The 230,686-nt window shown below is 40.7% G+C and carries 187 protein-coding genes, 4 pseudogenes and 2 riboswitches (2 of these 193 cut by a window edge); of the genes and pseudogenes, 109 read left to right on the top strand and 82 right to left on the bottom strand.

The annotated features are described in order from the left end of the window. The 3 genes from FCN25_RS06820 to FCN25_RS06810 form a co-directional block, all read left to right on the top strand. Positions 1-835, top strand: the 3' portion of a protein-coding gene (locus tag FCN25_RS06820; protein WP_137223191.1) for a phosphoenolpyruvate carboxylase. Its footprint begins 386 nt before the window's first position; the window shows 835 of its 1,221 coding nt (coding positions 387-1,221); its start codon lies beyond the left edge, outside the window; it ends in the stop codon at positions 833-835. Continuing rightward, on the top strand, positions 823-1,797 hold the full coding sequence (locus FCN25_RS06815) for a hypothetical protein (RefSeq protein WP_137223189.1): 975 nt from the start codon (positions 823-825) through the stop codon (positions 1,795-1,797). The genes FCN25_RS06820 and FCN25_RS06815 overlap by 13 nt, the downstream gene beginning before the upstream one ends. Before the next feature lie 281 nt (positions 1,798-2,078). Continuing rightward, positions 2,079-3,338 (top strand): dicarboxylate/amino acid:cation symporter, encoded by a 1,260-nt coding sequence (locus FCN25_RS06810; protein WP_137223187.1) that lies wholly within the window; start codon positions 2,079-2,081, stop codon positions 3,336-3,338. A gap of 96 nt (positions 3,339-3,434) precedes the next feature. Here the strand turns inward: FCN25_RS06810 and FCN25_RS06805 are convergent, their stop codons facing one another. Both FCN25_RS06805 and FCN25_RS06800 read right to left on the bottom strand, forming a co-directional pair. Beyond that, the gene (locus FCN25_RS06805; RefSeq protein WP_137223185.1) at positions 3,435-4,607 is read right to left on the bottom strand and encodes a M48 family metallopeptidase; all 1,173 of its coding nucleotides are present in this window, start codon (positions 4,605-4,607) and stop codon (positions 3,435-3,437) included. Positions 4,608-4,867: 260 nt separating this feature from the next. Continuing rightward, a complete protein-coding gene (locus FCN25_RS06800) occupies positions 4,868-5,860 on the bottom strand; it encodes a class 1 fructose-bisphosphatase (RefSeq protein ID WP_137223183.1) in 993 nt (330 codons plus the stop codon). Between the two features lie 173 nt (positions 5,861-6,033). Here FCN25_RS06800 and FCN25_RS06795 point away from each other — a divergent pair, with 173 nt between their 5' ends. After that, positions 6,034-8,340 (top strand): S9 family peptidase, encoded by a 2,307-nt coding sequence (locus FCN25_RS06795; RefSeq protein ID WP_137223181.1) that lies wholly within the window; start codon positions 6,034-6,036, stop codon positions 8,338-8,340. 115 nt (positions 8,341-8,455) lie between these two features. Here the strand turns inward: FCN25_RS06795 and arcA are convergent, their stop codons facing one another. Beyond that, positions 8,456-9,172, bottom strand: a complete 717-nt coding sequence (gene arcA, locus FCN25_RS06790) for a two-component system response regulator ArcA (protein WP_137223179.1) — start codon at positions 9,170-9,172, stop codon at positions 8,456-8,458. Positions 9,173-9,863: 691 nt separating this feature from the next. Between arcA and FCN25_RS06785 the strand changes: the two genes are divergently transcribed. The 3 genes from FCN25_RS06785 to FCN25_RS06775 all read left to right on the top strand — a co-directional run bounded on the left by FCN25_RS06785 (position 9,864) and on the right by FCN25_RS06775 (position 13,406). Next, a complete protein-coding gene (locus tag FCN25_RS06785; RefSeq protein ID WP_137223177.1) occupies positions 9,864-10,292 on the top strand; it encodes a DUF3293 domain-containing protein in 429 nt (142 codons plus the stop codon). Between the two features lie 302 nt (positions 10,293-10,594). Then, a riboswitch (Lysine riboswitch) is annotated at positions 10,595-10,769 on the top strand. A gap of 134 nt (positions 10,770-10,903) precedes the next feature. Beyond that, positions 10,904-12,283 carry a lysine-sensitive aspartokinase 3 gene (gene lysC / locus FCN25_RS06780; RefSeq protein ID WP_137223175.1) on the top strand — a complete coding sequence of 460 codons (1,380 nt, stop codon included), beginning with the start codon at positions 10,904-10,906 and terminating at the stop codon, positions 12,281-12,283. 4 nt (positions 12,284-12,287) lie between these two features. Further along, positions 12,288-13,406, top strand: coding sequence for a succinylglutamate desuccinylase/aspartoacylase family protein (locus tag FCN25_RS06775; protein WP_175405836.1), 1,119 nt, complete (start codon positions 12,288-12,290; stop codon positions 13,404-13,406). A gap of 71 nt (positions 13,407-13,477) precedes the next feature. Here the strand turns inward: FCN25_RS06775 and FCN25_RS06770 are convergent, their stop codons facing one another. The 10 genes from FCN25_RS06770 to FCN25_RS06725 all read right to left on the bottom strand — a co-directional run bounded on the left by FCN25_RS06770 (position 13,478) and on the right by FCN25_RS06725 (position 24,101). Next, a complete protein-coding gene (locus FCN25_RS06770; RefSeq protein ID WP_137223173.1) occupies positions 13,478-14,620 on the bottom strand; it encodes a site-2 protease family protein in 1,143 nt (380 codons plus the stop codon). A 207-nt stretch (positions 14,621-14,827) separates the two neighbouring features. Continuing rightward, entirely contained in the window at positions 14,828-15,202 is a 375-nt protein-coding gene (locus tag FCN25_RS06765; RefSeq protein WP_137223171.1) for a DUF4144 family protein, read from the bottom strand. A gap of 38 nt (positions 15,203-15,240) precedes the next feature. Beyond that, complete coding sequence (locus tag FCN25_RS06760) at positions 15,241-16,908, bottom strand: DUF342 domain-containing protein (protein ID WP_137223169.1); 1,668 nt, start codon at positions 16,906-16,908, stop codon at positions 15,241-15,243. A gap of 191 nt (positions 16,909-17,099) precedes the next feature. After that, positions 17,100-18,137 carry a class I SAM-dependent methyltransferase gene (locus FCN25_RS06755; protein ID WP_137227349.1) on the bottom strand — a complete coding sequence of 346 codons (1,038 nt, stop codon included), beginning with the start codon at positions 18,135-18,137 and terminating at the stop codon, positions 17,100-17,102. A 93-nt stretch (positions 18,138-18,230) separates the two neighbouring features. Then, complete coding sequence (locus FCN25_RS06750; protein WP_137223167.1) at positions 18,231-19,598, bottom strand: alkaline phosphatase; 1,368 nt, start codon at positions 19,596-19,598, stop codon at positions 18,231-18,233. A gap of 8 nt (positions 19,599-19,606) precedes the next feature. After that, positions 19,607-20,560: a glutathione synthase gene (gshB, locus tag FCN25_RS06745; protein ID WP_137223165.1), complete on the bottom strand. Its 954-nt coding sequence runs from the start codon at positions 20,558-20,560 to the stop codon at positions 19,607-19,609. Between the two features lie 38 nt (positions 20,561-20,598). Then, the gene (gene rsmE, locus FCN25_RS06740) at positions 20,599-21,339 is read right to left on the bottom strand and encodes a 16S rRNA (uracil(1498)-N(3))-methyltransferase (protein ID WP_137223163.1); all 741 of its coding nucleotides are present in this window, start codon (positions 21,337-21,339) and stop codon (positions 20,599-20,601) included. 49 nt (positions 21,340-21,388) lie between these two features. Beyond that, positions 21,389-22,153, bottom strand: coding sequence for an endonuclease (locus FCN25_RS06735; RefSeq protein ID WP_137227348.1), 765 nt, complete (start codon positions 22,151-22,153; stop codon positions 21,389-21,391). 77 nt (positions 22,154-22,230) lie between these two features. After that, the gene (locus FCN25_RS06730; protein WP_137223161.1) at positions 22,231-22,833 is read right to left on the bottom strand and encodes a SprT family zinc-dependent metalloprotease; all 603 of its coding nucleotides are present in this window, start codon (positions 22,831-22,833) and stop codon (positions 22,231-22,233) included. 83 nt (positions 22,834-22,916) lie between these two features. Continuing rightward, positions 22,917-24,101, bottom strand: coding sequence for a hypothetical protein (locus FCN25_RS06725; protein WP_137223159.1), 1,185 nt, complete (start codon positions 24,099-24,101; stop codon positions 22,917-22,919). A 568-nt stretch (positions 24,102-24,669) separates the two neighbouring features. Between FCN25_RS06725 and FCN25_RS06720 the strand changes: the two genes are divergently transcribed. The 6 genes from FCN25_RS06720 to FCN25_RS06695 all read left to right on the top strand — a co-directional run bounded on the left by FCN25_RS06720 (position 24,670) and on the right by FCN25_RS06695 (position 30,936). After that, the gene (locus tag FCN25_RS06720) at positions 24,670-25,995 is read left to right on the top strand and encodes a sigma-54 dependent transcriptional regulator (RefSeq protein ID WP_137223157.1); all 1,326 of its coding nucleotides are present in this window, start codon (positions 24,670-24,672) and stop codon (positions 25,993-25,995) included. 381 nt (positions 25,996-26,376) lie between these two features. After that, complete coding sequence (locus FCN25_RS06715) at positions 26,377-26,994, top strand: hypothetical protein (protein WP_137223155.1); 618 nt, start codon at positions 26,377-26,379, stop codon at positions 26,992-26,994. A 25-nt stretch (positions 26,995-27,019) separates the two neighbouring features. Next, on the top strand, positions 27,020-28,102 hold the full coding sequence (locus FCN25_RS06710) for a hypothetical protein (RefSeq protein WP_137223153.1): 1,083 nt from the start codon (positions 27,020-27,022) through the stop codon (positions 28,100-28,102). 53 nt (positions 28,103-28,155) lie between these two features. Further along, positions 28,156-28,854, top strand: coding sequence for a C39 family peptidase (locus tag FCN25_RS06705; protein WP_137223151.1), 699 nt, complete (start codon positions 28,156-28,158; stop codon positions 28,852-28,854). Positions 28,855-28,864: 10 nt separating this feature from the next. Next, positions 28,865-29,578, top strand: a complete 714-nt coding sequence (locus tag FCN25_RS06700; protein ID WP_137223149.1) for a hypothetical protein — start codon at positions 28,865-28,867, stop codon at positions 29,576-29,578. A 29-nt stretch (positions 29,579-29,607) separates the two neighbouring features. Continuing rightward, entirely contained in the window at positions 29,608-30,936 is a 1,329-nt protein-coding gene (locus FCN25_RS06695; RefSeq protein WP_175405835.1) for a transporter, read from the top strand. Between the two features lie 170 nt (positions 30,937-31,106). Here FCN25_RS06695 and FCN25_RS06690 read toward each other — a convergent pair whose 3' ends face one another. After that, positions 31,107-32,018 (bottom strand): LysR family transcriptional regulator, encoded by a 912-nt coding sequence (locus FCN25_RS06690; RefSeq protein ID WP_137223147.1) that lies wholly within the window; start codon positions 32,016-32,018, stop codon positions 31,107-31,109. A gap of 129 nt (positions 32,019-32,147) precedes the next feature. Here FCN25_RS06690 and FCN25_RS06685 point away from each other — a divergent pair, with 129 nt between their 5' ends. The 3 genes from FCN25_RS06685 to fusA all read left to right on the top strand — a co-directional run bounded on the left by FCN25_RS06685 (position 32,148) and on the right by fusA (position 40,790). After that, a complete protein-coding gene (locus tag FCN25_RS06685; protein ID WP_137223145.1) occupies positions 32,148-36,701 on the top strand; it encodes a biotin carboxylase N-terminal domain-containing protein in 4,554 nt (1,517 codons plus the stop codon). Between the two features lie 137 nt (positions 36,702-36,838). Next, on the top strand, positions 36,839-38,308 hold the full coding sequence (locus FCN25_RS06680) for a diguanylate cyclase (RefSeq protein ID WP_137223143.1): 1,470 nt from the start codon (positions 36,839-36,841) through the stop codon (positions 38,306-38,308). Positions 38,309-38,696: 388 nt separating this feature from the next. Next, entirely contained in the window at positions 38,697-40,790 is a 2,094-nt protein-coding gene (gene fusA, locus FCN25_RS06675; protein WP_137223141.1) for an elongation factor G, read from the top strand. Between the two features lie 104 nt (positions 40,791-40,894). Here fusA and FCN25_RS06670 read toward each other — a convergent pair whose 3' ends face one another. Beyond that, positions 40,895-41,779 (bottom strand): LysR family transcriptional regulator, encoded by an 885-nt coding sequence (locus FCN25_RS06670; protein ID WP_137223139.1) that lies wholly within the window; start codon positions 41,777-41,779, stop codon positions 40,895-40,897. Between the two features lie 93 nt (positions 41,780-41,872). Between FCN25_RS06670 and FCN25_RS20900 the strand changes: the two genes are divergently transcribed. Then, complete coding sequence (locus FCN25_RS20900; RefSeq protein WP_175405804.1) at positions 41,873-42,025, top strand: hypothetical protein; 153 nt, start codon at positions 41,873-41,875, stop codon at positions 42,023-42,025. Positions 42,026-42,211: 186 nt separating this feature from the next. Here FCN25_RS20900 and FCN25_RS06665 read toward each other — a convergent pair whose 3' ends face one another. The 9 genes from FCN25_RS06665 to serA all read right to left on the bottom strand — a co-directional run bounded on the left by FCN25_RS06665 (position 42,212) and on the right by serA (position 54,045). Continuing rightward, complete coding sequence (locus FCN25_RS06665; RefSeq protein WP_137223137.1) at positions 42,212-42,637, bottom strand: nitrate reductase cytochrome c-type subunit; 426 nt, start codon at positions 42,635-42,637, stop codon at positions 42,212-42,214. Beyond that, positions 42,634-43,548 carry a quinol dehydrogenase ferredoxin subunit NapH gene (napH, locus tag FCN25_RS06660; RefSeq protein ID WP_137223135.1) on the bottom strand — a complete coding sequence of 305 codons (915 nt, stop codon included), beginning with the start codon at positions 43,546-43,548 and terminating at the stop codon, positions 42,634-42,636. The genes FCN25_RS06665 and napH overlap by 4 nt, the downstream gene beginning before the upstream one ends. Then, complete coding sequence (gene napG, locus FCN25_RS06655) at positions 43,545-44,279, bottom strand: ferredoxin-type protein NapG (RefSeq protein WP_137223133.1); 735 nt, start codon at positions 44,277-44,279, stop codon at positions 43,545-43,547. Before napG ends, napH begins: the two co-directional genes overlap by 4 nt. A gap of 34 nt (positions 44,280-44,313) precedes the next feature. Beyond that, positions 44,314-46,797, bottom strand: a complete 2,484-nt coding sequence (gene napA / locus FCN25_RS06650) for a nitrate reductase catalytic subunit NapA (protein WP_137223131.1) — start codon at positions 46,795-46,797, stop codon at positions 44,314-44,316. A 326-nt stretch (positions 46,798-47,123) separates the two neighbouring features. Beyond that, complete coding sequence (locus FCN25_RS06645; RefSeq protein WP_137223129.1) at positions 47,124-48,260, bottom strand: lipocalin-like domain-containing protein; 1,137 nt, start codon at positions 48,258-48,260, stop codon at positions 47,124-47,126. Beyond that, positions 48,257-50,845: an ABC transporter permease gene (locus FCN25_RS06640; protein ID WP_137223127.1), complete on the bottom strand. Its 2,589-nt coding sequence runs from the start codon at positions 50,843-50,845 to the stop codon at positions 48,257-48,259. The genes FCN25_RS06645 and FCN25_RS06640 overlap by 4 nt, the downstream gene beginning before the upstream one ends. 3 nt (positions 50,846-50,848) lie before the next feature. Continuing rightward, positions 50,849-51,553: an ABC transporter ATP-binding protein gene (locus tag FCN25_RS06635; protein ID WP_137223125.1), complete on the bottom strand. Its 705-nt coding sequence runs from the start codon at positions 51,551-51,553 to the stop codon at positions 50,849-50,851. Positions 51,554-51,687: 134 nt separating this feature from the next. Continuing rightward, on the bottom strand, positions 51,688-52,650 hold the full coding sequence (gene ygfZ, locus FCN25_RS06630) for a tRNA-modifying protein YgfZ (protein ID WP_137223123.1): 963 nt from the start codon (positions 52,648-52,650) through the stop codon (positions 51,688-51,690). 165 nt (positions 52,651-52,815) lie between these two features. Further along, positions 52,816-54,045, bottom strand: coding sequence for a phosphoglycerate dehydrogenase (gene serA, locus FCN25_RS06625; RefSeq protein ID WP_137223121.1), 1,230 nt, complete (start codon positions 54,043-54,045; stop codon positions 52,816-52,818). 187 nt (positions 54,046-54,232) lie between these two features. On the opposite strand from serA, the gene FCN25_RS06620 reads away from it, so the two are divergent. From FCN25_RS06620 to katB, 5 genes are all read left to right on the top strand, one after another. Continuing rightward, a complete protein-coding gene (locus FCN25_RS06620) occupies positions 54,233-54,853 on the top strand; it encodes a DUF2238 domain-containing protein (RefSeq protein WP_137223119.1) in 621 nt (206 codons plus the stop codon). A gap of 473 nt (positions 54,854-55,326) precedes the next feature. Beyond that, the gene (locus FCN25_RS06615; RefSeq protein WP_137223117.1) at positions 55,327-55,995 is read left to right on the top strand and encodes a response regulator transcription factor; all 669 of its coding nucleotides are present in this window, start codon (positions 55,327-55,329) and stop codon (positions 55,993-55,995) included. A 791-nt stretch (positions 55,996-56,786) separates the two neighbouring features. Further along, on the top strand, positions 56,787-57,224 hold the full coding sequence (locus FCN25_RS06605) for a PaaI family thioesterase (RefSeq protein ID WP_137223113.1): 438 nt from the start codon (positions 56,787-56,789) through the stop codon (positions 57,222-57,224). A gap of 219 nt (positions 57,225-57,443) precedes the next feature. Then, complete coding sequence (locus FCN25_RS06600; RefSeq protein WP_137223111.1) at positions 57,444-57,686, top strand: YgjV family protein; 243 nt, start codon at positions 57,444-57,446, stop codon at positions 57,684-57,686. A 262-nt stretch (positions 57,687-57,948) separates the two neighbouring features. Further along, positions 57,949-59,409, top strand: coding sequence for a catalase KatB (gene katB / locus FCN25_RS06595; RefSeq protein WP_137223109.1), 1,461 nt, complete (start codon positions 57,949-57,951; stop codon positions 59,407-59,409). Between the two features lie 156 nt (positions 59,410-59,565). On the opposite strand, the gene FCN25_RS06590 is transcribed toward katB, so the two are convergent. Continuing rightward, positions 59,566-61,047 carry an inorganic triphosphatase gene (locus tag FCN25_RS06590; protein WP_137223107.1) on the bottom strand — a complete coding sequence of 494 codons (1,482 nt, stop codon included), beginning with the start codon at positions 61,045-61,047 and terminating at the stop codon, positions 59,566-59,568. 236 nt (positions 61,048-61,283) lie between these two features. Between FCN25_RS06590 and FCN25_RS06585 the strand changes: the two genes are divergently transcribed. The 4 genes from FCN25_RS06585 to putA all read left to right on the top strand — a co-directional run bounded on the left by FCN25_RS06585 (position 61,284) and on the right by putA (position 67,582). Next, the gene (locus FCN25_RS06585; RefSeq protein WP_137223105.1) at positions 61,284-61,964 is read left to right on the top strand and encodes a TIGR00153 family protein; all 681 of its coding nucleotides are present in this window, start codon (positions 61,284-61,286) and stop codon (positions 61,962-61,964) included. 25 nt (positions 61,965-61,989) lie between these two features. Next, the gene (locus FCN25_RS06580) at positions 61,990-63,258 is read left to right on the top strand and encodes an inorganic phosphate transporter (RefSeq protein WP_137223103.1); all 1,269 of its coding nucleotides are present in this window, start codon (positions 61,990-61,992) and stop codon (positions 63,256-63,258) included. A 140-nt stretch (positions 63,259-63,398) separates the two neighbouring features. Beyond that, a complete protein-coding gene (locus FCN25_RS06575) occupies positions 63,399-63,980 on the top strand; it encodes a TIGR04211 family SH3 domain-containing protein (RefSeq protein WP_137223101.1) in 582 nt (193 codons plus the stop codon). 407 nt (positions 63,981-64,387) lie between these two features. Further along, positions 64,388-67,582 (top strand): bifunctional proline dehydrogenase/L-glutamate gamma-semialdehyde dehydrogenase PutA, encoded by a 3,195-nt coding sequence (gene putA / locus FCN25_RS06570; RefSeq protein ID WP_175405834.1) that lies wholly within the window; start codon positions 64,388-64,390, stop codon positions 67,580-67,582. 53 nt (positions 67,583-67,635) lie between these two features. Here the strand turns inward: putA and FCN25_RS06565 are convergent, their stop codons facing one another. After that, positions 67,636-67,926 carry a hypothetical protein gene (locus FCN25_RS06565; RefSeq protein WP_137223097.1) on the bottom strand — a complete coding sequence of 97 codons (291 nt, stop codon included), beginning with the start codon at positions 67,924-67,926 and terminating at the stop codon, positions 67,636-67,638. A gap of 408 nt (positions 67,927-68,334) precedes the next feature. On the opposite strand from FCN25_RS06565, the gene FCN25_RS06560 reads away from it, so the two are divergent. The 3 genes from FCN25_RS06560 (at position 68,335) to FCN25_RS06550 (ending at position 71,354) form a co-directional block, all read left to right on the top strand. Beyond that, the gene (locus FCN25_RS06560; RefSeq protein ID WP_137223095.1) at positions 68,335-69,678 is read left to right on the top strand and encodes a Na+/H+ antiporter NhaC family protein; all 1,344 of its coding nucleotides are present in this window, start codon (positions 68,335-68,337) and stop codon (positions 69,676-69,678) included. Between the two features lie 230 nt (positions 69,679-69,908). Beyond that, positions 69,909-70,601 (top strand): hypothetical protein, encoded by a 693-nt coding sequence (locus FCN25_RS06555; RefSeq protein WP_137223093.1) that lies wholly within the window; start codon positions 69,909-69,911, stop codon positions 70,599-70,601. A gap of 39 nt (positions 70,602-70,640) precedes the next feature. Next, positions 70,641-71,354, top strand: a complete 714-nt coding sequence (locus FCN25_RS06550) for a 23S rRNA pseudouridine(2604) synthase RluF (RefSeq protein WP_175405931.1) — start codon at positions 70,641-70,643, stop codon at positions 71,352-71,354. 50 nt (positions 71,355-71,404) lie between these two features. Here the strand turns inward: FCN25_RS06550 and FCN25_RS06545 are convergent, their stop codons facing one another. Continuing rightward, positions 71,405-73,561: a S46 family peptidase gene (locus tag FCN25_RS06545; protein ID WP_137223089.1), complete on the bottom strand. Its 2,157-nt coding sequence runs from the start codon at positions 73,559-73,561 to the stop codon at positions 71,405-71,407. 184 nt (positions 73,562-73,745) lie between these two features. Then, positions 73,746-74,947: pseudogene (locus FCN25_RS06540) on the bottom strand (aromatic amino acid transport family protein). Positions 74,948-75,181: 234 nt separating this feature from the next. Next, a riboswitch (yybP-ykoY riboswitch) is annotated at positions 75,182-75,304 on the top strand. 83 nt (positions 75,305-75,387) lie between these two features. Between FCN25_RS06540 and FCN25_RS06535 the strand changes: the two are divergent. The 3 genes from FCN25_RS06535 to FCN25_RS06525 all read left to right on the top strand — a co-directional run bounded on the left by FCN25_RS06535 (position 75,388) and on the right by FCN25_RS06525 (position 78,074). Continuing rightward, a complete protein-coding gene (locus tag FCN25_RS06535) occupies positions 75,388-75,942 on the top strand; it encodes a TMEM165/GDT1 family protein (protein ID WP_137223087.1) in 555 nt (184 codons plus the stop codon). Between the two features lie 10 nt (positions 75,943-75,952). Next, positions 75,953-77,380: a multidrug transporter subunit MdtD gene (mdtD, locus tag FCN25_RS06530; protein WP_137223085.1), complete on the top strand. Its 1,428-nt coding sequence runs from the start codon at positions 75,953-75,955 to the stop codon at positions 77,378-77,380. A 313-nt stretch (positions 77,381-77,693) separates the two neighbouring features. Beyond that, positions 77,694-78,074, top strand: coding sequence for an STAS/SEC14 domain-containing protein (locus FCN25_RS06525; protein WP_137223083.1), 381 nt, complete (start codon positions 77,694-77,696; stop codon positions 78,072-78,074). 100 nt (positions 78,075-78,174) lie between these two features. Here the strand turns inward: FCN25_RS06525 and FCN25_RS06520 are convergent, their stop codons facing one another. Further along, a complete protein-coding gene (locus FCN25_RS06520; RefSeq protein ID WP_137223081.1) occupies positions 78,175-78,369 on the bottom strand; it encodes a cytoplasmic protein in 195 nt (64 codons plus the stop codon). Positions 78,370-78,503: 134 nt separating this feature from the next. Here FCN25_RS06520 and FCN25_RS06515 point away from each other — a divergent pair, with 134 nt between their 5' ends. From FCN25_RS06515 to lysS, 5 genes are all read left to right on the top strand, one after another. Then, positions 78,504-78,995 carry a MarR family winged helix-turn-helix transcriptional regulator gene (locus FCN25_RS06515; protein WP_137223079.1) on the top strand — a complete coding sequence of 164 codons (492 nt, stop codon included), beginning with the start codon at positions 78,504-78,506 and terminating at the stop codon, positions 78,993-78,995. Between the two features lie 337 nt (positions 78,996-79,332). Beyond that, positions 79,333-80,484, top strand: a complete 1,152-nt coding sequence (chrA, locus tag FCN25_RS06510) for a chromate efflux transporter (RefSeq protein ID WP_137223077.1) — start codon at positions 79,333-79,335, stop codon at positions 80,482-80,484. A 121-nt stretch (positions 80,485-80,605) separates the two neighbouring features. Further along, positions 80,606-82,270: a methyl-accepting chemotaxis protein gene (locus tag FCN25_RS06505; protein WP_137223075.1), complete on the top strand. Its 1,665-nt coding sequence runs from the start codon at positions 80,606-80,608 to the stop codon at positions 82,268-82,270. A gap of 213 nt (positions 82,271-82,483) precedes the next feature. Next, positions 82,484-83,582, top strand: a protein-coding gene (prfB, locus tag FCN25_RS06500; RefSeq protein ID WP_175405833.1) for a peptide chain release factor 2 whose coding sequence is annotated in 2 segments (ribosomal slippage) — positions 82,484-82,558 and positions 82,560-83,582 — 1,098 coding nt in all. Because the reading frame shifts where the segments join, the coding sequence is not laid out codon by codon here. 55 nt (positions 83,583-83,637) lie between these two features. Further along, a complete protein-coding gene (gene lysS / locus FCN25_RS06495; protein WP_137223071.1) occupies positions 83,638-85,140 on the top strand; it encodes a lysine--tRNA ligase in 1,503 nt (500 codons plus the stop codon). A gap of 135 nt (positions 85,141-85,275) precedes the next feature. Here the strand turns inward: lysS and FCN25_RS06490 are convergent, their stop codons facing one another. The 4 genes from FCN25_RS06490 to FCN25_RS06475 all read right to left on the bottom strand — a co-directional run bounded on the left by FCN25_RS06490 (position 85,276) and on the right by FCN25_RS06475 (position 89,026). Continuing rightward, complete coding sequence (locus FCN25_RS06490) at positions 85,276-86,985, bottom strand: FAD-dependent oxidoreductase (protein ID WP_137223069.1); 1,710 nt, start codon at positions 86,983-86,985, stop codon at positions 85,276-85,278. 36 nt (positions 86,986-87,021) lie between these two features. Beyond that, positions 87,022-87,486, bottom strand: coding sequence for a transcriptional repressor (locus FCN25_RS06485; RefSeq protein ID WP_137223067.1), 465 nt, complete (start codon positions 87,484-87,486; stop codon positions 87,022-87,024). A 45-nt stretch (positions 87,487-87,531) separates the two neighbouring features. After that, positions 87,532-87,813 carry a DUF134 domain-containing protein gene (locus tag FCN25_RS06480; protein WP_137223065.1) on the bottom strand — a complete coding sequence of 94 codons (282 nt, stop codon included), beginning with the start codon at positions 87,811-87,813 and terminating at the stop codon, positions 87,532-87,534. Between the two features lie 205 nt (positions 87,814-88,018). Further along, a complete protein-coding gene (locus FCN25_RS06475) occupies positions 88,019-89,026 on the bottom strand; it encodes a WD40 repeat domain-containing protein (protein WP_254693729.1) in 1,008 nt (335 codons plus the stop codon). 243 nt (positions 89,027-89,269) lie between these two features. Here FCN25_RS06475 and pyrC point away from each other — a divergent pair, with 243 nt between their 5' ends. Beyond that, positions 89,270-90,301 carry a dihydroorotase gene (gene pyrC / locus FCN25_RS06470; RefSeq protein ID WP_137223063.1) on the top strand — a complete coding sequence of 344 codons (1,032 nt, stop codon included), beginning with the start codon at positions 89,270-89,272 and terminating at the stop codon, positions 90,299-90,301. Positions 90,302-90,458: 157 nt separating this feature from the next. Here pyrC and FCN25_RS06465 read toward each other — a convergent pair whose 3' ends face one another. The 3 genes from FCN25_RS06465 to FCN25_RS06455 all read right to left on the bottom strand — a co-directional run bounded on the left by FCN25_RS06465 (position 90,459) and on the right by FCN25_RS06455 (position 96,117). Then, positions 90,459-93,881: an EAL domain-containing protein gene (locus FCN25_RS06465; protein WP_137223061.1), complete on the bottom strand. Its 3,423-nt coding sequence runs from the start codon at positions 93,879-93,881 to the stop codon at positions 90,459-90,461. A 375-nt stretch (positions 93,882-94,256) separates the two neighbouring features. Continuing rightward, positions 94,257-95,138 carry a 23S rRNA pseudouridine(2604) synthase RluF gene (rluF, locus tag FCN25_RS06460; protein WP_137223059.1) on the bottom strand — a complete coding sequence of 294 codons (882 nt, stop codon included), beginning with the start codon at positions 95,136-95,138 and terminating at the stop codon, positions 94,257-94,259. Between the two features lie 130 nt (positions 95,139-95,268). Further along, on the bottom strand, positions 95,269-96,117 hold the full coding sequence (locus FCN25_RS06455; protein ID WP_137227346.1) for a DUF72 domain-containing protein: 849 nt from the start codon (positions 96,115-96,117) through the stop codon (positions 95,269-95,271). Between the two features lie 277 nt (positions 96,118-96,394). On the opposite strand from FCN25_RS06455, the gene FCN25_RS06450 reads away from it, so the two are divergent. Further along, positions 96,395-99,442 (top strand): transglycosylase domain-containing protein, encoded by a 3,048-nt coding sequence (locus FCN25_RS06450; RefSeq protein WP_137223057.1) that lies wholly within the window; start codon positions 96,395-96,397, stop codon positions 99,440-99,442. A 114-nt stretch (positions 99,443-99,556) separates the two neighbouring features. Here the strand turns inward: FCN25_RS06450 and FCN25_RS06445 are convergent, their stop codons facing one another. Beyond that, the gene (locus FCN25_RS06445) at positions 99,557-99,997 is read right to left on the bottom strand and encodes a DUF3429 domain-containing protein (RefSeq protein ID WP_137223055.1); all 441 of its coding nucleotides are present in this window, start codon (positions 99,995-99,997) and stop codon (positions 99,557-99,559) included. 128 nt (positions 99,998-100,125) lie between these two features. Here FCN25_RS06445 and FCN25_RS06440 point away from each other — a divergent pair, with 128 nt between their 5' ends. Further along, positions 100,126-100,611, top strand: coding sequence for a GNAT family N-acetyltransferase (locus FCN25_RS06440; RefSeq protein WP_137223053.1), 486 nt, complete (start codon positions 100,126-100,128; stop codon positions 100,609-100,611). Between the two features lie 5 nt (positions 100,612-100,616). Here FCN25_RS06440 and FCN25_RS06435 read toward each other — a convergent pair whose 3' ends face one another. Continuing rightward, on the bottom strand, positions 100,617-100,799 hold the full coding sequence (locus tag FCN25_RS06435) for a hypothetical protein (protein ID WP_137223051.1): 183 nt from the start codon (positions 100,797-100,799) through the stop codon (positions 100,617-100,619). A gap of 280 nt (positions 100,800-101,079) precedes the next feature. Here FCN25_RS06435 and FCN25_RS06430 point away from each other — a divergent pair, with 280 nt between their 5' ends. The 5 genes from FCN25_RS06430 (at position 101,080) to FCN25_RS06405 (ending at position 108,610) form a co-directional block, all read left to right on the top strand. Beyond that, entirely contained in the window at positions 101,080-102,336 is a 1,257-nt protein-coding gene (locus tag FCN25_RS06430; RefSeq protein WP_137223049.1) for a DEAD/DEAH box helicase, read from the top strand. Positions 102,337-102,541: 205 nt separating this feature from the next. Further along, positions 102,542-104,611: a PhoX family phosphatase gene (locus tag FCN25_RS06425; RefSeq protein WP_137223047.1), complete on the top strand. Its 2,070-nt coding sequence runs from the start codon at positions 102,542-102,544 to the stop codon at positions 104,609-104,611. Positions 104,612-105,025: 414 nt separating this feature from the next. Then, on the top strand, positions 105,026-105,412 hold the full coding sequence (locus tag FCN25_RS06415) for a VOC family protein (RefSeq protein WP_137223045.1): 387 nt from the start codon (positions 105,026-105,028) through the stop codon (positions 105,410-105,412). Positions 105,413-105,593: 181 nt separating this feature from the next. Beyond that, on the top strand, positions 105,594-107,915 hold the full coding sequence (locus FCN25_RS06410) for a TonB-dependent siderophore receptor (protein ID WP_137223043.1): 2,322 nt from the start codon (positions 105,594-105,596) through the stop codon (positions 107,913-107,915). 14 nt (positions 107,916-107,929) lie between these two features. Next, complete coding sequence (locus FCN25_RS06405) at positions 107,930-108,610, top strand: Fe2+-dependent dioxygenase (protein WP_137223041.1); 681 nt, start codon at positions 107,930-107,932, stop codon at positions 108,608-108,610. A 219-nt stretch (positions 108,611-108,829) separates the two neighbouring features. On the opposite strand, the gene nrfD is transcribed toward FCN25_RS06405, so the two are convergent. The 4 genes from nrfD to FCN25_RS06385 form a co-directional block, all read right to left on the bottom strand. After that, positions 108,830-109,771: an NrfD/PsrC family molybdoenzyme membrane anchor subunit gene (gene nrfD / locus FCN25_RS06400; protein ID WP_137223039.1), complete on the bottom strand. Its 942-nt coding sequence runs from the start codon at positions 109,769-109,771 to the stop codon at positions 108,830-108,832. Beyond that, positions 109,768-110,454, bottom strand: coding sequence for a 4Fe-4S dicluster domain-containing protein (locus FCN25_RS06395; protein WP_137223037.1), 687 nt, complete (start codon positions 110,452-110,454; stop codon positions 109,768-109,770). Before FCN25_RS06395 ends, nrfD begins: the two co-directional genes overlap by 4 nt. Positions 110,455-110,460: 6 nt before the next feature. Then, positions 110,461-110,922 (bottom strand): cytochrome c3 family protein, encoded by a 462-nt coding sequence (locus tag FCN25_RS06390; protein ID WP_137223035.1) that lies wholly within the window; start codon positions 110,920-110,922, stop codon positions 110,461-110,463. 74 nt (positions 110,923-110,996) lie between these two features. Further along, on the bottom strand, positions 110,997-111,461 hold the full coding sequence (locus FCN25_RS06385) for a DUF2726 domain-containing protein (protein WP_137223033.1): 465 nt from the start codon (positions 111,459-111,461) through the stop codon (positions 110,997-110,999). Between the two features lie 487 nt (positions 111,462-111,948). Between FCN25_RS06385 and FCN25_RS06380 the strand changes: the two genes are divergently transcribed. From FCN25_RS06380 to FCN25_RS06345, 8 genes are all read left to right on the top strand, one after another. Next, positions 111,949-112,911, top strand: coding sequence for a LysR family transcriptional regulator (locus FCN25_RS06380; protein ID WP_137223031.1), 963 nt, complete (start codon positions 111,949-111,951; stop codon positions 112,909-112,911). Positions 112,912-114,039: 1,128 nt separating this feature from the next. Then, a complete protein-coding gene (locus tag FCN25_RS06375; RefSeq protein WP_137223029.1) occupies positions 114,040-114,837 on the top strand; it encodes an AzlC family ABC transporter permease in 798 nt (265 codons plus the stop codon). Next, positions 114,834-115,136 carry an AzlD domain-containing protein gene (locus FCN25_RS06370; RefSeq protein WP_137223027.1) on the top strand — a complete coding sequence of 101 codons (303 nt, stop codon included), beginning with the start codon at positions 114,834-114,836 and terminating at the stop codon, positions 115,134-115,136. The genes FCN25_RS06375 and FCN25_RS06370 overlap by 4 nt, the downstream gene beginning before the upstream one ends. A 98-nt stretch (positions 115,137-115,234) precedes the next feature. After that, the gene (gene mpl, locus FCN25_RS06365) at positions 115,235-116,674 is read left to right on the top strand and encodes a UDP-N-acetylmuramate:L-alanyl-gamma-D-glutamyl-meso-diaminopimelate ligase (protein ID WP_137223025.1); all 1,440 of its coding nucleotides are present in this window, start codon (positions 115,235-115,237) and stop codon (positions 116,672-116,674) included. A 26-nt stretch (positions 116,675-116,700) separates the two neighbouring features. Beyond that, positions 116,701-117,360, top strand: coding sequence for a flavin prenyltransferase UbiX (locus FCN25_RS06360; protein ID WP_137223023.1), 660 nt, complete (start codon positions 116,701-116,703; stop codon positions 117,358-117,360). A 7-nt stretch (positions 117,361-117,367) separates the two neighbouring features. Then, on the top strand, positions 117,368-117,898 hold the full coding sequence (gene hpt, locus FCN25_RS06355; RefSeq protein ID WP_137223021.1) for a hypoxanthine phosphoribosyltransferase: 531 nt from the start codon (positions 117,368-117,370) through the stop codon (positions 117,896-117,898). A gap of 66 nt (positions 117,899-117,964) precedes the next feature. Then, positions 117,965-118,900, top strand: coding sequence for an ABC transporter ATP-binding protein (locus FCN25_RS06350; protein WP_137223019.1), 936 nt, complete (start codon positions 117,965-117,967; stop codon positions 118,898-118,900). Next, positions 118,900-119,670, top strand: coding sequence for an ABC transporter permease (locus FCN25_RS06345; RefSeq protein WP_137223017.1), 771 nt, complete (start codon positions 118,900-118,902; stop codon positions 119,668-119,670). The genes FCN25_RS06350 and FCN25_RS06345 overlap by 1 nt, the downstream gene beginning before the upstream one ends. Positions 119,671-119,805: 135 nt before the next feature. On the opposite strand, the gene FCN25_RS06340 is transcribed toward FCN25_RS06345, so the two are convergent. After that, complete coding sequence (locus FCN25_RS06340; RefSeq protein ID WP_137223015.1) at positions 119,806-120,765, bottom strand: integron integrase; 960 nt, start codon at positions 120,763-120,765, stop codon at positions 119,806-119,808. A gap of 401 nt (positions 120,766-121,166) precedes the next feature. Here FCN25_RS06340 and FCN25_RS06335 point away from each other — a divergent pair, with 401 nt between their 5' ends. The 11 genes from FCN25_RS06335 (at position 121,167) to FCN25_RS06290 (ending at position 130,487) form a co-directional block, all read left to right on the top strand. Next, positions 121,167-122,003, top strand: coding sequence for a site-specific integrase (locus tag FCN25_RS06335; RefSeq protein ID WP_137223013.1), 837 nt, complete (start codon positions 121,167-121,169; stop codon positions 122,001-122,003). 4 nt (positions 122,004-122,007) lie between these two features. Further along, the gene (locus tag FCN25_RS06330; protein ID WP_137223011.1) at positions 122,008-123,117 is read left to right on the top strand and encodes an IS91 family transposase; all 1,110 of its coding nucleotides are present in this window, start codon (positions 122,008-122,010) and stop codon (positions 123,115-123,117) included. A 333-nt stretch (positions 123,118-123,450) separates the two neighbouring features. After that, positions 123,451-123,945, top strand: coding sequence for an Imm26 family immunity protein (locus tag FCN25_RS06325; RefSeq protein WP_137223009.1), 495 nt, complete (start codon positions 123,451-123,453; stop codon positions 123,943-123,945). 119 nt (positions 123,946-124,064) lie between these two features. Beyond that, positions 124,065-124,496 (top strand): hypothetical protein, encoded by a 432-nt coding sequence (locus tag FCN25_RS06320; protein ID WP_137223007.1) that lies wholly within the window; start codon positions 124,065-124,067, stop codon positions 124,494-124,496. 119 nt (positions 124,497-124,615) lie between these two features. Next, positions 124,616-125,644: a hypothetical protein gene (locus tag FCN25_RS06315; protein ID WP_137223005.1), complete on the top strand. Its 1,029-nt coding sequence runs from the start codon at positions 124,616-124,618 to the stop codon at positions 125,642-125,644. A 77-nt stretch (positions 125,645-125,721) separates the two neighbouring features. Then, positions 125,722-126,027, top strand: a complete 306-nt coding sequence (locus tag FCN25_RS06310) for a hypothetical protein (RefSeq protein WP_137223003.1) — start codon at positions 125,722-125,724, stop codon at positions 126,025-126,027. A gap of 79 nt (positions 126,028-126,106) precedes the next feature. Next, positions 126,107-126,643, top strand: a complete 537-nt coding sequence (locus tag FCN25_RS06305) for a hypothetical protein (RefSeq protein WP_137223001.1) — start codon at positions 126,107-126,109, stop codon at positions 126,641-126,643. A 114-nt stretch (positions 126,644-126,757) separates the two neighbouring features. Beyond that, positions 126,758-126,916: a hypothetical protein gene (locus tag FCN25_RS20895; protein ID WP_175405832.1), complete on the top strand. Its 159-nt coding sequence runs from the start codon at positions 126,758-126,760 to the stop codon at positions 126,914-126,916. A 137-nt stretch (positions 126,917-127,053) separates the two neighbouring features. Continuing rightward, the gene (locus FCN25_RS06300) at positions 127,054-128,397 is read left to right on the top strand and encodes a S41 family peptidase (protein ID WP_137222999.1); all 1,344 of its coding nucleotides are present in this window, start codon (positions 127,054-127,056) and stop codon (positions 128,395-128,397) included. Between the two features lie 571 nt (positions 128,398-128,968). Further along, positions 128,969-129,457 (top strand): hypothetical protein, encoded by a 489-nt coding sequence (locus FCN25_RS06295; protein WP_368074080.1) that lies wholly within the window; start codon positions 128,969-128,971, stop codon positions 129,455-129,457. Between the two features lie 52 nt (positions 129,458-129,509). After that, a complete protein-coding gene (locus FCN25_RS06290; RefSeq protein WP_137222997.1) occupies positions 129,510-130,487 on the top strand; it encodes a transposase in 978 nt (325 codons plus the stop codon). A 546-nt stretch (positions 130,488-131,033) separates the two neighbouring features. Here FCN25_RS06290 and proX (FCN25_RS06285) read toward each other — a convergent pair. From proX (FCN25_RS06285) to proV, 4 genes are all read right to left on the bottom strand, one after another. Beyond that, positions 131,034-132,068, bottom strand: a complete 1,035-nt coding sequence (proX, locus tag FCN25_RS06285; protein WP_137222995.1) for a glycine betaine/L-proline ABC transporter substrate-binding protein ProX — start codon at positions 132,066-132,068, stop codon at positions 131,034-131,036. A 341-nt stretch (positions 132,069-132,409) separates the two neighbouring features. Further along, on the bottom strand, positions 132,410-133,444 hold the full coding sequence (proX, locus tag FCN25_RS06280) for a glycine betaine/L-proline ABC transporter substrate-binding protein ProX (protein WP_137222993.1): 1,035 nt from the start codon (positions 133,442-133,444) through the stop codon (positions 132,410-132,412). After that, on the bottom strand, positions 133,441-134,292 hold the full coding sequence (locus FCN25_RS06275; protein WP_137222991.1) for a proline/glycine betaine ABC transporter permease: 852 nt from the start codon (positions 134,290-134,292) through the stop codon (positions 133,441-133,443). Before FCN25_RS06275 ends, proX (FCN25_RS06280) begins: the two co-directional genes overlap by 4 nt. Before the next feature lie 26 nt (positions 134,293-134,318). Beyond that, positions 134,319-135,545 carry a glycine betaine/L-proline ABC transporter ATP-binding protein ProV gene (proV, locus tag FCN25_RS06270; RefSeq protein WP_175405929.1) on the bottom strand — a complete coding sequence of 409 codons (1,227 nt, stop codon included), beginning with the start codon at positions 135,543-135,545 and terminating at the stop codon, positions 134,319-134,321. 313 nt (positions 135,546-135,858) lie between these two features. On the opposite strand from proV, the gene FCN25_RS06265 reads away from it, so the two are divergent. The 6 genes and pseudogenes from FCN25_RS06265 (at position 135,859) to FCN25_RS06245 (ending at position 141,590) form a co-directional block, all read left to right on the top strand. Next, the gene (locus FCN25_RS06265; protein WP_254693728.1) at positions 135,859-135,996 is read left to right on the top strand and encodes a hypothetical protein; all 138 of its coding nucleotides are present in this window, start codon (positions 135,859-135,861) and stop codon (positions 135,994-135,996) included. 363 nt (positions 135,997-136,359) lie between these two features. Then, positions 136,360-138,459, top strand: coding sequence for an alkyl/aryl-sulfatase (locus FCN25_RS06260; protein WP_137222987.1), 2,100 nt, complete (start codon positions 136,360-136,362; stop codon positions 138,457-138,459). A gap of 113 nt (positions 138,460-138,572) precedes the next feature. After that, positions 138,573-138,902, top strand: coding sequence for a hypothetical protein (locus FCN25_RS06255; protein WP_137222985.1), 330 nt, complete (start codon positions 138,573-138,575; stop codon positions 138,900-138,902). A 165-nt stretch (positions 138,903-139,067) separates the two neighbouring features. Next, positions 139,068-139,205 (top strand): hypothetical protein, encoded by a 138-nt coding sequence (locus FCN25_RS21080; protein WP_254693728.1) that lies wholly within the window; start codon positions 139,068-139,070, stop codon positions 139,203-139,205. A gap of 45 nt (positions 139,206-139,250) precedes the next feature. After that, a pseudogene (locus tag FCN25_RS06250) lies at positions 139,251-140,124 on the top strand (transposase). Between the two features lie 446 nt (positions 140,125-140,570). Continuing rightward, the gene (locus FCN25_RS06245) at positions 140,571-141,590 is read left to right on the top strand and encodes a GGDEF domain-containing protein (protein ID WP_137222983.1); all 1,020 of its coding nucleotides are present in this window, start codon (positions 140,571-140,573) and stop codon (positions 141,588-141,590) included. Between the two features lie 496 nt (positions 141,591-142,086). On the opposite strand, the gene FCN25_RS06240 is transcribed toward FCN25_RS06245, so the two are convergent. Beyond that, positions 142,087-142,701 (bottom strand): hypothetical protein, encoded by a 615-nt coding sequence (locus FCN25_RS06240; RefSeq protein ID WP_137222981.1) that lies wholly within the window; start codon positions 142,699-142,701, stop codon positions 142,087-142,089. A 622-nt stretch (positions 142,702-143,323) separates the two neighbouring features. Between FCN25_RS06240 and FCN25_RS06235 the strand changes: the two genes are divergently transcribed. Further along, the gene (locus FCN25_RS06235) at positions 143,324-143,764 is read left to right on the top strand and encodes a DUF2202 domain-containing protein (RefSeq protein ID WP_137222979.1); all 441 of its coding nucleotides are present in this window, start codon (positions 143,324-143,326) and stop codon (positions 143,762-143,764) included. A gap of 9 nt (positions 143,765-143,773) precedes the next feature. Next, a complete protein-coding gene (locus FCN25_RS06230) occupies positions 143,774-144,508 on the top strand; it encodes a ZIP family metal transporter (protein ID WP_137222977.1) in 735 nt (244 codons plus the stop codon). A 138-nt stretch (positions 144,509-144,646) separates the two neighbouring features. Here the strand turns inward: FCN25_RS06230 and FCN25_RS06225 are convergent, their stop codons facing one another. Then, positions 144,647-145,138: a DUF1097 domain-containing protein gene (locus FCN25_RS06225; protein WP_137222975.1), complete on the bottom strand. Its 492-nt coding sequence runs from the start codon at positions 145,136-145,138 to the stop codon at positions 144,647-144,649. A 534-nt stretch (positions 145,139-145,672) separates the two neighbouring features. Between FCN25_RS06225 and FCN25_RS06220 the strand changes: the two genes are divergently transcribed. From FCN25_RS06220 to FCN25_RS06210, 3 genes are all read left to right on the top strand, one after another. Then, positions 145,673-146,374: a CPBP family glutamic-type intramembrane protease gene (locus FCN25_RS06220; protein WP_137222973.1), complete on the top strand. Its 702-nt coding sequence runs from the start codon at positions 145,673-145,675 to the stop codon at positions 146,372-146,374. Between the two features lie 287 nt (positions 146,375-146,661). Beyond that, a complete protein-coding gene (gene tsaA, locus FCN25_RS06215; protein ID WP_137222971.1) occupies positions 146,662-147,135 on the top strand; it encodes a tRNA (N6-threonylcarbamoyladenosine(37)-N6)-methyltransferase TrmO in 474 nt (157 codons plus the stop codon). Between the two features lie 114 nt (positions 147,136-147,249). After that, positions 147,250-147,753 carry a GNAT family N-acetyltransferase gene (locus tag FCN25_RS06210; RefSeq protein WP_137222969.1) on the top strand — a complete coding sequence of 168 codons (504 nt, stop codon included), beginning with the start codon at positions 147,250-147,252 and terminating at the stop codon, positions 147,751-147,753. Between the two features lie 276 nt (positions 147,754-148,029). Here FCN25_RS06210 and FCN25_RS06205 read toward each other — a convergent pair whose 3' ends face one another. Together FCN25_RS06205 and FCN25_RS06200 are read right to left on the bottom strand one after the other, a co-directional pair. Next, positions 148,030-149,223: a bile acid:sodium symporter gene (locus FCN25_RS06205; protein WP_206194443.1), complete on the bottom strand. Its 1,194-nt coding sequence runs from the start codon at positions 149,221-149,223 to the stop codon at positions 148,030-148,032. Between the two features lie 674 nt (positions 149,224-149,897). Next, entirely contained in the window at positions 149,898-150,149 is a 252-nt protein-coding gene (locus tag FCN25_RS06200) for a hypothetical protein (protein WP_137222965.1), read from the bottom strand. A gap of 240 nt (positions 150,150-150,389) precedes the next feature. Here FCN25_RS06200 and FCN25_RS06195 point away from each other — a divergent pair, with 240 nt between their 5' ends. Continuing rightward, positions 150,390-151,106: a ZIP family metal transporter gene (locus tag FCN25_RS06195; RefSeq protein WP_137222963.1), complete on the top strand. Its 717-nt coding sequence runs from the start codon at positions 150,390-150,392 to the stop codon at positions 151,104-151,106. Between the two features lie 318 nt (positions 151,107-151,424). Here FCN25_RS06195 and FCN25_RS06190 read toward each other — a convergent pair whose 3' ends face one another. Next, on the bottom strand, positions 151,425-151,799 hold the full coding sequence (locus tag FCN25_RS06190) for a hypothetical protein (RefSeq protein ID WP_137222961.1): 375 nt from the start codon (positions 151,797-151,799) through the stop codon (positions 151,425-151,427). Between the two features lie 395 nt (positions 151,800-152,194). Here FCN25_RS06190 and FCN25_RS06185 point away from each other — a divergent pair, with 395 nt between their 5' ends. Both FCN25_RS06185 and FCN25_RS06180 read left to right on the top strand, forming a co-directional pair. After that, positions 152,195-153,745, top strand: coding sequence for a PAS domain-containing methyl-accepting chemotaxis protein (locus FCN25_RS06185; protein ID WP_137222958.1), 1,551 nt, complete (start codon positions 152,195-152,197; stop codon positions 153,743-153,745). A gap of 196 nt (positions 153,746-153,941) precedes the next feature. Further along, a pseudogene (locus FCN25_RS06180) lies at positions 153,942-154,427 on the top strand (hypothetical protein). 116 nt (positions 154,428-154,543) lie between these two features. Here FCN25_RS06180 and FCN25_RS06175 read toward each other — a convergent pair. Beyond that, positions 154,544-156,532, bottom strand: coding sequence for a multiheme c-type cytochrome (locus FCN25_RS06175; protein ID WP_137222956.1), 1,989 nt, complete (start codon positions 156,530-156,532; stop codon positions 154,544-154,546). A 585-nt stretch (positions 156,533-157,117) separates the two neighbouring features. Between FCN25_RS06175 and FCN25_RS06170 the strand changes: the two genes are divergently transcribed. Next, a complete protein-coding gene (locus tag FCN25_RS06170) occupies positions 157,118-157,720 on the top strand; it encodes a TetR/AcrR family transcriptional regulator (RefSeq protein WP_137222954.1) in 603 nt (200 codons plus the stop codon). 608 nt (positions 157,721-158,328) lie between these two features. Here the strand turns inward: FCN25_RS06170 and FCN25_RS06165 are convergent. After that, positions 158,329-159,195, bottom strand: coding sequence for a hypothetical protein (locus tag FCN25_RS06165; RefSeq protein ID WP_137222952.1), 867 nt, complete (start codon positions 159,193-159,195; stop codon positions 158,329-158,331). A gap of 365 nt (positions 159,196-159,560) precedes the next feature. Between FCN25_RS06165 and FCN25_RS06160 the strand changes: the two genes are divergently transcribed. Next, complete coding sequence (locus FCN25_RS06160; protein ID WP_137222950.1) at positions 159,561-160,427, top strand: pirin family protein; 867 nt, start codon at positions 159,561-159,563, stop codon at positions 160,425-160,427. 198 nt (positions 160,428-160,625) lie between these two features. Continuing rightward, complete coding sequence (dbpA, locus tag FCN25_RS06155) at positions 160,626-162,029, top strand: ATP-dependent RNA helicase DbpA (RefSeq protein ID WP_137222948.1); 1,404 nt, start codon at positions 160,626-160,628, stop codon at positions 162,027-162,029. Between the two features lie 100 nt (positions 162,030-162,129). Here dbpA and FCN25_RS06150 read toward each other — a convergent pair whose 3' ends face one another. Further along, positions 162,130-163,563: a DEAD/DEAH box helicase gene (locus FCN25_RS06150; RefSeq protein WP_137222946.1), complete on the bottom strand. Its 1,434-nt coding sequence runs from the start codon at positions 163,561-163,563 to the stop codon at positions 162,130-162,132. 343 nt (positions 163,564-163,906) lie between these two features. On the opposite strand from FCN25_RS06150, the gene FCN25_RS06145 reads away from it, so the two are divergent. The 9 genes from FCN25_RS06145 to nqrF all read left to right on the top strand — a co-directional run bounded on the left by FCN25_RS06145 (position 163,907) and on the right by nqrF (position 174,945). Further along, positions 163,907-164,959 (top strand): DUF3626 domain-containing protein, encoded by a 1,053-nt coding sequence (locus tag FCN25_RS06145; protein ID WP_167496070.1) that lies wholly within the window; start codon positions 163,907-163,909, stop codon positions 164,957-164,959. 285 nt (positions 164,960-165,244) lie between these two features. Further along, positions 165,245-167,035, top strand: a complete 1,791-nt coding sequence (gene cydD / locus FCN25_RS06140; RefSeq protein WP_137222942.1) for a cysteine/glutathione ABC transporter permease/ATP-binding protein CydD — start codon at positions 165,245-165,247, stop codon at positions 167,033-167,035. After that, the gene (gene cydC / locus FCN25_RS06135) at positions 167,035-168,771 is read left to right on the top strand and encodes a cysteine/glutathione ABC transporter ATP-binding protein/permease CydC (protein WP_137222940.1); all 1,737 of its coding nucleotides are present in this window, start codon (positions 167,035-167,037) and stop codon (positions 168,769-168,771) included. Before cydD ends, cydC begins: the two co-directional genes overlap by 1 nt. Before the next feature lie 342 nt (positions 168,772-169,113). Then, the gene (locus FCN25_RS06130) at positions 169,114-170,493 is read left to right on the top strand and encodes a Na(+)-translocating NADH-quinone reductase subunit A (protein ID WP_137222938.1); all 1,380 of its coding nucleotides are present in this window, start codon (positions 169,114-169,116) and stop codon (positions 170,491-170,493) included. Beyond that, on the top strand, positions 170,493-171,707 hold the full coding sequence (locus FCN25_RS06125) for an NADH:ubiquinone reductase (Na(+)-transporting) subunit B (protein WP_137222937.1): 1,215 nt from the start codon (positions 170,493-170,495) through the stop codon (positions 171,705-171,707). Before FCN25_RS06130 ends, FCN25_RS06125 begins: the two co-directional genes overlap by 1 nt. Further along, positions 171,697-172,464: a Na(+)-translocating NADH-quinone reductase subunit C gene (locus FCN25_RS06120; RefSeq protein ID WP_137222935.1), complete on the top strand. Its 768-nt coding sequence runs from the start codon at positions 171,697-171,699 to the stop codon at positions 172,462-172,464. The genes FCN25_RS06125 and FCN25_RS06120 overlap by 11 nt, the downstream gene beginning before the upstream one ends. Next, positions 172,465-173,085, top strand: a complete 621-nt coding sequence (locus FCN25_RS06115; protein ID WP_137222933.1) for an NADH:ubiquinone reductase (Na(+)-transporting) subunit D — start codon at positions 172,465-172,467, stop codon at positions 173,083-173,085. A 9-nt stretch (positions 173,086-173,094) separates the two neighbouring features. Then, positions 173,095-173,703 (top strand): NADH:ubiquinone reductase (Na(+)-transporting) subunit E, encoded by a 609-nt coding sequence (gene nqrE, locus FCN25_RS06110; protein WP_137222931.1) that lies wholly within the window; start codon positions 173,095-173,097, stop codon positions 173,701-173,703. A gap of 24 nt (positions 173,704-173,727) precedes the next feature. Continuing rightward, positions 173,728-174,945, top strand: coding sequence for an NADH:ubiquinone reductase (Na(+)-transporting) subunit F (gene nqrF, locus FCN25_RS06105; protein WP_137222929.1), 1,218 nt, complete (start codon positions 173,728-173,730; stop codon positions 174,943-174,945). 126 nt (positions 174,946-175,071) lie between these two features. Here nqrF and FCN25_RS06100 read toward each other — a convergent pair whose 3' ends face one another. Then, a complete protein-coding gene (locus FCN25_RS06100) occupies positions 175,072-175,245 on the bottom strand; it encodes a helix-turn-helix domain-containing protein (RefSeq protein ID WP_137222927.1) in 174 nt (57 codons plus the stop codon). 111 nt (positions 175,246-175,356) lie between these two features. Then, positions 175,357-176,037, bottom strand: coding sequence for a nucleoside-diphosphate sugar epimerase (locus tag FCN25_RS06095; RefSeq protein ID WP_137222925.1), 681 nt, complete (start codon positions 176,035-176,037; stop codon positions 175,357-175,359). 199 nt (positions 176,038-176,236) lie between these two features. Between FCN25_RS06095 and FCN25_RS06090 the strand changes: the two genes are divergently transcribed. Next, positions 176,237-176,908 carry a nitroreductase family protein gene (locus FCN25_RS06090; protein WP_137222923.1) on the top strand — a complete coding sequence of 224 codons (672 nt, stop codon included), beginning with the start codon at positions 176,237-176,239 and terminating at the stop codon, positions 176,906-176,908. 188 nt (positions 176,909-177,096) lie between these two features. On the opposite strand, the gene FCN25_RS06085 is transcribed toward FCN25_RS06090, so the two are convergent. Further along, positions 177,097-178,023 (bottom strand): LpxL/LpxP family Kdo(2)-lipid IV(A) lauroyl/palmitoleoyl acyltransferase, encoded by a 927-nt coding sequence (locus tag FCN25_RS06085; protein WP_137222921.1) that lies wholly within the window; start codon positions 178,021-178,023, stop codon positions 177,097-177,099. A 104-nt stretch (positions 178,024-178,127) separates the two neighbouring features. Here FCN25_RS06085 and hldE point away from each other — a divergent pair, with 104 nt between their 5' ends. From hldE to FCN25_RS06070, 3 genes are all read left to right on the top strand, one after another. Beyond that, complete coding sequence (gene hldE, locus FCN25_RS06080) at positions 178,128-179,558, top strand: bifunctional D-glycero-beta-D-manno-heptose-7-phosphate kinase/D-glycero-beta-D-manno-heptose 1-phosphate adenylyltransferase HldE (RefSeq protein WP_137222919.1); 1,431 nt, start codon at positions 178,128-178,130, stop codon at positions 179,556-179,558. Positions 179,559-179,561: 3 nt separating this feature from the next. Beyond that, the gene (locus tag FCN25_RS06075; RefSeq protein WP_137222917.1) at positions 179,562-180,542 is read left to right on the top strand and encodes a hypothetical protein; all 981 of its coding nucleotides are present in this window, start codon (positions 179,562-179,564) and stop codon (positions 180,540-180,542) included. A 224-nt stretch (positions 180,543-180,766) separates the two neighbouring features. Continuing rightward, the gene (locus tag FCN25_RS06070; RefSeq protein ID WP_137222915.1) at positions 180,767-181,231 is read left to right on the top strand and encodes a TetR/AcrR family transcriptional regulator; all 465 of its coding nucleotides are present in this window, start codon (positions 180,767-180,769) and stop codon (positions 181,229-181,231) included. Positions 181,232-181,389: 158 nt separating this feature from the next. Here the strand turns inward: FCN25_RS06070 and FCN25_RS06065 are convergent, their stop codons facing one another. Next, on the bottom strand, positions 181,390-182,091 hold the full coding sequence (locus tag FCN25_RS06065; protein ID WP_137222913.1) for a DUF3581 domain-containing protein: 702 nt from the start codon (positions 182,089-182,091) through the stop codon (positions 181,390-181,392). 168 nt (positions 182,092-182,259) lie between these two features. Beyond that, on the bottom strand, positions 182,260-182,757 hold the full coding sequence (locus FCN25_RS06060) for an Lrp/AsnC family transcriptional regulator (RefSeq protein ID WP_167495976.1): 498 nt from the start codon (positions 182,755-182,757) through the stop codon (positions 182,260-182,262). 147 nt (positions 182,758-182,904) lie between these two features. Between FCN25_RS06060 and FCN25_RS06055 the strand changes: the two genes are divergently transcribed. Next, positions 182,905-183,432: a peptidylprolyl isomerase gene (locus FCN25_RS06055; RefSeq protein WP_137222911.1), complete on the top strand. Its 528-nt coding sequence runs from the start codon at positions 182,905-182,907 to the stop codon at positions 183,430-183,432. A gap of 30 nt (positions 183,433-183,462) precedes the next feature. Here FCN25_RS06055 and FCN25_RS06050 read toward each other — a convergent pair whose 3' ends face one another. The 7 genes from FCN25_RS06050 to FCN25_RS06020 form a co-directional block, all read right to left on the bottom strand. Further along, entirely contained in the window at positions 183,463-184,614 is a 1,152-nt protein-coding gene (locus tag FCN25_RS06050; RefSeq protein WP_137222909.1) for an MFS transporter, read from the bottom strand. 40 nt (positions 184,615-184,654) lie between these two features. Continuing rightward, positions 184,655-186,367, bottom strand: coding sequence for a hydantoinase B/oxoprolinase family protein (locus FCN25_RS06045; RefSeq protein ID WP_137222907.1), 1,713 nt, complete (start codon positions 186,365-186,367; stop codon positions 184,655-184,657). A 17-nt stretch (positions 186,368-186,384) separates the two neighbouring features. Then, positions 186,385-188,442, bottom strand: a complete 2,058-nt coding sequence (locus FCN25_RS06040; protein ID WP_137222905.1) for a hydantoinase/oxoprolinase family protein — start codon at positions 188,440-188,442, stop codon at positions 186,385-186,387. A 57-nt stretch (positions 188,443-188,499) separates the two neighbouring features. Beyond that, positions 188,500-190,659, bottom strand: a complete 2,160-nt coding sequence (locus tag FCN25_RS06035) for a TonB-dependent receptor (protein WP_137222903.1) — start codon at positions 190,657-190,659, stop codon at positions 188,500-188,502. 345 nt (positions 190,660-191,004) lie between these two features. After that, a complete protein-coding gene (locus FCN25_RS06030; protein WP_137222901.1) occupies positions 191,005-192,021 on the bottom strand; it encodes a sensor domain-containing diguanylate cyclase in 1,017 nt (338 codons plus the stop codon). Between the two features lie 105 nt (positions 192,022-192,126). Beyond that, on the bottom strand, positions 192,127-193,611 hold the full coding sequence (pntB, locus tag FCN25_RS06025; RefSeq protein WP_137222899.1) for a Re/Si-specific NAD(P)(+) transhydrogenase subunit beta: 1,485 nt from the start codon (positions 193,609-193,611) through the stop codon (positions 192,127-192,129). Positions 193,612-193,622: 11 nt separating this feature from the next. Beyond that, positions 193,623-195,152 (bottom strand): Re/Si-specific NAD(P)(+) transhydrogenase subunit alpha, encoded by a 1,530-nt coding sequence (locus FCN25_RS06020; RefSeq protein ID WP_137222897.1) that lies wholly within the window; start codon positions 195,150-195,152, stop codon positions 193,623-193,625. 465 nt (positions 195,153-195,617) lie between these two features. Here FCN25_RS06020 and FCN25_RS06015 point away from each other — a divergent pair, with 465 nt between their 5' ends. The 4 genes from FCN25_RS06015 (at position 195,618) to FCN25_RS06000 (ending at position 202,327) form a co-directional block, all read left to right on the top strand. After that, positions 195,618-197,408, top strand: coding sequence for an assimilatory sulfite reductase (NADPH) flavoprotein subunit (locus FCN25_RS06015; protein ID WP_137222895.1), 1,791 nt, complete (start codon positions 195,618-195,620; stop codon positions 197,406-197,408). A 79-nt stretch (positions 197,409-197,487) separates the two neighbouring features. Continuing rightward, entirely contained in the window at positions 197,488-199,179 is a 1,692-nt protein-coding gene (cysI, locus tag FCN25_RS06010; protein ID WP_137222893.1) for an assimilatory sulfite reductase (NADPH) hemoprotein subunit, read from the top strand. After that, positions 199,172-199,963 carry a phosphoadenylyl-sulfate reductase gene (locus FCN25_RS06005; RefSeq protein WP_137222891.1) on the top strand — a complete coding sequence of 264 codons (792 nt, stop codon included), beginning with the start codon at positions 199,172-199,174 and terminating at the stop codon, positions 199,961-199,963. The genes cysI and FCN25_RS06005 overlap by 8 nt, the downstream gene beginning before the upstream one ends. A gap of 639 nt (positions 199,964-200,602) precedes the next feature. Further along, positions 200,603-202,327: a hypothetical protein gene (locus FCN25_RS06000; protein ID WP_137222889.1), complete on the top strand. Its 1,725-nt coding sequence runs from the start codon at positions 200,603-200,605 to the stop codon at positions 202,325-202,327. A gap of 109 nt (positions 202,328-202,436) precedes the next feature. On the opposite strand, the gene FCN25_RS05995 is transcribed toward FCN25_RS06000, so the two are convergent. Continuing rightward, complete coding sequence (locus FCN25_RS05995; protein WP_240778431.1) at positions 202,437-203,330, bottom strand: phospholipase A; 894 nt, start codon at positions 203,328-203,330, stop codon at positions 202,437-202,439. Between the two features lie 276 nt (positions 203,331-203,606). On the opposite strand from FCN25_RS05995, the gene cobA reads away from it, so the two are divergent. Then, positions 203,607-204,440 (top strand): uroporphyrinogen-III C-methyltransferase, encoded by an 834-nt coding sequence (cobA, locus tag FCN25_RS05990; protein WP_137222885.1) that lies wholly within the window; start codon positions 203,607-203,609, stop codon positions 204,438-204,440. A 255-nt stretch (positions 204,441-204,695) separates the two neighbouring features. Here cobA and FCN25_RS05985 read toward each other — a convergent pair whose 3' ends face one another. From FCN25_RS05985 to yjjX, 7 genes are all read right to left on the bottom strand, one after another. Beyond that, entirely contained in the window at positions 204,696-206,009 is a 1,314-nt protein-coding gene (locus tag FCN25_RS05985) for a coproporphyrinogen III oxidase family protein (protein WP_137222883.1), read from the bottom strand. 627 nt (positions 206,010-206,636) lie between these two features. Continuing rightward, on the bottom strand, positions 206,637-207,803 hold the full coding sequence (locus FCN25_RS05980; protein WP_137222881.1) for a membrane dipeptidase: 1,167 nt from the start codon (positions 207,801-207,803) through the stop codon (positions 206,637-206,639). A 27-nt stretch (positions 207,804-207,830) separates the two neighbouring features. After that, positions 207,831-208,286 (bottom strand): SufE family protein, encoded by a 456-nt coding sequence (locus FCN25_RS05975; protein ID WP_137222879.1) that lies wholly within the window; start codon positions 208,284-208,286, stop codon positions 207,831-207,833. Positions 208,287-208,351: 65 nt separating this feature from the next. After that, positions 208,352-209,641, bottom strand: a complete 1,290-nt coding sequence (locus FCN25_RS05970) for an aminotransferase class V-fold PLP-dependent enzyme (RefSeq protein WP_137222877.1) — start codon at positions 209,639-209,641, stop codon at positions 208,352-208,354. 99 nt (positions 209,642-209,740) lie between these two features. Beyond that, on the bottom strand, positions 209,741-210,781 hold the full coding sequence (locus FCN25_RS05965; RefSeq protein ID WP_137222875.1) for an NADP(H)-dependent aldo-keto reductase: 1,041 nt from the start codon (positions 210,779-210,781) through the stop codon (positions 209,741-209,743). Between the two features lie 143 nt (positions 210,782-210,924). Then, on the bottom strand, positions 210,925-211,446 hold the full coding sequence (locus FCN25_RS05960; protein ID WP_137222873.1) for a GNAT family N-acetyltransferase: 522 nt from the start codon (positions 211,444-211,446) through the stop codon (positions 210,925-210,927). Further along, on the bottom strand, positions 211,439-212,011 hold the full coding sequence (gene yjjX / locus FCN25_RS05955) for an inosine/xanthosine triphosphatase (protein WP_137222864.1): 573 nt from the start codon (positions 212,009-212,011) through the stop codon (positions 211,439-211,441). The genes FCN25_RS05960 and yjjX overlap by 8 nt, the downstream gene beginning before the upstream one ends. A gap of 277 nt (positions 212,012-212,288) precedes the next feature. Here yjjX and FCN25_RS05950 point away from each other — a divergent pair, with 277 nt between their 5' ends. After that, positions 212,289-213,149, top strand: a complete 861-nt coding sequence (locus FCN25_RS05950) for a DUF4097 domain-containing protein (RefSeq protein WP_137222862.1) — start codon at positions 212,289-212,291, stop codon at positions 213,147-213,149. Positions 213,150-213,312: 163 nt separating this feature from the next. After that, positions 213,313-214,104 carry a ribonuclease H family protein gene (locus FCN25_RS05945; RefSeq protein ID WP_137222860.1) on the top strand — a complete coding sequence of 264 codons (792 nt, stop codon included), beginning with the start codon at positions 213,313-213,315 and terminating at the stop codon, positions 214,102-214,104. A 115-nt stretch (positions 214,105-214,219) separates the two neighbouring features. Here the strand turns inward: FCN25_RS05945 and FCN25_RS05940 are convergent, their stop codons facing one another. Further along, positions 214,220-214,669: a GNAT family N-acetyltransferase gene (locus FCN25_RS05940; RefSeq protein WP_137222858.1), complete on the bottom strand. Its 450-nt coding sequence runs from the start codon at positions 214,667-214,669 to the stop codon at positions 214,220-214,222. Between the two features lie 508 nt (positions 214,670-215,177). Here FCN25_RS05940 and mdh point away from each other — a divergent pair. The 4 genes from mdh to FCN25_RS05920 all read left to right on the top strand — a co-directional run bounded on the left by mdh (position 215,178) and on the right by FCN25_RS05920 (position 220,649). Beyond that, positions 215,178-216,113 carry a malate dehydrogenase gene (mdh, locus tag FCN25_RS05935; RefSeq protein WP_137222856.1) on the top strand — a complete coding sequence of 312 codons (936 nt, stop codon included), beginning with the start codon at positions 215,178-215,180 and terminating at the stop codon, positions 216,111-216,113. A 271-nt stretch (positions 216,114-216,384) separates the two neighbouring features. Continuing rightward, a complete protein-coding gene (locus tag FCN25_RS05930; protein ID WP_254693727.1) occupies positions 216,385-217,347 on the top strand; it encodes a PHB depolymerase family esterase in 963 nt (320 codons plus the stop codon). 217 nt (positions 217,348-217,564) lie between these two features. Beyond that, positions 217,565-219,844, top strand: a complete 2,280-nt coding sequence (locus tag FCN25_RS05925) for a TonB-dependent receptor (protein WP_137222854.1) — start codon at positions 217,565-217,567, stop codon at positions 219,842-219,844. Between the two features lie 124 nt (positions 219,845-219,968). Further along, positions 219,969-220,649, top strand: a complete 681-nt coding sequence (locus FCN25_RS05920) for a response regulator transcription factor (protein ID WP_137227343.1) — start codon at positions 219,969-219,971, stop codon at positions 220,647-220,649. 121 nt (positions 220,650-220,770) lie between these two features. Here FCN25_RS05920 and FCN25_RS05915 read toward each other — a convergent pair whose 3' ends face one another. Then, a complete protein-coding gene (locus tag FCN25_RS05915; RefSeq protein WP_137222853.1) occupies positions 220,771-224,277 on the bottom strand; it encodes a PAS domain-containing hybrid sensor histidine kinase/response regulator in 3,507 nt (1,168 codons plus the stop codon). A 168-nt stretch (positions 224,278-224,445) separates the two neighbouring features. Here FCN25_RS05915 and FCN25_RS05910 point away from each other — a divergent pair, with 168 nt between their 5' ends. Together FCN25_RS05910 and FCN25_RS05905 are read left to right on the top strand one after the other, a co-directional pair. Further along, a complete protein-coding gene (locus tag FCN25_RS05910) occupies positions 224,446-225,618 on the top strand; it encodes a CynX/NimT family MFS transporter (protein WP_137222851.1) in 1,173 nt (390 codons plus the stop codon). Then, entirely contained in the window at positions 225,618-226,556 is a 939-nt protein-coding gene (locus tag FCN25_RS05905) for an alpha/beta hydrolase (protein WP_137222849.1), read from the top strand. Before FCN25_RS05910 ends, FCN25_RS05905 begins: the two co-directional genes overlap by 1 nt. Positions 226,557-226,752: 196 nt before the next feature. Here the strand turns inward: FCN25_RS05905 and FCN25_RS05900 are convergent. From FCN25_RS05900 to FCN25_RS05880, 5 genes and pseudogenes are all read right to left on the bottom strand, one after another. Then, a pseudogene (locus FCN25_RS05900) lies at positions 226,753-227,319 on the bottom strand (3-hydroxybutyrate dehydrogenase); the annotation flags it as partial. A 43-nt stretch (positions 227,320-227,362) separates the two neighbouring features. Further along, on the bottom strand, positions 227,363-228,319 hold the full coding sequence (locus tag FCN25_RS05895) for an IS1595 family transposase (RefSeq protein ID WP_137222847.1): 957 nt from the start codon (positions 228,317-228,319) through the stop codon (positions 227,363-227,365). A gap of 24 nt (positions 228,320-228,343) precedes the next feature. Beyond that, the gene (locus FCN25_RS05890) at positions 228,344-228,601 is read right to left on the bottom strand and encodes an SDR family NAD(P)-dependent oxidoreductase (protein ID WP_368074079.1); all 258 of its coding nucleotides are present in this window, start codon (positions 228,599-228,601) and stop codon (positions 228,344-228,346) included. Positions 228,602-228,889: 288 nt separating this feature from the next. Next, the gene (locus FCN25_RS05885; RefSeq protein WP_137222845.1) at positions 228,890-229,735 is read right to left on the bottom strand and encodes an SDR family NAD(P)-dependent oxidoreductase; all 846 of its coding nucleotides are present in this window, start codon (positions 229,733-229,735) and stop codon (positions 228,890-228,892) included. Positions 229,736-229,746: 11 nt separating this feature from the next. Then, on the bottom strand, positions 229,747-230,136 hold the full coding sequence (locus FCN25_RS05880; protein ID WP_137227342.1) for a thiol-disulfide oxidoreductase DCC family protein: 390 nt from the start codon (positions 230,134-230,136) through the stop codon (positions 229,747-229,749). A gap of 205 nt (positions 230,137-230,341) precedes the next feature. On the opposite strand from FCN25_RS05880, the gene folX reads away from it, so the two are divergent. Continuing rightward, positions 230,342-230,686, top strand: the 5' portion of a protein-coding gene (gene folX / locus FCN25_RS05875; protein WP_137222842.1) for a dihydroneopterin triphosphate 2'-epimerase. The gene runs 18 nt beyond the window's last position; only the first 345 of its 363 coding nucleotides appear in the window; its start codon is at positions 230,342-230,344; its stop codon lies off the right edge, out of view.

The following is a 230,686-nucleotide window of genomic DNA, read 5'->3' as shown; positions in this document are numbered from 1 at the left end:
TTTGCGTTATTCAATAAGGGTGTTGTGGAGCCGGATTAATAACGAGTTTGGTTATGTGGGAACCATTAGTGCCAAAATTCGCGAGAATGAATTAGCCCAAAGCCAAGTATCGGATCTACTCAACGGTTTAGAGATGTTCCAATTTAGTGAGCTTGGTGAAATTGCCGGTGACATTCGTGAATTGCGCCGACTGTTGATGACCAGTCTGCAAGAAACCTTAAGTCAGTGCACCCAAGAGTTAAGTATTGTTCAAGGCCGGTTATATGAATTACTGGGCCGATTTAGACAAATACAAGGACGCACCAGATTACTGAAAGGCTGGCTATTACACACTGGCATGCATCCCGATTACCAAGTTGATAACCATGTTGGTCATAAAGCGGTTCCGAGTTTATTTAACTGTGCTGAAGCCTTATTAGCACCAGCGAGTGTGGATGTGAGTAATCCGCATCATGAGCTCGAACTAATGAGCATAGTCGCGCAGGTGAAAGCCATTAGCCGTGATGCTTTACCGTCGGTTGTTCGCGATCAAAATGTGACTTTTGAAATGGGCGATACTGAAGATTTTGATATCCCAGAAAACCCACTCAAAATTGCAGTAGATGAATATTTCTGCGAAGTGATTGATTCTGGTTTACGTCAATCGGCACTGAGTTATTTGACTGAGAAGCAATTAAAGTGGGATGCTGAAAGTTGGCTTTATCAGGTGATTGGCGGTTATGAAGGGTTGGCTGATGAGCATAAAAATTATTTTGAGCTAGAGCCCATCGGTAAGCCTGATCCTGTCTATAACGGTAACTTTATTATTCATGATGTTGAGTTATGGCTAGCCTAACCAAAAGCCAGTTACAGGTCATCGCTCGTGCGGCAAAGCAACGTTTGCCGCGAGTACTTTTTAATGCCAGTTGGAAAAAGTTGTATCGCTTATGGGATATCGGTGAGCCGGATGGCGCGGAGAAATACCTTTACTTAACCAGTAACGATTATGTTTTACTGCGTAATATGGCTCAAGTTGATTCGGGCTTGGATATTCTGGCACTTGACTTTGGTATGCCTCGCCAACAAATGTCGCAGCTTAGCGCCAATGAGAAATATGCGAATATCAGCCCAGAAGCTGATTATGTATTAATTAAACTGGCGCCTAGCGTATCTCAAAGCCTAGTGGCAGACTTAGCGGCCGATTTAGTCTCGGTGCATCACTGTTCATTACGGTTAAAGGTCGACAATGCGCTTGTGCTTTGTCAGCAACTCAATGTCGCTAACCTCGTCGTGGTCGAAAACCTCGACAGTTTTGATCATTTTTTTGATTATATATTTGCAACGGATTTGCAGGACATTATCAAAAATTGCGTGGTGTTGTACCGCGGTAGTCATGATCATTCACCAGCAGGTCGAAAGCGTTTTCTACACCAACTTAGCTCATCTACGATAAATATTATTGGTTTTACTGACCTTGATCCCGCTGGGCTGATGATTGCCAATACGCTTGAGTCTTGCCACAGCATGCTTGTACCGACGTTGGCACTGGAATCGCCTGAGAAGTTATTAGCGATAACGCAAATAAATTTAACGGCTGACTTTCATAAACAACACAAGCAATGGGCTTATCTTAATCGATTATTGTTTCAGTCTGCATCGACATTGGTTGCGAGTCAGCAATCGAGCTCGTCATCTACAATATATTGTCCGCAATGGTTAACGTTAGTTCACTGGCTTGGGCGTAATAATGTCAGTATTAAGCAGCAACATATGTTGGCTAACTCTTTACCACTCAGTTTGTTAAACATTCGCCAGTAATTCTTTACTCGCCACCTCATTCCGTCGCATGCATTTTGAGTCACTCTATTGACCAAATAATTCCAATCTTAAGAATTAAAAAATGGTTTAACCTTTTGTTATATATTGTTTTTATATTCACTAAAAACTAAGCGATTATTTAGTAACCATTTTTGTTAATAAGATGATTGAAATATGTTGCGCTATGTCTCAGTATTTCAACGATCGAAAAGTATAAACACCAGGATTGGTATAACAATAATCAGCAACAGAAGTTGCCATTTCGAATGGGAAATTAGTACATGACAAAATCACTTTCAGCACGGATCTTTATCGGTCTATTTTTGGGTGTTTTACTGGGCAGTATTGTCCAGTTTACCCTCGCCGATAATGGCTTTTTTGGCGGAACATTAGTGACCTTTGCAAGCGGCATTGGCACTATGTTTGTTAATATGATCATGATGCTCGTAGTGCCTCTGGTGTTCGTCAGCATTGTTTGCGGTGTGTGTGAGCTACAAGATTTAAAAAGCTTTGGTCGTTTAGGCGGTAAAACCTTTGGCTTTTATATTATCAATACCATGGTGGCGATCACTGCAGCCTTTACTGTTGCAATGGTGTTCGAACCCGGTAAAGGCGTGGATATGTCGAGTAATAGTTCACTGGATATTACCGCCACAGAATTACCCGACTTAATGTCGTTAATTGTTAGCATTGTGCCCAACAATCCATTTTCCGCTTTTACCTCTGGCAATATGTTACAAGTGATTTTTATGGCGCTGCTAATGGGCGGGGTAATGAAATCAATGGGTGCCTCGGTTGAAGGTGCGGTTAAAGGTTTTCAAACAGCCAATAAAATCATGATGCGTTTAATTTCAGTGGTTATGAGCCTAGCGCCTTACGGTGTGTTTGCATTAATGTTTAAATTAGGTGCGACCTTAGAACCTGAGATTTTTGTTAGTGTGGTTGAATATTTAGTGCTTATTTTGGCATTGTTGTTGATTTGGATTTTTATCGTATACCCATATTCTGTTAGCTTATTTACCCCTATTTCAGCGAAAACCTTTCGCGACAAAACCCAAGAGCAAATTTTATTCTCGTTATCAACAGCCAGTTCTAATGCCACCATCCCAGTGACAATGCGAACATTAACCGACAAGCTTGGTGTGAGTAAAGCGGTTGCCGGTTTTGGTGTGCCGCTGGGCGCGACCATGAATATGGGCGGAGTATCGATTTATATTACTATCGCTATTTTCTTTGTTGCCAACGCATTTGGTATGCCAATCAGCAATGATCAAATCCCATCGTTGTTATTCAGTGTATTTTTACTGTCAGTGGGCGCTGGTGGTGTACCTGGCGGTGGAATGGTGATGATTGGCGTATTGATTTATCAATTAGGATTACCTGTCGAGGCGTTTGTTATTGTTGCTGCATTAGACCGTATTATCGATATGGTATTAACGTCATGTAACGTAGTGGGTGACACTGCGGTATTAACTATTGTTGATCAAACGGAACAAGCACATCAACTCGAGGTTGAAAAAACAGCTACTGATAAGGCATAACACTCGCTTAGCAGTACTGATAAAAATGGCCTGTTAAACAGGCCATTTTGTGTTTTATGTTTAAGATACCAGTGGTATCGAATGTATAAGGTGCTATTAATGCTGCATTTTATTTTCTATTTTAGTCATGAGCTTGAAGGTGGTTTTTTCTAAATCATCTAAACCATGATGGGCAACTAAATCATAAGAACGGTTAACATATCGATAAGCTTGTGGGTAGTTATATTCAATCACTTCAAGTTCGGCAAGGTCGTTGAGTGCCTGTGTTTGCCCAACGGGATAGCCCATCATTTGATGATACTCAATTGCTTTTTTAAATTGTTTTCTCGCCTCATCATTACGACCTATACGCTGATTTATCATACCTGCAAGCTGTGATATATAACCCAGCGTTAACCAGTCTTTCACTTTAGCTGCATTGGTTTTTCCGATATTCAGCACACCTAATGCTTGCTCTATCTTATTGGTTTCAGTGTAGCTTTGCGCTAATAACAATCTGAGCTTAGCTAGCTCGTGTTCATCTTGTTTATGTTTAGCTTGGTCGATAGCAGCGGTTAAAGTGTTATTAAGCCGTTCATATTGATGTTGCTGCAATTGAATACTGGCAAGTAGGCGCAGAGCAACCAAATTATCGGGAGTGACATTTATGAGCGCAGATAATTGCTTCTCTGCAGCCACGGTGTCACCCAATTTCAGTTGTGCCATTGCCTTGATTAACTGTGGTGAACTATATCGTGAATGGAATGGCGTAGTTGTTTTGCTGTGTTGTGGATTGATCTGCTGAGTAATCAAGTTTGATGTTGCTAGTAATGCTTTCTCGATGCTTGATGCGTTAATAACGCCGGTTTTTGTATGGTGCTGTTGATGTAATGTATATGCTAATTGGTACTGTTTATCAGAGCCTGTAATCCTAGTTTCAATCACCATTACCGATCCAGATACTGCCATTAATTGCGTAATGTCGACAGCTTGGCTTGAGTGGTCATTAGCGGCAAGCGAAATGATATGAAGAATATCTTCTGTTTGCAGTAATGGATAACTTACATCTAGGTTTAGCTGATTGATAAGCATATCCATTGCCGCGTAACGATTCCATTGCGGATCAGTTATGTCGGTAGATAGGTTTACAGGAAGTACTAAAATTGTGCCAGTTGCCAAAGATGTAGGTTTAACTAACGTCAGATAGGCATAAATACTCATGCTAATAAGCAGTAATACTAAAATGGCCGCAATGTATTTATTCTTATTCGATGGCTTAGTTTGCGGCATCGTTATAGTCCTTTATTATTATCCAGTAAATTAACTTAGTGGTTATTTAAGTTATTGTAAAGAAAAGCTTCTTAGTGCTATCACTATATAACATGAAGCTGCAATAGTGTTGATTAGGCTCATTTAGGTCAATTTATAAGTTGTTTATGTTGATGGCCTTTTCAGTTTTCGGCTCATGATCATTTCAATTATTTTGATATATAGTTAGTGGGGAAAATTAAAAAACCGCCAAAAGGCGGTTTTCTAAATAGGTGACTTAATTAGTCAATTGATGGCTCTTCGCTGTAATCAATACCGTGATAGCTCAAGCAGGTGTCAACTTCATTAGTACTGCCTAAAATCACTGCAACACGCTGATGGATTGCCGTTGGCTGAATATCTAAAATTGTTTCATAACCTGTAGACGCTTTACCGCCAGCCTGCTCAACTAATAATGCCATTGGGTTCGCTTCGTACATTAAGCGCAATTTGAAGGGTTTGTTTGGATTTTTATTATCTGTCGGATAAGTAAAAATACCACCACGACATAATACACGATGCACATCGCCCACCATTGCAGCAATCCAACGCATGTTAAATGATTGCTCGCGTGGACCGATTTCACCGAGTAGTAAGTCACCAATGTAAGTTTGCATTGGTGCTTCCCAAAAGCGCTGATTTGACATGTTGATAGCAAATTCTGCTGTGTCTGGAGTTATCTGTACGTTATCGTTGGTCAGTAAAAACTCTTGGCTGTCTGGATCCAGAGTATAAAACTGAGTGCCTTTACCAGTGGTTAACGCCATCATGGTAGATGGTCCGTACAGTACATAACCCGCCGCGACTTGTTTGCGGCCTGCTTGTAAAAAGCTTTGCTCGTTTAACTCACCTGCAGGAGCTGGTAACACAGAAAAAATAGTGCCAACTAAAGAGTTAATATCAATGTTTGAAGAACCATCTAAAGGATCAAAGCACACTAGGTACTCACCTTGGGCATTCACTTCAACCACGTAATCTTCTTCTTCTGATGCTAAACCTCGGACATGGCCGTCGGCTTTAAGCGCATCTTTAAGCATGTCATTGGTGATCACATCCAGTTTTTTCTGGGTTTCGCCTTGCACATTTTCATGTTCAGTCGCACCTAAAACACCTGCTAATGCACCGTGACGAACGGCGCCGCTAATGGCTTTTGATGTGTCAGCTAAGGTTAACAGTAATGTTGTTAAAGACGCATTTACGGCTTGTGCGCTAAGGGTTTGTGCCAAAGTCTGCATGATTTTTCCTATGAGATTTTGCGAGGTTGAGGTTAAGGTCGATGTCATTAATTCTTATGTGTAAATCATACCCCACAATGAAGCTAATTTCAGCGATTGTTATCTTGGGTTTTGGTTTTGCTACAAATTAAGGCAAAATGTGGGCGGATTGAATTGCCCAAGGATTAATAATAATGACAACAACATGGAAGCATCATGCTTTGGCGGCATTGTCTGCCGTTCCACTTCTTTTTACCAGCTCGACTTTTTCGGCAACAGCAACAACCCATACAGGCAGCATCATGAACTCTTCGACCACCGCAACACTGACCGCGATCAAAGGTAATACTATGCCTTTGAGTATTGAGCGCATTCACGCATCGCCAGCATTAGCGGGTTCAAGTCCTCGTGGGTTGGCATTGTCACCAGACGGAAAGAGGGTGACCTATTTATCGAGCCGATCTGATAACCAACATTTTTATGATTTATGGCAAATGGATATCGCCACAGGCAAGCGCAGCATGTTGATTAATGCAGATCAATTAGAAGGTGGGGAGCTGTCTGATGAAGAAAAAGCCCGCCGCGAACGCCAACGTATTTATGGTCAAGGGATCATGGAATATTTTTGGTCTGAAGACAGCGCCAGTATTTTAATTCCTGCTGCGGGTAAACTGTATTTATATGATGTTGCTAATAATGAGGTCGCAGAGCTAGCAACAGGAGACGGTTTTGCCACCGATGCGCGTTTGTCTCCAAAAGGTCACTTTGTATCATTTGTGCGCGATCAAAATTTATATGTATTGTCGCTTGAAACTAAACTCGTTACCGCCCTAACTACTGACGGTAAAGGGCCAATTAAAAATGCCATGGCTGAGTTTGTCGCCCAAGAAGAAATGGATCGTATGACTGGATATTGGTGGGCGCCAGATGAGTCGGCCATCGCTTTTACGCGTATTGATGAAACGGGTGTTGAGTTAGTGACACGCAATGAAATTTATGCCGAAGGCATTAAATTAACCGAGCAGCGTTATCCTTATGCAGGTAAGGCCAATGTTGAGATAGCGTTAGGAGTGGTGAGCTTAAAAAGTCGCGATATAAACTGGATTGATTTAGGCAAACAAAAAGATATGTATTTACCACGTGTTGATTGGTTACCAGACAGCCAACATGTGTCATTTCAATGGCAAAGCCGCGATCAGCAAACACTGGATTTACGCATCGCTTCTATAGCCAACCCGAAGCAAGCAGAAACCGTGATTGAAGAACGCAGTAACGCTTGGGTTAACTTAAACAAAGATTTGCACTTCCTAAAGCAACAAGCGGCCTTTATTTGGGGCTCTGAACGTGACGGCTTTAATCATTTATATTTATTTGATTTACAAGGAAAGCAGCTTAAACAATTAACCCAAGGTGATTGGGCGGTTGACGCGCTTGAATTTGTCGATGAAGCGACAGGCTGGGTGTACTTTAGTGGTCGTAAAGACAGTGTGGTTGAGCGTCATTTGTATCGAGTCAATCTTAATAAAGGCAAGGACTCCATTGAGCGAATTAGTCAAGAACCAGGTATGCATGAAGCTGTTTTTGCTGATAAAAAGCCAGTTTATTTGGACTACTTTAGTAGTTTACAACAGCCACCACAAATCAGCTTACACAATGACAGTGGTCAATTATTGGCGTGGGTTGAGCAGAATGAAATTAATGCGGAACATCCGTTATATGACCTTGCTGGTTTATGGCAGATGCCAGAGTTTGGTCAATTAAGCGCAGAAGATGGCCAGCCTTTAATGTATCGTTTGTTTAAACCGGTTCCTTTTGATGCAGCTAAACAATATCCGGTAGTGGTGCGTGTATACGGCGGGCCTCATGCACAATTAGTGGTCAATAGTTGGAGCGAGTCAGATTATTTTACTCAGTATTTATTACAGCAAGGTTATGCTGTATTCCAGTTAGACAACCGTGGTTCGGCCCATCGTGGTACTCAATTTGAACATGTGATTTATCAGAACATGGGTGATGCGGAGGTCAACGATCAAAAAGTAGGTGTTGATTACTTGCGTAGTTTGCCATTTATTGATGGTGACAACATCGCTATTTATGGCCACAGTTATGGCGGTTACATGGCGTTGATGAGCCAGTTTAAAGCTCCTGATTATTTTAAAGCCGCTATATCGGGGGCACCAGTTACTGATTGGCGTTTATATGATACTCATTATACTGAACGTTATATGGGCAACCCTGAAACCAATAAAAAAGGTTATGATGCCAGTAGCATTCTACCTTATGTGAAAAATTATCAGTCAGGCTTATTGATGTATCACGGTATGGCGGATGATAACGTATTGTTTGAAAATAGCACTCGTGTATATAAAGCACTTCAAGATGAGGGAAAATTATTTCAAATGATGGATTATCCAGGATCTAAGCATTCAATGCGTGGCGAGAAAGTGCGCAATCATTTATATAAAACATTGGCAGCATTTTTAGACCAACAGCTAAAATAATCGCTTAGTAAGATTTCATAATTAGGTATCTTAGTTAGATTTCTTCGTTAAATAAAAAGACAATAAAAAACCAGGTGATTAACCTGGTTTTTTTATTGCGATTAACGTTAGAAGATTACGCTTCTAAGTCACCACAAAAACGATAGCCTTCGCCGTGGATAGTCGCGATGATTTCTGGCGTATCTGGCAAGCTTTCAAAATGCTTACGGATACGACGGATAGTTACGTCAACAGTACGGTCATGAGGCTTTAATTCACGGCCAGTCATTTTTAATAATAAATCAGCACGAGTTAAAATCTTGCCTGGGTTTTCTACAAAGTGAAGCATCGCACGGAATTCACTGCGTGGTAGCTTATAAGACTCACCTAGTGGGTTAACCAAAGAACGACTGTTGATTTCTAAGCTCCAGCCGTTAAAACGATAAAACTCAACAGAACCTTTTTCTTCAGTTTCTGCAGCAGCATTATTCACGCGAGTTAATAAGTTACGAGCTCGAATGGTTAATTCACGAGGGTTGAATGGCTTAGTGATGTAGTCATCAGCACCAATTTCAAGACCTAGGATTTTATCAACTTCGTTGTCACGACCCGTTAAGAAAATAAGTCCGATGTTATTAATTTCACGAAGTTCACGTGCTAATAATAAACCGTTTTTACCTGGCAAGTTAATGTCCATTACAACAAGGTTAATCTTATTGTCTTGCATGGCTTTATGCATTTCTGCACCATCGTTAGCTTCGGTGACAACATAACCTTCAGCTTCAAAAATACTGCGTAATGTATTACGAGTTACTGCTTCATCTTCAACAATTAAAATATGCGGATTTTGCATGATATATACCTAATTTTATAAAATTTGATTCTAGCGATACGTTGCTAGTAAGTTGTAATAGCGCATTATTTTTACGCGAATATTCCAGTATTTTTTGGTGTTTATCTATGTCTGCCCTGAATTAAACACTCTTATAAACTCGTATGCTGTAACGCAAAATGTGGGTTACTGAGTTGTCTCGCGTCGATTAAGTCTCATTACGCCAATGCAATATGCACGTTAATGCCTAATGAGTTAAATTTTTTGCCACCAGGCTAACTACTATGAATACGATTTAAGAAGATAGTTCCATTTGTTACAAACTTATTTAACCTTATTCATGTTTATCAAATGTAGAACATAAATCGTTCAGGTGTAAATTAAGCGTATAAAAATGTGAAATACTACACTTCTATGAAACTTTACTACAGTCTCCATAAAACGCTGTCTGCTGCCTTTTTACTATCAATGTTATTGACTTAGTCATAGTGATTTAATAGTAAGTGATGTTTATTGTACTCGTTTTAGGCATTTGTTAACAAATTAAATGTTAAATAATTAATATAATTGTCGAGTATATGAAAGATTAATACAGTTAAGTAGCTAATAATCATACTATTTTAAGTTCAATACTTGTGACTAATATCACAAGCCTTTGAGATTTTATTACCTTCTGTTAAACTGTTTTCGGCCTAATTGACGAAATTTTATTATGAAAAATGTTATCGATGCATTGTGGGATGAGTACCAAAGTAGTCATTTTTTACTTACTCAACGCCTTTCTCATGATCTCCCGTTTGCTATTGTTACCGCCCATAATCCTCACGGTTTATTACTTTCTCCCAGTCAGAATCGTTTACTCGATCGTCAGCTTCAATCTAAAATCCAACAATATAAATGCCTTTACCGATCCCTAATTGGAGCAGCTCCAGACTTGTCGCATATGGAAAAGAGCTGGGCGATTTTTATTGATAAAGAACAAGCGCTTGAGCTGGGGCGTGAGTTTAATCAACATGCTATTTATTATGTCAACAAAGGCTTGCTGTCTTTAGTTGCTTGTGTTGATTCGATTAAAGAGGAAGTGGATATGGGGGCATTTAACCATCGCTTACGTTTAGTCAGTGAATTCCCAGATACTTAGTGTTCATAATACCGTTATAGGGTTAGTTTAAGGGATGATTTGTTCAATTACCCTTATTGTCTCATTATTTGGTTGGTTACACGTAGTATTGTATTGGTATTTTGTTGTTTTTAATTTTTTTACGATTAATTAGGTGGTTTTTTCTTTATTACGAACAATGCTACATCCTCAATAAAGGGTTAAACATTGTAGGTATGAATGCCGTATTAAAAGGTGAATAAAAGTAAACTAGTATGCTTTTACTGCGTTTGTTGATTGACTTGTTAGTGCATTTGTTGCTATTTTCAACTCCCTCCTTCGGGAGGAACAGAAGAGGAGCGTTAGCTAGGTAGTAAGTGAGAGGATGCCAGTCCGATGACAACTTATGATGGAGATTAACGCCGAGGTATCGGTTTGTTTGGTAAACACTGATATCGGTCGTATAGGCTGAATCCTAACGATTGTCACCTATTTTTTTGGTGGAGAGCTTCTGGTGATGATTGCTGTTTCCCTTCTATAAGGGTGCGTTATCTTAGCACCAGGCTCTTCGAACGTAGTATGTTCGGAGCGTATATCATGTTAGTAAATCACATCTTACTTTTTAGCCTTTCGCACACTGCGGAGGTATCAGTATGAGCCTTCTTCAATCTGAAATTGACACTCCTGAATTAGTCGTTGCTAAATTTGGCGGCACGTCAGTTGCTGATTATGCCTCTATGAGCCGTTGTGCAGATATTGTGTTGTCTAATCAAGCCACCCGTCTTGTGGTAGTTAGCGCTTCTAGTGGTGTCACCAATTTATTGGTTGAATTGACCCAAGCTAACGTTAATGACGAGCGCCGCTTAGTACTACTTAAGCAAATCGCACAAATTCAATATGCAATATTAGATGAACTAGGTCGTCCACAGGATGTGGCTGCCATTATTGATGACATACTGAGCCAGATGTCGGTACTCAGTGAATCGTTAGAACTGAATCGCAGTAAAGCGGTTATGGACGAATTGTTGTCTACCGGGGAGCAATGTTCATCGATTTTATTTTCTGCTGTTATTCGCGAAAAAGGTACTGCGTCTGATCATTTTGATGTTCGCCAAGTATTGCGTACCGATAGCCACTTTGGTCGTGCTGAACCACAGATTGAAGTGATAGCCACACTTACTCACGAATTTTTACAGCCATTACTTTCGCATTATGTCATCGTCACACAGGGTTTTGTTGGTGCCGATGAAGAGGGATTGACGACGACATTAGGCCGTGGTGGTAGTGATTATTCAGCTGCTTTACTTGCTGAAGCTCTTCGGGCTACTGCAGTTGAAATTTGGACCGATGTTGCAGGCATTTATACCACGGATCCACGACTTGCCCCTAATGCCCGCCCGATTGCTGAAATCAGCTTTAATGAAGCTGCTGAGATGGCTACCTTTGGCGCTAAAGTATTGCATCCCGCGACCATTTTACCGGCAGTAAGACAAAAAATTCAGGTGTTTGTAGGTTCAAGTAAAGCACCTGAAATGGGCGGTACTTGGATCCGTCATCAAGTTGAAGATACCCCAGTATTTAGAGCGGTGGCATTGCGCCGTGATCAAACTTTACTTAATTTACATAGTTTGCAAATGCTACATGCTCAGGGCTTTTTGGCTGAAACATTCGCGACCTTAGCGCGACACAAAATATCAGTCGATTTAATCACTACCTCGGAAGTTAACGTATCACTTACCTTAGATAAAACTGGCTCTGATTCAAGTGGTCAGGGTTTATTGAGTGAGTCCTTGTTACAAGAATTATCGCAGCATTGTCGGGTCAGAGTCGAAGAGAATTTAGCCCTAATTGCTATTATTGGTAATCGTATCGCATCCACGGCTGGCATTTGTAGCAGGGTGTTTAACGTACTTGAAAACCATAATGTGCGGATGATTTGCCAAGGCGCCAGCCCACATAATGTATGTGTATTGGTGGCTGAGTCCGAAGCTGCGCAAGTGGTTAATGCCTTGCACCAAAACTTGTTTGAGTAATCATATGATTAAAGTAACACAATCGTCACTACGGGTTGGAGAGCTGGCAACAGGGCAGGCGTTGACGGTTCCGTTATATACATTCTCTGGAAGCGAGTCTTCAGCCCCAAGTGTTTATATTCAGGCCAATGTCCATGGTGCTGAAGTGCAAGGAAATGCAGTGATTTATCAACTGATGACTTTGTTAGAAAGTTATCAAGTATTAGGTGACATTGTTCTTGCACCGTTGGCCAATCCGTTGGGGATTAATCAAAAGAGTGGTGAGTTTACCTTAGGACGATTTGATCCTATTACAGGTGTGAATTGGAACCGAGAGTATTTTGATCACCAAGTTGATGTTAAAGCTTGGTATACAGAGCACCAACATTTAACCAATGATGAGTTGTTTCAGGCATATCGTTTGATGTTGATTGAGGCTTGTCAGGCTAGAATGACTAATCCCTTTGGAATAACAACCGGTCATAGATTAGCGGTGAATTTACAGAGTATGGCGCACCAAGCCGATATCGTGCTTGACCTTCATACAGGTCCTAAATCTTGCAAACATTTATACTGCCCTGAATATGATATTGATGCTGCTAGGCTTTTCTCCATTCCGTATACCTTGATTATCCCAAATAGTTTTGGCGGTGCTATGGACGAAGCGATATTTTGCCCTTGGTGGCAGTTAACTGAATATGCAACGGGCCAGGGCCGTGAGTTTTTGGTACCTGTGTCAGCGTTTACCTTAGAACTTGCCAGCCAAGAACGAATTGATTTGGTAGACGCGTTAGAGGATGCCAAAGGCATATTGGCTTATTTAAGCCATCGTGGTGTTATTGCTGAAAAAGTGAATCCAGCCAGTATGGAAAGGTTTGGGTGTTACTTGAAGGATTATAAGAAGTTTCATGCACCTAAAGCTGGCTTAATTGAATATTGCGGGAGTGTTGGAGAACCATTAAAAGCTGGCAAACCTTTAGTGAACATTTTACGCATAGATTTGTATGGTACTGAACAGGCATACCAAGCCATTAGTTTGTCTATGGATTGTGTGCCTATTTTACACTTTGCCTCAGCATCTGTGCATCAAGGTACAGAGTTGTATAAGGTGATGACTAATGTGTTTTCTTTACAGTCTAGTTGATTAACCGCTTTAGATAAGTAAAAACAAAAACGCCTGCAATTGCAGGCGTTTTGTAGATGCGTAAATTGCAATTAACTGCCTAAAATCTGCAATGGAATGGTTAACATCTCATCACCGGATCCGGCAAAGTACCAAATAATACCAACTAAGCTTGCTACTGTTAGCAGATACCACACGGTTGAAAATATTTGACCGTATCGATCCAGTGGTAGCAAATGACTTTGATGCCGCCCACGCCACTCAAATACAATCTCAAGACTGCCAATAAGCAATAAAAAGCCAAGTAGAGCAAGACCTAAGCTATAGCTTATAAACACACCGATAGCCGCGCCCGCTATGCAAGCAATAAGACCAATAAGGCTGTTCATTGAAAAACTAATACTTTTTAAAATATGACCACCATCAAGAGGTAAGATAGGCAATAAATTAAATAGATTTAGCAGTGCATTAAAGCTGGCCAAACCAGCAAAAAATATATTTCCTGTTATCCAATAAAGTCCTAAAGAGATGACCGATAAAATCAGTCCGAATGTGGGCCCCATAATGGATATATACACATCTTGCCAGCGGGTATTGATTCGTTCATCGCTTAAGGCTAAGCCGCCAACAAATGGGATCAAATAAATCCCTTTGGTTTTCATGCCAAAATGTTTCATAGCTCTAATATGACCATATTCATGAAATACTAAGCAACCAATTAACGCCATAGCAAACTGGAATGAAAATAACCACGAATAGGCAGCAACGCTCGCAGCAGCAAATAGTACTTTAACCACTTTCGCGCTTTTAAGGAGTTTAAATCCTAGCGATGCTAGACCAACAACACTTAGCTTTTGGTTTTTTACTATTGGCACTTCCGGCGTTTGTTTTTCTATGTCGCTGACGGTTCGCTGACCTTGGGTGACTTGTTCATCTTCTACCAACAAACAATAATCGAGTTGAAACGGTTGCCAATTAACATCAACTTCTAAGCGGATCGGAATTGCTTTACTGCATGAATCAACAATAGTCGATCCACTATCGTTATTTGTTTCACTCAGTGGTGCAGTTGATTGTTGAGCGAGTTCAAACGAGTGAATGTAAAACGCTTGATCACTGGCATTAGCAGATTTTTGTGATACTAGTTGATTGTCCCAATAAAGTTGCTGCCAACCGGCAATAGAGCCTTCTAGGCGTAATCGTTTACCAAGACATTCAATATTTAGTAGTTCCATTAAGGATTCTCAGGGTTTATGGGCGGTGAGCTTGGGGCATTTTGCCAGAGCAATGTATGTTGCTCAATGGGTTCGACAATTATATTCATAAATTTTGACGTTAATCTGTGGCATTAACATGAATGAAATCATTATAAATGAGTAATGAGTCGTTTAATTGAGGTTGGTAATGGTTAAAACGCTGGGTATACATTTGTTATCTAAATTTTAATACAGTTGTTCTAGCTCGGCAACGGTTGCGATACCTTGCTCTATGGTAGTAAAGATAATTTTTGCACTACAACAATGTCCTTGAAATTGACCGAATTGACGTACAATCGGCAACATTTGTAATACATTCATATTTTGATCAAGTTTTATTAACTGAGGTAATTCTGTCACATTGGCATCAATTGATGGATCTAATGGCAGATGCTTTTGGATGTGATAAACGTGACCAGTACTATCGATAAGTTTATCTTGCGTGCAAACAGTGTATTGATTAGCGCAAATAAAGCTTAACCAGTCTTGATAGTTGGGTAAATACATTAGCTCATCATCTTGATCAAACTGCAATATGGCCGGCCAATGAATGTGTTGCATAGTTTAACTGTATCTCAATGTATTTTGTGCAAAACCAACTAGCGATTACTGTAATCAAACGAAATTTCTTGATTAACATTTTTAACCGCACATGTACTGTGCTCACGCTGCGCGCGATAAAATGCATTACCAACATGTAACTCTACGTTAATGAAAATGTGTTTCTCTGCTTTGATATAATAGTTATCAAAGTAGCCTTCAGATTCATTAAATAATAATGCGTATTCTTGCTCTTCTTTAATGCGTTCTTCGGCCATTTGTTTTTTCTGGTCGAGCATCATTTTAACTTGCTCTATCATACCTGCATCATTTTGCCACTCTGTCTTAGGAGGCAGTTTTCGCAATCTTGCTTCTAAATCTAAGTCCGCGACAACCATTGCTTTGATGCTGTCATCTAGCGCTTTTAGTTGCTGTTTTAATTCACCTTGATGCATAGCGCAAAATAATTCGGTTTTGGTGCCGGCAGTGGCGCCAAATGTGATGGCTCGAATTCCTTTTGAGGCCGTGGCAATACCGCCCACTAAGTCTCCACGCCGCCCTTGGGCATCGCTTACGGTAATGCTGTCTCCAGCAGTGGAATGGCTGTGTAATAACTGCTTAGTCACCAAGATATTACCTTGAGCGTCTAGGTTAGAATACTGTACGAATTGAGCACATATCTGGCCATTTGCTTTTATGTGATTGCTCAGTTCTTGTTCTTTAATCAAGCGTCCAATTACACCTTTACTGATAATGACATCGCCTTGGGCTTCAATGGTGGCAGACTCAACAAAGCCCATGACGGTTACGTCACCAGTGGCTTTGACTTCCATGCCTTCATGTACATCACCAGTGATCAATATACTGCCTTTAAAATTAACGTGGCCAAAGCGAACGTCAACATCTTTAATTTGCAGCATATCGTCAACTTGCATACCTTTCTTATTTTCAACCGGCTGACCTGACACGGTGGCAATAAGTTTATTTGGATCTTTTGGGTGAAAACTGGTGCCAGTTCCTGGTTCCATCGGTTTATCTTTACCAGGCGTTTGTTGCTGTACATCCCCGTGAACATTAAAACCAGGAGTGCCTATAGTGGCAGGGGTTTTAATCATTAATAAATCATTAGGATTAACCGTAATTAATGCGCCTAAATTACGCATATCAACAGATCCATCTTCACGTTCTTGGGGTTGTAATAAGCGTTCGCGAGCTAAAGCAACTTTACGCTCTAAGATGGCATTTTCACCGTTAACTGCAATTTTACCGCAGGCAATAATACCTTCACAGACTTCTCCAGGTGGCAATATCGACAAGCGCTGCATTAATGCCATGATCTTGGGTTTGCTTAATCCCATTTTAATTTTTTGATTTTTTAGAGTATTTAGTACATCTGGGAGAGTTATTTCTTTACCACCCCATGCTGAGGTTATTGTCATGCTGGCTTGCATTTTATTGTCACTAACACTGATACTTACGACGCCATCTTTACGCTCAGCAATAGCAAAAAAAAGTTCATGATCTCCTGGGTTCTGCCCACAAATGGCATTGATTTCTGCTACGGCTTTATGAATAGTGGGAGCAATAGGAAATAGCATTGCAAAAGCAGGTTGTGTGAGTAAGGCGTTAATATCGTCTTCTGACACGGGGCCATGAGTATTGGGAATTATGCGTAATTCCACTTTTGTTTTATCTGCACTTAATGTGGCAACTGAGGGTTCTAACATGACATCCTTTGTTTTTTTTATTTTTTTTATTTCAGATTATGGCAGCAAGTAGAATAACAATGAAATGGATTCAAAAATGTGCGTTATTTTGCCTTTAGTCAATTTAGCTGATATCGATCTGTATTTCCAGTCGTAACCTAGCTTTATGAGCGATAAGTCTCACTAGATTATTCGAACCGCAAAGTAAGCCATTAGCATTGATGTTGATACAATTTGTACTTATTGTTTTCTGCTAGTGTATTTACTTTACCAAAATGAGTGGCAATGGTATCGGAATATCGGAGGTGACGATTGGCTACAATTAGCCATAATCCTTTTGATGTTAGATGAGTCGCACTTTGTTGGACAAATAGTGTCGCAATATCTGTGGTACTTATTAAGCCATCATGAAATGGTGGGTTGGAAATAATGCCATCAAATTTACCGCTAATTTGATTAAATCCATCTGATGGATAGACTTTTGCGTGCATATTGTTGGCTGCAAGGGTTAATTCGCAAGATATTAATGCCATTGCATTAATATCAATACATTCCATGTTTAAGGTAGGATTTACTTTTAGCAATGCGGCCGTAATGACCCCCGCACCACAGCCAAAGTCGAGCACTCTGCCGTGTAAGTTATCTGGCAAATGGGACAGCAATAATTCGGTACCTTGATCGAGACGTTTCTCGCTAAAAACACCGACCATATTACATATTTGCAGTGTTCCCTGTGGGGTATCGAGTGCATATTGGCTTACCCAATCATTGATTAATAGCGCAGGTGCTGCTTGGGTTAAATAACAGACATAAACTAGGCAGTGGCGGGCATTATCTTGCTTGATTGGTGGCGAATAATAATGAGGTGTGAGTTTATCAATTGATTTAACTCCACCTTTATTTTCACCCACAATGATCAATTGGCCGTCGATACGTAAATGTTGTGCCGCAAGTTGTAGTAAATAACCCATTAACGGTTTAGCTTTCGGAAAGTAAATAATGACACTATCAAATTTTTTCTCTGCTAATGACTCAGGCAACTGATGACCAAAATAGCATTGTAATTTGTCATTTTCATAGGGTGACAATGTGAGGTGGTGATTAAAATCTAACGCAAGTGCAGTGACATTATCTGCAAACTCAAGACATTGATGCGCAAAAGTATCAGCTTCGTAATTGAGCACTAATACATTATGTTGAGCAAAGTAATTGTTGTTTCTGATTAAGGCTTGAGAAGGATTTGTTAACACGTAAGTTGCCCATAATGCTAATGATAAGATAAATTCGGCAATACTCAATTAATCCCCACTTTAATAGCGGGTGGGGATTAGGTTAGTCAGCCATTAAGGTGTTTGTACCGATTGCGGTAATAAGCTAAACATTTTGATTGCGATATCAATATTGTCCTGATGGCCGCTGAACAATCTTGCTCCAGGGCCCGCAGCAAATACCTGCACATCCATAGCGGTATGGCCTCCACTTGTCCATCCGGTATTAGATTCAATATCAATTAATTTACGTAATGCGACAGTCAATGGCTCATTTCCCTGCATGCGTGCCGTTTGCAATTGGCTATATTGTGTTTCGCTTGGTGTAAAACCCAAGAGTGAAGCAGTTAAAGGCTGCCAATTGTCTTCAGCAATCGCCTGTGAAGCAATCACATCTGGACTCGCTTTGACCTTATGCAAAACTTCTGGATGCCATTCATACTTCCCATGTGCACCAACAGATAAGCCACCGGTATTATGATCAGCTGTCACAACCATTAAAGTATCTTTACGTTGGCGAACAAATTGCTCAACGACTTCAATAGCGGATGCAAACTCATCCATTTCACCCATCGCGGTCGCAATGTCGTTACTGTGGCCAGCCCAATCAATTAAGCTGCCTTCTACCAATAACACAAAACCTTGTTTATTTTGTGACAGTAAATCCAATGCCTTTTGGGTCATATGACTAAGTTTATGTGCTTCTTGGTCGTTAATGACCCAAGGTAGCTGTACATCAGCAAAAAGCCCCAATACTTTTGGCGTAGTAACTGATTCTAGCTCAGAGAATTCGCTGATGTTTTGGTAACCTTTAGCACTGAACTGTTCAAGCAATGTGGGAGTGAAATATTGCTGACCACCACCAAGAATGACATCGGCATCGGTTGTTAAATAAGCCTCGGCAATATCAATATAATTACGACGACTTTCATTATGAGCCAAAAATGCAGCAGGTGTAGCATGGTTAACTTGTGAGGTAACCGCGACGCCAGTAGATAAACCTAATGATTTTGCTTTTTCCATTAAGGTGGTTAATGGGCGTTTTTCGGTATCAACGGCAATGGCACCGTTATAACTTTTAACCCCAGTAGACAATGCTGTTGCAGATGCGGCTGAGTCCGTTACATAACCACTGACTGGCGCAGGGTAAGTGCTTGCCATACCCACGAGTAAGCGATCAAATACCGTTTGTTCAATCTCTTCTGTTTCAGGATTATCTTTATAGTAACGATAAGCAGTGGTATATGCTGGTCCCATACCATCACCAATCATGATGATAATATTTGTTGGTCTAGACGGGCCGGTTGTTGGCACATTATTACTTGTTGTGTCAGTCACAACAGGAGACATAACCACTTCATCAGCCATTACACCCGTTACGATCAAGCTAGATACCAACAATAGCCTACTGATTAGACGTTGGTAGGTAGATAAAAAATGCATGATTAATCCTATTTTTGCTGACTAATACGAGCTTCTATGGCATCCATAAGCATGCCGGTAATATTAACGTCGAACGCAGCTTCAATTTCTTTAATGCAGGTTGGGCTAGTCACATTGATTTCAGTTAACTTATCGCCAATGACGTCTAAGCCGACAAAAATAAGGCCACGTTTTTTCAATTCTGGACCAATAGCACGAGCAATTTTCCAATCACTTTCCGATAATGGTTGGGCAACACCACTTCCGCCAGCCGCTAAATTACCACGGGTTTCACCTTTCATCGGGATACGCGCTAATGCGTAAGGTACTGGCTCACCGTCAACCACTAAAATGCGCTTATCACCTTGAGTGATTTCAGGAATAAAAGCTTGTGCCATTGCGTATTGTTGACCATAACTGGTTAATGTTTCAATAATCACGCCAAGGTTAGGATCATCTTTTTTTACTCTAAAAATAGACGTGCCACCCATGCCATCTAATGGTTTTAAAATAATGTCTTGCTTGAGCTGGTGGAATGCTCTGATACGCTTAGCATCACGGGTCACAATGGTTTCAGGCGTAAACTCAGAAAACCATGCTGTAAACAGTTTTTCATTGGCATCACGTAAGCTTTGCGGCTTGTTAACAATCAAAACACCTTGTTCTTCCGCACGTTCAAGCATATAAGTCGCGTAGATAAATTCGGTATCAAATGGTGGATCTTTACGCATTAATATCACATCAAGTTCGGCCAAAGGGGTATCAACGGACTCGCCTAAGGTAAACCATTGGTTAGCGTCTTGTTTAACCGTTAGTTCACGCATAGTGGCCATGGCTTTGCCGTTGACCATCGCAAGGTCATGCATTTCCATATAAAATAATTGGTAGCCGCGTGCTTGTGCGTCCAATAACATCGCAAAGCTCGAATCTTTTTTGATGTTAATGTCGCTAATCGGGTCCATAACAATACCGAGCTTAATCATGTGTGTATCCTTTAATAATGTGCAGGGAAGATATCGGTTTACCCAATATCGCCAAATTTAACTTGTAATGCGGTAATGGCAGTCAATGACGCTGTTTCAGTTCTAAGCACCCTTGGCCCTAATAAAATGTCGGTAAAATGCTGGGTTTCTGTCATGGTAATTTCTTCGTCAGACAAACCGCCTTCAGGACCAATTAATAATCTTACTTTGTGGTGTTGACCGGATAACTGTAAACCATTAATACCGTGTGAGGCTCTCGGGTGCAAATTCAGTTTTAAGGCTTCGGTGGATTCTTCACACCATTGTGCCAATGTCATCGCAGGACGAACTACTGGAACAATACTGCGGCCAGATTGTTCACAGGCACTGATAACCATTTTTTTCCATTGTTGCAGCTTTTTGTCTAAGCGCTCACCACTCAGTTTTACACCACAACGATCAGAAAATAACGGTGTAATAGTGGTTACGCCAAGCTCTACGGACTTTTGAACCGTAAACTCCATCCGGTCTCCGCGTGAGATCACCTGACCTAAATGCAGATCTAATGGTGATTCGCTATTGTTCGCTTCACAACTTAAGACAGTGACTGCGATCGATTTCTTACTGGTTTCAATGATTTCAGCTAAGTAATCGTTGCCGTCACCGTTAAACAAGCTGATTTGATCACCCATTCCCATTCGCAACACTCGGCCAATGTGGGCTACACCATCCTCATCTAATTGAAGAGTTTGCCCTTGCTGTAAATTGTTTAGGGGCTGAAAAATACGTGGAACTCTCATCAGTGTTGACCTTATTTAACCCATTCTTCAAGGGGAGTTTGATTGCCAATTAACGAACTGAGCCGTTATTTTGGCATTGTTTGAATACAAAATCATTATGATTACCTTGGTTCGCGGCGATTAAGGTATCACGTTGACATTCTATGGTGGTAACAGGCTGCATTTTGTTCCATGCATTAAACAATTTTTGTTGGCTATTACTAATTTTTAAACCATAGGTTTGTTGCATATAAAGGTAAGTGCGAGCGATAGGCCCCTTTGCTCGTTCGGGTGGCTGAGCTTTGCGGCCCTTAAAGTCGACAATCATTTCACATTGCCCGTATTGTTCTGTTTTACCGCCCCAATCACTAAAACGGTAGTTGCTGCGGTCACCATTCACTTCACCTATAGCAGGAACAAGGTTATGTAAATCGGACGCCATTATCTTAAACTTCTTGTTGTTTTTATTGCAACTTTTCCGGCCGCCGTCTTGCCAACATTGTAGTTGATGACCTAACTCCCAGGCGGGAACAACATGTTCCCATTCGATTCGGTTGGCTCTAATGATTTGTTTTCTCACTTTATAACCACAATTAGTATGGTCCGCTTGCCATAATTTTCCAGCTATGGCGATATCGCAGCCACAATAAAAGGTACGGAGGGGCAAGTGTTGTTGGTAAATCTTTTTGGCCACTTTTTTGGCTTTACCAAAACTACTTGGATGTTCTGCTGCTATAAGAGTGGATGAAAAAATGCCGCAAAGAAGCGACACCCCAAATAACCATGAGTGTGTGGATGATAAGCGCAAAATAAACCCTAAAATTAATAAAAACATCATTACTGCGCAGGCTTAGCCTGTCATTTTTGCTGATGTTAAGCCATCAGATGCAATGACGCAATTAATTGAGAATGTTAAGGGTTAAAAGGGGTTAGTGTCTGTTTGCAGCGGCGACAGCGATACTGAGTTTGGCCTCGGACAATTCTGTTGTGGCGTCTTATGCTTAGCGGCACGCTGCCACAACCGCAAAAATATTCAAATTGTTGGCCACTGACAGACTGAGTATTGAGTTGGTGAGTGGTTTTTGGTGCAATATTAAATGTAGTTAGCATAACGCTTTGCCACTCTTTACCATGAGGCTTTACTTTACCAAATAGATGAAAACAGACTAAATGACTAATTTCATGTGGCACTACTTCAGTAATGAAAATATCTGGATTTTCAGCCAGTAACACCGGGTTGAAACGTAATTTATTGGTTTGTAAATGCGCTGTACCTGCGCTTTTTCCACGTAAGCTGAAATGCACACTAGGACGAGGAAACTGACGCTTGAAATGTTGTTCGGCTAATTGGTAGTCAGTTTCGACTTTGGCCAAGATCTGCTGTTGTAGCGGATCGCTAATGGTAGTATTCACCGGTTGGTGGGGTCGCGCTGATAACGAAGACTCCTTTGTGTGGGTATCTGGTGTTAGCACTTGGTGCGCGCGCTGCGTGAGATTGAAAATACTTTTAAACATGTTGGACTGCTTTACTTGCTTGAATGACTAATGAAAGATTCAGACAAGTAAAGTATCGACCTCTTAATTTAAGTTTGCAGACATTACAGTGTGCTCGCAGCTGCAGCTATCATGGCACGAATTTGTTCAACAATGTCTGACTCTACTTGTGAGTCGTAACCTTTAATTCGTGGAGTATGAATGTGTCCTACCGGTAATTTCAAGTTAAATTGATCTCGAAGTAAAATACTGCGATAGGAAATTTCATTGGATAAATAGCCGCCACCAGAGCCTTCTACAGAAATTTCATTTTGCAATTCTGCCAGTGATGATGCCTTAAACTGCCCCCGAGATAAGGTGCTAATTTGATTATTGTCATTGACACTCCAATGACCTTTTACTGCTGTCATAGCCTCTACGGGTAGTGAAAACTTCACAAATTCAGGGCCATTTAATTTACCATCAGTAGAGGCGCCATTATTAAATAATGGCGCTTTAGGATTTGTGTGACTGGCACCGGTTAATATATTTAAATTGTCTGGGGCTTCTGCACTGCGGTTACGTCCAGGAAAACGTTCAATGTCGAAATTTTCACGCCCCATACTAATGGTAAATACCATGTCGACACTGTTATCACGATAAAAAGGCGTGAGTAATGATTCAATAATGCCATTATCGAAATCGCTGAATCGAACTGGTATCATTACCGTTTCAATTTGTGCTTTTTTACCGTCAACCTCAAATTGATAACCATCAAGTGCTAACGCTGCTAAACCTGATGGATTACTTTGACCAATGTTTCTGTCAAGGAAAAAGGGGTCAAAACCGGTCACTAAAATATTAATTTGTGTATCGGGAGAAAACTCAATATCACTAAAACCGCGAGAAGACTTCTCAACTGCGTTAACCAAAATATCACGTTGCCAATTAGCAAGATTAAATCCAGCTTTATCTTGTTTCAGGACATTACGCATGCTTAAACGGCTCCAGTACAAGGAGCGATCGTCACTGTGTCCCGATTGGATATCGCGCACCGCTTGCTGCCATAATCTGTGTCCTTGATGCGCTGCCATTTCAGTAACGGTCAATTCATCAGTGGCTTGTGCCAACTTGACCTCTACAGTATCGCTGATAGCTTGATAACGATTAACCACTTCAGGCATGGTTTGCTCAGCCTTGGTTACCCGCATTTCTTCAACATTCTTTTGCAGCAGGCTTGCATTAACAGCACCGGATAAGGTGAGTAATGCCAGTGAACTTAAGGCTAGAACAGAACAATGTTTTTTCATGACGATTCCTTAAGGATCCTAGATATCTATCTTTGGGTTGCGTTTAATGACTTTACAGCCTATAAATTGGGCTAATGGCTAGTCTAAGTTATATTTATAACACAGTTATTTAGGTGGTTTAAGAATACATTTAATTCTTGAACATCAGTAAGCTTTTTTGAGCGCCGATTTAAGCCGATATTTGGCGAATCGTTAAATGTTGCAGATATGTCAATTTAATTCCTTTTTTTTATATACTATTGCCACTTTTAGAGCATACTAAGTTCATATAATAAGATGTAGCTGAGATAAAATGCACTGAAGTTAGTCATCGATACGGTTAATCTGGGGAGAGAAACCGATATTAAGATGATATAAAAGTAAGGTATGTTTATACTTTTTTAAATGAAATACCTTTGATAAGTAACAACATACTATATGCAATGGGTTAGCGATGAGATAGGCTAATAAATGAGCTTAACCCAGTTTGTATTTAAGTAACATTATCCGGTTATATCTATATAGATAAGATGCACAGACTAACCTTTTGTTAGCACTTTTGTGTTCACTGTATAGAAAGGATATCAACATGGAACCATTACTAATGGCAGGTTTTCAGTGTAATGAACTGAATGTAGTGCTTGCTAGATTACATTTTCAACTTCATTACATTGATAAATATGATAAAAATAAAATCCCTTCCAATTGTGCCTTATGCCTAATCGACCTTCGTAAAGACAATGTCATAAATGAAATCAACTACCTAGTTAAAGAGCTGGACCCGAGGATACATATTATTGTACTGATTAACAAAGCTCAGCTTGATAACTCTGAAATTACAACATTTATTGCTCAATTTGCTTGGGATTTTTGTACAAGCCCAATAGATCCCGAAAGATTAGAGAAGTGTTTGGGCCATGGGCTTGGTTTGTCTAAATTAAAGCAACAATATCAAACTCCGCAACCTGAACTACCTTGTAATGACCCGGAACACCCAATAACTCAATCAGAAGCGATGCAGCAACTATATAGGCAAATTGAGCGCGTGGCACCGACAGATATTCCTGTGCTTATTCGAGGTGAATCTGGCACTGGAAAAGAATTAGTGGCGACCCAATTACACCAATCATCTTCCAGAAAAGATGGACCTTTTATCACCGTTAACTGTGGTGCCATGGCGGCAGGCTTAATTCAGTCGGACTTGTTTGGTCATGAGAAAGGTGCTTTTACAGGCGCAACAAGTAACAGAAAAGGCAAAATTGCATTGGCTGATGGTGGAACACTCTTTTTAGATGAAATTGGCGATTTACCCGCCGAGTTACAAGTCAATTTATTGCGTTTTTTACAGGAAGGTTTGTTCGATTCAGTGGGCGGCTGCATAACGCAATCGGCTAACGTGCGTATTTTATCGGCTACTCATGTTGATTTAGAAAATGCTATTGATCAGGGCCGTTTTAGGTTAGACCTCTATTATCGTTTAAATGGCATAACCATTAATACCCCAAGGTTAAAAGAAAGGCGTGATGATATAATCGGTTTAGCCAATCAATTTATTCGGGTGTATTCGAATGAATATGGACTAGTGGCTAAACCATTATCGCAATCTGCATGCCATGCATTATTAAATTATCCATGGCCAGGTAATGTCCGCGAGTTAATTAATCGGGTTCGTCGAGCGGTGGTATTGTGCGACACGCAACAGATCACTGCGCAAAATCTAGAGTTAGCTAATATCGACAAGAAACGTCACATTGCATTATCACTTAAAACCTTAAAGGACAATGCTGAGAAACAAGCATTGCAACAGGCTATTCTTATTGCCGACGGGCAAGTTGAATTGGCAGCAAGTTATTTAGATATTTCTCGAGCAACCTTTTATAGACTCATGGATAAGCATCACATACAGCTAATTTAATCTTGCTAATAGGTAACCCAATGCAAGTTTATTCTTTTATCTACAATGCGTAACGATTGTAGATAAATGTGCTTGAGATGTAAAACCGCAATATTGATATTAAAATTAGTTATTCCCACTTTTATTTATCTATTCTATCCATTTTATCTCTTGATCTGAGTTGAAAAGCTTCAAAAAATATATTGCTGGCACATTCAGTCTCATTATTAAGATTTAGCTTTTATTTTAAATTAATCGCTATTTCAACAACCTAGCAATTTTTATTCTTAATTTTGAGAATACCCTCCCACTAAAAAATATCTATCTAATTGAAAAGCATAACCTTTATATGTTGGCATAAGTGTTGCTATATCCTTATATCGAGTATGGAAGGAACATCTTATGGATATCATTAGCAGATCATATAGCAGCCTATTGCAATTGTCATTGAAACGAGGAATACAACTTAGTGTGTTAGTACTGGTTGCTCATTCTTACGCTGATGATTCTACTGTCATTGGTTCACATGTGATGCAAGGAGCAGGTCGAGCAAGTATCAACCAAGCTGCTGGCGATTTTAATATTCAGTCTAACAGTCATGCATTAGGCCAACGCACATCGATCAAAACGATTGATTATAGTCAATTAACTCAACCAAGATTATTACCAGAATCCACTAAGCAACTTACTGCAGTAATAGACTGTCAAGCATTTGCTCAGTTTCAAGGCTTAGCAAGTATTAATCAAGTCAGCGGTGAGCAAAACATACAAGCTAACATAGGCAGTATTGCCATGGACTCGACCCTAGAAACCATTATGGGGCAGGGGTTAAATGATGAAGCACTAACTCAAGTGTCAGGCCAAATGACACCGGCATCCTATCAATCATCATACTATCAGGCCGACATCGCTCCAGACAGTTTTTTGGATGCGCAGGGCGTGATGCAAGTTAATCAAATTTCTGGTGACAATAATGTTGCCATTAACCAGTTCTCGTTGCAGTTACCAAGCGGGAATTAATAATCATCGATCGGAGGAATGGAAGATGAAAAAACTAACTCTAGTGCTAAGTATTGCAGCAATAATGAGTGGTTCTGCATATGCAAATGGACCAGGAAATGGACATGGCAATGGAATGAACGATTCTGACAGCAGTGTTGAGCTAAATAAAAAAGTAGATGTGTCTAAAGAGCTTCAATACAAAGGAAAGGTCACCATTGAAGGTACTATTACAGCAAATGGCTTAGGCATGGCTGTTATAGAAAATGTACAAGAATCAAGCAGTAACTATGGTGAGAATTTTTATCATGATAATGACGCCAAAATCACTGGCGATGCATTTAGAAACTCAAGCGGTAATATTGGTGTAAACCAGGCCGCTGGTGATTTCAATGCTCAAAGTAACTCAGCTGCGTTAGCCTCTATTGATGCCGACTTTGCTTTTGGTTCTGGTGATGCTGAAATTTTCAGTACTCAAATGGGCGGAGGCAATGAAGTGTGGAATGATGCCTCAACCAATACGTCTACTATTAATGGTGCTTCATTCATGAATGCCACAGGTAATATTGGCGTCAACGTAGCTGCAGGTAACAATAATATTCAAGCCAATAATATGGCTGCATCCACTTATAATGGACGTTTAGGTGAAGCCAGTGTATCAAATGTTCAAAAAACTGCTTATAACGGCACGATGAATATGGCTGCCATGCATGAAACAATGGGAGAAGCTAATATAGAACTTTCTTTCACTGCTGATGGAACCTCGAGCGGAACGTCAACTCTAGCTGAGAATTATTATCCAGAAGTAATCTCCGGTAATGGAGCTCATGGTAATGGCCAAGTAATAGGTCATATTGATTTTGATGCTGAGAATCCAAGTAGCCCCGGTATGATGACTTTTGAAGAGATTGGTACTGTTGAGTTGAGCGGAACAGTGAGCGGTGTATTGCCATACGTTATCCTTGAAGTGCAAAAAACCAACAATTCCTCATTGTTAGCAGGAACAGCTTTCCAAAATGCATCGGGTAACATTAGTGTTAACTTGGCAAGTGGTACCGGTAACTTACAGTCAAATAATTTAGCGTTAACTAGCATTACCGCTGCTTCGACACTTGTAAGTGCTGAATAGTGTTATTCAGCTTTTTATGAATAAGGCAGGGGGCTAGCCCCCTGATTCATCTTATGCGCAACATTACTCAATTGATTATCTGTGTATTGATCATTTTCAGTTTAATTCACTACAATTATGCTGCCGAGATCCCGTTAACGGGGGTTGTGCCTGGTATGGGAACCTATTCTAAATCTATTCAGAGTATACGTGAAAGAAAATTTGAACATGTTATAGAGCAAAAAACAGATTTTTCATGTGGTGCCGCCAGTTTGGCTAGTTTGTTGAAATATGCCTATGACCGTCAAGATATTGATGAGCAGAAAGTGCTAATTGGTATGTTAGAGCATGCTGATTTGACTATGGTTAAGGAACAAGGCTTTTCATTGCTTAATATGAAACGGTATCTGCAATCTCAAGGATTAAGGGGACGGGGATATAAAGTCGGTGAAGCTGAAATGTCATTGCTCAAAATCCCTGCAATTGTATTGCTCAATGATGGTGGTTATAGCCATTTTGTTGTTTTTCGTCGCCAGAATGATGGAGACGTCTATTTAGGTGACCCTGCGTTAGGAAATCGGATTATGACAGTGGATGAGTTTACCGAAAAGTGGAATGGGGTGGTATTTGTGGTTATTGGGCAAGAATATCAACGCGATAATCCTTTATTGCACCCAAGAGCAAAATTAACGTTTCAAGCACTCGACCCACTCTCACCGATGACAGATGCTGAGTTACTCGAATTTGGTTTTTCTTATTCAGATATGCTTTAAGGAGGAAGGTATGAAACCAAGCATGATGCTATTAATGGCTATATCAGCTCCAGTGATGGCGAGTTCTCCTTCATTGACGATATTTCAACACAGTCAAGTATTGACTGATTTTGAACTTGATTCAATGAAAGGTAAATACATCAATAATGGTCAAGATTATTATTTTGGATTACAAATGCAAACGCAGTTTATTCAAGATAATGGCGTCCAGCAACAGGTTGGCATGCAAATCGAATTTGTTCAAGTCGATAATCAACCCTCGGTAAATATTACTATTAGCGATCCAAATGTTGTTGCTAGTCAAAATAGTTTTCAGTTAGATACCTTGGGACAAACTGCTGGGTTACAACAACGAATTCAAATTGCTGGCAATGAAAACTTAGCCATAAATGAATTAGACATGGCCCAAGGTCGATTAGCACCATTATTGAATGGAATCAATGTTGCCGTCGGGACAACGCTTGTGAGCAATAATGGCAATACTATTTTTTCGGCTAACAGTAACACCGTTGGCTATCAGGTCGAACTGGCTTCAGGCAGGGCAAATCAAGGTATTAGCTATCAAAATGGTAATGGACAGTTAGTTCAAAGCATTTTTATTGATGGACTCAGTCATGGCGTGATAAACCAGTCAACACTAAGGTATGACGGTATGCCTGTTGGACCAATTGAGTCAAATATACTTGGTAGGCAAATCAGTGATTTAACCGCACTCGGATTTTAATTCATTCTGTACAAGGCAAGGATGTATATATGAATAAGAAATGGACCTCTGCAGTTGCAGTGATACTGCCTGGAATATTGGCAGTACCTGTATATGCTGCAGATATTGATCCTCAACCAGCCTTACAATCAACCTTATCGGAACAAGATATTGCAGCACTTAAACAAAAACTGATTCAGTTGAATAAACAAATTAAATTGCAGCAACAAACGATTAATCAGATGGCTCAACAGGTGCTTAAGCAAGAGGCATTAAACAGACAAGCCAGCAACAAAGATGTCGCCTTAACAACCCAACAGCCAGCATCAACCCCCTCATCTGCACCCGCACTACCAACAGAGCGACCAAGTGCTCAATCAAGCCAGCAATCAGTAATTGCCAGCCAGACTACAAAGCGAAAAAAAGCGCCAGACAGAGCAAGAAGTACTGATGATGTATTACAAGAATCACATAATGTTTTTTCTCGAAAATTTACTGTAGAACCTTCATTTACCTATAGTTACTACAGCCGTAAAGATCTCATACTGAGAGGTTTTTTAGCGCTTGATGCCATTTTTTTGGGTAACTTAAACTTAGATCGTATTCGCACGAATACTACACAATTGGATCTCACCACCCGTTATACGTTAAATGATAACTGGCAGTTCGAGCTCGGGTTACCGTATCTGTATCGATGGACTCAATATGACTCGGTGGGTGAAGGGAATTCTAGTCAACGATATGAAACCGCCAAAATTAGTGGTGGTCAAATTGGCGATGTCAGTGGTGCTGTTTATTATCGAATTAATGCGGAATCAGTAGATTGGCCCGATTGGGTATGGAATGTCAGAGTTCGTGCCCCAACTGGAAAGGATCCGTTTGGGATCCCGCTCGAAACATCTGAAACCGGTAATTTGACCTATCCGACCGAAATGGCAACAGGGTCAGGTGTTTGGGGGGTATCGACAGGGTTTAGCTTAGCAAAAACGTTTGATCCCGCAATTGTATTTTTCAATCTGAATTATGGCGTTAGCTTCAAAGAGTCATTTGATGATTTATCTGGTGCAACAGGGTTAAGCCCTGGTGAAATTGATTTAGGTGATTATCTGGATTACAGCGTGGGATTGGCTTTCGCGGTGTCTGAGCGAATGAGTTTGAGTATGAGCTTTAATCAGCGATTTTACAGTAAAACCAAACAAAGGCCAGAAGGTGGGGAGTGGGAGAAAATCCCTCGTACAGACACTAATACCGCAAGTTTAGGTATTGGAGCTACGTTAGCTTTATCGCCTAATCTGTCTATGGTGACATCAATGGGTGCTGGACTAACAGAAGACTCCCCTGACTACCAAATCAGTTTGCGGTTTCCTTATCGATTTTAGTGCGGATCAGATAGTTTAGCGTTATAAGTTTCTAAATCGAGATAACCTCAAAAGGCTTATTATATGGCCATTTGAGGTTATTTATCGCGTTAATCGCTCTGATATTAAATACTAAATAATATTCACAATAACAAAGAGGCGGTGGCGATATTTTTACAAGTCGTTTAGCCTTAACTCATCATCGAATGTAGTGATTCTTGGCTGGTATATCGCTTGGTAAAGAAGTCTAAAAAAGCACTAATATTACTGGCTAGCTGACGGCGGCTTGAATAAACCCCATACACTTTAAAGGGTTCCATTGGCCATTCTTGTAAAATGGGTACTAAGCTTCCGGTTGCAAGTTCTTGTTTGCAACTTGTGTTAGACAGCATGGCGATACCATAATCATCCAATGCTAAGCGCTTCACCATACTGGCACTATTGACTCGCACTTTTCGTTTAAAGGTTGCCATGATTCTACGGTTGCCTTTCCCTAATGGCCAAATAGGGGCCGATAAAGTCGTACCGAGTAAAATACCTTTGTGCTGGGTTAATTCTTGTGGTGTTGCAGGACTACTGAATTTTTTAATATAACCTGGGCTGGCAACCAAAATAGGTTGGCGTTCAAATAATAATCGAGCCACAAGATCGGAAGACTGCAGCGGACCATACTTAATGGCAATATCGTAACCTTCACCAACAAGACCTACATCACTGTCTGTAAATTGAATATCCAGTTCTATGTTGGGATAAAGTCGCATAAAACTAGAGCATAGATGGCCAATAACATCTTGCGAAAATGACACTGGAATAGCAATGCGTAATGAGCCTGAAATATCATTATGGGTATTTTCTATCGTGGCTTTGGCCGCCTCAATTTCATGACTAATTGAATCACAGTGCTGAAAAAATAATGCGCCCACTTGAGTAAGACTTAAATTTCGGGTATCTCGTTGGAGTAATCGCACCCCGAGTTGTTCTTCTAATTGAGCAACTTTACGGCTAATTGTTGATTTAGGTTGTCCGATCTCTCGTGCTGCTTGAGAGAATCCTCTAGCTCTAACAACGGCTGCAAACAGCATCATACCGTTCAAATCGGGCATTCAAACCTCACTGTCTCAAATATGGAACAAAGCGTCCAGCGTAGTTTATATGGTAATTTACCCATTAACAAAGTTATATTTACGGGCTAATAAAATTTTTCAGAGGCTATATAAGCAGAGGATCTAAGGATGACCAGCAAAAAGCAGCCCGCTAACAAGACCCAAGTACTATCGGCTGACCCACTTTTCTTACAAGCTGAACACTTGGCTAAAGATTTTTCATTATTTCCTGCTCATAACAAGCAGAGTTTATCTGAAGAAGTGAAAGGACTATTAACAGAAGATACCATTCAAGCTAACTTGAAAAGTTTGGCATCTTTAGACGTTGATGGTTATGTCAATAAAGTTATTCAACCAACGTTGGATAAAAACCGCCCAGGGGCGAAGCGTATGATCGCTGACTTAAAAGGCAAAATTATTGCCGAAAGTCATATCGGACCGTTTTATCGTGCTGAAGTGGAACTTAATTTTGGCACTCGTACACGCCGTATCGGTTTTATTGCGCAAGAGCGTACGACCGCAAACGGTGCTTGGATGCCAGAGCATCATCTTGCAGCATGTAAAGCAATTCGTCACTTCGCTGAATTGTGTATGCCAATCGTATATTTAATTGATACTCCTGGTGCTGATGCTGGTGAAGTTGCCAATAGTCAAAACCAAGCGCATACCATTTCTAAAGCCATTGCTGAAAGTGCTAACGTTGATGTGCCTACTGTCGGTATTGTGATTGGTGCAGGCTATTCAGGTGGCGCTATTCCATTAGCAGCCGCCAACATTTTACTATCTGTACGAGACGGTATTTTCAATACTATCCAGCCACAAGGCTTACAAAGCATTGCGCGTAAGTACAACTTGTCATGGCAAGAATGTGCTAAGTCTGTTGGCGTATCACCAGAAGAGTTGTATACCGCCGGTTGTATTGACGGCATTATCGATTTTACGCCGTCAGATAAAGATGAACGCCAGCATAATTTACGTCGTGCGATTATCAGCTCTATTGAAGCTGTTGAACGCGCTGCGATGAATTTTGTACGTGATTCTACAGATTTAAAAGAGCACTACGATAGAAGTTTGCAGCGTTTCTTATCGCCTTCGGCTAACTTACTTACGCTCGAAAACAATACTCGTTTATCTGTCGCCAATAACCCAACGATGTACCACAATATTTTTGGTAGTGCCTATCGTTATTTGCGTTACTTGACCTTGCGCAGTCGTATTCATTCAATTACACAAGACCAATATGGTCGCTTGTCAAAAGTGAGCGTGCCTGAAGGTGATTTGTTAGCGCGTATTAAACAAGAGCAAGAGCGTGTATTCCAAGCGTGGTTAACTAACCCTGATAAGTTAGTTTACGATGAAGAGTTAAATAAATTATGGGGTACGTTTAGCACTAAACGTAAAGAGATTTCTACCGAACGTAACGTGATTACGCGTTTTATTTTGGGTGAACCTAAAGAGAACTACAAAAAAGCACGTAAAGCATTGTTATTTAACATCGGTTGGTCGTTATATCATCGTTGGAAAAGTAATGCGGCTAACAACTTCAATGGTTTAATTAAGTATTTAGAGTCGCTGCCTAAGTCTGCGACCCAAGCTCCATGGCCAGAACTTAATCAGCTTACTGTGCTGGACATTGTTGTTAATGATGAATTACGTGAAGACTTTATTTGGCAGTGTCACAACGTGCTTATCTTCAATGCGTTATATGACAATGTAGTGGGCAGTTTGGCGTCAATTTCCAAAGAAGCCATGATGTCTAAAAGTTTGTCTCGCGAGTCAGTGGATAAGTTACTTCATAAAGCGATTGATAACGCAATATCGAACAGTGATAACGCTAACGATAAGAACAAGTTCTATAAGTGGCTTAAATACTTTATGGATCAATCGAATCGTGCCGAACTGTTAACACGTGTAGAGCAATGGAAGAGTGTGGGTTTCCCACAATTGAACGATTCGCTTTTTGTTATCCTAACTTACTTCTTTGAACGCTTGTTACCTGAGTACTTTGATAGCGAAGACGATCATGATAAGTACACTGGGACAATTAACCCTGTACGTATTGGCCGTCGTAAAGATTTCTGGAACCGTTTAACGATGGGTTACCAGGATTTACTGATCCAAAAAGTACTTCGTGAAGAGAAAAAGAAAGGCAAGATGGGCTGGGAAAGTGTTGTCAAACAGTTCTTTACTAAGTTTGATGAAATTGATGCCGACAAAATGTCAGCTAACATGCTTAACTTCCCTGGTTTCCGTTTATCAATTGAAGATGCTATCGATAAAAAGATCCGTCCTTGTGGTTTAATTACTGGTCTAGCTGATTTTAATAATAATGGTAGCAAGTTACGCGTAGGTGTTGCGGTTTCAAATACGGCCTTCCAAGCCGGCGCATTTGATATGGCCAGTGCTGAAAAATTCAGTTCACTACTGATTGAATGTGCTAAACGTAAATTACCGGTTATTTGCTTTATCAGTTCTGGTGGTATGCAGACTAAAGAAGGTGCAGCAGCACTATTCTCTATGGCTGTTGTAAACGACCGTATTACCCGCTTTATACGTGATAATGAATTACCTGTGTTGATGTTTGGTTTTGGTGATTGTACTGGTGGTGCTCAAGCTAGCTTCGTGACGCACCCTTTAGTGCAGACTTACTATTTGTCAGGCACCAATATGCCATTTGCTGGACAAATGGTAGTACCTGCGTACTTACCGTCAACAGCAACTTTATCGAACTACTTATCTAAAGTACCTGGTGCGATGACAGGGTTAGTTCATAATCCGTTTTGCGAGACCTTAGATACTCAGTTGTCTGGTATTGACCCACTTATGCCATTACCGACAATGAAGATTGAAGAAGTGATCGGTAAAGCCTTGTCTACTCTTGTACCTGAAGTCGTTGAGTTAGAAAAAGTCATTGTACAAGATGATCCTCGTGCGTTGATGAAGCCAATTCATAAAGTGTTAATACATGCTCGTGGTTGTACGGCGGTTAAATTAATCCGTAAAGCACATGACAACAATATTAATGTTGTATTGGTTGCCTCAGATCCTGACATGACATCTGTTCCTGCAGACATGCTTAAAGATAGCGATAAGCTTGTGTGTATTGGCGGTAATACTTCAGATGAAAGTTACCTTAATGCTTACTCAGTATTAAAAGTAGCTGAATATGAAGATGTTGATGCGTTACATCCTGGTATCGGTTTCTTATCTGAAAGCCCGCAGTTTGCAGCGTTATGTGTTAACAACGGAGTTAACTTTGTTGGCCCTAGTGTGTATTCAATGACCACAATGGGTAACAAATCTAATGCCATTCACACCTCTCAAGCGCAAAACGTACCCGTTGTGCCAGGTAGCCACGGTATTTTGAGTAATGCCGAGCAGGCGGTGAACGTAGCGTCAGAAATTGGTTATCCAGTACTATTAAAAGCGGTACAAGGTGGTGGTGGTAAAGGTATTCAGGTTGTTAAACGCCCTGAGGACATGATTAGCTTCTTCCAGAGAACCGCAACAGAAGCCGCTGCTGCATTTGGTAATGGTGATTTGTATTTAGAGAAATACGTTACATCATTACGCCATATTGAAGTGCAATTACTGCGTGATAAGTTTGGTAATACTAAAGTATTGGGTATACGCGACTGTTCAGTACAACGCAATAACCAGAAAGTGATTGAAGAATCTGGTTCAACTATGTTGCCTGAAGAGCTTAAGCAACGTGTGATGGAATACACTCGTGCGTTAGGTGAGGCGACCGATTATATGGGCGCAGGCACTGTTGAGTTTATCTATAACTTAGATGCAAACGAAGTGTACTTCATGGAGATGAATACGCGTCTTCAAGTTGAACATCCCGTCACTGAAGCAACATCAGGTATTGATATTGTTAGTGCGCAGTTTGATATTGCTGCAGGTCGTTCAATTGAAAAACTGGAACCGGTTGACCAAGGTTACGCCATGGAAGTGCGTGTGACTGCAGAGAAAGCGGCGCTTGATAGTCAAGGTATTCTTCAGCTTATTCCTAATCCAGGTAACATTACTGAATGTGTATTGCCTCAGCGTGATGATGTTGAAATTATTTCGATTGCAGCAACAGGCAAAGAAGTGTCGCCATACTATGATAGCTTGATCGCACAGATCATCATACGCGGTACTGATCGTGCTGACGTAGTAGCTAAAATGTATGAGTACCTCGATAGCGTTGTGATTAAAGGTATTGCGACTAACATTCCATTATTGAAGCTTATCCTTAAAGATCCAACGTTCAATGAAGGTGTGTATGACACTAACTACTTACCACGTTTAATGGCTGAGTTAGATATTCCTGCACTGATTGCTGAAATGGAAGCGGCTGCTGAAACCATTGGCGTTGATACTGAATCATTACGTGTTGGTGAGAGTAATGAACTGAAAGTATTGGCCCAAGGCGCAGGTATTTTCTATACATCTCCAGCACCGGGTGAAGCAGACTTTGTTAAAGAAGGTGATATTGTCACGGTTGAACAAACATTGGCATTGATGGAAGCGATGAAGATGTTCTCTCAACTTACGTTAGCAGGCTTTAATCGTCAAACAGGTGTGTTATATCCTGAAGATCAAAAGTATCGCATAGAACGTATTCTCAATAGTAATGGTCAGCAAGTATCACAAGGTGATTTACTGTTTGTTATATCGCCAGTCGAAGCGTAATACGTTAGATTGATTATTAAAAAAATACCCACCTTTTGGTGGGTATTTTTTTGTCATACTTTCGTATGTTGTAATACACTCAACATTGTATACACTTTTTCGTTCAACTATTTTATTAGAATTGTTGGATCATACTATTGAGAGAATTGAGTTGGCTTGGCTTCTCTAAAGTATTATTGATTACGCTTTGGATATTGATTAATGGAATCGACACTAAGCATGCTCATGCTTCGGTGGTGGATAGTCAATCCATCGTTAATTTAAAAAATAGTAATGTCGTACGATATTGTGTTGATCCTGATTGGTTACCTTATGAAGCCATTGTTGATGGTCGTCATACTGGAATTTCATCTGATTATTTAGCTTTATTAGCACATTATACCAATCTGACTTTTGTGTTAGTCCCCACTTCGTCTTGGCGACAGAGCCTGGAATTACTCAAACAGGGTGAATGCGAACTAACGCCCATTTTAAATCAAACGCCTAAACGTGACCAATATCTATCCTTTAGTCAGGTCTTTTTTAAATCACCAAATGTATTGGTGTCACTAAAATCTCAACCATTTTTACAAGGGTTTGAAAATATCGGCAACCGCTTATTAGCCATCCCCAAAGATTATCGCTTAGTCGAGTATGTACAACGGTATTACCCCAGCCTTAACACCATATTAACCAGTAATGAACGGCAGGGATTAGAAAAAGTCGCTAATGGTGAGGTAGACGTATTTGTCGGATCGATGTTTTCGGTTAATGCGTATATTCAGCAACAGGGATTAACATCACTTAAAATTGCAGGTTGGGGTGGTCCTGAAGATGAGTTACGCATAGGCGTTATCAAGGCAAAAAAAACTTTGTTACCGCAGATTAATGCTGGTCTAGCAAAAATCACTCAAGCTGATCATAATGCTATTTATAAAAAATGGCATAATATTACCGTCATTGAAGACATTGATTATAGTGTTGTTATCCAAGTTGGTACTGTACTTGGGATGCTTATTCTATTCTTACTTTATCGAACGATTTGTGTGAGTAAGTACAATGTCCACTTAGAAAAAAACAATAAGCAGTTACAACAATTGCATTTAGAATTGGAACAAAAAAATAGCGATTTGGATTTTTTAGCTCAACACGACCCATTGACAAAACTATTTAATCGTCAATATTTTAATCAAACCTTTTTAGATGATCCTAGGCAGCCTCAACAGAACAAACAAGTAAACAATAATATTAGTTTGGTTGTTATTGATATCGATTTTTTTAAAGCAATAAATGACAAGCATGGACATACTGTTGGTGACAAGATATTAGTTCAAGTTGCACAAGTGTTACAAGCATCGGTGAGAGATCTGGATGTTGTTGCAAGGTGGGGCGGTGAAGAATTTGTGGTGGTGTGTCAGCATGTAGCATTGCACGATGCTACCGAACTTTGCCAACGAATTACTGATGAACTTACCCACTTCCATTTTTACAATAATATCAAAGTGACCTGTAGTTATGGTATTGCCCTATTGAAGGACAATGAACCGATTCAAGCTTGTTTTGAACGTGCCGATGGGGCTTTGTTTAAAGCCAAGCAGTCTGGGCGTAATCAATATTGTAGCGCCTGATAAAATTATTTTGATTAATGTGTATACTCTTTTTCGTCACTGGTCTTATTCGATAATAAGAACATAGTGGGCATCGCGGCAAACTCATATTCATCATAAAATGCACCTAAAAATGCTATTTTAGGTATTTAACCTCAAATTTAACATTTTCAGGGTAAAATAACGTGACGGCTAAAAAATAATCTATTATTTTTAGTCGTTTGTTTTATATGTAATTCTAGTCATTAATATCGATTTTTTGAGCTAAAAATAAATAAATATTGCACCAGCTATTTGCGCCCAGCAAGGTTCCAATTTACAATATGCGCCTTAATAACCTGATGTGCGGTGTGTCGGTTCTTTTTCGCATGCTCCGTCTACTTCTTAAACTAATCATTAAAGTTGAATCATGACCGAATTATCCAAATACAGAAACATTGGTATCTTCGCTCACGTTGACGCGGGTAAAACCACGACCACCGAGCGTATCCTTAAGCTAACCGGTAAGATCCATAAGATCGGTGAAGTACATGATGGTGAATCAACCACAGACTTCATGGAACAGGAAGCTGAGCGCGGTATTACCATTCAGTCAGCAGCAGTAAGCTGTTTCTGGAAAGGCTACCGTTTTAACGTTATTGACACTCCAGGCCACGTTGACTTTACAGTTGAAGTTTATCGTTCGCTAAAAGTGCTTGATGGCGGTATCGGTGTATTCTGTGGTTCAGGCGGCGTAGAGCCTCAGTCAGAAACTAACTGGCGTTATGCTAACGATTCTGAAGTTTCGCGTATCATCTTCGTAAACAAATTAGACCGTATGGGTGCTGATTTTTTACGTGTTGTTAAGCAAACTAAAGACGTATTAGCGGCTAATCCTTTAGTTATGGTTTTACCAATCGGTATTGAAGACGAATTCATTGGTGTTGTTGACCTATTAACTCGCGAAGCTCACGTTTGGGACGATACTGGTTTACCTGAAAACTTCACAATTCAGCCTGTACCTGCTGACATGGTTGACTTAGTTGAAGAATACCGTGAAATGTTAATCGAAACTGCTCTTGAGCAAGACGATGACTTATTAGAAGCTTATATGGAAGGTGTTCAACCATCTATAGAAGACGTTAAGCGTTGTATCCGTGCCGGTACTCGTACAATGGCTGTGTTCCCAACATATTGTGGTAGCGCATTCAAAAACAAAGGTATGCAGTTACTACTAGATGCCGTTGTTGATTATTTACCTGATCCAGTTGAAGTTGATCCACAACCTCTAACTGACGAAGAAGGTAACGAAAATGGTGAGTTCGCTATTGTTGATGTTGATGCGCCTTTCAAAGCATTAGCATTCAAAATCATGGACGACCGTTTTGGTGCATTAACTTTCGTACGTATCTATTCAGGCCGTATCAAGAAGGGTGACACCATCCTTAACTCGTTTACCGGTAAAACTGAGCGTATTGGCCGTATGGTTGAAATGCAAGCTGATGAACGTAACGAACTTGAATCAGCACAAGCTGGTGACATTATCGCTATCGTGGGTATGAAGAACGTGCAAACTGGTCACACTTTATGTGATCCTAAGCACCCTTGTACTCTTGAAGCCATGGTATTCCCTGAGCCAGTTATTTCTATCTCTGTAACGCCAAAAGATAAAGGCGGAAGTGAGAAAATGGGTATTGCTATCGGTAAAATGATTGCAGAAGATCCATCTTTCCGCGTTGAAACTGACATTGATTCAGGTGAAACCATCCTTAAAGGTATGGGTGAACTTCACTTAGACATTAAAGTTGATATTCTTAAGCGTACTTACGGCGTAGACCTAATTGTTGGTGAGCCTCAAGTTGCTTACCGTGAAACTATCACGAAAGAAATTGAAGATAGCTACACGCATAAGAAACAGTCTGGTGGTTCTGGTCAGTTTGGTAAAATTGATTACGTTATTCGCCCTGGCGAGCAAAACACTGGTTTCACTTTCACCTCGAAAGTTGTTGGTGGTAACGTACCTAAAGAATTCTGGCCTGCTGTTGAGAAAGGTTTCAAGAGCATGATGAATACCGGTACTATCGCTGGTTTCCCTGTGTTAGACGTTGAACTTGAACTTCAAGATGGTGCTTTCCACGCAGTTGACTCGTCAGCTATCGCGTTCGAAATCGCTGCTAAAGGTGCGTTCCGTCAATCTATGCCTAAAGCCGGTGCACAACTTCTTGAACCTATCATGAATGTTGACGTATTCAGCCCAGATGACAACGTTGGTGACGTAATTGGTGACCTTAACCGTCGTCGCGGTATGATTAAAGATCAAAATGCTGGTGTTACAGGTGTTCGTATTAAAGCTGACGTACCGTTATCAGAAATGTTCGGTTATATCGGTTCATTACGTACAATGACTTCTGGTCGTGGTCAATTCTCTATGGAATTTGCTCACTACGCACCATGTCCTAACAGCGTAGCTGAAAAAGTAGTTGCTCAAGTTAAAGAGCGTAAGGCTGCTGAAGCTAAGAAGTAATTCTAGTTTCGATTTGCTGATAAAAACCGTTGCTTAGGCAGCGGTTTTTTTATGCCTTAATTTTATGATATCAGCACTAGACTTTAATACTGATGGGATAAATATTATTTATGACTGTTTCTACTAAGTGTTAATAATGCGTTTGCTGGTGGGGTTAACGGCAGGTTTTCACGCCATATTAATGCTAAGTCCCATGTCATTGCTGGTTGCATCGGTTTAAATACTAACTTGTTATTGGTTAATCGTTGGCAAATGGGTTCGGGTAAAATAGCCACGCCTAAGTTAGCTTCAACCATGGCTGCTATAAAGTCCCACTGACCGCTTCGAAAAGCAATATTAAGTTGTACACCAGCTTTACGACTTAAGCGGCGTATTAATTTAGCCAATGAAAAGTCTTCATTATATAAAATAAAAGGATAAGACTCGAGATCTTGCCAGCTGATTTCAGCTTTGTCACTTAACGAGTGGCCTTCAGGCAAGCAGGCAAGCATAGGGTGCTTAATGAGTAGTTGATTGGCTAGCTCTGTTTTGTGAGTCGTTGGAAGCGCTGTGAAGGCAATATCAAGGCTGTTATTAATTAATGCTTGCTCACACCCAAAACCACCGTATTCATACATTTGCATTTCGATACCTGGGTATTGCTTTCTGTAGGTTGTGAGTAAACCAATAAATAAACTACTCATCATTGGGCATATCCCAAGCCGTAAGCGTCCAGTTTTTAAACCACTAAGATTACTAATATCTTCTTGAAGTCGATGCCAATGGCCTAAAATTTCTCGAGCACTTTGCTCAACGAGATGCCCTGCTTGAGTTAACTCAACCTTTTGGTTGTTCCTAACAAGCAATTGTTCACCCACATCGTGTTCTAAACGTTGGATTATTTTTGTTAGAGTCGGTTGGGTCATAAAGCATTTTTGCGCTGCACGGGTAAAGTTTTCGGTTTCAACTAAAGTTAAAAAACTCTGCAAGTTCTTTATTGGGATGTTCATGCTTAAATGGAATCCAGTCTATTATGATTATTCATTTTACCTATGAAGCATAAAGGATTACTTTGAACTCGTTAACGAAATGGAGCCATGGCAATGAAATCAACTTCAAGTTTATGGGTTGGCGCATTATGGGAAGCGGCGATGCCAGTGAAGCATGAGATGTTATCATCTAATGTGTCACAAACAGCTGCTGCATCGAGTACACAGCCTATTGAGCAAAAATCTCAACCAATAAACCCAGCTTAAGCTGGGTTTTTGCTGTTTTATACCCCTCTTGTCATTAGTCTGTATGTACCTTCGCTTGAGGAGTATTGGTATACTCACTACGTGTTATTGTCGCTTTTTATTCAATCTTCTAATTTCCCTATTAAGCAGGTAAAAAAAAGCCACTTACAATGCAAGCGGCCAAAATAGTCATGGGGGGGAAGTTGACTAATTGAAGGTGTTTTCTACCAATTGCTGTTTATTCTCAGCTTGAGGCACATGGCACTGATCGCAAAAATAATACATGCCTTTTACAGTACCTTTGTCGTCCATCACGTGTGATTTATCGACTGGAGTCGCTTTCATGCGCTTAGCTTTATCCCAACTGTGACAGCTTAAACAACCATTTTTATCAGTCGTAATTGAGTAAGTTGCTTTATGTGGAATAATGGGTGGTTGATGTACAAACGTGCGTTCAATTGCTTTACCACGTGTTGGGTAAACTGGCATCTCGTCTGCAGGACGTACTTCTGTCACTTGCGAGTCACCCGCAAGAGAAGATAGTTTTACGGGTTCAGGGTTTGCATGTGCTTGTTGACCTGAGTAAGCGCTAATCGCTAGCATCACGGCTGCTAAAGTGATTAATTTTTTCATAACTTGCTCTCCACCTTAAGAGGAATTCTGTTCGAATTATTTGAATTAAATCGGTTGGTATATTGGAATACGCGCGGTGCACAAACATCAATACAGCGGCCACAAAGAGTACAGTCACTATCGAGTATAAATGGCTGAATACTGCCTTTTTTTAACACAGGTTTTAACACCTGACGTTCTGGGCAAACAGTAAAACAATCCATGCAGTTATTGCATGCTTCAGCTCGAATAGCGGCTATTTTTATTGGGCTAACTTTGCCTATCAGTGAAAATAATGCCCCCGTTGGGCACAGGTGGCTACACCAAGCTCGTTCAACCACAAAGGTGTCGAGCAAAAAGATAACCGCTAATACCCATAGCCCGCTGCCTGCGCCAAATAATATTGCGCGATAGACGACGGGGACTGGATTTAGCCATTCCCACACTGTAACACCAGTGAGTATAGGTAATATCAACACTAATCCAAGCATGTAATAACGCAGATTTTTTGGTATTTCACTGGTGCGAGGCAGTGAAAATTTCCGTCTAATCCAGCTGGCTAAATCGGTGACAATATTAACTGGGCATACCCAGCTGCAAAACACTCTTCCGCCAAGTAGGGCATAAATCCCGACTATGATAACCGCGCCGAGTAACAGGCTTATTTCGGGCCAGTGGCCGCTCATAAGCACTTGTAACGTTACTAACGGATCGCTTAATGGAATTGTGTCCAACAGTAAACTGGTTGAGAGATTTCCCTTAAGGAGCCATAAGCCCAAAAATGGACCAATGGCAAATAAGCTCAGCACACTCAGTTGCGATATTCTGCGTAAAATGAGGAAACGATGTGCCCCCCACCAACCAAGTTCGTTGACTGCAGCATTGGCAAAACGTGTTGCTGATTTTGGGCTATTGCTATGTTTTATATTCATAATGATAGCCCCTTATTTAGCATCTCAAGTGTCGTTTCTTCGGTGTGTTGATAAGTATCATGAGCAGCAGCCTTACCCATTGCAATATGCCTTGGTAATACTTTTATCACTGCTTGTTCTGTCACGCAGGCATGTTCACATTTACCACATCCGGTACACAAATCTGGATTGATGGTAGGTAAAAACATCGCATGGTGATCGCTCTTTTCATTGCGTTGCAGTACTAGAGTGATGGCTTTGTCTATTAACGGGCAAACCCGATAACAGACATCACATCGCAAACCTCTAAAGTTAAGACAATTTTTCTCATCTATTAAGACTGCTATTCCCATTTTTGAGTCGTCAATGTTATCTAGTTTTTGGTCAAGCGAGCCGCTAGGGCAGGCTTTAACACAAGGGATATCATCACACATTTCGCAAGGGATATTACGCGCAGTAAAATAAGGCGTACCCGTTGGGGCTCCATCAAACCAGCGTGCTAGTTTTAAGGTATCGTAGGGGCAAGCCTCTACGCATAAGCCGCAGCGAACACACGCTGAGAGAAAATCGTCTTCTGGCAATGCGCCGGGCGGACGAATAGCAAATGGGTCAAGTGGACGAGATTGAGTGGAAACAGTTGTTAACCCCAAACCGACCATACCCATTACACAACTGGCTTTCGCCGTTGTAGCAAGAAACTGTCTACGGTTGACACCGTTTACACTTGCTAGTTTGCTATTAATTTTGCTCATGATATTGCGTTCCATTTATGCACTTGGGTATTGATTAAGCCTTCATTACTTTTACTGGACACTTCTTAAAATCGGTCTCTTTTGACAAGGGATCAGTAGCATCGAGTATTAGCTTGTTGACTAGTTGGCGCGCATCAAAAAACGGCATAAAGACTACGCCTTTAGGTGGCTTGTTACGGCCTTTGGTTTCAACACGAGTTTTAACTTCACCACGAGGAGACGCTACGACAACTTCATCGCCACGTTGTAAACCTCGTACTTTTGCATCTTCTGGGTGCATAAAGATTTGAGCGTCAGAATAAGCGCGTTGAAGTTCAGGTACACGAGCTGTCATTGAGCCAGTGTGCCAGTGCTCTAATACTCGACCCGTTGACATCCAAAGATCATATTCTTTGTTTGGCTCTTCTGCAGCAGGCTCGTAAGGGAGGGCGAAAATAACCGCTCTACCGTCTGGCTTACCGTAGAAATTAAATCCTTCACCCGCTTTTACGTACGGATCACTTCCTTCGACAAAACGACGCAGGGTTTCTTTACCATCAATAACAGGCCAGCGTTTACCGCGGTTTTCATGGTAGTTATCGAAGGCGTCTAAATCGTGACCATGGCCGCGACCAAATTTAGCGTATTCTTCAAAAAGACCTTTTTGCAGATAAAAACCAAAGTGTTCACTTTCGTCGTTATATGCACCTTTGCACTGTTCTTTAGGATATTTGTTTACTTCACCGTTGGCGAATAAGATATCGTAAAGTGTTTTGTCAGCATTTTCTGGTTGCTTGGCAATTAGTTCAGCAGGCCATACTTCAGATACTTTAAAGCGCTTTGAAAACTCAACTAGCTGCCATAAATCTGATGTAGCCCCTTCAGGTGCTTTGACTTGCTGGTGCCAAAAATGGGTACGACGTTCTGCGTTACCATAAGCACCTTCTTTTTCTACCCACATTGCCGTTGGTAAAATTAAGTCTGCAGCCATTGCGGTTACTGTTGGATATGGATCTGATACCACGATAAAGTTTTCTGGGTTACGGAAACCTGGATAAATTTCATCATTGATATTTGGGCCTGCTTGCATGTTATTGGTACACATGGTCCAGTAACAGTTTAGCTTGCCATCTTTCAACATACGGCTCTGTTGCACCGCGTGGTAACCAGGTTTAGGTGGAATAGTACCCGCTGGAACTTGCCAAAGTTTTTCGGTAATTTCACGATGTTTAGGGTTTTTAACCACCATATCTGCTGGTAAACGGTGTGAGAATGTTCCCACTTCACGTGCAGTACCACAAGCTGATGGCTGACCTGTTAGAGAGAACGGGCTATTGCCTGGGGTGGCTATTTTCCCTGTTAATAAGTGGATGTTGTAGAGCATATTATTTGCCCATACACCACGAGTATGTTGGTTAATACCCATAGTCCACAAACTCATCACTTTTTGTTTAGGGTCGGCATATACTTTGGCTAGCGTGATAAGGTTTTCAACTGCAACACCGCTCATTTCTGATGCGTATTCAACAGTATAAGTACTGACAAACTTAGCATATTCTTCAAAGGTAATTGGCTTAGAACCACCATTACCAGAGTTTTTAGCTTTCTTTTCTAGCGGATGTTCTGGGCGTAAACCATAACCAATGTCGGTAACACCTAAGGCAAAGTTAGTATGTTTGCTGACAAAGTCTTTGTTCACTGCATCGTTTTGAATAATGTAGTTAGCGATGAAGTTTAGGATCACAAGGTCAGTTTGTGGCTTGAAAACCATTGGGTTATCAGCTAAATCAAAGCTGCGGTTTTCATAGGTAGAAAGTACATGTACACGTGCATCTTTATGGCTTAAACGACGGTCAGTTAAACGAGCCCATAAGATTGGGTGCATTTCTGCCATGTTAGCGCCCCAAAGCACAAAATTATCACCGGCTTCGATGTCATCATAACAACCCATTGGTTCATCAATACCAAAGGTACGCATAAATCCACCCACGGCAGATGCCATACAATGGCGAGCGTTAGGGTCGATGTTGTTAGTCAAAAAGCCCGCTTTGTGAAGTTTAGACGCGGCATAACCTTCCCAAACTGTCCATTGGCCAGAACCAAACATACCGACAGAAGTAGGGCCTTTTTTAGCAATACTGGCTTTCCATTTTTCGGCCATAGTATCAAAAGCAACATCCCAGCTTACTGGAGTGAAATCACCTTCTTTATCATACTTACCATCTGTCATTCTTAGTAATGGCGTGGTTAAACGGTCTTTGCCATACATGATTTTTGATAAGAAGTAGCCTTTAATACAATTCAAGCCTCTGTTAACAGGGCTTTCTGGATCGCCTTTAGTAGCGATCACTTTGCCATTTTTGGTGCCCACTAATACGCTACAGCCTACACCGCAAAAACGACACGGGGCTTTATCCCACGTGACATCGCTCTTGCCTTCTGCTGCTTGAACTATGTTGATGGGAATAGCGATACCCACTGCCGATGCTGCTGCGGCAGCGGCGTTGGCTTTTAAAAACTCGCGACGGCTTATGCTCATGGTGTTCCTCACTCTTAGAATGTTTACTTAGTGCGTGATAGTCATTGGAGGTGACGTGATAGAGTGAGTCTAGTCCTTACAATCAACATGGGTATACCTCCGAATGGGTATAGTGATTAATAGTTGTGCAAGGTCACATTTTTCCATGTGATATAAATCTCATTTTAACAATTAGGTAAATGCTGTTTTAGAAGTTGCTTGTAAAGCATGTTATGCCTGAAGTGTGTGATTTTCTATTTATTGAAAACCTATCTAGGCTATATGGTTAACCTAGATTGAATCATTGATTGGTTATGTTGATTAATGATGGATCTTTGTAGGTATGGTTAATATCCCGTTAGCTCCATATAACCTTGTCCTTGGTGGCTGCCCTTAATGGTAATTGGGCCTTCCCAATATGCGGTTGATACCAGCATGTCACTGTTTGGATTCAGTGCTTGAGTTGTTACATCTACCCCTTCGCTGTTAATACGTAAACGCCAAGCGATAGGATGTTTGCCTAATGCGGTTTGTTGCCATTGGGTTGGCTCCATGGATATATCATTAGGGTTATCTTTACTGTTGATATTGCGGCCACTGCCATCGGCAAACATTCTTCTGCCACTGTAAAAGTGATCCTGATTTGTTGCTCCGCGCAGCCTAAACATCATAAGTGTTGAATTATCGTCTAAACGCAGCGAAAACCAGTCCCAGCCTTGTTGGGCTTTGGTCAAAAATTGTGAGCTCCACTCTCGGTCTAGCCAAGCTTTACCAGTGACATGTTCGGTAATACCGTGACGGGTTATATCCCCCGAAACATCAATAAAAGGTTGGCTGTAGTAATAAGACGCCACGCTTTTATCTGCACTTTTACTGCTATAGCCTTGTTTGCCTTGTAATTGCAGCGGTTGTTGGCTATTAAGCTGAAGTTGATAACTAAATTGTTCACCCACTACTTTCAATGTGGCAGGAAACAGCTTGTCTGATTGGCTTAACCATTGCCAGTTTTGTAAATGTACTTGGAATGGCTGGGGGTCTACGCCGGCAAGTTGTAGCTTCGCGCGTGACCATTTTTCAGCAAGTAAGTGTTCACTTTTAGTAGTCACAGCCGCATGGGCCATATAAAGCTGATTAGTTGCCCAGCTGTTTTTGGCGGGAGCTTGAGCGTTTGTTGGCGGTGAAAGCGCAATCCTAAATTGAGTCCACTGCACGCCAACATCTTCACCCGTTGATGTCGTTAAATTAGCGGTTAAATACCACCACTCAATTTTAAAGTCATCGTGGGCTAAATGATCTTGTGGAAATTGAAGCGTTTTACCTTCCATAACCTTGCTATAACCATCGGAAGAGCCTGTTGACATACTGCTAATGGTTGACTGTTTTTTACCAAGCGCTTGTGGCGGCGAACAAGCTGATACTAAGGTCGTCAGGATAAAAGCCACCACGCTGAAACTGAGCACCTTTTTGAATGTAAAAGAGATCATAGTGCTTCCTGTTGTAAGCTCGATATTAATGGTTTTCGAGTTTGCCAATATAAGGGCAAACACACGGCGAATAAGCAACTCACTACCGTAATCATCACCACTTGAAAATATGCGCCCCAATCCCACACCATAGCGATACTCCACCCAAATGCCTGTAATGTGACTTTATGAATTAATAAATAGCCAAGTAATGCGCCAGTGGGTAAAGCAACCAAGCAGGTTAATAGCACGATAAATAACATTTGTACTAATACCATTAAACGTAATTGATTACGGCTGACGCCTAAGGCATATAAGCGTGCCAAAGGGGCTTGTCGAGCTTGTGTCAACATCATGCAGGCACTGAACAAACCTATGGCCGCTACCAGTAACGTTAAGCTATTAAGCACGACAGTGATTGAGAATGTCTTATTAAATATGTTAATCGCTTCCGTTTTAATCCGCTGCTGGCTGTACATATAAGCGGAAGACAAATTGATTTTCTGGCTAATGTTGTTTTGTAGTGACGTGATATCCCCTTGGTAGGATACCGCTAAACTAATAGGTTTGGCGGGTAACTTATATTGCTGCCATAACGATTGAGTAATAATGGCTTCGCCTTGAGGGTTACCGTAATCGTAATAAATAGCGCCAATGGTTAAATGGTGTTGGTCAAATTGTGATAGTTGAACCTTGTCGCCTATATCGAGTTGGTATTTTATCGATAATGGTTCACTGATCATTACGCTTTCACCAGACGTGAATGTTGGCCAAAAATCATCGGCCGTTATTTTAAAGACGGTTGTTTCAGTTAGCGACAAATGGTCACGACTAACAAGGTGAATGGGCACTTGTGTTTGCGGTGTTGTAATGCGATTAAGGTGGCTATCTATAGTCCATTGATCATAAATGGCTTCAACCTTGGGATCTTGCTTTAATAAAATAGTTAGCGCATCGATTTGATTAGGGTTGGGTCTAATGTATAAATCGGCATGTAAACGGGCATCGAGCCATTTTTTCAAGGTGATTTCAAAGCTACCGACTAGGGTATTCATGGCAATATTGGCACACAACGCTAACAACATGGCCATCATAGCAAGGGCGAGCGGGGCAATGATTTCTTTGGTTTCGGCTATCACATATTGCCAAAGTCCTTTAGGCATCAATGGGCTGAGTACGTTTACCGCCCAATGTAGACATTGTGGTAATAGCAATGGAATAGCGACTGAAAGAATACCCAATAACACTAAGCTATGGCGATATTCCTCGGTAAAGGCAAATGCGACAGTACAGATCAATAATAGCAGCGCTGCGATAACAAATTGTCGCCAATGGATAATATTGAATCGTTGGTTTTGCGGCTGTTTTTGAGCCCCTTGGGCTAATGGGGTGTTTATAAGGCTGAACAACATCGGAATGCAAGCTGCGAAGGCTGCTGACAAGGTCAATACAAGCGCCTGAACAAACCATTGCCATTGCCAGATACCAGGTAATAGCTTAGCCCCATAAAGCTGTTCAAGTGTTATCGCGACCATAGGTTGCAACCACTGCGACAACTGCAAACCAACAATAAAGCCCAATACACAACCCACAAACACTAAGATGAGTATTTCAAGGCTTAAGGCAAGCATCACCGTGTGCCTATCGAGTCCTTGCTGCATGATTTGCACCAGCAGTTTTTGACGCTTCATTAAGCTGTAGCGTACCCCGTTGTAAGCAATAAATAATCCAACCACAAAGGCTAACATGCTCATGGCATCAAGATTAAGGTGAAAGCTGGCTGTTAGGGCGGTTAGTGATTCACCTTCACGAGTTTGAGTAGTGAAATTCAGTTTGCTGGTATCAATGCCAGCTTGAGTTAGGGTATCGGTTAACCGAGCGATAAACTGCTCATCGGATTCAACCGTATCTGCGGAGCTAGAGCCAAAAACGGCAATGTAACTTAGCTTCCCTTGCATATTAAGCAAGGGTTGGGCTAGTGATATGTCAGCCAACAAAGCCGAGCCCAGCCCCCAACTATCATCGATGACAATGATTTCAAGGGGCATGCCATTTAAGGTTATGCTATTCGATTGATTGGTGACGTTACTAATGCGATCGCGTTGGCTTGTCGACATCAATACCTTAGGCTTACCGCCGATTAACTCGGCAAGTGGAATATTAGTCGACGTTATTTTGGTAGAGGAATACGATGAGTTTGAGTCATTATCTTGCTGCTTACGACTGCTGATTGCCGCAATAATATCGCTACTATTAACTCGCCATAGCCTGCCTTGTTCGTCGGTTGCGATGCCTTCAATGCTGGCAATAGTATTGAAGCCTGCGTTAGCTAATACAAAGTAAACTGATTCATCAATACTGCTTTGTGTACTGTGGCTAATGGATAAGCGTGCTTGTTGACTGAGTAACTCTGATACATTGCCATAGCTTTGTTTGGCATTTTCATTGGTTGCATAAACACCAATCAATAATGTTACCGCCAGCATAATGCCTAACAAAATGGCACTGGCTTGTAGCGGTGCATGCCGGTAATGACTGGCGAATAAACGTAAGCATAAACTTAAGCGCTTTATTGATGAGAAGTACGATGATGAATCGGTCATCATGCTCTAACCCTGCAGCTTTTTGTCGATAGGGTTAACGACTATCTGTTGGTTTTCAACATGCCAACGGTGTTGCATAAACGCTGCGCATTGCTCGCTATGGGTGACCATTAAGATACAACAATTAGCTTGCTGGGCTAAGTCTGTGAGTAATTGCATCACCTGCATGCCAGCGTGTTGGTCGAGATTACCTGTGGGTTCATCTGCCAAAATTAACTGCGGTTTATGGGCTAATGCCCTGGCAATCGCCACTCTTTGTTGTTGCCCGCCTGAGAGGTTTTCAACGTTACGGTCGAGTAATGCAGTTAATCCGAGCTGGTGGCATAATTCATCACACCAAGTGCTCCAAGTTAATTGATTTAACGCGAGTGAAAATTGAATGTTGTCACGGACATTTAATGGTGTAAGTAAGTTAAATTGTTGAAATACCACCCCAAGTGACTGACGTCGATATTGGCTCCACTGTTTATCTTGCCATTGCGATACCGAGCGCATGCTATCACCTTGGCGGATCAACATGTCGCCACTGTCGATGGTTTCAAAGCCACCAATGATATTAAGTAAAGTACTTTTCCCGCTGCCACTAGGGCCTGTGAGTGCAATCGTTTGACCTTGCTGCAGGGTAAGGTTTACTTGTTGTAGTACTGGATGAAATGACTCACCATCACGAAACCCTTTACTGATGTTCTCTAAGGTGACGATGCTTGTCATAGTCGCTCCATCTTTTAATAAACTGACTTAACTGAATAATGTTATCAATAATATACGCGATATAAGTGGTTTTTGTTCAAAAATAAAAAAAGCGAACCAATGGCTCGCTTAATTAAAGTAAAACAGTGAATTAATTACTCATCAATGAGTGAATAAGGTAATTCAATAATTGATAACTGTGAACTTTCATCTTCGGCAACACGTAGTTGAGCGCCATTTTCAGTATCATTAGGCAGTACAGCTGTAAGGAGTACTTTATCGCCATATTGGACGCACTCAATAATCTTACCACCACGGCGGAAACCGTCTTCAAGGGCAATTTCTAATTGTGTGTCAGTGCTGATAGTTTTGCTGGTGGTGCCAGACAAAATATACAGTGCACGTTTATTGCCACCGCGATATTTCATTCGAGCAATTGTTTCTTGGCCCATGTAACAGCCCTTGGTAAAGCTAATGCCATTAATGGCTTGCAGATTACACATTTGTGGCACGTACTGACCAGAATGAGCCGCATCGATGTTTGGATAGCCGGCATTAATTTCTAATGCTTGCCATGTGCTGGCATCAAACAACGTTTGTCCAGACTGGCTGATGATGGTTTCTGCTGCCGCATTGTGAATAATGGCAATAAAACGCTCATCATCACGAATAATCACACCTTGATCTACAAGATTGAGCGCTTGTGATACATCACCAAAATGTTCGGTAACAAAGGCTTGGGCTTCTGTTCCTGCAATGCCGATGATTTGATAATCATTGCTGACATCCGCTAGCTCAGCTTTACTAAATACAGCGTATTTTTGTAACTGAGGTAAATCTAGGCTTAAGGTACTTTTTGGCAATAACATAAATAGGCTATCGCCTATTGAAAATGTACGGAAACTGGCAAGCATTTTACCTTTAGGATCACAATGTGCGCCCCATTTCCATTGGTCAGCAGTTAATGAACTGATGTCTGTGGTGACTTGGCCATGAATAAAGCTGCGGCCTTGCTCGCCGGTGATTTCAATTAATCCCATATGAGTCAAACTAGATAGCACTAATGCAGGAGACGTGGCGATGAAATCCCAATCTGGTTGGTTTACTGAAATGGTCATAACTATCCCTAACGTGAGAATAAGACGGTATAGTTTGGAGTGTAACGGATTAATAGAAAGCTCAACAGGGGGGGCGGTTTTAAAACCAAGAAAAAAGCTACCTTGTGAACAAGATAGCTTTTTAAATAACATCATTAATTCGAATTAATTGTTTACTCAGCCAACTTAAAACAATACCCGCGCACGGATGGTGCCTTCAATGGATTTTAATTCAACTAATGCTTCTTCAGCTTGATCAGAATCGACTTCCATTACCACATAACCAATCTCTGCAGTGGTCTGTAGATATTGAGCGGCAATGTTAATGTGTTTCTCTGAAAATGCTTGGTTGATTTTGATCAACACACCAGGACGGTTTTGGTGAATGTGCAATAAGCGTGATGTACCGCTATGTTGTGCTAAAGACACTTCTGGGAAATTAACGGCTGACAAAGTAGAACCATTGTCAGAGTATTTTACCAGCTTGCCTGCAACTTCAATCCCGATATTTTGTTGGGCTTCTGCTGTACTGCCACCAATATGTGGCGTAAGCAACACATTGTCTAAACCACGTAATGGTGTAATAAACTCATCATCATTCGATTTAGGTTCAACGGGGAACACATCAATCGCTGCACCTGCAAGATGTTCAGATTTTAGCGCTTGGGCTAAGTCTTCAATATCGACTACGGTACCGCGTGAGGCATTGATAAAAAAGCTGCCTTGACGCATTTGGGCAAATTGAGCCTTAGCAAACATATCTTTAGTTTGTGGTGTTTCCGGCACATGCAGACTGACGACATCTGCTTGAGACAATAACTCGTCCATAGAATGAATTTGAGAAGCATTACCTAGCGGCAATTTGTCTTCAATATCAAAGAAAATCACTCTCATACCTAAGGTTTCAGCCAAAATACCCAGCTGAGTGCCGATGTGACCATAACCGATCACACCCAAAGTTTTACCACGCACTTCAACACTGCCATTTGCGCTTTTTAACCAACCGCCACGATGCGAGATAGCATTACGCTGTGGAATGCCACGCATTAGCATAATGATTTCACCAATAACCAATTCAGCAACACTTCGAGTATTAGAGAAGGGCGCGTTGAATACCGGAATACCCAATTTTTCAGCAGTAGCTAAATCGACTTGGTTGGTACCGATACAAAAACAGCCGATGGCAACCAGCTTTTCTGCATGATGTAGTACTTCTGCAGTAATTTGAGAACGGGAACGTAATCCAACAAAGTGAGCATCTTTAATTGATGCAAGTAAAGCATCTTCACCTAAAGAGGCTTTATGATATTCAATGTTGGTATAACCTGCTCGTTCTAGTACATCAACCGCAGTTTGGTGGACGCCTTCCAACAGCAGGATTTTGATCTTATCCTTGTCAAGCGAGTGTTTCGCCATGATATGGGTACCCTCTTATCATTAAATGATACTTATGCTAATACTAATGCATTAGCCAATAGTTATGATATAAATGCGGACTTGCGAAGCATTATCAAAGTAGCACTTTTTTAAGCGCTTGTGGAGGGCTAGATGGCTAAAGTTAATATTCTAAATTTAGAACAATATCACAAATGAGGGATTTATATTGAATAACAAGATGTTATGGTGCGTGGTTTATCTATTAGTGTTGGTATGGTCGGTCAGTAATCCAAAGGATATGTTTACTTGGTGGTTGGAAGCTATTCCCGCATTAATCGCCTTACCAATATTGTTTTTTAGTCGTAAAAGCTTTCCTCTGACCACCTTAGCCTATGTACTTATTTTAGTGCATTGCTGTGTGCTATTTGTGGGCGCTCGGTACACCTATGCGGAAGTGCCATTGTTTGATTGGCTGGCACAAGTGATGGGCAGTGATAGAAATAATTATGATAAATTAGGGCATTTTGCCCAAGGTTTTGTACCTGTTATATTGGCTCGAGAAATTTTTATCCGTAAGCAAGTAATACAAATCGGTGCTTGGTGTCAGTTTTTATCGGTATGTTTTGTGTTGGCATTCTCTGCTTTTTATGAATTAGTTGAATGGTGGGTAGCCATTGCTACTGGCGAAAATGCTGAGGCGTTTTTGGGCACTCAAGGGTATGTTTGGGATACTCAATCTGATATGTTTTTAGCATTGATTGGTGGGATCTGTGGGGTATTTTTGCTGTCGTCGTTACATAATAAGCAAATAGCGGCCAAAATGCTGATTAAGCAAAGTTCCGTTTGATGTTAATGGTTGAACTTGTGTTGTTATAAGTTCGACTATTTTTTGTTTGTATAGAATTGTTGTTTTTATAGATAATTGTTTGAGCGAGTAGAGAGTATGAGCTTATCAGTCTTAAGCTAGTCATAAAGTCTATTTAACGTCAGTCAAATTTACTATTAATACTTTAGACTGATAAAATAGTCATAACAACTAGCAAATTTTTACTATGCTTGCAGTATAAAATAGTTTTTATAATAAAAACTGTTATTGAGAAGTGATTTATCGCCATGTTCATTTATGCAGATATTGACTTCACGATATTAAGAGCATCATAAATATCCAAATAAAGCGCTCTAAATATAATAACAAAAAGTACATTATCTGCATTAGCTAATGCTTTAAAGCTAGAAACAAGTTTTTGTGTACGTAGTAGGTAACTTTAGGATGTGCTCAAGGTATGTTGGGCAAGAAAGTACTTTTCAGGGAGAAGAGTGATGAGTTCAAATATTGATGAATTGGTGTTCGTACACCAAATCGCTGCACCTTGCCATTTAGCTATTTTGGCTGAATCTATCGGATTAAAAACCCGAATCGTTAAACATGCCGCAGATCTTGAACTAGACAAAAAATCCAATAATTTTTATTTTGTCTCACAAAAAGGTGCAGCCCTAGATAATAAGGGTATTCCATTATTGGTATCGCGTTTAGTGGTACATGTCCCAGTTGCCTTATACCAAGTTGAACGTGGGTCACTTGACCAAGAATCAGCGCTGCTTTTAGGCGTGCGTGGTTTATTGTACAGTGATCAACGCATGGACTTAATGCTGACGGGTTTACGTAAAATGGTTTCCGACGAATTGTGGTATGACCGTCCTTTAATCAGTAAAATTTTTAGACGTTTGATTCAACAATTAGACACTAATATTGACATTTCCACCGATACCGTCGCTATTCTCCAAAAACTCACCACCAGAGAGCGTACTATTATTCAACTTGTTTCCAGTGGCGCACGCAATAAAGAAATTGCTCAACGTTTGTGTATTAGTGAACATACTGTGAAAGCCCATATTTCCTCTATTTTCCGTAAAACAGAGTCTCGTAATCGCGTAGAATTATTGCGATGGGCACAAACTTATCAAACTCATTGTGAATTAGTGAATTAGCATGTTGGATATTTTATCCAATAATGACATTAGGAGCTTAGGCTCCTTTTTTTAAGCGGTTAATCTAATCACAAGTGTTTAGGGTCTGTTGCTCTTTGCTGGTTGAATTTTGTTCGAGATAAAAACGTTTTAATCGAGGCGAGTGGATTGCTGCCTAGCAATCTAAGCTACTTTTACTTAACGAAGAGTGACTCAACAAAGAGTAAAATGTTTTTAGCCGAACCCTACGGGCAGCGTTTGTTGGTCATTTTTACTGCGTTATCGACTTTTTGTGTAGAATAACTACACCACAAAGTCTCTGCCTTGTACAAATGAACAACAATTCGCTGCAAAACCAACCTTGAAAGATCAACAGACCCTAATACCAATCTCATTAAATATCTGGTCAGTTCAGAGTCTCTCAGGTTTTTCAATTCAAGGCGCATTGATGTAGAAATGGTTGTTCCCTTTTAAATCGATGCAACACCGAAGTGGAATACCTGAGAGACTCCATTCTGGCGGGTTTCAAAGTCCTGTATGCTTCGTTAGATGTTTTCAAAATACGACTGCATGGTCTATTTTTTCCATAAAAAATACGACATTCCCACCCTCCATGGCGGTCAGATGCTGGAGGTAGAGTAACGCAGGAGCTTGTTACCGAGAATCACTATTCGCTTCAATCATCTGCTTTGCCTACAGCACTTTGAACTCCAGCTGAATAGCACATATTTAATAGGATTGGTATAGCTTTTAAAAGCTTAAGCTAATTAGTACACTGAGATGACTAACTATAATAAAGATGGATATTAATAATGAGTATTTGGTTTAACACTGTCACTTTAGAAGATTGTGCTCGCTTAGATGCTGGGATGCACGGAAAGGGCACCTTAATGCAAACATTAGGGATTAAGATTACCGAAATTGGTGATGATTATATGGTTGCTACCATGCCTGCTAACCCAGCTGTACATAATCCACTAGGGATAGTTCACGGCGGTGCAAACGTCGCTTTAGCGGAAACCGTAGCCAGTTATGCCGCTAACTTTGTGGTCGACTTTAACCGTTACTATTGTGTAGGCCAAGAAATCAACGCCAATCATTTAAAAGCATCGCGAAATGGTGAGTTAACGGCAACGGCTAAACCAGTGCACTTAGGAAAACGCAGTTCGGTTTGGGAAATTTTGATCCGTAATAGTGCTGGTGAGTTATGTTGTATTTCACGTATGACTGCAGCAGTGGTTGAGCGATAAACTATAATGGATACTAGAAATAAATAAGCCTTATAATCAATGATAGAGTAACGTTTTTACCTTGTTGATTTTGTACTATGTAAGGCGAAGTATTTATTTAGTCCGTTCGAATATGTCTATAGATACGTTAAGTAAAAAGTTATGTCTCCTATTAATTGGTTTTGCTTAACGACGTTACTCGCTTGCATTGGATGTAGCATATCAATATAAGGAAAATCCATGGATAGTATCAACATCTGGGAATGGGTAGGGTATTTAGCCTCTGTGGTTGTAGCAATTTCGCTGATGATGTCCAACATAAAGAAACTACGCTGGTGGAACTTACTTGGTGCTGGGTTGTTTGTGGCTTATGGTTTGGCTATTGATGCTATTCCAGTGGCACTGGTTAACTTTTTTATTGTGTTAATTGATGCTTATTATTTGGTTAAGTTATATCGTGATCCGCCCTCACCACCAGAGTAATTAATCCGTTTATTAAAAAAGCCAAAATGAAAATTTTGGCTTTTTTATTGTCTGCGTCTACTCGTAATCTGTTTTTCCAATTACTGATAAGATTTAGTATCGCTTTTTTAGGTTGTTGTTATCTATTTTAATCGTTTTTAATAATTGAACAGAGCTTCTATTATGTCTCCATCGAGTGATGAATTGAGTGAGGAAAATCATCATGGCAACAGTTTACGACTTAATTGAGCAGTGGTTAGAAGACCGCGCATAGGAGCAACAAATGAATCAAGGTAATTATTTAACCAGCCAAAATGGCGCCCCAGTAGCAGATGATCAAAATTCAATCTCGGCTGGTGAACGTGGTCCTCTGCTTTTACAAGATTGGCATTTAATTGAAAAGCTGGCTCACTTTAATCGTGAACGCATTCCTGAACGCGTGGTTCATGCTAAAGGAACTGGCGTATACGGTACATTTACACTAACTAAAGATTTAAGTGAATTTACCATAGCAGATCATTTTAATGGCGTAGGCAAACAAACAGAAACGTTTATACGCTTCTCTACGGTAGGGGGCGAAATGGGCTCCGCTGATGCAGAGCGTGACCCACGTGGTTTTGGATTACGTTTTTATACTGCTCGTGGTAACCATGATATTGTCGGTAATAACACGCCAACATTCTTTATCCGTGATGGTATTAAGTTTCCTGATTTTATTCATACTCAAAAACGTCACCCACAAACCAATGTAAAAGATCCACAAGCGATGTGGGACTTTTGGTCGCTAAATCCTGAGTCGATGCATCAGGTGACTATTTTGATGTCTGACCGTGGTATACCGGCTAACTATAGACAAATGCACGGTTATGGTTCGCATACGTTTTCGTTCTGGAATGCCAAAGGCGAACGTTTTTGGGTTAAGTTCCACTTTAAGTCACAGCAAGGCGTAGTGAATTTAACTGGCGAACAAGCGGATATACTTAAAGGGATCGATCCTGATTCATCACAACGTGACATGGTAGCCGCTATTACTGATGCTAATTTCCCACGTTGGACTGTGAATGTACAAATTATGCCAGAAGCAGATGCCAATACTTACGCCATTAATCCGTTTGATTTGACCAAAGTATGGCCGCACAGTGATTATCCATTGATTGAAGTGGGTGTACTGGAATTAAATCGATTACCACAAAATTACTTTGCTGAAGTGGAGCAAGTCGCATTAGCCCCGAGTAACTTAGTGCCAGGAGTAGGGGCATCGCCAGACAAAATGTTGCAAGCTCGCTTGTTTTCTTATGCTGATGCGCAGCGTTATCGTATTGGAACTAATTATAATCAGTTACCAGTAAACTGCCCACATGCCGCGAAAGCTAATCATCATCAACGTGCGGGGGCAATGGCAGGAACACAGTGTCCTTACCAAGGTAGCCAAACTGGTGGTGATGCGAGTGTGAATTATGGTCCAAATACTCAGGCACCATTAACCGAAGTCGGTGATTTCGCCGAGCCGCCATTACGTTTAGAAGGTGAAGCTGCACGGTATAGTCGCTATAACCAAGATGATTATACTCAAGCGGGTAATCTTTATCGTATTTTTAGTGACGATGAGAAAAATCGTTTAGTAGAAACAATTGTGGGTTCGCTAAGTCAGACGACCCTAGATGTTCAACAAAAAATGGTTGATCACTTCACTAAAGCGGATGTTGATTACGGTCGACGTGTGAAGCAGGCGTTAGCCAAATAATAGTTGTTTTGCTAAAACATAACCGCCAGTTTATGCGTTAACGTTATAGATTGGGTTATTAAAAAAAACAGGAAGATAATCATTATCTTCCTGTTTTTATATCAATCATTTGTAGATGTAACAGCGTTTAATTTGCTAGTGCTTTAGCGTTTATATTTACCAATAAATCGGGGCTTTTAAGGCACTTTTACGTGAGTGTTCCATGGCAAATAATAGACTGGTTTCTTTGTTGTCTAACCAAGCCTCAATATTAAGTTGATGCTGCTCATCAAGAGTCTTTAATATTTTATAAGCAGACAGTGTGCTAATCCCTAATGCTAAATCTTGCCAAGGTGCCCGAAAAGTCTCACGCTTTTTAGCTTGATACATTTCTCCATAAGCAAACCCCACTAAAATACTTTCATCCAGAGCTTCTGCAACATATTGGTAATCTACGCTGTTCATTTCAGATGTTATGGGCATTGACTTACCAATACGTTTCCAAGAGGCTTGTTGCAACTGGTTGGCAAATAGGCTCAATTCAGGATAATCATGCCATTGAAGTTGGCCATTTTCTGTGCGTAATAGTAAGTCGACTAAGGCTAATTGTAATTGACCATACTCAGGTTGTTGCCATATGTCGCCTAGTTGAGTTGATATAGACATTGAGTTGATGTGGTTTTGTAGTTGTTGGCAAACGAGAGACTTATTATTGATGTTGCCAAGCTGATTGCCGTCGTCTCGTAACAATAAACTACAACTTTGCAGTGGGCCAACGAATTGTAGTGCGTGCTCAAGCTTATCAAATAATGGGCTAATGTGTTGATTGAGTAATCCAAATTGATCTAGCGTCAGCCTAAGTAAGCGCACGCAACGACGTAATTTTCCCCATAGCATTGATTGTTGTTGTAAATCCGTTGCCGTTGTTAAGTTATTTTCTATTAATTGCCAACGTTCAAGAGCAGTTTCTAATATCGTGCTAAATGTTTGCGCTAAATTATTATCTTTAGACAGTGCGATATAATCAATATTTTCGATGCGGACGGGTTGTGACTTACCTGCCAGTTGATACCCACGCTGTGCTTTACTGGCTTTTCCTAGGCGCAACGGTACAGATTTAGCCACTTCTGTAGCAAGTATTAACAACGCAGAAGTATCACCAGCAAGTAGTTCAAATTCGAGTTCGCATATAGGATCAACTCTATCCTGAGCAATGATTTCACCAACATCTAATGCAACTTCAATAAGACTATCGTTGATAAAAATATGCCAAGTTTGACGTTGAAAATTAGTTTCAAAAATACACGCTAACGATGTCGATACACTTTCCAGATCATTGCCTATTGGCCAAATTTCTTTAGGGAAAAGTGACAAGTTCGGTGTTTTATGATCAATACTGACATTATATTCTGGGCGTGAATGGATCCCGCCAACAACTCTACCTGCTGTTTTTATAGTCTGTTCGAGCTGATTATCGAATCCTCTTACTCTTAATCCCATATCCCAACGGCGCAGTTGTAAATCATCGGTATCGAAATATCCATTGGTGAGTTTCTTCTGACCTTGCGGGGTCGAATTAGGGTAGTTATTCAATACTTTTTTCAATAAATCATGATGTTGTGATTGAATGAATAGTTTTAACTCTATTTCTGCGTCCATTGACTTTATGTTTGCCTTGTCATTAAATATTCACTAATGCGTCATATTATCTTCACAATGTCACATTGCTGTAATAAAAATCTCTTAGGATAGCGTCGCTCGCATCATATATACTGAGCAACGATAACAGAGAAACTGTCGTGCGAAATTAAAAAACACAGTTTCATTATGTGGACGCTTGGGTTAACATGCGCCCGCTTTTTCCAAACTGGAATTAATTAAATAGGTAAACGGCAATGCCAGTAAACTCTATTTTAGGTGTGTTTGCAAAATCACCTCTTAAACCTTTAGAACAGCATATCGACAAAGTACATGAGTGCGCAGTACTTCTTGTTCCTTTTTTTGACGCAACCAATTCAGGCGACTGGGATGAAGCGATCAAAATACGCAAACAAATTAGTTTGCTGGAAAATGAAGCGGATTCACTTAAACGTGAAATTCGCCTGACACTTCCTGGTGGGTTATTCATGCCCGTTGAACGTACTGACTTGCTTGAGTTATTAACTCAACAAGACAAAATTGCCAATAAGGCAAAAGACATCTCTGGTCGAATTATCGGCCGTCAATTAGTACTTCCTCAACCTATGCAAGATGCCTTTGGTGCTTATTTAAAGCGTTGTTTAGATGCAGTGTCTTTAGCTAAACGAGCGATTAACGAACTTGATGATTTACTCGAAACAGGTTTCCGTGGTCGTGAAGTTAAGCTAGTTGCCAATATGATCACTGAATTAGATCTTATCGAAGGTGATTCTGACGATTTACAAATTCAATTGCGTCGACAATTGTACGCATTAGAATCTGAATTAAATCCGATAGATGTCATGTTCATGTATAAAATTATCGAGTGGGTTGGAGGTTTAGCAGATCTTGCTGAGTGTGTCGGTTCCCGCCTAGAGCTAATGCTAGCTCGTAACTAATCACAAAAGTTTTCAAGGAAACAACATGGTTGATGTATTAGTCACCAACGGCCCTATACTTATTATGATAGCGGCTGCATTTGGATTTTTGATGGCATGGGGAATTGGTGCAAACGACGTTGCCAATGCAATGGGGACCTCTGTGGGTTCTAATGCCATTACCATTAAACAAGCGATTATTATTGCAATGATCTTTGAGTTCTCCGGTGCTTTTTTAGCCGGTGGTGAAGTCACGAGTACGATTCGAAAAGGTATTATAGACGCGAGTTATTTTGTTGATTCGCCAGAATTGTTGGTATACGGCATGATTGGTTCGTTACTCGCTGCTGGTATTTGGTTAGTGGTAGCGTCTGCATTAGGTTGGCCGGTTTCAACAACCCATTCAATTATCGGTGCTATTGTTGGTTTTGCCGCTGTAGGAGTTAGTGCCGATGCTGTTGAATGGGGGAAAGTTGGCGGTATTATTGGCTCTTGGGTTGTTACACCTGCTATTTCGGGTTTTATTGCTTTTATCATTTTTCAAAGTGTTCAAAAGCTCATTTTTAATACCGATGATCCGTTAGCGAGCGCTAAACGTTATGTGCCTTTTTACATGGCATTAGCAGGCTTTGTGATGTCACTAGTGACGATTACCAAAGGCTTAAAGCATGTTGGCATACATTTTTCAGCTCTAGAAGGTTATCTGTTAGCTACAGCAGTGGCGGCCGTAGTCGGTATACTAGGTAAAATAGCGATTAGTCGATTAAAAATGAGCGACAAATCTGACCTAAAAACCCAATACGGTAATGTTGAAAAAGTATTTGCTATTTTAATGGTGGTAACTGCGTGCTGTATGGCATTTGCCCATGGTTCAAACGACGTTGCTAACGCGATTGGTCCTTTAGCTGCAGTGGTTTCTGTGGTTGAAAGTGGCGGAATTATTGGTGCGAAGGCTGTTTTGGCCTGGTGGATTTTACCACTTGGTGCTGTCGGTATTGTGTTAGGTCTGGCTATCTTTGGTCAGCGTGTAATGCAAACTATTGGTAAAAACATTACTCATTTAACCCCAAGCCGAGGTTTTGCTGCTGAATTAGCTGCCGCATCGACTGTGGTTATTGCTTCTGGTACTGGTTTGCCTATCTCGACAACACAAACCTTAGTCGGTGCTGTGTTGGGTGTGGGGATGGCCCGTGGAATTGCAGCAATTAATATTGGTGTTGTACGTAATATCGTTGTGTCTTGGGTTGTTACGCTACCCGCTGGTGCGGCATTATCAATTTTGTTCTTCTTCATTATCAAAAATATTTTTAGTTAATTTAACTAAGATGTAATGAAGTTATCGTAAAAATGTGAACGTTAAATGCATTTAAGAAGGAAGTCATATGACTTCCTTCTTGCATTCGGAGCATTTAATAAATAGCATGACAATAAGTTTTCTGAGTTTGGATAAATACAGTGTTTAGAGTTCTTTCAATCTTTATATTTATACTCGTGTCAATAGGTGTGTTTGCTGCTGAAGCGCCAACGCGTTTTATTTCGGATGATGTGTTTACCTATATTCACGGTGGACCGGGTACCGAGTTTCGCATTATCGGTAGTGTTGAAGCAGGTCAACCGATCACGTTATTGGATAATACCGAAGGTGATTTTACTCAAATCATTGACCATAAAGGTCGTGAAGGCTGGGTATTAACCAGTTTAGTTTCAGATCAGCCTAGTTTTCGTGAACGTTTTCCTGAGATGGAAGCACAACTAAAACAAGCTAATGAGCAATTAAATAACATTACTCAAAATACTGACAATACCGAAGAATATTTAACGCTGGCGAATCAAAAGGTGTCGGAGTTAAAAGCGGCATTAGCAAAAGCGATTAAAGAGCGAGATGACGCCAAGTCAAAAGTGCAACAAGTAGCTGATAACCAACGTTATGAGATGTGGCAGCAAGGTGGATTAATTGCAGGTATTGGCGCTTTGATTGGTATTGTATTGGTGTATTTACCTAGACCACAGCGTCGTAAGAAAAGTCGCTGGATGTAATATCTCTACTCACAGTGAAAATTTTCGCGGATAAAATGACATGACTTATGTCATTAATAATGATCGTTTAAAGGCCAACTATTCAAACGTTGGCCTTTTTTTTTGTCTTTTTTACAGAATCAAAAAAATGAAGTCTATACAGAATTGTAAATCCATAATAGGTATTATTTAACATTAACTTAGCCGTTATTTTTCTTGGTTTATAACAGACGCTTTAGCACGTTACCTTTAGTCTATTCTGTGACCTTAATCAAACGATTAATGGCATTGTCTAGACTAAGGTGTCCAAGCTCACATTTTGAAGGTATAATCGCCGAAAATCAGATCGTACATTGTATACAAAATAAAATATTGATGAATACAGTGTCCACTCAACATCGAAAATAACCATCCTTAACCTGACCTAGATGGAAGTAAAAACTATGTTCAAAGCGAGTGAAGTACTGGGCGGTCGCTATGACAATGCCACTCTTGAAGAACTGTTTACTGCAGTGACCAACAACTATATTGTCGATGAAGAGCAATACCTATCTGAATTAATTAAACTTGTGCCTTCGTCAGAACAAGATATTGAACAAGTGACTCGTCGTGCCCATGAGCTTGTGAGCAAAGTTCGTCAGTTTGAGAAAAAAGGTCTTATGGTGGGTATTGATGCATTTTTGCAGCAATACAGCTTAGAAACGAAAGAAGGCATTATTTTAATGTGCTTGGCTGAAGCCTTGCTGCGTATTCCTGATGCTGAAACCGCGGATGCGCTTATTCAAGATAAGCTGTCTGGTGCTAAATGGGATGAACATCTTAATCATAGTGGTTCACTTCTGGTTAATGCCTCGACATGGGGATTAATGTTAACAGGTCGAATTGTAAAATTAGATCGTAACGTTGACGGTACGCCAAGCAACTTGCTTAAACGTCTGGTTAATCGCGTCGGCGAACCTATGATCCGACAAGCGATGCTTGCGGCCATGAAGATTATGGGTAAACAGTTTGTGTTAGGGCGCGATGTTAAAGAAGGGCTTAAAAATAGCGACGCTAAACGCAAGCTAGGTTATACCCACAGCTATGACATGTTAGGTGAAGCTGCATTAACCGCCAACGATGCGCAAAAATACTTTATGGATTACAGCGAAGCTATTCGCGATATTGGTGCCCAACAATATGATGACTCTGATTCGCCAAGACCGACTATTTCAATCAAGTTATCTGCACTGCATCCTCGTTATGAAGTTGCTAACGAGGACCGCGTACTAAGCGAATTGTACGACACTGTTATTAAGTTAATTGTACAAGCGCGTGAACTCAATATCGGCATTTCCATCGATGCAGAAGAAGTCGATCGTCTTGAGTTATCACTGAAATTATTTAAGCAACTTTATCAGTCAGAAGCCGCTAAGGGCTGGGGCTTATTAGGCATTGTGGTGCAAGCTTATTCTAAGCGTTGTTTACCTGTGTTGTGTTGGTTGACGCGTCTTGCAAAAGACCAAGGTGATGAAATTCCACTGCGCTTAGTAAAAGGCGCTTACTGGGACAGTGAGCTTAAATGGGCACAACAAGCTGGCGAAGCCGGTTACCCGCTTTATACCCGCAAAGCGGGCACTGATGTGTCTTACTTGGCTTGTGCACGTTATTTGTTGTCAGATATTACTCGTGGCGCTATTTATCCTCAATTTGCCACCCATAATGCGCAGACCGTCGCCAGTATTGATGCGATGGCCGGCGACAGGTTATACGAATTCCAACGTTTACACGGCATGGGGCAAGAGCTTTACGACACAATGCTTGCTGAAAGCGGTGCTAAAGCGGTGCGTATTTATGCCCCCATTGGTGCTCATAAAGATTTACTGCCGTATTTGGTCCGTCGCTTACTTGAAAACGGTGCTAATACCTCATTTGTGCATAAACTGGTGGACCCTAATACGCCAATAGACAGTTTGGTCATTCACCCATTAGTGACGCTACTCGGTTATAAATCGTTAGCTAACCATCAAATTGCTCAACCTGCTGATATTTTTGGTGCAGAACGTAAGAACTCTAAAGGACTAAACATGAACATTATTTCTGAATCAGAGCCATTTTTTGCAGCATTAGACAAATTTAGCGATACTCAATGGACAGCGGGTCCATTAGTAAACGGTAAAACCTTAACGGGTGAAGTGCAAACCGTTGTTAGTCCATACGATACGTCATTAATAGTAGGCAAAGTGGCTTTTGCAGATGCAAACGCTATTGAACAAGCCATTGCCGGCGCAGATGCGGCTTTTGGTGGTTGGGCACGCACACCTGTTGAGACTCGTGCTAATGCACTACAGAAATTAGCTGATTTATTGGAAGAAAATCGTGAAGAGCTGATTGTGTTATGTACTCGAGAAGCGGGTAAAAGTATTCAAGACGGTATTGATGAAGTGCGTGAAGCGGTAGATTTTTGTCGCTATTATGCCGTACAAGCTAAGAAAATGATGGCTCAACCAGAATTGCTTCCTGGCCCAACAGGCGAGTTAAACGAGTTATTTTTACAAGGGCGCGGCATTTTTGTGTGTATTAGTCCATGGAACTTCCCATTAGCGATTTTCCTCGGTCAAGTTTCAGCAGCACTTGCTGCAGGTAATACCGTTATTGCAAAGCCTGCAGAGCAAACTTGTTTAGTGGGTTATCGTGCAGTGCAACTGGCACATGAAGCCGGTATTCCTACCGATGTATTACAGTTTTTACCCGGCACTGGTGCTGTTGTTGGTTCTGCAATCACCGCTGATGAACGTATTGGTGGTGTGTGCTTTACCGGCTCGACCGGTACCGCTAAATTGATTAATCGCACTTTGGCAAACCGTGATGGCGCAATTATTCCATTAATCGCGGAAACCGGTGGTCAAAATGCCATGGTGGTTGATTCAACATCACAACCAGAACAAGTGGTAAACGATGTGGTTTCTTCATCGTTTACCAGCGCTGGGCAACGTTGTTCGGCACTGCGAGTATTGTTCTTACAAGAAGATATAGCAGATCGAGTGATTGAAGTCATGAAAGGTGCTATGGAGCAATTAGTGATTGGCAATCCTAGTTCGGTTAAAACCGATGTAGGCCCTGTAATTGATGCCACTGCCAAAGCGAACTTAAATGGACATATCGATCATATCTGCCAAGTCGGTAAACTCATCAATAAGCTTGAGTTACCTGCGGGCACTGAAAAGGGGCATTTTGTCGCACCAACAGCGGTAGAGATCAATTCGATAAAGATGTTAGAAAAAGAGCATTTTGGCCCTATTTTGCATGTTATCCGTTATAAAGCGGCTGACTTAGGCAAGGTTATTGATGAAATCAATAGCACTGGATTCGGTTTAACCTTAGGTATTCATAGTCGTAATGAAGGGCATGCGTTGTCGCTTGCTGATAAAGTCAATGTGGGTAACGTGTATATTAATCGAAATCAAATTGGTGCAGTGGTTGGCGTACAGCCATTTGGTGGTCAAGGGTTATCAGGTACGGGACCTAAAGCGGGTGGTCCACATTATTTAACTCGTTTTGTGACCGAAAAAACGCGCACAAATAACATTACTGCTATTGGTGGTAATGCTACCTTGTTGTCGTTAGGTGATGCTGACGAGTAACGTCATTTGTTTTTATCTTCTTAAGCCCAACTTGTGTGGGCTTTTTTATACCACTAATGAAATGAATTTAGCTGGATATTATTGCGTGTTAATCCTCGACTGACATTTTTGCATAATTTACCAAAACGACTGATGTCACCTAAAGAGGGGATCACACCTTGTGCGATAGCCGCTTCCCAATAGCTGAGTTCCGAATCGACCAAGTCCAATAATTTTTTAGGACAACCCACGCAACTGTTACCGGACCCACAACGAAAGATATCTGGTGAGTCTAAAGGAAAGGCCTGTTTGGCTTGGGCAATGAGTTGTTTCATCGCACAGATCCTGTCGGGTTTATGTTTCATATTTCACCTCGAGTAACAATTGAGCTTATCATTATCAAAAAAAGCTTAATGATTTAGGGTCATGAGAGGGATCGGTGAACACTTATTACAATAGCAAATCGGCCATAGGTTCATATTAATACAAATCAATTTTTAGCTGTAAAAATGGCGTTAAGTCGATACTTATGTAAACTGTTTGTAGCAGTTTTCAAGTTTTAGAATAAAAATCACTCCGGAAGCAAAGAAGTCTAGACGTCTGTGTTGACAGTGGTGAAGAGTTCTCTTATTCTTGGCACAAATTGTTATGATGTAACTGCAATATTTGGCTATGCTCAATGCATTGTTAGATAACCACCGATGATCGAGATTGAGTTGTACTCGCTTTTTCCATCCGACAATCCCTATTCGATAAGATAAAGAGAGATCACTTTGACCAAAGCTACTTCACCGGTTCCGACAGCAGTAAACAGCCCTGCATCGTTTGTGGCATTGTTGCCATTATTTTTGTTTTTAGGATTATTTATTGGCGCTGGTTTATACTTTCAAAGCCAAGATGTTGATTATGCGTTTTATCAATTACCTAGTGTGATTGCTATTTTACCGGCCATTGTGTTGGCTGTGTTGTTGTCCAAACAACACATCAATAATGCGATAGAAACATTTATTGAAGGTATTGGCCACAGCAATATTATTGCTATGTGTTTAATTTATTTATTGGCGGGCGCATTTGCTGCAGTGGCTAAGGCCACTGGTGGTGTTGATGCCACAGTCGGACTCGGTTTGTCATTTATTCCATCTAATTTATTATTACCCGGTTTCTTTGTGATAGCCGCTTTTATCGCGACTTCAATGGGTACATCAATGGGCACGATAGCCGCAGTTGCACCTGTGGCGTTAGGTGTGGCTGACCAAGCACAAATTGACTACGCATTAATGGCCGGAGCGGTAATGTCTGGCGCATTATTTGGAGATAATTTATCGATTATTTCCGATACTACGATTGCGGCAACCCGTACTCAAGGTTGTGAAATGAAAGATAAATTTCGTGAGAACTTAGTGTTTGCTATTCCGGCATCGATCTTGACCTTGATTGCTTTCTCGTTTGCTGGTCAAGGGCATGCAGATATTGCTGCTCAGGATATTGAAATACTAAAAGTCTTACCGTATTTAACCATTTTAGTATTAGCGGTGGCAGGGTTAAATGTATTTGTGGTGTTGTCATTAGGGATAGTGCTCGCAGGAATGACAGGTGTGCTGAGTTCTGACTACAGCTTTATTCAATTTGGGAATGACATTTATACAGGCTTTACTAATATGCAGGAGATTTTTATTCTGTCGATGTTGGTGGGCGGTTTAGCAGCATTAATGCAGCAACAAGGTGGGTTAACCTTTGTGAGTAACCAGATAGAGCGTTTAATTAAACGTTTTTCAAAAGCCAATGGTGAAGCATCAACCCGTGCTGCGGAGCTAGGTATGGCAGCCATTGTTGCCGCGACCAATACATGTGTGGCTAACAATACTGTCTCGATAGTGGTCACGGGTGATATCGCCAAAGAATTAGCCGAAAAACACGGTGTACCACCAAAACGAGCTGCGAGTATTCTTGATATTTTTGCGTGTATCATTCAGGGATTAATTCCACACGGTGCCCAAGCATTATTAATCGCATCTGTGTTTACCATTAGCCCGTTAACCGCAGTGTCAAATGCTTGGTACTGTATGATTTTAGCCGTAACGGCTGTGACCATTGTAATCTTTCGAAAACGTGTGTAACGCTTATGTGACGAAGCGTAAATAACTTATTCACTTTTACGTTGAAACGAATAAAGTTAATGAGTGATATTTGAACCATAGTCTATTACCACAATACCCTGTCATTCATGATTGGGCATTGTGGTTTTTGGATAGCGTTATTATTGCGCAGTGTTGTTTTGGTTATTGGCTTTTACTTTTTTGTTTTCCGCGTTAATATTCACATCCCATTTTTGACTAAGTATCGACCAGTGACAAATAGAGTCCGTAATTATGATTTACATCTAGTGATTGTATTTATGTCATTGGCAGCCGCAGTGATCTGCTCTTTGGGAGTGGGAAGTGCGCTTGTTGTACAAGCGGACAGCATAAATTTAGATATGCTTATGATCCGTCCCGATACCCTTGGCAACTATATGAACTCGTCTTTTGCAGTGGTATTTAATTTATCATTATTAGCGGGGGGATCATGTTTCTTACTGGCCATGGTGGCGCTGTTTAATACATATCCTGATTTATTGAGCCGTTATCTTGCGATTATTGGTGGTGTAGTAGGCATTAGTATTGTGTTAATGGGGGTATTTCCGATTAACTTTTTAGATTTGCATCGTAAGGTGTCTACCCTTTATTTATTTAGCGCTATTTTGTTGCACTGTGTTTGCTTTGTGGACTATTTCAAACCGGGCAGTACGATGACCAAGCGAATGCTAACCCTAACCATTATTTCGTTGTGTAGTGGGTTATTATTGTTAACGCTGTTTAATTGGGAACTACTGGATTTTACCGCTTGCTCAGTCGATTTCCCCCAGTATTGTATTGTGTCACCAGCGATGTGGTCATTAACACAGGCAAATATTTTATGGTGTATTTGCCTTGGTTTAAGTCTGCGGACTACCATTAAAACGCAACAAATTAACAATTATCAATTGCTCCAATCCCATTAATTTCTGTCTATTCTTACTTGGGTATTGTCTATGACCTCAATGCGATTAAGTCATTATTTGGCTGTGTGTGATGTGGCCTCAAGACGCCAAGCCGCGCGACTTATTGATAGTGGTCGAGTCAGTATTAATCATCAAATATCCAAGCATACCGACCGAATAAACCTCGCTGAAACCGTAACGGTTTTAGTAGACGGTAAACCGATTTTGCCTGTGCAAGATAAACAATATTGGTTGTATCATAAACCTGTTGGTATTGATTGCCGCTTATTAGCGGATGATCCATGTAGTCTGTTACATGTATTGCCTGAGTCACCAAGGCTTTATCCTGCCGGTCGTTTAGATAAAGACTCTCGTGGGCTGTTGTTACTCACTAATGATGGTCAATTAACGCAAGCGTTAATGCATTCGGATTACTATCATCCAAAAACCTATGTGGTCCAAGTTAATAAACCAATTAGTGCTGATTTTTTATTGATGATGGCGCAAGGAGTTCATTATGGTGATGTGCACACTCGCCCTTGTGATATTCGGTCATTAAGTCTAGCGATGGACGAAGACAAGTTTGAGATTATATTAACTCAAGGGCTTAATCGACAAATACGCCGTATGTGTCAGGTGCTGGGCTATAAAGTGATTGATTTACTGCGCACTCAGTTGATGGATGTGTGTCTTGATGATTTGGCAGAAAAAACAATGCGGCCAGTGACGGCCGCAGAGTTATTGAGTCTTAATATGAGTGAACAAGATAGTTAACCCATTTGTTCACATAAGCTATTGATTTAGGCTAATAGTTAACATAAGCGTTATTTAACAATGTCCATTTCAGCTAATAAGTTGTCAGCATTGTCTAAATACTGCATTACCCATAGCATATAACGGCTATCAACTTGAATTGAACGGTTAGTTTGTGGATCATATCCCCAGTCACCGATGATACTTTCATATACACCATCAAATAGTAAGCCGACTAATTCAGCACGACCGTTTAAGGTTGGTGAACCAGAATTACCGCCAGTAGTGTCTAAAGTCGATAAGAAGTTAACCGGTACTGAATCAACGGCTTTGACATAGTAATCGCCATATTGCTTTTGCTTAATCAGCTCAAGCTCTTTAGCTGGTGCATCAAATGGATCAATGCCCGTGTCTTTAGCTAAAATGCCTTCTAAACGGGTAAAAGGCACTGCCACCAAACCATCCTGTGGTGAATACCCCTTAACGTTACCGACAGTCACACGCAAGCTTGAGTTTGCATCAGCATAAACAGGCTTTCCTAGCTCGCGATTATAAGCAATGATGGCGTCCATATATTGTGGGCGTACTTTCATTAGGTCGCCAGTAAGTTGCTTCTGTGCTTTTTCTAATGCCATATCTGACGCGTAAGTATTAACAGCAAATTGAATAAACGGATCGTTAGAGGCTTTAAAGTCTGCAACAGATTTGTTCATCCATGCTAAACGTGTCGCTTGATCATTAAGTGTTGTGTTGGCGTACATCTTGTCTAATGTATTGGCTAGTGCTTCAGCATCAAACTTGTTGGTAATACCAAAGGCTTTATCCAAAGACGCTAAACGTTGCTCTGCAGGTAATGCAGCATAACGTGTTAGTAAATCAGCTAGAATGGCCTTATCAACGCTGGCGGCATAACGGCGATCAATACGCTCCATGCTTGAGGTAAAGTTGGTCATGTCGCGGTCTTGATATCCCGGTTCACGATCCATATCTGCTAAGGTTTTTTCATTGGCTAAACGGTACAGGTCACGTGCAGTTGTCACCATAGTGGTGTAACCGATATAACCTAATAAGATATCACGTTGTTGATTTTGCTGACTCTTAGCGACGAGCTTTTCTAAGGTGGTCAAGGTTTCGCCATATTGTTGCTGACGTTTTTTATCTTTATTGATCCATGCAGTTAAATCACTTTCAATTTTATTGCGATCAGCCAACATGGTCGATTTACCATAAAATTCGATCATAGAAGTGAAGTTTTTGGCATAGTTAGCTAAGCCAGCAATGAGGCTTTCGTATTTAATGCGTTCATCACTGCCTTCTGGCGCAGTTTCTTTGATGATCTCAATCATACGCTCGCGTAGTACTTTTCCTTCTGGATAAGCCCACTCAAACTGATTTTTAACTTCATCTGCAGTGCGGTAACGGTTAGTGCGGCCAGGATAGCCAGCAACCATGACGAAGTCGCCATCACTAACACCTTTAGCTGATACTTTTAAAAAGCTTTTTGGCTCGTAAGGGACATTGTCTTTACTGAAATCAGCAGGCTTACCATCTTTTGATACATAAGCACGATAAAAAGAGAAGTCACCGGTATGACGAGGCCACATCCAATTGTCGATATCGCCGCCATATTTACCCACGCTTGCTGCTGGATTATAGGCTAAACGTACATCGCGAATTTCTAACTGCTTAACCAGATAATATTCTAAGCCGCCGTGGAAGCTATACACTTGGCAACGGTATCCGTCTTCTTTTTCACATTCAGCAACTAAGGTTTTTTCTTGTAGTTCAATGCCTTTATAAAAGTCATTGCCCACTTTATCCATTTGGTTCGCTTTCACTTTATCAGTAACATTGGTTACCGCTTCGGTGACAAAAATACGTGAACCCGGTGTTGCAGGTAATTCTTCGGCATAATTTTTTGCTAAGAAACCGTCTTTAAGCAAGTTTTTTTCGGGTGTTGAGTTGTACTGAATTGAGCCGTAAGCGCAGTGATGGTTAGTTACCACTAAGCCTTTAGGCGATACAAATGAAGCGGTGCAACCCCCTAAGCTAATCACTGCATTCATTGGAAATTCGGTTAATTTAGAAATTGAATCAGCGCTTATTTCTAAGCCTTTTGCTTTGAGCTCATCCGCCATTGCGGGAAGTTGATGTGGCTGCCACATACCTTCATCTGCTGCAGCGCCAAAACTGGCTGCTATTGCGACAGTTAATAACCATTTTTTCATTATAGAATTCCATTTTAAGAGGGAGCTTGTCATAAATATTGTGCCAGTTTGTCTCATTATATGAATCAAAATGATGAAGTCACAGAAACAAAAAAGTCAGGCTAAGCCTGACTTTAACAAATGTTTAATCATCTTAATAGCGTTTGCAAAACTCGCTTACAAATCCATTAATGATATATATGATTTAGGTCAACGCCACCATCAACTGAGCGACAACAATCAATGTGCCGAGTAAGCCTGCAATAATAAGTCCCAAGTTACCACCAGACACCTCATATCCTCCAAGCTGTTTTGAGCGTTGCTTTAGTGCCATTGCAATCGGTAAATAAATAATCATGACTACCAATGGAATAGCTGCAAAACCAAGCACTTTGAAAAATCCGTCTGGATAATACAACGCACATAATAGCGGGGGATAAAGGTAATTAACCATGTTTTAGCCCGCCCAGCAACATCATCTTTGGCTCGAGTGAGTTCAGCAACATAATCGAATAAGCTCATGGTGACGCCTAAAAATGAGGTGATTAACGCAAGGTTAGCAAATAAATCAATTGCTTGGCTGATAATATGTGACTCGGCTAAGCCCTGTAAAGCCGTCACGAGTTTAGGTAGTGAACCACCAAAACTATGAACAGTTTCTCCGCCTAAAGACCCTAATGTCACTAATAACCATAGAATGTAGCAAACTAGTGGAATGGTTGAGCCAATCAATAATACTTTTCTGAGCGCCACTGCATCGCCATTTAGGTAGCGCACAATGGTTGCAATACACACATGGAAACCAAATGAGGTGAATACCACCGGGATGGCCGCTAACCATAATTGTTGTAGCGCCATTCCTTCAGCAACATTAGTTGAGTAATTGTTTAGTGCGCTGATTACGTTAACGTCTGGTAATAAAAATGCCACTACAATAACCAGTAACACCACCATAGAGGTGAATAAAATCCGTGAAACTTTATCAATCCATTTCACGCCAATGGCAATTAATCCACCAAAAAAAACCGTAAATAATATTACCGCCACTTGGTTGCTCATATTAATACCGATGGGGGCTAAGCGGGTTTCTAATAGCGATGAGCCTCCCATCAGATACACCATGGTTAAAGCAAACAATAAACTGAGAAAGGAACCGCCTTGGATTAGCTGGCCGATGTTACCCAAGGTTTTACCGGTAATTGCGTGGACGTTATCGCCGACACCGCTGTGAAGATTAATTTCTAACATTAATAACGAGGTGTAAGCCGATAAGGCCCAAATAATCACTAATAAAATTAATGCGGGGATCATTCCCAAGGCTGCAGTTGCTAATGGTAGCGCGAGCATACCTCCGCCAATTGCCGTGCCAGCGACGATTGAAATAGAGCCTAAAGTTTTAAAATTCACAGAAAACGTCCTGTCTAATTATTATTTTATTTGTGTCGGACATTAGCAGAAGGGGGGATGAGCAGGCAAGGATCTTTGATTGTTAAAGGCTAACAGCCGTGTTTATAAACAATTACATAACATTATACTTAACTGTTTTATACTCGACTTATGCAATAGTGTAGCATTACATCAGTACCGCAGAATAGCTTCAGCATTGTGAGCGTTGATTAAATCTTTTCATAAGTTATAATGCCGCTTGTTTTAGGGGAGTAGCTAACCTAGCACGTCGACAAGATGTGATTAGGAGTAAGTGTCAACATACTTGGCCAAATGCCATGGTACTTACAGCAAATCATTGATACTAATTGATTTGCCATGCAAGACCTAAGCACAGTAACTGCATTAAGGGGTATGTGGTGGCTTGTGCTTAGTTGTCATTTACCCCTAGGAATATCACATTGGAAGCTTTATTCGCCTCAACTCTTACTGTTGCCATCGCTGAAATTGGCGACAAAACTCAATTATTAGCATTATTACTAGCGGTCAGATTTCACAATAAAACCGCTATTATCTCAGGTATTTTACTCGCTACATTATTAAATCATTTTCTTGCGGCATGGTTAGGTCAGTGGGCAATTGCCTGGATTGACCCACAATGGGCAACCTATTTGGTGGCGGGTTCATTTTTTGCTATTGCGTTATGGGTCCTTATACCCGATAAAATGGATGATGATGATAATCGCTTCTATAAACTCGGTGCTTTTGTTGCTACGTTTATATTGTTTTTTATTGCTGAAATGGGTGATAAAACTCAAATTGCGACGGTAGTCTTAGCGGCAAAATATCAAGCACTGACATGGGTTGTCATCGGCACTACATTAGGTATGCTGATTGCCAATGTCCCAGTTGTATTGGCTGGAAGTTTTAGTGCAAATAAATTACCTATGAAGCTTATTCATCGAACCTGTGCTGTGATTTTTATACTACTCGGTGTGGCAACGCTGATGTGGTAAAGGAGGTTTAATGCCCAATAGCCGAGTTCTTGATAGTGATGCCGCCCGAGGATTGCCTTGGGTTGTCGCGATTGCTTTTTTTATGCAGTCACTTGATGGAACGATTCTGAACACCGCGTTACCAGCGATGGCCAACGATTTAAGCGAAGATCCTTTGCGTATGCAAGGCGTCATTATCGCTTACATGTTAACGGTTGCTTTGTTAATCCCTGCTTCAGGCTGGATTGCTGATCGCTTTGGCACCAAAAAAATCTTCTTTGGTGCGATTTTATTGTTCAGTTTAGGATCACTGCTTTGTGCATTGTCCAATTCATTAGACATGCTGATTGGCGCTCGGGTTGTGCAAGGGTTAGGTGGTGCTTTGATGTTGCCTGTTGGAAGACTGGTGGTGCTGCGGGCATATCCACGCTCGGAATTAGTACGGATCATGGGATTTATTACCATTCCCGGTTTACTGGGTCCTTTGCTCGGCCCTACTCTGGGCGGTTGGATGGTGCAATACCTGACATGGCATTGGATCTTTTTGATCAATCTCCCTGTCGGCGTGGTCGGTTGCTATGCCGTGTGGAAGTTTATTCCCGATTTACGCGGCAAAGAAAAATCGCGTTTTGATAGTCTAGGTTTTTTGTTATTTGGCAGTGCAATGTTGTTGATTACCATTGCCATGGAAGGGTTAGGGGAACTGGACCTGCCGCACTTACGGGTGATGTTGTTGTTATTTGGCGGCATGGCGTGTTTGATAGCATATTGGCTACGAGCCGGTCGAATAAATAATCCGTTATTTTCGCCTTCATTATTTAAAACAAGAACATTTGCTATCGGTATTTTTGGTAATCTTTTTGCGCGCTTGGGCAGTGGCGCATTGCCATTCCTAGTGCCTTTATTATTGCAAGTTGCGCTAGGTTATTCACCTTCTCAAGCTGGGATGAGCATGTTGCCATTAGCCGCAGCAGCTATGATAGCTAAGTCGCTGGCTCGACCTATTATCGAATGGTTTGGTTATCGCTTGGTGCTAACGATTAATACTTTGGCGCTGGGATTGATGCTTGCAAGTATGGGGCTGGTAGGTGAACAAACGCCATACTGGTTGTTGTTGTGCATGTTGGCGATTCTTGGTGCAATTAACTCATTACAGTTTACGGCAATGAATGCCGTGACTCTTATTGATTTAGACGATGTGAATGCCAGTAGCGGCAATAGCCTGTTGTCTGTGGTGGGACAGTTATCATTAAGTCTCGGTGTTGCGTGTGCTGGTGCTCTGCTAGGTGGTTTCAGTGCAGAAGTTGGCAGTGATGATATGACGACCGTTCTGCAAGCTTTTCAACGGACTTTTGTCACTGTTGGCATTATGGCGATGTTAGCCGCGACCATTTTTTCACAACTGTCTAAAGATGTTGGCCGAAGGGTTAAGGATTCAGAAGATAACATTGCACTTTAAGGTACATAGTTACATGATACTGTCCGCAGATGTCCTGGTGTTTGTTGAGCCAATCCACATCATACTCCGATGCTATTAGCCTTGGTTATTTAACGATAGCGGCAAAGTCGTTTTTTTATATTCTTAGTTTTCGCGCTAAACTCTTACATGCGTAAGGCATTAAACAATCAATCTCGGGTAAAACGTCACAACTCACACCATTTTTGTGCAGTCTTCCACACATTTTCTCCCGTAAACGCTTAAAATATATACATGACCGTTTCTAATCTGCACCTACATTTGATTATGTAAAATATAATAATGGAGTCACGTTATGGATATTAAGAGACATGGTTTATCAATAGGCATAAACCGAATTGAAAATGTGTTTTTTGTTACATTGAAAGCCGTTGGCACATTAACCCACGAAGATTATCTTGTCATTACGCCCATGTTAGAAGGAGCACTGAACCAAATAGCACAACCTAAAGTGAGTTTGTTCTTTGATGCCACAGAATTAGATGGCTGGGATTTACATGCCGCTTGGGATGATTTGAAGCTTGGATTAAAACATAAATCTGAGTTTGAAAGAGTGGCTATTTGGGGGCGTAAAAACTGGCTTGAGTGGTCGGCAAAAATTGGCAGTTGGTTTATTGCGGGTGAAATTAGATATTTTGAAGACCAAGATGAAGCCTTAAAATGGCTTCGCTATTAATCAGATGTTCATTATAAGCGGATCTTGAGTAGTGCATGTGTCGTTAGCGGTGTTATAGGGTATTTAACCCTAGGAAAATATTCCCTAGGGTTATAACAATTTATGCCGTTGTATTGACATTATGACCACTGTTGCCAACGGGCTGCGGAGCAGGTAGTTGCGCTGCTTCAATGAGTTGCAATGCCATTTTACCTTCAACCTGTTGCTGTTCTTTAGCCCTTACGGCCACTTTTAAGCTACTGCCAGAATCAATCGTTGTAGGCATTGAAGACGGTGAATTAACACTAATTGACATAGTTAACCTTAATATAAAGTTGGATGGTAATAGTATATCGGCCGAGAATCGAAATGCTTGATGCATTTTTGATTATAGGTTGTGCACAACCAATGTTATCATTAATCAATAATATTGGTTAGTGGAGTAAAACCATGTCTAATAAAGCGTTTATTGAATCTCAATTACTTGCGGCACAAAATCCGCTAGCACTTGAAAACCAGGTGTGTTTTTCTTTGTACAGTGCCGCGAATGCGATGATCCGCGCATATCGACCATTGTTAGATGAGCTGTCGCTGACTTACCCACAATATCTAGTGATGATGGTGCTTTGGAAAGAGCCAGGCATAAGTGTTAAAACCTTAGGGGATAAATTACATTTAGATTCTGGCACGTTAACCCCATTACTAAAACGTTTAGAGAATAAAGCGTTAGTCACCCGTGGACGCAGTGAGTTGGATGAACGTGTGCGTGTGTTACATGTCACGGTGCAAGGCCAACAGTTATATCAGCAAGCCTTGACTATTCCTGAGCAAATGCGTTGTAAAGTCGGTGGCAGTATCGAAGATTTGCAACAATTAAAGCAACTGTGTGATCAAGCATTTATTGCGCTTAATTCTGGAGAGGTGAGTAATTGTGAAATGTGATGAACTTGAGCATGATGATTGTCTCATGAATACTCAACTATCATGAGCTTGAGTCAATAAGTTTACTGCAACAACAGTTAAGCTATTTTATTGATATTCACCCGTTAGCAAAGGTTAGCGCCAGTATTAAGCGGGAACTGCATTTTACACAAGCCAAGATGGTTACCCTTGGAACTGTTCACCAAGCAAGTTTACACTTGATTAACCCCCAGAGTGACAAACCGCATATGTGATGGGGCTCGCTATTGTCTAAAGACATGCTCTAAAGATATGCAATCATAAAAGTGTCATCTTAATGTCATAGTATTGTTTATCAACATAAAAAGGTATCAGAACTATGTGGCAAATATTCAGTCGTTTTTTAGCGCTAGGGTTAATTAGTTTTGGCGGCCCTGCGGCACATATTGGTTACTTTAGAAAAGCATTTGTTGATGAATTGCAATGGCTAGACAGTAAACAATATTCCAGTTTTGTCGCTTTAAGCCAGTTTATGCCTGGCCCTGGCTCAAGTCAGGTTGGTTTTGCCATTGGCTACCATCGTGGTGGTTTATTGGGTGGGTTAGCGGCCTTTTTAGGGTTTACTTTACCGTCTTTTTTACTGATGTTTTTATTTGCGGTAACTAGTGCCCAATGGTTAGATTTAACAGCCGTTGAGGGCGCTATTCACGGCCTCAAACTACTGGCTGTTGTGGTTGTCGCTGATGCGACCTTGTCAATGTTTGGCCAGTTTTGCCAGCGTAAAACAACTAAAGTATTAATGGCCGCAACCGCTGTCGCGACGCTATTAATGCCTTCATTATCAATGCAAATTGCGGTGTTAATAGTGGCTGCTGTTGTCGGGGTTATGTTGTTGACTCGAGGTGAGGCTATTACCCCAGATGCTCCAGCTATCAAGCTTAATTATTATTGGTTAGCATTATTTATTATCGGATTAGCCACATCGTTTTATTTCATTAATCAACCCGATAGCCTTGGGCAAATTTTTGCAAAATTCTTCCAAGTCGGTAGTTTGGTTTTTGGTGGTGGACACGTGGTGCTACCATTACTTGAAACCAGCGTGGGCGAATACATGACCCCAGACCGTTTTTTAACGGGTTACGCGCTTGCACAAGCTATTCCTGGCCCCATGTTTACGTTAGCCACTTTTTTAGGTGCTGACTTATGGTTAGAGTCACCTATTCAGGGGGCATTAGTCGCCACATTCGCTATTTTTATTCCGGGTTTTTTATTAATGCTGGTGGGGTTAAAAAGTTGGCATTCAATCAGTCAGCGGCCAGCTATTGCTGGTGCGTTAGCGGGAGTTAATGCGGCTGTTGTTGGGTTGTTGCTTACAGCACTTTATCAGCCGGTGTTCACTAGTGCGGTAACTATGCCGTTGGATATGGCGTTGGTGATTATTGGTTTTACTCTCTTAAAAGTCTTTAAGCCTGGGCTTGTATGGCTGGTGATTGGATTTGCAGTAATCGGTAGTGGATTGCCAATGTTGTAAAACGGTTATTATATTGTCTGTTTTTGCGACATGCTTCACTCTATGGTGCTGCATTTATGAAGGTTTTTTATTAAATAAACTATAATAATAAGTAGATTTTACCTACTAAGGCCTAACCATTATGCTGGGATCTTCTCTACGCAATAAACTACTTGGACTATCATTAATTCCACTGTTATTAATCCTTATCGTATTGCTGAGTCTTTTTTATGTTAATGAAAGCGCATCATTGACCAAAGATATTGAGACTTTTCGCAGTGAATTAATTTCAGAACGTAAAAATCAACTTAAAGAAACAGTTCAGGTTGCACAAGGCATTGTTGAATATCAACTTGCTTTAGGTGATGAAGGTGATGTCAAAAATGCTTTAAGAGACTTGCGTTTTGGTACAGCGGGGTATTTTTATATTTATGATGATACAGGTGTGAATATTTTTCATGCCACTATACCTGCACTTGAAGGTCAAAACAAAATTGATATGACCGACCCTAATGGGACTAAAATCATTGTTGGATTGTTGGATGCAGCTAAAGCGGGTACTGGTAATTTTTCGTATTACTATCAAAAACCAGGTAGCGACAAGCTTATTGAAAAATTAGGTTTTGCAGTAATGATACCGAATACTAATTGGATGTTAGGTTCAGGCGCTTATATTGATGATATTGAAGAGTCTATTGCTGCTTACGAAGTTTATAAAACTGAAGAGATGAACCAGAAAGCATTTTTATTTTTATTAATCGCGTTAGGACTTGCTGGTGTGACGGCCTTTGCCGTGGTGCTGATTGCACACAAAATGGTAGTGCCAATTAAAAATATGGCTATCTCGTTACATGACATTGCCAAAGGCGAAGGGGATTTAACCAAACGCTTAGACGTATCCAGCGAAGATGAGATTGGCCAATTAGGTAGCGCATTTAATCTGTTTGTTGACAAATTACAGCATATTATTGGTGATGTAGCCGGCGCTACGGACAGAGTTAAACATGCTGCTCAAAGTATCAGTGGGCAAACCATGTCGATGTCTGAGCAACTCAACCACCATAATAATGAGGTGGATCAAATTGTCACCGCTATCACCGAAATGTCAGCGACAGCCAATGATGTGGCCCACAACACGAATATGGTAGCAGAAGCCACCCATGCGGCCTCAGACAATGTAGCGAAAGCACAAAACTGTGTTGATACCTCATTAACCGAAGTATCCCATTTAATGGAGCAAATCGACAATGCAGCCGCAGATGTTAAGTCATTAAGTGAGCAATCTACAAAAATTAATACCGTACTTGGTGTGATAGGTGGCATTGCTGAACAAACCAACTTATTGGCGCTTAACGCAGCGATTGAAGCTGCACGAGCGGGCGAACAAGGCCGAGGGTTTGCAGTAGTTGCCGATGAAGTAAGAAACTTGGCCAGTCGCACTCAAACCAGTACGGTTGAAATTAACGAAATGCTGGCCGAATTGCATAAGCTCGTGACTAAGGCTGTACAAACCATGGCCGAAAGCCAAACCAGTTGTTTAAGTTCGGTTGAGTCTTCAAGGGCTATTTCTGAGAGTTTAGGTGCTGTTACCTCATCCGTAACCAGTATTAACGACATGAGTACTCAAATTGCTACCGCAGCAACAGAGCAAAGCTCAGTAACTGAAGAAATTAATCGTAATATTAATTCAGTACAAGAAATTGTGAATATGTTATTAACAGCTAGCCAAGATGCTTCTGGTATGAGTAAAACGGTGGCGAATGAAGGTCAGACGCTGTCTGAGCTGGTTGGGCAGTTTAAGATATAAACTAATTGCCATTGTAAGAGCTACATAAAAATGAACCCTCAGAGGGTTCATTTTTTTATGTTTTATCCGCAATCGAGATGAGTGCAATACCCTTGGCACATATTCATCATTAGTTTGTTAATAATCGCTCTTCTGGTCTAGGTTTAGTACCTGTCATGGGGTAAAATACGCCGTTGCACCTTTTGTTAACTGCTAAATATAAGTTGAATATTCATGTTTGAAGTTAATCCAGTAAAATTCAAAATCAAAGAGCTCGCTGAACGTACTGAGTTACTTCGGGGGTATCTTTGACTACGCTGCCAAAAGTGAGCGTCTCGAAGAAGTCAATCGAGAGCTAGAAAGCCCTGAAGTGTGGAATGAGCCTGAACGTGCTCAAGCCTTGGGTAAAGAGCGCGCCGCATTAGAAGCCGTTGTTAAAACTATTGATGATATGGACACGGGTCTTGAAGACATCGAAGGATTGCTAGAACTGGCAATCGAAGAGGATGACGAAGAAACGTTTAATGATGCCGCTACCGAACTTGAAAGCCTAGACTCTCGTCTGGCCGATTTAGAATTCCGCCGCATGTTTTCTGGAAAAAGCGACGCTTCAAACTGTTATCTTGATATTCAATCTGGTTCTGGCGGCACCGAAGCACAAGACTGGGCCAACATGGTTCTGCGGATGTATTTACGCTGGGGTGACGCACATGGTTATAGCCCAGAGTTAATGGAAGTCACAGATGGCGATGTAGCAGGTATTAAAGGCGCTACGATTAAGTTTACTGGCGAATATGCTTTTGGTTGGATGCGAACTGAGACGGGTGTGCATCGCTTAGTTCGTAAATCGCCATTTGATTCATCAGGTAAACGTCATACTTCTTTTTGTTCGGTTTTCGTTTACCCAGAAATTGATGACGATATTGAAATTGATATAAATCCATCGGATTTACGTATCGATACTTACCGCGCATCAGGCGCGGGTGGTCAGCACGTCAACAAAACAGATTCAGCGATACGTATTACGCATTTACCGACTAATACAGTGGTGCAATGTCAAAACGATCGCTCGCAACACAAAAACCGTGACTCTGCTTTTAAGCAATTAAAAGCCAAGTTATACGAGTTAGAAATGCATAAGCAAAATGCCGACAAGCAAGCCGCTGAAGATGCAAAATCAGACATCGGTTGGGGCAGTCAAATTCGTTCATACGTATTAGACGACGCCCGTATCAAAGATTTACGTACAGGGGTTGAGAACCGTAACACTCAAACTGTGCTGGATGGTGATTTAGATAAGTTTATTGAAGCCAGCCTAAAATCAGGACTTTAATCAAAATTAATACTTCCCGCCATGTAATGATGGTAGGTAAAAGCGAGAATATAACATGACTGAACACGTACAAGATGAAAACAAACTGATTGCTGAGCGTCGCGCAAAATTAGACTTTATGCGCACCACCTGTCCTGCTAATGCTCACCCAAATACATGGCATCGCAGCCATAAAGCGGCTGAACTTCAGGCACAATACGGTGAGCAAACCAAAGAAGCATTAGAAGAATTAGCTTTTCAAACCAGCATTGCTGGCCGTGTTATGGCTAAGCGTGGTCCGTTTTTGGTGATTCAAGATGTGTCTGGTCGTATTCAAGCTTATGCTGGTAAGCCAGTACAAGGCGATTTAAAAGAACGTTATCAAGGTTTAGACATCGGTGACATCATTGGTGTTAAAGGTCAGCTGCATTTATCTGGTAAAGGCGACTTGTACGTTAACATGGAAGAATATGAGTTACTGACCAAAGCATTGCGTCCGTTACCTGAAAAATTCCACGGTTTAACAGACCAAGAAACGCGTTACCGTCAGCGTTACGTTGATTTGATTGTCAATGAAGATTCTCGCAACGCATTCATTATGCGTTCTAAAGTGGTTTCTGCTATTCGTAACTTCATGATGAAAAAAGAGTTCATGGAGGTTGAAACCCCAATGATGCACGTTATTCCTGGTGGTGCTTCAGCACGTCCGTTTGTGACTCATCATAATGCGTTAGACATGGCTATGTACTTGCGTATTGCACCCGAATTATATTTAAAGCGTTTAGTTGTTGGTGGTTTTGAGCGAGTGTTCGAAATTAACCGTAATTTCCGTAACGAAGGTTTATCACCACGTCATAACCCAGAATTCACCATGATGGAATTCTATATGGCGTATGCTGATTACAACGATCTTATGGATTTAACTGAAGAAATGCTCAGTTCAATTGCCATTGATCTATTAGGCAGTGCCCAAATGCCATACGGCGAGCACACCGTAGATTTTGGTGGTCCTTATGCCCGTTTAAGCATGTTAGAAGCGATTCAGAAATACAATCCTGACAACGCGACTATTCAGGCTATGACTTACGAGCAAGTTAAAGACCTAGAGTTTATGCGCGATTTGGCCAAGAGCCTAGGCATCAAGCTAGAAAAATTCTGGACTTGTGGTCAGCTGCTAGAAGAAATATTTGGCGAAACTGCTGAAACTCAATTAATGCAACCAACCTTTATTACTGGTTATCCTGCAGATATTTCGCCTTTGGCGCGCCGTAACGACAATAATGACTTTATTACTGACCGTTTTGAGTTCTTTATCGGTGGTCGCGAAGTGGCTAATGGCTTTAGTGAGCTTAACGATGCTGAAGATCAAGACCGACGCTTTAAAGCGCAAGTTGACGCAAAAGATGCTGGCGATGATGAAGCTATGTTTTACGATGCAGACTACATCACTGCACTTGAACACGGTTTACCACCAACTGCAGGCCAAGGAATTGGTATCGATCGTTTAGTGATGTTATTCACTAACACCCATACTATCCGCGACGTGATTTTATTCCCAGCAATGCGCCCACAAGCGTAAATGCATTTGTTGGCTATTTGTTATTGAGTCGCTGACATTAATAAAACCAAAACCAGCCCGCGGGCTGGTTTTTTGTTTTATAACTTACTGAATAAGAGCGCTTGATGGTCTTATTCTTTTAGCGCTAGTGATTGATTAAAAGCGCGCATTTACCATTTGGTAAGTTTTATAACCACCAGTGAGGTTGCGTACTTTAAAACCATGTTGGACTAGCATGCGATAAGCCACATGACCGCGCAAACCCACTTGACAGAATACCAATAATTCTTTGTCTTTAGGGAGTTCATCCAGTCTATCTCGAAGTTCTGGCAATGGAATATTCATTGCGCCGTCAATTGAACCCACAGCGGTTAGTTCACCAGGATTACGAACATCGACAATAATTTGTTTCGCGCTCAAGTTAAGTAAGTCTTGAGTGTGACAAATAGCTTCGTCACCTAATAACACATTCGCGGCAACCATACCGGCTTGATTGACCACGTCTCGAGCCGAACCAAAAGGTGGCGCGTAAGTGAGTTCGAGATCAGCTAGATCATATACCGTCATTCCAGCGCGTTGCGCTACGGCTAATACGTCAATACGTTTATCTACACCATCAATTCCAGCGGCCTGAGCACCTAAAATACGGCCAGATTCAGGGCAGAACAACAGCTTTAAGGTAATAGGATGAGCCCCAGGATAATAGCTGGCATGGCTTGCTGTGTGCACATAGATTTTTTCAAATGGGATACTTTGCCTTAGTAAGCTTTTTTCATTTAACCCCGTTGAAGCAATGGCCATATCAAATAACTTACAGATAGCAGTACCTTGGGTGGCACGATATACCTTGTCACCACCAAGCATGTTATCTGCCGCTAAGCGTCCTTGACGATTTGCGGGACCAGCAAGTGGAATCAATGAGGGGTTTCCAGTAACGAAATCAGCTGTTTCGATTGCATCACCGACAGCATAAATATCAGGGTCAGAGGTTTGCATCCGCGCATCAACGCGAATGCCGCCAAGCTTACCTAATGCTAAACCGCACTCAGTTGCCAAGCTGGTTTCAGGTTTTACGCCAATAGCGAGGATCACTAAATCTGTGCCTAAGATATTGTCATCACTCAAGGATAATTCGAGATGGTTATGGGCGGTTACGGGTTTATCATAATCATCGGTATTATCTGCATCAGTCAGTGGAATTGGGCACTCATTAACTGCGGTTAAGCCTGTTTTTAAGCGTAAATCGACCCCGTTATCGACCAGCTTTTGATGTAGCATGTTGGCCATTTCAATATCAACAGGCCCCATCACTTGATCCGCGAGTTCGAGTAAGGTGACTTCCAACCCTATATGGCGCAGCGCTTCTACCATCTCTAAACCAATAAACCCACCGCCCACAACTGTGGCATGTTTAGGCTTATGCAACATAAGATTAGACAGTATTTTATCCATATCAGGAATATTGCGCAGACTATACACAAAATGGTTATTGATGCCGCTAATCGGAGGTTTAATGGGTGATGCACCTGGGCTAAGTAACAACTTGTCGTATGACTCTTGATACGTTTCATTGGTCATAAGGTTACGTATGCTAAGTTGCTTAGCTTGTCTGTCGATTGCAATGACTTCATTGAACACTCGGACATCAACATTGAAACGAGATTTGAAGCTTTCTGGTGTTTGCAGTAACAGTGCGTCTCGGGATTCAATTTCACCACTAATATGATAAGGCAAACCACAGTTGGCAAACGAAACAAACTCGCCTCTTTCCAACATAATAATTTCAGCGGTTTCTGATACGCGCCTTGCTCTTGCTGCTGCGGATGCTCCGCCGGCAACACCACCAATAATGACTATCTTAGTCATGATTTTCTCCAATAAAATGTAATATAAATGTAGCGACTATTTAGATGATTTATCGCTTAGCTGACTTTTATAAATAGCAGATTGGTTCTCAAGTATTTTTTGGCAATCGAAGCAATGACCATACATATTGAGACTGTGGTGATGGATACTCATGCCGTGATGTTCTGCCGCTAACCCTAAGCGGAGATCAATCAGGGGATCGATAAATTCAATCAACTTACCACAGGTTAAACAAATTAAATGATCATGACGCGGCTTATTGTTGAGTTCATAGATAGCACTCTCAGACTCGAAAAGTCTTCGTACAACAAGTCCCGCTTGCTCAAAATGCGCCATAATGCGGTACACAGTATTGAGGCCAATGGTCTCCCCTTGTGCATTTAATCCTTGATAGATATTTTCTACCGTTAAATGCTGCTCATCAACTTGAGTTAAATACTCAAGCAATTTACATCGTTGAATGGTTATTTTGAGACCAGAGTTTTTCAATACTGCTTGCATTAGATTTACCTAAACACGTCATTACGTATTACCAGTGTATTATCTTCAGTTGATATTTTTGGTCATCAATGCTTTGCCATTGATTAAACTATCAACCACCTTATACCTAGCTCCTTTAACCAAATTAGCCAAAGTTTGACGGGATATGCCCATCGACTTAGCGGCATCTTGTTGCTGCATTCCGAGTACATCAACTAAGCGCATTGCCTCAATTTCATCTTCAGCAAGTGGCACCTGCTCTAATTGGGTCATCGGAATACCATTGGGCTTAAAACAGATGTTGGCTGCTTGACCACATATGGTTCGGGGGATTTTGGGTCTCGCCATGTAACACCTCATTTGTGGCATATGCCATATATACTTAATTTAGTTCATACATGCAAGATTATTATTTATCTTAGTCTGATATATAAACAGATCTTTGAGCTCACACATAAAATTGACTATTTACAAGGTTAATTATATCACTACACCAGATCAAGCGGACTAAAGGGCTACATGATAAATATTGATTATCTTAGCGGAGGTTCGGTTATAAACTCCAAGTCTCGAGCGCGCCGTCTGAACTTAAGGTTAATAACTTACCATTAGGCTTGAGCACCATTGAAAATACAGTTGTTCCAGCGGTATAAGCGGTGATATCCCAATGAGAAAGTTCCTTTCCCGTTAAGGTATCCCAATAAATAACACTTTGTTTTGACGTTGCAGTGATTAAGTTGTTGCTATGATTAACGAATAAAGCCTGCCGAAAATAACGATAACGCTCAAGGTAATCAAGCTTACTCACTGGCAGTGCAGTTTGGGTATCGATAATGACATTATTGTCGAGTGCATCGGCAATAAACAACCGACGATTCGCTTCATCATAACTCACACTGGATATCTGTTGCGGACGAGAAAAACTATTGATTAACTCACCACTATAAGTTGCCCATATATGCACATCACCATCAAGCCCAGTCGATAATACCTGTTGTTCAAAATTCGAAAGCTCAACATGATTAACGGCTGCACTGTGTTGTTTAAACAATGACATCGTCATACTGCTTCTTTGGATCACAGTAATTGAGCCATCATTCATACCCACTAAAATAGTGCTGCCTGTTTGGCTCAGAAAAAGGCTAGAAATGCTGGCATCAGGATTAAACCCCTGAGCGGGCCATCGTATATCTAATTTGCCCGTTTCAAGGTTGAAAATAGAAATTTTATGTTTGCCTGCCGTCGCAAGATATTGTTTGTTGCCTGACAATGCCAATAGATAATTGGTTTCATCAAAATCATCGTCAGACCATTGGTGCAACAATTGGCTTGTCGTTACATCCCACACCGATAATATTCGGCTTCTGCCTAATGTGATCGCCATACTGGCATCGTTAGACAATACGCCGTCAATAAGTGTCTCATGAACCAGTGGCTCAATATTATCAGGTTTTTTTATATTCACTGCTTGATTACAGCCAGAGATAGTCATTATCGACACCGTGATGGCAATAACAAAGCGAACATCGAATAGAAATCTTAATCTGACATTAGCTAACAATTTAATTCCTTTATAAAAAAGATACTTTTAACATAATAGCATGGCCTCATATAGCTGGTTGTATTCACTGCTCAGTACGTTAATAGTTCAACTTATTAGTGATAATAATTAGCTTAATTTACTGGCAAAAGTGACATCACTTTTTGATATAGCAAAGTCTGCGTTTAAATTATGCACCTATTAAGAAAAACCGATTTCTGGCACAATAGTCGTATTAAAAGTTGTCGTAAATAAGGAACTCACATGACGCAAATAACCCTAACAACTCCAGATGATTGGCATCTTCACTTCCGTGACGGAGATATGTTAAATGAGACAGTTCCTGCTACGGCACGGTTGTTCAAACGCGCCATTGCTATGCCTAATTTAGTTCCGCCAGTGACGACCGCTGCTTTAGCCGTTGCCTATCGGGAGCGGATTTTAGCTGCACGTCCACAAGGCAGCGACTTTGAACCGCTAATGACCTTATTTTTAACCAATAATACCAGCGCCCAAGATATTATCGATGCTAAAGCGGTAGGTGTTGTTGCAGGTAAATTATACCCAGCAGGTGCGACAACCAACTCAGATGCGGCCGTTAAAGCTTTGGATGAGTTGTTTCCAATATTTGAGGTTATGGCACAACAAGGTATGTTGTTATTGGTTCATGGCGAAGTAACCGAATCACATATTGATATTTTTGATCGCGAAAAGATATTTATCGATCGCTATTTATCGCGCATTGTTGAAGCCATTCCTAGCCTTAAAGTGGTGTTTGAACACATTACGACTAAAGAGGCGGCAGAATTTGTTGCGGATGCTTCAGCTAATGTTGCAGCAACCATTACTCCCCAGCATTTATTGTTAAACCGTAATGACTTATTAGTGGGTGGTGTGCGTCCGCATAACTTTTGCTTACCAGTATTAAAACGTAATATTCACCAGCATGCGTTGCAAGCTGCTGTGGCGACAGGCTCAAACAAATTCTTTTTGGGCACCGACTCTGCTCCTCATGAAAAACATCGTAAAGAGTCTGCATGTGGCTGTGCGGGTTGTTACAGTGCTTGGAGCGCGTTAGAACTGTATGCACAAGTATTTGATAATTTGGGTGTTATAGATAAACTTGAAGGCTTTGCCAGTTTCTATGGTGCTGATTTTTATGGCTTACCACGTAATAGCGGTACCGTTACGTTAGTGAAACAACAATGGACTGTGCCAGAAGAAATTATTTTGCCCAATGGGAATCCTATCGTGCCATTCTTTGCTGGTCAGACAGTGAATTGGAAAGTGAAGTAGCGCTTATTCATTAGGATATTATCTTATTATTAAATAATACCAGAACCAGCATGTTGCTGGTTTTGGTGTTTAAAATTCTCAATACTTAGCCGTTTTCGGGGAGAGTTTTCTAAAAGCATTATAATGAGACTTTGTTTATTTTTTATTAATTCGCTATTTAGTTTTGTTTGGTTTGAGCTTCTATTTTTATTTGTGCCTCTAATAGGGCTTCAAATTCATCTTGGGGCAAAGGTTTGCTAAATAAGTAACCTTGTCCATAATCACATTTCAGTGCATTAAGCAGATGATACTGCTCTTCTGTTTCAACGCCTTCTGCAACCACAGTTAAATTTAGCCCATGCCCCATGGCAATTGCTGCGCCAACCAACTCTAAGTCACCAGGGTCAACAGTTATGTCATTGATAAAGCTTTTATCGACTTTTAGGGTGTTGAAAGGGTAACTGCGTAGATAACTGAGCGATGAATAACCGGTACCAAAATCATCCATAGAAATACTCACCCCAATATCATTAATCGCTTGTAAATTATGAGTGATAATTTGGTCACCGTTAAGCAACACGCCTTCGGTAATTTCTAATTCTACAGTGCTAGGATGAATGTCGTATTGGGTTAACGATACTTTTAGCATATCGACAAAATTGCTTTCTCTAAATTGTTTCGGTGACACATTAACCGCAATTTTAAATTGACGATTAAAGAATGTTTGCCACTGAGATGCTGCCGTCAAAGCAGTTTGGATAACGTATTGGCCAATGGCTATGATTAATCCTGTTTGCTCCGCAATAGGAATAAATTCATCAGGAGTGACTTGGCCAAGTAACTCATTATTCCAGCGCAACAACGCTTCAGCGCCAATGATTTTACGGCTTCGAATATCAACAAACGGTTGAAAGAAGACTGATAGTTCATGGTTTTTTAACGCACTGCGTAATTGCTCTTCCACCTTAAGCCTACGATGCATGTCGAGATTCATTTGGTGAGTATAAAATGTGTAAGTATTGCGCCCCTGATCTTTAGAATGATACATCGCAGAATCAGCTTGTCTTAGTAGTTCTTTTGGGGTCAAACTGTCATCCGGGTACATTGCAATGCCAATACTAATTGTTGACACCAGCTCACGGCTTTCAAGCTTAAATGGCATGTAAAATTGCTTAAGCAATTTATTAGCTATCGTCTCTACTTCAGCGGGTCCGTTGATATTGTTCAGGATAATGATAAATTCATCACCTCCCAGTCTACCGACAATATCACTCTCTCTAATGGTATTCTTTAATCGAGTCGCTGCCTGTTTTAGTAGTTCATCACCGACAGAGTGACCTAAGGTATCGTTAACCTTTTTAAAGTCGTCTAAATCTAAAAACAAGACTGCTACTTGGGTTCCTGCTCGATGTGCTTCTTTAAGTATTTGAGCTAATCGGTCGAGAGACAACAATCTATTCGGTAGCCCTGTCAAGCTGTCGTAATGGGCTTGATAAAGGATTTTTTCTTCTTGTTGTTTGTAGTGGTTTACATCTTGTTTTAATGCCAAATAATGTTTAGTGATGCCGGTATTGTCAAAAATAGGTACGATATGAGCATGTTCCCAAAAAATCTCGCCGTTTTTCCTTTTATTCTGTAATTCACCTTGCCATGCCTTTCCAGCTGAAACAGTCTCCCATAATTCGGTATACAAAGAGGTAGGGGTTAAACCTGATTTAAGCATGCTGGCTGGCTGACCAATGACTTCACTTTCGCTGTAGCCAGAAATATTCTCAAAGGCACTATTTACATACTCAATTCTGCTGTCTGTATCTGTTAGGATCATTGAAATAGGGCTTTGCTCTATTGCTTGTGACAATGTTAATGCTTGATCTTCGGCCTTTTTTTGAGCGCTTAGATCGATATCAATACAATACATTTCGGCTTCGTTGTCGGTATTGTTGATTAATGTATGGGATGAATAAACAGCGACATGGCTTCCATCTGCTCGTCTGAGAAGTAATTCTCCTGCGGGAATAGGGGGACCATCATTAATCCATGCATTGATGTTGTTCACCACTTGCTCTTTGTAAGGTAATGGAATGATGAGGTTTTCAATTTTTTGACCTAAGGCTTGCTCTTTTGTGTAACCATATAATTTTTCACTGGCTTGATTCCAAAATATAACCTCTCGATTTTTATCATATCCTTGGACTGAGATCGCGGGGATTTTTTCGAATATCTGCCTGAATTTTGATTCACTGCGTAATAGCTTTTGTTCTGCATCAATCCGTTCAGAAATATCTTTGATAAAGCAGAAAAACATACCATCATCACCATCCCAAAAGCTGATATTCACTTCAACATCAAATAAGTGTCCCAGTTTATTTTTGTATCGAGAAGTAAAGTTAATGGCTTTTTTGTGTGGTGCAGCAGTGATATATGAGCTCGGGAATTGATATCTGTCATTGGTTTCAAATTGATTAATCGGCTTATTAATTAGCTCATCGAGAGTGAACCCTGTCATATTTGCGAAGCTCTGATTTGATTCTATTATCTTGCCATCTACAGACGCAATGACAAAGCCATCTTGAGCGGTACTGATAATGTTATGGTAAGTTGTTTCACTGCGACGTAATTGTGCTTCTATGTTTTTTTGATCGGCCAGATCTCTACTGACACCCACAATACCTTGAATTTCTCCTGATGAATTCATAAAAGGTGTTTTTTGGGTGCTAAAAATATGTGAGATACCATCAGGTGTTGTAATCCATTCTTCATTCATCCATGGCTGGTTTTCTTGTAATACAAATCGATCGGCTTTGATAAAGAGGTCAGCCTGTTGACGATCAAATAAGTCATAGTCCGTTTGATACTTAATCTGTTCTGGTTTGAGCTTTAGTGCTTCCGAGAATGCTTTGTTACACCCTAAATAAACCCCGTCGGTTGATTTGTAAAAAATGATATCGGGAATACCATCAATAATGCTTTGTAACAGGTTTTTTTCGGTTTCGAGAAGATTTTTATGATGTTGCAATTCTTGAGCTAATTGTTGTCTTTGTTGATGTTGTTTAAGCAGTAATCCAAGGAGCATGGTGCCGCAAGTATAGACAGTGAGTAAGGTCGGGATTATGTTGAGGATGATGTCATATTTATCTGCCACTGGCATGAGTAATAAACAACATATAACCGCTATTTGTACGACAAACCCCATGGCCAGTAAATTTTGCCAATTGAGTTGTTTGTTTGAGCTTTGAGCCCAGTATCGCCAGCCTAAACCAATGGCTGAACTGATAAAAATAACTAAGGTACCAACGTATAATCCCACTCCGCCTTGATAAATACGGAAACAAGCCGCTAAAATCGCGGCGATCAATGTAGGAATAAAACCAAAAAACAGACCGCTTAAACTGAGTAATATCCAGCGAGTATCGAAATAAATCCCAGGACGAAGCTCCCAAGGATAATTCATCACGCTGATAGCAATCACACCAATAAAAAGCCCACTCAAGATATTTCTATATTGCTTAGGTGCTATTTTTTGTAATGTAATGGCGTCGTAAATGACCACCAGTGCCAGTAATAATACGGCGTTGCTCATTAAACTGAAAAAACTATCCATTTCTTCTCCGAATAAAAAGAGTGTAGCCAGCTTTTATAGCCTGCATTCACTGTAGCTCATGTCAGACCAAAATAAAAAATAAATCCTTTTTATCATCATGTTAATTCGCTTTTTTAGATCGAGGTTAAGTCTTGATCTCATAACCTAATATGAAGGATTCTAGTTATTTATTATTTAATTGTAGGCAGGTCATACTACGGAGTTGAATTCGAAGGAGTAAATAAAATAACTAATTGTTTATAATATATTTACTCCGTTGTTTGTTTAATGAATCGAGTATGATCTTACATAATTATAGCGATATTACAGATAATAAAATGAATAGTTTTATGCAAAAGGATATTGTTGAATATATCCTTTTTCCTGTAATCTTAACTAGCGTTTAGGTTTCCTTGAGTGATTTGGCTTACCTTTATTGGCCGCAGGTTTTTTAGGTTTGGCACCTCTGCCTTGCATAAAATGTTCAGGGCCTTCAATTTTATCTCGTAAGCTTTGGGTCGGCTTTTTCTTGGCTTTTTTAGGTGCATTTTTAGCCTCTGAAGATGAATGTTCAATTAACTTCATTAGCGTGCTGAGTTCTTGCTCATCTAAGTCGCGCCACTCTCCCACTGGCAAGCCTTTAAGCGACACATTCATAATTGACTGACGTTCCAGCTTGGTCACTTCAAAGTTGAAATGTTCGCACATGCGACGAATTTGACGATTAAGTCCTTGCACTAAAATAATTTTAAATACGAACGTTGAAACTTGTTCAACTTTACATTTTTTAGTAATGACACCCAACATCGGTACACCAGCTCGCATACCTTGTAAAAATGCTTCTGTGATCGGCTTATTGACCGTGACCACATACTCTTTGTCGTGATTATTGCCCGCGCGGAGAATTTTATTCACTAAGTCACCATTGCTGGTGAGAAAGATTAATCCTTGTGAATCTTTGTCTAAACGACCAATAGGAAAGACTCGTTCGCTGTGATTTACAAAGTCGACTATATTATCGCGTTCAGTACCTTCGGTGGTACTGACGATACCGACGGGCTTATTGAGTGCGATAAAGATTAAATCAGCTGCATCGCGGGGTTCAATGTCTTGACCATTTACTTTGACTTTGTCTCCAAACTCTACACTGTCACCAATTTTGGCCCGTTTACCATTAATAAAGACATTACCTTGTTCAATGTAGCGATCTGCTTCACGGCGTGAGCAAACACCACTCTCACTAATGTATTTATTTAAACGGGTTGCAGATTCACTCATGGTGGTTCCTTTATCAATATAAACGCACTGCAAAGGCAGGCAGGATCGGCGCAGATAATATCATAAAATAGCAGGACAAAGAGCTGTTTGATAACCGTTTATTATCTTACCTATACCATATCGGTTAGTGTCACAAATCAAAGCCTAGTTGGGTAATGGTATGGTTGTGTTGAGGTAACAGATTTATGTCTGCTAGTGTCGATTCACTGTGTACCAACTGTTGTTGCAGTAAACGGTATAAATCGACGGCTAATTGTGGCGCTTCATGATTGTCAGGCGTATGGATAAATAAATAAGGTTGCTTGTTTTGTGCTATCCACAAAGGTAATTGTTTAAGCCAGTTTTGAAAAAAATGTACGTTGGCCTCTGTATGTGGATGACCAATAAAACGCACCACCGGATTGTTGGCCGTAGCAATAGGATGCACTGGCACTTTGGGCTTTTTCTGATGGGCATCAATTACCGCCGGCGAGGTTGGCGGGGCAGCAAAAACGGGTCTTGTATCCATGATGATCCGATTACAGTTGTGGTCGATAAGCAAACGATTTAATGCTTGTTCTGCTTCACCTTTGGCAAAAAAGGCACTGTTACGTACTTCTACACCATAGGTTAGACCCTGTGGCACTTGAGTTAAAAACTGTGCCAGTTGCGGCAAAGATTGTGGTCCAAAACTGGCTGGCAGTTGAATTTTCCATATCCCAGTTCGATTGATAAGAGGTTCCATTACCTTAAAAAATTGATGTAAAGCTGGACCAGCATGCTGTAACTGTAACTCGTGGGTGATGTGTTTAGGCAATTTGAAGGTAAATTTAAAGTCGTCATGAGTTGCCGCATACCAATTTTGGACATTTTGTAATGACGGTGTGGCATAAAAAGTGGTGTTACCTTCAACAGTATTAAATATTTCGGCATAGCGCGCGAGCCGATACGCTTGGCTATTGCCGTATATTGTTTGTTGCCATTGGTTTTGTGACCACATGGCTAAACCTAATCGTAATGGTGGATAGGTTGTGGATGTTGAAGTGCTGTTATCCAAAATAATCCTTAAGTTTATAAATGCGTTTCATGTAAAAATATCGATATTGTCGTAATAATGATTTAAATGACCTAAAAACCAATATTTAGTTATTTTGTCTATATCTAATCGCTTTACCCATCTGATAAAATTATCACAATTAGGTATGCGATGTGTTGAACATACCAACCAAAAGTAAAACGGTGCGTTATTGTGATTTTATGCGTTACATGGAGAGTTTGTGTCTAGTCCACATACAGACAGTCAGTTTGATAATTATCGACCTAATACATCTTCCGCCAAACCCGTTCCGGTTCGTCGCAGTAAAGCAGGCTGGTTATTCATCGTATTATTGTTAGCAACGGCTTACCTTGTCGCGTTCGAGGTACGGACGTCGTATTACCAATCTTATTTTCTGCATCAATATGCCAGTAAATTAACCTATACATTACGTGATTATCGCAGTAATTCGGTTATTTACCCTACATACGGCCCCTTTGATGATCGTCATGGTTATAGCCAATTACCGCAAAAAATAGCCCGATTAATAGAGCGAAATTATCAGATCTCTCAGCAAGTAGCCTTTTCGCCGATGTTGACGGACTATACCAAGGTAGGTTTTTTCCCGCCGTACCATGAAAAAGCACAATCAGGTTTAGCAATAAAAGATTGCCGTGACATGACGGTGTTTGATTACTCTTATCCTAAACGTGTTTATCAAGACCAAGATAAAATCCCCGACCAAATTGTTAACACCTTATTGTTTATTGAAAACCGCGAAATGCTCAGTCCAGAAGCTAAATATAACCCTGTGGTTGACTGGCCGCGTTTTGTACTGGCAGCTACAAGCCAGGTAGCAGGGCTCTTTGGTGCTGAGATGTCTAAAGCGGGTGGCAGTACCTTAGCCACTCAAATTGAAAAATTTAGACATTCTAATCATGGGTTAACCTTAAGCATTAAAGATAAGCTCTTACAAATTGGTTCGGCAATTGTGCGAGTGTATCAACAAGGTGAAAATACTGTTGGCGCTCGTCAACGTATCGTTCAGGATTACCTCAACACAGTACCATTATCATCAGCGCCAGGGTTTGGTGAAGTACATGGTATTGGTGATGGTTTATGGGCTTGGTTTAAAACCGATTTTAATCAAGCTAATCAACTTTTATTAAGTCGTCATACTCAACAAAATGCTGCCGAGCGTGGCAAGGTATTTCGTCAAATCGTGGCATTAATGATTGCTCAGCGTCGCCCATCGTATTATCTACGCCAAGGGCATGATGATTTAGAATCCTTAGTGGACAGCTATTTACGTTTATTGGGTAGTGATGGCCTAATTGAAACCAAATTGATGGTGTCTGCACTTGAACAAAAACTGCATTTTGACTCCAGTAAGTTAGCCTCTACTAACCTCGCTAAAAATAAAGGGGTTAACGCGGTAAGAATACGCACAGCAGGTATGCTGGGGTTAAGTTTGTATGATTTAGATCGTTATGATCTAGCGGTTAACAGCACGTTTCATGGTGAGTTACAGCAACAAGTGAGTGATTACTTACGTAGTTTAGCTAAAGAGTCAGCGGCTGAACGTATCGGATTGCTGGGTGAGCGTTTACTGTCACCACAGCAGTTAGACAAGGTGCTATACAGCTTTATGCTTTATGAAAGTACCGACAGTGCCAACCGAGTGCGAATTCAAACTGACAGCATTGATCAACCGTTTGATATTAACGAAGGCAGTAAATTGGAGTTGGGCTCTACGGCCAAATTGCGGGTGTTAGCCACATACTTAGACATTATTGCCGAATTACAGCAGCGTTTTTCGGCTATGACGGTGGTTGATTTACGCCAAGTTGATGTAGAGAGTAAAGACCACATTACTCGCTGGGTAGTCGATTATTTAATTACGACCCGTGATCGAAATTTAACTCGAATGTTGGATGCTGCACTATTACGAAAATATTCGGCTTCACCAGATGAACGCTTTTTTACGGGTGGCGGTTTGCATGTGTTTAATAATTTTAATAAAAAAGAAAACACTCGGGTACCAACGTTATATCAAGCTTTACAAGAGTCAATAAACTTGCCATTTGTGCGCTTAATGCAAGATATTGTTAGTTACAGTAGTAGTTATAACAGCGAAGGCAGTGTGTCGCAGTTATTACGTAATGATAAAGATCCGCGACGAGAGGAATACCTAAAAGCCTTTGCCAAACGCGAGGGGAGTTCGTTTGTAAAACGCTTTTATCGTAAGTATCGTCAGCTTGCACCCGAGCAGCGTCTCGAGGTGTTATTTGATGGTATTCAACAACAAGAACATAAGTTAACCGCCGTTTATCGTTATTTAAAACCTTATGACGGTGCCCGTGAATTAAAAGCTTTTTTAACTCAGCGTTTACCGGAAAAAACCTTCACTGATAAACAAGTTAATGCGCTGTACAACAAGTATGGCGAAGACAAGTTTAATTTGGCTGATCAAGGTTATATTGCACGAGTTCATCCACTTGAGTTGTGGGTGTTACGTTATTTAAATGACTACCCAGAAACGCATCTCAACCAAGTATTAGACGACGCGCAACCGCAGTTGCAAGAGGTGTATCGTTGGTTATTTAGAACCCGCTATCAAAATGCGCGTGATGTGCGTATTCAGGTGATGTTAGAAGTCGAAGCCTTTTTAAGCATTCATCAGCGTTGGGTGAGAATGGGTTATCCGTTTGAATATATGGTGCCGTCGTTAGGGTCTGCGCTAGGCAGTTCTGGCGATAGACCTGCCGCGCTGGCTGAGCTCATGGGCATTATTCAAAATGATGGTTATCGTTATCCTACGGTAAGAATCGATGGATTACAGTTTGCTAAAGACACGCCTTACGAGGTGACATTGGCTAATAATAAGCAAACTGTGACGCGAGTGATGCATCAGGAAGTGGCGCGGGCACTAAAACGGGCGTTAGCCAATGTGGTCGAAAATGGTACCGCAAGAAGGCTAAAAGGCAGCTTGTTGGATAATAATGGCCAAGCCATCATTATGGGGGGGAAAACCGGTACCGGTGACAACCGTATCGCGACTGAAATTCGTGATGGTCGTAAAGTATCCTCAACAGCCATTAACCGAACTGCTACGTTTGTATTTTACTTAGGCGATAATTATTTTGGTACATTAACGGCGTTTGTCCCGGGTGAAAAGGCCGATGATTTTAGCTTTACCTCGGCACTACCACTACAAGTACTCAAAGGTATGATGCCGATTTTATCACCGATGATAAATCAACAAGAGCAGTGTCAAACAGGGTTGTAATTATTTATTTGGCGGGATATGCACAAAGCTCATGCGATAAAGCATGGGCTTTGTCTTTGTAAAAAGGGCTATAAAAATGTAAACACATTTCAAAACAGGCCCGTTAATATTTTACTAAACGCTAAAAAGGCTCAGCATAACGACAATATGACATATCACTGCGACACTGGTTAATATTGTGCGTAATGTCAGATAGCTGGTGGTAGTTGATAATTGCTTGGCTTTAAATTCAACATACAATAAATACAGATAACCGCTGGCGAGCAGAATAAGCGCGGATAATTCAAAGGGTGTTATCAGTGCAATCCAGCTTGCAAGAGCAATAATATTACTAATAATAAGTAGCTTAGCGATATTGTCATCTAAGGCTAATATTACCGCTTTTCCCCATAGCGTACCGGCAACAAAACTTAAAATGACTGCGCTGTAGCTAACAAATCCCAACATAGTATGCTCGGGCGCTAAAAGGCTATGATTGAACGCCAACACACTGAGAATGATAAAAGGTAATAGACCCGCAAAACCCAACCATTGCCATGTTTTAATGCTTTTCATTGTGTGCCCCTTAATGCATATTAATACAGTTAATTATTACAATTGGGTATAAATAAACAAGTTTTTAAACAAGTGTCTAAACAATATAAAGCATATCAGCGAGACAGCATAGAGAAGGTCAACATGAAATGAATATATATCTTCGCCCAGTCACTGAGGTAGATTTAGCGATATTGTTTGAATTTGAGCACGACCCAATTGCCAATAAAATGGCAGACTTTCCTGCACGTAAACGAAAAGCTTTTTACCAACATTGGCATCAAAATATTTTTGCTGATGAGCAAGCTATGGCGCAAGGGATCTGGCTAGATAATGTCTTAGTTGGTAACGTTTTATCATGGGTTAATGATGAGTTATCCACAGAAGTAGAGCCAGAAGTGCGTTTAATGGGGTATTGGATTGGTCGCGAATATTGGGGGCAGGGCATAGCCACTAAGGCAGTGAAAATGTTTTTACAACAATATATTTCTAGCCCTGTTTATGCCTATATCGATGAGCATAACCAAGGCTCGTTAAAAGTGGCTCAGTCTAATGGTTTTGTCGATGTTACAGCTCAATATGTATCCTTGTTTAGCAAAGATAATTTACGCATATTTAAGCGTGGTCACATCTAACGGAATTAATGATTACCGCCGCCACAATGACCGCAACAACTGCCACCATTGCCTTCTGTTTTTGCAGTAGTTTCTGCTTCAGGCGCATTAGTTTCAGTTGCACGTGTTTCATTGGCAATAGGTGCCACATTACTAACAGATTTAGCTTGCTTGGCTGGTTTAAAAATACCGCTAATTGAAAAACTCATGGTAATACCTCTCGTGATAAAACATTGGTGACAATACTACTGCTACTTACTTTAGCAACCTACTTTAACAACGGGCTTTAGCTATAGGCTTGCGCAATCAACGCTATTAACATCTATATATTTTGCATGTTTAAAGTGTATTAGTCCTAGTTTTTTAGTCAAGTACTTTCCATTAAGCTATCTGGGTATTTTATCGCCGTGTGTTTTGCCTCACATTGTATTCATTGATAAACCCAATATGAAGCGTGATAAACTGATGCCTCTTGTTAATGGAGTCCCTATGTCTTTTGCCGATTTATCATTACACCCCACACTTATTCGTCGTTTAGCTGAGCTGAATTACCAGCAGGCGACGCCGATCCAACTACAAGCTATTCCGGTAATATTAAGCGGCAAAGATGTCATGGCAGGGGCGCAAACGGGTACTGGTAAAACGGCCGCATTTGCTTTGCCAATCCTGCACTATATATTGACTCACCAAGCTGATTTATCTGCGCAACTAACATCATTAAAGACTCATATTACTTGCTTAGTGTTAGTCCCCACTCGGGAATTAGCCCAACAAGTTCACCGTAGTATTGAGCAATATGCCGACGGCAGCCCTGTCAGTAGCGTGATGGTTTATGGTGGCGTGAGTATTGGTGCGCAAATAAAACAACTTGCAGCAGGGACCGATATTCTGGTGGCAACGCCAGGACGTTTATTAGATCTATTACGTAAACGTGCACTGTCATTATCGCAGTTAACTCATTTGGTATTTGATGAAGCCGATCGCATGTTGGACATGGGCTTTAAAGATGAAATTGTCGAGGTGCTGAAGCGCTTGCCAAGTACACGGCAAACCTTATTGTTTTCGGCCACGTTAGATGACCGCATGCTCAGCTTTAGCCGACGTTTATTACGCTCGCCGCAAGTGATTGAAGTTGCTCAGCGTAATACCATTGCCAACAGTATTGTCGAGCGGGTATTTAATGTTGACGCTAACCGAAAGTGCGCCATGCTATGCCATTTAATCACCCAAGAAAGTTGGCAACAAAGCTTGATATTTAGCCGCACCAAACAAGGTGCAGATGCGCTAGTAAAGCAAATAAAGCAAGCTGGTGTAGCGGCTGAAGCTTTTCATGCTGATTTATCTCAAGCAGTACGTGAACAAGTGTTAGCAGCATTTAAAGCTGGTGAGGTGACCGCGTTAGTCGCAACCGATGTGGCCGCAAGAGGCTTAGATATTAACGAGTTACATTATGTTGTTAATATGGAATTACCGTTTCAAGTTGAAGACTACGTACACCGAATTGGCCGCACGGGCAGAGCAGGTAAAGCGGGCCAAGCTATTACCTTATTAAGCATCGATGACGAGCCATTATTAACCAAACTTGAAGCTTTTTTAGACCGACGTTTACCGCAGCAATGGCTGACGGGTTTTGAGCCAGATCTTGATTTAATTGCTCCAGTTACCCGTAAAACAACTAAATCTGCATTAAAACAACAAGCTCGTAAAAAGGCATTAGCGGCATCTTCACGCGGTAAAAAACGCTAACAGGGTGTAACTCATCATGCCGTCGCCATTAAAATGAGCCTTATATTGTTCACATCACATAAGGCTGTGTGGTGATTGTCTTTTTACTGCCACATTAATGTCATCCAGTTTGAACCGAGTTGTCACATTAGACGCTTATCTTAACTGACGAATAATTATACCTATATTTGATCAGTTTTTTTCAGAGCATATCTAAGGACAACTTATGAGCAAGGCGACATTTGATCCAACTCGTTTTAACAACAGTAAAAATACCCCTTTCAATGAAGTGATGGAGAACCATCTATCACGTCGTAATTTTGTTAAGCGAGGTTTAGGCCTTAGTGCTATGACAGCGTTTGGTGGCTTCGGATTAAGTGCTTGTGGTTCTGATAATGATACCGCTGCAGAAACGCCAACAACACCGCCAACAGCTACCACGCCAACAGCACCAACGACGAGTTCTGCTGAATTAGGTTTTGAGTCCATTGCCGGTTCTAAAATCGATGCAGTGGCGGTTCCTGCTGGTTATTCAGCTTATGTGTTAGCACCTTGGGGAACACCTTTAAATTCGAAAGCTGCGGCGTGGAAGGCGGATGGCAGTAATACTGCTATCGATCAGGAAAACTCAGTCGGTATGCATCACGATGGTATGCATTTCTTCCCGCTGAATGATTCAGCAGATGACGGCTTATTGTGTATCAACCACGAATACATAGACCAAGATGCTCTACACCCAACAGGCCCAACCTTTGATGCTGATGGTAAGCGCACTGTAATTGATGAAATTCGCAAAGAAATCAACGCCCATGGTATTTCAGTTGTGCGTATTAAATTAGTTTCTGGACTATGGCAAGTGGTCGAAAATGACAGCCATAACCGTCGTTTTACCGGTGCAACAGTAATGGATATCGCTGGCCCACTAGCATACAGCTCGTACCTTGAAACGCGTTACTCGCCAGATGGCAGCCAAGCGCGCGGTACTTTAAATAACTGCGGTAATGGTTATACACCTTGGGGCACTTATTTAACATGTGAAGAAAACTGGCCAGGTTACTTTGTTAATAAAGGTACCCTAACAGAAGAACAAACGCGCATTGGTATTTCGACTTCTGACACTCGTTATGGCTGGAGTCACTTAGCCGGAAATGATGATGAACGTTTAGACGAATTTGCTCGTTTTGATGTGACGCCAACGGGCTCAAGTGCAACTAACGATTACCGTAACGAAGCCAATGGCCACGGTTATATTGTTGAAATTGACCCTTATAACCCTAACTCTCGCGCCACCAAACGTACCGCATTAGGCCGCTTCCGCCATGAAGGTTGTGTGTTCGGTAAGCTTGAAGAAGGCAAACCAATTACTTTCTATTCAGGCCACGATTCACGGTTTGAATATTTGTATAAGTTTGTTTCTGACGCAGCATGGGACCCTGTCGATGCTAACAGTACAAATCGCTTAACCGTTGGTGATAAGTACATGAATGCCGGTACCTTATATGTCGCTAAATTCAGTGAAGATGGTGTAGGTGAATGGTTACCCTTAACACTAGATGGCATAACCACTGATGGCAGTACACTTGCTAGCACCTTTGACTCGCAAGCCGCAATTATCTTAAATACGGCTGGCGCGGCTGACTTAGTGGGTGCTACACCAATGGATCGCCCAGAATGGGCAAGTGTCGACCCATTCACTGGCACTGTGTATCTTACATTGACCAACAACAGTAAACGTACCGACAGCACTAACCCTGCTAACCCGCGTTTAAATAACAACTTTGGTCATATTATCCGTTGGGATGAAGGTGATACAGCAACTGAATTTAGTTGGGATATCTTTATATTTGGTTCACCTGCAGATGGTGATGTTGAAACCAATTTATCTGGCTTAACTGACTTAAACCAGTTTGCTAGTCCAGACGGTTTGGCGTTCGATCAGCGTGGTATTTTGTGGGTGCAAACCGATAACGGTGCGTCTGAAGTGAAAGAAGAAACCAACGATCAAATGTTGGCGATTGTGCCATCAACTATGGTAGGTGCAGACGGTAACCAACAAGTGGTAACGGCTGAAAACCAAACTCAACTTAAGCGCTTCTTTGTTGGTCCTAACGGTTGTGAAGTGACCGGTTTTGCCATGTCGCCAGACTACACAGCTATGTTTGCCAATATTCAGCATCCTGGCAACTGGCCATACTCTGATAGAGCGGATGAAGAAACGCCTGCAGGCACAACGGTTCGTCCACGTGCTGCCACAGTGATGTTTATTAAAGATGACGGTGGTGAAATCGGCGTTTAATTTAAGCTGCTATCTCAGGAAGGTATTAACCTTGCTTTAGGGCCTGTTGATCTTTCAAGGTTGTTTTTACAGCGAATTGTTGGTCATTTGTACAAGGCAGAGACTTTGTGGTGTAGTTATTCTACATAAAAAGTCGATAACGCAGTAAAAATGACCAACAAACGCTGCCCGAAGGGTTCGGCTAAAAACGTTTTACTCTTTGTTGAGCGAATTTAGCTTAGATTGCTAGGCAGCAATCCGCTCGCCTCGATTAAAACGTTTTTATCTCGAATAAAATTTAACCGGCAAAGATCAACTGACCCTAGTCTTCTTTATGACTTTAAAAGCGTATATTAACCCTGATAGACTTGTTCTATCAGGGTTTTATTCTTTTAAATTAGTTTAATTATCAATAGTCTATTTACAAGGGCCGCCATGCTAAATGGAATTCATCACGTTGCTATTATTTGTGCCGATTACCCACGTTCAAAAGCATTTTATACACAAGTCTTAGGGCTAAAAGTTGTTGCCGAGCATTACCGCAAAGCACGCGATTCTTACAAACTCGATTTAGCATTGCCTGACGGTAGCCAAATTGAACTGTTTTCATTTAACAAGGCTCCATTAAGACCCAGTTATCCCGAAGCCCAAGGCTTGCGTCACTTAGCGTTTAAAGTCGATGATATTGCTCAAGTGGTTACCCATTTACAACTTAACGGAGTAGTCGTTGAACCCATTCGCGTCGACGAATATACCGGCAAACAATATACCTTTTTCGCTGATCCAGACGGCCTGCCTTTAGAGCTTTATCAAGTCAACTAACCTATTTTTATTCAAATTGTACCTTCTACTGCAGTTATTTAGTCATTCTCATACTTTTTGTAAGGTCAATCTTTACACGAATGATAATGATTTGTATTTGTGATCTTTGTTTCAATTATGTAAAGTGCGTCACATAATTGAATTTTCGCAAACGCTAAATAACAATAGGATGAAGTTAGAGATGAAATCTAATAGTTACAGTAAGTTATCGTTAGGTGCTCAGGCAGTTGCCGCTGCATTAGTCTTTAGTAGCCCAGCAATTTATGCTGCAGACACCAGTAATGAAACTTGCGATAAGGATATCTTAGCAAAATGTAAACCTGTGGAAACAGACGAATCAATAGAAAGAATTCGGGTTCATGGGGTACAAAACTCAGTTTATATGTTTAATAACTCAGCCGATAAACGCCGTATGGCTGCATTAGTTGATACTCCGCAAGTGATTACCGTATTAACCCAAGATCAAATTCAAGAGTCTGGTAATACTGACTTAAAAGATATTTTGTCAGCTCAAGCAGGGGTCACTTTAGGTACGGGTGAAAACGGTAACGCCTTTGGTGACCGCTATATTATCCGTGGCCACGAAGCGCGTAGCGACGTGTTTGTTGATGGTCTGCGTGACCCAGGCATGACCACTCGCGAAAGTTTTGCAACAGAACGCGTTGAAATTACCAAAGGCCCAAGTTCAACATTTGCAGGCCGTGGTTCATCTGGCGGTGCGATTAACAGCGTGACCAAAAAGGCCTCTGTTGCGTATGATTTTGGCCGTGTCGACTTAGGCATTGGTACTGACGAACATAGACGATTAACTATCGATTATAACTTACCGTTATCAGAAACCGTCGCTGTGCGTCTTAACGGTTTAACGGCCGAAGAAGATAAGCCAGGCCGCGAAGGGATTACCCGTGAACGCCAAGGAGTCCAGTTATCGGGAGTGTATGAAGCCACTGATGCACTGTCATTTATCGCCGATGGTTATTATTTAGATGCCAAAGACGTGCCTGATTTAGGCAGTTATTTTGATCAAGACACCCGTAAGCCACTTGAAGATATCCCTGTTTATGCTCAAGATGGTGACTTTCTCAATTCTAAGGTCACCACGTTCACCCTACGTACCGAATATGAGTTAAATGACAGCATCACGTTATATAATGCTACTCGTGTTGGTCACACTGAAAACGGTTATATCACTACCGGTATGGGCGGCACCACGCGCGCAGATACCGACGCAACCGCGCCTGGTGTTAAAACCCTAACATTAAGTACTCACCAAGGTAATCAAGATGTTGATTACGTCAGTACTCAGTTCAATTTATTTTGGAATACTGAAATACTGGGCTTTAGCAATAAGCTTGTTTTTGGTTTGGAATACACAGACGAAAACGTTGATAACGGTGTGTATAGCGTTACCAACAATAATCCGACAAATTGTTCAACCGAAGGACGTCGTGGCGTCTCTGAGTCATACTGTATTATCGACGGCAATGGCGATACGGTAGATAACATTAATCAGTTAATGGGGCGCAGTTATGTTGATGGCGGATCGGATGCTATTTACGACATCGAAACAGTATCGGCATACATGATGGATACCGTTGCATTAACTGAACAACTGTCATTATTCTACGGTTTGAGACTCGATAGCTTTGACTACAGCAATGATACAGTTAGCCGGGGTGATGAAATAGATTATGCCTACTCAGACACCATGTATAACTACAACTTCGGTCTTGTTTATGACTTGTCTGAAGATGCTAACATTTATGCTAACTACAGCACCGCAACTAACATCAATGGCGGCGAGTCTGACTTAGGCGGAAACTGTGGATATGGCGGTGTGTGTGGTACCACAGAACAAGCTTCGGAAGCAGATGCCGAAATCGTTGAAAACCTAGAGCTTGGCACCAAATGGATGTTGTTTGACGACAAAATGATGTTCTCAGCATCAATTTTCCAAATCACTAAAAGCGATGTCATGGAAAGTGTTGGCGACAGTTACTCAACCTTAGGTACACTTAATACGGGTAAAAACCGTGTTAGAGGTATCGAATTTGGTATGGTGGGAAATATTACCGACCAACTCAGCATACAATTTTCAGCGGCTAAAATGGATTCTGAGATTTTAGAATCATACGATCCAGCTAACATTGGTTTAGTCCTGAGTAATTTTGCCGACGAGAGTGCTTACCTTCAATTACGTTATCAGTTAACTGAATCGTTTGTGTTTGGTGGTAGCTACACTTATCAAAGCGAAATGTATGGCGGACAGCCAGACACAGCAGCGGGCTTTGATAGTACCAATAATCGCTACAGCATTGTGGTTCCTAACTATCAAGTAGTTGATTTATTTGCTAGTTACAATGCTACCGAAGACTTAACTTTCCGCATAAACGTAGGCAATGTAATGAATGAAGAGTACTGGACTGCGGCTTATCGTTCTGGTTCATTTATGTACTTAGGTGATGCAAGAAGCTCAAAACTGTCGATGACATATGAGTTTTAATTAAGGGTGTTTGTATGATTGTTATTGAAAAAATCCTCACAAAACAAGACGTCGGCGCTTATCGTCAGCAACTGGCAGAATGTCCGTGGGGCGATGGCCGCAAAACCGCAATGGGAATGGCGGCCTCAGTAAAAAATAACAATCAAGCAGATGCACAAGATGCCAGTGTGCGCCAATTAGCTAACCAGTTATTGGCGCGTATTGGCGAAACGCCCAAAATCGTGTCTGCTGCATTACCGCACAAGATTTTTCCGCCGTGCTTTAATCGCTATAGCGAAACCGAAGAATATGGCTATCATGTCGACGCGGCCATCATGCGGATCCCGAATACATCGGAAGTGCTCCGCAGTGATGTCTCCATGACGGTGTTTTTGAGTGAACCCGAAGAGTATGACGGCGGCGAGTTGGTCATAGCTACCGAGTTTGGCCAACAACAAATTAAATTACCGGCAGGTTACGCAGTGGTGTATCCGTCAAGCAGTTTACATAAAGTCACTGCGGTCACTAAAGGGCAGCGGATTGCAGCAATTACTTGGATGCAAAGTATGGTGGCAGATTCAAACTTACGCCAAACCTTGTATCAGTTTGATCAAACTATTCAAAATTTAATTAAAGCTGACAATACCGATCGTGCTGAATTAGATAATCTACATAATGTGTATCATAATTTAATTAGGCAATTTACTCAGCTGTAATTGAAATGACTAATATTGAAGGGAGTATAGCTAAGTTTACATGACTGGATTTTAGTGACTGAATATTAGTTATTCGATTTTAATGATTTGCTTATATTCACTTAGCAGAAAATAGTTAACTGAGAATGGGATTAAATAGTGGCAACGTCAAGCTGAGTTTCTTTGTTGAATAGACGGTGACAGTACGGTTGCTAACGCGTGCTATCACCGTTAATTGTATTAACTTGTTATCATTTGACCGGTATAAAGTATAAAGTTACGTAATAATATGACGCCCAATAAACTTAGACATGCTGTTCCGGCAACATAGGAAAACTTGCGTTTTGAAGTTGCGGTCATAAATAAGTTCATCGCTAATGGGGCCGACAATCCTAATCCCATAATGCCGAACCAGAATACAAACCCCCAAAAGCCTACTCCGATAGCATTGAATGCCGCTACCTTGCTTTGGCCACCACTGAATACTAAACCCAGGAAGAAGGTGAACATAAGGAGTATCTCGCCTAAAATCAGTGGGATCTCTATTTTATGAATGAAACGGACTTCAGCACCATTGGGATTGCCTTTGAGTAACACACCACCTAATAGTGATGCCGCAGCACCTGAAGACAAACCAGAAGTTAAAAATAGTAAAGGTAATACTCCAGTATTCCACATCGGGAAGTGAGGCTGAGCCGATAATAGAAATCCGGTATAAGCACCTAACGACACAGAGAATATGACCAGTAAACCAGTTATACCAGCTTCATAACGGGCTATTATAGTTGTTAATTTAACAACAATTGGGAAGCGGTTTTTACATAAATCATCAATAGGTTTTTTAAATGTTATTATAATCCAAGCATACATAAACACTTGATAAAGCATTAAGATAATTACACCCATCGACATTACTGACGTAGGGTTATAAAACACTAAGATCTTCCAAAAGTCGAAGGGTTTGGTTAAATCTAATACCAATACGCCTAAGCCTGCTAACACCGAAATTGCCGCAACAATACATGCTGCTATAACAAATCCAGATTGATATGCTTTCTCTTTCAGGCAACCATGTTTTAGCATAACAGCAAAGAACATAGCACCAGCGGATACCCCTGCTAAAAATAGGTATATGGCAATGGGCCAATGCCATACTAATGTGTCAAATTCGAAAGCACTCATAATATAATCTCCCCTTGTTTCGCTTTGATACGAAATATTTTAGGTCGGGTACCTAAATCTTGCTTAAAGCGCTCAGTCGGATTAGCCTTTAATAGCGTAACTAGTTCAGACTCGGGATCTTTAAGATTGCCAAACACTAACGCTTTTGTCGGGCATATTTCTACACAGGCAGGTTGTTTACCCTGTTTGAGATTTGTTTCACGGCAGAAATCACATTTGTCGGCAGCTTTGGTGACTGGGTTAATAAAACGCACTTCATAAGGGCAGGCTGCAATACAATATAGGCACCCCACACATCTATCCGCATTTACTGCAACAATACCGGTTTCTTTATCGATAAAGGAGGCACCAGTAGGACAAACTGTAACGCAAGGTGCGTTTTCACAATGTTCGCAAGAATGTCGAGAAAAATGATAAAATTGATCAGGGTATTCTCCAAATGGGCCTGTTCTTTCAATGCTTAGTCGTGAGACACCTTCTGGTACATGATTCACTTCACGACACGCTTCAACACAGGCATTACAACCAATGCATTTGGTTTCATCATATAATAAAGCGTACTTGATGTTGTTTATATCTGGTTCCATTTCGGCATTGGCATTATTGCCACTGAGTGGATATACCGATACGCCTGCAACCAATGCGCAGGTACTTTTAAGGAAATGCCTTCTTGAGTTTTCCATGATTATTTACCTCTGCACCGTGTGACAATTTCGGCATTGATTACTGCGTTCTTTGGCAGTTAACCCCATCATTGGATCTAATTTAGGGTGTAATTTATGACAAGATGCACAACTCGTTTTTTGCGCATGTACGTTGTGTGTCCATTCAGCTTCAGCTAACTTTGTCGGGGTATGACACTTAAGGCACACGGCATTTTGAGCATTAACAGGGATGTCGTTGTCCGAAGAGAACACCATCAAATCATTAGGCTTTCTAGGATGATTGCCTTTTTCACCATGGCAAGAACTACAACTCATGTTTAAAGAGTCGTGGCTATGGTAGCCCAGCATTGCTCCATTTCGTTTATGGCATTTCATGCATGAGTCATTGTTAATTTTGCCAGTAAGTTCATCACTGATGGCGCCTTGGCTAAGAAACAGTGATAGCAATCCTATGCCGAGTGGCAATAGCCATTTATTCACGGACATAACGAATCCTCGCGATCAGAATTTAAAAAATAAAATATCGGGTGAAAACACATTGTCGTCACCCGATAGGGTTGTCATACAGGTAGTGATTGTTTTAACATTTGCATGTCGTAAGGTTTACCTCGAGCAATTTCAACTAATTTGATGTTGAATTTTTCGAATAAACTTTTTGAGTTAGCATCTTCTTGATTACTGAAGTCAGAGATAACTAATTTCACTTCTGACGAGTCATGGTCAATGACAACATAATCGAGTCGTGTATGATTTTCGGCAGCAGTTTGTGCATCCATTTCAAACACGGTATCGATTGGAACGTTACAACAAACGTCATATTTTCCACCAACCATCGTTTTTAGTGATTTTAAAAAGTTAAAGCTTTGAGTATCAAAAAGCATTTTTTTAAATTTAACTGTGTGATCCTCTGTATTAGTTTTGAAGAACTTTATACAAGTCATAGTGAAAACAACTAATATAAATGGAACAACGATAAATAAAACTGAGTATATAAATGCATAACTTAAAAATACTGAAGTGTTCATACCAACCTCCAAAAAACTTATTGTTTTATTAATTAATCATACGTCGTCGACGTACGATTAATATTATTCTTATATTTTTATTTTAAATTGATCGTAATCAATTAATTGCAGTGATTATAATTTATTTGATTGTAGTTATGATTTAGATCTTATTGTTTGTTTTAATATGTTTTATTAAGTTATACATTTATTTGGTTATATTAATATATAAATTAAAAATTAAGTATTTCATAATGTTAAATTTGATTTTGCAGAAACTGAAATTCTTGTTTTTGAAACTTTGATTTTTAATTAAGCATTACAACTATAATAGTCATTTTGGTAGCATTGATAGTAAGCTAGTTTTAAGTGATTTTGTGAAATAGGTTGTTTTTGATAATTCATTTTTATGATCTGGAATAAGTAATCGTCAAATATTAAAAATAATGATATGAACTCTCGAAGAAATCGTTAGTATGTTATATCAAATACCTCTAAGGGAGTATCTATGATGAAGAAGATTGATTTAGATAAATTAGACTTATTAACGCTCTCAATATTAGTAAGTTTGTACGAAAACAAATCGGCGACTCATGTGTCTAGAATATTAGATGTACCAGCATCAAAAATAAGTCGTTGTTTACATTCAGCAAGATTGCTATTTGGCGATGAGCTTTTTATTAGACGTAAATATGGCTTAGTGCCTAACGACTATGCTGGAAGGATTTATCCTATAGCAAAAGAAATTGTGGACTGTGCTAAAAATTTCAATCGGATGAATAGTGCCGAATTGTCACATAGTCGATATTTTGAGTTAGTGATGCCTGGAATGATTGCTCATGCCTATCCACGTGCATTAATGAATGCAATTAAAGAGCAGAATAAAGATATTCATATTAATGTAAACAACTGGGATAAACATGCTCTAGAAGGTGTCTCCAACGACCCTAATAATATTGTCGTGTGTGGTTGTAAAAGCCCTGAAGAAATCCATTGTTTTGATCAAAAACTACAAGTTGAAGTACTTGCTAAGATGGGGCCGCAGTATTTGTTATGCTGTAAAAATCATCCCCTTTTAAAGCAAGAAATTACTTTAGAAAGTATCGCTGAGTATCCGTATATCAATACGCTTATGGGCGCTCAAGCACCGATAATCAATCCGTTTCAAGAGTATTGTCAAATCAAAAATTTGCCTCTTGAAACTGAAATGACAATTACAAATGTATCTTCTTTATTTGATTACCTTTCTGATTGTCAGTCATTGGCGCTAACACCTTATAAGGCTGTTTACGATATGATAGATGAAGAGTCAGGTTTACATGCTTGCCAGTTATCAGAGTTCGAAGTTAATCGTCTTTTTGACGTTGTCGAACCATTAAAATTAGTATTAGTGACTCATCCCAATGCAGTGAATGAGGATGCTACCTGGTTAAAACAGCAAATACGCGAATTGACCAGTGAACTTATTTAAAATAGAACTTACATAATTTTTGCTGTAGCTATAAATGCATTTTAAATATATGTTTTGTTGTTAACGAGTGTATTTTATTATCGCTTTTGTATAACTTTTTTAGCTGTTTTGTGTTTAATGCTTATTGAATGAAAATTTGTTTTATAGTAGGTGGATGTTGTCATTTTTGTATAGATAAATATTTTAAATTTTGGATAGATTGTATTTTTTGAATCATATTGAGCAAGACAGCCTTGGTTGCATTCTTAGTTAGTCATTTCATCCAGTTTTTCCCTCTTATTTATAAACTCATATTTAATGTGTATAGGAATTACATCTTATGTAATTCCTTTTTACGTATATTATTTACTGGTTTAAAATCCATTTTCGTTTGGTTTTTAGTTCATTGCAAAAATGTATAATGTAGGCTGCATCGTTATCGATACTAAATTTAACTATAATAAATATGCATTATTGCAATTTAGAAAGATAAAATTTTTTGCGATGATATCGACGCGATTAAGAATATTTGATAAATGTAAATGATAAATATAAGAATCTACATACTATATTTAACGTTTTTTATATCAAAAAATATGAGGTGAATCATTTTATCATAAACGCTATTTAAGCTCTTGCTAATGTACTTTGTGGCAATTATCACTATTCACTGGTTAAAAAGCATCAATGACCCGTCACCAATCTGGCCATCAATTTAATAATCTCTATTTGCTGATTTTTATTGGTCTTGTTATTAAAAATGAGTGCCTGTGTTAGTCAGCGGAGTATTGGTTATACTAAGCATTCAACTCCTTAACTAATCCACAAAACGCTTTGTTTAGAACCCGTGAATAATGGTTATATTTGTATATTCAATCGAATCATGAGTTACTGCTAAAAACGTTTTACTCTTTGTTGAGCGATTCTTTATTAAGCAAGTGGTGCTTAGATTGCTAGGCAACGATCCTCTCGCCTCGATTAAAACGTTTTTATCTCGAACAAAATTTAACCAGCAAAGTTCAACAGGCTCTAGTAACATGGATGATCATTTTTCAGGGGCTTTATTAACTTATTCACGTTAAGCTAATTTTCTTGTTTCCCATTGCGATGTACTGGGAAAATGACGATATCAGTAAATAAGGATATAGCGTGGACCCCGCAGAGTTAACTTCTATAACCACTACAAAAACCAAATCATTCTTAGCTGGCGCAATAGCGGTTATGCCGTTGACTATTGCTGTGATCCCTTGGGGCATTCTAGCGGGGTCGTTTGCATTAGAGGTAGGTCTTACTCCCGTTGAAAGCCAAGCGATGTCGGCGATTATCTTTGCGGGCAGTGCGCAATTAGTTGCCCTAGGGATGATAAAAGCCGGTATTGGTATTGGCAGTATTTTAATCACCACCTTATTGATCACCTCTCGGCATTTACTGTATGCCATGGCAATGCGCACCCATATCAGTCCGTTACCGCTTAAATGGCGTTTAGGGCTGGGTTTTTTACTCACCGACGAACTCTTTGCTATTGCCAATCAAACCCATAAAGGCGATACGCCAGCTCAACATCAGTTTGATCGCTGGTACGCTTTGGGCGGTGGGTTAACTTTTTATTTCGGTTGGAATATTGCCACCTTGCTTGGCATTGTCGCAGGACAGTCTATCGACAATTTAGGTGAACTCGGGCTCGACTTTGCCATCGCCGCCACCTTTATTGCCTTAGTTGTGCCAACCGTAAAAAAGCCATCGATTCTAGTCTGTGTATTAGTGTCGCTTATGTTAGCGGTGGTGTGCGCGGTATTTGCAATCCAAGCAGGGCTGCTAATTGCGGCAATATCGGGTATGGCAGCTGGAATGCTTTACGCCAAACTGACCAATGAGGGCAGTGTCGTGGCAACCGATGCCGATTCAACTCAAGCTACTGTAACCGTTAAAAAGGAAGATAACGTATGACCTGGCTGATTATTTTATCAATGGCAGCAGTGGTATTTGTCAGTCGGCACTTGTTGTTAGAACCTAAGTTGCCAATTCGCTTAAGTAAGAACACCTTAACGTTTTTAAGTTATTCAGCACCAGCGGTATTAACCGCCATATTAGCGCCAATCGTATTTGTGCCTGAAGGCCAATTGGCCATTAGCATATATAACCCATATTTAACCTGTGCGCTGGTGGCGACAATATTGGCTTATGTTACTCGTAATACCTTACTCACAACCGTGCTCAGTATGGGACTGTTTTTTATTTTGTATTAACAAGATACGCCTAGATTAATTTCAATCATTGTTAACTGACATTCTGCTACACAATAGATTAGAATAACCGCCATATTACGGACGAATTAGAGTTGAGTATGCACGTACACATTTTAGGCATTTGTGGCACTTTTATGGGTGGTTTAGCCCTACTTGCCCGTGCGATGGGCCACAAAGTGACTGGCAGCGATGCCAATGTTTATCCGCCGATGAGCACCCAGCTTGAGCAGCAAGGTATTGAGCTAATCCAAGGTTTTGACCCTAGTCAGTTAGGTAAAGAAGGCGACAATCAACCAGACTTAGTGGTTATTGGTAATGCCATGAGTCGTGGTAACCCGTGCGTAGAAGCGGTATTAAACCGCGGTATGAAATACACTTCTGGGCCGCAATTTTTGTCTGAACATATTTTGCAAGACCGTTGGGTATTAGCTGTGGCAGGTACTCATGGTAAAACCTCTACTTCCAGCATGCTAGCGTGGGTTTTAGAATACTGTGGTTACGAGCCAGGTTTTTTAATTGGTGGTGTGCCGCAAAACTTTGGGGTGTCAGCCCGCCTAGGTAACTCAGCATTTTTTGTCGTAGAGGCCGATGAATACGACAGTGCCTTTTTTGATAAACGTTCTAAGTTTGTCCATTATCATCCTCGTACTCTAGTGATCAATAATCTTGAGTTTGATCATGCCGATATTTTTGCCGATCTCGCGGCAATCCAACGCCAATTCAATCATGTTATTCGTACAGTGCCAGGCGAGGGTAAGGTAATTTGGCCAAGCGACGTTGAAGCCGTACAGCAAGTCATTGAAATGGGTTGTTGGAGCGAACAAGAAATTTATTCTAAAGCCACAAGCTTAATGACCGATTCAGCCAAGCCTTCAGTTAATGTTTCTGCCAACCAAGGTGAACCCAACGCTTGGCAGTCGCGTATGATTGCCGACGATGGCCATGAGTTTGAAGTACTGTTTAAAGGTGAATCGCAAGGGATAGTAAACTGGGCGTTAATTGGTCAACACAATATTGAAAATGCCATTATGGCCATAGCGGCAGCTCGTCATGTAGGCGTAGCTCCTAATCATGCCATTGAAGCGTTAACTCAATTTAGTCCACCAAAGCGTCGTTTAGAACTGCTTGATACCGTCAACGGTGTTGCTGTGTACGACGATTTTGCTCATCATCCAACGGCCATTGCCACTACCTTACAAGGGCTACGCGCCAAAGTGGGCTTAGGCAATCATGCCAGCGGAAAAATTATCGTGGTACTAGAGCCGCGGTCAAATACCATGAAAAGCGGCGTGCACAAAGACACCTTAGCCAATTCTATGGCGTTAGCGGATGTGGGTTATTTGTATCAGGCTGATAATATTGGCTGGGACATTAGTGCCAGTATGGCCAATGCGCCGATCCCAGTGACTGTGTACAACAACATTGAAGATATTATTACTGCTGTTGCTAATACAGCACAGCAAGGCGATACCGTGGTCATTATGAGTAATGGTGGTTTTAACGGCATTCACCAAAAATTGATAAAGGCTTTAGCTTAACTGCTTTAGCGAACAGAGGGGACAACATGGCCTACGCCAAAAAAGCCAAAGCAATTAGCCTAGCCTGGACAGGCGCATCGGGCGCGCCGTATGGTATTAAGTTGCTTGAGTGTTTGTTAGCGGCCGATTACCAAGTATTTTTAATGATATCCAGTGCCGCGCGAGTGGTGTTAGCCACTGAGCATGGATTGCAATTAAGCGCTAATCCAGGCAAAGCCAAGGCACAATTACTTGAACAATTTGATAATCCTGATGAACCGTTAAAAGGTGAGTTAGTTGTTTTAGGTAAAGATGAATGGTTTTCGCCACCAGCATCTGGCAGCGCAGCGCCGAAGCAAATGGTCATTTGCCCGTGTTCAACAGGCACATTAGCCGCTGTGGCAACGGGTATGAGTAATCATTTGCTCGAAAGAGCAGCAGACGTAGTATTAAAAGAACGTGGGCAATTGATTCTTGTTCCGCGTGAAACTCCGTTTAGCGCCATACACTTAGAGCATATGTTAAGCCTAACGCGAAACGGTGCGACCATCATGCCAGCGGCACCAGGCTTTTATCATAATCCCCAATCGGTAGAAGATCTGGTAAACTTCATGGTTTCCCGAATACTTGATCATTTGGGCATTGAACACGACTTAACGAGTCGCTGGGGATACGGACATACTCAGTCACACGACAACGACAATTGAGAGATTTATGAAGCACACCATTGAAATGATGATTTCTGAACAAGAAATCAATAAAACCCTAGACCAGTTAGCTGAGCGTATTAATGCCCATTACGCCGACAGTGAACGCTTATTAATGGTTGGCCTATTAAAAGGTTCGGTCGTGTTTATGGCCGATCTGTGTCGTCGTATTAAAGGCCATGTCGAAATCGATTTTATGTCTGTTTCGAGTTACGGTAATACCATGAAAACCTCACGCGACGTCAAAGTGCTTAAAGACGTGCAGTCAGACATTGCCGGCCGTGACGTATTAATTGTCGAAGACTTAATCGACTCAGGTAACACCTTAAATAAAGTGCGAGAAATGTTGTTACTGCGCGAACCCAAAAGCCTAGCGCTTTGCACTTTATTGGATAAACCAGAGCGCCGTGAAGTAGACGTACCTGTAGACTTTATTGGTATTACTATTCCAGACGAATTTATTGTCGGTTACGGTATTGACTACGCAGAGCAATATCGCAACTTGCCTTACATCGCTAAAGTTGTACCGATAGATTAAGTTAGAACTCTTTTATCAACTCTCATCATCGTGGGAGTTTTTTCATTGTAAGTTGAGGATGTCAATATGGCCGATAACGCCAACGCATTGGTGATCGAAAACCTAAAAAAAACCTACAAAGGTGGCGTACAAGCCGTTAAGTCGATTAGCTTAACGGTAAAGCAAGGTGACTTTTTCGCATTACTTGGTCCTAATGGCGCGGGTAAATCGACCACTATTGGCATTATCAGTTCGTTAGTGCAAAAAACATCAGGTACGGTGTCAGTTTTTGGTTTTGATATTGATAAGCAACTCGAACATGCCAAGTTATGTATTGGGTTAGTGCCGCAAGAGTTCAACTTTAATCAATTTGAAACCGTGCAACAAATTGTGGTTAATCAAGCGGGTTACTATGGGGTGCCAAAAGCAGTTGCATTAGTGCGCGCAGAAAAGTACCTCACACAACTTGATTTATGGCAAAAGCGTCATGCTCAAGCCCGTGAACTGTCTGGCGGTATGAAACGCCGTTTAATGATTGCCCGCGCGCTAATGCATGAACCTAAGTTGTTGATTTTAGATGAACCAACCGCGGGTGTGGACATTGAGTTGCGTCGCTCAATGTGGGAGTTTTTAAAACAAATCAACAAACAAGGTGTGACCATTATTTTAACCACTCACTACCTTGAAGAAGCCGAAATGTTGTGTCGTACCATTGGTATTATCGATAATGGTTTGCTGGTGGAATGCACCACTATGAAGGCATTGCTAAGTAAGTTAGATGTTGAAACCTTTGTTTTCGATTTACGCAATGACCTCGACGTTGCACCGCAATTAACTAACATGAATTGCCGCTTAACTGATGCACATACCTTAGAAGTCGATGTGGCCAAATCGAATAACATTAATGAATTATTTACTCAGTTAACAGCAGCCAATATAGAAGTGTTGTCGATGCGCAATAAAGCCAACCGTTTAGAAGAATTGTTTGTAGAGTTAGTAGAAAAAGCCAAGGAGTCGAAATAATGAACAGTCTGTATTTTGTGGCTTTTAAAAGTATTCTAACCAAAGAAATTAATCGCTTCACCCGTATTTGGATTCAAACGCTAGTACCGCCAGCCATTACCATGACGTTGTACTTTTTAATTTTTGGTAACTTAGTCGGCAGTCGCATCGGTGAAATGGGCGGCGTAAGCTACATGGAGTTTATTGCCCCAGGTTTAATCATGATGTCGGTGATAACCAGCTCATACTCTAATGTGGCGTCATCATTTTACAGCGCAAAGTTTCAGCGTAACATTGAAGAAATCATGGTTGCCCCTGTACCGCATTACGTGATGATAGCCGGTTACGTCGGCGGCGGCGTAGCTCGTGGTTTATGCGTTGGCCTTATTGTTACTTTGGTGGCAATGTTCTTTGTTAATATCAATCTACATCATGCAGGTTTGGTGGTGTTAACCATGTTTTTAACCTCAGTGTTATTTGCATTGGGTGGGTTAATTAATGCTGTGTTTGCCAAAAGCTTTGACGACATCAGTATTATTCCGACCTTTATTCTCACACCACTCACCTACTTAGGTGGGGTATTTTACTCGTTATCGTTATTACCACCTTTTTGGCAAGGCGTGTCATCGTTAAACCCCGTGGTGTATATGATCAACGTATTCCGCTATGGTTTTCTAGGATTTGCTGACCTCAGCGTACCGTTATCGATAGCAATTATGATTGGTTTTTGTGTCAGCTTATGGACACTGGCGTACTATTTGATATCGCGTGGGATTGGGTTGCGAAGCTAAGTCTGTAGTAGGCAGCCGCTCACCAAGCTATAACGAATAATGTATATATAAAGGCTCGCAAGGGCCTTTTTTGTGGGTGAAATTTAACAGGTATTTACTCAATAGGTTTGATCTCGGACTAAGTAATTATTATTGCTAACTGTAATCCATTGGGCTTTGTACGCCTGTTTGGTGCAAACCTGCAACATGCGTATAAATCTGGGTTGTTTTTACATCATTATGGCCAAGCAATTCCTGCACGGTTCTTATATCGTGACCACGTCTCAGTAAGTTTGTTGCAAAGGAATGCCTAAAAGTATGAGCGGTAATGCGTTTAGTGATAGTCGTTTTCTGAACAGCTTTTTTTAATGCCTTTCTAAATGTTGTTGGGTCAATATGATGTCGACACATATACCCATTAATTGGATGTGACACACAGTGAATCGAAGGAAAAAGATATTGCCAATGTAATTGTTTGGCGCTTGTTCCAAACTTTTTGAGTAAGCTAGAAGGCAAAGAAGCCATCCCTAATCCCTGAGATAAGTCGTGAGCATGAGTCTCTCGCACATGGTGCATCTGCTGTTGTATGGGGTCAATGGTCATTTTAGGTAAAATACAAACTCTATCTTTTTTACCTTTACCTCTAAATACAAAAAGTGTGCGATTTTCAAAATCGATATCCTTAAGTCTAATACTTAAAGCTTCAGTTAATCTTAACCCCGCGCCATATAATAAACAGCCAATCAGTTGGTATTTACCATGTAAATTATCAATGACCTGTTTGGCCTCAACATCATTTAAAACCTGCGGAATTCGAGTTGGTGTTTTTGCATACGGGAACTGCAAATTGTCGGTATCTATGGCTAGTACATGTTTAAACGCAAAAACAAGGGCGCAAAGGGCTTGCTGTTGTGTACTACTGGAAGCACGCCGTTCGTTTGCTAAAAAACATAAAAACTGTTCAATGTGTGTAGGTAAAATATGTTTTGCAGCAGTAAACTTAAAATATCTTATAAAATAACGGTTCCAATAAAGGTATGATTTTTCAGTTTGGTAACTGTAATGCCTCACTCGAATTTGTTGTCGAATTGCTTCTATATATCCCGATCCCGCCATCACTTCCCCCTTTATGTTACCTGCACTGTGCATTCATACAGTTATAATGGGTTTTGAATGAATTACAATAAAACGTGTACAAAAAGCAATCTAAAGTGCTAGATATGAATAAACAGATAAAACCTAATCTATTGATATTATTTAATTAATTTTTTTAGCATTTAATTTCGACACTTTTAACGCGCAATCGAAGTTTTATATCGGAGGTTAAGAGTCATTAAATTGCTTTACATCAATGAGATAGAAAATGTAGGATGATATAAATCAATAACTTAAACGGTCGGCTTTATTGGGCGAGCCGTTCAATAAGCTGTTGAACTAAGCCGCTGCGCGGAGCCCAAAGACCCGTGATTTGAACCACACTTACCTCAGTGGATTTCCCACTATCAAGGAGGTAAGTCATGTTAGTACACACTCAATTATTCCATGATGAAATTACGCTTAGACGCTACTCTGAGCGAACCCGTAAAGCTTATCTGTATGCCATTACTAAACTGGCAGAACACTATCATCAACCAGTTGATACTGTTACCGATACGCAGTTAAGTGATTATTTCCGCTATTTAAACCTTGAAAGGCAACTATCAAGAGCCTCTATTCAGCTTCAACTGAACGGTATTCACTTTTACTTTGAACACATTTTAAAGCGTCAATTTAGAATTGACGTGTGTTTGCCTCGTCCTAGCCAAAAACTGCCGCAAATGCTCAGTAAGCAAGATATTGGTCAGTTGTTGCAGTACTGCCCTAATCAGAAATATCACGCCATGATAGCGCTGTGCTATGGCTGTGGATTACGCGTCAGTGAGCTGGTCAATATTAAAGTCAGTGATATTGATGGTCAGCGGCAGTTACTCAAAGTGTGTCAGGGCAAAGGTGCTAAAGACCGTTTAGTTATCATCTCTCCCTCACTGCTTAATTTATTGCGCCATTACTGGCTTAAGTATCATCCGCAAACGTGGCTGTTTGGTGTGCATTCCCATGGCAACACCTACCCGTTAGATGTATCAAGCGTGCGTAAAACCCTCAAGAAAGCGGCGTTAGCCGCAGGGATCACCAAACCTTGCAGCCCGCACAGCTTGCGCCATGCCTATGCGACACATCAATTGGCCGCTGGCATGTTACTGAATCAACTCCAACATCAACTGGGTCACAAAAGCATTAAAACCACAGAGCGATATCTGCACTGGTCGCCAGAGCTTGGGCATAAAGGGGGCGATTTACTCGCTGACTTGGGGTGATGAGATGGCGCATTATCACTTGAGTGACATATTGCAAACCCACTATGGTCACTACCAGCAACATCATCGACTGAGTCAGCAACAGCGTTTGGTGTGTCAGCGTATTTTGGCTTGCCGCACAGCCGCACTTGGTCAACAGCAGTGGCAATGTAATCAATGTCACTATCAGCAAAGCGTGTTCTGCTCATGCCGAGACAGACATTGTCCACGCTGCCAAGGTAAACAAACCCAAGCATGGATAGAGAAACAGCAACAACAAGTACTGCATTGTCGCTATTTTCATTTGGTGTTTACCTTGCCCCATGAGCTCAACGCGCTCACTCATACCGATGAGCAAGCAAAGCTTGTGTACAGCGCGTTATTTGAAGCCGTTTGGCAAACCTTAAGCCGATTTGGCATGACCCGTAAACACTTACAAGGTCAGTTAGGGTGCACAGCGGTACTGCATACATGGGGGCAAACCTTAACCCAGCATATCCACTTACACTGTTTAATCCCAGGCGGAGTGGTCACTGAGCAAGGTCAGTGGCGCGGCGTTAAATCAGACTATTTATTTCCTGTTAAGGCGGTCTCAACCGTGTTCAAAGCTAAGATGTTGGCTGCTCTGCGCCAGCGTGAACTGACCATTCCCGAGGCCAATAACCTCATCAATAAGGCGTGGTGCGTATACAGTAAAGCATGTCTTTATAAAGCTGAAACCGTAGTGGCTTATCTCGGGCGTTACACTCGAAAAGGCATGCTGCATGAATCACGGCTTAAGGCGGTCACCAAAGAGCGTGTTGATATCAGCTACACAGACTATGTCAATAACCAACGTAAAATCATGCAACTGACTCCTGAAGAGCTCATTAGGCGTTACTTATTACATGTACTGCCTAAAGGGGTGATGCGGATAAGGCATTTTGGTTTTTTAGCCAACAGCTGTCGGCGTAAAAGGCTCGCCAAAATTAGAGAGCAACTGGGGAGTAAAGCGAAAGATATCCCAGCAGCAATCACTGACACATTAGGCCACTGGTGTTGTCCGCAGTGCCCCAATGGACGGCTAATGTTTATGGGACTGGTGCCACTGCTAACGATGTTAGCGCGTGAAGCAAAGTTGAAGCTGTCAGGTTAGTCAGATTAAGTGGGGGGATGTCAGCAAATAAAGCAGGCTCAGCTAATCTTGGATTAGGTGGGACGATGGCACACGATTTGGTATCGAGAAATCAGTAAATAAGGCAATAATCGAGTAATGGAAAAAGATGAAAGCCAACAAAATCGACCCTAAAAGGTGTAATCAGAACAGACGATTAGCCGAAAGGTTGTACAAAATACCACTACCGTTAAAAAGCAAATTCCTATAGCATAAAACATACCGATTAATTTGGATGTGGCATCGGCCAAGTCCAACAAGCGATTTATGCTTTGCAAACAGCGCAACGCATAAATACTAAAACGTTAGGTGAATATGGAATATCCCGCTACCAATGTGATTCATCAAGTTGCTTATAAAAAGCGATTAAAGGTTGGTGACGTTTTTAGGCTTGAATACCCCGATAATAAATTTATTTTCGGTCGAGTCATGACCCTGGACTCTGAAGTTGGCGGCTTTCCTGATTGCATCAAGATCCATATTTACAATATCATTAGCGAACAGTCTGAATTACCGAAAGATTTAATTCAAAGCTCTTTGTTAGTTGCACCTGTGTTTGTAAATAAACTAGGTTTTTCTCGAGGGTATATGCCCGTTATTGGAAACATTCCAGTAGAGTCTAGTCAAAATATAGATGGGGCATGCTACTTAAGCGTTTTTCCTAAATGTTGCCACGTTGATGAAGCAGGGAATCAAGTTGAAGAAAACGAACTAGAAGGTGTTTGGGGACTCGGAAATTATCGCACAATGGACGACTCAATCAGCAAAGCTCTTGGCATACCTGAGGCTCCTGATGATGACGATGAATAATTCACCTAACAAGAAATTAAACAAGGACAAAAAACAGTTGGCTTTCTGTTCACTACGTTCACTTATTTTAGCCAACCATTTTTTGCCTGTTAATTAGGCGTTAGCAGTACAAGGAAGTTATGAGCAAGCAAATTTGGGAAATCACAGTTCAAGACTTATTGGATCATAGTGTCTGGCAGTTTCCTATGTGGAAAAACGATAGTTTTGATGAAACCGTTATTGTTCCTGCAAGTGAAAGTGATGCTTTAGATCCTAATTCAAACATTATCGTCAAAGCTAAATTTATCGATTCAGAAGGTTTTGAGTTTGTTGGTTTTATAAATTACGGTTTAACTGAGATTGAATATTCTCAACCTTGTATGTTCGTAAAAGATGAGGTTGTAGGTTTTTGGTTTGGTATTTCTAAACCAAGTAAAGCTGACTTAACTAAGCTTAATTTTCCAATTGTAGTAACTTCAATCCCAGTTTATGGGTTAAAACCTAAATCAGTTGTCATTGAAGGTTACGGCTATATAAATGAGGATTCTAGCAGTTGTGTAGCGCACTGCTAACAAACAAATTAACAGGACTAAAAACAGTGCGCTATCGCTCCGCTATTTTAGCCCACAATTTTTAGCCCGTTATTATGGGCGTTAGCACCCTAAGCCAGTACCATCTGAGAGAGAATAGGTTGAAAAAAAGTTATTTTGAGATAGATCCGAATGTCAGGCTTAGCTCAGTGCCTTTATTTAGGGTTACGTTAACGGTGCTTCCATCATTAGCTCTCTTATGCTTTGTGATTATCGTGTCTAATTCAAACTTAGAGCTTGACCCTTCGTACACAGGCTTTAACTACGGTCTTTTTACTGTATCGAAAGTCCCTCTAACCATATTGGCTACATGTATTACGATTTTGGGTGTTATAGCAGCTATTCATCGGTCTGCTCAAACAACTCTCCAAATAGAAAAGGCCACAGAGCAAAATACTTTTTCTAACTTCTATAAACATCGTCAGGAATATGTAGAGCACTTCAGCGAAATAAAAGAAGGATTGCCAGATCATATTTCTAAGAATTTATCGGACAAAATAATAAGAGGGTATTATTCCTCTAGCTATCCATTTAATAACCCTTCTAGATTCAGTATAAAAGCTAATTTAGGATGGATTGAATCGTTCGATAAAGGGCTTATTGAAATGACTTATATCCTTTCTAAGATGGCAAGTACCAATGAGATTAACCTTGTCATCCTTCTATATAAGGAGTTTCTTCGACAAGAAACTTCTATTCGGCAAGGGCTATTTGATTTAAGGCAGCCAGAAGAAGCTGAGATAGTATTTGATGAATATCGAGAAGTCGATATTCAGTATTGGGATGATTCAAGGTCTGACATTTCAATATCTAAAAGCGTGTTGAAATCCAATTTCAAGAGAATACAAGATTATGCAGACCTTCTAACAAAACTTAAGTATTTGTGTGATGAGTTTGAGGGCACCATGCTTTATGGCACAAATGTCTATTCTGGTCTATCTACGATGGAGTATCACAACAAGTTTAACGAAAATCTAACCGACGAGTTGTTCATGGAGAATAGTGGAGCTCTAATAATTACTGAGATTGACGACAAGAAGGTTTCGAAAATATTTGAAGAGATCAAAATGTCCTATGATCGAAAAATTGCTGAGCTAGACTCTATTAGAGAGGCGAATGATTGTGATTGAGAAAAAGGTGCTAACAAGCAAAGGCAGCGGATGCTTTGCACCGCTGCTTTGAGCGTTAAAAGTCATTAGAGGTAAGCATGGAAGTTGAAGTCACTGAAGAATATGAAGAGCTAGCTACTGAGTGGCAATATCAGGTTATATTGCTTCTAAAGGAGAAACTTAAAAAGAATGGTATTACCGATGACGTAGCAAAAGAAATTATTGGGGACTTCACCTTTGATCTCTCGATGTTACACGATCAAGGCGAAATTAAGGTTGATGGTAAATCTTTCAATCCTAGAATTAGCTTTGATGACTTCTCGGGTAAATTGATTACGTCTGATGAAGAAACAAATTTACATGAATACGCTTTTGGAAGTACTAGTGAAGCATTCGGCGACTAAACAACTTTTAACAAGGCGCTCAAGCTTTGGACGCAGTAAACTGCGCCGCTTAGCTTGGCGTTAGGCAATAGGAGTAAGTTTGGAAACTCTCAATATTATATTTGTGGCTTTGGGAGGAGCGGTGTCAGCATTAGCTGTTGTTGCTTTTCTTGGACAAAAGTTAGTTTCATTTTGGTTTGGGCGTGAGCTAGAATCTTATAAGGGTAAAGTTGCTAAAGAAAATAATGAGGCTTTAGAGAAACTCAAGGCAGATTTACATGTGCAAATACGAGCGGAAGAACGCTCAGTTGACCTTCAACTAACCATGGACAGATACAGAGGTCCACTTGTTCATTCTGCATATGACCTACAAAGTCGAATTTTTAATCTAGTTTGTCAAAATGTGATTAGTTTGTATTTTGTAAATGAAAGAGGAGATGGCTCTGAAAAAGAGTATTTTATCAAAAATACAATGTATGTCATTGCTCAATACTTTGCTTGGACAGAAATAATTCGTAAGGAAATTCAATTTATTGAGTTTCATGAAAGCACTGTATCTGAACAGTTATCGGCTTTACAAGATGAAATATATTCTATTTGGCAATCTACCGAATATACAGACTCGTTGAGTATATGAGCTGGCGAACAAAGAGGTATTGGTGAACTAATACTAGAAGAAAAAGACGGGCGCTATAAATGTATTGGCTACTCAAAATTTTTGAAAATTATAGCGGACGAAGAAGAGCCTTTGTTGAAGCAACTTGAAAGTAAAGTTGCGAGTTTCCTTACTTCATCTAACTATAATTCAGCTCGTTTAGTCAAATTGCAGAATGCTTTGATTGAGCTTTTAGAATTTTTAGATCCTAAATATATTCGTTTCCCTAAGGATAAACGTTCAAAAATTGCCTAACAAGTTAATAAACAAGGACAAAATACGGCTGGCTATCTCGCTGCGCTCGTATTTTAGCCCGCCAAATTTTGCCTGTTATTAAGGCGTTATGTTTTTCATGGTTACATCAGAGTTTCAAGCTACTAAGGATAGTTTAAATGATTAAAAAAGTATTATTAGCATCTTTGTTAATTGCATCTATTTCTGTTTCTGCCAAAGAGGTTGGAAATCCACCATATAATTTATCAAACGAAGATAAATTATATGGTTTGTCATTATTTTGGAAAGAAGCGAGTTACAATTTTGCGTATTTTGACCAAGTACCCGACTTAGATTTTGATAGCGCATATAGAGAATATATTCCCAAAGTTTTAGCTACTGAAACAACTTATGAGTATTATCGCGAACTAATGAAATTTAATGCTTTACTGCACGATGGACATACTAATATTTACTTACCAAAAGGACTTTCTTCTAAGTATGTAGACTGGCCAGCCTTAAGTTTAAGAGAGGCTCATCAGCAAGCTGTAGTTACTAAAGTAAAAAGTGAGCTTCAAGCTGAAATTCCTTTAGGCTCTACCGTTGTTTCAGTTGAAGGTGTTAATTTAGATACTCATTTAAAAACCAATATTATGCCTTATATTGCTAGTTCAACCGAGCATATTTTGTGGAACGATGGTGTAAGAAATACATTAAACGGATCACCTGATAGTAAGGTTAATTTTACTATAAAGACTCCTTTAGGGGAGTTCAAAGACTTAACTCTTACTAGAAATGCACGACATCAAAAAATAGATAAAGTGTCGTTAAAGCTTCCCAAATCGAATGGCGAGTTATTTGAATTTAAGTGGTTGGATCGTAAGATAGCCTATATCGCTCTTAATGGTTTTCATGATGAAAAAATCCTGCAAGACTTCAATGAAGTTTATGATGAAGTTAAACAAGCTAGGGGACTAATTATTGATCTAAGGTTCAATGGTGGCGGTAATTCAAGTATTGCAGCTGAAATATTATCCCACTTTACTAATAAAGATTTAGATGGCTCTATTTGGAAAACCAGAAAACATATTGCTGCGTTTAAAGCATGGGGAAACTATAGTGAAAAATATAAAAGTTATGCCCAAGATAATGCATGGGAGGCAGGAGCTATGGAATCGCTCAAAGCAAAAGAAAATAGTCATATTGTACCTACCTACGTGTTGATTGGGAGGCATACCGCCTCAGCAGCAGAGGATTTTTTAATCTATGCAGATAAGCTAAAGCATTTTACTACCGTTGGTGAAAAAACATATGGAAGTACGGGGCAACCAATTTTCTTTGATTTACCTGGGGGTGGGTCTTTCAGAATTTGTACTAAAAGAGATACATACCCAGATGGGAGAGAGTTTGTAGGATATGGTATTACCCCACAAATTATTATTGATCGTATGCCTGAACATCTGAGATCAGAAAAAGATATTGTACTTTCTAGCTCTATTAAAAAGCTGAAAGAAAAAATCTAACAAGAAATTCAACAAGGACTAAAAACAGTGGGCTGTTCGCTTCGCTCCATTTTAGCCCGCAATTTTTAGCCTGTTAATTAGGCGTTAGCTTTTTCAAATGTATATAAGTTGAGATGTTTACAGATGTACATATACAAATATCAGAGTGTTAGTCCTCTATCTTTAATGATGCTAAAACGTGGTGAAGTTTATTTTGCCTCTGCAAGTGAGTTAAATGATAGGCATGAGTGTAGAGCTAGATATCTATTTAATGCTCCAAAAGAGGTTTGGACTCGATTTGTCGATTATGTGTTATGTAAAGTCAGCTCTAAATACCCTCTTTATCAATCTCCTCATAAATAACATGGCCACCCAAGATTATTGGCTAAATAACAAACAATAAACTACGCTTTATTTACCCTTTTTAAATGGTAATTGAAGATGGCCAGACCAAGACAAACTATCGTTAGCTTAAACGATACGCCTTACTATCACTGCTGCTCCAAAATAATAACATGGCCACCCAAGATTAGTGGCTAAATAACAAACAATAAACTACGCTTTACTTACCCTTTCAAAATGGTAATTGAAGATGGCCAGACCAAGACAAACTATCGTTAGCTTAAACGATACGCCTTACTATCACTGCTGCTCCCGTGTTGTGCGTAAGGCTTTTCTGTGCGGTTTTGATAACTCAACAGGCGAAAACTTTGAACATCGACGCGAATGGGTTGATGCTCGTATTCTTGAATTAGCGACAATTTTTGCCATCGACATTTGTGCTTATGCGGTGATGAGTAACCATTTACATGTTGTTTTGAAGATTGATGCAGATAAAGCAAAAGGCTGGTCAGATAAAGATATTCTGATCCAATGGCATAAAGGTTTTAAAGGCACATTGCTGACTCATAAATTTGTTAAAGACGAAGACTTAAACGAGTTTGAGCATAAAACGGTTAATGACTGTGTGACTCAATACCGACAAAGGTTAGTTGATATTAGTTGGTTTATGCGTTCCTTATGTGAGCCTATTGCCAGAATGGCCAAAACAATAACATGGCCACCCAAGATTATTGGCTAAATAACAAACAATAAACTACGCTTTACTTACCCTTTCAAAATGGTAATTGAAGATGGCCAGACCAAGACAAACTATCGTTAGCTTAGACGATACGCCTTACTATCACTGCTGCTCCCGTGTTGTGCGTAAGGCTTTTCTTTGCGGAATAGATAACTCGACAGGTGAGAACTTTGAACATCGGCGAGAGTGGGTAGATTCGCGCATTCTTGAGTTGGCGACCATTTTTGCGATTGATATTTGTGCTTATGCAGTGATGAGCAATCATTTACATGTTGTTTTGAAGATTGATGCAGATAAAGTAAAAGGCTGGTCAGATAAAGATGTTCTGAACCAATGGCATAAAGGCTTTAAAGGCACATTACTGACACAGAAGTTTGTTAAAGGCGAAGACTTAAACGAGTTTGAGCATAAAACGGTTAATGACTGTGTGACCCAATACCGACAAAGGTTAGTTGATATTAGTTGGTTTATGCGTTCCTTGTGTGAGCCGATAGCCCGAATGGCCAATAAAGAAGATAAGTGTACAGGCAGATTTTGGGAAGGACGGTTCAAATCCCAAGCGTTACTTGACGAAGCCGCTGTTCTGAGTTGTATGGCTTATGTAGATTTAAACCCTATTCGTGCCAAAATGGCAACGACACCAGAAACCTCAGACTACACCAGTATTCAACGGCGAATAACCTCAGCGATAAAAGGTGAGCAACCAACAGCATTATTGCCTTTTGTTGGTAATGAACGGCTAGATATGCCCAATGGACTGATGTTCAGCGTTAAAGACTATATTGTGCTGGTGGAAGATACCGGGCGAATTATTCGAGAAGATAAACGCGGTGCAATTAGCTCAACTAGCCAAGATATTCTCAATAGATTAAATATTCCTGCTGACAACTGGCTAAAAATCACCACAGAGTTTGGTTCATTATTCAAAGGTGCAGTAGGGTCTTTACCTGTATTAACGGAATATTGCGAACATCTAGAACGAAAGCGACGACAAGGTGCATCAAACTGCCAGCGCTGGTTATGCGCTTAAAGCTTAATCTCTATAACTAGAATCCACACAAAAACATTAACCTCCTTTCAAGCTTGATATCAATCAAGCCGCGAGTGCTGCTTTAAATCTACCGTATTGTTCATCATTTTCCATATAACGCTCAGTTTGTTGATGATTCCCATTTAGTTTATACATTTTAAATAGTGCTGAAAGCTATCGCAATCAAACCTAAAAGCAGTGATGTTAATTGATCGTTAAAATGGGTGGCTGAATTTTATAAATCTACCGTATTGTTCATCATTTTCCATATAACGCTCAGTTTGTTGATGATTCCCATTTAGTTTATACATTTTAAATAGTGCTGAAAGCTATCGCAATCAAACCTAAAAGCAGTGATGTTAATTGATCGTTAAAATGGGTGGCTGAATTTTATTTATTAAAAGCAGTGATGTTAATTGATCATTAAAATGGGTAGCTAAATTTTATTTATTAAATTTTACTAAACACTTGGGGTATTGGATAAAAAATAACCCGTAAGCACTGTATGTGTGCTCCGGGTTACCAATGAGCTATTGCAGGTTGAGACTATTTGGCCGCGTTTCGTGCTTCAGTCAGCCAACCGTTCCATTTATCCTGATTTTTGGTAATCCACTCATCTACGTGTCCTTGGATATCCTTGGCACTCTTTTCACCTTCGTTCATCCGAGTATTTTGTTCGTTGATATCACTAAGTGGCAATGTAAATACCTCAAAAAACTTCCTCGCTGCCGGATTCTGCTTGGTGAATTTTTTGTTGGCGACTATCTGGATGTCTGAAACGACAAAACCAAGCTTTACCGGATCAGAAACCGCGCCTTCAATTCCATTCACTGTCATCCGTTCAATTGCAGAACTTTGCGCCTTTGTCGGCTTTATTTCAGGCACGTTGATCCATACAACGTCCTTGCCTGGCTTCAGTTTGAAAATGGTCCAGTTTGGTGCCCAGGTATAGAAGAATATTGGTCCACCATTTTTATAACCCGCCATCGCAGATGCCATTCCTGCTGCATATGAAGCGGTCACCGGATTGATAGCATCTTTGAGATCGTATACCTCCATATGGTGACTGATTATTTTTTCACATCCCCAGCCTGGTGGGCAAGCAGTCAGATCGGCCTTGCCATCACCATTGGTATCAAAGGCTTTTTTCACCTCAGGGCGTTTAAAATCTTCAAGGGAAGTAATGTTATATTTATCTGCCTCTTTTTTAGACACCAAATATCCTTGCAGGCCACCGGCCTTAACCACAAAACCAACTTTCTCACCTTTGTTATAAAATCCTTTTGGCATCTGGTCATCATGATTTGGAAACCAGCCATTGGTCCAGTAATCAACATCACCGAGAGTCACTGTTTTGTAAAAGATCGGATTCGACAGATCTTTAGGTTTTTCTACATCATACCCAAGTGTTTCAAGGCCCCGTCGTACCAGAGCTTCCTGAAAAAATCCCGTATCCCACGTGGCCCGCGCAGGTTTGACTGTTACACCTTCACCTGGCTGGTGATTATCGGCAAGAGCTGCTGACCCTGTCATGGTCATTGCAGCGAAAGCTGCACCCATTATTACTTTCTTAATTCTCATTTTCGTTCCTTATTTTTTTGTTGCCATAGATTGGGTCATTATCTTCAAAATAATTACCAATATTACATCTCTGCCTTTGGACATAAATAAGCACATTCATTTTTCTTTTAGGTTATATTTTAACTAATATGTTGAAATTGAGAGCATTTTTAAAAATATGATAAGAACTTAGGCTTGTTCCGTTAAAAACATCATTCCCTCTTAAAGGCATTATCAGCTTTGTCCTCTTTTTTGAAAGCGGTGCCATACGTTTTACGAAATACTTGGGGTTTTGGATAAAAAATAACCCGTAAGCACTGTATGTGTGCTCCGGGTTACCAATAAGCTATTGCAGGTTGAGACTATTTAGCAGCATTGCGTGCTTCAGTCAGCCAACCGTTCCATTGATCTTGGTTTTTGGCAATCCACTCATCTACGTGGCGTTGAATGTCCTGTTCACTCTTTTCGCCATCGTTCATCCGAGTATTCTGTTCGTTGACGTCGGCAAGCGGTAGGGTAAAGACTTCAAAAAATTTCCTTGCTGCCGGATTTTGTTTGGTGAATTTTTTGTTGGCGACGATCTGGATGTCAGAAGCGACAAAACCAAGTTTTACTGGGTCAGAAACTGCGCCTTCAAGCCCCTTTATCGTCATTCGTTCAACAGCTGAACTTTGCGCTTTGGTAGGATTGATTTCAGGTACGTTAATCCAGACAACGTCCTTGCCTGGCTTCAGTTTAAAAATGGTCCAATTTGGTGCCCAGGTATAGAAGAATATTGGTCCACCATTTTTATAACCCGCCATCGCAGATGCCATTCCTGCTGCATATGCCGCTTTCACCGGATTGATAGCATCTTTGAGACCATATACGTCCATATGGTGGGTGATTATTTTTTCACATCCCCAGCCTGGAGGGCAGGCAGTCAGATCGGCCTTGCCATCACCATTGGTATCAAAGGCTTTTTTCACCTCAGGGCGTTTAAAATCTTCAAGGGAAGTAATGTTATATTTATCTGCCTCTTTTTTAGACACTAAATAGCCACCCAGTCCACCGGCTTTCATTACATAACCAATCTTTTCAGCTTTTTTATCAAAATTTTTCGGTAGTTGATCGTTATGCATTGGAAACCAACCATTGGTCCAATAATCAATATCACCGAGAGTGACCGTTTTGTAAAAAATTGGATTGACCAGAGTTTTGGGCTTTTCAACATCATACCCCAGAGTCTCAAGACCTCGTCGTACAAGCGCTTCCTGAAAAAAACCGGTGTCCCATGTCGCTCGAGCTGGTTTAACGGTTATGCCTTCTCCTGGCTTGAGCGTATCAGCAAGAGCTACTGACCCCGTCATGGTCATTGCAGCTAAAGCTGCACCCAGTATTACTTTTTTAAGTATCATTTTACGTCCTTATTTTTTGGAGTTGCCATTGATTGGGTGATTCTATCTAGAATGATTGCTAATAAAACAATCGCAAGACCGCCAACCGTGGCCAAACCAATATCAAGTGTATTTAAGCCCAGAACGACAGGTGCCCCGAGGCCTCCTGCGCCGATCATTGCGGCGATAACCACCATGGAGAGCGACATCATGATGGTCTGATTAAGGCCAGCCATGATGGTCGGAAGAGCAAGTGGTATCTGAACTTTAAGTAAAACCTGCGAGCTTGTTGCCCCAAAGGCGAGCGCAGCCTCGACTAACTCTGGGTGTACCTGCCTGATACCTAGACTGGTTAATCTAACCAACGGTGGCAGGGCAAAAATGATGGTTGCAAGAACACCCGCTGTGTTGCCAATAGAAAAAAGCATCACAATAGGTACCAAATAGACAAAGGCTGGCGTTGTCTGCATCGCATCCAAAATGGGTCGTAGAATATTATTAACACGATCACTGCGTCCTGCCCATATACCAAATGGCACTCCAACAACGGTGCAGAACACAACAGATGAAAATACCATGGCGAGGGTTATCATGGTTTCTGACCAGAAACCAAGCAGACCGATGAGAATCAACGAAGCAAGCGTAAAACCAGCAAGTTTGAAACCTGACACCCGCCAAGCAATGACGCCAAACAGTGCAATAACTAGAAGAGGTGAAGTTGCCAGAAGTCCGTCTGACACACTAGATAAAATGAAGTCTACGGGCCATTTTATCATCTGGAAAAACCATCGATACCCTTCGACCAACCAGTCAACAAGACTTGTGATCCATGCATCTAAAGGAATAACTCTTTCATCAAAACTGAACATAATATAAAACTCCTGAAGCTAGTATTCTAAGATGCTGACTGCTCAAAATAAGTCCCTTTCTCTGCACGGTTTAAGGTACGAAGAAACAGATTTTTAGAAACAACTCCGCGATATCTATTTTCTGAGTTTACAACTGGAATAGGCCAAGAATGAGAAGCTACCAAAGGTAAAATGTCTTGAAGACTATCGGTTTCCTGAACCGATTCTGCTTCTGTAAGAAAAGCATGCTCAAGTTTGCTGGTACCATTTCCTTGGTCAATAGCGTCACGCAGGGAATCTGAAGAGACAACACCTAAAAACCGGTGTTCTGAGTCGAGTACATATGCAAATTCGCGATCTTTAATACTCAACATTTCTAATGTGGCTCGTGGGCTACCAGCTTTAGTATGCCAAACAACCGTTGGATGGGTATCGCGGGCAATGTCCCCTGCGGAGATAACACCAGTTGGATCTACACCACGGAAAAATGCTCGTACATAATCATCAGCGGGATTTTGCAGAATCTCTTCTGGCGTCCCCACCTGAATCACTCGGCCGCCCTGCATAATGGCAATTCGGTCACCAATACGTAATGCTTCATCTAAATCATGGGAGATAAAAATGATGGTGCGCTCATGACGATCTTGTAGTTTAAGCAGTTCGTCCTGCATCTCTGTCTTAATAAGAGGATCAAGCGCCGAAAATGCCTCATCCATGAGCAAGATATCAGGATCAACCGCTAAGCCTCGCGCCAATCCAACTCGCTGCTGCATACCACCACTTAACTCTTTGGGATATGCATTTTCTAAGCCTTCAAGTCCGACTTGTTTTAAAGCGTCTAGAGCTCGCTCTTCACGCTGTTTCTTATCCATACCATCAAGCTCTAGTCCAAATGCAGCATTTTCTAACACAGTTTGGTGAGGCATAAGAGCGAAGGACTGAAAGACCATACTTGTTTTACTTCTGCGAAACCTTACCAGCTCATCCTTATTCATTTTGAGGATATTTTCACCATCAACTAACACCTCTCCAGACGTTGGTTCAATGAGCCTGTTTAGCATTCTTACTAGAGTTGATTTTCCTGAGCCAGACAGACCCATCACGACAAAAATTTCACCTTTATTTACTGTAAAACTGGCACCTTGCACTGCAACTGTAAGCCCTGTCTGTTCGTAAATTTCTTCTTTGCTTTTCCCTTGTTCAAGTAATTTTACCCCCTTACGAGGGTCTGAACCAAAAACCTTGTAAAGGTTTTTTATCACTATTTTTTCCATAATATTTTCCATGACGCTCTTTTACGTCGTTTTGCTTTTTTGCACTAATCGCTACATAAAAAGCACATGAATAAATTCTGCGCTGTTAAATATTTACCACACACTTTCGCGATATATTTTATACAGTAGTCCCATAACGCTTAGCATGTCAATGTTAGTGTTTTTAAAAGTAAACCTAAATCATTGAATTTAATTGAAAAATATAATGGTTATTATTCTTGATTTTATTAAAAACCACTAAGCATGACCACCCAAGATTATTGGTTAAATAACAAATAGCGCTTTAATTACCCTTTCAAAATGGTAATTAAAGATGGCCAGACCAAGACAAACTATCGTTAGCTTAGAAGACACACCTTATTATCATTGTTGCTCACGAGTTGTGCGTAAAGCTTTTCTGTGTGGCATTGATAACTCGACAGGCGAGAATATTGAACATCGTTGTGAATAGGGTGATTCTCGTATACTTGAATTTGCTACCATCTTTGCCATTGATATTTGTGCTTATACATTCTTATACATTCTTATTCATAAGCAGGGAGCATTTATTAAACGTTCGAAATAATGACAAAGTTAAAAGTAGAATTGAGAACTTTGGTTCCGGTATAAGTAAAATAGGCATTTTCCTAATAATTATTTACTTGCTAATTTATTTGGTTATCTACCTAAAAATTCTTGATTACGTGTTCTATAGTTAAGTGATACTTAACAAGCTAAGTCATCGGGAAACCACTCACTGACAGCGACAAAGCGTTCGTGTTTTCCGCTGCTTGGGACGTTAGCTTATTTAGTCATCAAAACAGGAGATAGATACATGATAAAAAAATTATTTTGTATGGCAATTACATCTGCATTTATGTGCGGCATGTTTTCCACTGCTTTTGCTGCAGGTGGCGGTGATGTAGTAACCAGCGACCCGAGCAAGCACTTTGATCTAAAAGGTAAATTACCTTCTAAATTCACTATTGAATTGCAAAACGGGCTTCGTAAAAGCCTGCCATTTGAAGACAAACGTGATTTTGAAGAAGCGAAAAGAGGTTTTATTGCAGCACCAGATTACAAGCACATTATGGCCGAAGCCGGCAACGTAGCATGGGATATGGGTAGCTACGAATTTTTACTCAAAGAAGGCCAGATCTTCGACAGTATCAACCCTTCTCTACAGCGTCAGGCTATTCTCAACATGGCCTATGGATTATATGAAGTGTTACCTGGAAAAATCTATCAGGTGCGTGGTTACGATCTGGCTAATATCAGTTTTATCAAAAGTGATACTGGGTGGATTATCTTTGACCCTCTAACGGCTAAAGAAACTGCCGCTGCCGCACTCAAGTTCATCAATCAACAACTTGGTGAACGACCCGTGGTGGCTGTTGTTTACTCTCACTCGCACGCAGACCACTTTGGCGGCGTTCGTGGCGTTGTCGATGAAGCCGATGTTAAAAGCGGCAAGGTAAAAATCATCGCACCTGAAGGTTTTATGCACCACGCAATTGCCGAGAACGTAATGGCCGGTAATGCAATGACACGTCGCATGTTCTTTCAATACGGTGTGTTGCTGCCACGCAGTCCGTTTGGTCATGTTGACCAATCAATTGGCAAGAACACCGCAGCCGGTAACCTGGGGCTGATTGAACCTAATACCATCATTAAAAAAGACTTCGAGGAAATGACCGTTGATGGTGTCAGAATGGTATTCCAGAACACACCTGGTACCGAGGCACCTGCTGAAATGAATACCTGGTTTCCTGATATGAAAGCTTTCTGGGCAGCGGAGAATATCACTGGCACAATTCACAATATTTACACCCTACGTGGCGCACTGGTGCGTGACGCACTTGAGTGGTCCAAGCAAATCAACATTGCGCTTTACAAGTTTGGTCAGGATGCAGAGGTGATGTTCGCATCACACAGTTGGCCGCGCTGGGGAAATGAACGTATTCAGGAGGTGATGCGCACCCAACGTGATACTTATGCACACCTGAACAACCAGGTTCTGCATTTGGCTAACCAGGGTGTAACTATTAACCAAGTTCACAATGTCTACAAGTTGCCCGACAGCCTACGTAATCAGTGGTCAGCACACAGCTACCACGGCTCTGAAGAGCACAATAGCCGTGCGGTTATTAATCGTTATCTTGGATATTGGGATGCCAACCCCGCTACTCTGACACCCTTATCACCTGAAGATTCAGCGCCGCTGTATGTTGAAATGATGGGTGGTGCCAAGAAAATTATGAATAAAGGCAAAGAACTCTACGATCAGGGCAAGTATCTGCACGCCACTGAGATTCTAAACAAGCTAGTTTATGCCGAACCGAAAAACCAGGGCGCAAAAGACTTGTTGGCCGATGTATATGAACAGATCGGTTATCAGAAAGAAAGCCCGAGTGTTCGTAACAGTTTCCTTGCTGCAGCTTACGAGTTACGTCATGGAATGCCGAGCGGTGCATCACCCAAAGCGTCAGGACCTGATATGATTCGTGGCATGTCCACTGCACTATGGCTGGACTTTATGGGTGTGCGTCTGGACACCAGCAAGGCTGAAGACAAGCATTTCATCATTAACTTTATTACCCCAGATAATGGTGAGAAATACCTGGTTGAATTGAGCAATTCTACACTTACCAATATTGAAGGTATTCAGTCACCAAAAGCCGATCTCACCATTACCATGAATCGCTCCGAGCTTAATGATGTGATGATGGGAAAAACAAGCTTTGATGACAAGATCAAGGAAGGTAAAGCGAAGTTAAAAGGAAACAGCAAGCCTTACGATGAACTGAAAAACATGCTGACAACTTTCACTATGGTATTTGAACTGCTACCTGGCACCTTGCCAGATGCCGCAGCGGCACCTGCTAAAGTTAATCCGTTTAAACAAGATACGCCTGCTGACTCATCAGGTGGCTGATGCATTCCCAAGCCTAGTGTTGCCAATTGTCGGCAGCTAACAAACGGTTCCAGCGGACGGAGAGAAGCCGCCGCTGAACCAAGCATTACACTTTTTTCTAGTATGGAGTGCTAATGAGAATTTTTTTATTAATTTTAGGTTGGTCTTCTGTTATCGGGAGTTTCGGTGATGGAGCTCTTGGCTTATATGCACTTTGGATTAATTATTTAAACGAATGGTCTTTGTTAAATATTTCAATTAATGAGTTCCTAAAAGAGTATGTTCAATTTATTTACTGGGTTAAGCAAGTTGCCTTTTACGTTTTACCTGAAGGTGTAGTTTTATGGTTGTTTAATTTGCCTGCATTATTATATTTTCCAATTAGGATAATCATGAGCATATTTATAGGTTGGTGGGCTCTGTCCAAGGCGGCACAACTATCAAAACAAACAGTACAAAGTTAAAACGTAAAAAAAGTCATTAAATCAGGACAAAAAGCAGTTGTTTTTGCTCTTTCGTTGCTTATTTTAACCACCTATATTTTGCCACATGGCCACCCATTCCAATTGGATAAATAATAAAGACTCAACTAGGCTTTAGTTACCTTTATCTCTAACAGGTAACCTAAGATGGCCAGACCAAGACAAACTATCGTTAGCTTAGAAGACACACCTTATTATCATTGTTGCTCACGAGTTGTGCGTAAAGCTTTTCTGTGTGGCATTGATAACTCGACAGGCGAGAATATTGAACATCGTTGTGAATAGGGTGATTCTCGTATACTTGAATTTGCTACCATCTTTGCCATTGATATTTGTGCTTATGCATTCTTATTAATAAGCAGGGAACAATCACTTACATGTTGTTTTGAAGATTGATGCAGATAAAGCAAAAGGCTGGTCAGATAAAGATATTCTGATCCAATGGCATAAAGGTTTTAAAGGGATATTACTGACGCCGAAGCTTGTTAAAGGTGAAGACTTAAACAAGTTTGAGCATAAAACGGTTAATGACGGCATAGCCCGATACCGACAACGCTTGGTGGATATTAGTTGGTTTATGCGTTCCTTGTGTGAGCCAATAACTAGAATGGCCAATAAAGAAGATAAATGCACAGGTCGTTTCTATTCGCTGCCACCCCCTTCGGGCCAGCTAAAGCTGTTTAAATTGATTCCCGATAAATTTGTGGAAAGGTCGTTTTAAATCTCAAGCCTTATTAGATGAAGCAGCTGTATTAGCTTGTATGGCTTATGTCGACATCTATTCACCAATAGAAAGGCCAATTCGCGCCAAGATGGCAGCTACACCAGAAACCTCTGATTACACCAGTATACAACGGCGAATAACCTCAGCGAAAAAGGTGGACAACCTACCGAACTATTACCTTTTGTAGGTAATGAGCGTCAAGATATGCCTAAAGGGTTAATGTTCAATGTCAAAGACTACATCATGCTGGTGGAAGATATGGGCCGTATCATTCGAGAAGATAAGCGCGGTGCAATAAGCTCAGGTAGCCAAGACATTCTAAATAGGCTGAATCTTCCGGCTGAAAACTGGTTAAAAATAACCACAGAATTTAGCGCGTTATTCAAAGGTGCGGTAGGGGCTTTGCTTGCATTAACGGAATATTGTGCACATCTAGAGCGAAAGCGACGACAAGGTGCATCAAACTGCCAACGTTGGTAATGCACAACGCTATAAGCTAAAAAAACATAATTTACCCTATACTTTTTTATCATGCACTTATGATGTGTTTGGTAAGCCATATCGAGCTATTTCTTAGAGCTTATAAGGCACTTTTAAGTAATCTAGCCTATTCTGCCGATTGAGATAATTTTAATTGCCTGTACAACTTCAAGTTTAAAGGCATTATGTTGATACCAAAAAATGAGCAGCATATTTATTAATATATGGCATATTTACTATTTTTTAATACTGATATTGTCTCGATTTTATGGATTGATGTTGTTAACAAAATGGTTGATTGATGCGCAGTTAAGTTATAACTATCTAATATTTTAGCCAATTGTTAATTATTGGGCTAATCTTTCAAATCTCTTTATCAACATTTAGACAAACACATGGTCTACGAGTGTTAGTCGCTGTAATCACAACACTGGAATACAACATTAATGAGCATTTCTAATTTATGGGCAAGTGAACTTGAATATCGTCGCACAGTGTTAAAGGCAGTGTTAATCGTCATTATTGTAGCTGGCAGTATTTTTGTGGTTAATAACTGGTTTAGCGGTTTCAAAGTGTATGCCATGGTTGAACTAGTTGTGGTGTGTCTTTGTATTGGTATTCTGGTTATTCATAAGAGTACACCTAATCTTACCTTGTGGTGTTCAGTATTTTTATTTTCCCTCTATACGGTTATTTTAATTGGTATTTATAGTGCCTCATTTAATTCTGGGTTGTTTACTTGGTTGTTTATTATCCCCGTTTTGTCATATCTATTATTGGGAATTAAGCTAGGAACGATATATACAAGTGTGTATATGGCTACAGGTGTGGCTATTTTGATTTACGCTTTGTTGTTCAATATTGCTGATATTTATCCGATCACTATTGCCAATATTGCTTTATGTTTAGCGGCCATTTGGGCATTGTCTTTTAGTTATGAATCTAAGCGAGCGGAAGCAGTAGAGCGTTTGCAACAAATGGCATCAGTTGATCCGTTAACAGGGTTAAATAATCGTTTATTGTTAGATTCTATTTTCGAGATGCTGTGCCAAAGTTTGCCTGATAAACAACAATCAGTGTCTATGTTATTACTTGATCTTGATTATTTTAAAAAGATTAATGATCAGTTTGGTCATGATGTGGGTGATAAGGTATTGGTTGAGGTATCCAGATTAATCAACGATATGCGTCGTCGGAATGATTGGGCTTTTCGTTTTGGTGGCGAAGAATTTTGCATGTTAATTCCTAATACGAGTTTGCAACAGGCTGAGCAAATCGCAGAGCGTTTGCGCATTGCGATAGATAAGATTACAACTGTTGATGATAATAAACTCAATATTAGTATCAGTATTGGCGTTGCACGTTGGCCCGATGATGGCAGTCAGTTATCGCAGGTTTATAAAGCCGCTGACGAACGGCTTTATAAAGCGAAAGAATTAGGACGTAATAAAGTTGTTTCTCACTAAAGTGATCAACCAAGAGCCAGTAATAACAAATAAAGTGTAGTCAGCAACAATTGTTGGTGGCTATTTTATACCAATCCGCATTAGAATTTGCTCTTTTAGCGAAAATTATCAGTGAGGTATTCGAGGCAGCCTTTTGAAGGCATAGTCGTTCTCGGCAACTGCTCCTGCATCCATACAGTCGTACGTTAAGAAAGGCTAACAAAGAAGACCACTCTGATAAATTCGCCCTTCGGGGCTGTGTCACAACCCCCATTACGGCTTCAAATAACTTTGATGTAGAAGACTACACCTACAGTCATTTTCATTGTACTGGGCCTAGTGACGCAGCCTAAAATAGATCATATTCTAATAAGGATTGGTTTTATGGTTTAGTTTTATGAAGTAAATATGACATAGGCATCCACCGTAATCTTCTTATTGATCCGATGGAAAATAGACTTCTTCAAGCAGATTTCAACGTCGGCAATATCTATATAAAATGACAAAGACACTCACCTTATTTTTCATCTTGATACGATGGCAAGCCATAGACCTCTTCAAGCTGATTTAAAAGCGGTAGAAACAGCATCTCTACTTCGGCAATATTTATATGGCTTTGGTTAGGGAAAAAGAAATGGCTATTGCGATTGCGCCGGGTACGGATAATGACATAGAACATCTGACTGATCAGTTTTGTGTTTTGTGGAGGAAGCTGTATTTGTTTAAAAAGCTTATTTTCAGCATTTTTTAGTGCCGTACTGATTGTCCCTGTGTTGATCTGTGCGACATAATTGATCTCTAGTTTTTTTAGTATTCCATCCAACCATGCATTACTTAAAGCGGTGACTTTTTCACCATATTCACCATATTCACCATGGGCCCTTTTTTTGAAAAAAAGGATATTATGCTTTAGCAGGCAAGCTTTGAGCAAAATCTCTGCGGCAAGTGAAATGTTACGCCAGACATCAACCGTTTCGAAAGGACTATGTTCACCGATATTCGCAATTTCATAAGTGCCGTTATGGTAAGTAATCACATTTTGAAAAGTAGACAGGTGAATGGCATAGCGGTGATTTTGTTCTGCAATATTACTGATATCAACATTTATCCCGTCTCCAGTATCAATATTCATTGTATTTATCCTCTTCAATATCACTCATCGCTTTTCTTCTTCCAAACGCAATTCATTTATCAGTGATGCAACCTTTTTATCTGTATGACCAGTAATAAGATCTCTTCCTTACAAGCTTTATCTAACAATTGAGGAGCATAAACGAGCGAGCAAATAACATTGTTTTCTAGAATAACATGCTCCCCATATTTATTGATGGATGGTCTTATGCTGCCTAGCAGACATAAAAATAACGCCAGCAAGTTTCAGCTCATTATTGGAGGTATACCTTCACAGTCTACACCTCACACAAGAGGGTGGAATTCTGGCATTTAATGAGCCAATTGGTTTGTCAGGTAACAGCACTCTAAAATGGGTGGTTTGGACTAGTTGGCTGCTTTACTGTCCATCTGGAAAGTTGGATACTTGATGAATAGTTATTGGCTTATCTATTGTGGCGTTCAATTTTTAAAACCGAACATAATAAAGCCGAATGTGGATTTCAAAAGCTATTAGCGTTATCGTTAACTAATAAGAAAATCAACAGAGACTAAAAATAGCGGGTGTTCCATTTAAGCCCACTTTTGTCAGCTCTAGGCATTAGGCTCCAACATCATCTCATCTACTCTTTCGGGGGGAAACGATGTCAGAAAATGTAAACAATGCACTCATAGAAGCAATCAATGATGAGTATAAATCACGTGCAACATACCGTGCAGTCATTAATAAATTTGGTGAAATACGGCCATTCATTAACATAGTCGCAGCCGAAGGCCGTCATATTGATGCCTTATTACCTTTGTTTGCTAAATACAACATTGCTATTCCTATTGATGATTGGGATTCACGCATAAAAACACCCGCAACTATTCTTGAAGCATGTCAATTGGGCGTTGAAGACGAAATTGAAAATGCACAAATGTATGACAGGCTACTTGAGTTAACAGTAGATTATCCTGATATTCAAGCAGTGCTAAAGCAATTACAAAGAGCATCAAAAGAAAATCATCTTCCCGCTTTTCAGCGTTGCGTGGAGAGAGGCGGTCGAGGACAGCAAAATCGACGCGGACAATGCTGTAAGTAGGTTGTTAACATGGAAAATACATTTTGGACGGCACTTGCCACGAGTTCTCTTGCCGCTGTTGTTACTACAGTCGGTATATATACAGTACGTAAGTATGTAGATTGGGGGCAACGCAATATTACCTATTTTATGTGTTTTGCTGCGGGTGTATTAATATCGGCGTCGTTTCTTCACATTATTCCTAAATCATTGTCAATGAACCCTAATGCAGCACCTTATCTATTAGTTGGATTTTTTGGCTTACATTTATTTAATCGTTTTCTTACCGCATTTGTATGCCAGAAAGACCCTGAAAAAGAGCAATATGGCATTGGACTTGTACCAATGGTGGGTATTGGTTTTCACTCGTTTATCGATGGGTTTATCTATTCTATTGCGTTTACCGTGAGTATTTTTACTGGTTTTCTCGCCACTGCGGGCATGGTTTTACATGAATTCCCTGAAGGCATCATCACCTATCTTTTATTGGTAAAAGGAGGGTTTAGTGAACGAAAAGCGGTGATTCTTTCTTTTTTTGCAGCCGCATTAACCACCCCGGTAGGTATGCTTGTCTCATTTCCACTCATCAATCAAATTGATAAACCAATGTTGGGGGCTTTGTTGTCATTGTCAGCGGGTGCGCTCATTTATGTTGGGGCAACACACCTCTTACCTAAAGCTGAACAAGAACACAAAAAATACAGTTTTGTTGCATTGGGTGGTGGGATACTGGTTGCTATTATAATAGTACTTTCAAAAGGTTAATTAAATTATGAATCCAGTTAAACAATTGACTAACTAATAGATTAGGGGCCTAACAAATAGGTTAGGCCGAGTGAAGTTGTGTTGTTATTGAATGTTGAACAAGCTTTATATTGTATTAACAGTAGGTAACTAATCTGCTTAGATATCTTCTACCGTTTCATCTTTCAACGATTCAGTGGTGTTATCCGTTAACGTTATCAATAAGCCTGTGAGTAGGCTCATGCTGTAACCCAGTGCGGCACCTATAATAAGCGGCGGAATAATTGCTGCTATATCGGCATTTAAGGCAAATGTGATACAACAACCAATAAACGTACCGGGAATAAAAGCGAAGTTTTTATGACTGGCTTGTAAACACATAAATGCAGTAACAATGCCTGTTAACGCATAGCTGATCATTGGCGAGCCCAGCACTCCGCTACCTGCAATAATTAACCATCCCCAGAATACACCAGAAAGATTAGTCATTATCGCCATTATCATCCCTTTGGCGCCTGTTTCTGTTTGAGCAAAAAAAGTACTGCAACCGAGAAAGCCAACCCATGTCACGAGTTGAAATACATCAGCAAGACCAGCCCAAACAGCCGCTAAAAAACCTGCAGAAATTGCAATTTGCCAACGATTAGCCATGGTCGCCTCTATAACGTAAAAATAAGAACGGTGAGTTCTAAATTTAGCACAATAAAAGAAAGCCATGCAGTTTAGTTTTATAAAAGTCGATCCAGTTCGCAAATAATAGTAAATGCTAATAAAACAAAATATCCTGGAACTTGGTAGGCGCTGGCGTATTTAGCTTCGGATTATTTAAGTTTTGCAAGTTTAGGTTTACCCACAGTGCTTGATGGTTTTATCCAATAAAATTGTGGCGTTACTTATCATCATTAATGGTTACAGTGGATATTATGAGGGAGCCTGGATCGTGATTTAACGGTGTTCTCAGTGATGATAGTGAGTCTATGTCTTTCGTTTACGCAATATGGAATATTTAGTGGTAAAACATCGTAGAGCCAGAGTTTGTCACTTAATATGGTTGGTACATAAGTAAGCAGTGCGTCTCCTTAATGAGTTTATGTTGTTGACAATAAGGACGCCCACATAAGAAACTGTGGCGTCAATATCCCCCCCCAAAAATGCGATACAAATGCATAATAGGAAATAACAAGCATGCCTCACCAAGACCAGAGCATTAGTGTCAAAATGGCGGCTCCATTCTGCATATTATTAATAGTAATACTACTACTGCAGGTGGTTGGTGTGTATGTCAGCAATAGCTTTTTAGCTTCGGGAGGGGTTAAAGGTTATTGGATTATAAGTCGGTTAATCTTTCCATTTGTTCTCGTTTTTCTACTGGCGATACCGTTAAAACAACTGTATTTCTCTAAACCTACAATTAATCGTGAAAACCTGCTGCTGATGGCTTTCTTTTTTGGTCTTTTGCTTTGTTTATTTGTTTACCTACAATTTTTTGCAGCAGATTATTTATCTCACTATCGCCATGGTCGCTCTTTAGACGCGCTAAGAGAAGCAGGTAAGTTTCAGCGTTTTCTGATTTTTACCGCTTCGACCATAATAGGCTGGGAAGTCCTTCATCGCGGGTTTTTATTGGGTGGTGGTCAATATTGTTTAACCAAGCATTACAAAATAAATCCTGTGGCGGCCGCTATTATCATGACCGTTATTGTGTGTATCTTTGAAGTATTATTCCACATTAAAAAACCTATCTATGAAGCTGTAGGTATGATTTTCGCCTCGCCTTTATTGTCTTATCTAACGATTAAAACTCGCAGCTTATGGCCTGCGTTAACATTTCATTTATTGATTGAGTTAGCATTTGGCTTTTCCGCGTTTTATTATTCTGTATATTAATCGTTTCATTAATAAATTTTTAGAAATAAACTTGCCCATATATAACAGTTATCGATGATTATAAAAATGAATGTCAGGGTTAGTTATGAGGCACGTTGAGCTTTGTTTTTGAGTCATTACAGTGGCGAATTGACAGAGTATTTTTAGCCCCATTAGTGCTGATAATCTCATAACATCCCAAAATCATCTGTTATTATTGCAAGTGGATTATTAATGAGCATCCGATGTGCACATGCACCGGAAGGCCTGTATCAATATGCGATTTCATTTCAGGAAAACGAGAAAATATGATTACTTTTCATCCCATTGGCTATGCTAAAACCCCATTTGAAGAAATTGACAATGTACCTTTACAAAGTGCTGGGATCTCAAATGATATTGCCGAACTCATAATCCATGAAGAGTTTGTCGAGGGGCTGGATGATCTCCATGGTTTCTCGCATATCTATGTATTGTTTCATATTCACAAAGCTAAAGGTTCAGCTTTGAAGGTTAAACCATTCTTAGACACTGAACATCGCGGTATTTTTGCCACTCGCTCGCCAAAACGTCCGAACCCTATTGGGCTGAGCATTGTTGAAATTGATCGTATTGAAGGAGGTCGCGTTTTTGTTAAAGGGATTGATCTGCTTAACGGCACACCGATCATTGATATCAAACCCTATATCCAATCATTCGATAATATTAAAGACACCAAAGATGGCTGGTATGAACAAGGCTTTGACCCCAAAACGACTCTTTCTGATGATCGTTTCGCTTAATAAGTGACAAGCTAAGGTCTAATTAATTTAACGTTAACATGATTCCTGATTCTGGTTGGCGAAAACGTAGTTTTAGTTTCAGCTTTTGAGCTCCTTAAATTTAATAGGTCGCTAATGCAACGCTTCGAATATTGTAATGCTAATACCTGCGCTGAAGAGTTGCTTGCTTTAGGGCCAGTGAATATGAAAATGTGGTACTTATTTCAGTGGCTCACGGAACATGAGCAATTACGTTATGGTACGCAGGCTGAAATGGTAAAGCTGTATATTAATAAAGAGCTGGTTGCTTATGGTTTACTTGAAAATTATGAAGCCCGAACGGATAAAACTACCTTGTATGAGGGTGATTTATATCAAGATTTGGGCGTGGTGCATTTTGTTACCATGCCTGAGCATCGTAAAAAGGGTTATGCAAGCTTAGTTGCTGATGTGATGTACAAAGATATTATTCAACCTTTGTTAGTCCGCCATAATGATGTTCGTGCTTATGTTACCGCCTCTGAGCGCGCGGTGCCGTTAATTCAGCGTACTGCGATTGATGCTGCTAACTTAGTCACTCAATTTTATTCAGATGCTACCTTTAAAGAAAAAGTCGTAATGCAGATAAACCCTCGCTAGGCTCATAAAACAGAAGTTCACATATCACTTAGCCAGTCTTTAGTTGCCTTTATTTATTGGTAGAGAGCAGAGCCAGAAGAAGCGATAGTCAGTTTACTGGTCACACTTTTTTATCACTGTTTATTTTGTGCCTTCGGCATAGTATTTTTCTCGGTATTTTGTTTTGTTGAGGGGAACAATGTGCGAGTAGGTTGTTTGATGTATTACTGATGAATTTGAATAGCCTCGAGAGGCTATTCAAATTACCGTTGAACGTTAATCAATTAGGTGCTTTGGTTATTTCCGTGATAAATATTCGAGAATATCTAAACCAGAAATTATGCCTTCAACTTCACCTTTTTTGTTAGTGACAACAATTTTATAAGTATGAGTGCGTTTCATATCATTGACTATGCTAGCGATTGGTTGTTGTAGGTCAACCAAGAGGGCATTTGTTAACGGTAAAACAGATAAAGGGTTATCCAAATCAGCCCCGTCTGCAACGGAATCAATGATCTGTTCCATCGACACTAAACCTTGTATTTTTTGTTGATTATCAAGCACCGCAAGGGAATGTATTTTCTCTTCAGAAAGCAACTGGATAGCTTGCCTTAAGGTATCATCTTGATGCAGTGAGAATATGCCCATATGAACAAAATCTTCGGCCACTGAAGGGGCTGGTTTTCCATAAATACGATCTGTTAGTTTGACAATCCAAGCTCCCATTTGCACTTGGATGATATAGCCTAGAGAGATCACTAGCGCAATATCTGAGCCTTCTTCACCAAAAGCGGTCATAGCAATTGCTAGTGCAATCGACAGGTTACGCATAACAGTACCGTAAAGTAATGCGATTGCATCTCCCCTTTTAAACAGCAATTTTCCTATTATGGTGCTAAGTAAAAAATTTGCTAAATATAACAGGACTAATGGAAGCAATATTTGGCCGAGTAATATAGGGGAGCCAATGATAGTTTTAGATTTCAGCGCCATGGCAACAAACACAATGCCCAGCACGCCTAGAGTAGAAAATGGTGGAAACTTACTTTTGAGTTTTTCTTGATAGTGACTCATACCATAGAAATGAATAAGTGCACGTTGTATCAAGTGACCAATAATAAGTGGAATGAGTACGATGATGACGACTTGCTGAACCATCTTCATCATATCTATGTCTACATTTTCTCCTATTAACAAGTTGATATATATTGGCGTCAGTAAAGAACCCAATAACAAGCCAAAAATGGTCATTTTAATTGCAGCCGGTATATTCCCTTTTGCCATGCCTGTCCATGAGATAGTCATACCTGATGTAGGTAAAAGCCCAGTCAATAATATTCCTAAAACTAAGTAGTGATTGTCTGGGAAAAAATACAAACCGATGGCAAAAGCTAAAAATGGTGTGATTGCAAAGTTAATAAACTGAGTAGCCAGTTGTACCTTTAGGTCGCCACCCTCAAATACTTTTCGAATGGGTAAGTTAATCATCATTGGCAGTACCATCAAGAAGGTAAGCGGTATGATCAAGTTCTTTAGGTAGCTAACGTCATTAAAGTAACCATAAATTAGGGCTATCACCATAGTGATAGGAATGCTTATTACGAGATTTTTTTGCAGCCAGGAAAGCTTATTCATTGCAGTCTCATTATATTGTTAAGTCGGATTGAACTATCTGTCAAAGTAATTACGACATTCATGTGAAAGCTTAATTACCCTAAAATCCCAATAAAAAACTCATTTACCATCCACGTTATTGGCATATGCCACATACTAAGTAAGTTAACACTTTCTAAGAACGTGTGTCAATGTGATGTAAAGTCGAAAAACCGCTTTGATAATGTTTTCTTATTTAATTGATATTTTTTATGCTCTAAATGCAATTTGGATCTTGATAAGGATGTTGGTTATTGTCATATATGAATGACAGGCTTAGTGCGGAAGAGCGGGTTTTATCAAGTTTTTAGCTACTGATACTATTTCAGTAAAAGTGAATAGAAAAAATGGTTACCCAGACCATTGAAGCCGGTATTGTGAATGTATTGTGTGCAAAGCTGGTCTGAACCCGCTTTTTTTGTTAGTGAATGGTTGCCATGTTTGGCTTTTTTTTGGGGGGGGGAAGTTCACATGAGTGCCATGATGCTTATGTTACCTATGATGCTATGGGATTATTTAAATGTAACTTTTCCACCCACCATTTTTAATGCTGGGGCGCCTCTGACTAACGTATCTCGGGCAAATACCTGGCTACATTCTGGACATGTGCCCAGGGCTTTGGTGTAGTCTTCAACAATACGTTCCTTGAAGCATTTGATTAAGGCCCCTTTGCCCCCTTTGCGATACTTAAACAATTGAGTTTTACACTTAGCACAAAAGATGTCGACGGTGCGAGAAGGACCTTTCTTATTCGGTTTTGCCATCTGGTTAGTTTACTTTACGGTTTGTTAAGTGCTTATGCCTATTGTAATAAAAACTGCAGGATTACGCTAAAATTAGCTATCGTTATCTAATAAGAAGCACTGCTTGAAATGGCTAATTGATTTTGGGCACTCATATGTTTTTTGAGTTGCGATTCAACGTTTATGGCGGTTTATGGCATTATCACGTTACAGAAAGTTGAACAATTCTACGCCAGGTTATATCCTCCAAAGGAGTTAGTCATGTCTCTGTTGTTAACCGTTATTGTATCAACACTGCTCGCGGGTTTGGCTATGCCGTTAGGTGCTGTTATTGCTTGTTTTGAAAAAGTGGGCAGTGAATGGCTTGAGCAAGAATTTAGGCATAGTGTAATGGCTTTTGGCGGCGGAGCACTATTGTCTGCTGTTGCGCTAGTTTTGGTGCCAGAGGGAATCGCAAATCTTAAGCCATTACCAGCTTGTATATGGTTAGTGGTGGGAGGGCTTAGCTTTATGGCTGTTGATATTTATCTTAAAAAAATAAATACCCCAGCCAGTCAATTTATTGCCATGCTTTCTGATTTTATTCCGGAATCAATTGCACTTGGTGCGGCGTTTGCCACTGGGAATAGCTATGCATTTTTACTTGCTGCTTTAATCGCGTTGCAAAACGTACCGGAAGGGTTTAGCGCCTATCGTGAATTAAGTGCAACAGCCACTTACAGACCATTTAACATTATCATCATGTTTGCTTTAATGGCTGTGCTGGGTCCAATTGCGGCAGTGTCTGGTTATTTATGGCTATCTGAGTCGCCAAAAATTATTGCTGCAGTAATGCTTTTCGCTTCCGGTGGTATTCTCTATTCAATATTTCAAGATTTAGCCCCTCAGGTAAAACTAGAAAAGCGTTGGGCGCCACCAATGGGGGCTGTGTTTGGGTTTGCACTTGGTATGTTGGGGTTAATGTTAACAACATCATGAAATGAGTGTGGGGCTAAAAGCATTTTTTCTCGAACGAAACTTAACCAGTAAAGATTAACAAACCCTAAGGTATTGAACAACAACGAGACTAAACAATAGTCCGTTTAAATGACATGCTCTATTAGCTTTATTATCTTGAATGGTTCGTAAAGCTTTTAAATGGTGTGAGTTTTAGCATTGGTTAGCGTTTTGAATATCACAGTGGGTGGATAGGTCTGCGCTTTTTTAAACTCGCGATTATAACTATGAGCGAAATCTGTACCTAAGCCCTAATCGAATAATGTTATTGACTACTTGAATGATGTAAAGCTCGGGATATTACTGTGTTTCTACCGCTTTAACCGTTAAGCGTTCTTGATTAGATAAACGGATTTGAATCCCGTCAACGGTGGTAATTCGCTGGTCTTCAATATCTTTTTTACGGACTTTGTAACTCGCTGACATCGCTTCAACAGGCGATGAAATTGTCACGTCAACTATGGTGTTATCATCATACCAACTCCACCCCCAATAGCTTGCTGAGGCTAGCATCGATACTGCAATCATAGTGTAAATAATTACCCGACTGAAAAAAGGTGAGCTTTGCATGTCTGCCATCACAGTGTTGCGATTCACATTACTGCCTCGACCACGGCGTAAATACACGATAGCACCAACGATCACTAATATTGTGACTAGAATTTTTGTTAGCACGATATCTTCCATTAATGATTAATTAACCATGATTATACTGCGCTTTGATTATTTTAACGTTATCTAGCACACATCATTTATGCTAATAGCTTATAAAAGCTACATAAGTAATTAGTATCACCATTGAGTATTAATGTTTCTGCAGGATATTGTCTTCAAAAAGGTTATCTCTCACGAGACAAATCGTAACATTATTTACAGGCCTTATTTACTAAAAAAAAGGAAAATAATATTTAATATCAAACTGAATTTTAAAACTATTAGTGTGATTTACTTCGGATATTTAAAAGTTATTCATGATTTACTTAATTAAATTTGTTAATCATCACATACAATTCATATTGAATGATTAATAATCATATTATTCGTTTTTCGACTGAATTTAATCTATCATCATGGCTGCAAAAAACATTATCAATGAAGAAGTAATCTATCCATCGGATTATAAAATTATTTCTACAACAGATTTAGACAGTATCATTACCCATGTTAATGATGACTTCATTACTGTTTGCGGTTATGAAAAAGAAGAACTTATCAATAAACCCCATAATGTGATTCGTCATCCTGATATGCCAAAAGCCGCATTTGCTAATTTGTGGGATACCATTAAGCAAGGGCAAAGCTGGATGGGGTTAGTAAAGAACCGTTGTAAAAGTGGCAAATATTATTGGGTAAATGCCTATGTTACCCCCATTAAGCGCAACGGTAAAATTGTCGAATATCAGTCAGTTAGAACCCAGCCTGAAGTTGAGCTCACTGACCGTGCTCAAGCTTGTTACGATGCCGTCAATGCAGGTAAAGCTGCCAAACCAAAGTTTGGCGCTAGCATTATTACTAAGCTATTTTTGGCCTGGTTGCTGTCTGTGGGGTTATTATTGTCATTACCTTACTCTAGTGCTTTCCTTACGATCCTGACATTTATTGTCGCCATCATATGTTTTTGTCGCCCGCTTTATGTGCTTAAGCAGCGCTTTGATAATATGCTTAAGCTAAGTAAGAAAGTACATGATAATCCATTAAATCAATTTGTTTACACTGGTTATGTCGATGAGCTTTCTCACTTAGAGTTAAGCCTGCGAATGCAAAAGGCTGAGACACTTGCTGTTGTTGGACGTATTAAAGACAGTGGCGAGGAGCTTCAACAAGGTTTAGAAGAACATCAACAACAAAACCAAGCTAATCAAACTCAATTGGTAGAGCAATCGCAGAACCTTGAACAAGTTGTTAGCGCAATCGGGCAAATGAGTACATCTGTTACTGAAATAGCCCGAAATACCACTAATTCAACGACGGAAATCCACCAACTAGTTGAACAAATGCAAGCTACTAAAGTGGCATTAGTTAACAGCCAAACTGCCACCACCGAAATTAATAAATTATTAGAAGAATCTCGTGTTGCTATTTCTGCTTTAAATCAACAATGTCAAAATGTGAATAAAGTCGTTGATGTTATCGAAAGTATTGCTGATCAAACAAACTTGCTAGCGCTCAATGCAGCCATTGAAGCCGCTCGTGCTGGAGAGACTGGCAGGGGATTTGCTGTAGTTGCTGATGAAGTGCGTAATTTGGCCAGCCGCTCAGCCGCCTCTGCTCATGAAATACACGCTATTATAAATACACTTAGCCGAACGACAGCAGAGGCTGTTGTACAAATGGAACAAAGTCATTCGTTAACAAGTAAGAGTTTTGATTCCAGTAAAATGCTCGAACAAAGCCTCTATTCTGTTAGTGAAGTGATGATGATTATCGAAAGTAATGGGCAACAAATTTCTGTTGCTGCTGAAGAGCAAGCCGCTGTTGTTAATCAAATTCATGACAATGCTATGGTACTACAAGATGGTATTAATCAATTTGAAAAAAATTGCCACAAGGCTTCAATACATGGCCAAGAGATTAGCGCCCAAGGTATTCGTCAAACTGAATTGGTATCGCAGTTTAATTAGACGATTAATGATTAACGTTAACCCTTGATATTGATTGGCGACTCCTCGAGTCTGAATTCTTGCTATCCCATCCATAGTCAGTTTCGTTGGCTATGGATAATACATTATTATGTTATACCCCTCTTTAATTGTAGATACTTCATCGCGTTATAATAGATTTTGAGATATGAGGTGTCACACACGCAGAAAATGATATCTGGATGCGTTCAACATTGAAACCGTTAAACTGGTCTCTGAGTATGGTTATAAAATCGTAAATGTTACCGATAGATAAGGTGGCACCTCCAACAGTTTGCACTACTGGATTAACAAGTTTGATAAGCCAGAAAGACAACACATCACCATTGATAATCAATAAGACGAAATACTTGGAACCCAACGTAGTGGTTCCTATGTCTGTTCAAATTAGTGTAGCTTGGTAAAAGAGTACAACCTTGAGCCAGTATGAGCCGAAGAGTCAACAGCCATGATAATGCTGTGGCGGTGAGTTTCCTCTTGCTTCTGAAAAAGGCTGGGTTAAGTTAAAAGTTCATGAAACCAGAAATGAAGCACGCTCAGAAATATTTAACTCATGTGAGCTCGGAATAAGAGATGATAGTACAATTATAAAGATCATTTCTATAATCAAGTACCGCATCATAGTCATAATAACGGATTGTCTGCGATCAAGTTCGAGAAGTGATATTGGAAAACCTAAAAAGTATCTAGCAAGCTGGTGCCTACCGTAAAGTAAAAAATACCACTCGCTTTTAAGCGAGTGGTATTAGGTTTATATTAACTTTTTTCTATTTGATGGAATTAATCTTTTTTGTCACCATCACTGTCGCTATCACTGTCGCTATCACTGTCGCTATCACTGTCGCTATTAATATCACTCAGTAATTTAAACGCTTCAAGACGTTTTTCACCAGCCACTAATTTTTCACGTTCTTCATCTGTGAATACACCAGGAGTTGGGAAGTCGTCTGTATGACAGCTAGAACATGCATTTGGCATAATATCGAATTTAACACAGCCAACAACATTAATTGGGTAATTGAAGTTGTCGTAGCATAACTCTTTAATCGCCTGAATACTTTCCCAATCTTTCGTTAATTGTGCATCAGGATCTGCACCAGCTTCAGTATAAGGACGTAGTTCGTCAAATCCTTTTAATGAGTCAGTTGGTGTTAATAAATCCCAAGAATGTGATCTACCATCATAACGATGTCCACGGCCACCAGCATGTTTATTCCATGGCATATGGCAATCTGCACATTTCACATCTGCTAAAGTATGTGATGTTAGTTTGTGTGCACTACTGTCTTTTTCAGCATGACAGCTTATACACAGTAGATCTGTATCATCTTCTCCACCAAACTTGATTTCTTGTGAGTGAGGATCATGACAAGTCACACAAGACATTCCATATTTGCCATGTTTTGACTCTGCAAGCTCTAAACCATGAGTTCTAATATGACGTCTGATTGTGGTTCCAGGCCAATAACTCACATTATCAGAAGATGAACCTTGGAATTCATCAATATTGTCACCAGGATTAGGGAACATACCGTGGCCTAATGGATTGTCAGCATTAAACTTGTAACCATAACCTTTTTGGATTGCCGCAGGACTATTTAGAGATATTGGTGCTATATGGCATACATTACATTCATCTCCTGCTTGGTCACCAGTAAGATCTTTTGTTGGTTGAATAATGTCATCAGGGCTCATAGTACGAGCATGTTCTGCTCCTGGGCCATGACATTTTTCACAAGCAATACCAAACTCTACCGTTTTACTCGTATTATCAATTGGAATGACACGATTGCCAAATACGGTATCTTTAATTTCCCAGCTTGTGACTTCATAACCTGTGGTATGACACTCTATACACAAGTTAGTAAAACCAAATGCACGTTTACTTAGCTCAAGTTTGTCGCCAGTAAATAAACTGCCATCGGAATTGAAGAAGAAAATACCGCTGGTTAAAGGGGTCCATTGGTTATCTGGAGAGGGTTCTTTAGGATTACTAGCTTCCCAATCCCAATAAATGAATGGCATAGTAATATAGTTTTGATTGGCTTCGTCCCAGCTTAAAAACATTTGTGTCGCTTTATATCCAACAGCATCAATTTGAAAACTAAGATCGTTGCTACTGTCCACAGCATCATGAATAGTCACCCAATATTTTTCGTCCTTCATGAACGAGGTGTATTGGTGTTTTCCGCTATCTGTAAATGTTAATGGTTCAGTTTCTGTTCCCCAAGGTGCAGTTATAGTATTGCCATCCATATATAGCTTTCTAAGCATTGTGGCATGGCGAGAACCTTTCCAATCATTATATTTATCTTGGTGACATGTCGCACAGGTTTCTGCTCCAGCGTATTCACCGCGACTAATTACCGCATTTTCATCGGCTTTATCTAAAATGGTAATCGTGATAGTTGATGATGCTTCCAATGAACCATCGCTAATAGTGTAGTTAAATGTTTTATCACCTACCTCATCAATTGGGGCGGTATAACTGATAATGTCACCGCTAATAACTAAACCTTCAGCCGAGACAATTGATAATGCATCGTTTTCAGGGTCAGTATCGTTATCAAGTACATCAATAGTAATTGTTTCGCCTTGAGTGACAGTGGCTAAATCTGGGAATGCTTGAGGACTTTTATTTTCCGTAGGAGTGGTAGGAGTGGTTGGTTCGATAACAGCTGTATCGCTATCACTATCAGAACCACATGCTGATAATATGAGGCATATTGTGGTAGTTAGCAATATAGGTTTAAATCGTTTATTCATCATTGTTCATCCTAAAGTTTATCCTTTGATATTATTTACTTAACGTAAACCCGCCTATGAATAAGAATTTATATTCAAGGTGTTATAAATATCGAATGATTTCTTTTTAAATGTTTATATTTGTTTTCGCTATGATTATATATGTGCTCTGTTTATTTAATTAGACTTTTTATAAGCATAAACTCTCCTAGTTAATAAATTATTATTTCGTAACTTCAATTAAATGACTCATAAATTAAGTGTCTTGGTTTTATATTGTTTATTACCTTAAATTAAATTAACGAAATGTTAACCTAATTTTTTACCGATTGCTCCAAAATTGTAGAGTGGAATACCTAATTAGTGATAGGTGTCAATTTTATCTATTGGAATGAGCGTTCAAACAAGAAGATATGTGTAAGAATTTAAGCTGTTTAAGTTGTTTAAGCTGTTGCTAATAAAGTGATTGGTTTATAATAATATTAGATATTAGATTTTTAAGTTAGCTGATTAATTTGACTTAGCACACAGTTAACTCATCCCTTGAATGATAAGTTTACTCGAAGAGTTTTCTTTAAATTAACAACATTCTTAAATTTACGAGGTTCTATGGCCGCGGGGCGCAAAAAAGAGTTTGATGAAGCAGCTGTTTTAGATTCTGCCATGAAAGTATTTTGGCAAAAAGGTTATGTAGGTACCTCTATGAGTGACCTAACTGAAAGCATGGGGATCAAAAAACAAAGCTTATACAATGCTTTTATTAATAAAGAACAACTATTCATTAAAGCTACGGATTTATACCTCAACAATAGAGACGCTAATAATTTCAGTTTGCTTTATCAGGAAAATATTTCTTTAAGTGAAAGAATGAGGAATTGTATGATGTCAATTCTCATTCGCCAATGTGATTCTATTGAACACAAAGGTTGCTTTGTCACATTATGCCAATCTGATCTGGATAGTGACAATATGCCTGCAGAAGCAACACAGAAGTTGATTGATTCAGATAATGACATTCTAAATATGTGGGTAGATCTGTTTTTAACGGATCCAGAATCAATTGCATTAGGTCTTAATAAACGGGCTAATGAGTGTTCAATGTGCATTTTTACAACCCTAAAAGGGACGGCTTGCATGTCTAGAATCAATACCCCTTCAACTGATCTTACTTGTGTTATAGAAAATTGTCTGAAAAATATAGGGTTACATTAAGACATTGGATTATTAAGGTCAGACTCTCACTATATATTAATTTTTTTGTTCGTTAATGGTACTCCTGATTTTGTACTAATTCTGAGTTTGGATAACAAAAAATACCTATTCAAATTCACTCAATTTCGTTAATGATTTTATGTAACTGCTTTTTATCTCTACCTATATAAAAGCCCGATATTTTTGAACTCATAAATTTAGAGCCCTTACACCAGCTTATGGCTGTTCCATAACCAACAAGTCAGTGCAATGTATCTATTACCCTGAATTAATTAGAACATCACTATCGGTCGATGAAAAGCTAAAGCCTTTTGTCGCACTCGCCAACTGACGATTAAGATCTTAACTATTAATAACTTGAGTATTTACTGACCTCATAGTACCTAATGTTACATTCTTAACCTGTTAGCGGTTTGCACTTGTTTTTAGCAGATCCCTACGGGCAGCGTTTGTTGTTCATTTCTACTGCGTTATCGGCTGCTAATGTAGAATAATTACACTACAAAGCCTCTGCCTTTAGCTCATGTTTAAGTCAGGAACAACAATTTGCTGCAAAAACGACCTTGAAAGATCAACCGGGCCTAATTATTATCACTGAATGAATGTCATTATTTTATGTTATTAATTCTATTATTAATTAACTCTGTTAAAAGCTTTTGTTGTTTATCTTCGCCACAAAATTTTGCATAACCTAATCCATATCCATGCGGGTTTATTTGTGTTGGTAGCTCTACCACTCGATAGCAGTAATCACCTTGTTTCACAATCCGATTAGGGTCCAATTTATGGTTAAATGTATGAGGTTGGCTTATATCAACTTCTGGTGATAACACAATAAAATCTAATTGGGGGTCCATCTCACTCATGGTTCCAGCTGGTTTATTTTGTAATGCGGTTTGTGAATCGAAGAGCAGTTCTAATTGATCGTTATTGTGTTGTTGGATGAATTTTGTTGATGCTTGTTGAATTGATTGTGACGTGGAAATCGACTTTTTAATGTTAGGTTTGGCATTTAGTTTAGTACTTAATTCAGCGTTGTTAAGTTGATGCGGTTTATCTTTGTTTACATTTTTTACAGGCTTAAGCTGATTTTTGTTAGAGATAATTGGTTTGTTAACGGTTTTTATTGTCGTTTGCGAGGTGACTATTTGTGATGGTATTTTTGGCACAACTAACACTGATGAGTCGTGGTTAGCTATAGAGGAAGGATTGTTTAATTTCTCATATTTATCTCGTATCGATTGGTATTGTTTCGCTGTGATTAGGTAACTTTTAATCATCTCTGATTTAGGTGAGCTAATAAAATTGGCTTTTCTTTGAGACGTGTCTTGATACCAAAACCATGCTATCGCTAAAATGAGCACTGCATGGATGATGAATGCGATCATAATAGGCTTAATAAAATGAGCACCATCAGGATTACTCGTTAAGATACGAGTGTGCTGGACATCCCTGAATGTTGTTATTATTTCCAATGACTTATCCCATTTTGTTACTGCACTTCAGCACTGTATTATCACATAATCATCAACAGTCTCTTTTTGGATTGTTAATAGAAAGTAAAGTTCAGTTTTATGCTTGAACAATTGATTTTTCAGGAATTAAGTTGAGGATTTTCATTGTGTAAGGGGGTCTTTGTACTCGAAATATGACGCATTAATATTGGTGTTTTTCAAGACAGTTATCGTCAGTTTATATACGCAGTATGACTATCTACTAAGCCTATATTTCAAAAGGCATAATCGATTTTATCGAAAGAAAATCATACTATTATGCAATATTTATTTCGTTAACTGGCTGCTATTATTCAAAGATTACTGTTTTCATCGTCGAGGTTTTCATGAAAGTACTACAGCGTTTTAGTGCGTTAGCCGCGATGAACCACGATGGTGTGAATATCAATCGTATTGCCGATTTTGACCAGCTCCGTTTTGACCCTTACTTAATGATTGATGAAATTAAATTGGATCACCAACAGGATTTCATCGCTGGTTTTGCACCCCATCCTCATAGGGGGTTAGAAACATTTACTTATATTGCTGAAGGTAGCTTTGAGCATAGGGATCAATTAGGTAATGTAAAAGCCATTCATGCCGGTGATGTGCAATGGATGAGTTCGGGTAGCGGTATAGAACATTCTGAAATGCCATTAACGAATGCCAAAAAAGGACTACATGGGTTCCAAATTTGGCTCAATATGCCCGCTAAAGATAAAATGCGCCCAGCTATTTATCAAGATGCGAGCAAACAGGTTAATCCGAGTATAGATAATGAACACGGTGCAACACTTGTTGCATTGGCGGGGAGTTGGGGGTTCAATCAACAACCCCACAAGATAACCTCAAGTATTCAAGGTTTAGCTGGCCATGGGGCTATTGCTGATTTAACGTTAGCTAAGTATGGTCACGGCACGCTTAATTTAGCAGAGCACCAAACAGTGTGTGTTTATATTTATCGTGGAGAACTGCATTATATTGATGCTCTAGGTTTACGAGAAACAGCGGGTGCTGGGCAACTTTTGATTTTAGATCCAAATGACGTGAGCCACTTTCAAACGGAATCGACAGGGGCAGGATTATTGTTGCTTGTAGGTACACCGATTAATGAAAAAATTGTGCGTAAAGGGCCGTTTGTGATGAATACCCAAGCGGAGATTGAACAAGCCGTTGATGATTATCAGCAAGTTCGCTTTGATAAAATAGGGTAATTTTGGAATTAAAATAACCATTATTTGAAAGAAAGATTTGTCAGCGTACAATGAATAAAATTGCTACAATACTCCACATATGGCCAAGGGTAATATTGATACGTTGATATTTGATACGTAGATATTAATAACCTTGGCTAATTTGTTTGTGCAGCACTAGTCTGCTTTTTTAGCTTTCGATATCAGAGGATATTCGCCTTGAGTCAGTCAACTGAACAGGCCGTTAACACGGCTTTCGCATCACTAAATTTAAAACCTGAATTGCTTGAAAACCTCCAAACCATGGGTTTTGAATCGATGACTCAGATCCAAGCCGAAAGCTTACCGCCAATTTTGGCTGGTGAAGATGTTATTGGTCAAGCCATGACTGGTTCAGGTAAAACCGCTGCTTTTGGTTTAGGGCTGCTGAATAAGCTGGATGTAAAACGTTTTCGCATTCAAACCATGGTGTTATGCCCAACACGTGAATTGGCTGATCAAGTAGCGAAAGACATTCGTACCTTGGCCCGTGGTATTCACAACGTTAAAGTACTAACACTTTGTGGCGGTGTACCTATGGGACCGCAAGTTGGCTCATTAGAACACGGCGCTCATATCATTGTTGGTACGCCGGGTCGTATTGTTGATCATTTAGATCGTAATCGTTTAGACTTAAGTAACATGAATATGCTTATTTTAGATGAAGCAGACCGCATGTTAGAAATGGGCTTTCAACAGCACATTGACCAAATTATTGCCGCTGCACCTCGTGAGCGTCAAACGCTATTGTTTAGTGCTACGTTTCCAGATCAAATTCAAGCGATTGCCGATCAAATTCTGTATAAACCGGTAATGGTTAAAGTTGAAGCTAAGCACGATAACCTAACTATCGATCAACATTTTTACCGTATTGAAGATAACCAAGGCCGTCTTGAAGCATTACGTTTATTGTTATTGGATAAACAGCCAGAAAGTTCGGTAGTGTTTTGTAATACCAAGCGTGAAACCCAACAAGTGGCAGACTCATTACATGAGTTTGGCTTTAGTGTATTAGCATTACACGGTGATTTAGAACAACGCGATCGCGATCAAATGTTATTGCAGTTTGCAAACCGTAGTGCGCGTATTTTAGTCGCAACCGATGTCGCCGCGCGTGGTTTAGATATTGATGAGTTAGATGCGGTTTTTAATTATCATATTGCCCATGACACTGAAGTCCATATTCACCGTATTGGCCGTACTGGTCGTGCCGGCAGTTCTGGCGCCGCTTACACTTTCTTTGGTGAAGAAGACGGTTACAAAATGGCGATGATTGAAGAAGCCATGAATAAAGATGTGGTGAGCGAACCTTTACCACCAATGAGTGCACTGAATAAACAACCGCTGGCCGCTGAAATGACCACGATTCAAATAGAGGGTGGTAAAAAGCAAAAAATCCGTCCTGGTGATATTGTCGGTGCATTAACGGGGGGTAATGGTTTAGATTTTAACGATATTGGTAAAATAAAAGTGACTGATTTTCGCGCTTACGTTGCAGTAAAAAGCAATGTATCTAAACAAGCGATGAATATCATCAGTAAAGGTAAGCTAAAAGGTCGTAATTACCGCGCTTGGTTTATGTAACTTTTTAAATTCCCGAGTTCAGGTTAAATAGTAAGAAAAAACCGGTGAACAATGTTCACCGGTTTTTTTATGCTTTATCGCGAGCTAGTGTTATGAATAATTAGCTTTTAACTTTAGCGTTAGCATAAGGATTATTGCTATTTGTTGACGTAACTGGCGCAGTACCACTTCGACGTGGTGGACGATTACGTTGTGGTGGTTTATTACCATTTGCACGCGCTTCTGCCTTAGGATCTGCTGGCTTATCACTTCCACGAGATTGCTGACGAGAGTCATATTTACGTGCCGGCTTATCACCTTGAGCACCATCGTTAGCATTCTGTTGAGCATGTTTACTGCGGTTCGGATTTGGTTTTTTAGCACCATTGCCGCCAGATCTGCTACTCGCTTCAGGGATAGTAAACGGCGCTTCAAACCCCGCTAGTTGTTTACGCTCAATGGTTCGGTTAATTAAACGCTCAATATCATGTAACAACTTAACTTCTTCTAGACCAACGAGAGATACCGCTTGGCCTGTTGAACCTGCACGGCCAGTACGGCCAATACGATGCACATAATCTTCAGGTACGTTAGGCAAGTCAAAGTTAACAACATAAGGTAGTTGATCGATGTCGATACCGCGTGCGGCAATATCCGTTGCGACCATGACTTGTACTGCACCCGCTTTAAAATCGGCCAATGCTTTGGTTCGTGCTGTTTGGCTTTTATTACCATGAATGGCTGCGGCTTTGATACCAGCGGCTTCTAAGCTTTTCGCTAAACGGTTTGCACCATGTTTGGTACGAGAAAATACTAACACTTGTTTCCAATCATTGGTTTTAATCAGTTCGATTAGCGCCATTGATTTACGTGTTTTATCCAAAGGATACACACATTGGGTCACAGTGTTTGCTGTTGCGTTACGTGGTGTGACTGAAATTTCAACCGGATTATTAACTAACCCTTTAGCAAGTTCACGAATTTCATTTGAAAAAGTTGCTGAAAACATTAAGTTTTGGCGCTTAGCAGGTAACATTGCTAATACTTTTTTAATGTCGCGAATAAAACCCATATCGAGCATGCGGTCTGCTTCGTCTAATACTAATATTTCTAATTTATTGAAGCTAAGTGCTTTTTGTTGGCATAAGTCGAGTAAACGACCTGGAGTGGCGACCAAAATGTCGACTCCGTTTCTCAACGCTGCGAGTTGCGGCACGATAGAAACACCACCAAATACCACTGCTGATTTTAACGGTAAGTTGATACCGTAAGTTGCAACGCTTTGTTGTACTTGTGCGGCAAGTTCTCGTGTAGGCGTTAACACTAATGCACGGACTTGACCACGTTGAGCGCGCTCACCTTTAGATAATAATTCTAAAATTGGTAGGGTAAAACCGGCTGTCTTCCCAGTTCCCGTTTGTGCAGCAGCCATGACATCTTGACCGGCTAAAACCGCTGGAATTGCTTGTGCTTGAATTGGAGATGGGGTGTCGTAACCTTGTTTTTCAACCGCTTTTAAAATAGCAGCATTCAGACCAAGTGAGGAAAAACTCATAGAAAAATCTCTTTGGGCAACGCATTGTTGCTTTGAATAAAAGGTAGCCAGATAACGGCGGGCGTGAAGCTTACCTGAAAACCGCTATAAGTGCTATCAAATCCCTGTGGGAGCAACGATATTTCCGTTGAGCTTGTTATTAATAACGCGACGTTTTGTGGTGTAAAAAGCTAAAGGGTTAACCCTGAATGATGGATTTGAATGAAATCGTGTTAATCTTGAGACTTGAATCAGTGCTAAAAGTCTACTTATTACATACAATAAAATGACAATCCGTTTTCTATCTAAATATTCAGCTACTTAGCTGTGTATATTTAACAAAAGGTGTCACTTACTGATGAAAATAACGGCACAAACACACATAGAGAAAATGGCGTATGAGCTGCGAGATCATGCTCATGCCGTGATCAAAAATGTGTTGTTAATGTCGAATATTTCTACTTTGTCACTTCAACTCGCTATGCGAGAGCTTGCGCAACACAGTCGAGTTGCTCTGCATTTTCATCCAGATAGAATTGATAGTCGTGGTTTAACCGTGGTTAATGGTCTATTGCGCGATGGTGTATATAAAAGTCAGTTTGAAACCCATGTGTCGAATGGGCACTTGTCGCCAGAGTTAGGTGGCTCGCGTGATCATTTCGAAAATAAGCTGTTTGGTAATACGTATTCGGGGATTAAACATCGTCCTAAATATGGTGCACTGGATTTTGGTTTGTGTTCGTTAGGGCCTGCACCAAGATTTGGCAGTTGTTACTTTATCACTCACCCTCAAATATTGTCTCGCTGCACTTTCAGCTATATGGATTCATATCGACAGCCCAAAGAAAAGGGCACGATTAAATGTTTTGATGCCATTTTAGCGGCATTATTAAGTGAAAGTTTTGAGCGTCAATATGCGTTGGGTATTCCAGGGCTTAAACCGAATAAGTTAATTGAACATTTTAGCCAACATTTAACCGATGATATCAGTAGCCGTTTTGACACGGCGCCAAGTGGTAATTTAGATCATTACATTGAAGCGCAAATACATGGTGATGTGTCGCTCGATCAAGATGTTGCTATGTTAGTTGCGGATCCATCATTTAAAGGTAATGCCATTGGCGATTCATTCATCGCCTTGTGTGACGAATATAGCATTGAGTTGCATTGGCATCAGGGACGTCAAATTAATGTTTCACAAGTGCCAGATGATTTTCGTGGGCCAACGATGCCGACTTTGGCACAAAGTATTGCTGAAAATGAATTTATCAATGCTGAAATTATCGGCCGCGCGGCGTATCATTTACAACAACAGCCTGCTTCGTGGAGTGAGCGTGGTACCCACGCGAAAAAGCTGCAAGATCTAAAATTACTCTGGCACGTATTGGTTAAATACGGCGAGAGTACCGCCCCATAAAGATTAACTGACAATAGTTTTTTTCTTTTACTCTGTCTGATTTTTTTGGTGGTTAGTGTCTTAGTATTTAATCTCGGCTTAAATAATCAATTTCATCGGGCCGTTAAATCATCACAGTGGCATTGAATACCAACAAACATATTTTTACTCAATGGACTCTTTAAATAAGGCTTAATTAGTAAAATGTGAATCAGTTAACATTTACACTGTTTTAGGTGTTAACTCGCTGCCACTACTGCGATACTAGCCCATTAAAGTGGTCATCGATAACTCTGCTGGAGCTTCATGGACAAGTCGTTAGAAAAGTCATTAGCCAAATGGCTTAAAAGCCAACAATCTTCTTGTGGTATTTTTCTCAAATTATCTGTTTTATGTGGTGTACTCAATGGTGTCGCTATTGTGGGACAGGCCTATTTTATTGCTCAGATTTTACAGGGCGTCATTATTGACAACCTTGCACCAGCAACATTAAGCATCGAGTTTTATGCACTTATTGGTTTGTTAATCATTCGAGCTTTGTTAGCGCAAGTGCGTGAACGGATAAGTTTTGAGGCCGGTAAACGCTTACGTGAAGACATTCGTCAAGCTGTACTCAATAAATTAGTCGCACTCGGGCCAGTATTTATTAAAGGGAAACCAGCTGGTGCATGGGCAACCTTGGTATTTGAGCAGGTTGAAGATTTACATGACTTTTATGCTAAATACTTACCGCAGATGATGTTAGCTGGTTTTATTCCGTTGCTTATATTGGTCTGTGTGTTTCCAATCAATTGGGCCGCTGGGTTAATTTTGTTGATGACAGCACCATTAATTCCTTTATTTATGATTTTAGTGGGCATGGGGGCTGCGGATGCGAACCGTAAAAATATGCAAGCATTGTCGCGCTTAAGTGGCCATTTTATGGATCGAATTAAAGGGCTACAAACCTTAAAGCTGTTTAATCGTGGCGAAGCTGAGTTGGTTAATATTGGACTGGCTTCGGAAGACTTTCGCGAGCGAACCATGTCGGTATTGCGTTTAGCCTTTTTGAGTTCTGCGGTATTAGAGTTCTTTGCTGCTGTATCGATAGCGGTAGTCGCAGTGTACTTTGGCTTTAGTTATTTAGGTCATCTCGATTTTGGTCATTATGGGGTCAAAATAAGTTTATTTACCGGCATGTTTGTGTTGATTTTATCGCCAGAGTTTTATCAGCCTTTGCGTGATTTAGGCACCCATTATCATGCTAAGGCACAAGCTATAGGTGCTGCAGAGTCTTTGGTTGAACTGCTTGACTATCAAGTCAACACACCAGCCAATATCCAGCCTGTAGCGAAGAATGTTGAATTTTTCGCTGACAATATAATGATTCAAGCTATCGGGCTGGAAGTATTTAGTTTAGACGGCCAACGCTTAGTCGGGCCCATTTCATTTACCTTACCTGCGGGTGAACATTGGGCCATAGTTGGTCCAAGTGGTGCAGGGAAAACCAGTTTGCTTAATGCCCTGTTGGGGTTTTTGCCTTATCAGGGTTCATTATTGGTCAATGGCCATGAATTATCCCATGTTGATGTTGCACAGTGGCGTCAACATTTGGCTTGGTTAGGCCAGGACCCGCAATTGTTTCATGGCACGGTGAGAGAAAATGTCGCATTGGCCAACCCCCAATTAACCGATGAGTACATTATGGCATTGCTTGAACAGGCCAACATTAGCGATTTTGTATTGCAGCATCCACAGGGACTCGACTTGATCATTAGCGATCAAAGTACAGGAGTGTCAGTTGGTCAAGCTCAGCGTTTTGCGCTGGCTCGTGCGTTAGCACAACCTGCTAAATTATTTTTATTAGATGAGCCGACAGCCAGCTTAGATGAAAAAAGTGAACAGTCTGTATTGGCTACATTGCACCGCGCAATGAAGTCCACAAGCGGATTAACGATTACCCATAAATTAGATGATTTACACAATATGAATGGTGTGTTGGTTATGGACAAAGGGATGATAGTACAACAAGGCCATGTGAATGATTTACAACAAGCTGATGGATTATTAGCGCAACTGCTCAATCAACAACAGAACCAACAACAGGAGGTATACTAATGTCACTTCCAGTTGATACTTCATCACACACTCCTAATTCGTTACAGGTTTTACGTCCATTTGTGTCTTTGTTTCGTCGCCAATGGTTGATGATGTTAGTGGGTTTATTGTTAACCTTTACCACTTTACTAACAGGTATTGGTTTGCTGTCATTATCGGGTTGGTTTTTATCTGCCAGTGCGGTCGCCGGTTTAGCTGTGATTACCTCGCAAGCGTTTAACTATTTCACTCCTGCCGGAGGGGTTCGATTTTTCTCCATTGTTCGTACCGTAAGCCGCTACGGCGAACGGTTAGCCACTCATGAAGCAACCTTTAAATTATTGACCCAATTACGTATTTGGGCATGGAATAAGTTGTTACCCCTTAGCGCGGCTAATTTACAAGGTTTGCGAAGAGGCGACTTGCTTAATCGTTTAGTGGCCGATATTGATACCTTAGATCATCTCTACTTACGTTTACTGACCCCCATGGCAGCATCTTTAATGATGATAGGGGTGTTACTGGTGTTTCTTGGTTGGTTTGATCACCATCTAGCATTGAGTTTATGTGGCTTGTTATTAGCTGCTTGGCTTATCCTTCCGCTGGTATTTTATTACTTAGGAAAGGCCCCCGGGCAAGCGTTAATGCAGGCGCAAAGGCAATATCGAGTAGAGCTGCTTGATATTATTCAAGGACAAGCAGAGCTGAGTTTATTTGGTGCTAATAAGCGCTATTTGGATAAACTTGAACAAGCACAGCACAGTTTATTTAGTCAGCAAACCACCATGGCGAATATTACCGGCTTAAGCCAAGCCTTGTTGATAGTTGTCAATGGTAGTGCGGTAGTGTTTATGTTGTATTTAGCTGGCCAAGGCGTAGGAGATGCGACTCCTCCAGGGCCATTAATGGCATTAATGGTATTTGCTACTATGGCCAGTCTTGAAATGATGATGCCGATAGCGGGAGCATTTCAGCACTTATCGAGTACCGTTCTCGCTGCGCGGCGGGTGACTGAAATCACCGAGCAAACACCAAGTGTAGTATTTAATCCTCATAGCCACTTGCAAGCCAACCACGGTGCGCTCCAAATAAGTGGCGTTCACTTTGGTTATCAAAGTCATTCTCAAGTATTACAAGGCCTCGACCTTACGATTAACGCGGGTGAAAAGGTGGCTATATTGGGGCCTACAGGTTGTGGTAAATCAAGTTTATTGGGGCTGATTACCCGTGATTGGGTGGCACAGCAGGGAACGATTATGCTTGATGGTCAGCCGATAAGTGACTATAGCGATGCAAATCTCCGCGCCGCGATGACAGTGGTTAGTCAACGTATTTATTTGTTTTCTGGTACGTTACGTGACAATTTAGCCTTGGCGTTACCTTATCTTCAAGGTGAAGCTAAGAAAACCCATGATCAACGCTTTATCGAGGTGTTACAAAAAGTAGGTCTGCAAACCTTACTGCAAGGCGATAAACCATTAGACAGTTGGATTGGTGAAGGCGGTAGGCAATTATCTGGTGGTGAGCAGCGCAGAATCGGTGTCGCTCGGGCATTATTACGTGATGCGCCTTTACTACTATTGGATGAACCAACAGAAGGACTGGACAAACGTACCGAGCGAGAAATCCTCAACGTATTACTCGATTTTGCCCAACACAAAACCTTGTTAATGATCAGTCATCGTTTGACTGCATTAGAGCAAATGGATTCCGTTTACTTATTTCAACAAGGACAGTTAACACTACGTGCTAATTAATACGTTTAGCTTATGATAAAAATATAAGCTACTAACATAAGCTATTAATATATTAGCGATGGCGCAATGGCCGTACGTAAATGAATTGTTAATACAAATGATGGTAACTGTTTTGATGTTTATCGATAAAGAATGGTAATAACGTCGCAATGTAACGGCCTTTTGGATACTTAATTACATCAGGCCCGCGCTTAAATCGCAATAAATTGACCCAATTCACATATTTAGTATTCGAAATTGTTGAAAAGTTACATTTCTCTCAAATATTGTGATCGTTATTACTATATTAGTAGTTGCAAACATATAACATTAGTCATCGAATTTTTTTAGATGGTGAATGTGATGGTTGGTGTTTCAAATCCAGTGATAACCATAAAGCGTGGACTTGATATCCCGATTGCGGGGAAGCCTCTGCAGCAAATAGATGGCGCGCCAAAAACGACTCAAGTGGCGCTAATTGGCGAAGAGTATGTAGGTCTAAAACCCACTATGATGGTAGAGGTTGGTGATCGTGTCGCTAAAGGCCAAGTGCTATTTGAAGACAAGAAAACACCTGGTGTGTTATTTACCGCACCAGCAAGTGGAATTGTTGCTGCAATTAATCGCGGTGATCGTCGGGTATTACAGTCGGTAGTGATTGATTGTGATACCAAGCAAGAACCAGAGATACTCTTTGAGCCTGCGGATATTCATGGGCTATCAACTCAAATTGTTAAAGACAGTTTGGTACGCAGTGGTTTATGGACCGCGTTGCGTACGCGTCCTTTTTCACGAGTGCCCCAGTTAGATGCTAGTCCCGCTGGCATATTCGTGACTGCCATTGATACTAATCCACTAGCACCCGATCCACGCATCATTATTGCCTCTCAGCCACAAGCTTTTGAGGCTGGATTATTAGCATTAACTTTTTTAACCGAAGGAAAGGTGTTTTTATGCCAAGACGACGGTGCATCGTTAGTCGCTGATACCGATAGCGAATATGACTTATCGCAAGTGAGCGTTCAGCGCTTTAATGGCGTTCATCCTGCCGGACTCGTTGGCACCCATATTCACTTTTTATTGCCCGTGAGTATTGAACGTCAGGTATGGCATGTGGGTTATCAGGACGTCATAGCCTTTGGCAAACTGTTTTTAAGTGGTGAACTGTATACAGACCGCTTCGTTTCATTAGCCGGCCCTAATGTGTTAAAACCACGACTAGTGCGTACTCAATTAGGCGCAAAGCTTAGTGAGTGGGTTACTGATGAAATTAATCAGCAACAATCTCGTATTGTTTCGGGTTCATTATTATCTGGTCATACAGCCACAGGCGTTTATGACTATTTAGGCCGGTTCCATAATCAAATCAGCGTACTGACCGAAAATGATCGCCATGAATTATTGCCTTGGGTTCGCCACGACAGCAGTAAATTCTCGTTAACTGGCATCATGATGTCAGGCTTTAGTCGCACCAAAAAATTATTTGATTTTACCACTCATGCTGGTGGCTCGTCGCGCGCCATGATGGCATTCGGCCAACTTACTCGGGTGATGCCATTGGATATTTTGCCGATTTTATTAGTGCGTGATTTAGTGGTACGTGATACCGATGAAGCGCAGCTACTTGGGGCATTAGAGTTGGATGAAGAAGATTTAGCCTTATGTACGTTTGTCTGTCCTGGAAAATATGACTTTGGTAAAGAGTTACGTGCTTGCTTAGATATTATCGAGAGGGAAGGTTAATGAGTCTGCAACATAAAAAAACAAGCACTGAAGACAGTTACTACGCCCATGGTAATTCAATGCGAAGTTATCTTCGGTCTTTGTGGATTGCCAACGGCCGTAGCACTAAAGGCCATGTGCATATTCGCGATGCGATTGATGTAAAACGTACTATGCACATTGTGGGTATGTGCTTATTCCCTGCAATGTTATTTGGTATGTATAACATAGGGCTTCAGGCTCAAATTGCCATTATGGCAGGGGCGACACAGCCTGAAACGTGGCAATTAGCAATATATAACTTACTGTTTGGGCCCCTCACTGAAAGTGCTGGCTTGATGAGTTTATTTGTCTATGGTGCCAGTTTTTATGTGCCATTTTACTTAACCGCATTAGTGGTGAGTTTAGTGTGGGAAGTGGTATTCGCTAAAGTGCGTCGCCAAGAGTTGCATGAAGGCTTCTTTATTACTGCATTACTGTTTTCGTTAATTTTACCAATTTCGACACCTTTATGGATTGTGGCATTAGGCATCAGTTTTGGAGTGGTAGTGGCAAAAGAGATGTTTGGCGGCATGGGGTATAACTTTTTAAACCCTGCACTGGCTGGTTATGCATTTATTTATTTTGCTTATCCAACCGAGGTGGTGTCATTAGGCCAATTTGTTGCTGTAGATGGCTTTTCTGGCGCGACCACGCTAACGCTTACCGTAGCCAAAAAATTAAGCTTCGTCGATACGAGTTGGTTTAGTGTATTTACAGATACAAGCTGGTGGAATGCCTTTCTAGGCTTTACCCCCGGTGCGGTAGGGGAAACCAGTACTTTAGCCATTCTTATTGGTGGCGGTATTTTACTGCTTACCCGTGTTGCAGATTGGCGTGTGGTTGCAGGTGTGATGCTGGGGATGATCATTACTGTGCTGCTATTTAATTACTTCGGTTCAAGCAGAAATCCAATGTCGGCGATGCCGTGGACATGGCACTTAGTCACCGGTGGTTTTGCGCTGGGAATGATGTTTATGGCTACTGATCCGGTTACCGCATCGTACACCCATAAGGCTAAGTTCGCATTCGGATTTATGATTGGGTTTATGACCATTATTATTCGTTTACTGAATGCCAAAATGCCAGAGGGCATTATGCTAGCCATTTTGTTTACTAATCTATGGGCACCGTTGTTCGACTACCTAGTCGCTCAAGCTAATATCAAACGGAGACTAAAACGTCATGGCCTTTAAGAAAGATTCAGTCGCCGGAACAATGGTGTTTATTATTGTTTTGAGCTTGGTTTGTTCGTTTATGATCACCGGTACCGTGGAGATTTTAAAAGAACGTAAGCTGGCTAAAAAGCGCGAAGAAGTACAACAGTTTGTATTGAAGGCTGCGGACATCGACATCAGTCAAGGTGACTTTAGCGAGTTATTTGCCCAACGAGTGAAACCTAAGATGGTTAACTTAGCGACAGGCAAGGTGACCGAAAAAGCCAATTTACTTGATTTTGATGAGCGCATGGCATCGATTAACCCTGAAACCTCTACTAAACCGAAAAAGGACATCGCCAAAATTAAAACCATGGCGACCGACATTCGCATATTTGAGGTGTATGACACTAATGGTCAACTTGCCAGCATTGTGATGCCTATATATGGCAAAGGCTTGTGGTCGATTATTTATGGTTATATGGCAATCAAACCTGACTTAAATACAATCGAAAATATTGTGTTTTATGAACATGGTGAAACGCCAGGTATTGCAGACTTTATTACTGATCCACAATGGTTAGCGAAGTGGCAAGGTAAAAAATTATTTGATGACCAAGGTAAAATCGCCATTAAAGTGATTAAAGGCGGCGCCAAAGACGGCGACATTCACGGTGTTGATGGTGTGAGTGGCGCGACTCGTTCGGGTGTTGGTATTCAGCGCTTAGTCGAGTTTTGGTTTGGCGTGGAAGGATACCAAACCTATCTACACACGTTAGCTGCGGAGGGTAAGTAAATGAGTCGTGCTATTTCAACTCGTGAGATCCTAACATCGCCAATTATGGCTAATAACCCTGTGGCAATACAAGTATTAGGTGTGTGTTCGGCATTAGCGGTCAGTAACTCCATGCAAACCGCATTGGTGATGACACTTGCGGTGACATTTGTATTGGTTTTCTCTAATTTAATCATTTCAAGTATTCGTAACTTTATCCCTAATAGTGTACGGATTATTGCGCAGATGACGGTGATCGCCTCGTTGGTGATTATTGTCGATATGGTGTTGCAAGATGTGGCGTATGAGCTGTCGAAACAGTTATCTGTATTTGTCAGTTTGATCATCACTAACTGCATCATTATGGGCCGAGCAGAAGCTTTTGCGATGAAAAATCCTCCGCATTTGGCCGTGGTTGATGCCTTAGGCAACGCTATGGGGTATGGCTTAATTCTAATGGGTGTAGCGTTTATTCGTGAACTACTGGGTCGTGGCAGTTTGTTTGGCCATGACATATTGACCACCGTTGAAAATGGCGGCTGGTATTTGGCGAATGAGATGTTCACTTTGCCACCCAGCGCGTTCTTTTTAATTGGTGTGATGATTTGGGTTATTAAAATCATTCAACGCAAGCGCGGATAAGGAAACAGCATGGAACATTATATTAATTTATTTATCCAAGCGGCGTTTATCGACAATATGGCGCTGTCATTTTTCTTAGGTATGTGCACTTTTTTAGCCGTGTCGAAAAAGGTCTCTACAGCATTTGGTTTAGGTGTTGCCGTGATTGTTGTGATGGTGCTGGCAGTGCCATTAAATCAAGTTATCTACGTAAATATTTTAGCCCCAGGCGCATTGGCTTGGGCGGGTTTTGCTGAACTTAATTTAAGTTACTTACAGCTGATTACTTTTATTGGGGTGATTGCTGCGTTAGTGCAAATCTTGGAGATGTTTTTAGATCGTTATATTCCGGCCTTATACCAGTCATTAGGGATCTTTTTACCATTATTAACGGTAAACTGCGCTATTTTTGCTGGGGTTATTTTTATGGCCAACCGTGACTATAACTTTACTGAGTCAGTGGTATTTGCGTCGGGCTCTGCTGTGGGTTGGGCTATGGCCATAGTGTTACTTGCAGGACTTCGTGAACGAATGAAGTTTCATGCTATTCCAGACGGATTGCAGGGCATTGGGATCACATTTATTACCACCGGCTTAATGGCTCTGGGCTTTATGTCATTTGCGGGCATTACGTTATAACGCATTAAAGAAAAGGGTTATTTAATGGAAATGGCAATAGGTATTGGCATGTTTACCATAGTGGTAAGTTTGCTAGTGATGGTGATTTTAGTCGCCAAACGAAAGTTAGTGAACACAGATGATGTCACAATTAGCATTAATGATGATGCCAGTAAAACAGTGCAAACCCCTGCCGGTGATAAGTTATTAGGTGCTTTGTCTGGGCAACATATTTTTATTCCGTCTGCGTGTGGCGGCGGTGGCACTTGTGGTCAATGTCGAGTGAAAGTGAAGGCTGGCGGTGGTGATATTTTGCCGACTGAACTGGATCATATTACGAAAAAAGAAGCTAAAGAAGGTTGTCGTTTGGCATGCCAAGTTACCGTGCGAAACAACATGGAACTTGAGATTGACGAAGAAATCTTTGGGGTTAAAAAATGGCAATGTGAAGTCATTTCAAACAATAACCAGGCGACCTTTATTAAGGAGTTACTGTTAAAGCTCCCTGATGGCGAAGACGTATTGTTTAAAGCCGGTGGTTATATTCAAATTGAAGCACCTGCTCATGAAGTGCGTTATGCCGATTTTGATATTCCTGAAGAGTATCGTGGTGACTGGGTTCGATATGGCTTATTTGATTTAGTGTCTACCGTTGATGAAGACGTATTACGAGCTTATTCAATGGCAAACTACCCTGATGAAAAGGGTACTATTATGCTAAACGTGCGTATTGCGACGCCGCCTAAAGCAGGTTTGCCACCAGGAAAAATGTCGTCATATATTTTTAATTTAAAAGCGGGTGATCAGGTAACTATTTCAGGGCCATTTGGTGAGTTTTTTGTCAAAGAAACCGATGCTGAAATGGTGTTTGTTGGTGGTGGTGCAGGTATGGCACCGATGCGATCGCATATATTTAACCAGCTAAAAAGTGTCAAAACCAAACGTAAAATGAGCTTTTGGTATGGTGCTCGTTCAACTCGGGAAGTCTTTTATCAACAAGACTTTGATCAACTAGCCGCTGACAATGACAACTTTGTTTGGCATGTCGCTTTGTCTGATCCTTTACCTGAAGATAACTGGACAGGTTATACTGGTTTTATTCATAACGTGTTGTATGAAAACTACTTAAAACAGCATAAAGCACCAGAAGATTGTGAGTTTTATATGTGTGGACCTCCAATTATGAATGCGTCAGTTATCGCGATGTTGGAAGGGTTAGGGGTGGAGTCTGAAAACATCTTATTAGATGACTTTGGTGACTAATCCTTTGCACATTCGACCTTTGCAGAACTATAGGTTGCTAAAGAAGATAAATTAAGTGGACAAAAAAATCCCCATACCGTCATTGACTATTTGGGGATTTTTTTAGCCGATAAGTTCAACTATATATTAACGATCAGAACATGCTAAATAACGCATCACTTCGGCTTTGTTAAAGCTAAGCACTTCACCGTGTTGTTCCGTGAACAGCAAATTTTCGCGAGCATAACGCTTAATCGTCGTAGGGCTTTTGTCGAGTATTTCACAGACTTCATTAAAAGTTAAATCGTTATTATCACTCATTCCTATTCTCCTTGCGTTATGGTTACTTTGACTCGTCTTATGTCGTTAGTATTGAACAACTGTGGTGTATTAACTTGTCATAAAGCTGCGCTATTGTCGAGAGTAGTATTATTAATAATGACAGCTGTGCATCATGCCATTGGTGATTATTTGGCAGGTAGGAGCTACTTGAGGTTTCAAGGCAACTTGATACATAGATTCTGCAACTATTTGTGCATCAATTGGCTGGTATTGACGCAGTGGCCCGATAAATAAAAATGCTAATCCACCCAAAATAGTTTGACCAATATCTTCCATAAAACGGCTATGATCCCTTGGTCCTAATAATAAGCTCGGCTGAAAAACATTAAGTACTGGCAGTGGTAGTGCCTTAAGTCCTTGTTCAACTTCACCTTTAATCCGATTATAAAATACCTTTGATTTAGCATCTGCACCCAATGCCGTAACTACCATAAATTTAAGCGCCGGATTTGCTTGTGTTTGACACAGTTTTGCAAAGGCTAGCACCGCTAATTTATCGACTTGAATAAAGGCTTCTTCACTGCCAGCTTGTTTGATGGTGGTGCCTAAACAGCAAAATGCATGATCAACTTTGTCTGCCAATATGACTTCATGTAACTCATTAAGTTGGCAGGGAATAAATTGCACTTTTTCAGCACCGAATTGATGCTCAACCAATTTAGGTATTGAGCGGCCAACAACCAATACCTTACTATATTGCTCACTTTCAATGATGCGAGTCAGTAAGGCGTTGCCCACTAATCCTGTTGCACCCATTATTATTGCAATCATATAATCCTTAGAAAGCTAAACTGACTCGCATAGACTCTAATCTGTCGCTCTAATGGTTTCAATAAGAATATTTTAATAGCATTTTTTAGTGTGTTTGTTAGCGTTAGGGTTATGACAATAAATGAGTGCCGAATCAACATAACCATCATAAGAACAGTCATTATAAGCACAATCAAAAGAACAACAATAAGGATGAACGATGACCCAAGCGCATTTACCACTAACAGATTTTATTGAGTACTCAACTGATGAAATGCTTAAACGAGCACAAGATCATTACCAGGAGATTAAGCGGCGTCATTCTATAAGAGCATTTTCTGATCGCGCAGTGCCGCAAGCCATTATTGAACAATGTATTTTAGCTGCGGGCACGGCACCTAATGGCGCAAATCATCAGCCGTGGCATTTTGTGGCAATTAATAGCCCACAGATAAAAGCGCAAATTCGTCAGCAAGCAGAAGCGTTAGAACAAGCATTTTATGCTGGTCGTGCAGGTGAAGAATGGCTAGATGCATTAAAACCGTTAGGCACCAATGCCGATAAACCCTACTTAGAACATGCACCTTGGCTGATTGCGGTGTTCAGTAAAAAGCGCACCGAAGCCGCAGGAGAGCAGAAAAGTAATTATTATGTACACGAGTCTGTGGGAATTGCGACTGGATTTTTAATCCAAGCATTGCATCATGCTGGTCTTGGTACATTAACTCACCCCCCAAAACCGATGAGCTTTTTAAGTAAAGTGTGTGGCCGTGACAATGATAATGAACGTCCCTATATGCTTATTATTGCTGGGTATCCGGCTGATGATGCGACTATTCCACAACATGCGATCGACAAAAAAACATTGAATGAAATTTGTGATTTTATGTGATGTTTATAACAGAGACTGTTTAATGAATTAGTGGTTCGGCTAGTCAGTATTGTCACTCGATTACATTATCGATTCTAACAGTGATTGAGCGTCGGTATACCCAAAGTATTAGCAGATTAACATTAACCAAAAAGCGCCTAATGGCGCTTTCTTTTATTAACCACATTCGAGTTGTCGATTAAATAAAATCAGTCATATAAGGATGGCGTGTCTTCAGTGGGGCGGGTTTTAAAGCGACGATGTAGCCACATATATTGCTCCTTGTTGCGGCTAATCAGTTGTTCAACAATCTGGTTACCACGAATGGCGTCGTCTGTTTCATTATCGCCGGGGAAGTTCTCTATAGGCGGCATGATTTCAAGGGTATAGCCCTTATCATCTGCATTACGTTCTACAAAAAAAGGCACCACATTGGCTTTACCTAGTCTCGCTAGTGCAGTAGCACCAGTAATGGTTGCAGCATCGGGTACGCCAAAAAATGGGATAAATACAGCGCTTGAACGACCAAAATCTTGATCGGCGGTATACCAAATAACGTCTGGGCTGCGCAAACTGCGGATCATTTGGCGCACGTCGCGCTTAGGTACTAAGCCTTTGTTTGAACGTAAGCGACCTTTGACTTGTAAGTATTCCATCACCGGATTGTTGTGGGGACGATATACTCCAATTCCCGGGGCAAACTGGCCAAAAATTCGCGCGCCCATTTCAAGTGGTAAACAATGTACGGCAAATAAAATCACCCCTTTGCCATTGTCTAGGCTTTGACTAACATGCTCAGTGCCTTTAATGGTCATGTGTTGCTGCACGCGCTCGTTAGACCACCACCATGCATTAATGGTGTCAAATAATGCTTTACCGGTTTCTTCAAAAGTACGCTCAAGCAGTTGCTGTTTGTCTGTATCAGTCATATTTGGAAAGCATAACTCGATATTACGTTTTGCTGTATGAGTTCGGCCACCAGCTACTTTCATCACTAATCGACCAATACTGCTACCAATTTTCATTTGCCAAGATAAGGGTAATAGCAGGGTTAAACGCATTAAACCGACGCCTAACCACATAGGCCAATGTTTAGGATGATATAAATCAGAAGAAAATTCGGCTTTCTCGACCACAGATAACTCGTCTAGTTCGTAAAAATTATTTGTTATTCTAACTCATATTTTGCTGAAAATTAGGTACAATCACGGTTAATTTTTTATTAGACAGCGAATACACTATGAAGGTTTCTCTTCCAGCTTTTGAAAATGCGCGCGTTTTAGTGATTGGCGATGTAATGTTAGATCGCTATTGGGTTGGCCCTACGGGACGCATTTCACCTGAAGCCCCAGTCCCTGTTGTTAAAATTAACCAAATTGAAGATAGACCCGGCGGCGCTGCTAACGTGGCATTAAACATTGCTACGTTAGGTGGTCAAGTCCAGTTAGCGGGTATTGTTGGCCAAGATGAAACTGCGCAAGCACTTACCCAAGGGGTTAAAGTGTTTGGTGTTGAACCGCAATGGCTCACCGTAGCAGACAAGCCAACGATTACTAAATTACGGGTCTTGTCACGTAATCAACAATTGATCCGCTTAGATTTTGAAGAGCCTTTTGATAAGTCAACTAGCCAAGCGTTATTTGCTCAAAGTGAAGCGATTTTAGATAATGTCGATGTATTGGTATTGTCTGATTATGCCAAGGGCGCCATTGATGAGCCAAAGGATTTTATTGCTAAAGCTCGAGCCAAAGGAGTAAAGGTTTTAGTTGATCCTAAAGGTCATGATTTTGCCCGTTATCATGGTGCGTCATTAATCACCCCAAATATGAGTGAGTTTGAAGCAGTTGTCGGTACCGTTACTAGCGAAGCTGATTTAATTGAAAAAGCCCAAAAGCTGATTAAGTTACATAACTTTGATGCCATCTTAGTGACTCGCTCAGAAAAAGGCATGACGTTAGTGTCGCAAGACCAACTTGAATTGCATATTCCAACGGTTGCCCGTGAGGTTCACGATGTGACTGGCGCCGGCGATACCGTGATTTCTGCCTTAGCGACCTCGATTGCTGCCGGTGCTACATTGGCGCAAGCCTGTGCGATTGCCAATACTGCTGCGGGTGTGGTTGTGGGCAAGTTAGGCACATCAACAGTAAGCCGCATTGAACTAATACAAGCATTAGCTCTGAATCATGGCGAGTCTGGTTTTGGGGTGATGACAGAGGATCAATTGGCTTATGCGATGGAGCAAGCACGTTTACGAGGTGAACGTATTGTGATGACTAATGGTTGTTTTGATATTTTACATGCTGGCCATGTAAGCTATTTGCAACAAGCCAAAGCGTTAGGGCATCGTCTTATTGTTGCGGTAAATAATGATGACTCAGTTACCCGTTTAAAAGGTCCTGGACGTCCTGTTAATCCAGTAGATCGCCGTATGGCAGTTTTAGCTGGACTCGCATCAGTAGATTGGGTTGTTCCTTTCGCTGAAGACACGCCACAACGTATCATTGCACGTTTATTGCCTGACTCTTTAGTGAAAGGCGGCGATTACAAAGTGGAAGATATTGCTGGTGGTGCTGAAGTGATTGCTGCTGGTGGCAAGGTTGAAGTGCTCGGATTTGAGGACGGTGTATCAACTACCGCGATTATTCAAAATATTATGTCGCAAAAATAGTTGATGTGTAGATACTGGCAACGGTCATTACTCAAGTTATTAAGCTGTAGTGTTGCTTGTGTACCGTTATTTGTTGGTCACTTTGTTAATGCTGGCCAGTATATTTCGCCGCAACCTTTAGTCATAAATCAAGTTCAAACAACAGCTGTTATGGTTGAAGATGGTTTGGCGAATGATGATGTTCGCCAAGCTTATTTTACCCCAATAGCAAAGAAACAAGCGCTAGTCTGTTCTTTACCTGCATTGAAAAAGTGTATCGCGTTACTCCCTTTGTCATTACAACACCAAACGTCTTTTTCTGTTGCCAATATTCGCCGCGCTATTGGGCGTAAAAGTGCGATGGTGCTCGTTGCTGAAAGTGACAGCATTGCGGGCGTTATTATCATTAATCCAGCTAAAGACATGCTTGAGCAAAGTGGTGCTATTGGCTTAACAACTTATCAGTTGCCGTTAACCAATCAAACAAAACTAACTTTGTGGCATGAAATAGGACATTTATACAATATTTCATTACAAGGCAGCGTTTTACCTTACTCTATAACAGAATATCAGCATGAATGGCTAGCAGACTTGTATTTGTTATGGTGTGTTGCACAGCAATACCAACAACTCGATTTAGTATGGCAACAGTTCCATCGGCGTAATCTTGCACTGATTAATGACAGCGGTAATTTGTCACATTGGAGTGCGCCTCAGCTTCAAATTGTGCTGAGTCATTACGATGTCCAACAATTACAGCATTTTTCTCGATATGAAGATTTTTTAACGGCTGTTTATCCGTTAATGCCTGCGTGGTCACCGCGTGATATGGGGGAGTTTTCGAGTTTAGTCCAGCGCACTTTTAGCTCTGTTCAATCTTTGCCTGAGTATATGTTTTGGCGTCAACCTGAGTTAATTCAAGTACTGACACCGACGTTAAAACAGTTGATGGGTAAAACTAAATCACAGCAATGGCTTAAAAAGCAATTCTCAACAGCAAAGTGATATGTAAATGTTTATTAATTATTATTTTTAGCATATACAAATTACTTGGTTGTAGTTATTGATAACCTTTGATTTTAAAGGGTTAATAAATCATTATCGCGATAATGTTCTGTTTACCTAGATATTGTACGGTTAAATATGTTGTAAATGTGCCAATTCTTAGCAGAATTTTCTAGTGGGGTCTGGTAAGCTCTTGCACTAAAAAAAAATTAGAGAGACTATTTATGGCCAAACGTTCTCGAGTTGAAACTGAGTTAACTGTTAACCAAATTTTAGATGAAGCCTTTAAGCAAATACTCACAATTGGTTTTGATGCGATGTCGTATACGACATTATCTACAGCCATTGGAGTTAGTCGAACAGGTATTAGTCATCATTTTCCACGTAAAACAGAATTTTTAGTGCGTTTAGATCAACGGATCGGAGAGTTTTTTGTTGAAGCACTCGATTTTAGTTCTGTTGCATCACTAGAATTATCGTGGAGAAAAGCATTACAACATAAAGAGCATAAAGCGGTTTTAAAATTGTTTTTTAGTCTTTGTGGCACAAATGACAATAGTGTCACTTATTTTAGCGCAGTAAATACTGCTAAAAAAATAGCGATAACTGAGTTGGGTGATAACGGTGGGAAATGTATTAATCAGCTGATTGGTTATAGTGCGTTTTTGTTACTCGAAAGTACACTTTAATCCAAAGTTGTATGAATTTCATTCGATGTAGGGTTTGTTAAAATCAGGGCCTGTTTATCCAATAAATGTTAACCACGAAAGATAAATAGACCTTAGGTAAATTATACATATCGCTTATTCTTAATGGAATAAGCGATATTTGAAGTAACTGAGGTGGGTTATAACGTCACTTTTCTCGACTCGTAATTCTGACACATTTGCAGTGCTTTCTCTTCTTGGTATTCACGTAGTCCACTGAGGACTAATGTTTTCTTTCCTGTTCCAATGGCTCGTTCGTTATGACGTAATTCGAAGCTTAAGGTGACATCTCCACGTTTGCCATTAATCAACAACTGCTGGTCGATTAAATGCAGGCTGATGTCTTCAAAGTCATAGCTATCAAGATGAAAAGACATACTTTCGTAAATAACTAATGGACGATCAGGGTTAATCATTACCTTGTATTGCTTCATCATAGGCACGAGTACATGGATAAAGTTTAAGCCAGAAAAAGCTACATAACTTTTAATAAATGCCGCTGTTTGTACATCGCATTTGCACACTTCACCTTGTCGTTCAATGTGCAGGTATTCCTTACCTTTGGTGTCACAAATACTGAATTTATCGCCGACACTTTTATCTACGTGAAGCTCAACATTATCACCTACCATACCAGCAAACTTAAATTGCATATTTTGGCTAAGGCCGTACTCGGTTAGTACAAGCGCAAATAATAAATCGCCTGGAACACAAAAACGTTTAGCGCCCACATCATGGATAGGGTTGAAATCGCCTGCAACTTTCTTTGCAAAGTCACTGGCTTGCTGGGCAGAGATGAACACGCTTTGATCTTGCTTGGTAAAATAAGGTGATAAAAACATAAAGAATAATTCTTATTGGTCAGTTGTCTGCTGTCGCACCACAGCGGTTTGTTACTGATTATGCAGCAACAAACATGCTTTAGGGCAACAATTTATTAATAAAATAGTTAATTGAGCGAGAGTGTACTTTAAAACTTCAAATAAACTCACCCGATGACTAGGCCCTAATTACACATCTTTCCATTGCAAGTTATTCAATGGGTATCCTCCAAACCACTTTGGCTCGTCAAGTACGAAGTGAGAGGTTATATTTTCAATGCCTAAATCCGCCTGTAAAAGCTCATCACAAAAGTGATTAAACTCTTCAATCGAAGTGCAAATGACAAAAGCGATATAATCAATTTCACCATTCACTCTTAAGCAGTCGACAATTTGAGGGTATTTTTTTGCAGAACGCTCGAAAATAGAGCAGTTTTGGTAGGTGTTACTCTTTAGCTTAATATTGATATAGGCTTTTACATTAACGCAGAGTTTATTGATATCTAACGCCATAACATACTGTAATATATAGCCACAATCTTCCATCGCTTTAACTCGTTGCAGGCATGCGCTGGGTGACAAACCTACCCGTTCAGATAATTCGTTATTACTAATTCGAGAGTTATTCTGTAGTTCAATAAGAATATTTCGATTTATTTTATCCAGTTTGACAGGTTTTTTTATCATTCATCTTGTCCTTTTATGCCTTGCAAAAGAATAACCTGATTTGTAGGCATTATTCACCAAATAACTCAAAATAGTTAACATATTTCCGATTAAAATTTTTAATAAATATATGATAATTATTAAATTATGATTTTCTGGAGAGTATAGGTGATACATAACCCAAAAGTAAAAATACACACTGACATTGGCGACCTCATCGTTACTCTATACGCTGATAAAGCACCCGTAACAGTCAGTAACTTCTTAAATTATGTCCAACAAAAACGATTCAATGACTCGACGATATTTCGAATTGTCACTGAAAGTAATGCTGAGCAGCCTGAAGATGCCAATACAAAAATTCAAGTGATCCAAGCAGGATTACCGCCTGAACATCCCTTACTTTTACCGTCTATACTCCATGAGTCAACAAAAGATTCTGGGCTTTCACATATTCATGGCACCATCTCGATGGCGAGATTTGAACCGGGTAGTGCTGATGGTAGCTTCTTTTTCTGTATTGGCGATCAATTAGAACTTGATTATGGTGGTAAACGTTATAGTGATGGTCTTGGTTTTGCTGCTTTTGGCCGAATTACTGACGGCATGGACGCGTTAACAAGTATTTTTGAACAGGCAGAGCCACAAGAATATCTTAAGAACGAAATCACTATAAAATCAATAGCCTTGATTTGATTTCAAGGCTATTTCGTTTATGGGATAGCCTTATTTTGATTGGTAAGCTAGAGGGATCATTAATATAAAACACGCAACAAAACAGATAGATCCCATTACATTTACCCCTAAGTAGCTAAAGTCTAACATAATTTCACTTGCCGCAACCGGACCAACAATGTAACCGACACCAACCCAGGTTTGGGCTGCAGTAATATATTTTCCTGAGTGGTCTGCATCTGAAATAATCGCAAAAGTTCTTGCGCCCACAATACTCCAAAAGAAACTGAATATACTTAATAAAGCTAAATATTTAAATTCACTGACTTCAAAAGACACAAAAATTAAACAAGCGCTCATCAATATAATAGAGAGCAGTAGCAACAAGGTGCTCTTGCCTTTAATATTTAACCAAGCAAAGAATAGTGCTCCTAATAAGCCTGCTATCATAGCAAGGGCGAGTGCTTGAGAAACATAGTCTAAAGATAATCCTGCATCCGTACCCACAAAGGAAATGTAACTCCACGTACCGCCTATACCGATGTAAAAACAAAATAAACCAGCAAGTGCGATAAGAAAGTATCGCGTGGGAATTGTGTTTATATCGCCATCATTTGTAAGCTTACTTTTGTAGCTTTGACTGTTTTTTGGTAAATTGTTGATGACAAATAATGGTGTTAAATAAAATATTGCCATGGCTACAAATACCCCCTGTAGCCCAGCAAATTGATAAATAGGTGCAACAGCTACCAGCCCGAGTGCTTGAACGGCAACGACTACAGCGGTATAAAACCCAAACCAACGATTTGGGTTAGTTGTCATACCGATTGAAGTGATGCCAACGGCCACGAGTAAACCTTCACCAATGCCTGCAATAACTCGAATGAGGCACAACACCAAAAAATCACCGGTATAGGCTGATGCCAAATTTGCACAGCAACTCAGTAATACTCCGGCAATGACGATATTCCTGAAATTAAGCTTTGAAACAAATGTTGAAAATACGAGGGTAGCCACCACGATACCCATCGCATCGGTAGCGGCTAAATACCCCACTTGCACACTTGTCAGCTTCATTGTTAATGCAATAACTTCTAAATATACAGGCAAAAATAATAATACTAAGTAACCAATTGGAGCGGTTAACAAGCCTGCTAAACCAAATGCAAAATCTTTGGTTTTATGAATTGGTAATGTAGACATATAATCCTTTTGTTTTTAGAAGTCTTAACATTCAATAAAGTTACTGATTATATTGGTATATTTCTATAGCTTCCTGTTCGGAAATAAATCCATTAACAATATCTTTAGTGATAGATTGTGCTGAACGTTTTAACGGGTCTCCCCAACCGCCACCATTGCCAGTGACTAAGCGTATTAAGTCACCTTTCTCTAAAGGATATCGGCTTTTTCGACTGAATCTAGCTTTTTCATTGCCATCACTATCAATAATCGCGATATAGTTACAAGAACCGTTCTGGCCACCATTGGTTCCCCATGTTGGTGTGATCCCTCGACCAAAAAAGCTCGAAATATCAGCTCCATCACCTAATACGCGATACTCGAGAATAACCCCTTTACCACCGCGAAATTCACCACAACCAGCACTATCTGGATTAAATTCATAGCGCTCAACGCGAACACCATAACGCTCTTCAGTGATCTCTATGGGTATATTGCTAGTTTCGCCATTGCCAACACAGAACTGACCAGACTCACCATCTTTGATGATATTTGCTCCCCAACCACCGACTAATGGTTCAACCAACAAAAATGGTTCTTTTGTCAGAGGATTAATTCCCGATAAGCTTATTGTGCACACAGAGCCAAATTGACCTGCAGTTAATACATCTGGAATGGCAGAGGAGAGTGCTTTACGGATCACATCCGCTGCACAAACCATCGACTCAAAATAGGATGAAACAGGAGCAGGGCGCTGGGCTGTTAATATTGTGCCCTCTGGACACTCTACTCTAAGACGTCTAAAGCAACCGTCAGTAGCCGCTGCATTGGGCTTTACAACGCCCATAAATACTTCTCTCGCTGCCGAAACAAGCACACCCATAGTGCAATTAATTGGCCCAAGAGCTTGTTTTGACGAACCTGTAAAATCACAAATAAACTCTTCATCAGTGATAGTGACTTTGACTTTAATGATAAAGGGGCCGTGTCCCATACCATCTTCGTCGATAATGTCTTCAGCATAAAAGTCGCCTTTGGGTAACGTTTTAAACTTTTCAAACACCATGGTATCGCCGTGATCTAATAGTTTATCAATTGCTGTTAATGTTGTTTCTTGTCCATATTTTTCTATCAAAGATAAAAAGCGCTGCTCACCTACTTTTAATGATGCCGCACAGGCTTTTAAATCACCCAAGGTCATTTCCGGTAAACGCACATTTGCTTCAATCAAATCTAACAGCGATTGATTGGCAATGCCTTTTTCATACACTTTGATACCCGGGAACTGAAGGCCTTCTTGGTAAATAGAGCTTGCATCAGCACTGTAGCTTCCAGGGTCTTTGCCGCCAACTTCAGTCCAATGAGCTTTATTTGCCGTCCATGCAACCAATGTATGCTGATAAAATATAGGACGGATCATACAAACATCTGATAAATGAGTACCTCCGCCTGAGTATGGGTCATTTAAGATGAATACATCATCGGCATAAATATTATTGGCATCAAACTTTTCAATGATGCGCTGCACTGCGGCGTCGAGTGTTCCTATAAAACCCGGAATACCGTTACCTTGTGATATTAATCGCCCTTGGGCATCTGTTACCCCAATACCATAATCTAATGATTCATAAATAATGGGGCTTTTACTGCTGCGCTTCAACGCTAAAAACATTTCTTCGCCAATCGCGATTAAGGCATTTTTAATGATTTCTATAGTAAAAATATCAACAGATTTAGGCTGCTGAGGTTCCTTGTTGGCTTGAATTATTGTCATGTTTAAAGTCCTTTAACTTAATACGTTAAGTGGATATGTATGCCACCAAAAGCATCTATTTCTACTTTGTTGTCGGGCAGAATGACTGTCGTAGTCGTTGGTTCTTCAATAATGGCTGGCCCTGAGAATTTCATACCGTGAGTCAATAATTCACGATTATAAAGAGGGGTGTTGTGGGTTCCCAATTCATCGAAATCGACATCGCGTTGGCCAATAATCGCAGTAGAGGCATCTGCACTTTCGCTTTTTGCTACTGGGGTAATTTCAGCTTTATCTAATAGACCAAATGCAACCAAATGAATGTTAACAATTTCTATCGCTGAATCTTCAAGGTTGAAAGTATATTCTTGCTTGTGAGCTTGATGGAAACGTTGGGATAAAGTATCAATAAATTCTTTATTATCAAGTGATAACGCAGGAATAGGTATTTTTACGGTATGTTCTTGGCCATGATAACGAGCATCAACATAAAGCTCTAACATCACTTTATCTTCACTAAAACCATCTTCTTTGTAGTCTGCTAATGCATTGGTCATCACGCCATCAAAAGCTTTACCAATGTCTGTCTTGCTATCATGGGTAATACTGATTTTATGGGTGTGAATATAATCTCGACGTAAATCAAGCATCAGCATTCCCCATGCTGAAAACACCCCAGCAAAGGGCGGAATAATGACCTTTCGAACATTAAGTTCTTTTGCTAGCGCAGTGGCGTGTAAAGCCCCGCCGCCGCCGAATGCCATCAGTGAAAAGTCGCGTGGATCAAAACCTCTGTTTACCGAAATAAGCTTAAGGGCATTAACCATGTTTGAATTCGCAATTTTCAATACACCATGTGCAATTTCCATGGCGGTGACACCAAGCGTATCACCGAGCTTTTTGAAGGCGTTATGCACAGCTTGTTGAGCTGGTTTGATTTCTCCACCCGCAAAGTTGTCGGGATTAATTCGTCCCGTATAAAGATTGGCATCTGTTGTCGTAGGTTCTGTACCATTACGACCATAAGCCACAGGTCCTGGCGTTGAACCGGCACTTTTTGGGCCTACATGTAAACTACCTGCAGCATCTATCCAGGCAATACTGCCCCCACCATTACCTATTTCAACGATATCAATTACGGGGGTTTTTATGGGATAACCTGCTGTGCTCTGTGTTTTCTCGAGCATGTATTCGGTGGTGATCCGCGTTTCACCTTGGTTAATGAGTGAGCATTTTGCTGTTGTACCTCCAATATCTAAAGCTAGCAGGTTTTCGTCACCGATAACTTTACCGTATGCTACAGCGCCTAAAATCCCGCCTACAGGGCCTGACTCTACAAGTGTAATAGGGTTTTTACAGGCGGCCTTTAAGGTTGCAATGCCGCCATTTGACTGCATGATGTAAGGGGCATTTTTTAATCCCTTTTCGGCGAGTTTTTCATTCAGTTTATTTAAGTATTGCTGAGCGGGTGGGAGCACATATGCTGATAATACTGTGGTGTTCGTTCGCTCATATTCTCTCCACTCCGATGAAATTTCATAAGAGGCAATAACATCCACTTCAGGCCAGTATTTTTGGATCGCTATTACGGCTGTTTTTTCATGCTCATTATTCAAATAAGAATGTAAAAAGCACACCGCAATAGCCTGAATATCTAGGGATTTAAAGTACGTTAAGATCTCTGGTAATAATGAGAGATCAAGCGGTGTTATTTCTCGGCCTAAATGGTCTAAGCGTCCGGGTAGTTCTCTGCGTAAATGGCGCTCAACAAAAGGCGTTGGTTTTTGATAGCAATTGTTAAAAATATCAGGGGTGTTACCCCGGGCTATTTCTAACACATCGCGAAATCCTTGAGTGGTAATTAACGCTGTTTTCACGCCTTTACGCTCGGTAATCGCGTTGATAACCACGGTTGAACCGTGTGCAAAAAAGTCGACATCGGCTAACGATATATTTGCTTTATCAACAGTATTGATCACCCCTTGCTCAAAATTAGGTGGGGTAGTATCACTTTTAACCGCTTTTACTGTGCCTTGTTCAATGTAAACAAGATCAGTAAACGTACCACCGACATCCGTCGCAACTCTAATCGTCATAATAATCTCTTTAAATAAATCAGAAAGGGTCGCCATATACATGGGCGACCCTAAAACCTAGAATGAATACTTAGCTTGAACCCCAACTTGTCGAGGGCTGTTTTGCATGCGAATTAATGGGTTGTATAGGAATACTGTTTCTGGAGATTGCTCATCTAAGATATTGTTGGCAAACAATGAAACTGACCACGACTCATTATTGACGGTGAAATTAGCGTTGAGGTAGGTATGAGAGTCTGTTTCTCCGGTATCATCATTGTAGATATCAAAACTTCTTGGCCCGACAGTGTTAAATGCTAAGCGTGAGCTTAGTAACCAGTCTTTATGTAATTCTGTGTAATGAGTAATAGAGCCATTAAAGTTAAACTTAGAGACGTAAGGCATTGTACCACCTTCAGTTTCTTGTAAATCACGCCCTGATAAGATGTCAGTTCCTTTATTTTCAGTTATTTCGTTATCAATATAGCCAGCCCCAAAAGACACTTTAATGTCTTCAGTCACATTGGCAGATAACTCTAGTTCTAATCCATTAATGATCACTTCATCGATATTTAAGTTTTCTAGGGTGAAAGTAGACGGGTTTAAACGCGTAAACTGAGCATCTTGCTGAACAATTCTAAAGGCCGCTAGATTTAACCAAATGGTGTCATCAAGCCAAGTTGTTTTAGAGCCAATTTCAATTGTGTCGGACACTTCTTTATCATATTGACGATTGACGGTAGGTGAGTATTCATTAAAACCACCACTTCTGAAGCCTTTTGAATAGGTGGTGTAAAGTAAAACATCGGGCGTATATTGCCAAGCAAGTGAGGCTTTAGGTTGGAGTTGGCTATAGGTTTGTTCGGCTTTTGATGCCGCTTTATCGCGTTCATCATATGCTTCGCGTGTTTCTGAGTCATACCTTAACGCAAATGTTAACTCTAAATCATCGGTAATATCATAATTACCTTGCCCAAAAAAGGCATAGGCGTAACTGTCTAGGACTGTTTTTTCACCTTCTAATACCAGAGAAGGATCTGAAGCCATTAGTGCTTTTACATCATTGTAGGTTACAAGTTCTGTTGGTGTGACATCAATAACCTGGTCATATGAAACATACCTGTCTTTTGTTTCTGCAAAACTGCCTAAGGCCCAACTAAATCCATCGTTGTTCTCCGAGACAAATCTGACTTCAAGATTCTCTGAACTCTCTTTTATCGGATTGATTTGTGTTATTGGAAAATAAAAGTTTTCTTCACTTGCTTCGAAGTGAGTAAAATCACCATCAGCAAAAAACTCTATATCTGAATCATTAGCAGAAAGCACTACAACCAATTTACCGAGGTCAAATTGGCTTTCCAGTTTAGAGGATAAAAACCACATTTCTGAGATATCTTCACCGATTGCATTACTATCGTTCTCAATATCAAAATCTTCTAACTCTTCGGCGGTAATTCTCGCCATATAATTACTACCCTGTCTATTGTTAGAGTAGTTACCTCGAAAAGTGATATCTGTATCGTCTGTAATCAAATAGTGCAACATTCCTTGAAAGCCATATGCGCTGTCAACAAAGTCGACATCTTCGTTGGAGTAAGCATTATCTATTTGTCCATCACTATCACGGTAGTTTGCTGATATACGGTAATAAAGTTTGTCTTCAATGACTGCACCACTCAAGGCTGAATTTAACTTAACCTCATTCCCTTGGGCGTATGAGGCCTGTACTGAACCTTCAGTTTCATCTGTAGGGGCTTTAGTGATGATATTAACAGCTCCGCCGATAGCATTTTTTCCATAAAGTGCCCCTTGAGGGCCTCTTAGTACTTCAATGCGCTCAATGTTATGCAATCCTTGGTTAATAAATTCTAAATTTGGTACGGTAACTCCATCAACCACATAGGCAATAGGGGCTTCGCCTACTTGAGGGGTAATTAAGCCACGAACGGTGATGAAGTTTAGACCGGAGCGAAAGTTTTTAGATACATCAAGATTAGGTGTCAGGGCGGCAAAGTCTTTGATTGTTTCTATTCTTGCTTGGGCAACTTCAGAAGCATTTATGACAGTGACTGAGTCTGGGATTTGTTGCAGTGTTTCCACTCGCCCGCGAGAAGTCACAACGATCTTTTCCATTTCGGCATTCTCTGCCTCCTGCGCGTAAGCATGGTTTGTGACAACCAATGAATTTGCAATGGCGAGTGCGAGTGTCGTCTGAAAAAAAAGCTTACTTCTGCTCATACCTTTCCCCTGTAATATTATTATCGCTTTCTGATTTTTGTTAACTATAAACTAACGTGTTTTTAACAAAAAATTACGATGATTAGGTAGTTGAAACAAAAATAATTGCTTAATTTTGTATTGAAAACGAATGATATGTTTTGAACATTCAGGGTGTGTTATTGAATTTATCGTGAATACAAACTGTTGAGTTGGATTTTGACTTTGATAACGTTAATTAAAATTCAAGCTGACAACAGTAAGGTCGAACAGTAAATTAACATCAATTTGATTATACCAAATTCTGTCAGCGTGAATGATTTGTCGACTATTAATATCGTCTTATCTGAGGGGGTAAGGCAAATTCTACCAAAATAAAAAGTTATTTTTACCATGTTTTTTGACACTGTACATGGCTTTGTCTGCTTGTTCACATACGTTAGTAAAATCATCGAGTTCGTCGAATAAACTAATGCCAATGCTTAGGCCAATGTTAATGGTTTCGCCTTCAAGTTTTATGGGCTGTCGATATAACGCAAGTAAACTTTCAGCTATTTGAGTTAGTACATTGGTGTTGTCACATTGAGTTAAAATAACAAATTCATCTCCGCCAAAACGCGCGATATGAAAACCATACTGTTTTGCCGTGGTATCTGCAGGGGAAAGTAGTTGTTGGCATATGCGATTGAGATCTTGGGCAATAAGAACAAGCAGGCTATCACCATAGCGATGCCCTAAATGATCATTAATGATTTTAAAGCCATCAAGATCGATAAAAAATAATGCGCCTGAATGATGAGCTGATTGCGTTTGTTTTTCGCGTTTGAAAGCAGTAACCAGTGCGGTGCGATTGAGCAAATTGGTCAATGGATCTCGGTGGGCAAGTTTGGCTAAATCTTCTTCATAGCGTTTTTCTTTGGTGACATCAATATGAGTGCCCATAATACGAAGTGGTTCACCGTTAGCGCCATATTCAATAATGCGACCGCGGTCAGATACCCAAGCTACACTGCCATCTTTGTGGATCATTCGGTGAATGGCTTGATAGGTTTCAGCTTTACCTGCTACATGACTTTCAAAGGCTTCAATAACCCAGTCTTTATCTTCTGGGTGGAGATTATTTTTCCAGCTGTTGATATGCGCAGGTAATTCTTCGCGAGTAAAGCCGAGAAGTTGTCCCCATTGCTGATTAAATATCGTCAAGTTGCCGCTAGGAATATGCTGTTCCCATAGACATAAGCCCGTGCCATCAAGCGTTGCATTGAGTAGCTCGTTTACCCGATTATTGATTAAGGTAAGGCGGCTATTTTCATGCTCTAATTGCTTAATTCTTTGCTTATATCGTTCGAGCTGAAATTGCGTACTGTTATCCTGCTGTGCCATGGATAATCAATAATCCTGTAAAGTCCAATGAACCCAGTTTAGCTAATTATGAACAAAAAAAATACCAGCAATAATTGCTGGTATTTTTTTGTTCATAAAGCTGATTTATAACGCTTTAAGAATCGCTTCAACGCTATCTTTGGCATCGCCAAACAACATTTGAGTATTGTCTTTAAAGAACAATGGATTTTGTACACCGGCATAACCTGTGTTCATTGAACGTTTAAAGCCAATCACGTTTCGGGCTTTCCACACTTCTAATACTGGCATACCTGCAATAGGACTGCTTGGGTCTTCCATCGCAGCAGGGTTAACCGTATCATTAGCACCAATCACTAATACAGTGTCAGTATCAGCAAAGTCGTCATTGATTTCGTCCATTTCTAGCACGATATCATATGGCACTTTAGCTTCAGCCAATAGTACATTCATGTGGCCAGGTAAACGTCCTGCTACAGGGTGAATACCAAAGCGAACTTTAATGCCCATTTCACGTAGCTTTCTGGTGATTTCAGCAACCGGATATTGTGCTTGAGCAACCGCCATACCATAACCTGGAGTGATGACGACTGAGTCTGATGCTTTTAGCATGTCAGCGACATCTTCTGCAGTTGTTTCACGATATTCGCCAACGGTTTCATCGCCTGAAGCAGCAACGCTATCGTTACCAAACCCACCGGCAATAACAGAAATAAACGAGCGGTTCATTGCTTTACACATAATGTAAGACAGAATCGCACCTGACGAGCCGACTAATGCACCCACAACAATCAGTAAGTCATTAGATAACATGAAACCAGCGGCTGCAGCTGCCCAACCCGAATATGAGTTCAGCATTGAAACCACAACTGGCATGTCTGCACCGCCGATTGAGGCCACTAAATGCCAGCCAAATGCGAATGCAATTAATGTCATCAGAATGAGTGGAGTGACTGCACCGCCAGCTTGCACGAACATCACCATAAGAATAAATGACACCACTACCGCCAGTAAATTTAACTTGTGGCGGTGAGGTAACATTAATGCTTTAGATGAAGTTAGTCCGCGCAATTTCGCAAACGCAACTATTGAACCTGTAAAGGTGACTGCACCGATGAAGATACCTAAAAATACTTCCACTAGGTGGATGTTAAGCATGGCACCAGTTAAGTGTTCTGCTTGTTGGGCTGCATTTGCTTCGACAAAGGCGGCTTTAGCAGTTGCTAGTGTGGTGTTGAGATCTTGTCCCAATACCACAACGATTTCGGATACTTCATGTGGCTGAATATCAATAAAGCTATTAAAGCCCACCAATACAGCTGCTAGACCCACAAAGCTGTGCAAAATAGCAACTAGCTCTGGCATTTCGGTCATTTCGACTTTCAATGCTAAGCGAATACCAATTGATCCACCTATGACCATGGCGAGAATAATCCATTCTACGCCGCTTGTGGCAGGATTGAGTATGGTGGCTGTAAGCGCAATAGCCATACCAATAATGCCAAATAAATTACCATTTTTAGCGGTTTCTTGTTTTGATAACCCAGCTAAGCTGAGAATAAAAAACACCGCGGCAATGATATAAGATGCTGTAACCAGTCCTTGAGACACGATATTACCCCTTAATCTTTACGGAACATCTTCAGCATGCGCTGAGTGACGGTAAACCCGCCAAAGATGTTGATACTGGCGATAAGCACCGCGACAAACGCAAGCGCAGTGACGAGAGCTGAACCTTGACCTATTTGCAATAATGCACCCACCACAATAATGCCTGAAATCGCATTGGTGACCGACATTAATGGTGTATGCAAAGAGTGCGACACATTCCATACGACGTAATAACCGACCACACAAGATAGGATGAATACGGTGAAGTGTGACAAAAATTCAGCAGGTGCGACTGAAGCGACAGCGGCAAAGCCGGCAAGGCCTAATGCACCTAAAATGTATTTAAGTTTTGATGGTGCCTTGTCAACTTCGGCGGCTTTAGGCTCGATACTCGCTGCTGGTTTTTGCGGTGCAGCAGATACTGAGATAGCTGGTGGTGGGAAAGTAATTTCGCCACCACGAGTCACTGTCATGTTACGCATGACAACATCATCAAAATCGAGCTCTGCATTACCGTCTTTGGCTTTACACATTAACTTCATCAAGTTGACTAAGTTGGTGCCATAAAGCTGTGACGATTGCGCAGGTAAGCGGCCTGGTAAGTCGGTATAACCCAATACCTTCACGCCATTTTCGGTAATAAAGCATTCACCAGTGACGGTGTATTCACAGTTACCGCCAGTTGCCGCTGCTAAATCGACAATCACAGATCCAGATTTCATGGTGTCTACCATGTCTTTGGTGATCAGTTTTGGCGCAGGGCGACCAGGAATTAGCGCGGTGGTAATAATAATGTCGACGTCTTTGGCTTGCTCGGCGAATAGTGCCATTTCAGCGGCAATAAATTCTTCTGACATCACTTTGGCATAACCGTCAGATGAACCGCCTTCTTTGTTTTCGAATTCAAGCTTTAAGAAGCTGCCGCCCATTGACTCAATTTGCTCAGCCACTTCAAGACGGGTATCAAATGCGCGTACTATGGCACCTAACGAGCCTGCGGTACCAATAGCGGCAAGACCGGCAACACCTGCACCAATAACCAGTACTTTGGCTGGTGGCACTTTACCTGCTGCGGTAATTTGGCCAGTAAAGAAACGACCAAATTCGTGTGCAGCTTCAATCACTGCACGATAGCCACCAATGTTGGCCATCGATGATAAGGCATCGAGTGACTGTGCACGTGAAATACGCGGCACCATGTCCATTGCCATTACGGTAATATTGTGACTTGCCAATTTTTCAACAAGTTCAGGGTTTTGTGCTGGCCAAATAAAACTGACTAGCGTAGTACCTGGTTTCATTTTGGCGATTTCGTCATCTGACGGCGCATTCACTTTAAAAATAAAGTCAGCTTGGTACACGCTGTCAACAACATCCGCCCCAGCGGCTTCAAACGCAGCATTATCAAAGCTAGACTTAACACCTGCCTGGGCTTCAATTGCCACACTAAAGCCGAGTTTTTTTAGCTGTACCACAGTGGCCGGAGTCGCCGCGACTCGAGTTTCACCCTCGATACTTTCTCTCGGTATTCCAATCTGCATGACTGTTTCCTGATGGTTAATAAAAAAGACTGTCTATTGTTGTTCCCCATCAATAGACCATTCCGTTAGAGTATTACTGTCTCACATGGGCACTTTTACGATAGCAAAATTGCAACATGTGGCCATTGAAGTTGGGTAAACTATTTAGTCAATGGCATCACGCTGACATAGTTATATTATATTTGCACGTCGTTTTACTCAGAGAACAATCAACCTGAGAATTATTCTTCAGTTAACTGGACCTCCTAGCTTGCGACATCAAGCATGTTCGGTACAAGTGCCTTTAGGCTAATTACTGGTTTTAAATTAAGGTTATTTAAAAACTTTTAACTGTGCCACACTTTTGTAGCTTAAAAAATCATCTTTGCATATTCCTAAATGGAATAAAAAATCATCTTTTATTCTTTTTTGGTTTTTGTTGGTAGGAGTAAGCTAGTCAACATTACACTGTTATAAGGCCGTCTTATGTTGTTAAAAGAACTTTCAGCTTTAGCTTCGCCACTGTCACAAGCACAAGTCGACAAGCTAAAACAATTTACCTCAGAATTAACTTCTGTTCAGCTTGCCTGGGTCAGTGGCTACTTGGCAGCAAGTGCGAGCCAAGAGCAAACCGCAGGCATCGCTGCAGCAGAAACATCTGCCGCGCAAACAGTGACCATTTTATACGGCAGCCAAACGGGCAATGGCCGTGGCGTAGCTAAAGCGTTAGCCGCCAAAGCTCAGGCGCAAGGTTATGCCGTTAATATTATCTCTATGGGTGAATATAATGTACGCCAACTTAAGCAAGAAACCATCTTGTTTTTAGTTGTGAGTACCCATGGCGAAGGCGAAGCACCTGATGATGCGATGGAACTGCATAAGTTTTTAGCCTCAAAACGTGCGCCTAAACTTGATAACTTACATTACGCTGTATTAGCGCTAGGCGACTCCAGCTATGAGTTCTTCTGCCAAACGGGCAAAGACTTTGATGCACGTTTAAGTGGCTTAGGGGCAAAGTCGTTATTACCATTAGTTGAATGTGATGTTGATTATGAAGATATTTCATCTCAATGGCAGGACAGCGTTGTTGAGGCCGTTAAACCTTATATTCAAGCATCTAGTGCCAATGTCGTGTCAATTGGTGCAACATCGACAGCTGGCGAAAGTGAGTACACTAAACAAAATCCTTACACTGCAGAAGTGCTGGTGAGCCAAAAAATTACCGGTCGAGGTTCTGATCGTGACGTGCGCCATGTCGAGATTGATTTAGGCGAGTCAGGATTAACTTATCAAGTGGGTGATGCATTAGGTGTGTGGTTTAGTAATAACGAAGTGCTTGTTGATGAAGTGATCGCCGCGCTTGGTTTAGCTGCAGATGACAATGTCACCGTATCGAAACAGTTAGTATCATTACAAGCTGCGTTAACTGACAAGAAAGAATTAACTCAGTTATATCCAGGTTTAATTAAGTCATGGGCTGAGTTGAGTGGTAATGCTGAACTTGCTGCCATTTGTGAAGACAAAGAACAAACCAGACAATTTATTCTTAAGCATCAGTTAGCCGATTTAGTTGCAGCATATCCTGCCAAGGTTAGCGCCATGCAATTGGTTGATATGTTACGTCCATTAACGCCTCGCTTATATTCAATTGCCTCTAGCCAAGCCGAAGTTGAAGCCGAGGTGCACCTAACGGTGGCATTGGTTGAAGATGAGCGTCAAGGCCAAGCTCGCTTTGGTGGTGCATCGCATTTCTTAGCGTCGGCTGAAGAAGGCCAACAAGTTAATGTGTATGTTGAACCAAACAATCATTTCCGTTTACCAGAAAATCCAGAAACACCGGTGATTATGGTTGGCCCAGGTACTGGTGTAGCACCATTCCGCGCCTTTATGCAGCAACGTGCTGCTGACGGTGTGTCGGGTAACAGCTGGCTATTTTTTGGTAACCCACACTTTGAACAAGATTTCTTATACCAAGTTGAATGGCAACAATATCTCAAAAACGGTGATTTATCGCGTTTAGACGTGGCGTTCTCACGCGATCAAGCTCATAAAGTGTATGTGCAGCATCGTATTGCTGAACAAGCTGAAGCGTTATGGCAGTGGCTACAAAATGGCGCTCATGTGTACATCTGTGGTGATGCAGACCGCATGGCAAAAGACGTACACCAAGCATTAGTGAATATTGCGGTTGAACAAGGTGGCTTAAGCGCTGATGACGCAGAAGCTTACTTTGAAACACTTCGTAGCGACAAACGCTACCAAAAAGACGTGTATTAAATTTCGACCCGGTTGTGAGTCCAAATCTAGCAACCCAATCGCACTAATGAATTGAACAGAATTAAGAGAGGCCCTGGCCATGAGTGAGCAAAAGTTAGCGTTAAACGAATACTTAAAAATCGACAGTGATTATTTACGCGGCGATATCCAAGAGGGTTTAGATACCCAAGTGACAGGATCGTTTAGCGATGGCGATCAGCAGCTGATCAAATTCCACGGTTTTTATCAGCAAGACGACCGCGATTTACGTAACGAGCGTAAAGAGCAAAAGTTAGAACCCTTACACAGCTTCATGTTACGAGCCCGTGTACCTGGTGGTATTTGTACCCCAGAGCAGTGGTTAGAAGTAGATAAAATTTCATCAACGCTAACCACCTCAAACAGCATTCGTTTAACTACGCGTCAAACGTTTCAATACCACGGCATTCCTAAGCGTAATTTAAAAACTTTGATCCAAGATCTTGATCGCGCCGCATTAGATTCTATTGCTGCTTGTGGTGATGTAAACCGTAACGTGATGTGTAACCCAAACCCAGTTGAATCTAAGTTACATGCGCAAGCGTATGCCGTTGCTAAGCATTTATCTGATCATCTGTTACCACACACTCGTGCTTATGCAGAGATTTGGTTAGATGAAGAAAAGTTATTAGGCACCGAAACGGTTGAGCCTGTTTACGGTAAAACCTATTTGCCACGTAAATTTAAAATGGCTGTCGCAGTTCCGCCACATAACGATGTCGACGTATATACCAACGACCTTGGTTTTATTGCGGTAGCAGAAGCCGGAGAGTTAATTGGCTTTAACTTGGTTGCTGGTGGTGGTATGGGTTCTACCCACGGTGAAGTTGAAACGTTCCCCCGTTTAGCCGATGACTTGGGATTTATTAAAACAGCAGATGTCACTAAGTTTGCCGAAGCGGTGATGACAGTTCAACGAGACTGGGGTAATCGTGTTGTCCGTAAACGTGCCCGTTTAAAGTACACCATTGTTGATCATGGTCTTGAGGCATTTAAAGCCGAAGTCGAAAAACGTGCAGGCGTTAAATTTGAGCCTAAGCGTGATGTGATCATTGGTGATCGCGGCGATCGTTATGGTTGGGTTGAAGGCATCGACAATAAATTTCATTTAACACTATTTATTGAAAGTGGCCGCATTAAAGATTTACCCGGTCAAACCCTGCAGACTGGGTTACGTGAAATTGCCAAAATCCATAAAGGTGATTTCCGTATGACCTCAAATCAGAATATGATTATTGCGGGTGTTGCTGCACAAGACAAAGCCGATATTGAAGGCTTAGCGCGTAAGCATGGTTTATTGGGCAAAGTATTAAGTGGTACTCGCGGGCATTCAATCGCCTGTGTGGCATTACCGACGTGCCCATTAGCGATGGCCGAAGCGGAACGTTACTTCCCTGAGTTTATCGATCATATTGATGCACTACAGGCAAAACACGGCATTAGCGAGCAATCAATCGTGGTGCGCATGACAGGTTGTCCAAACGGTTGTGCTCGTCCATTTGCAGCTGAAATTGGTTTAGTGGGTAAAGCACCTGGGCGTTATAATTTGTATTTAGGCGCCAGCTTTGAAGGCACTCGTTTAAATAAAATGCATAAAGAAAACATTCAAGAAGCTGAGATTTTAGCAGAATTGGATACCTTATTTGGTCGCTACGCCACAGAGCGCGATGCGGGCGAAACCTTTGGTAACTTCACTGTACGCATTGGCGTTGTGAAGGCGGTTATAGACGCCGCTAAGGATTTTCATGCCTAATGAAGTGGTAACGACTGCGTCAACAGACGCGGCCGTCGATCATTCAGTTACTCCGGCTCAACTGCAGGCGTTATTATTAGCGCCTAAAGCAGAGCAAATCGCTGCGCTTGAAAACATTAACTTGTTTTTAGCAGGCTTAACGGCGCAACAACGAGTGGCTTGGGGTCTAGCATATTTACCAGGCGATCATGCGTTATCGTCTAGCTTTGGTATTCAAGGCGCGGTGATGTTGCACATGGTGACTCAAGCACAAAGTGATATTCCAGTGATTTTAACCGACACTGGCTATTTGTTTGCTGAGACCTATCAATTTATTGATCAGTTAACCGAGCGTTTAAGCCTGAATCTTAAAGTGTACCAAGCGGGTCAAACCCAAGCGTGGCAAGAAGCGCGTTTTGGTAAGCTGTGGGAGCAGGGAATTGATGGCCTAGAAAAGTATAACCGCATCAATAAAGTTGAGCCTATGCAGCGTGCATTAGCTGAATTGAATGTCGGTACTTGGTTTGCAGGCTTGCGTCGCAGTCAGTCTAGTACCCGTGAAGCATTGCCTATTTTAGCCATTAGCGGCAAACGTTTTAAGTTGTTACCCATCATTGAGTGGAGCAATAAAGACGTGCACATGTACCTAACTGAACACGACTTGCCATATCACCCATTATGGGAGCAAGGCTATGTTTCAATCGGTGATACTCACTCAAGCAAACCACTTGAGTTGGGGATGACTGAAGAAGAAACTCGTTTTAACGGTTTAAAACGAGAATGTGGTTTGCACTTCGATATTTAATCTCTTCACCGTGAGTTTGTTATCGGTATGCTTGATTGATGCAAGATGGTGGGAGAGTTAGCTCGATTCATTGGTTTATGGGTCATTAATTGGTTAGTTTGATAGAAAAAATTAAATTTTATTTAAATTTTTATGCAACTGTGCCGATAGTAGTCTAGATTTAGACATTCCCGTAGACGGTTTTTGTCGACGTTTTGAGATTGTTTTTGCAATCTACGTACCTTCAAAAGCTTTGCTCGCACCTCGAGCACATTGATTGACTTGTTAGCGTATAAGCAATCGATTTGGTTATTCCCGATAACTCTGCACTATAGAGTTATCGGGAAATCTGTTGTTGTATAATTACCCGCAAAATCCCCACACTATTTTCCCTTCTGTTTTACTCATACAATATGCATACCCTATTAACCCCATTAATACCAAGCTGCTTGTATCCGCATTTATTGATTTTTTAGGTGTGTGGTTTCTGGAATAAATAACATCCAACGAGGCATATCCTAATGCGTTTGATAACATTTAATGTTAAATTAATCCATAGTTTATCGGTGTAATCAACAATGCTTACTCGTGAAATAATACATTTTTAATGCTAACTCATGTCATGGAAGAGTTAACAATCATATCAATTGGAGTTTATAGATGAATAAAATGGCAATTGCTGCAGTGGTATTGGCTGTAGGTGCTGGCGGATACTTTCTGTCACAGCAGGGAACATCAGTAGTTAAAAACGACCCAATGTTGGATTATATCCCTGCCGATACGTTGGCATTTTCTGGGCAGTTAGTGCCATTTCCGTTAAAAAGTTATCTGTATAGCATCCAGGGTAATTATCAAGCTTACGATGCGGATAATATGCTGTCTTTGGATGATAGTTCATCTCCTCAAGAGCGTTTTTTTATCAGTTTATATAAGCAATACATGACTGTATTGGCTGATCCTGACACCCTACTATCAACATACGGATTACCTGATTCACTTAAGAGCTATTTTTATACACTCGGCGCATTACCCGTGATGAAAATCCAGCTGAGTAATCCAACTGCTTTTTGGGCCGAACTCGATCGTGCCGAGCAAGAAAGCGGCTTGACTCATTCTATGGGTAAGTCTGGCGATGTTGATTATCGCGGCTACGCATTAACTGATGCGGGCGAGAAAGAAAAGATTGAACTCATATTTGCCGAAAAAGATGGTTGGTTAACGGTGACTTTAAATACGTCATTTAACCAAGCTGAATTGCTTGAAACGGCATTGGGTGAAAAGAAAGTTGAACACCCAATTAGTGAAACCACTATGCTGCAAGACATTGCTAAGAAACATGGTTTTATGCAAGACAGCATAAGCTTTATTAATCATGTTGAATTGGCCAAAGGATTAACATCTAGCGACGGTAATATGCTTGCCAAGCAAATGACCAAAATGGTTGCAATGGAAGGTGAAGATCCATTTGCAGAAATGAAAACACCTGTGTGTCAAACTGAATTAAATGCCATTGCCGCCAACTGGCCGCGCACTGTTATGGGGCTTAACTCGTACTCTATTACCCGAGACGAAAGCACCATTGATGCAGCCGTCGTGGTTGAAAGTAACAACCAAGTCATTTTATCTGCATTGAATAAAATACGGGGTTTTGTACCGTCATTTATGGGTGACTCTCATGAAAATATCTTATCGGTTGCGCTGGGTATTGATGCTAACAAATTAGCACCAGCATTGAGTGAAATATGGACCGACCTACAAACACCAGAATATCAATGTGCTCCGCTAGCAGAAATGCAATCTGAGCTAAGTGATTTAAATCCGTCGATGCTTGGCATGATGACAGGTATGGTAAACGGTGTTAAAGGCGTGAGTATTACGTTAGGTGATTACAAATTAACTGAAAAAAATGGTGAGCCGAGTTTTGAAAAGTTAGATGCGCTTATTACAGTGTCGGCTGAAAAACCAATGATGTTAGTTGATATGATGAAGCCCTTTTATCCACCACTTGTAGATGTGGATTTAAAAGACAATGGTGATCCGGTCGACATCACATCACTGTTAATGTTACCGCCAGAATGGGGTGTTAGTGCAAAATTAGCCATAAAAGGTAATCAATTAGTGGCTTATACTGGCGACAGAGGTACTGAACTCGCAGATTTTATTGCTACACAATTACTCGAACCTACAGGTTTTTTCAACTTTTCGGTAGATTATCAAAAAATGCTTACCCCATTAATTGATATGGTGGAAATGAGTGGTGAACCTATGCCAGAAGAACTGTTGATGTTAAAAGACTACAATATGCGTCTAAACATGTCGGTAGATTTCACCGATAAAGGCATAGTAATTGGCTCTACCGTAAACAGTAAAGCGAATGCAAAATAACCCTAACGCTTATTGATCGAAATATCTGTAATAAAAAAGGTGACCAGTACGGTCACCTTTTTTTGTATTAGCACATTTCAACGTAATTTTTATCTGATTATAGCAAAAGCTATAGAAGGTCGTTTAGCGCAACACCAATACCAATACGCTGATTGTGATGGTTATAATCAATTAAGCTTTCACCGTAACCATTAAAGTATTGAGTATAAATACGTAAATTACCTACAATCGGGTAGCTCCAAGTCATTTGAATCGCGCCGCGGTTAGTCGCACGTAAGTTGTTACGCAATAACATCGTAAAGCGATGCTCATCTAAGCCGTAAACTCCTGTTAATTCAAAGTTACCCATATAATGGTTGATGTCTGGATTATCATCACCTTTAGCGGAATTAATATCTTCTTTGTCATCTTCTGGGATACGCCACCATACTTTAAGCCCGAGTGCGAACGGACCACGGTCAAATACCACGCTGCCGTATATTCGATTCCAACTGCGCGATAGTTGATTAGCTTGGCCATTAGATTGATGCACTGCGCCGACACCTAAAAACGAGTTAGTAAAGCCGCCAATTTTCCAGTCATTATTAAACAACATAAACACCTCAGGTTCGTGGTTAGTTTCACGAAATGGTGATGATGCATTCGAGTTATAAACTTGCCAATAAGATTGATTTGTATAAGCAAAATACAAATGGCCATTATCACCAAAAACGTTATACCAAACTGGAAACTTAAAACTGATTTGAAATTTAGCTTCTAAGTTATCAACGGTAAAATCTTCATCTGGGTATTTAATGTCAAAGGGTGATGAGTTAGGGCGAGTTTGGTATGTTACAGGTAACAGATAATTTACCTTGTGTGGGGTGAGCACAAAACGTTTTTCAGATGTAGCCAGCTCATCTTTAACTCGGGCTTCGACCAATGAGTCTTCGGCAAGAGCAAGTGAACTATTACCTAGTAGTAACAGCAACGAGAGTCCAAGAAATTGAGTACTTTTTATCATTGCATCATCCATCAGCATAATTATTAGTTTGGTTTGGTGTCGTGAATAGTCTTTTCGAGGTTCATTGTTATCAATTGATAGAGATTTGTCGAATTAAGTTATCAATTGTTATCAATTTATCGCATCATTCAATCTACATCGGCATGTCAGATAGATTAAACAGCTTACAAATAACTTCATATTCTATTTGGTTATAAAAACTAACTATTAACTATTATATATGGAATATAGAAAGCGCTATATTTGAGCATAGTCAAATATCTTGAGGTTAATGTGATGGAATTAGTATCGATGCCGGGGCAGCAAGCCAAAGGCAAAGTATGGTTAGTTGGTGCGGGTCCTGGTGACGTAGAGCTGTTAACCCTAAAAGCCTATCGCATTCTTAAACAAGCTGATGTTGTGTTGTATGACGCATTAGTTAGCCAAGATATTTTAGATTTGATCCCAACTCATGCGGAAAAAATTGCAGTGGGTAAACGTGCTGGCAAGCATAGTGCGCCACAAAATGATATTAATCAACTGCTAGTGACTAAAGCATTCACTCGCAAAAATGTGGTGCGTTTAAAAGGTGGCGATCCATTTATTTTTGGTCGTGGAGGTGAAGAGTTACAAACCTTAGTTGCTGCAGGTATCGCATTTGAAGTTGTTCCTGGTATTACCGCAGCTAGTGGCACCTCTGCTTATGCTGGTATTCCGCTAACACATCGTGATTATGCCCAAGGGGTGACGTTTATTACTGGTCATTGCCAGTTAGCCAGCCGCCCTATGGATTGGCAAGGTTATGCTAATCCCAATAATACCTTGGTGGTGTATATGGGGATTTTAAACGCCAACATTATTAGTGATGGTTTGATTAACGTTGGTCGAAGTGCTGATACACCAGTGGCAATAGTGTCTAACGCAACCAAATCATCTCAACAGCGGTTTATTGGTAAGTTAGGTGAGCTAGCACAATTAGCTGCTGATCCTGCTTTGCAGATGCCTGCGCTGATGATTATCGGTGAGGTTGTTGAGTTAGCGGACAGCTTAAATTGGTTTGATCCTGTCACTGCGCAACAAAAAACTGCTCAACAAAAAACAGATTTAGACACAGTGGCAAAAGCGCTGTAGTCGAATAATTTAATCCGCTGTTATTAGACAATATTAGTTAATGTACTTTATGAATAAATTGAGGCTTTGACGCTTATTGATGTTCCCTTTGAAGGAGTATCAATAAGCTATAATTTAATCATAAAGATGGAAAGTGTTCAGTATTTCCACCAATTACTTTAAATTTTATATTTATAAATGAGAGCAATGCAATCAAATCTATTCCTTCAACAATATTTTTAATCAATAAATAATGACCTCAAACGTTTAGTTTTTTTATGCGCTTGCCGACGTGTCTATTGTGTTTAACGGCAAGTCTCTAGCCTGTTCGCGTAGATAATCCATTCCAGCCAAAAAGCCTGAGAACATTTTTAAGGCAATAAACTGACCAGCAACGGTAGTGGTGTAATTATTACCTTGTTTATTGAGGGCTCCTGCAGAAATTAAGTAGCTCATTTCTAATGGGAATGCTTGCCACAAAGACTTGCCTGTATGGGCTTTAAACTGTTGATTATCCAATAAGCCGTGACCCATCATCATCATTAAATGATGCTGTGAAAGTGATTTATTTTGTAATGGTTTGGTATAACAAGTACCAGAGTGCCCAGTATTGATACGGTTGATATAATCTGGAATATCAAAACTGGATATTCTAAATTGCTCACCAAAGCGGCCGAATGCGCCAGAACCTACGCCAAAGCAGTCTTCGCCATCAAGTACATATTTATTTTCAACAGGTTGACCGAAATTGCGGCTGAAGGTCCATGGGAACTCCATAATATAACGCTCTTTCATGGCTTCTTTTACCGCTAAAAATTGTGGCCATAAGTCTTCTGGACGGCCTGCCAGTCCACCCGCTTTTTTTCGATTTTTACCAATACCTATCGTTAATGGATAAGTGGTAATTTGATCTGGATTTAAACGAATAGTTTGGGCTAAGTCGCTGGCAACGGTTTCAGGTGTTTGGATTTTAAAGCCATACATCATGTCTAAATTAACCGTAGGTATAATATCAATTGCGTGGCTAACGTATTCAGCTTGTTGCAAGCCGCTACCAAATTTTTCAAAACGACCGCTGGCTTTTAAAATCCTATCATCAAAGCTTTGTATTCCAATCGACATGCGGTCGACCAAGCCTTTGAGTAAATGAGGGTTACCTTCTTTAAAATAAATCGGATCGCTTTCACATGACACTTCACGTATTGATGTTAATGACTTAATCATTTCAATAGTTTTGATTAATTCATCTTCTAAGATCGTGGTGGTTCCGCCACCGATATACACCCGATTAAATCTAAAACCTTGGGCTATGACTTGACGAATTTCTTGCCTTAATGCTTTGAAATATTCTTTGGCGACACCTTCATTAAATTTAATTTTATGAAATGAGCAAAAGCGGCACAAAGTATGGCAAAAAGGAATATGAATATAAAGCGTTTCAATAGGCTTTTCTGGCACACTAAGTTGCTCTAATTCATCAAGCGCGACAGCATCTTTTAGACTTAATGATTGTCTTATGGTTTGACCCATCACCCAGTCAAGGCTGTTTGTGGCAAGGTTTAACCTTGAGGTAGAAAGAAATTTTTTCATGAGTTGCCCTTAGTCTTAAAAATACAGTCAATGGCATGAGTCTTTAAGTGAGTCATCATGATTGGCTTACGCACTAAATTAGTTTATAAATCATAGCGTAAATGAGCGATAACAAAGAAACTGTTGCCTGTGGCATGAAAATACAAATATGTATAAAATCTGAGTCTTCTTATTGCTAAAATTTGATGCCTATCACCTATTAAACATAAAAATCTATAGTTAATTGATGAAAACTATTTATTAATCGCTGCATAAAACTACTTTCAGGTTAATTGAATTAGCGTAAAACCATGAGTAACTGCTGGAACTCATATACCACAGTTCCAACGTCGTCATATTATCTGAAGGTTGAGCGGTCGGTAGGGGTAAATATTATTGAAAGCCTGAGTATTGGTATTACAAAGGGATGAATACCATTGGCTAAGTACTTAAGTACCTTAGCACTAGCGTAAATGCTCTTCATACAATGGCACTGACAATATCTTGTGTCGTTGCTCAATATAGTGGTTTTTTGCTTGTCATAGCGCTTCTATTAACTGTATGTTTAATTAAAAGCTAACTATGGCAAAGCCTAAAATGATTTGCTATGGGGCTAAATAAACCAGAACGGTTTAGTTTAGATGAGCTTTACAGTAATACCTGCTTCAATACGCGCTGCCAGTTTTCACCCATAAAACGATCGCGATCTGTGGCTTTGAAACGAGCTTTTTTCAAGGCATCGTCGATGCGGCTCATGCGGTCGATATTGTTGAGTTCAGGGATCACCACATGTTTTGGTTCAACGTCAAAACCTAATACATTTTTGTCTTCTAAGCTGTGCCACCATTCGAGGTATTCTTTTATCCCTTCGCTATTATTGTTATCTAACGCTAATAGGTTTTCTTGACCACGAAGTGGGAAGTCATTGGCGATTGCTACGCAATCAACGCCGCCCACTTTAGCAATATAAGCGAGTTGGTTGATGTAGTCTTCTATCGTTGGAATTGGCTTGTTGGTGAGCCAAAAGCTCATCATAAACACCCCAAATACTCCGCCGTTATCGCCAATGGCACGGATGACTTCATCGGGTGAGCAACGGGCATTGTTTACAATTGTGCGCGCAGCACCATGGCTTTGCACTACAGGAGACTGGCTGGTTTTAACTGCATCAAGGGCTGTTTGGGCGCTTGAGTGACTAACATCAATAAGAATGTTTTTCCGATTAAGCTCTGTTATGAGCTCGCGCCCAGCGGCGGTTAATGAAGTATTCAAACTATTTAAGCCATTATTATCTAATGCACCACCGGCATAACGATTACCATAATGGTGTGTCAGCTGTAGTACTCGTAAACCCTGTTGATGCAAATTATCTAGTTGTTGCCATTCATTACTTAAGCTGTCATTTTCAACACAATCAGCGCCTTGAATTTGAAAAAATACGGCCGTTTGTTGCTGTGTTCTAGCTTTACTAATATCAGTACCTGTAAGCCCTTGCAGATACACGTCTGGATTGGCTTTTACTGAGTTAGCCGCTTGGGTAATACTGTTGATGCAGGCTTGATAAGTGCGTTTATAATTTTTAGTGCCATCAGCTTGTTCAATGGTTTCTATCGCCGAGACATCGGCGATAAAGGCATCGAGCTTTGAGGCTTTAACATCATTGATGTCGGTCGGTAAAAACGATAAACCATCGATGTATAAACGACGTGGCTTAGCGGCCCATGCGGGAAATGAGCTTAAAGGGCTTAATAATGTGGCTGCTCCAAGGCCTTTTAATATATGACGGCGAGCTTGGTTACAGACTTTTTGAGTCATTATTATTCCTTAGTGTTGGCAGGTGTTTCAGGTACCAACATCTTGTGTATAGGTAACGATGGCGTTCGCTAACGCAGTTAAGCCATTGGTACGAGATGGACTTAATTGGCCACTTAATCCGAGACGATCAAAATACTGTTTTACATCAAATTGCTGTATTTGATCGGTGGTTTTACTTTGGCAGGCGACCAGTAATAATCCAATTAAGCCTTTTACAATACGAGCATCGCTATCAGCCAGATAAAAATGTTGCCCATTTAGCATGTAATGGTACAACCATGCTTGGCTTTCACAGCCTTTAACTTGTGCATCCGGCTGTTTAAATTCTGCTGCGAGTGGCGGTAATAACTTTCCTAATAACATTATCTGACGGTATTTATCTTGCCAGTTATTAGCTTGCTCAATGAGGCTAACGGCTTCAACTAATTCAACCGATAAAGGCGAAAATAACTGCGGTGAAGGTGTAGTGCTTGGGTTTAACATGGTAATTCAAATAACCTCGGTTGTAGAGAAAAGATACATCAGGAGCCGCGTGTTGTACCTTAACACTATAACAATAACTCTTTTACAGTATTAAGTGCATGAATAAATTGATCAACATCTTGCTTATTAGTATAGATGCCAATAGACGCACGGCAACAGCCGCTTAAATTAAGACTGGTCATCAGCGGCATAGCGCAATGATGACCACAACGAACGGCCACAGCTTGTTGGTCGAGTAAAATTCCTACATCTTGGTGATGTTCACCTTGTAGATTGAAAGCGACTGCGCCAACATTATGGCTGTGATTCTCAGTTAAGAGCTTCTGTTCGCCGTGACTATCCTTGGCAATACCATACAACTCAATAGCGCCAAGTTGTTGCAGTTGCTGTTGTAAGTAGTGGATCAATTGTTGTTCATGGGCGAGCAGTTGTTCGCGGGGCAATTGTTGTAAAAAATGAATTGCTGCCCCTAGGCCAATGACTTCTGCGATAGCGGGCGTGCCAGCTTCAAGGCGATTAGGTAACGCACCAAATTCAGTCTGCTCAAAACTCACGGTTTTGATCATCTCGCCGCCAGTGAGCATTGGGGTTAATTGATCGAGTTGATGAAATCGACCATATAAAATTCCCACGCCTGTTGGCCCATACATTTTATGGCCTGAAAACACATAAAAGTCACAATCAATTTGTTGTACATCAACCGGTAAATGGGCAATGGCCTGAGCGCCATCAACTAAGGTTAGCGCGCCGACGGCTTTGGCTTTTGCGATTAGCTCATTGACTGGGTTTAATGTGCCCAAGGCATTTGACACATGGCATAGGGCTACCACTTTAGGTTTAAGGGTTAATAGCTGCTCAAAAGCGGCTATATCTAGCTGTGCATCTGACGTTAACGGGATCTGTTTGATCACCGCACCGGTGCGCTTTGCCAGTTCCTGCCAAGGAACAATATTGGCGTGGTGAGCTGCAGTATCAATTAATATCACATCATTTGGCTTGATTTGCGAAGTCAGTCCGTAGGCCACCATGTTGATCGATTCTGTGGTGCCGTGGGTAAAAATGATTTCGTCTTGACGCTGGGCGTGGATAAATTCAGCCACTTGTTGCCTAACCGCTTCATATTGCTGAGTTGCCCTTGCTGATAATTGATGCGCTGCACGGTGCACATTGGCGTTGTTGAGTTGGTAGTACTCGGTCATCGCATCAATCACCGCTTGCGGCTTTTGGCTAGTGGCTGCGGTGTCTAAGTAGCACAAAGGATGATCGCCAATGGTCTGTTTAAGTGCCGGGAATTGATCGCGCAATGCTTGATGATCAAATAAAACGGCAGACGATGATGACGATGCAGGCTTCATAAATAAGGGTTTCTGTATTAAAAAGAAAAGGCATCAAGATCTTCAGTGATCTTGATGCCTAATGCAAGGCTTTGTGGCAATAAGCCTAATGACGTGAGCTTACGGACAAGGGAAACGATATAACGCCGATAACTCGTTAATTCTGCCCATCAACTCAGCAGATAAGCTGACTTTATGACTGTCGATGTTTTGCTTTAACTGATGTAAATCGGTGGCACCAATAATGTTAGCGGCGACAAATTTGCGGCTATTTACAAACGCTAGGGCCATTTCGGTGGGAGATAAACTAAACTCACGGGCCAAATCGATATAAGCTTGCGTCGCTTCCAGTGCCATTGGGGTACTGTTGTAGCGGGCAAAACGTTTAAATACCGTTAAACGCGCGCCTTCAGGCCACTGATTATTTTCGTATTTACCAGTTAAAGCACCAAAGGCTAACGGCGAATAAGCTAATAACGGCACATCTTCACGATAACTGATTTCAGACATGGCGATTTCGTAGCTGCGATTCAGCAAGTTGTATGGATTTTGAACACTGATAATACGCGGCAAATCGTGCTTTTCGGCTAATTTTAGGTATTTCATAAAGCCCCAAGGGGTCTCATTAGAAATGCCGATATAACGCACTTTACCTTGCTTAATGATTTCCGCTAAGGCTTCAAGGGTGTCCAAAATAGGAGTGTAATGCTCTTCTTCGTCGTGTTCATACATCATTTCACCGAAGAAATTGGTGTTTCTATCCGGCCAATGTACTTGGTACAAATCGATAGTGTCGATTTGTAAGCGCGCTAATGAGTCATCAACTGCTTGATGGATGTTGCGCCAATCGAGAGCCATATCTTTACGGATGTAATCACCTTTACCACCAGGGGCAGCCACTTTAGTGGCAATCACTAAATTGTCGCGATTACCTTGTGCTTTGAGGTAGTTACCAATAATGCGTTCGGTTTCACCTTGGGTTTCTGCTTTAGGTGGAACAGGGTACATTTCAGCAGTATCAATAAAGTTAACGCCTTGACCAATAGCATAATCGAGTTGAGCAAAAGCTTCGGCTTGAGTATTTTGTTCACCCCAAGTCATGGTGCCGAGGCAGATTTTACTCACCTCAAGGCTAGAATGCGCGATACGTTGATATTCCATTATGATCCTCCTATGGAATGTGCTTAATTTGAGGCTACCAAGCTTTTGGGTTATTGCAAAGCGCTATAATAAAGTCGTAATGAAACTGCTCAAAAAACAATCTAGTGCAGCTATTTTTGGAGAATAATAGAATAGTTTATGCGCTACAACTTCATTATCATCGCGATTTCGCAGGCATCGTGACCCGTTTCACCTAAATGCTCACAGTGGATAAAGCCCAATTTTTCATATAAACCCAGGGCTTCAACCAATATGGCGGTGGTTTCTAAATACATCGATTGATAGCCTTGCTGTTGGGCAAACTCAATACATTGGCGTGTTATAGCCTTGGCCATACCTTGGCCGCGAATAGTGCGGGAAAAATACATTTTCTGCAGTTCACACACGCCGTCATTTTCTGCTAATGGCGCTATACCTGCGCCGCCAACCACTTCACCTTGGTATTCAATCACCCAGTATTGTGAGCCTTCAGCTTGATATACCTCACTTAAACAGTCGAGGGTTGTGTCTGCTACGCTAAAGCCTTTGTCTGGGGTTAAGCCGTATTCTGCTGACACTTCACGAATAACTGCTGCTAATGCGGCATTGTCTTGGGCTAGTAGCTCGCGGATCACGCTTGGATGCATGTTAGCGTTAGTGGCATTTACTGGATGATTATCAGTCATTAAAAAACTCCATATTGATAAAAGGCACCATTGCCAGCACTAACGCTTGGGTATAAATACTTTCTCGGGTGGCTAAACCTCGGGTTAACAAACCGATAGCGCCGCCTTTTTGTTTTATATTATGGGTGTTAAACAAACGATCCATGACGTGACCAAGCTCTTCACCAGCTTGCAAGGCGTTAAACACTTTCTGTGGCAAAGGTAAATTAGCACTGCGGCCGACTGATAATGTGTCGTTATGGATAATGGCCATATAAGCAAAGGTGGCTGGTCCGTTATCAAACTGGTCGACACCGCCTTCCATTGCCACATAAAAATCAGCGTGTTGATTTAGGCTTGTTGCATTAGCTTGGCAAAATTGAGCACGGTTGATAGCCCCCAGTTTTGTTTCTGCTTCGGTCATGGGTTGGTCTGCCACTAATGAGGGGGCATGCATGCCACTGCAACGTATTTGAACATCTGGAAAGTATTGTTCAATAGCGTGTTGTGCTGCACTTATTTTTACTGGGTTGGTTGAACCCACAATGATATCTAAAGTGTTTGGTATTGCTGGAGACGTCGGCATAGGGCTATTTTCTTTGTTGTTTTAGTTAACTGTAATGATAACAGTGGTGAAGTTAACCACATTGTATGGGATTTTAATCCTTTTTGGTTTAATGGCTGAGTTACTTTTATTAATAATAACGCTAACCCATTGTAAAATAATAACTTGTTTAGTTGGTATGAAAAATGCTAATTGATGGTTAATTACCGCTAACTCATACAAACATCAGCTAACCTTGTTAATAAAAATTGTTTAGTGAGCTAAGCTTATTTTTATCCTCATAAAGGGAATTAATCTAATGTCTATTCGTATCGCAACCATTAGTGTCACGGTCGGGCTTATTTTAGGTGCGACAATATTTGGTGCTTCGCATAGTGAAGCAGAGTCAGTATTTTCATTATCGCAACAGTCTGATCAAGCTCATCCAGATCTTAACTTAGTACAACAGCAATTGAAGCTTGATACGGGGTCATTAACCGAATTAGTCGCCAAAACAGGGGCTGGTAAGTTAACTGTCGTCGGTGTCGAAGGTCTCAAAGAAGTCGAAGTCCATGCGGACATCTATACCCCGTCATTAGATCAAGATGATATAGAAATTAAACTCAGTTTGACCCGCAAAGGTGACAAAGCCTATTTGTTATCAGAAATACACAGCGACCAATTTTTTGGCGAGTCACCTTTTATCGATTTATTGGTTAAAGTGCCGTCAACGTTAGCTCTCAATATTAAAGACGGTTCAGGTTCTATTCAAATTGAGGATGTCAGTGCTGATATTGAGTTAATCGATGGGTCGGGCAGCATTGTAATCAATAATATTGGTAACTTGGTATTAACCGATGGTTCGGGCAGTGTCGTGTTGAATAATACTGGTAAATTGTCACTTGTTGATGGTTCTGGCTCTATCAATATTACTGACGTTAATGGCGGCATAATATTACAAGATGGCTCTGGGTCTATTGGTATTAACAATGTTGTTGGTGATGTGAGTATTGACGATGGTTCGGGTTCAATCAAGGTTGAACAAGTCTCTGGATTGGTTAAGATAAATGATAGTTCCGGTGGTATTGATGTGGCTAATACCAAAGGTTTGACCATTGTTAATTCGGGTTCTGGTAGTGTTGATTATCAAAATATCGATGGACCACTGAGCCTAGACTGATCCCCAGCAAAGCCAGTCAAATTTAAGTAATTGGCTTAAAATGTTCAAGTTAACTGCAACTGTTACATACAACATGCATTTTTGTTTCAAAGCCGAGTTTAATCATGGCATCATGCAACCACGTTATCAGCGAAGTTAGCATTATTGAAATTAGAGTCGCATCATGGCAAAGAAGTTTTACGTAGTATGGGCCGGTCGAGAAACGGGCATTTTTACCAGTTGGGATGTCACTAAGCGTTCCGTTGACAAGTACCCGCAAGCTAAATACAAATCTTTTGCCACAGAAACGGAAGCTAAAGCCGCATTTGCTAAATCGCCAGCAAGCAGTATAGGCAAAAGTGCACCCGCAAAAACGGCCAGCGGTTCATCAGCTCTTAAATCTGCTGGGGTTGGAGTATCAACCAAAACCCTTGCGGCTAATCAAACGGTACTAAGCCAATTCGATGTAGTGATTTACACCGACGGTGGTTGCGAACCTAATCCTGGCAAAGCAGGTTCTGGAATGGCGATATACCACAAAGGCGAGTTAGCCGAGTTATGGTTTGGTTTGTATAACCCTAATGGCACCAATAATACCGCCGAACTCAATGCGCTACATCAGGCACTGATTAAGGCAAAAAAAGTGATTGATGCTGGTGAAACAGTGCAAATTATGAGTGACTCACAGTATTCAATTAAATGTGTTTGTGAGTGGGCATATGGTTGGAAAGCCAAAAACTGGACTCGAAAAACCGGTGAAATCGCCAATCTGGAGATCATCAAACAAGCTCATGAGCTATATGATGCAATGAAAGACGATATCGTGCTTCAGCATGTTGCAGCGCACATTGGTATTGAAGGTAATGAACTGGCAGACCGAATGTCAATTCATGCGATTGATCAGCAGCACAAAGCATTTAGCCAATTTACTGCACCATTAGATATCAATAAAATTCTTGCGTTGCGCACAGGCTAGTTATTGTCCTAGCCCTACATTAAACGCCTTAGATTTCTTGAAAAATAACTACAAAAAAGCCGGATTTTTCCGGCTTTTTTATGTGTAATTTACAATTACTTATAATAACTTACGCTTACTTAGTGTTTTCTTCATACATTAAGTAATGGCTTTGCTCCATACCCAGAGATTCATAGGTTTTTTGGGCAATTTTATTGTCATGTTCAACATACAATCGAAAACTTGCCGTGCCACCATTATCTGCTGCTAAGTCTTTTACCGCTTGATAAAGCTTGCCATAAATACCCTGACGACGATTTTGCGGACGTATGTACACGCTTTGGATCCAATAATAATTACTTGCGCGCCAGTCGCTCCATTCGTAAGTGACCATTAACGAGCCAGCTATTTCACCATCAACTTCGGCGACTAAATATACCCCTCGTTCAGGATGGGTAAGCAGTCCTTCAACACCGCGAGTCAATTGCTCTGTGTCTAATGATAGATTTTCAGTTTCCATTGCCATGGCTTGGTTAAACTGAACTAGGGCGTGTAGGTCGGCATGTTGGCCTATTCTAATTGTCATGAATTTCTCGTTTTTATAGGGTATTTTGTTAATATCATACCGCGACATTTGTAAAATGTATTGGTTTACGGTGGCAGCAAATGTGTACGTTTTTACTCTATTTATTGCTTAGTGGCAGCAATCATGGCCAAGCATGATTATGGCATCTCGTAACAGAATTCAATCACGGTAAAATAAACACCTTAATGTGACTCAATTAACTTGGTATTGTTATTATGAGGATAAATAAAACACCTAAATGAATTTTATTCAATATCGTAAATTTCTAAGGCATACATAAAACTGCTTACAAAATAACCAAGACACCAATTTATGCTGTATTTTAGATTATTTCTGTAGTAACAAATGCTTATAGCTTTCAGCTTGTTGCCATCAAGTTGTGAATTAGCGCTCACTTATTTATACCTCTCCACTAACGTATAATTGAAATTTTTGTGACTTTGCAGTAATGTGACGCCACGACAATTTAGATCTATGTCACAAACTGCATAAATTGATGGAGATAATTATGAAAGTTGCTGTATTGGGTGCTGCTGGTGGTATCGGCCAGGCTCTAGCTTTACTGTTAAAAACTCAACTGCCTGCGGGCTCAAAGTTGTCTCTTTATGACATCGCTCCTGTTACTCCTGGTGTTGCGGTTGACTTAAGTCACATCCCAACAGATGTAGAAGTAAAAGGTTTTGCTGGTCAAGATCCTACCGATGCATTGGTTGGTGCTGACGTAGTGTTAATGTCTGCCGGCGTTGCGCGTAAGCCTGGTATGGATCGCTCAGATCTATTCAACATCAACGCTGGTATCGTGCGTAACCTAATGGAAAAAGTGGCTGTAACTTGCCCTAAAGCATTAGTGGGTATTATTACTAACCCAGTTAACACGACTGTTGCGATTGCTGCTGAAGTATTAAAAAATGCTGGTGTATATGATAAAAACCGTTTGTTCGGTATCACAACACTTGACGTTATTCGTAGCGAAACCTTCATCGCTGAGCTTAAAGGCTTAAAAGTTGCTGACGTTAAAGTTAACGTAATCGGCGGACACAGCGGTGTGACTATTCTTCCACTACTTTCTCAAGTTGAAGGTGTTACTTTCACTGACGAAGAAGTGGCAGCAATGACAACTCGCATTCAAAACGCAGGTACCGAAGTTGTTGAAGCTAAAGCCGGTGGCGGTAGCGCAACATTATCAATGGGCCAAGCTGCATGTCGCTTTGGTTTATCATTGGTACGTGGTCTTCAAGGCGAAGCTAACGTAGTCGAATGTGCCTATGTTGACGGCGGCAGTGAGCACGCTACATTCTTCGCCCAGCCAGTACTTCTTGGCAAAAACGGCGTAGAAAAAGTATTACCTTACGGTGAAATCAGCGCATTCGAAGCTAACGCTCGTGATGCAATGTTAGATACCCTTAAAGCTGATATTAAATTAGGCGTTGAATTTGTTAAGTAATTAACAAATTTATGGTCTAAAAAACGCGAAGCCTTCTGGGTTTCGCGTTTTTTTTCGTTTAAAAGCCTATCTTCTAGCATTTAGCATCTCGGTTTATTCCTATTTCATCATTCACATTGTCTACTCCTCATAATCCTTCATTACAGCAGGCTTACCCTTTAATCTTTCTTCGCCATACAGGTATAAGTTTTCCATGTGGATCTAAAGTGCCATTGCAGTTTGGAGCAAAAATCAGCAAGTTATGAATATGTTAAATTTGGAAACCGCTGAAATGAGAAATAAAAAATACAGCTTAACCATGCCGCTTCTTTTACTGGGTTGGATTGTTTCGATGCTACCGGCTCAAGCAACAGAAACCCCTTATCTACCACTCACCGATTTTGGTGATAATCCCGGTGCGTTGACAAGCTTTTATCTTCCTGTGACGCAAGCCTCAAATGCTTCTCATGCCGGGGATTTATCTTTGGTGGTGTTACTGCATGGTTGTATTCAAGACGGTGTCGAATTGGCGAATAAAAGTGGCCTAACGTCATTGGCGTTAGAGCATCATTTTGCGGTTCTAGTGCCACAACAAAGCTATGACAATAACGTAAAGGGTTGTTTCAACTGGTTTGCAAGTCAAGATACGCAGATAGACAGTGGTGAAATGTTATCGATAAAAAATATGATAGTCACCACTCAAGAAAAACTAGCTGCGAAGCATGTTTATGTCATCGGGTTATCAGCGGGTGGCGCCATGGCGAGCGCTGCAATCGTCAATTACCCCAATCTATTTCAAAGTGGAGCAGTCATCGCTGGGTTGCCATATCCCTGTGCCGACAATTTGATCAAAGCCATCTCTTGTATGAAGCAAGGGCCAGCGCAGTCGGTTGAAGAATTAGCCCAATTTGCTAAAGCAATACATCCTCAACAAACACGTTGGCCTTCATTAAGTATCTGGACAGGTGACAGTGACAATGTCGTCAATGCTAACAATGCGCAAATGCTCGCATCTCAATGGCAAGTGTTAACTCAATCTAACGCTAAGCCAACGGTAACAAATGAATCTGGCTACAGTATTTCGCGCTGGAAAGATCCTCAGAATAAGCTGTCAATCGAACTCGTTACTATTAAAAATTTTGGTCACGGCATTGCCGTCAATCCAGACATAAAACATGGAGGTGAAGAAAGTGATTACCTGCTTAGGGCACCAATAAGCAGTGTGATAGAAGTGATTAAGCTTTGGGGGCTTTAATCAAAGTAAAACATATAACATTCTGTTTTTGTTATTAATTAATTATTTGTTTTTTAATGCCTAGACCAAAACACATACTACTATAGTACCGATTCAATGTTGTTAAAAATACTATACAGTCAATATGTGAACAAATAGTAATAAATAAAAATCAGTCGTAAACCAGAATTAGTAGTAAGCAAAACCATTAATAATAAATATTACAACGGGGATCTGTATGAAACAGAATACTATTAAAATGAGCTGTATTGCCTTAGCCATTTCGTCAGTGTTAAGCGCGCAGTATGCCGTTGCCGCAGAAGAACAAAATAACAGCGTCGACAAACAACCTGTATTAGAGCGCATTGAAGTGACTGCTCGTAAAACAGTCGAAAGCTTACAAAATGTGCCTGTGGCAGTGACATCGGTCAGTGCAACAGAGTTGGCAGAAAACGGCATCAGCGTAATGACTGAAATTCAGCAGTTTTCGCCCAATACCACATTGCAATCTAGCCGAGGCACTAACTCTACGCTTACCGCTTTTATTCGTGGCGTGGGTCAAGAAGATCCACTTTGGGGCTACGAGCCTGGTGTCGGTATTTACATTGATGATGTCTATATTGCACGTCCGCAGGGCGCGGTGTTAGACATTCTTGATGTACAACGTATTGAGGTACTTCGTGGACCACAAGGCACGTTATACGGCAAAAACACCATTGGTGGTGCGATTAAATATGTTACTAAAAAAATGTCTGGCGATGGAGAATTAAGCCTTAAAGGTACCGTTGGTAGTTACGGGCAAAAGGACGTCAAAGTGGCCGGGCAACTCCCCATTGTTGATGACAAGCTCTATGTTGGTTTTGCCTTTGCGAGTTTAAACCGTGACGGTTTTGGTGAATTTAAAACCTCGGCATTAGATGGCCAAGATACCGAAAACTATAACAAAGATGTTATGGCGGGTCGTTTAAGCGTTGAATACTCGCCAACAGACGATCTATTTATGCGTTTTACGTATGATAAAACCCAAGATGACTCCAACTCAAAAGGCGGCTATCGCCTACTTCCTAGCTTATTAACTGACGCACCAGTACCTGATAGCAAATACGACTCCTACACCAGTATGCCTACATGGAACAAAGTCGAAACAGAAGGGTGGAGCGCGACGGTTGAATATAATCTCAATGAACATTGGAGCGTAAAGTCGGTTTCAGCCAAGCGTGAAGGCGAGTCTCTAACCAACATCGACTTTGATAATACCAGTTTACGTATTTTCGATGTGCCAGCTATCTACGAAGATGAGCAGTTTAGCCAAGAGTTCCAAGTAAATTACGAAAGTGACAATCTTAATATAGTGTCTGGAATTTACTATTTTGACGGTGATTCTTGTGGTGTTTTCGATGCTATTTTAGAAGAAGCCTTTAAAGCATATGGCGGACTAACGCGTGAGGTGAGTGGTTGTAATAATAGCGAAAGCTATGCTGCTTATATGCAAGGTTCATACGACTTTACTGAAAAGCTATCGATGACATTAGGTGGCCGTTATACCCGCGAATCTAAAGACGCCACCGTTTATAATGGCGTGATATTCGATAGCATTTATCCAGAAACTGACTGGTATCCTGGGTTTGTGCGCGATGACGCATTAATTGAATCTCAAGTTCCTAAAGTGCTAGATGATGAAGAAACATGGTCTAAATTCAATCCGCGGATCGGTTTAGAATACCAAGTAAATGAAGATATGATGGTGTTTACCAGCTACTCACAAGGGTTCAAATCGGGTACGTTTAACCCTAGAGCGACAGGCGCGGAACCCGCGGTTGATCCTGAAACAGTTGATTCATATGAAATAGGTGTGAAGAGCGAATGGAACGATAATCTTCGTGTTAATGCAACGCTATTTTATCTTGATCATAAAGACCGTCAGTTTGTCACAGTGTTACCAGGAGAAGATGATTCAGACCTTAATCAGCGTTTAGGAAACATCGGTAAGTCTACGGCGACAGGCCTAGAACTTGAAGTTGAATATGCTGCGACAGAATCACTTAATTTATTTGCTAATGTTGGCTTAATTGACGCCACTTTTGACGAAGTGATTTCATATGACGATCTTGGCAATAAAATCGATATTAGCGATACTTACACTATTACCAATACTCCGGATACCACGGCAAACCTAGGGTTTAGTTATAGTATTGAAGCCGACGTTGGCAGCTTTATCATTAATGGTAATTACTATTACCGTAGTGATTATGACTTAGCGGTAGTGGATAACTTATTGAGTCAGGATGGATACGGACTACTGAATTTTGGTGTGAATTGGTATAGCAATGATGGCCATTGGAATGCTGGATTACATTGGAAAAACGTCACCGATGAAGAGTATTTAGTGGGTAACTACGCCTTTGTCACGCCAACAGGTAATGGCGATTTTACGCCAGGGCTAGGCGGCGATAACACCTTAATTGGTTACTATGGCGATCCGGAGACGATTTCATTAACCGTTGGCTATAAGTTCTAAAACGTTGTTTAATTGATAGACATAAGAAGAATAGCCGGTCTCGTTAGAACCGGTTATTCTTTTTAGATATGAAGTATGCGCGACCCGAAAATAATAATATCAGCGCAATGTTAGGGAGCCAATGATGTCTCAAATTAAAGTGGCAATTGCAGATGACCATCCGCTATTTCGTGCAGCGTTAACCCAAGCCGTACTTAAAAGTGTTAATAACGCACAAGTGCTAGAGGCGGAAAACTTTCAAGAGTTAATCGCCATAGTGGAGCAGCACTCAGATATTGAGCTTATCTTTATTGATTTGCATATGCCGGGAAACGATGGCTTTACCGGACTGACGTTATTGCAAAATCACTTCCCAGATATCGTGGTTATCATGGTGTCATCTGACGACCAGCCGGAGATTATCCGCAAGGCGATCAATTTTGGCGCCAGTGCTTTCATTCCAAAATCAGCCAATTTAACCCAAATATCAACGGCGATTGATACTGTGCTTGAAGGGGATATTTGGTTACCAGAGCACACCAATATTAGTGCCGATCAACACACCGCTGCAGAACATCAACGTTTAGCAAAGCAATTAGCCCAACTCACGCCGCAGCAATACACTGTGCTGGCTAATATAGCCAATGGTAGGCTAAATAAACAAATAGCGTATGACTTAAGCATTAAAGAAACCACGGTAAAAAAACATGTCTCAGCGATTTTACTCAAACTTGAAATCAACAATCGCACTCAAGCTGGGCTGGTGTTTCAACAATTAATGATCACTTCAACTGAAAACCAGCAGGTGGATGTAGAAGCCTCATGATGTAGCACCAACGAATCGTTATGACCATTGATTGCGGTTAAAGATTGATAATAATAGCGACTAAAGAGTTAACTCAAAAATGCCTCATTGTGAGGCATTTTTTGTGGTCAATAATTCTTAGTTATTCAGGCGTCAGTTGTTTAATGATTCGCTTTAAGGCTATTGCTTTAAGCGGTTTACGCACAAAGCTAAATTGAGCACTGCTGGTGTGTTGTCTAACTGCTTCCGAAGGGTCTGCTGAGCAGATAACACAGGTGGGTGGGTTACGGTTCATCGTCAGGTGATTGGCTAATAAATACTGTACTAAATCCACACCATTTTTATCATCTTCTAAGTGATAGTCAGCAATAATAAGTTTGGGTTGCGGGTTATTTGCCAATTGCAGTATGGCACTGGGTTGGTCTTTAGCGGTAATGACATTACATCCCCAATCGCTGAGTAATGTGGAGATCGCTTTTAGCATCAGGTCGTCATTGTCGATAACCATCACTGTGATATTAGTGCTGTCACTGCTTATGTCATCTTCGGCAGTTTCAGTCACTTTAACTGGCTTTTTCTGCTGTAATACACGGGGTATTTCAACACTAAAACACGTTCCTTTACCCACTTCCGAATGCAGTGATATGTTGATATCCAACAACTTGGCAATTCGATCGCATATCGCCAAGCCTAGTCCTAATCCCGGAATTTCACGAGTGAGCTCCAAGCGTTCAAATTCACAAAAAATGGCTTGCTGTTTATCAAGCGGAATACCTGGGCCATTGTCCCAAACTTGTATGAATAAAGCGTGCTCAAGCCGCCTAACGCCTAATAACACTTTTGGGACAAACTCGGTATTACTAGTCTGCCCATTTGCTTTATTGTCAGGCGAAGACGTTTGGGATGTTATTTGCTGATTACGTTTGCCAGAAGGGGAGTAATGAAACGCATTAGATAAAAAGTTCTGAATAATACGGCGCAGTAGTCTTTGGTCGCTTTCTACGAAACAAGAAGATATTTGGTAGTTAAAATCAATACCTTGCTGAACCGATAATGCTTTAAATTCATTGACTAATGTTGACAATAAATCATCAATCGCAAATTGGCTGGTTTCGGTTTTTAGCGAGTTACTGTCTAAGCGAGATATCTCAACCAGATCTGATAGTAAGCTCTCCACCACATTTAATGAGTCTTCAATATTGGTTGCGAGGTCATGCAGTTCAGTTGATTTAACCCTTTGCTTTAGCATCTCAGTAAATAAGGTTAAGGCATTAAAAGGTTGCATTAAGTCATGGCTGGCCGCGGCCAAAAATCGGGTTTTACTGCTATTAGCGGCTTCCGCTTCCGCTTTGGCTTTTTCCAGTTCTTGGGTGCGGCTTTCAACCCTTTTTTCGAGGGTTTCATTGGCCAGTTGTAAGGCTTTTTCTGCTTCAATATGCGCAGTAATATCAGCAAACGTACTGACAAAGCCTCCGCCTGGCATGGCTTGGCCGCGAATTTCCAGCACTTTTCCATCTAGCATAGTGCGCTGAAAATGATGAGGGCTACCACTGCGCATATGAGCTAAGCGTTTTTCCACTAGCTCATGTGCCTCGTTACCGACAATAATGCCTCTGTCGATATTAAATCTAATCAGTTGTTCAATGTGCAGGCCAGCTTTGACGTAATCTTTAGGGTAACCTAACAGTTCAATATAACGTTGATTCCAAGCCACTAAGCGCATATCGGCGTCGACAACGCTGATCCCTTGCTCAATATTCTCTACGCCAGATTGCAAAAGTTCACGGTTAAATTGAAAGATTTGGCTGGCTTCATCGACAATGCTAACTACATCTTCTAGTGGCACCTGCTGGCTGCGAGATGCGGCGCTCATCACCATTCTGGTAGAGGCTGAGCCTAGTACGCCAGACAGTTTTAAGCGAGTGTAATCAACGAGCTGTTGCTGCTGATCTTTGCCTGCGAATTTTTTAGATTCTGCAATAAGCGCATCGGCTTCGTCTTTGTTAATAAAACGATTTAATAAACTGGCTAAATCCTCTACGGATAAGTACCGTTCTAGTTGAATCTGTTTTCTGTTTACAAATAATTCAGCTTGTAAAACCTCGCCAACGCTTTGTTCTTTAAGCAGTGAAATCACCACAAAGCAGCCCATGTTAGCCACTAAACTGTACAATACACCATGACTAATATTGTCCAAACCGGTTAAGCCAAATAAGGCTGTCGGCGTTAACCACGCAATATCAAACAATCCAAATTTAACCCAATGTGCATCAGGAAAGGTAGCCGGCAATAGTAGAGTATAAAGCCAGACAGTACTGCCCATCATTAGCCCCACAAAGGCACCTTGGGTGGTGGCATTTCGCCAATATAAGGCGCCTACTGCGGCGGGCGCAAATTGAGATAACAACACAAATGACAACAAGCCAATACTGGCTAAATGATTTTGTTGATCGATAAAGCGTTCAAACGCAAAAGCGGATAATAAAATGACCGCGATAGAGATACGGCGTAAATTTAATAAAATACCTGATAACTGCGGGGTTTGTTGAGAGCTAAATTTTGGTAGTCGTAATAGTAATGGCGTTAAAATTTCTGTCGAAATCATCGTGCTCAATACAATCGCCGCCACAATAACCATTGCGGTTGCGGCTGCGAGTCCACCGACATAAACCAATATCCCTAGCCATGCTTGTTGATAAAAAAGCGGTAATGTCAGGACATAGGTATCTGCGCCGATACTGCCGCCAGGGAAGCTAAGCTGTCCGGCTAATGCAATCGGCAATACAAAAATATTAATCAATAACAGGTATAACGGCACCATCCAACGTGCTGATTTAAGCTCTTCGTCATGATTGTTTTCAATCATCATCATATGAAATTGTTGCGGTAACGCATAGATAGTAATAGCGCCCAAAATAACTTGAGAAATCACAAGGTAAGTCGAGTCTGATTGGCTGGTTTGTTTAATATGTTGGCCTTGAGTCAGTAAGTCACCAAAGCCATCGAATATAAAGAAAGTGGCAAAAATACCGACGGCAGTCAGGGCAAATAACTTCACGATAGAGCTAAACGCAATAGCCAGTACTAAGCCTTGATTGTGTTTACTGGCAGACAGTTGGCGGGTGCCGAACAAAATACTAAAGCTAATTAATACAATGGTCACCACAAATGCGGTGCTAATACCGGACTGAAACGTGCCTGTTAGTAAATCAAAGCTGGTACTGATGGCCCTTAACTGCAAGGCGATATAAGGAATGGTTCCCAGTAGCGACACTATAGCAACGCTGGCGGCAATTTTAGGCGAACGGTCAAAACGGCACGCAATAAAGTCGGCAATAGACGTGAGGTTTTGGCTTTTGATTATTTGCAGCGTGCGCATTAGCATCGGCCACGCCAATACTAAGCAAATGATCGAACCAATATAAATGGGGGCCAGCCATGCGCCCGTTGTTGCAGCTTGTCCAACTGTGCCATAAAACGCCCATGATGTGCAGCATACCCCTAACGACAGGCTATAGACCCACGGCTTTTGGGTTAATTTTTTTATGGAACGATTTTGCCCCCACTGTGCAACCACAAACAGCATTGCAAGATAAGCAATCGAAATTGAACTGATCAACCAAGTATCGATAGATAACCAAGCCTGCAAGTTATTCCCCAATTATTTTTATTGTTTATCCTTGCGAAACTACACTAGACGCCCTGTTTGATAAAGATTTTTAATGATGCGGTGCACTAAGGTAGTACTTATTTATCCATATCCATCAGATAACATGAATTAACTCTAATAGTGTCATTTAAGGTACCGATAACGCCTATGAAAATAACCCATAGATATTTGGTCGAAGGTTTAGTCTTTACGAGTTATGTTCTCTTTGCCATGGCATGGGTTGGCGGCACCGCCAGCATGAATCACATCATGGCATCGATGCACATTGAGAGTTTAGCGTCGGCAAGTTTTATCAGTGGTGCAGTCACGCTAGCTAAAATAGTCGGAACTTTTAGTGCTGCATATGTGGCGGTAAAGTTCGGAATAAAGTACGCCTTTTTGTTAGCTGCGTTATTAATTGTTGTTGGGATAGTGACACCGTTAGCGACGAGTTATGAGTTACTGCTGGTTAGCCGTTTTTTAATGGGCTTAGGCGGAGCCTTTATGATTGTGTACTTTAATCCGATTGTGATGCTGTGGTTTTCCCCTGAAGACCGTCCGGTAGTTAATGGTTTAAATGCGGTGGCATTTAACGTAGGTACGGCAATTATTTTATGGGGCATGACCAGTATTAATTCACTTACAGGCAGCTGGCAAAATAGCTTAGTGTTGTTTTCAGTTGCGAGCTTGATACTGGCTATATTGTGGTTACTGGTTAAGTTTGATGCTCCACAGCCAACGAATAGTGCATCTGGAACAGAGCCTGCAATATACGGTTATCTTGAGGGCTTAAAAGATAAATTTAATTGGGCTTATGCTTTTACCTATTCTGGGCTGCTTTCGTTTTATATTTGTCTGTTCACTTTCTATCCTCAAGCGGGAATAAGCCAAAGCAAATGGGTGATTGGTTTTGGTATTGTCGGCACCATTGTGGGGATGTTGTATAGCCGTAAAAATCCGTTACGTCTTCCTATTCTTCGCCTAAGTGGTTTGATTATTTTTATCACCATTTTAGGGTTATCTTTTAGTACTGAGCCTTGGCTGCAAATAACATGCGCTATCGTATTGGGCTTTTTTATCTTTTTCCCTGTGACGGCATTAGTGTCTATTCCTCACGAACTCCCTGATATGACAGGGCAAAAAATCACCGTGGTGTTTAGCCTGTTTTGGTCAATCAGCTACTTGGTTTCGACGATCGTATTGTGGGTGTTTGGTAAATTGGTTGATTTAAACGATGGCAGTTATGTCAGTTCATTTGTGATGATCACCATACTTAGCGGCACCGTGTTTGTTGGCAGCTATTTTCTACCCGAAACAGGAAAACCAAAGGAGTTAATATAATGCGAGGAACCGTTTCCCTTAAACTCACTGATTTTCTGGCGTTAGCCAACAGCAATATCGCCTTGGCTAGACAAAATAATGTCCAATTTACACCGACAATATTACGCGAAAATCTAAATAAACTCGGCGCGTTAATGAGTGATTCGCCAGCGGTGAGCTACATAACAGATAAAATATTGACGTTACCCGACCGTACTATTCCCGTCAGGATTTATAGCCCAGCGCCAGATAAAGCTTTGTCGGTGTTATTGCATTTTCATGGTGGCGGGCACATGTGTGGCAGTGTGGCGCTTTACGATCCTATTTGTCGTCATCTTGCCAATGCAGCGCAGTGTGTGGTGATATCTGTTGAATACCGACTCGCGCCTGAGCATCCTTATCCTGCAGGGATTGATGACTGCGAACAGGTATTAATGCGTTACGCTGAGTTACTGGGTGATGTTAAGCATCAGCACAATGTCACGATTATTGGTGACAGTGCTGGTGGCGCCATTTGCACCAGTTTAAGCATGAAAAGTTTGACCGATAAGCGGATTAACATTGACCAACAAATTCTTATTTACCCGAGTGTCGATTACACCTTAAATAGCCCATCATTAGACAGTAATGGCACTGGGTTCTTACTCGAAACAACCCGTATAAAGTGGTATTTCGAGCAGTATTTTCAATCGACTGAAGCCGATATCATTAAACAGGCTTCACCTTTGTTTGGGGCTATGTCTGCTAAGTTGCCTAAAACCCTTATTTTTACTGCAGGCTGCGATCCGCTTAGGGATGAGGGAATAGCCTATGCTAAGGCATTAATTGCAGCTGGGGTTGATGTTGAACATCATTCGTTCGATGGCATGATCCACGCCTATATGTTGCTGCACGATTTAGTGAAAGATGAATGCATGGAAACCTATCAACACATCGCTGAGTTTATGGCCAAGATCTAATTGGTACTTATATTTATACCCGCACCAATACGAGTACTTATTTTTATCCAACACCATTATCTTGATCAGTAAATCAGTCGGCCAAATCTTATTGTCTTTGCAAATAAAACAACCCGTATGCACACTGTGAATACGGGTTGATGTTGTTAAGCACAATTGTTGCTTAACACTTGTGTTTAACTGAGCTTAGCTCAGTTTATTGCGCTGTCCACGCACCATCCATTGGCAAAGCTGCACCGGTAATGCCTCGAGCGGCACCACCACAAAGAAATAAAACAAATTCACCGATTTGTCTCGGTGCCAGCATTTCTGGTAACGGCTGCTTGGCTGTCACGAGTTGATATTTAGCGTCTTCATAACTCAAGTTTTTATCGCTTGCTATGCTGTCAATTTGTTTGCCGATAAGCGGCGTATCAACCCATCCAGGACAAATCGCATTGACGGTAATCCCTTGTTCAGCACATTCAATCGCAACCACCTTGGTTAAGCCAATAATTCCATGCTTCGCCGCACAATAGGCTGCCTTATTGGCAGAAGCGACTAAACCATGCACTGAGGCAATATTGATAATTCGTCCCCACTTTTTTTCCGTCATTACAGGCACGACTTTTTGAATGGTATGAAAAGCGGAAGACAAGTTAATTGCAATGATGTCATTCCACTTTTCGACCGGAAAGTTTGCCACATCTTGGGTGTGTTGAATCCCAGCGTTGTTAATCAGAATATCAATACTGCCTAATGCACTAATTGCACTGTCCATAAACAAGGGCTATCCACTTAGCACAACCAACCACTATATGTTGTGGTTATCGATTTTTAATTGATTGGTACGTTATCGGCTTAGAACGCACTGCTTGTTCAAGCAACCTGTAGAATAATAATCCCCGAGAATCTGACTTTCTTCTATTGAAGCGAAATGTAAACTCATCTAAATAATAATCAAGTTGCTTAGCCTTTACCGCGCCTTGATATGTACCTAAAAGCCATCTTTTACATAATGATGAGACTCGATGTACCCCAGCCATTGTTTCATGTGCAGGTACAGATGAACCTAAATGCACTATTCGGTTATGCTTATATCCTTTCTTGTCTATTTGTTTGTATGCTTGAGAGCCATCACTACAAATTGTACTACCAGGTTCAATTACATCTTGAATGAATTGATGGATATGTTCTTTGGTTGCACTTTCCACTTGCCTTAAACGTATCCGGCCAAATCCAGAGGGTGATAGCAGCTCAACAGCGACCAAAACTACAGCCTTACGCTTACCCTGTTGATTTTTAATAGATGATTGGGGAACGACGCCACCTATTAGTGTTTCGTCAACCTCTACGATGCCGGACAGTTTATCCCTTTCAGGATCAACCATGGCATGTCTTAACTTGTGCATTAATGACCAAGCGGTTTGATAACTCCCAAGACCTAATAACCTTTGAACTCCAAGAGCGCTGACCCCATTTTTTTGATTTGTAATAAACCAGACGGCAGCAAACCAACTTTTCATGGGGGTTCTTGTTTTGTCAAAAAGTGTACTTGATGTTACTGAACACTGAGAACGGCAAGCATGACATTTTAACTTGCCATTACTTAACTGATAAGGTGATTGATGGCTTGAACAGCTTGGGCATATGAATCCGTTTGGCCAACGAAGTTTGTAAAGGTAGCTAATGCAGGATTGTTCATCATGAAACCAATCAACAAATTCGCCCCAACTTGTAGGGTAATCTACACCCGCTTTTAATAAATACGATGAAGTTTTCATCACTACATATTGACACTGGTGGCGCTAAATGGATAGCCCTTCCATAAACGCATGTATGCAGCTAGCGTCTCTCAAGTCAGCATTGCTAAAAAAGGTATTTATTTGGTATTGAGTTGCAAATTCAGTCGCTAAAGTCTGCCCTTCATCTTGCGCCATTAAGCCATGCAATACGATATGACAACCTTGTTCGGCAAGTACATGTGCCGTCGCTAGGCCAATACCGCTAGTGGAGCCGGTAATAAGCGCCACTTTCCCTTTGAGTCCAGTTTGTAACGTCGACATAGTATCGGTTCCCTTAATTCAATAGCGGCAATGACAGCGTATGTCATCAACCTTTGTGACATGTTTTATGGCGAGATCATGTCTACAGCATATTCTCACTAACATCTGATTTAGTACTTTCAGAATAAAACAATTACAGCACTATTTAATTGGCACCTTAGTACCATAAGGAAAAGATATGCTTGCTTATACTTTGGGGCGATCGAGGATTTATAAAACAATAGCAGCAGACTCTATGTTTATAGTGAATGGTTTTTTGTTAAAAATCTTAATGAATTGAATGAAGCATTACCAACTTATCTCTTTGCCTTGCCAATCTAAGTAACTGGCTTCGCCGTTGGGTTCAATATTGCTCATGATGTTATACAGCTGGCTGGCGACAAATTCAGGGGTAAAAAGCTTGCCTGCGGGTACGTTAGCCTGAAAAGGTTTTGATAATGGTGTGTCAGTAGTGCCAGGATGAAACGCGATGAGTTTTACTCGTTTAAGGCGTCTGGCATATTCCACCGCAGTGGTTTTGATTAGCATATTTAATGCCGCTTTTGAGGCGCGATAGCCATACCAGCCGCCGAGTCGGTTGTCTGAAATGCTGCCAACTCGGGCACTCAAAATACTGATTACACACTTGAGGTTGTCGATCTTATTAGGTTGCTGTAGCAGTAACTCAGTTAAGGCGCTTAGCCATAACATGGGCACAATACTGTTAGCGTAAAATAGTTGCTGTAGGGCATCACTGTTAATGTCTTCAATGCGTTTTTCAGGCATCAAATGAGTTGTGCCTGTGTTTTCGTTATCGGTGGGTTTATTAGTCGTTTTAGAATGCAAAATGCCATTACAGATGATTATTTTTGTAATTGTGCCGACCATCGATGACATCTCAGCAATACAAGTTGAAATAGAGGCTTGCTGATAATCACAGCTAATATGATGGTGAGTGACGTTTTGGGGCGTATTGTCTGCAAGTGTAGGCCGTGTCATTGCAGGCGCTATCAGTGAAGATTGACGACTCACGGAGATAATGGTCAAGGGTAAATCGTGTTCTTTTTCTGATATAGCTTGGTTAATAAAAGCTTGGGCGATGAATGATGACGCGCCAATCACAATAATGGTTTCTGTTGTCGTTGAATCGCTCATGCACTTTGCCCTTACTTTATTTTACAGTTACCGTTATCACAGCGTTTTTGACCTGTAAGCAAATAAGATATACGGTAACGATTACGGGCAAAGGCTAAATACGCGACGTCAGCAACAGGTTTGATGAGCGGCAAACGTAATAATTTTATCCAACCATGCTTACCCGTTAAACCCCATGCTTTGGCTGTTACATCTAAGCCATACAACCAACTACCGTCAGCTTGTAATCCATGTAGTACCGTATTAGCTTTTACGACATCTAAGTCAGGGAAACGCTGATTAATATCAGCGGCGTTAATGTCTTCAAGGCCGATGCGGTTTAAATTGTCATGACGCTTTAATTGCTTCATTTCATTAAGACACAGCGGGCAAGTGCCATCGTAAAAAATAGTTAGTTCCATCATTTACCTCATTTATGTCTAATGCTTGTTGAACACACTTATTGAACACACTTATTGAACACAGATCGTAACCATTGTACGCCCCAAACGCCAAGCCAGTTTACTTTAGTTGGTATGTTCAAAATTTTAGTCAAATCGTTTCGGTTTATGATCTTTTTATTTCAGCTAGGCGTATAGTTTAAAAACAAATCATAAGGGCTGAATCATGCCATTAAGCCAAGCAATCATTAAAGTCACTAATTTACGTTTGCGTACCTTTATTGGTTTTAACCAAGACGAACGCGACAAGCAACAAGATGTGGTGATCAACATTGAGATCCATTATCCAGCCGATCGATCGTTTCAAACCGACGACGTTGCCGACGCGCTAAACTACAAAGTGATCACCAAAAAAGTGATCCAACATGTCGAAGAAGGTCGTTTCTTGTTATTAGAAAAGCTGGTTGCTGACGTATTAGATATTTGTCGTGAACACCCCAGTGTAACCTTGGCAAGAGTGACCATCGATAAGCCCCATGCACTGCGTTTTGCCGATTCAGTGTCGTTATCT

It is taken from the genome of Shewanella sp. MEBiC00475, from assembly GCF_005234075.1.
Lineage (GTDB): Bacteria > Pseudomonadota > Gammaproteobacteria > Enterobacterales > Shewanellaceae > Shewanella > Shewanella polaris.
This window is presented reverse-complemented; position numbering and strand designations above follow the sequence as displayed.

What these genes read in the sequence shown, in the direction of transcription:
- FCN25_RS06815 (WP_137223189.1), top strand. Translation starts at nt 823, where the DNA reads ATGGCTAGCCTAACCAAAAGCCAGTTACAGGTCATCGCTCGTGCGGCA.
- FCN25_RS06810 (WP_137223187.1), top strand. Translation starts at nt 2,079, where the DNA reads ATGACAAAATCACTTTCAGCACGGATCTTTATCGGTCTATTTTTGGGT.
- FCN25_RS06805 (WP_137223185.1), bottom strand. Translation starts at nt 4,607, where the DNA reads ATGCCGCAAACTAAGCCATCGAATAAGAATAAATACATTGCGGCCATT.
- FCN25_RS06800 (WP_137223183.1), bottom strand. Translation starts at nt 5,860, where the DNA reads ATGCAGACTTTGGCACAAACCCTTAGCGCACAAGCCGTAAATGCGTCT.
- FCN25_RS06795 (WP_137223181.1), top strand. Translation starts at nt 6,034, where the DNA reads ATGACAACAACATGGAAGCATCATGCTTTGGCGGCATTGTCTGCCGTT.
- arcA (WP_137223179.1), bottom strand. Translation starts at nt 9,172, where the DNA reads ATGCAAAATCCGCATATTTTAATTGTTGAAGATGAAGCAGTAACTCGT.
- FCN25_RS06785 (WP_137223177.1), top strand. Translation starts at nt 9,864, where the DNA reads ATGAAAAATGTTATCGATGCATTGTGGGATGAGTACCAAAGTAGTCAT.
- lysC (WP_137223175.1), top strand. Translation starts at nt 10,904, where the DNA reads ATGAGCCTTCTTCAATCTGAAATTGACACTCCTGAATTAGTCGTTGCT.
- FCN25_RS06775 (WP_175405836.1), top strand. Translation starts at nt 12,288, where the DNA reads ATGATTAAAGTAACACAATCGTCACTACGGGTTGGAGAGCTGGCAACA.
- FCN25_RS06770 (WP_137223173.1), bottom strand. Translation starts at nt 14,620, where the DNA reads ATGGAACTACTAAATATTGAATGTCTTGGTAAACGATTACGCCTAGAA.
- FCN25_RS06765 (WP_137223171.1), bottom strand. Translation starts at nt 15,202, where the DNA reads ATGCAACACATTCATTGGCCGGCCATATTGCAGTTTGATCAAGATGAT.
- FCN25_RS06760 (WP_137223169.1), bottom strand. Translation starts at nt 16,908, where the DNA reads ATGTTAGAACCCTCAGTTGCCACATTAAGTGCAGATAAAACAAAAGTG.
- FCN25_RS06750 (WP_137223167.1), bottom strand. Translation starts at nt 19,598, where the DNA reads ATGCATTTTTTATCTACCTACCAACGTCTAATCAGTAGGCTATTGTTG.
- gshB (WP_137223165.1), bottom strand. Translation starts at nt 20,560, where the DNA reads ATGATTAAGCTCGGTATTGTTATGGACCCGATTAGCGACATTAACATC.
- rsmE (WP_137223163.1), bottom strand. Translation starts at nt 21,339, where the DNA reads ATGAGAGTTCCACGTATTTTTCAGCCCCTAAACAATTTACAGCAAGGG.
- FCN25_RS06735 (WP_137227348.1), bottom strand. Translation starts at nt 22,153, where the DNA reads ATGTTTTTATTAATTTTAGGGTTTATTTTGCGCTTATCATCCACACAC.
- FCN25_RS06730 (WP_137223161.1), bottom strand. Translation starts at nt 22,833, where the DNA reads ATGTTTAAAAGTATTTTCAATCTCACGCAGCGCGCGCACCAAGTGCTA.
- FCN25_RS06725 (WP_137223159.1), bottom strand. Translation starts at nt 24,101, where the DNA reads ATGAAAAAACATTGTTCTGTTCTAGCCTTAAGTTCACTGGCATTACTC.
- FCN25_RS06720 (WP_137223157.1), top strand. Translation starts at nt 24,670, where the DNA reads ATGGAACCATTACTAATGGCAGGTTTTCAGTGTAATGAACTGAATGTA.
- FCN25_RS06715 (WP_137223155.1), top strand. Translation starts at nt 26,377, where the DNA reads ATGGATATCATTAGCAGATCATATAGCAGCCTATTGCAATTGTCATTG.
- FCN25_RS06710 (WP_137223153.1), top strand. Translation starts at nt 27,020, where the DNA reads ATGAAAAAACTAACTCTAGTGCTAAGTATTGCAGCAATAATGAGTGGT.
- FCN25_RS06705 (WP_137223151.1), top strand. Translation starts at nt 28,156, where the DNA reads ATGCGCAACATTACTCAATTGATTATCTGTGTATTGATCATTTTCAGT.
- FCN25_RS06700 (WP_137223149.1), top strand. Translation starts at nt 28,865, where the DNA reads ATGAAACCAAGCATGATGCTATTAATGGCTATATCAGCTCCAGTGATG.
- FCN25_RS06695 (WP_175405835.1), top strand. Translation starts at nt 29,608, where the DNA reads ATGAATAAGAAATGGACCTCTGCAGTTGCAGTGATACTGCCTGGAATA.
- FCN25_RS06690 (WP_137223147.1), bottom strand. Translation starts at nt 32,018, where the DNA reads ATGCCCGATTTGAACGGTATGATGCTGTTTGCAGCCGTTGTTAGAGCT.
- FCN25_RS06685 (WP_137223145.1), top strand. Translation starts at nt 32,148, where the DNA reads ATGACCAGCAAAAAGCAGCCCGCTAACAAGACCCAAGTACTATCGGCT.
- fusA (WP_137223141.1), top strand. Translation starts at nt 38,697, where the DNA reads ATGACCGAATTATCCAAATACAGAAACATTGGTATCTTCGCTCACGTT.
- FCN25_RS06670 (WP_137223139.1), bottom strand. Translation starts at nt 41,779, where the DNA reads ATGAACATCCCAATAAAGAACTTGCAGAGTTTTTTAACTTTAGTTGAA.
- FCN25_RS20900 (WP_175405804.1), top strand. Translation starts at nt 41,873, where the DNA reads ATGAAATCAACTTCAAGTTTATGGGTTGGCGCATTATGGGAAGCGGCG.
- FCN25_RS06665 (WP_137223137.1), bottom strand. Translation starts at nt 42,637, where the DNA reads ATGAAAAAATTAATCACTTTAGCAGCCGTGATGCTAGCGATTAGCGCT.
- napH (WP_137223135.1), bottom strand. Translation starts at nt 43,548, where the DNA reads ATGAATATAAAACATAGCAATAGCCCAAAATCAGCAACACGTTTTGCC.
- napG (WP_137223133.1), bottom strand. Translation starts at nt 44,279, where the DNA reads ATGAGCAAAATTAATAGCAAACTAGCAAGTGTAAACGGTGTCAACCGT.
- napA (WP_137223131.1), bottom strand. Translation starts at nt 46,797, where the DNA reads ATGAGCATAAGCCGTCGCGAGTTTTTAAAAGCCAACGCCGCTGCCGCA.
- FCN25_RS06645 (WP_137223129.1), bottom strand. Translation starts at nt 48,260, where the DNA reads ATGATCTCTTTTACATTCAAAAAGGTGCTCAGTTTCAGCGTGGTGGCT.
- FCN25_RS06640 (WP_137223127.1), bottom strand. Translation starts at nt 50,845, where the DNA reads ATGATGACCGATTCATCATCGTACTTCTCATCAATAAAGCGCTTAAGT.
- FCN25_RS06635 (WP_137223125.1), bottom strand. Translation starts at nt 51,553, where the DNA reads ATGACAAGCATCGTCACCTTAGAGAACATCAGTAAAGGGTTTCGTGAT.
- ygfZ (WP_137223123.1), bottom strand. Translation starts at nt 52,650, where the DNA reads ATGACCATTTCAGTAAACCAACCAGATTGGGATTTCATCGCCACGTCT.
- serA (WP_137223121.1), bottom strand. Translation starts at nt 54,045, where the DNA reads ATGGCGAAACACTCGCTTGACAAGGATAAGATCAAAATCCTGCTGTTG.
- FCN25_RS06615 (WP_137223117.1), top strand. Translation starts at nt 55,327, where the DNA reads ATGAGTTCAAATATTGATGAATTGGTGTTCGTACACCAAATCGCTGCA.
- FCN25_RS06605 (WP_137223113.1), top strand. Translation starts at nt 56,787, where the DNA reads ATGAGTATTTGGTTTAACACTGTCACTTTAGAAGATTGTGCTCGCTTA.
- FCN25_RS06600 (WP_137223111.1), top strand. Translation starts at nt 57,444, where the DNA reads ATGGATAGTATCAACATCTGGGAATGGGTAGGGTATTTAGCCTCTGTG.
- katB (WP_137223109.1), top strand. Translation starts at nt 57,949, where the DNA reads ATGAATCAAGGTAATTATTTAACCAGCCAAAATGGCGCCCCAGTAGCA.
- FCN25_RS06590 (WP_137223107.1), bottom strand. Translation starts at nt 61,047, where the DNA reads ATGGACGCAGAAATAGAGTTAAAACTATTCATTCAATCACAACATCAT.
- FCN25_RS06585 (WP_137223105.1), top strand. Translation starts at nt 61,284, where the DNA reads ATGCCAGTAAACTCTATTTTAGGTGTGTTTGCAAAATCACCTCTTAAA.
- FCN25_RS06580 (WP_137223103.1), top strand. Translation starts at nt 61,990, where the DNA reads ATGGTTGATGTATTAGTCACCAACGGCCCTATACTTATTATGATAGCG.
- putA (WP_175405834.1), top strand. Translation starts at nt 64,388, where the DNA reads ATGGAAGTAAAAACTATGTTCAAAGCGAGTGAAGTACTGGGCGGTCGC.
- FCN25_RS06565 (WP_137223097.1), bottom strand. Translation starts at nt 67,926, where the DNA reads ATGAAACATAAACCCGACAGGATCTGTGCGATGAAACAACTCATTGCC.
- FCN25_RS06550 (WP_175405931.1), top strand. Translation starts at nt 70,641, where the DNA reads ATGCGATTAAGTCATTATTTGGCTGTGTGTGATGTGGCCTCAAGACGC.
- FCN25_RS06545 (WP_137223089.1), bottom strand. Translation starts at nt 73,561, where the DNA reads ATGAAAAAATGGTTATTAACTGTCGCAATAGCAGCCAGTTTTGGCGCT.
- mdtD (WP_137223085.1), top strand. Translation starts at nt 75,953, where the DNA reads ATGCCCAATAGCCGAGTTCTTGATAGTGATGCCGCCCGAGGATTGCCT.
- FCN25_RS06525 (WP_137223083.1), top strand. Translation starts at nt 77,694, where the DNA reads ATGGATATTAAGAGACATGGTTTATCAATAGGCATAAACCGAATTGAA.
- FCN25_RS06520 (WP_137223081.1), bottom strand. Translation starts at nt 78,369, where the DNA reads ATGTCAATTAGTGTTAATTCACCGTCTTCAATGCCTACAACGATTGAT.
- FCN25_RS06515 (WP_137223079.1), top strand. Translation starts at nt 78,504, where the DNA reads ATGTCTAATAAAGCGTTTATTGAATCTCAATTACTTGCGGCACAAAAT.
- chrA (WP_137223077.1), top strand. Translation starts at nt 79,333, where the DNA reads ATGTGGCAAATATTCAGTCGTTTTTTAGCGCTAGGGTTAATTAGTTTT.
- FCN25_RS06505 (WP_137223075.1), top strand. Translation starts at nt 80,606, where the DNA reads ATGCTGGGATCTTCTCTACGCAATAAACTACTTGGACTATCATTAATT.
- lysS (WP_137223071.1), top strand. Translation starts at nt 83,638, where the DNA reads ATGACTGAACACGTACAAGATGAAAACAAACTGATTGCTGAGCGTCGC.
- FCN25_RS06490 (WP_137223069.1), bottom strand. Translation starts at nt 86,985, where the DNA reads ATGACTAAGATAGTCATTATTGGTGGTGTTGCCGGCGGAGCATCCGCA.
- FCN25_RS06485 (WP_137223067.1), bottom strand. Translation starts at nt 87,486, where the DNA reads ATGCAAGCAGTATTGAAAAACTCTGGTCTCAAAATAACCATTCAACGA.
- FCN25_RS06480 (WP_137223065.1), bottom strand. Translation starts at nt 87,813, where the DNA reads ATGGCGAGACCCAAAATCCCCCGAACCATATGTGGTCAAGCAGCCAAC.
- pyrC (WP_137223063.1), top strand. Translation starts at nt 89,270, where the DNA reads ATGACGCAAATAACCCTAACAACTCCAGATGATTGGCATCTTCACTTC.
- FCN25_RS06465 (WP_137223061.1), bottom strand. Translation starts at nt 93,881, where the DNA reads ATGGATAGTTTTTTCAGTTTAATGAGCAACGCCGTATTATTACTGGCA.
- rluF (WP_137223059.1), bottom strand. Translation starts at nt 95,138, where the DNA reads ATGAGTGAATCTGCAACCCGTTTAAATAAATACATTAGTGAGAGTGGT.
- FCN25_RS06455 (WP_137227346.1), bottom strand. Translation starts at nt 96,117, where the DNA reads ATGTGGTCACAAAACCAATGGCAACAAACAATATACGGCAATAGCCAA.
- FCN25_RS06445 (WP_137223055.1), bottom strand. Translation starts at nt 99,997, where the DNA reads ATGAAAAGCATTAAAACATGGCAATGGTTGGGTTTTGCGGGTCTATTA.
- FCN25_RS06440 (WP_137223053.1), top strand. Translation starts at nt 100,126, where the DNA reads ATGAATATATATCTTCGCCCAGTCACTGAGGTAGATTTAGCGATATTG.
- FCN25_RS06435 (WP_137223051.1), bottom strand. Translation starts at nt 100,799, where the DNA reads ATGAGTTTTTCAATTAGCGGTATTTTTAAACCAGCCAAGCAAGCTAAA.
- FCN25_RS06430 (WP_137223049.1), top strand. Translation starts at nt 101,080, where the DNA reads ATGTCTTTTGCCGATTTATCATTACACCCCACACTTATTCGTCGTTTA.
- FCN25_RS06425 (WP_137223047.1), top strand. Translation starts at nt 102,542, where the DNA reads ATGAGCAAGGCGACATTTGATCCAACTCGTTTTAACAACAGTAAAAAT.
- FCN25_RS06415 (WP_137223045.1), top strand. Translation starts at nt 105,026, where the DNA reads ATGCTAAATGGAATTCATCACGTTGCTATTATTTGTGCCGATTACCCA.
- FCN25_RS06410 (WP_137223043.1), top strand. Translation starts at nt 105,594, where the DNA reads ATGAAATCTAATAGTTACAGTAAGTTATCGTTAGGTGCTCAGGCAGTT.
- FCN25_RS06405 (WP_137223041.1), top strand. Translation starts at nt 107,930, where the DNA reads ATGATTGTTATTGAAAAAATCCTCACAAAACAAGACGTCGGCGCTTAT.
- nrfD (WP_137223039.1), bottom strand. Translation starts at nt 109,771, where the DNA reads ATGAGTGCTTTCGAATTTGACACATTAGTATGGCATTGGCCCATTGCC.
- FCN25_RS06395 (WP_137223037.1), bottom strand. Translation starts at nt 110,454, where the DNA reads ATGGAAAACTCAAGAAGGCATTTCCTTAAAAGTACCTGCGCATTGGTT.
- FCN25_RS06390 (WP_137223035.1), bottom strand. Translation starts at nt 110,922, where the DNA reads ATGTCCGTGAATAAATGGCTATTGCCACTCGGCATAGGATTGCTATCA.
- FCN25_RS06385 (WP_137223033.1), bottom strand. Translation starts at nt 111,461, where the DNA reads ATGAACACTTCAGTATTTTTAAGTTATGCATTTATATACTCAGTTTTA.
- FCN25_RS06380 (WP_137223031.1), top strand. Translation starts at nt 111,949, where the DNA reads ATGATGAAGAAGATTGATTTAGATAAATTAGACTTATTAACGCTCTCA.
- FCN25_RS06370 (WP_137223027.1), top strand. Translation starts at nt 114,834, where the DNA reads ATGACCTGGCTGATTATTTTATCAATGGCAGCAGTGGTATTTGTCAGT.
- mpl (WP_137223025.1), top strand. Translation starts at nt 115,235, where the DNA reads ATGCACGTACACATTTTAGGCATTTGTGGCACTTTTATGGGTGGTTTA.
- FCN25_RS06360 (WP_137223023.1), top strand. Translation starts at nt 116,701, where the DNA reads ATGGCCTACGCCAAAAAAGCCAAAGCAATTAGCCTAGCCTGGACAGGC.
- hpt (WP_137223021.1), top strand. Translation starts at nt 117,368, where the DNA reads ATGAAGCACACCATTGAAATGATGATTTCTGAACAAGAAATCAATAAA.
- FCN25_RS06350 (WP_137223019.1), top strand. Translation starts at nt 117,965, where the DNA reads ATGGCCGATAACGCCAACGCATTGGTGATCGAAAACCTAAAAAAAACC.
- FCN25_RS06345 (WP_137223017.1), top strand. Translation starts at nt 118,900, where the DNA reads ATGAACAGTCTGTATTTTGTGGCTTTTAAAAGTATTCTAACCAAAGAA.
- FCN25_RS06340 (WP_137223015.1), bottom strand. Translation starts at nt 120,765, where the DNA reads ATGGCGGGATCGGGATATATAGAAGCAATTCGACAACAAATTCGAGTG.
- FCN25_RS06335 (WP_137223013.1), top strand. Translation starts at nt 121,167, where the DNA reads ATGTTAGTACACACTCAATTATTCCATGATGAAATTACGCTTAGACGC.
- FCN25_RS06330 (WP_137223011.1), top strand. Translation starts at nt 122,008, where the DNA reads ATGGCGCATTATCACTTGAGTGACATATTGCAAACCCACTATGGTCAC.
- FCN25_RS06325 (WP_137223009.1), top strand. Translation starts at nt 123,451, where the DNA reads ATGGAATATCCCGCTACCAATGTGATTCATCAAGTTGCTTATAAAAAG.
- FCN25_RS06320 (WP_137223007.1), top strand. Translation starts at nt 124,065, where the DNA reads ATGAGCAAGCAAATTTGGGAAATCACAGTTCAAGACTTATTGGATCAT.
- FCN25_RS06310 (WP_137223003.1), top strand. Translation starts at nt 125,722, where the DNA reads ATGGAAGTTGAAGTCACTGAAGAATATGAAGAGCTAGCTACTGAGTGG.
- FCN25_RS06300 (WP_137222999.1), top strand. Translation starts at nt 127,054, where the DNA reads ATGATTAAAAAAGTATTATTAGCATCTTTGTTAATTGCATCTATTTCT.
- FCN25_RS06295 (WP_368074080.1), top strand. Translation starts at nt 128,969, where the DNA reads ATGGCCAGACCAAGACAAACTATCGTTAGCTTAAACGATACGCCTTAC.
- FCN25_RS06290 (WP_137222997.1), top strand. Translation starts at nt 129,510, where the DNA reads ATGGCCAGACCAAGACAAACTATCGTTAGCTTAGACGATACGCCTTAC.
- proX (WP_137222995.1), bottom strand. Translation starts at nt 132,068, where the DNA reads ATGAGAATTAAGAAAGTAATAATGGGTGCAGCTTTCGCTGCAATGACC.
- proX (WP_137222993.1), bottom strand. Translation starts at nt 133,444, where the DNA reads ATGATACTTAAAAAAGTAATACTGGGTGCAGCTTTAGCTGCAATGACC.
- FCN25_RS06275 (WP_137222991.1), bottom strand. Translation starts at nt 134,292, where the DNA reads ATGTTCAGTTTTGATGAAAGAGTTATTCCTTTAGATGCATGGATCACA.
- proV (WP_175405929.1), bottom strand. Translation starts at nt 135,545, where the DNA reads ATGGAAAAAATAGTGATAAAAAACCTTTACAAGGTTTTTGGTTCAGAC.
- FCN25_RS06265 (WP_254693728.1), top strand. Translation starts at nt 135,859, where the DNA reads ATGGCCAGACCAAGACAAACTATCGTTAGCTTAGAAGACACACCTTAT.
- FCN25_RS06260 (WP_137222987.1), top strand. Translation starts at nt 136,360, where the DNA reads ATGATAAAAAAATTATTTTGTATGGCAATTACATCTGCATTTATGTGC.
- FCN25_RS06255 (WP_137222985.1), top strand. Translation starts at nt 138,573, where the DNA reads ATGAGAATTTTTTTATTAATTTTAGGTTGGTCTTCTGTTATCGGGAGT.
- FCN25_RS21080 (WP_254693728.1), top strand. Translation starts at nt 139,068, where the DNA reads ATGGCCAGACCAAGACAAACTATCGTTAGCTTAGAAGACACACCTTAT.
- FCN25_RS06245 (WP_137222983.1), top strand. Translation starts at nt 140,571, where the DNA reads ATGAGCATTTCTAATTTATGGGCAAGTGAACTTGAATATCGTCGCACA.
- FCN25_RS06240 (WP_137222981.1), bottom strand. Translation starts at nt 142,701, where the DNA reads ATGAATATTGATACTGGAGACGGGATAAATGTTGATATCAGTAATATT.
- FCN25_RS06235 (WP_137222979.1), top strand. Translation starts at nt 143,324, where the DNA reads ATGTCAGAAAATGTAAACAATGCACTCATAGAAGCAATCAATGATGAG.
- FCN25_RS06230 (WP_137222977.1), top strand. Translation starts at nt 143,774, where the DNA reads ATGGAAAATACATTTTGGACGGCACTTGCCACGAGTTCTCTTGCCGCT.
- FCN25_RS06225 (WP_137222975.1), bottom strand. Translation starts at nt 145,138, where the DNA reads ATGGCTAATCGTTGGCAAATTGCAATTTCTGCAGGTTTTTTAGCGGCT.
- FCN25_RS06220 (WP_137222973.1), top strand. Translation starts at nt 145,673, where the DNA reads ATGCCTCACCAAGACCAGAGCATTAGTGTCAAAATGGCGGCTCCATTC.
- tsaA (WP_137222971.1), top strand. Translation starts at nt 146,662, where the DNA reads ATGATTACTTTTCATCCCATTGGCTATGCTAAAACCCCATTTGAAGAA.
- FCN25_RS06210 (WP_137222969.1), top strand. Translation starts at nt 147,250, where the DNA reads ATGCAACGCTTCGAATATTGTAATGCTAATACCTGCGCTGAAGAGTTG.
- FCN25_RS06205 (WP_206194443.1), bottom strand. Translation starts at nt 149,223, where the DNA reads ATGATGATTAACTTACCCATTCGAAAAGTATTTGAGGGTGGCGACCTA.
- FCN25_RS06200 (WP_137222965.1), bottom strand. Translation starts at nt 150,149, where the DNA reads ATGGCAAAACCGAATAAGAAAGGTCCTTCTCGCACCGTCGACATCTTT.
- FCN25_RS06195 (WP_137222963.1), top strand. Translation starts at nt 150,390, where the DNA reads ATGTCTCTGTTGTTAACCGTTATTGTATCAACACTGCTCGCGGGTTTG.
- FCN25_RS06185 (WP_137222958.1), top strand. Translation starts at nt 152,195, where the DNA reads ATGGCTGCAAAAAACATTATCAATGAAGAAGTAATCTATCCATCGGAT.
- FCN25_RS06175 (WP_137222956.1), bottom strand. Translation starts at nt 156,532, where the DNA reads ATGATGAATAAACGATTTAAACCTATATTGCTAACTACCACAATATGC.
- FCN25_RS06170 (WP_137222954.1), top strand. Translation starts at nt 157,118, where the DNA reads ATGGCCGCGGGGCGCAAAAAAGAGTTTGATGAAGCAGCTGTTTTAGAT.
- FCN25_RS06160 (WP_137222950.1), top strand. Translation starts at nt 159,561, where the DNA reads ATGAAAGTACTACAGCGTTTTAGTGCGTTAGCCGCGATGAACCACGAT.
- FCN25_RS06150 (WP_137222946.1), bottom strand. Translation starts at nt 163,563, where the DNA reads ATGAGTTTTTCCTCACTTGGTCTGAATGCTGCTATTTTAAAAGCGGTT.
- cydD (WP_137222942.1), top strand. Translation starts at nt 165,245, where the DNA reads ATGGACAAGTCGTTAGAAAAGTCATTAGCCAAATGGCTTAAAAGCCAA.
- cydC (WP_137222940.1), top strand. Translation starts at nt 167,035, where the DNA reads ATGTCACTTCCAGTTGATACTTCATCACACACTCCTAATTCGTTACAG.
- FCN25_RS06130 (WP_137222938.1), top strand. Translation starts at nt 169,114, where the DNA reads ATGGTTGGTGTTTCAAATCCAGTGATAACCATAAAGCGTGGACTTGAT.
- FCN25_RS06125 (WP_137222937.1), top strand. Translation starts at nt 170,493, where the DNA reads ATGAGTCTGCAACATAAAAAAACAAGCACTGAAGACAGTTACTACGCC.
- FCN25_RS06120 (WP_137222935.1), top strand. Translation starts at nt 171,697, where the DNA reads ATGGCCTTTAAGAAAGATTCAGTCGCCGGAACAATGGTGTTTATTATT.
- FCN25_RS06115 (WP_137222933.1), top strand. Translation starts at nt 172,465, where the DNA reads ATGAGTCGTGCTATTTCAACTCGTGAGATCCTAACATCGCCAATTATG.
- nqrE (WP_137222931.1), top strand. Translation starts at nt 173,095, where the DNA reads ATGGAACATTATATTAATTTATTTATCCAAGCGGCGTTTATCGACAAT.
- nqrF (WP_137222929.1), top strand. Translation starts at nt 173,728, where the DNA reads ATGGAAATGGCAATAGGTATTGGCATGTTTACCATAGTGGTAAGTTTG.
- FCN25_RS06100 (WP_137222927.1), bottom strand. Translation starts at nt 175,245, where the DNA reads ATGAGTGATAATAACGATTTAACTTTTAATGAAGTCTGTGAAATACTC.
- FCN25_RS06095 (WP_137222925.1), bottom strand. Translation starts at nt 176,037, where the DNA reads ATGATTGCAATAATAATGGGTGCAACAGGATTAGTGGGCAACGCCTTA.
- FCN25_RS06090 (WP_137222923.1), top strand. Translation starts at nt 176,237, where the DNA reads ATGACCCAAGCGCATTTACCACTAACAGATTTTATTGAGTACTCAACT.
- hldE (WP_137222919.1), top strand. Translation starts at nt 178,128, where the DNA reads ATGAAGGTTTCTCTTCCAGCTTTTGAAAATGCGCGCGTTTTAGTGATT.
- FCN25_RS06075 (WP_137222917.1), top strand. Translation starts at nt 179,562, where the DNA reads ATGTGTAGATACTGGCAACGGTCATTACTCAAGTTATTAAGCTGTAGT.
- FCN25_RS06070 (WP_137222915.1), top strand. Translation starts at nt 180,767, where the DNA reads ATGGCCAAACGTTCTCGAGTTGAAACTGAGTTAACTGTTAACCAAATT.
- FCN25_RS06065 (WP_137222913.1), bottom strand. Translation starts at nt 182,091, where the DNA reads ATGTTTTTATCACCTTATTTTACCAAGCAAGATCAAAGCGTGTTCATC.
- FCN25_RS06060 (WP_167495976.1), bottom strand. Translation starts at nt 182,757, where the DNA reads ATGATAAAAAAACCTGTCAAACTGGATAAAATAAATCGAAATATTCTT.
- FCN25_RS06050 (WP_137222909.1), bottom strand. Translation starts at nt 184,614, where the DNA reads ATGTCTACATTACCAATTCATAAAACCAAAGATTTTGCATTTGGTTTA.
- FCN25_RS06045 (WP_137222907.1), bottom strand. Translation starts at nt 186,367, where the DNA reads ATGACAATAATTCAAGCCAACAAGGAACCTCAGCAGCCTAAATCTGTT.
- FCN25_RS06040 (WP_137222905.1), bottom strand. Translation starts at nt 188,442, where the DNA reads ATGACGATTAGAGTTGCGACGGATGTCGGTGGTACGTTTACTGATCTT.
- FCN25_RS06035 (WP_137222903.1), bottom strand. Translation starts at nt 190,659, where the DNA reads ATGAGCAGAAGTAAGCTTTTTTTTCAGACGACACTCGCACTCGCCATT.
- FCN25_RS06030 (WP_137222901.1), bottom strand. Translation starts at nt 192,021, where the DNA reads ATGGCACAGCAGGATAACAGTACGCAATTTCAGCTCGAACGATATAAG.
- FCN25_RS06020 (WP_137222897.1), bottom strand. Translation starts at nt 195,152, where the DNA reads ATGCAGATTGGAATACCGAGAGAAAGTATCGAGGGTGAAACTCGAGTC.
- FCN25_RS06015 (WP_137222895.1), top strand. Translation starts at nt 195,618, where the DNA reads ATGTTGTTAAAAGAACTTTCAGCTTTAGCTTCGCCACTGTCACAAGCA.
- cysI (WP_137222893.1), top strand. Translation starts at nt 197,488, where the DNA reads ATGAGTGAGCAAAAGTTAGCGTTAAACGAATACTTAAAAATCGACAGT.
- FCN25_RS06005 (WP_137222891.1), top strand. Translation starts at nt 199,172, where the DNA reads ATGCCTAATGAAGTGGTAACGACTGCGTCAACAGACGCGGCCGTCGAT.
- FCN25_RS06000 (WP_137222889.1), top strand. Translation starts at nt 200,603, where the DNA reads ATGAATAAAATGGCAATTGCTGCAGTGGTATTGGCTGTAGGTGCTGGC.
- FCN25_RS05995 (WP_240778431.1), bottom strand. Translation starts at nt 203,330, where the DNA reads ATGATAAAAAGTACTCAATTTCTTGGACTCTCGTTGCTGTTACTACTA.
- cobA (WP_137222885.1), top strand. Translation starts at nt 203,607, where the DNA reads ATGGAATTAGTATCGATGCCGGGGCAGCAAGCCAAAGGCAAAGTATGG.
- FCN25_RS05985 (WP_137222883.1), bottom strand. Translation starts at nt 206,009, where the DNA reads ATGAAAAAATTTCTTTCTACCTCAAGGTTAAACCTTGCCACAAACAGC.
- FCN25_RS05980 (WP_137222881.1), bottom strand. Translation starts at nt 207,803, where the DNA reads ATGACTCAAAAAGTCTGTAACCAAGCTCGCCGTCATATATTAAAAGGC.
- FCN25_RS05975 (WP_137222879.1), bottom strand. Translation starts at nt 208,286, where the DNA reads ATGTTAAACCCAAGCACTACACCTTCACCGCAGTTATTTTCGCCTTTA.
- FCN25_RS05970 (WP_137222877.1), bottom strand. Translation starts at nt 209,641, where the DNA reads ATGAAGCCTGCATCGTCATCATCGTCTGCCGTTTTATTTGATCATCAA.
- FCN25_RS05965 (WP_137222875.1), bottom strand. Translation starts at nt 210,781, where the DNA reads ATGGAATATCAACGTATCGCGCATTCTAGCCTTGAGGTGAGTAAAATC.
- FCN25_RS05960 (WP_137222873.1), bottom strand. Translation starts at nt 211,446, where the DNA reads ATGACTGATAATCATCCAGTAAATGCCACTAACGCTAACATGCATCCA.
- yjjX (WP_137222864.1), bottom strand. Translation starts at nt 212,011, where the DNA reads ATGCCGACGTCTCCAGCAATACCAAACACTTTAGATATCATTGTGGGT.
- FCN25_RS05950 (WP_137222862.1), top strand. Translation starts at nt 212,289, where the DNA reads ATGTCTATTCGTATCGCAACCATTAGTGTCACGGTCGGGCTTATTTTA.
- FCN25_RS05945 (WP_137222860.1), top strand. Translation starts at nt 213,313, where the DNA reads ATGGCAAAGAAGTTTTACGTAGTATGGGCCGGTCGAGAAACGGGCATT.
- FCN25_RS05940 (WP_137222858.1), bottom strand. Translation starts at nt 214,669, where the DNA reads ATGACAATTAGAATAGGCCAACATGCCGACCTACACGCCCTAGTTCAG.
- mdh (WP_137222856.1), top strand. Translation starts at nt 215,178, where the DNA reads ATGAAAGTTGCTGTATTGGGTGCTGCTGGTGGTATCGGCCAGGCTCTA.
- FCN25_RS05930 (WP_254693727.1), top strand. Translation starts at nt 216,385, where the DNA reads ATGAGAAATAAAAAATACAGCTTAACCATGCCGCTTCTTTTACTGGGT.
- FCN25_RS05925 (WP_137222854.1), top strand. Translation starts at nt 217,565, where the DNA reads ATGAAACAGAATACTATTAAAATGAGCTGTATTGCCTTAGCCATTTCG.
- FCN25_RS05920 (WP_137227343.1), top strand. Translation starts at nt 219,969, where the DNA reads ATGTCTCAAATTAAAGTGGCAATTGCAGATGACCATCCGCTATTTCGT.
- FCN25_RS05910 (WP_137222851.1), top strand. Translation starts at nt 224,446, where the DNA reads ATGAAAATAACCCATAGATATTTGGTCGAAGGTTTAGTCTTTACGAGT.
- FCN25_RS05905 (WP_137222849.1), top strand. Translation starts at nt 225,618, where the DNA reads ATGCGAGGAACCGTTTCCCTTAAACTCACTGATTTTCTGGCGTTAGCC.
- FCN25_RS05895 (WP_137222847.1), bottom strand. Translation starts at nt 228,319, where the DNA reads ATGAAAACTTCATCGTATTTATTAAAAGCGGGTGTAGATTACCCTACA.
- FCN25_RS05890 (WP_368074079.1), bottom strand. Translation starts at nt 228,601, where the DNA reads ATGTCGACGTTACAAACTGGACTCAAAGGGAAAGTGGCGCTTATTACC.
- FCN25_RS05885 (WP_137222845.1), bottom strand. Translation starts at nt 229,735, where the DNA reads ATGAGCGATTCAACGACAACAGAAACCATTATTGTGATTGGCGCGTCA.
- FCN25_RS05880 (WP_137227342.1), bottom strand. Translation starts at nt 230,136, where the DNA reads ATGGAACTAACTATTTTTTACGATGGCACTTGCCCGCTGTGTCTTAAT.